Raw genomic sequence first — 230,686 nt, forward strand, 5'->3', positions numbered from 1 at the left:
GGGTTAATTGGAACGTCTGAAGCGTTAATAGTAAGCTCAAAGTCATTCATAATGACTTTAACCGGCAGCCAACCGTGGCTTGGCCGCTCAAAGTCGACGCGGATACGGTTAGGGGATTTCATAACAGGCGCTTTACCGCCACCCCCGCGCCGCCAGCTGCTGGGCTGCTACTGCAGGGTTGAGCCATTTTGATTCCAGGCCGGGGCCGCTGAGGTAGAGGCAACCGCCTTCCCCCACCGTGCGGATGATGGCTCGGTATTGATCCGGGGGCAGGGCGGGGCAGCCGCGGCTGTTGCCGGCCTGGCCGTGGCGCTGCAGGTGCTGCTGGCTCACGTAGTCGGCGGCGTGGAGCACCACGTAGCGGCGCAGGGCGTTGTCGTTCTGGCCCGCGTCGAGGCCGCGCAGGCGGCGGGAAAGGCCGTGCTTGCCCTGGTAAGTATCCTGAGTGCGGTAGAAGCCCAGCGCGGTACAGGCCGATTTCAGGACGTTGGAGAAGCGCCGGGCGCGCAGGTGGCCCGAGCCCCGGCCGTGGGCCACGTGGCTGTTCTGGAGCACCTCGGCCTTGCGTAAATCCAGCACCCACAGCCGCTTTTCGGAGGAGGGCAAGTCCATATCGGCCACGGCCAGAATACCGGGCTGGCTGATTTTGCCCGCTTTCCGCAGGGTGAGGTAGCCCACGCAGGCCCGTTCCAGCACTTCTGGCCGCAGTTGCGCCGCCTCTAGTCCCAGCTGCGCATGCAGCTGCTGCACGGCCCGGTGCAGGGAATCGGGTACAGCGGCCAGGGGGGCCAGCGGCGTGAGGCGCAAGGAGTCGGGTAAAGCCGGGGCAGCCACCGAATCGGGGGCCGTAACTCGGGCGGCGGCTATCGGCAGGCGGGTAGCTGCCACTTCACCGGCCGAGGATTGACACCCTGCCGCAGCAGTTCCTAGAAAAAACCCTAACACATACCGCCGCCCGGGCAGCCGGTTCAGAATAGAAGTCAACATCATGGCGGCTACGAAATCCTGGCCGAAAATCCGCATTTACCGGCCGCTATCCAAGCCTGGCTGCTCTTTATCCACCGTGGTCAGCTTGCACGTGACCAATAAAAAAGCCTTCCTCTGCCATTGAGGAAGGCCTTTCCTGACTGAGTTTACCAGCGTTTACCCGATTGGTACGGTTTGGTGCGGGCGCCGCTGCGGCAGCGGGCCGCCACGGGCAGCCCCGAACTGCGCTGCCAAACGGGTGGCGGTAAAGGCAGCCCAGGTTCAGCGGAAACACTGCGGGTTCGGATGGCAGCGGGCAGTTGTGAGGCAACGGTAGTACGCGAGGGTAGAACCAGAAAAGACATGATGAACAGCAGTAGAAAATGAGAAGATGGCCCATCTGGCCGGCGTTGCGCATTGGCCGCCAACGGCGCGGACCGACGTGGCTAAAACAGGACGCTGGCGTTGAGCTTGGCGTAGAAGGGCGTACCGGGCGTGAAGTGCAGTTCCTGCACCGGCACGGCCTCGTTGCGCAGGCGGGTGGTGGTATCAAACTGGGCCTGATTCCACGCTACGTTCAGCAGGTTCTCCACGGTAGCGCCCACCTGGAAGCGTCGGCGGGTATAGCTCACCACGGCATCGAGCAGAAAATAGCCCCGGGCCCGCACTGAGTTGTCCTCGTTGGCGGGGCGGGAATCGATGTGGCGGTAGCGCAGGCTGGCGCTGAAGCCGCCGGGCCGACGCAGCGTGAGGCCGCCCACGCTGGTAAAGGTGGGAGCCAGCGGAATGCGGTTGGCCGTGCGGGGCTCCCCCACCAGTCGGCCGTGGTTGAAATTCAGGTCCACATCGGCAAACAGGCTGCGGGTGAGCTGGTAGCGGGCCGCCACATCGAGGCCGAAGCGGCGGGTGCGGCCGGCGCTTTCCACCACGCCTTCGTCGCCCACGTACACCAGCTCATCCTGCAGGTGCAGGGCCCACAGCGCGGTATTGACTACCAGCGCAGGCACCGGCTTGAAGGTGCTTCCCACCTCGTAGCCAATGGCCCGGGGCAGCACGTTGGCCCCGGGGTTGGTAACCACGGCGCGGGCATCGTTGGAGTGAAACCCGAAGCCCGAGCGCACGAACAGCTGCACGGCCGGCGTCACATCATAGTACAGATTCAGCTTGGGGCTCACCCGGGTCTTACCCGCCCGGCCCGACAGCGAATCGACCCGGTCTTCCCGGAACCGGAAGCGGAAATAATCGGCGCGTAGGGCGGCGTTCAGGGTCAGGCGGTCGGTGAGGCTGAGCGTGGCATCGAGGTAGCCGTTCAGGTTCTGCTCGTACACGCGGCCCGTTACAATGGTATCGGTTACGGTGCGCCGCACGGAGTTGCGCAGGGCCACATCAATGTCGTCGAGGCGGGTGCCCAGGCCGGCGGTGGTACGTAGCGTGCGGCTGCCCAGTTGAAAGCTCCGCTCGTAGGTGCCGGTGTAGCCGTAGACATGGCGGCCATCGGTCTGCCGGATCTGGTCCCCATCAACCGGGTTGCGCAGGAAGAAGGTGAAGTTGGAGAACAGGTTGAAGTCGTAGCGGGAGTAGTACACCTGCTGGCGCAGCACGGCCGCGTGGGGCAGGTCGGTGGTAAGCACCGCCGTGGCGTTGGTGCGGCCCGTGGAGCCGCCCTCGGTGGGGTCAATGCTGCCGAAGCGCGAAATCAGCCCCTCCCGGATGGCCCGCTCCGGCACCTGCCCCGAGGCATCCCAGCGGGAATTAAACCGGGAAGCCAGCAGCATGAGGGAAGTGCGGTCGGATAGCTGGCCGGTGTATTTAGCCAGCCCGTTGAACCGCCGGAAATGCTGCTTGGCGTCGAAGTAGGCGTTGGTGAAGCTGTACTCGGCGGCTACGTAGGCGTTTTCGGGGCCGGTGCCCAGCAGGTGGCCATTCACGGGCAGTAAATTCACCAAAGCCACGGCCCGGCGGGTAGCAAACTGCCCCAGCTCCACTTTTACCTGGCTCTGCTCCAGGCGGGTTTTGGTAGTAAATTCACCCGCCCCAGCCGTAGCGAAATCCCCGAACCGGGCCGTGTAGGGGCCTTTATACACCCGCAGCTGGTCCACCGTCTCGGGGATTACGAAGTGGAAATCGGCGTAGCCCTGGCCGTGGGCGTGGCTGACCATGTTCACCGGCAGCCCGTCGATGCTCACGTTAAAATCGGTGCCGTGGTCCACATCGAAGCCCCGGATGAAAATCTGTTCGGCCTTGCCCCCACCCGCGTGCTGAGCAATGACCAGACCCGGCACCAGCGGCAGCAGGTCCTGGGCCGAGTTGACGGGCCGCAGCAGCTTATCAATATGCGAAATGACGGCCAGCGTCTGGTTTGGGTCGCGGGGCTGGGCCACCGTTACCTCGGCCAGCGCGAGGGGAGCCGTGGGCAGGCGCAACGCCACAGTGGCGGGCTGGCCGGCCAGGAGCGTTACCGTTTGGTTGCGCGTGGCATAACCCAGCCCGCCGGCCCGCACCGTGTAGGTACCGGCCGGCAAAGTACCCAGCTGAAAGTAGCCCAGTTCATCGGCGGTGGTGCCGCCGGCGTGATTCAGCACCCGCACGTGCACCCCACTCAGGGGCCGGCCGGTGGCCGAATCGGCCACGGTGCCGCGCAGCGTGGTTTGCTGGGCCTGAGCCGTAGTGGCGCCCCCCCAAGCCGCCAGCCCCAGGCCGGCGGCAAAAATCCAGTGAACAGTAGAACGCATACAGCCACGATGCGACGCCTCCGGCCGCAGCGGCAGGAAGAACGAAGGCGTCGGGTAGAAAGAATAAGGAGAAGATGTCGGCTGGCTCAGGGCACGCCGACTGCGTGAGCCTGCGGGCAGGCTCACCGTTCTGCTTATGCTTGCCGGGGGGGCTGGTAGATGGCCGCAGCCAGCCCGGCCAGGGGCTGCCGCGGCGGCAGGGGTTGATACCGGGCCAGCAGCCACCGCACCCGCATGGGTTGCACGCCCGGCAATTCGGGCAGGCAATGCAGGTCAATGCTCTGGAAGGAGGCCAGCAGCTGCGCGGCAGTATCGGTTTTGCACTGGGCCTGCACGGCGCACTGGTCGCCGTTGCAGGTATCAAAGCAGTCGAGGCGCAGGTAGTTCTGCCGCTGGCACTCGGCGCTGTGTACGTACGGGTGGGCGGCAGTGGGGCCCACCGGCTCCGGCCGGCCCACCAAGCCCGCGCTCAGCCCCAGCAGGTAGGGCAGCAACAGCAGCAGAGTAAGGCAGTGGCGGAGCATTGGATTGGTTGGTGACGTGGTTGGTGACAGTTCTTCGATACTCCGTTTCTGATACCTATCGGGTAGCTCTACAACGGATTCGGGCACGGCCGGACCAGCTTGTAGAGACGCGACACTTCGCGTTTCCTCGTTGCTGACGTTGCATAAAGCGGTTCGGACGAGCCGTTCAATTGGCCGGCCATTGGCAAAACCGCTCTACCAACTGCCCACTAACTTAGTCGCTCAATTGTCCAGTAGGCGGCCAGCAGGCCGATGGCCACGGAGGTGGGCACCAATACGCGGCGCTTGTACCAGGGCTTATCGGCGGCCCAGCGGCCCACTAGCACCCAGGCCAGCAGAATCACGGCTACCTGGCCCAGCTCTACGCCCACGTTGAACGCCACCAACGACTCCACAAACATGGCCCGCGGTAGTCCCAGGCTAGTCAGTGCCCCGGCAAAGCCCAGCCCGTGAAGCAGCCCAAACCCGAATACCACTACCACCCGCCACGGATTCAGCCGCTCCACCACAATGTTTTCAATGGCCACGAATAGGATAGATAGCGCAATCAGCGGCTCCACCAGCGTGGGCGGCGGCGACACCACTCCGTACATGGCCAGGCCCAGCGTGATGGAGTGCGCCACTGTGAAGGCCGTGGCCTGCCACAGCACCGGTTTCAGGCGAGGCTCCAGCAAGTACAGACTCAGCACAAACAGCACGTGGTCGAAGCCCAGGGGCAGAATGTGGGTGAAGCCGAGTTTAAGGTAGGTCAGGAAAACGTCGGTGCGGGAGAGTTTGCTCAGGTCGGCATCCAGCACGTGCGCGGAAGCCAGGCCCGGCAACAGCAGCAGGGCAGCAGGCAGCACATATTGTAAATAGCGAACAGCGGGCATCAGACAAAGCAACTGAAATCTGGCGGCTTCACCGCTCCTATCCGCTCTTGCAGTTTGTAGGAACCGGTTAACTCAGCCGGGAAAACTACCGCACGGCCAGCAGTTTGCGGCCCTCCTCAGCCAGATCCAACGAGAGGTAGGGATTAATGGCCAGGGCTTGCTTGATAAGCGCCTGCCCTTCGGCAGGCCGGCCGTTTTTGGTGGCAATCAGCCCGGCCCGGCACAGCAGCATGGGATTTTGCGAGTTAGTGCGGCGGGCCGTTTTCATAAATTTTTCCGCCGTGGCGTATTCGCCCCGCTTATAGTACACCCAAGCCATGGTTTCGCAGGCGTCAATGTTGTCGGGGCGGCGTTCATACTCAATTTGTGCGTGTTCGAGAGCTTTGTCCAGCTCACCGGTCTTCAGGTAGGCGTAGGCCAGCTCCCGGTCGGCGTAGTGCCCCATAGCTTCGTTTTCGTCGGCCTCATTGGCGGCGGCAGCCAGCATGGTAATGGCCTCCCGGGCCATTTGGCGGGCTTCGGCGGGCTGTTGGTTTTGCTGGTACAGGTCGGCCAGTTCATCGGCGAAGGCGTAATCCTTCACCGTCAGACGGGCTTCCTGCAGGTACTTGATAGCCGCCGCGTAGTTCTGACGGGCCTGCGCCACCCGGCCCAGTCCGGCCAGGGCGTAGGCGTAGTGCGGGCGGGCAGTCAGGGCCAGTTGATACTGCTGCTCGGCCTGCCCTAAGTTGCCGCTGGTTTCGTAGAGGTGGCCCAGCATCACGCGGGCCCACTCCGTTTGCTCCAGACCCGCGTAGCCGGCCTGCACGGCCATCTGCATAGCCTCAATGGCCCCCGGCAGGTCGCCGTGAATTTCGCGCAGGTACGATACGCGGGTGTAGGAGCGCAAATCGGGGCGCACCTGGTTCATCTTGTCGGCCATGCGCACGGCCTCGGGGTAGCGGCCCAGCTCCACGTTGGCATCGCACAGCAGCCCATACACAAAGGCATTGCGGGAATTCACGGCCACGGCTTTTTCGGCCACGGCCAGCCCCTCCGAAAAATGGTGCTGGGTGAGGCACAGTGACGCTTTACAGCACAGGGCCTCGAAGTTTTCCGGCTCCTGACGCAGGGCCTGATCCAGCAGCTGCATGGCGGCCGTATCGTAGTACGGATGGTCGCCCGTAACGCGGGCCTCCTGCATATAGGCCTCGGCCAGCAGCACCCGGGCCTGGTTATCGTTGGGCTTAGCCCGCAAGCGGGCCAGCAGACCGTTGATGGCGGCTTTGGTGTTCAGCCACTCCCCGCCCGCCGCCAGGTCGCCGTGGCGTTCCTTGAGCGTGGGTACAGGGTCGGGTTTCTGGGTCAGGAAAATGACGGCCACAAACCCCAGAAACAGCACCAGTAGAATTGGGTAGAAGTATTTCCGCACGCGCCTGTTTGGTTCTGATTGGTTGGAATAGAAGAAGCAGATGTCAGCCCAGAAGGGACCCAACCGACTGGCTGGGTCCCTTGTAAGCAGTGAAAAAGATAGCCGAACTCACCCAGGGCCCGGCTATCCACCCGTACCAAACCGGCCGGCCCACCATGGGTAAACAGGCCGGTCAGTTAAGCACAGGTTTAGCGGGTGTGCACCAGCTTCACCGATTGCAGCACGGTATTGCCGGCCGCAATGGTCAGCACGTAGGTACCAGCCGCCAGATCGGGGGTAGCTTTCCACGTCATATCGTAGGCACCGGGCTTATGCAGTTTGCCGTTCATGAGCGTAGCCACGCGGCGGCCGGTCAGGTCACTCACAAACATGGTCAGCGGCGTTTTCTCGGCCACTTCGTAGTGCAGGCTCGTGGACTCCGCAAAGGGGTTCGGATAGTTCTGCGCCATAGCCACAATGGTGGGCTGCAGGCCCAGGCCCGAAGCACCGCGCTGCGCCGTGATGGTGCGCTGGGCTTTAGTACCGCTCCAGGGTGTTTGGGCGTAAGGGAACGAGCTACGGAACGTGGTATCATTCGCCTCGATGCCGGTGCGGAAAGCCAGCACGTTGCTCAGGCCGGTGGTAGTTTCGTAGGGCAGGCCAATGGCGGCCAGCACTACGCCACCTACGGCTTGCAACTCAATGCGGGTCACGTCATCTTCCAACCGCCGACCGTTCGGGAAACCATCCATGTTCGGAATAGCTTCCAGATTGGTAGTGGTATTGAAGCGGGCGTCGGTGAGGCCCAGTACGGCCGCCGCCAGCAGACCTTCCGAGCTGAAATCGGCCGAGTTGCGCGGGGTAGTGGGCACGGCCATGTTCAGGCGCAGCATGTCGCCGCCTACCCCACCAGCCGCGGCCGGGTTGTCGATGAGGGGCAGGAAGTTGTTGATGAATGGCTTCCCGGCGGCCAGAGGCTGGCCGGTGGGCTTACCAGTAGCCAGCTGGTAAGGCCGCACGTTGGGTACGCCGGTGTGGAAAATCGGCAGAATATCTACCGAGCGGGGCTTGCCGGGGCGCAGCAGGTATTCGGCGTAGCCACCGTTGGCAATTTTAGCAAAAGCCGTATTGGCCACATCAGCGGCCGGCGCGTTCAGCAGGCCCGACACCCCGTTTTTTCCGTTGGCAAAGTCAAACGTACCCAGTGAGCTGCGCTGAATGCGCAACTGGCTCAAACCGGGTACCGCCGCGCCAAAGTAGTCCGTTCCCTCGGCCACGTACAGTCCCAGCTCCGGGTTCGACATATAGTCTTCCGTGGCGGCGGCTTCGGTGTAAGGCGTCGCGGCATTCCAGGCATCCTTGGCCCCGATGGGCTGAATTACCTCGTTGGTGAGCGGCATGCCAATGCGCGACACCTGCACCCAGTTGCCGCTATGGGTTTGCGTGCCGTCGGTGTTGAGGGTGCGCAGAGCCGGGCGACTCGCCGACGCCCACACCCCAATCACGTAGTCCGAATCCAGGATGTTGGCCGCCTGAGCGCCGGTTTTACCATCCTTCTGCAATTGCGAAATAGGAATCTGCAGGGCAATGGTGTGGGTATTTTTGCGGGCCAGCCCGTCGCGGGCTGCCGCCGTCCGGATACCCCCCAGATCAAAAATACCGCCCAGATCGGTGAAGAACGGGTCATCCACCGGTCCGCAGAATACGCGCACGTTGGTGCCCACCGTCTGAATGGCGCCAGTCATCAGGCTTTCGTAGCTGGAGGCATTCAGGCCGGCAGCGCCCTGAATAGAGCGGGGCCCAATGTTGGGTGGCGGCACCACGCCGGTGCTGGTGAGCGTGGTAAAGGCCCCCCCGTTGCGGCTTACTTCCAGCGTATAAGTGGCTTTCAGGTTTTGCTTGCCCAGGCGCACGTTAAAGAACGTGGTCGGATCTTCATTCGTCCGCTTGAAAGTGAAGCGGTACGTAATATCGTCCTGGTTGGGGTTGGCACCCGAGTTCTTGATGTGAATCTCGTAGCGCACGTTTTCGCCGAACGTATTGAAGTTGGGCCCGCCCTGCGGCAGCTCCAGCGGAATGTAGTTGGCGATGATGTTGATCATCTCCGCGTTGTTCGGGTCGCGGAAAGCGTACAGGTCGGTGTTGTCAGCCAACGGGTCGTCGGCAATCAACGGAGCCTCGCGGTGACTGGAAGCTTCCAGGGGAGCATGTTGTCCGCTCCAGGCTAGGAGGCCCACTGCCGCGGCGGCGGCCAGTGACAGGTGCAGAATAGGACGTGTAAGCACTTTTGCCATAACGTGAATAGGGTTGGGAAAATGGATGAAAAACGCCCGCCTGAAATCAGACGGGGCAATACCTCACGGCTGGCGCGGTGAGCGGAAAAGACATGAGAAAACGGTGTGTGCAACTCCGCCAGCCTGCCGACGGATTGAATAGGAGGACTGCCCGGCCAGTTTGCCGGCCAGCCGCTTATAGAGCGAATAACTGATTTACACTACGGCCTTCAAGCGCCCCCCGGATTTAAATAGCCTGAATCTTATACAACTATTTTTGAATGCACTGGAACTAATCTTGTTCCGGCTCCCTGCGCGCACTTTTCTTCTGCTGCAGGTAGATTTGCCCACCCCGATGGCAGGGAGTTGACGGGGTACCGGCCGGCGCACTTTTGTTACGTATTTTTGTGCCTTTTCGCGCCCAAAGCAGTTCTAGCAACCAGGGCGCAATTCCTCTGCCTCTCTCCGGCGCTTCACAACAGCGCATCCTAACTATATGGCCAAAGTCGCAATCAACCTCTCCACCGGGAGCCTGCAGCAAGAAGAAATTATTGTAGGCATTGACCTGGGCACTACCAACTCCCTGGTGGCCTACATTCACCCCGACGGCCGCCAGCCCCAGGCCATCAACGACCAGGGCCGGGGCACCATCGTGCCCTCCGTGGTGCATTTTCCGGTCACCGGTGATGCTCCCATTGTAGGCACCGAGGCCAAGGAATATCTGCTGACCGACCCGCAGAACACTATTTACTCGGTGAAGCGCCTGCTGGGCAAGAGCTACAAAGACCTGGGCCAGCACGCGCAGGAACTGGGCTATAAGGTGATTGACGACAACTCCGAGGGGCTGGTGAAAATCCGGGTGGGCGAGAAGTTCTACTCCCCCATCGAGCTGTCGGCCGAAATCCTGAAGGAGCTGCGCACCCGGGCCGAGCACGCCCTCAAAACGCCCGTGAACAAGGCCGTTATTACGGTGCCCGCCTACTTCAACGACTCGCAGCGCCAGGCCACCCGCGACGCCGGCCGCCTGGCCGGGCTGGAGGTGCTGCGCATTGTGAACGAGCCCACCGCCGCGGCCCTGGCCTACGGCATCGGCCTCTCGCCCGACGAGGAGAAGACCGTGGCCGTGTACGATTTGGGCGGCGGTACCTTCGATATCAGCATCCTGCACCTGCACCAGGGTATTTTTGAGGTGCTGAGCACCAACGGCGACACCTACCTGGGCGGCGACGACCTGGACCGGGCCATTTCCGACCATTGGACCGCCCAGCACAGCCTCGCCGGGCGCCTGCAGGGCAACGGCCCGCTGCAGCAGGAGCTGCGCCTGCTGGCCGAGTCGGCCAAGCGCTACCTCAGCCAGCACGACGACTTTGCCGGCAACCTGGGCGACGACGTGGTGGTGCGCCTCACCAAAACCGAGTTCAACCAGCTGGTGCAGCCCCTGGTAGACCGCACCCTGGCCGCCTGCCGCCAGGCCCTGGCCGACGCCAAGCTCACGCCCCAGCAGCTCGACGCCGTGCTGCTGGTGGGCGGCTCCACCCGCGTGCCGCTGGTGTACGACAGCGTAAGCCAGTTCTTCGGGCAACCCGCCAACAACTCGCTCAACCCCGACGAGGTAGTGGCCCTGGGCGCCGCCATTCAGGCCGACATCCTGGCCGGCAACCGCCGCGACGTGCTGCTGCTGGACGTGACGCCCCTCACGCTGGGCATCGAAACCATGGGCGGGCTGATGGACCCGATTATTCCGCGTAACTCCAAAATCCCCACCAAAGCCGGCCGCCAGTACACCACCTCGGTAGACGGGCAGGTGAACCTGAAAATATCGGTGTACCAGGGCGAGCGGGATTTGGTGAAGGAAAACCGCAAGCTGGCCGAGTTTGACCTGCGCGGCATTCCGGCCATGCCCGCCGGTTTGCCCAAGGTCGATGTGAACTTCCTGCTCAACGCCGACGGCATTCTGAAAGTGGAGGCCATTGAGCTGCGCTCCAACACCCGCCAGAGCGTGGAAATCAAGCCCCAGTACGGCCTCACCGATGAGCAGGTGGAGCAGATGCTGATGGACTCGCTCACCCACGCCCGCGAAGACGTGGCCGCCCGCATGGTGATTGAAGCCCGCACCGTGGCCGAGCAGATGCTGTACCAGGTGGAGCGCTTCGTAGCCAAAAACGGCCAGCACCTCACCCCCGAGGAAATCACCCAAACCCAGACCGGCGTGGAGAAGCTGAAGGCGGCCCTCAGCACCCAGGAAAAAGATACCATCCTGAAAGCCGTGGATGAGCTGGAAGAACTCACCCGCCCCTTCGCCGAGCGCGTGATGAATATCAGCATCAGCCAGGCCATGGCCGGTAAAAAAATCGGCTAAGCTGCCACCCGGCAGCCCGGCAGCCTGCACCAAGCCCCGCGGTCAACAGCTGGCCGCGGGGCTTTTTGTATATGCTGTGGAGAAAGTTACCGGCCTGTTCTGAACCTCCTGCAGCGGCGTAGCCGAAGCTTGACGTTCTACTATTTCCTGAGTGGTTCCGTTTTCTATCTGCAGCTTTACGCCCCCGGCCGACCTCCTGAGCGGCACTAAAGAGTACAAATGCCGTTTCTGCTCCAGCTCGGGTTCCACCGGCGGCAGTAGTCAGCACAAAAAGTTCTTATGAATCCGCACCTCACCCGCCTTTACCAGCTTGCCCAACAACCCAGCCGCCGCATCATCGGGCTGATGTCGGGTACTTCCCTCGATGGGCTGGATGTGGCGTTGTGCCGCCTGCACGGCCACGGCCCCGCTACGCGGCTGGAGCTGGAGCACTTTGCCACGGTGCCGTACGCGGAAGCGGTGCGCCAGCGCATCCGGGAGGTGTTTGCCCGCGAGCAGGTGAGCCTGGAATACCTGACGCTGCTCAACGCCTGGCTGGGCCGCCTGCACGCCGCGCTGGTAAACCAGTGCCTGCAGCAGTGGCAGGTTTCGCCTGCTGAAGTTGACCTGCTGGCCAGCCACGGTCAGACGGTGTACCACGCCCCCGCCCATCAGCACCAGCAACCCGGGTTTGCGGGCCTGAACGCCACCCTGCAGCTCGGCGACGGGGACCACGTGGCAGTGGGTACCGGCATCATCACCCTCAGCGACTTCCGGCAGAAGCACATTGCCGGCGGCGGCGAAGGAGCCCCCCTGGCCGCGTACGGCGACTTTCTGCTGCTCAGCAGCCCCCACGAGGAGCGGCTGCTGCTGAACCTGGGCGGCATTGCCAACTTCACCTACCTGCCCCGCGCCGGCCAGGCCGCCGGCACCGCCTTCAGCACCGATACCGGCCCCGGCAACACCCTGCTCGATGCCACCGTGCGCCAGCACCGCCCCGGGCTTTCCTACGATGCGGACGGCCGCCTGGCCCTGGCCGGCCACATGCACGAGGGGTTACTGCAGGAGCTGCTGGCGCACCCGTTCTTCGCCGCCCCCCTGCCCAAAACCACCGGCCCCGAGTTGTTCAGCCCCGCCTATCTGCAGCAGGCGCAGGCCCACAGCGGCACATTGGAGCTCAGGCTGGAAGACGTGCTGGCTACCCTCACCGAGTTTAGCGCACTGGGCGTGGCCCGGGCCGCCCGGCAGGCCTTTGGTGCCCGGCCCGCCCTGCGCGTGTACGCCAGCGGCGGCGGGGCGCATAACCCGGCGCTACGGGCCGCATTGCGGCGGCACCTGCCCGCGTGCCCGCTGGCCACCACCGAGGCGCTGGGCGTACTGCCCGATGCCAAGGAGGCTATTCTGTTTGCGCTGCTGGCCAACGAGGCCGTGGCCGGGCAGCCCATTACCATGGGTGCGGGCCGGCAGCGGGTACCCGCCATAACCATGGGCAAGATTTCGTTGCCGGGGTAGCCTACCGCAGCGGCACCACCCGAAACGCCTGAATCTGCCGCGCCGCCGAGTCCGGGAACGTCACGTCGAGCTGCACGTGGGGGCCGGGGCGCAGGCTGTCGGCGCGGTACTGGAAGGCCACAAAGGGCTGCACTGTGTCGTCCTCGCGCAGGCGGTAGCCCAGCTTATACAGGTCGATAACCGGGCCGTAGGTGCGGGCCTGGTCGATGATGGGCTGAGTGGCCGCCCGGAACGCCGGCAGTGGCAGCTGTTGCCGGGTGGCGGGGCTCAGCTGCTGGTACGCGGCCTCCCAGTTGCCCGCCAGCACCGCCAGCAGAAACTGCCGCGCTACCTGCACCTGCGAATTAGCCACCTGCTGAGGCGGGCCCGCCGCCGTCAGCAGGTAGCCGGCTACCATCAATGAAAGGATGCGGGAAGTGGCGGACCTGAACATAACCGGTGGGCGGGCAACTACCACGCCAGCTTACTCCTTCTCCTGCGGCACCAGCACAAATACGTCCTCACCGGGGCGCTTCATAATGTATTTCTCTCGGGCAAATTTTTCCAGCAGATCCGGGCTGCTCAGCAGTTCGGCTCGCTCCTTCTTCACCTTATCAATCTCACGGAGGTAATATTCCTTGTCCGTGTTCAGCTCCTGGTACTTGGCGTACATGTCGTACTGCTTCACAAAGTCATTGGCGTCGAACAGGAACATCCACGTCAGGAATGCCAGCCCGGCCAGAAAGTAAAAGCTGCGCAGAAAACGAGGTACTCGCTCGAAGATGTCCGAAGCTTGCATAAACGGGTTGGCTTTCTGGTGGGGCGGCTACTGCAACCGGCCTCAGCAAATATCCGCTATTCCCGGCATACCTGCATATTGCCTGGCACGCCCGCTCACAAAAAAACGGCACCGCCACCCCAGGGGGCGACGGTGCCGTTCAGCACGAATCCGCACAATCAGCGCAATATCACTGCGCCAATCGGTGATTTACATTTTGCGGCCGGGGAAGTAGGCTACCTCGCCCAGTTCCTCCTCAATGCGGAGCAGCTGGTTGTACTTGGCCATCCGGTCGGAGCGCGAAGCCGAGCCGGTTTTGATCTGGCCGGTGTTCAGGGCCACGGCCAGGTCGGCAATGGTGTTGTCCTCCGTCTCGCCCGAGCGGTGGCTCATGATGCTCTTGTAGCCGTTGCGGCGGCCCAGATTGATGGCATCAATGGTTTCCGACAGCGTGCCAATCTGGTTTACTTTGATGAGGATGGCGTTGGCAATCTGCTCATCAATGCCGCGCTGCAGGCGGTTTACGTTGGTCACAAACAGGTCGTCGCCCACCAGTTGGGTGGTTGAGCCGATGCTGTCGGTCAGGTTTTTCCAGCCGGTCCAGTCGTCCTCATCCATACCATCTTCAATGCTGATGATGGGGTACTTCTTGGTCCAGTCGGTCCAGTAGCTTACCATTTCCGAAGAAGTCAGCTTGTCGCCGGTGCTCTTCTTGAAGTGGTAGTGCGAGCCGTCGTAGAACTCCGACGCGGCGGCGTCCATGGCAATCATCACGTCGTCGCCGGGCTTGTAGCCAGCCGACTCAATGGCCTGCAGCACCACTTTAATGGCGTCTTCGTTGCTTTTGATGTTGGGGGCAAAACCACCTTCATCGCCCACGTTGGTGCTCATGCCCTGCTTCTTGAGCACATTTTTCAGGTGGTGGAAGATTTCAGTACCCCAGCGCAGCGCCTCCGAGAACGAGGGAGCACCCACCGGCATGATCATGAACTCCTGGAAGTCGATGCTGTTATCGGCGTGCGAGCCGCCGTTCAGGATGTTCATCATGGGTACGGGCAGCGTGGTGGCGTTTACGCCGCCCACGTAGCGGTACAGCGGCATACCTGCCTCGGCGGCCGCGGCGCGGGCAATAGCCAGCGAAGCCCCCAGAATGGCGTTGGCGCCCAGGTTGGCCTTATTAGGCGTACCATCCAGCTCCAGCATAATTTTGTCGAGCAGGCCCTGCTCAAACACCGAGAAGCCCACCAGCTCTTCGGCAATCTTGCTGTTCACGTTTTCCACCGCCTTCAGCACACCTTTGCCCATGTACTTGGACTTGTCGTCGTCGCGCAGTTCTACGGCTTCGTGCTTGCCCGTGCTGGCTCCGGAAGGAACGGCGGCGCGGCCCACGGTGCCACTTTCAGTCGTTACATCTACCTCAACCGTCGGGTTGCCGCGCGAATCGAAGATCTGACGAGCGTGGATTTCGGTGATAATGCTCATGGGGAAATGGGTTTATGAAACAGAATGCGGTTTTGCGTAATGGCTCCCACGCCATTAGGCCGCAAGGTAAATACTATCCCCGACCTTTCATTCCCAGAATTTGGTCCCATCCCGAAAGCCGGTTGTAAGCCGCCTGCAGCTCCGGGTAGTAGGCCAGCCACGGCTGCTGCCCCGGTTTTACCAGTGTCAGACGCTCCACCCGGTAGCGCTGCTCCAGCAAAAACAAGTGCAGGGCTACCTCCTCGTGCAGGCAGTATTCGCTCTCCAGCCGCATACGGGTAAACCCGCCGGCCGATTCGTGCACGCAGACGCGGGCATACAGGTGGGGTTGGGCAGCCTTGCTGGGGTGCGTGTATAGGTCGAGTTCAACAACCACTCTTTCCATAAAATGCGGGCAGTAAGAAGCCAGCCACCTGTTGGCAGGCAGATTGTGAGACATAAGAAACTAGGGCAAAAACTTCTATCCTTCCAGCCACCGCCGGAACTCCGGGGTCTGGGCCGTGCTAGTCATCAGCGTGGAATCAGTATGGCGCAGCTTTACTACCAGCCGGTTATTGAAGTAGGGTTCTACCCGCTCGATAAACGCAATATTGACCAGCTCCGAGCGGTTCATGCGACCAAACCGGCCGGGGTCCAGTTGCCGCTCTAGCTCTGTGAGGCTACCATTGAGTGGAAACCGGGTGCCGGTGGCATCCACGGCAAACGTCACGCCCTCATCAGCCTGCACGTACATCACATCCTCTACCTGCAGCACGTACAGCCCGTTGCGCATCCGCACCGAAAACCGCTGCCTGTACTGGGGCTGCGCGTTGTGGCGCAGGGCCTGGCTCAGTTCCCGCACTACGTCGGGGCTCAGCATCGGCACCGGCTCCGCCAACTTTTCCGGCATAAAGTTGGCCCGCAGCAGGTGATATTTTTCCAGCGCCGTCCGGAACTGCTCGTAATCAAAGGGCTTGAGCAAGTAAGCAATGCCATTGCCCCGGAAAGCGGCCAGCAGAAACTGGTCGTAGGCGGTGGTGAAGATGATGGGGCAGGTAACCCGGAACCGCTCATACAGCGAAAAGACGTTGCCATCCAGCAACTCAATATCCGACAGGATCAAATCGGGCATGGGGTTTTGCTGCAGCCACAGCAAGGCCTTTTCCACGCTGCGAAGCACGGGTGTTTCCTCCCCTGCCAGCCCGGCGTGCGTCAGCAACTGCTGCACCTGTCGGGCGGCTAGCTCTTCATCTTCCAGAATCAGAATACGCATATAGTTTCCGCTGATGAAGTTCTGTGCATTACGCCGCCGACCACGCCCGCGCCTGGGGCAGCACCGGCACCGTTACCGCAAACTGCTCGGCGGCATTCACTACCACTATATCCCGCTCAAATAGCAGCCGGTACCGCTCCCGCAGGTTCGCCAGCCCCGTTCCCGTAGATTCCACCGGCGTTAGTTTCGGCCGACGGGGGTGACGCACGCTCAGGCTGTCGGGGGTTGCGTCGATGGTGATGCACAGCGGGGACTCTTCATTCCCGGCGTTGTGTTTGATGGCATTTTCGATCAGTAGCTGCAACGTGCCCGGCACCACCATCAGCGTATCCCAATCGGCCGCGGGTGCCAACATCTCCCGAAACGCATAGGCACTGCCGAAGCGGTGCCGCAGGAGATAGATATATTCCTGGGCAAACCGGAGTTCCTCGGCCACACTCACGATATCCTCATCCTTGTGTCGAATCAGAAACCGGTATAATCCGGCAAACCGATTCAGGTACTCATTGGCCTCCAGCGGGTCCTGCTGAATCAGGCCGCGCAGAACGTTCAGGTTATTAAATAAGAAGTGCGGATCAATCTGGGCCTTCAAGTTACGCAGCTCACTTTCCGCCTGTGCCTTCTGCACCAGCAGCAGCCGCTTTTGCATTTCAAAGTACCGCTTCATGGTAATGAAGATGGCCAGCAAGGCATAGCTCATCGCATGCCGAATGGTTACACCAATCAGCCAGCCGCTCACCGTCGTCGGTAGCCGCTGTCCCAGGGTGAAATAGTAGCCGTAGCCATAGAGCAGAATGCTACCAATGACAAACGCCACCAGTAGTAGCAACGCCTGGCGCTTCTGGTAGCCTGATAGGGCGCGTGGCATAATCAGGAATACCAGCACATACACCGCCGCCGAGTCCAGCATAATAGTATAGGCCATCCCCCCCACTCCCCGCATCCACCCAAACTCATGCACGTAGCTGCTCAGCACAAACGGCGTTGCCAATACCCAGTAGGTGGCAATAGCAAACCAATCGGAGCGGGAAGGACGGGGGAGGCGTAGCATGCGCGGATTACTTTCCTGACTGTGAATACTACGGAAATTCCAGAAGTGGAGAACTATGGTACAGCCGCTGGCTTGCCTGGCAGGTATATTCAAAGCAAGCATCCTTGCCGCCATTTGCCAACTCTCCGCTGGTCAGTTCCCCCAAAAAAAGCATGAACCAGCATAAATTCGTGATGGACGAACGGCTGCTTTCATCCTATTCCGGGTGCTATACCTGGTAACATGCAAAAAGGCGCCCCTTGCCAGGAGCGCCTTTTTATATAATCAGCCTGAAAGCTGGGTGCTACTACTCAGCGGCTTTTTCCTCGCGGGTCTCGCCGTCTTTCAGCGTTTCAGTAGCCGTGTCCTCGGGGGCCGCAACCTCCGTGGTGGCAGCCTTGGCCTTTTTAGCAGGCTTGGCTTCCGCTACAACTTCAGCCGAAGTTTCAGCGTCAGCAGCTTTCTTGCTGCCGCCACGACGCGAACGACGGGTAGTGGTAGCTTTGGCTTCGCCAGCGTTTTTGGCTTCCAGCAGGGTCTCGTTGAAGTCCACCAGCTCAATAATGCACAGCTCAGCGTTGTCACCCAGACGGTTCTGGCTCAGCTTGATGATGCGGGTGTAACCACCGGGACGGCCAGCTACTTTAGCGGCTACCGTACCGAACAGCTCTTTCAATACTTCCTTGTTACCAATTTCCGAGAACACCAGACGACGCGAGTGCGTGGTGTCATTTTTCGACTTGGTGAGCAGGGGCTCTACAAACTTGCGCAGGGCCTTGGCCTTGGCCACCGTGGTGGTGATGCGCTTGTGCAGGATCAGCGACGAAGCCATGTTCGAGAGCATGGCGTTGCGGTGCGAGGTCGTCCGACCCAGGTGGTTGATTTTTTTACCGTGACGCATAAAAATGAAAAAGTGTGAGCTTGCGAGCAACGACCACGGCGGAAAACAGGCAGCCACTGGCTGGCTATTCTCACATTAGAACCGCTGCCCCTTGGGGCCCACTGGGTTGAAAGTGTGAATGGGGTGCAAAGGTAGGAAAACCTGAGGCAAAAAAAAGGTGCTAAAGGGAAAATGTGCGAGCTGCACATTGTTCACCTTCAGCACCTTTTCGCGAAGCCGGGCTTCTATTCTTCGTCGAGCTTGTAGCGGCTCAGATCCATCCCGAAGGTCAGACCTTTTTCCTCCACCAGGTTTTCCAGTTCCGTCAGCGACTTCTTACCGAAGTTGCGGAACTTCATCATGTCAGCCATATCCAGCTGCACCAGGTCGCCGAGGGTTTTGATGTCGGCGGCTTTCAGGCAGTTGTAGGCGCGCACGCTCAGGTCCATATCCGCCAGCGGCGTTTTCAGCACCTTGCGCATGTGCAGCGTCTCTTCGTCCACCGTCTCTTCTTCTTCGGCTTTCACCGTTTCGAAGGTCATGGTGCTGTCCGAGAACAGCATGAAGTGTTGAATCAGGATGTTGGCAGCACCTTTCAGCGCGTCCTCCGGATGAATAGAGCCGTCGGTGTGAATCTCGATAACGAGCTTCTCATAGTCGGTCTTCTGCTCCACGCGGGTGTTTTCGATGCTGTACTTCACGTTTTTGATGGGCGTGAAGATGGCATCAATGGCAATCTGACCAAATACTTGGTCAGCAGGCTTGTTCTCTTCGGCGGGAACATAGCCACGGCCTTTCTGAATCGTGAATTCAAATTCCAGCTCAGTGCTGGGATCCACGTTGCAGATGACCAGTTCCGGGTTCAACACCTGGAAGCCGGTCGTGAATTTGTTGATATCGCCAGCCGAGAAGGTGTCCTGGCCCTTCACGCGCACCGTGATTTTATCCTCGATGGCGTCGCTCACTTTCTTGAAGCGAACCTGTTTCAGGTTCAGGATGATTTCGGACATGTCCTCAATCACACCTTCAATAGTCATGAACTCGTGCAGGACGCTGTTGGTGCGAACCGACGTGATGGCGTAGCCCTCCAGCGACGACAGCAGGATGCGGCGCAGAGCGTTGCCGATCGTGACGCCGTAGCCTTTCTCCAGCGGCTTGAATTCAAACGTTCCGTAGAAGTCGTCGGATTTCTCCATTACCACCTTCTCCGGCATTTGAAAAGCTAAGATTGACATAAGTGGGGCGTTTGAAGTAGTGAGTAGCAGACCGTAAGAACGCGGCTAATGTAGCCTGATTTCTTACCGCCTGCTACCCATTTCCAGATATAACAAGGAAAAAAGTCGAAGCAGAGAAACGGCCCGGACTGCCGGGCCGTTCCAAAAAATTACTTCGAGTACAGCTCGACGATGAGCTGCTCCGTGATTTTCTCCGGAATCAGCTCACGCGAGGGGGCACTGATAAACTTGCCCACCATTTCTTTGCCGTCCCACTCCAGCCACGAGAAAGCACGCGCGTTGCGGGCGCTCAGGCTCGTGGTGATGGCTTCCAGCGACTTCGACTTTTCACGTACGGCAACAACGTCACCAGCGCGCAGTTTGTACGAAGCAATGTTTACAATCTCACCGTTTACGGTGATGTGCTTGTGCAGAACGAGCTGACGGGCGGCGCGACGCGTCGGAGCAATGCCCAAACGGTACACCGTGTTGTCGAGGCGCGACTCGAGCAGGCCCAGCAGGTTGTCGCCGGTGATGCCGGGCATCGTGGCAGCCTTGTGGAACAGGTTCTCGAACTGCTTTTCCAGTACGCCGTACATGTACTTCACTTTCTGCTTTTCCATCAGCTGGACAGCGTACTCGCTCTGCTTCTTACGACGGCCACGGCCGTGCTGGCCGGGAGGGTATGCTTTTTTGGTGAGTGCCTTGCTTGGGCCGAAGATCGGCTCATTAAAGCGACGGGCAATCTTGGTTTTAGGACCAGTATAACGTGCCATTTCGGAGTTGTTGAGTGTTGAGGGGGTTGAACCGTTCGAACCGGACGGAAACAGGCTTCGCAAGGGTGAGAAGCAGCTGCAGCAACCGGCTCAGGAAGTCCGCCAGGCGAACAGGTTCAATAAATCAAACGCGACGACGTTTGGGAGGACGGCAGCCGTTGTGGGGCAGCGGCGTCACGTCCTTAATGGTCGTTACCTCAATACCCACGTTACCCAGCGTACGGATGGCCGATTCACGACCAGCACCCGGACCCTTCACGAATACTTCGGCTTTGCGCATACCCAGGTCGTGAGCAACTTTGCCGCAATCCGTCATAGCCATTTGAGCGGCGTAAGGCGTGTTCTTCTTCGAACCGCGGAAGCCCATTTTACCAGCCGAAGCCCAGGAAATTACCTGGCCGTTGTTGTTGGTAATGGAGATGATGATGTTGTTGAACGAGGCCTTGATGTGTACCTGACCTACGGGTTCTACAACGACAACGCGCTTCTTGGCTTTGTCTTTTCTTTTTTGTGCCATTTGGTTATCGCAAAAAACTGCGGAAGGTGTTAGAAAGAATTATGAGAGATGAGAGATAAATGATGTGTTGGGGTTCTTACCGTTCAACTCACCACTCATCACTCATCATTCATATCTTATTCTGATTCCCGCTACAGATTATTTAGTAGCCTTTTTCTTGCCAGCAACGGTCTTCCGCTTGCCCTTACGGGTGCGGGAGTTGTTCTTGGTACGCTGACCACGAACCGGCAGACCTTTGCGGTGACGCAGACCCCGGTAGCAACCGATGTCCATCAGGCGCTTGATGTTCAGCTGCACTTCTGAGCGCAGCACACCTTCGGTCTTATACTCGGCGGCAATCACGCCGCGGATTTCACCGGCTTCGGCTTCAGTCCAGTCTTTCACCTTCTTGTTCAGGTCAACGCCTGCTTTGGTGAGGATCTGCTGGGCAGAAGGACGGCCAATGCCGAAAATGTAGGTCAGCGCGATTTCGCCGCGCTTGTTGTCTGGGATATCTACCCCTGCAATACGAGCCATGTGCTTTTGTAAAAAGGTCTGGTGCTACTAGCCCTGGCGCTGCTTATAGCGCGGGTTCTTTTTGTTGATCACGTAGAGCTTGCCTTTGCGGCGGATGATTTTGCAATCAACGCTACGCTTCTTTACGGAGGTTTTGACTTTCATGTCGTCGGGTTATTTGTAACGGTACACAATGCGTCCCTTCGACAAATCGTAGGGCGACATTTCGAGTTTTACCTTATCTCCCGGCAGGATCTTGATGTAGTGCATCCGCATCTTGCCCGAAATGTGGGCAATCAACTGGTGACCGTTTTCCAGCTCCACGCGGAACATGGCGTTGGATAAGGCTTCCAGGATGACACCGTCCTGCTCAATGGAAGTTTGTTTGGCCATAAGGCTACTGTAAGGCTTTTTCTATGTATTCGAAGGAGGTAAGTATTTCCGCCTTGTCTTTACGAACAACTACGGTGTGCTCAAAGTGCGCGGAGGGCTTCAGGTCTTTCGTACGAATTGTCCATCCATCCTTCTCCTGAACGACGCTTTTCGTCCCGAGATTTACCATGGGTTCAATGGCCAGCACCAGCCCTGTCTGCAGCTTTAGACCCGCGCCACGTTTACCGTAGTTCGGAACATCCGGCCGCTCGTGCAGCTTTTTGCCAATGCCGTGGCCGACCAGTTCGCGTACTACGCCATACCCCTGTTTCTCAACGTGGTTCTGAATGGCATAGCTGACGTCGCCCATCCGATTACCCGCTACCGCCTGTTCGATGCCCAGGTACAGCGACTTCTTGGTTTCTTCCAGCAACTTCGTTACCTCCGGTGCCACTTCCCCTACTGGGTACGTGTATGCACTGTCGGCGTGATATCCATTGAGTTTAACTCCACAGTCGATTGAGACGACGTCTCCGCTTTTCAGTGTGTAGTCGCCGGGAAATCCATGCACCACAACTGAATTGGGCGAAATACAAAGGCTATACTCAAATCCATTGTACCCTTTGAAGGAAGGCTCACCTTTATTATCCCGGATAAACTCTTCGGCGCGGGCATCAAGCTCACGCGTGGTAATTCCTTCCCGGATTAATTTGGCTACTTCTCCGTGGGCCTGAGCCAGCACTTTCGCGCTGGCCCGCATGAATTCTATTTCTTCCTCTGTCTTGTAAAAAATCATCTTACGAAGCCAGAGCAATGTTTTGGGAACGTCCCCGCACCTTGCCGGTCTTCATCATACCGTCGTAATGACGCATGAGCAGATAGCTCTTCACTTGGTTCATAGTATCGAGCACAACCCCTACCATGATGATAAGAGAAGTACCACCATAAAACTGAGCGAAGGGGCGAGTGATACCGGCTACTGTAGCCAAGGAAGGCAGAATGGCAATTACGGCCAACGCAACTGCACCAGGCAGCGTAATGCGGGTCAGTACCTCGTCAATGAATTCCGAAGTATCTCGACCTGGCTTGACGCCGGGGATAAAACCACCACTACGCTTCAGATCATCCGCAATCTGGTTGGGGTTAACGCTGATAGCGGTGTAGAAGTACGTGAAAATGATGATCAGCAACCCGAACACCACGTTATAGACCCAATGATTCGGCTGAAACCACGTACCAATGAGCGTGGCCGTGTCGCTATTCTTATTCCAGGCAGATGCCGCAATGGCAGGCACAAACATCAACGACTGGGCGAAAATGATGGGCATTACACCAGCAGCATTCACCTTCATCGGAATGTATTGACGCTGTGAGCTAAGGCTGGCAGCACCCCCAATTTGCTTGGCATACTGTACGGGAATCTGCCGAACAGCCTGCGTGAGAATGATGACAGCCATTACAACCACGAACAGCAGTACCAGCTCAATCAGGAAGATGAGTGCCCCGTTCATGCCACGGGCCTGACCTTCGCCAATAATTGCACCGGGCAGGCGCGACACTATCCCAATCATGATGATCATGGAAATGCCGTTGCCGATACCTTTATCCGTAATCTTCTCGCCAAGCCACATGCAAAACAGCGTACCCGCTGTTACAATTATGGCTGTAGAAACAGTGAAGAATACGCCGGGATTAACAATTGCTTCTGCGTTGATAGTGGCAATGAAGCCAACCGATTGCAGGGCAACAATTGGAATAGTAAGAATACGCGTGTACTGGTTTATCTTCTTACGTCCCGACTCCCCTTCCTTTTGAAGTTTCTGGAAGTAGGGCACGGCAATTGTGAGCAATTGCAGCACAATAGATGCCGAAATGTAAGGCATGATGCCCAGCGCAAATATCGACGCGTGGCTGAACGCACCACCGAGCAAGGTATCTAGGATACCCAAAACACCAGTAGCCCCGCCCTGCTTTAGCCGAGTCGGATCGACGCCGGGGAGCACCACGTAAGAACCCAGCCGGTAGATGGCAATGAAAAAAAGCGTATTGAAGATCCGCATACGCAGATCTTCAATCGCAAAAATGTTCTTAATCGTGGTGATGAACTTGTTCATTGCCAGTCAGGCTTACAGCGTAACAGCTTTGCCACCGGCTTTCTCAATGGCTTCAATAGCCGACTTCGAGAAAGCGTGAGCATGTATTTCCAGAGCTTTGGTGATTTCACCACGGCCCAGAACTTTGATTTTGGCGTTTTTCGAAGCCAGACCAGCCGTTACGAAAAAGGCGGCGTCCAGCGTAGCAGTACCATCCTCCGTCAGAGCGGCCAGCACATCCAGATTGATGGCTTTGTACTCAACACGGTTGATGTTCTTGAAGCCAAACTTAGGCACGCGGCGCTGCAGGGGCATCTGGCCACCTTCGAAGCCCGACTTCTTGGAGTAACCCGAGCGGGACTTGGCACCTTTATGACCGCGGGTTGATGTACCGCCACGGCCGGAACCCGTACCACGGCCAATGCGCTTTTCATTGCGCGTAGCACCAGTGGCGGGTTGGAGATTGCTGAGATTCATTTTCGGGAGATTCCTAGAGTTCGGTTACTTCCAACAAGTGCTTCACGGCGTTGATCATGCCAGCAACCTGAGGCGTGTTCTCTACGCTCTTGGTGCTGCCCATTTTGCCGAGGCCCAGGGCCTGCACAGTACGTTTTTGACGCTCCGGGCGGTCAATAACGCTTTTTACGAGTTTAATTTGGATCTGCGCCATCTGCTCTTAGCCGTTAAACACTTGAGAGAGAGTAATGCCGCGAGCCTGTGCAATCTGCATGGGGTCACGCATTTTCAGCAGGGCATCGAAGGTAGCCTTTACCACGTTGTGGGGGTTCGATGAACCCTTCGACTTGGCCAGTACGTCTTTGATACCAGCGCTTTCGAATACGGCACGCATAGCACCACCGGCAATTACACCGGTACCGGCAGCGGCCGGCTGCACCAGTACGTAGCCACCCGAGAACTTGCCTTCCATGATGTGGGGCACGGTGTGCTTATACAGCGGCACCTTCACGAGGTTTTTCTTAGCGTCGTCAATGCCTTTGGCAATGGCGTCGGTTACTTCGTTGGCTTTGCCGAGACCGTAGCCTACGGTGCCGTTGCCGTCACCTACTACCACGATGGCCGAGAAGCTGAAGCGACGACCGCCTTTTACTACTTTGGCTACGCGGTTGATAGCAACCACTTTTTCTTTCAGATCAGAGTCACCAGTACGCGACTCTTCTTTGCGGTCATTGCCACCGCGACGGTCGTTGCCACCACCGCGACGGTCGTTGCCGCCCCGGTCATTGCCACCACCACGGTTGCCGTTGTTAAATTCTGCCATGAGGAGTTAGAAATTGAGGCCGCCTTCGCGGGCTCCTTCTGCCAATGATTTTACGCGGCCGTGGTAGAGGTAACCGGAACGGTCAAATACCACTTTCGAAATTCCTTTTGCCTGAGCACGGGCGGCAAGCTCTTTGCCGACTGCGGCGGCGAGGGCGACTCCGTTGCCCCCTTCCACCGAAACGTGCTTCGAGGAAGCAGACGCCAGCGTGTGACCTTTCGTATCGTCGATGATCTGGGCATAGATGCCCGTGTTGCTACGAAAAACCGACAGACGCGGACGCTCGGACGTGCCAGCGACCTTGGTGCGGATGATGCGCTGGATCCGTTTTCTTCTAGTTGCTTTATCGAAAGCCATGGTGTGATATTATTTCGAAGCCGTTTTACCAGCCTTACGACGAATCTGCTCACCCACGAAGCGCACGCCTTTGCCTTTGTAAGGCTCAACTTTGCGCAGCGAGCGAATTTTAGCGGCTACTTGGCCCAGCAGTTGCTTATCAATGCTGGTCAGCGTAACGATGGGGTTTTTACCTTTCTCCGTTACAGCGGTGGCCGTTACTTCTTTGGGCAGAGCCAGGAAGATGTTATGCGAGTAACCCAGCGACAGTTCCAGCGTAGTACCAGCCATTGAGGCTTTGTAACCTACACCTACCAGCTCCAGCTTCACTTCCTGACCGTTGCTCACGCCGTTCACGGCGTTGTTGAGCAGCGAGCGGTACAGGCCGTGCATGGCTTTGTGGCGCTTCTGTTCGGTGGGGCGGGTCACTACCAGCTGACCGTCTTCGGTTGCTACGGTAATGTCGCGGTCAACCGGAACCGTCAGCGTGCCTTTCGGACCCTTCACGGTAACCGTGTTTTCGTTGCTCACTTCAACCTGCACGTTGCTGGGCAGGCTGATGGGCAGTTTACCAATGCGTGACATAGTCTCGTTTTCCTTTCAGATTAGTAGACGTAGCACAGCACTTCGCCGCCCACGTTCTCGGCTTTCGCCTCTTTCTCCGTCATTACGCCCTTGGACGTCGATAGGATTGCAATACCCAGACCGCTGAGTACGCGCGGCAGGTTCTCCACGTGAGCGTACGTGCGCAGACCAGGCGAGCTGATGCGCTCCAGCTTCGTGATGGCGGGCTTTTTGGTAGCCGGGTTGTACTTCAGCGCGATTTTAATCGTGCCCTGTACCGCGGCATCATCAAACCGGTAGCTCTGAATGTAGCCCTTTTTATAGAGCACCTTCGTAATCTCCTTTTTGATGTTGCTGGCCGGGATTTCTACCACCCGGTGGTTAGCCTTGATGGCATTGCGTACCCGGGTCAGGTAGTCGGCAATTGGATCTGTGTTCATTCGATTATGAAAATGAAGCGCCCATTTTTAGGGAGCCGCAAAGATATGAAAATTTCGCCGCCACGGAAAGAGGCGACGAAATTTTCGGTTAAGACTACTCAACTCGGCTTTTGAGGGCTCGGCTGATGGTTTCTTGTGGCAACCTGCCAAGTAACAATGCCTTACAGAAAGCTCTGTGTTGGCAGGAAGAACAGTGGGATTACCAGCTGGACTTGGTTACGCCGGGGATTTTGCCGGCGAGAGCCATTTCGCGGAAACGTACGCGGCTGATGCCAAACTTACGCATGTAACCACGGGGACGGCCGTCGATTTTGTCGCGGTTGTGCAGACGCACGGGCGACGCATTGCGCGGCAGTTTGTCCAGGCCTTCGAAGTCGCCAGCCTCTTTCAGAGCCTTGCGCTTCTCAGCGTAACGGGCTACGGTAGCAATACGCTTCCGCTCCCGTGCTTTCATTGATTCCTTAGCCATTGTTCTGTTTCTTGGCGTTAGCGAAAGGCATTCCGAAAGCGCGGAGCAGCTCGTAGCTCTGCTCGTCGTTCTCAGCCGTCGTTACGAAGGTAATATCCATACCGGCAATCGACTTGATTTTGTCAATCGAAATTTCCGGGAAGATGATTTGCTCTTTGATGCCCAGGGTATAGTTACCGCGGCCATCGAAGCCTTTGTCGTTGATGCCTTTGAAGTCACGAACACGGGGCAGAGCCACCGTCAGCAGACGGTCCAGGAATTCGTACATCTGCTCACCGCGCAGGGTAACGCGGGCGCCGATGGGCATACCTTCACGCAGCTTAAAGTTCGAAACCGAGCGCTTGGCAATGGTTGGAACAGCTTTCTGACCGGTGATGATGGTCAACTCATCAACACCGTTGTCAACCAGCTTCTTGTCAGCTACTGCAGCACCAATACCGCGGTTAATGCAGATTTTGGTGATGCGCGGTACCTGCATGATGCTCTTGAACTGGAATTTCTCCTGGAGCGCCGGTACTACTTCTTTCTGATATTTTTCTTTCAGTCGAGCCATGGTCGTAGAGCGGATTAGGCGTTAGCCGAGTCTACGCGCTTCACGTTGCTCACGTGAATCGGTGCCTCGATCTTGGTGATGCCGCCCTGGGGGTTCTTCGCACTGGGTTTGTTGTGCTTGGTTGCCAGGTTCAGGCCTTCCACGATAACACGCTGCGTCGAACGGTTCACCGATTTGATAACACCGGTTTTGCCTTTCTCGTCGCCGGCAATCACCAGAACGGTGTCACCAGTTTTCACGTGCAGTTTCGCGGGCGTTGCTTTGGTTTTCGTTGCCATTGCTTAGAGAACTTCAGGAGCCAGCGAAACAATCTTCATGAACTGCTTTTCACGCAGTTCGCGGGCCACTGGGCCGAAGATGCGGGTACCGCGGGGCTCGTCGTTATTGTTGAGCAGTACGGCAGCGTTGTCGTCGAAGCGGATGTACGAACCGTCTTTGCGACGTACTTCCTTCTTCGTGCGAACAACTACTGCTTTCGAAACTGCGCCTTTTTTAGCGTTGCCGGAAGGAATAGCCGATTTGATGGCTACTACAATCTTGTCGCCTACGCTGGCGTATTTCTTGCCCGTGCCACCGAGGACACGGATGCAGAGAACTTCTTTGGCGCCGCTGTTATCAGCGACGGTCAGACGGGATTCTTGCTGTATCATCTTACTTGGCGCGTTCTACAATTTCTACCAGTCTCCACCGCTTGTTCTTGCTCAGCGGACGGGTCGACATGATGCGAACCGTATCCCCTTCGCCACATTCGTTGTTCTCGTCGTGGGCCATAAATTTGGTCGACTTGGTAACGAACTTGCCGTAGATCGGGTGTTTCATTTTGCTTTCTACCATCACCGTAATGGACTTGTCCATTTTCGATGAGGTAACGCGCCCGATGATTTCTTTGCGCAGGTTCCGCTCAACGGCGGTAGTGCCTTGCTGTTCTTCGTTGCTTGCCATCGTTAGTTAGCAGTGTTAGTAGCCTGCTCGTTCTCGCGACGCTTCAACTCGGTCAGCAGACGGGCGACATTTTTGCGGGCTTGCTTCAGACGGAGGGGGTTCTCCAGGGGCGAGATGGCGTGCGCAAAGCGCATGGTCTGGCCGTTGGTCTGCTCCGACTTAATCTGGTTTTTGAGGTCCTCCAGGGAGAGGGCGCGGATTTCTGCGTTCTTCATCTTTTACTTGCTTTCTACGTAGTCGCGACGAACAACAAAAGAGGTCCGAACTGGCAGTTTCTGCGCAGCCAGACGCAGCGACTCCTGCGCTACTTCCAGGGAAACCCCATCCGATTCGAACATGATGGTGCCGGGTTTCACACAGGCCACCCAATACTCGGGCGAACCTTTACCCTTACCCATCCGCACTTCAGCGGGCTTCTTGGTGATCGGCTTATCTGGGAAGATGCGGATCCAAACTTGACCTTCGCGTTTCATGGCGCGGGTCATGGCAATACGAGCTGCCTCAATCTGGCGAGCCGTAATCCACGCTTGTTCCAGCGACTTGATGGCGAACGAACCGAAGTCAATGGAGCTGCCGCGGTGGGCTAAGCCATGCACGCGACCCTTTTGCATCTTGCGATACTTGGTCCTTTTCGGTTGTAACATGAGTTATCTTGAATTAAAATTCGAGAGAAAAGAAAAGGACTAGCGACGGGGGGCGCCACCGCCCTGACCGCCACGGTTCTGGCCACCCTGGCCACCGCGGCGCTGTCCGCCACCTTGGCCACCACGGTTGTCACCGCCACGGCCTTCGCCACCCCGGTCATTCCGGTCGCGACGCGGGCCACGGTCACCGCCACGGTCACCACGCTCACCGCGTGGGCCACGGTCGTTGCGGCTGTCGCCACCCTGACCACCGGCCGGCTGCTGGTTGGGGGAGAGGTCGGGCTTGCCGAATACCTCACCACGCATAACCCACACCTTGATGCCGATTTTGCCATATACCGTCTGAGCTTCCGACAGAGCGTAGTCGATGTCAGCGCGCAGGGTATGCAGCGGAGTGCGTCCTTCTTTGTATTGCTCGGAACGAGCAATTTCAGCACCGCCCAAACGGCCACCGCACTGGATCTTGATGCCTTCGGCACCAACGCGCAGAGCAGCCTGGATAGCCATTTTCATGGCCCGGCGGAACGAGATACGCGCCTGCAGCTGCTGAGCAATGCTCTCACCTACTAGTTTCGCGTCGAGTTCCGGGCGCTTAATTTCGAAGATGTTGATCTGAACGTCTTTGCCGGTAATCTGCTTCAGCTCGTCTTTGATCTTATCAACTTCCTGACCGCCTTTACCGATTACCACACCCGGACGAGCCGTGTTGATGGTGATGGTTACACGCTTCAGGGTACGCTCGATTACGATGCGGCTGATGCCACCTTTCGGGATACGAGCGTTGATGTATTTGCGGATTTTCTCGTCCTCAACCAGTTTGTCGGCAAAGTCCTTGCCGCCGTACCAGTTCGAGTCCCATCCTTTGATGACGCCCAGACGGAAGCCAACCGGATTTACTTTCTGTCCCATAGTGCTTATGCGGTGGCTTCTGCCGTGGTTTCAGTGGATTTTTTAGCCGAGCTGCGACGGGTCGATTTTTTCGGAGCCTCGTCAACACCCGTGGCAGCTGATTTAGTTTCGGCAGCTTGCTTGGCGGCAGCTTTGCTACCGAGGGGCTCCACTTTCGAATCAATGATCAGCGTCACGTGGTTGCTGCGCTTGCGGATGCGGTGGCCACGACCCTGGGGGGCAGGGCGCAGGCGCTTCAGCATACGGCCTTCGTCCACGAAAATCTCTTTGATATAGAGGTTAGCATCTTCGATGCGCTCATCCTCGTTTTTCTGCTGCCAGTTGGCCAGAGCCGACAGGAGCAGTTTTTCGATTTTAGGAGCACCCGAGTTAGCCTCGAATTTCAGCAGGCCCAGAGCACGAGTCACTTTCTGACCGCGTACTAGGTTGGCTACCAAGCGCATTTTGCGCGGCGAGGTAGGCACGTTCCGGAGTTTAGCTACTGCTTCCATGATTAGCGCTTGCCTTTATCTTTCTTGGCGATATGGCCGCGGAAGTTACGGGTGGGAGCAAACTCACCGAGTTTGTGTCCTACCATGTTCTCCGTTACATACACCGGGATGAACTTATTGCCGTTGTGCACAGCGAAGGTGTGGCCAACGAAATCAGGCGAAATCATCGAGCGGCGCGACCAGGTCTTCACCACCGACTTTTTGCCGGACTCGTCCATTGCCGATACTTTCTTCTCGAGCCGGAAGTCAATGTACGGCCCTTTTTTTAGTGAACGTGCCATTGCTTATTTCTTGCCTTTCCGGCTTACGATCAGGTTCTCGGAATACTTATTCTTGTTACGGGTCTTCTGGCCTTTCGAGAAGATACCGTTACGGCTGCGTGGGTGACCACCCGACGACTTGCCTTCACCACCACCCATGGGGTGATCCACGGGGTTCATGGCTACACCACGAACACGGGGGCGACGGCCCAACCAACGGTTACGACCGGCTTTGCCGAGACGCACGTTCATGTGGTCGCCATTGGAAACGGTACCAACCGTGGCCATGCAGGTAACCAGTACCATGCGCATTTCGCCGGAGGGCAGTTTCAGGGTGGCGTACTTGTCTTCGCGGGCTACCAACTGCGCGTAGGTACCAGCCGAGCGGGCCATGGCAGCACCATTACCGGGCATCAGCTCGATGTTGTGCACAATGGTACCCAGCGGAATCTCGCGCAGGGGCAGGGAGTTGCCTACTTCCGGAGCTACGCCCGAACCCGACACTACTGAAGCACCTACGGCCAAACCGGCAGGAGCAATAATGTAGCGCTTCTCACCATCGGCGTACTGCAGCAAAGCAATACGGGCGGTGCGGTTAGGATCGTACTCAATCGTCTTCACCGTGGCCGGAACGCCGGCTTTGTCACGCTTGAAGTCGATGATACGGTACTTGGCTTTGTGACCACCGCCAATGTAGCGGTTGGACATTTTGCCCGAGTTGTTACGGCCACCGGAGTTTTTCAGGGGTGCCAACAGCGACTTCTCCGGCGTCGACGCGGTAATCTCGTCGAAGGCCGGGGCGATGCGGAAGCGCTGACCCGGTGATGTTGGTCTTAGTTTTTTGAGTGCCATTACTCTTGCTTAGGAAAAAATTCTTGGCGGGAAGGCAGGCTTACAGCGTGCTGTAGAAGTCGATTACGTCGCCTTCTTTCACGGTCACGATGGCTTTTTTGCCATGCGGACGACGGCCGGAAACGGCGCCGCCTTTCGTGAACTTCGATTTCACTTTGCCGATGGTGCGGATGGTGCTGATGCCCAAAACCGTTACCCCGTACAGTTGCTCAATCTCTTTCTTGATCTGAACCTTGTTGGCGTCGATAGCCACTTCGAAAGCGTACTGGCTTTTCTCGTTCAGACCCGTAGCCTTTTCAGTTACGATGGGTTTCTTCAGGATGCTCATTACTCAGCAGTGGTATAGAGTTGTTCCAGTGCGCTCAACCCATCTTCCGACAGCAGCAGGGTGTCGGTGTTCAGCAGATCGTGGGTGTTCAGAGCTACCGGGGTAGCTACGCTCACGCGCTGAATGTTGCGGGCCGACAGAACCACGTTCTTGTCAACCGAACCAGTTACCAGCAGGGTCTTGCGGCCGTTGTTCAGCTTCAGACCAGCCAGGATGGCGGCAAACTCCTTGGTTTTGGGGGTCGACAGGGAAATGTTTTCCACTACCGATACCTTGCCGTCTTTGGCCAGCGCCGACAGAGCCGACAGACGAGCCAGACGCTTGGTTTTCTTGTTCAGCTTGAAGCCATAGTCGCGGGGCTGCGGACCGAAAATACGGCCACCACCTACGAATACACCCGACTTCATGGAGCCGGCGCGAGCTCCACCCGTACCTTTTTGCTTCTTCAGCTTCTTGGTGGTGCCGTGTACTTCGTTACGCTGCTTCGACTTGTGCGTACCCTGGCGCTGGTTGGCCAGGTACTGCTTCACGTCGAGGTACATCACGTGCTCGTTCGGCTCCAGGCCGAAGATGGCGTCGGACAGGGTAACCTTACGGCCGGTGTCCTCGCCTTTGATGTTGATTACTGACAGTTCCATCTTGCTAGCTTATTTTTCCAGGACCACGAAAGAGTTCTTGGCACCGGGAACCGAGCCGCTCACCACGATGAGGTTTTTGTCGGCTACAATGCGCATCACCTTCAGGTTCTGCACTTTCACACGGTCGTTGCCCATGCGGCCACCCATGCGCATTCCTTTGAATACGCGCGAAGGCCAGGAGCAGGCACCGATAGAACCGGGGTGACGGCCGCGGTTGTGCTGACCGTGGGTCTGGCCACCAACACCGGCGAAGTTGTAACGCTTCACAACGCCTTGAAAGCCTTTACCTTTGGAGGTACCTACTACGTCAACAAATTCGCCTTCTTCAAACAGGCTAGCGTCGATGGTAGCACCGGCAGTGAAGCCGCTAATCTCGTCGGTGCGGAACTCAACGAGTTTTTTCTTGGGGGTGGTTCCGGCTTTAGCGAAGTGACCAGCCAGTGCTTTGGTGGTGTTCTTCGCCTTCTTCTCGCCGTAACCGAGCTGGATGGCCGTGTAGCCGTCCGTTTCGATGGTCTTAACCTGCGTCACTACGCACGGACCCGCTTCGATGAGCGTAACAGGGATGTTCTTCCCGTCCGGAGTGAAGAGGCTTGTCATACCGATTTTTTTACCGATGATGCCAGGCATTCGATTGGGGTTTTAGAAAAAGACACACTTGAAAACGCCCAAGTGGCGTTTTCGGAAATGGAGTGCAAAGCTAGGAAATTGTTGGGGGATAATCTAACTGCCTCCCGAAATATTTTAAGAGTTAAGTAGTTAGCCCCAGGCAAGCGGCTTTTTACCCGAAAGAGTGTAGCTAGCTTATTGGCTGTAAATAAGGTAACCGGTTTCTGTAAGCAGTAGCCGGCGTTTATTCCTGGGTGTCTACTATCGACTCACGCCGGCCGCCACTCCCCCTCAAACCCTTGAACGGGCTTCTGCCCTTCCAAAGCCAACAGCACAAAAAACAGGGCAAAACCCAAACCAATTTGGGTTTCCAAGGTGTATTCGACCAAGAAAGACAGCGTGAGGATACTGTACTGGGCCCAGAGCAACGGCGCATACCGGGGCCACACGCTGATACCTGCGTAGTAGAACCCAATAATAAACAGCACTAAACCAACCAACCCAAACGCTACGGCCGAAAACAGGAATTGATTATGGGGCTGAATGTAGGCTTCCGGGCGGATATTGGGATAGTCACGCTGGTAGCGCACGGCCATTTCCGGTTCAATATCGGCCCGGCCCACACCAATCCACGGATTATCTTTTACTACTTCCAGCGCCACCTTATAGGAATAGACCCGGCCAACCAATGAGTAGTTATTGGCCGATGCTATGTTATCAACCTTGCCCATATCCTCGCGGGTATTTGCTGATTTGTTCTGCAGCGTAGGGAATACAGAATAACTCAGGGCGGGAATCAGTACCAATGCAGCTGCCAGTACCAGGGCCTGTTGGTATTGTCGGGTACGGAACACCAGCCAAAGCAGCGCTACCCCTGCCAGTACATATAGTGTAACCAATCCGCTACGTACAGCGAGCAGGTGCTGGTAAAAAGCCAGAAATACTACGGCTCCCCAGACAGCCACAGCTGTCTTTCCGAGTACGCTCCGGTGAGCCAGCAGGCAAAATCCGGCGGCAATAGCCAACGTAATCAGCAAACTGAACCGGATATGATCCGGCTCTGTGGGCATTACCTTGGAGCGCAGATACATTTCGTTAATCTGGTCGAAATGCATGAGGTAATTCCCCGTGCTCAACAAAGCTGCCAGCACCGTAGTAGCAAGCAGCGTTAGCCACAGTACTCGCAAATAGCGGGCTGGCAACGGGGGCAGCAGCCAGAAACCCAGTGGTAGAATCAGGTAGGGTAACTGCAGTACAATATCCCGGGTGTACTCCCCCATTCTGGCGGCAGAGGTAACCGCGCCGGCACCAACGTGCAGCAGCAGAATCAGCAGGAACGGCAGATAATGACTGCGACTGGCCCGGATGTAGTGCCGACCGTGCAGCACGAAGCTGCTGAGCCCCGTGAGCAGAATGCCAGCCATACCAATGCTGGGCAGCACCCGAAAGAAGCTGCTGCTGAATAAGCCGACGATGGTGCAGGCACTGAAAAAAGTAGCTGCAACCAACAGCCGGGAAATAGTCAGGACGGACCTTAACGAAAATGCCATGAAACGGAATAAGGAGCCTGCTGAACGGTCATGGTATGTACCATTGACCGGAAGCTCCACTGTACATCGAGCCTTTACTTAAGGGACAAGTTGCATCAATAAAAACAGAAAACGCTCCACCGGTTCCGAAGAACCAGTGGAGCGTTTGTCTTACTTATCGACTAAAATCAGTCCTCAGACTTTGATTTCAACGTCAACGCCGCTGGGCAGTTCCAGCTTCATCAGAGCATCTACGGTCTTCGACGAAGTCGAGTAGATGTCCACGAGGCGCTTGTAAGTGCAGAGCTGGAATTGCTCACGCGACTTCTTGTTCACGTGGGGCGAACGAAGAACGGTGAATTTTTCCTTGTCGGTCGGCAATGGAATGGGGCCGCTTACGATAGCGCCCGTGGCCTTTACCGCCTTCACAATCTTCTCCGACGATTTGTCCACCAGGTTGTGGTCGTAGGATTTGAGTTTGATGCGAATTTTCTGGTTCATGTCTTTGAATGAAAGCGGTATTAGCGAATGGCGTTACCCTTTTGCTTAGCAATGATGCCTTCGGCCAAGTTAGCAGGCACCTGGTCGTAGTGCGAGAACGTCAGCGAGGCGGAAGCACGGCCCGAAGAGATAGTGCGCAGCGACGTTACGTAGCCGAACAGCTCCGACAGCGGAACGTCAGCCTTGATAACGTTGGCACCACCTTTCGTGTCCATGCCTTTCATGATGCCCCGACGACGGTTCAGGTCACCCGTTACCGAGCCGGTGTACTCGTCCGGCGAAACTACTTCTACCGCCATGATGGGCTCTAGCAGTTTCGGACCAGCTTGCTTACCAGCTTCCCGGAAACCACCACGGGCAGCGAGTTCGAACGACAGAGCGTCCGAGTCAACGTCGTGGTACGAACCGAAGAACAGACGCACGCGCATGCCTTCGATGGGGAAGCCCGCCAGCGGACCGTTCTTCATGGCTTCTTCGAAACCTTTCTGAACCGGCGCAATGAATTCGCGGGGGATAACACCACCCGTGATGTCGTTTACGAACTCCAGACCGGGTTTCTCCGGATCGGTCAGTTTCGGACCGAGTTCGAATACGATGTCACCGAATTTACCACGACCACCCGTCTGCTTCTTGTAGGTCTCACGGTGTTCAACCGTTTTGGTGAGAACCTCTTTGTACGCTACCTGGGGAGCACCCTGGTTGATTTCAACCTTGAACTCACGACGCATCCGGTCGATGATGATTTCAAGGTGAAGCTCACCCATGCCTTTCAGTACCGTCTGGCCCGTCTCGGGGTCCGTCTGCACTACCAGGGTGGGGTCTTCTTCTACCAGTTTAGCAATAGCCATACCCATTTTATCAACGTCGGCCTGAGTTTTGGGCTCAATGGCGTAGCCGATTACGGGCTCGGGGAAGCTCATCGACTCCAGTACCACGCGCGACTTCTCGTCGGTCAGCGTATCACCGGTTTTGATGTCTTTGAAACCCACGCCGGCAGCAATGTCACCAGCCTGGATTTTGTCGATGGGGTTCTGCTTGTTGGAGTGCATCTGCATCAGGCGCGAGATACGCTCCTTCTTGTTCGTGCGGTTGTTGTGCACGTACGAACCAGCGTCGAGCTGACCGCTGTAGCAGCGGAAGAAGCACAGACGACCTACGAAGGGGTCGGTAGCAATTTTGAACGCCAGAGCGGTGAAGGGCTCCGAGTTGTCGGGGTGACGCTCTACTTCCTCGCCGGTGTCGGGGTTGGTACCGATGATGGCGGGCATGTCCAGCGGCGAAGGCAGGTAAGCCATTACCGCGTCCAGCATAGCCTGAACACCTTTGTTTTTGAAGGCCGAGCCGCACATTACGGGCGAGAACTTCATGTCGATAACCGCTTTGCGGATTACCGTCATCATTTCCTCACGGGTAATGGAGTCCGGATCGTCGAAGAATTTCTCCATCAACGTGTCATCGTACTCGGCTACGCTTTCCACGAGCTTCTCACGCCACTCGGCTACCGTGTCCACGAGGTCTTCGGGAACCGGAACTTCCTTGTAGGTTTTGCCCTGGGTGGCGTCGTCCCACACGATGGCTTTGCCAGTCAGCAGGTCAACTACCCCTTTGAAGGTATCTTCAGCGCCAATCGGAATCTGCAGCGGCACGGGGTTAGCGCCCAGCTTGTCTTTGATTTCGTTTACGGCTTTGAAGAAGTCAGCGCCGGCACGGTCCATCTTGTTGACGAAGCAGATGCGGGGCACTTTGTATTTGTCAGCCTGACGCCATACGGTTTCCGACTGCGGCTCTACGCCCGAAACGGCGCAGAACAGAGCTACGGCACCGTCCAGTACACGCAGGGAACGTTCCACCTCTACGGTGAAGTCCACGTGACCAGGGGTATCGATCAGGTTGATTTTGTATTGCTTGGTCTCCGGAGTCGGGTCACCCTGTACGGTCGGGTAGTTCCAGAAGGTAGTAGTAGCAGCCGACGTGATGGTGATACCACGCTCCTGCTCCTGCTCCATCCAGTCCATCGTGGCAGCACCTTCGTGCACCTCCCCGATTTTGTGGGTTTTACCGGTGTAGTAGAGAATGCGCTCCGACGTGGTGGTCTTACCGGCGTCGATGTGCGCCATAATCCCGATGTTCCGGAGGTATTGCAGATCTTGATTAACAGCCATTGCTTTTGTTGTGACGTAGGAAGGTTCGTAGTTGAGCTGGCAGAACGCGGAAAATGCATTTCGCATTCCAGCCCCGCCAAACTTCTGGCCTTCCTGCTGGTCTGATTAGAAGCGGAAGTGCGAGAAAGCCTTGTTGGCTTCTGCCATCCGGTGCGTGTCGTCTTTTTTCTTCACGGCAGCACCTTCACCTTTGGCGGCGGCAATGATTTCGCCAGCCAGCTTGTCTTTCATGGTTTTCTCACCACGACGACGAGCATATTGAATCAGCCACTTCGAGCCAACAGCAATACGACGGTCCGGACGAACCTCGGTGGGCACCTGGAAGGTAGCACCACCTACGCGGCGGCTTTTCACCTCCACGGTCGGCATTACGTTGTTCAGGGCCTTACGCCACATTTCCAGGCCGCTTTCCTTGGTGCGCTGCTCAACCAGTTCGCAGGCATCGTAGAAAATGGTGTAGGCCAGGTTTTTCTTCCCGTCGTACATCATGTAGTTGACGAAACGGGTTACCAGCGTCTCCTTGAACTTAGGGTCGGGCAGGAGGATACGCTTTTTTGGTTTTGACTTTCTCATGGGTGTAGAAATGAGCGACGGACAGCAGGCAACGGGCTAAGAACCATTTGCTAGCCGGCGCCGGGCGCTGCCGCCCTCGGTTTCACTTATTTTTTCTTGCCGGGAGCTGGTTTGCCGCCTTTGCCAGCTGCTGCAGCTTGGCCGGGCTTCGGACGCTTAGCGCCGTATTTCGAGCGACGCTGCAGACGGCCGTTTACGCCGGCGGTGTCAAGAGCGCCACGGATGATGTGGTAACGTACGCCGGGAAGGTCTTTCACCCGGCCACCACGGATCAGCACGATGCTGTGCTCCTGCAGGTTGTGGCCTTCACCGGGGATGTAGGCGTTAACTTCTTTGCCGTTGGTGAGGCGCACACGGGCCACTTTACGCATAGCCGAGTTCGGCTTCTTAGGCGTGGTGGTGTACACACGGGTGCAAACGCCACGGCGCTGCGGGCACGAATCCAGAGCCGGCGACTTCGACTTGGTCGTCAGCTTCTCGCGGCCTTTTCGTACTAACTGGTTGATGGTAGGCATCTACGGTAGGTTTTGTCAAGGAGGGTTCTCTCCCAAAAATTAGGCTTGCAAAGGTAGGCAAGTTGCTGGCAAATAGCAAACAGGTTGAATTAGTTAATTTTAGAGTGCTTATCTGCCTGTCTGGTCTTCTCCTACTGCTGACTTACCACTCTAATTTAGCTGCTCTCAAAGCCACTAACCTTCCGCAGTGCAGACGCCGGGTTATTTCGCTGCGTTTTGCACTCAACGCAGAAGCGGCTTCTATCTTCCCGATAAAAGCCGCTCCACGTGCTGTATTATTCCGAGGTTTTAGGCCTCCCCCATCTTTCCGCCGAAGCCCATCGGGTACAGCGGGCCGTCGGTGGGCTGCTCCTTAATGGTGCCGTTGGCCTGCTCGAACCGCTCGATATTCTCATTCAGGGCGGCTACCAGCCGCTTGGCGTGCTCCGGCGTGAGGATAATGCGGGATTTCACCTTGGCTTTGGGCAAGCCGGGCATCAGCCGGATAAAGTCAATGACGAACTCGCTGTTGCTGTGCGCAATCATGGCAAGGTTGGCGTACTCACCCTCGGCAATTTCCTCCGACAGCTCAATGCTGATGGCGTTGGGGTCTTGGGGCTGGATGGTTTCGGGCGTGTTTTCGGGTTGGTTCTGTTGGGCCATTGTAAAAAAGGTGTTACTGAAGTTAAGATGTCATCTCATACTTACAATCCGCTTCTATATATAGTACGCATCTCACGTATTGCTACAAACAAAGACCATATTAGGAACACTAAGAATGCAGCCATTGGCATACATAATATCATGCTAAGCCAGCCATCATTATCATCCGATATTAATGTCGATTCGATGGACACCTGAATAAGTGCGAAAAGACCATAAGTCAGCACAGCAATCAAAGCTACTGATAAACCAAGCCCTAATGCTGCAATACATTTAGTCTGCTTCATTAAGGCAAGCTACATCAAACAAAAGAAAAAGCCGGCCGGGTTTCCCCAGCCGGCTTCTCTTATGTACTCCGATTCAGATTACTCCGATACCGACTCGCGACGCGAGGCGCGGGCGCCACGCTTGGCGGGAGCAGGCGTATCGTCGGTTTTGGCAGCCTGGGCGGCTTCCAACTCTTCCTTCGAGCCCACAATCTGACGCGTGTATTCGCGCAGACCGGTACCAGCCGGGATAAGGTGACCTACGATTACGTTCTCCTTCAGGCCCAGCAGTTCGTCGGCCTTGCCACGGATGGCAGCTTCCGACAGCACCTTGGTCGTTTCCTGGAAGGATGCGGCCGAGATGAACGACTGAGTACCCAGCGAAGCCTGGGTGATACCCTGCAGCGTGGGGCGAGATACGGCCGGCTGAGCGTCGCGTACTTCTACCAGTTGCAGGTCGCGGCGGCGCAGGCTGCTGTTCTCGTCGCGCAGGCGACGAGCCGTTACAATCTGGCCGGGCTTCAGGTTCGTGGAGTCGCCCGCGTTGGTTACCACCTTCATGTCGATGATGGTATCGTTTTCCTCCATGAAGATAATCTTGTCGATTACCTGGTGCTCCAGGAAGGTCGTGTCGCCGGCGTCGAGGATAACCACTTTCTGCATCATCTGGCGAACGACCACCTCGATGTGCTTATCGTTGATTTTCACACCCTGCAAGCGGTATACTTCCTGAATCTCGTTCACGAGGTATTCCTGCACCGCGCCGGGACCCTGAATGTTCAGGATATCGGACGGGGTGATGGCACCATCGGACAGCGGCGAACCAGCGCGGATGAAGTCGTTGTCCTGCACGAGGATGTGCTTGGACAGCGGCACCATGTATTTCTTCTTCACGCCGTCTTTCGACTCCACGAAGATTTCACGGTTACCACGCTTCACCGTACCGTAGGTTACTACACCGTCGATTTCGGCCACAACGGCCGGGTTCGAGGGGTTACGGGCTTCGAAGAGCTCGGTAACGCGGGGCAGACCACCGGTAATGTCGCGGGTTTTGCCCACGGCACGCGGAATCTTGGCCAGAATCTGACCAGCCTTGATTTTCTCGCCGTTCTCCACGTTCAAGTGAGAGCCCACCGGGATGGAGTAACCTTTCGAACCTTCCATGTCGCCCTTTTTGCCGGGGCGCACGATGATGGCCGGGTTTTGGTCCTTGGCCTTCGATTCGATAATCACTTTCTCGCGGTGACCGGTCTGTTCGTCCGACTCCTCACGGTAGGTGATGCCTTCGGTGATGGCGTCGTACTGAACGGTACCATCAAACTCGGCCAGAATAACGGCGTTGTAGGGGTCCCAGTTGTTCAGCTCCTGGCCTTTCTCTACTTCCTGACCTTCGTTTACGAGCAGGAACGAGCCGTAGGGCACGTGGTTCGAGATGAACACCTTGCCGGTGCCTTTTTCCACGATGCGAATCTCGCCCGAACGACCCATCACTACTTTCACCGGCTCGCCATCGGCGTTGGCGGTTTCCACAGTACGGATGTCTTCGAACTCAATTACACCGGCGAACTTGGCGCGCAGGCTGGCTTCCACGGCAATGTTAGAAGCCGTACCACCTACGTGGAAGGTACGCAGGGTCAGCTGGGTGCCGGGTTCCCCGATGGACTGGGCAGCAATTACGCCGACAGCCTCACCCTTCTGTACCATGCGGCCCGACGACAGGTTACGGCCGTAGCACTTACCGCAGATACCACGCTTGCTTTCGCAGGTCAGTACCGAACGGATTTCCACCGACTCGATGCTGGTAGCATCGATACGACGGGTTACCTCTTCGGTGATTTCCTCACCGGCGGGCAGAATCACTTCGTCCGTCAGCGGGTCCACGATGTCGTGCACGGCTACGCGGCCCAGGATACGCTCGGCCAGGGGCTCTACTACGTCCTCGTTGTCTTTCAGCGCGAAGGTTTCGATACCGCGGAGGGTACCGCAGTCTACTTCATTCACGATTACGTCCTGCGAAACGTCTACCAGACGACGGGTCAGGTAGCCGGCGTCAGCCGTCTTCAGAGCCGTATCAGCCAGACCTTTCCGGGCACCGTGGGTCGAAATGAAGTACTCGATTACGTCGAGGCCTTCTTTGAAGTTCGACAGAATCGGGTTTTCGATAATCTCGCCTACCGAACCCTGGAGCGACTTCTGCGGCTTGGCCATCAGACCCCGCATACCGCCGAGCTGACGGATCTGCTCGCGCGAACCACGGGCCCCGGAGTGCATCATCATGTAAATCGAGTTGAAGCCCTGGTTCTCCTTTTCGAGGCGACCCATGAGGGTTTCAGTGATTTGGTTGTTGATGCGGGTCCAGATGTCGATAACCTGGTTGTACCGCTCGTTGTCCGTAATCAGACCCATCTGGTAGTTCTGGGTTACAGCTTTCACGTCGGCCTGGGCCTGCGCTACCAGAACATCCTTTTCGGCGGGGATGTTGATGTCGCCCAGACCCATCGACAGACCACCTTTGTAAGCCGACTGGAAACCCAGCGTCTTGATGTCGTCGAGGAACTGTGCGGTGCGGGCCATACCGGTCCGCTTGAACACCATCGAAATGATTTGCTGCAGCTTTTTCTTGGTCAGCAGCTCATCCACGAAACCTACTTCGGTGGGCACGAGCTGGTTGAACAGTACGCGGCCGGCTACGGTTTCGATGATTTTCGTTACGAGGTTATCGTCCTCGTCGCGAACCTGCGTGCGCACCTTGATGTAGGCGTGCTTCGACAGTTGACCTTCGTTGAGAGCAATTACAACTTCTTCGTCCGAGTAGAACATGCGGCCTTCGCCCTGGATCTGCTCGTCTTCGGTGCTGCGCTTGCCTTTGGTCACGTAGTACAGCCCGAGTACCATGTCCTGCGACGGAACCGCAATGGGCGCGCCGTTGGCAGGGTTCAGGATGTTGTGCGAGGCCAGCATGAGCATGGAGGCTTCCAGAATAGCGGCCGGCCCGAGGGGAACGTGCACAGCCATCTGGTCACCGTCAAAGTCAGCGTTGAAGGCGGTACACACCAGCGGGTGCAGCTGGATAGCCTTGCCCTCGATGAGGCGGGGCTGGAACGCCTGGATACCCAGACGGTGCAGTGTAGGAGCCCGGTTAAGCAATACTGGGTGGCCTTTCAGCACGTTCTCCAGAATGTCCCATACCACGGCGTCCTTGCGGTCCACGATTTTCTTGGCCGACTTCACCGTTTTCACGATGCCGCGCTCAATGAGCTTGCGGATGATGAACGGCTTGAACAGCTCGGCGGCCATGTTCTTGGGCAGGCCGCACTCGTGCAGCTTCAGCTCGGGGCCTACCACGATAACCGAACGACCGGAGTAGTCGACACGCTTACCGAGCAGGTTCTGGCGGAAGCGGCCCTGCTTGCCTTTCAGCATATCGGACAGCGACTTCAGGGCGCGGTTGCCTTCGGCGCGCACGGCGTTTACTTTCCGCGAGTTGTCGAACAGCGAATCCACAGCTTCCTGCAGCATGCGCTTCTCGTTCCGCAGAATCACTTCAGGAGCCTTGATTTCGATCAGGCGCTTAAGGCGGTTGTTACGGATGATTACGCGACGGTACAGGTCGTTCAGGTCAGAAGTAGCGAAACGGCCACCATCCAGCGGCACGAGGGGACGCAACTCCGGCGGAATAACGGGCACCATACGGATTACCATCCACTCGGGCTTGTTTTCCACGCGGGTAGCGGCGTCACGGAAAGCTTCTACTACGCGCAGACGCTTCAAGGCCTCAGCTTTCCGCTGTTGCGACGTTTCGTGAGCGGCAGAGTCACGCAGCGAGTACGACAACTCGTCCAGGTTGATGCGCTCCAGCAGGAGTTGCAGGGCATCGGCACCCATGCGGGCGATGAACTTGTTGGGGTCCTCGTTCGGCAGCATCTGGTTCTCGCGGGGGAGCTTGTCGATGATGTCGAGGTATTCATCTTCGGTGAGGAAGTCGAGCTGCTGCACGCCTTCTTCGCCCAGTACGCCCGGCTGTACTACTACATACCGCTCGTAATAGATAATCTGATCGAGCTTCTTGGTGGGCAGGCCCAGCAGATAGCCGATTTTATTGGGCAGGGACTTGAAGTACCAGATGTGCGCAACGGGCACCACCAGTTCGATGTGGCCCATCCGCTCCCGGCGTACTTTCTTCTCGGTCACCTCCACGCCGCACCGGTCGCAGATGATGCCTTTGTAGCGAATCCGCTTGTATTTGCCGCAGTGGCATTCCCAGTCCTTCACCGGACCGAAAATCCGCTCGCAAAACAGGCCGCCCATCTCGGGCTTGTACGTCCGGTAGTTGATCGTCTCGGGCTTTACTACTTCACCGTTCGACCGCTCCAGGATGGATTCGGGCGAGGCCAGCGAAATGGTCACTTTCGAGAAGTCCTGTACCAGTTTCTTGTTTTTTGCAAACGCCATGTAGGGTAGCTGTTGTTAGCTGGTGGCTTTTATCTGTTCGTTGGTTCCGCCCCTCTTAAGAGAGGTCGGAAAGAACATAACAGTTCGACTCTGCGAAAAGTGCTCTGCGGGTCGGATAGGTACGCCGCGCAGTAGGTTTCCGCCAGGTCTGGGTATTCATCTTCAAAAAGAAACTCCTCTCACCTATTACTACTCTGACCTATCTCGGAGTCGTTGTTTCGTGGTGTGGCATTTCTTGAATGAAGTAGTGCAAGCGACTCAGGAAACTCAATTAGTTCTTGACAAACCGAGTAATCTTGGTATCACTACCAAGCATATGATTCATTGTCTGTCCATCGAAATAGCGTTTGGCAATCAGTTCCGGAACGCCCCACCAAGCTTCAAACTCGATGTATTGCTGTACCTCATCTTCTGACATATCCTCCCGTAACTCGGCAATTTCTTCTTGCGGTAGAATTTTACCCTTCTGAATTCGCCTTTTTACCTCTATTTCTTCCGGCAACAATGCGCCAAAGTCATTAAATATATCTCCATCTGCTCCATCTTTCATCCTAACCTTAACTCCATCCCGAACGAGTGCATATCCGAAAGCATTAACCTGTTCGTTGGATATCAGAACAGCCATTTCAGCCTTTGGAAACAGGCGAATGAACTTGCTTTCAGTTTCAGACTGCTTTGGCCCAAAGAAATCGAAAGGCCAACTAGGATGAACAATGATTAGTACATTCTTATAACGTCCAATAAATAATGTCTTAGGCTTATTAGCCTCGTAGAGCATTACTTCTTTCTCGGCACTGTACTCCTTGATATTCAATTCCTGTAACAGATGACTAATACTGGCATCTGCTTCGCCTTGAATTAGGATGTACTGACTGACAATGGACATAAAGAATAAGATGATCAGAAGTTAAATACTGACTAACTGAAAGCGGGAGCTGTCAACGAATCGACAGCTCCCTTTCTCAGTTAATTAGTCAAGCGTGATTTCCAGGGCCAGACCGCGCAACTCGTGGATGAGTACGTTGAACGACTCGGGGATATTCGGCTTGGGCAGTACGTCGCCTTTTACAATGGCTTCGTACGCTTTGGCACGGCCTACCACGTCATCCGACTTCACCGTCAGGATTTCCTGCAGCACGTTGGAAGCACCGAAGGCCTCCAGCGCCCACACTTCCATCTCACCGAAGCGCTGACCACCGAACTGCGCCTTACCACCCAGCGGCTGCTGCGTGATGAGCGAGTACGGCCCGATAGAACGAGCGTGCATCTTATCGTCAACCAAGTGACCGAGTTTGAGCATGTAAATCACGCCCACGGTTACCGGCTGGTCGAAGCGTTGACCCGTCAGACCGTCGTGCAGGTAAGCACGGCCGAAGTGCGGCAGCCCGGCCTCCGCCAGTTCCTTCGATACTTCCTCTTCGGTAGCACCGTCGAAAATGGGGGTAGCGTAGGTGCGGCCTAGCTTCAGGCCAGCCCAGCCCAGTACGGTCTCGTAAATCTGACCGATGTTCATCCGGCTTGGTACACCCAGCGGGTTGAGCACGATGTCCATCGGGGTGCCGTCGGGCAGGAAAGGCATGTCCTCGTCGCGCACGATGCGGGCTACTACCCCTTTGTTACCGTGACGACCAGCCATCTTGTCACCCACCTTCAGCTTGCGCTTCTTGGCGATGTACACTTTGGCCAGCTGTACGATACCGGCGGGCAGCTCGTCGCCAACCTCCAGCGTAAACCGGTCACGCTTAAAGCGGGCCGTGATGGTATTGCGCTTCTTGGTGTAGTTTTTCACCAGTTCGAGCACCATCCCATTCACGCGGGCGTCGGCGGTCCAGTTCTCCAGAATGAGGTCTTTGAACATGTTCACCTCTTCCGGCACGGCGTAGTTGCTCTCGTCCTTATAAGGATTCTTCTCGGGGAACAACGCTTCCGTGATGTTCTTCTTCCCGAATTTGGCCCCTTTAGTCAGGATTTCGTCACCAAACTTGTGCTTCACGCCCTGGGAGGTTTTGCCTTCCAGCAAATCCACCAGCTTTTCGATCATCACGGCTTTGATGCCGCGCAATTCGCGGGCGTACGACTCCTTTAGCTCTTCTACTTCCTTTTTCGACTTGGCCCGCAGGTTTTTGTCTTTCTTCGGACGTGAGAATAGCTTGGTGCCAATAACCACCCCGTTCAGGGACGGTGGCGCCTTAAGGGAGGCATCCTTCACGTCGCCGGCTTTGTCGCCGAAGATGGCGCGGAGCAGCTTCTCCTCCGGGGTCGGATCGGTTTCGCCCTTGGGCGTAATCTTACCGATGAGGATGTCGCCTTCGCGTACCTCAGCCCCCAGGCGGATGATGCCGTTGTCGTCGAGGTTACGCACGGCTTCTTCGCTCACGTTCGGAATTTCCGAGGTCAGCTCTTCTTCGCCACGCTTGGTCTCGCGCACTTCCAGCTCAAACTCCTCAATGTGAATCGAGGTGAAAATGTCGTCGCGCACTACCTTCTCCGAAATAACAATAGCGTCCTCGAAGTTGTAGCCCTGCCACGGCATGAAAGCCACCTGCATATTGCGGCCCAGAGCCAGCTCACCTTTGTTCGTGCCGTAGCCTTCGCACAGGGGCTGTCCTTTGGTCACCCGCTCACCCTTCTTCACGATGGGCGTCAGGTTGATGCAGGTATCCTGGTTGGTACGGCGGAACTTGATCAGGTCGTACGAAATCTTCTCCGCGTCGAAGCTTACGAGGATATCGTCGGCCGTCAGGTCGTACTTCACCACAATCTTGTTGGCATCTACGTAGTCAATCACGCCCTCACCTTCGGCTACTACCAGGGTGCGGGAGTCAATGGCCACGCGGCCTTCCAGACCAGTACCCACGATGGGCGCCTCAGCGCGCAGCAGCGGTACGGCCTGGCGTTGCATGTTCGAACCCATCAGGGCACGGTTGGCGTCATCGTGCTCCAGGAACGGAATCAGCGAAGCAGCCACCGATACAATCTGGTTCGGCGCAACGTCCATGTAGCTATATTCGTCGGGACCAACCACGGGGAAGTCACCTTCGAAACGGCCTTTTACCAAGTCGTTGATGAAGTTACCTTCCTCATCGATGCGGGCGTTGGCCTGCGCAATGTGGTGGGTATCTTCTTCTTCGGCAGTCAGGTATTTCACGTTTTCCGTGGTATCTACCTTGCCGTTTTCTACCGTGCGGTAGGGCGTCTCGATGAAGCCCATCGAGTTAACCCGGGCGTGCACGCACAGCGACGAAATCAGACCAATGTTCGGGCCTTCCGGCGTTTCAATGGTACAGAGGCGGCCGTAGTGCGTGTAGTGAACGTCACGTACCTCAAAACCAGCCCGCTCCCGCGACAGACCTCCCGGCCCCAGTGCCGATACGCGACGCTTGTGCGTCACCTCGGCCAGCGGGTTGGTCTGGTCCATGAACTGCGACAACTGGTTGGTGCCGAAGAACGAGTTGATTACCGACGACAGCGTCCGGGCATTGATCAGGTCAACCGGCTTGAAGTCCTCGTTGTCACGCACGTTCATGCGCTCCTTGATGGTACGCGCCATCCGGGCCAGGCCCACGCCGAACTGGGCGTAGAGCTGCTCCCCTACCGTGCGTACCCGACGGTTGCTCAAGTGGTCAATGTCATCGACAATGGCCTTCGAGTTGATCAGACCAATCAGGTATTTCACAATGAGGACGATGTCCTCATTGGTCAGTACGCGGGCGTCCCAACCGGTGTCAATACCCAGCTTCTTATTGATACGGTAGCGGCCTACGTCCCCGAGGTCGTAGCGCTTATCCGAGAAGAACAGCTTCTGGATGATGTCGCGGGCGGTTTCTTCGTCGGGAGCCTCCGTGTTCCGGAGCTGACGATAGATTTGCTCCACGGCTTCTTTCTCCGAGTTGGAGTTGTCCTTCTGCAGCGTGTTGTAAATAATTGCGTAGTCAGCAATGTTTACGTTCTCGCGGTGCAGAATCACCGACTTGGCCCCGGCGTTCAGGATCGTGTCGATATCTTCCTCCTCGATGGTCGAGTCGCGCTCCAGCAGTACCTCGTTCCGGTCGATGGAAACCACTTCTCCGGTGTCCTCGTCCACGAAGTCTTCCGTCCAGGTGCGCAGCACCCGGGCAGCCAGCTTGCGGCCAACGGCTTTCTTGAGGTTCTTCTTATCGGCCTTCACTTCCTCCGACAGCCCGAACAGGTCGAGAATGTCTTTGTCGGTGCCGTAGCCGATGGCGCGCAGCAGCGTCGTAACCGGAAATTTCTTCTTCCGGTCGATGTAGGCGTACATTACGTTGTTCACGTCCGTGGCAAACTCAATCCACGAGCCTTTGAACGGAATGATACGGGCCGAGTACAGCTTAGTGCCGTTGGTGTGCTTGCTCTGGGCGAAGAATACGCCCGGGGAGCGGTGCAACTGCGACACAATCACGCGCTCCGCCCCATTGATAACGAACGAGCCCTTTTCGGTCATGTAGGGAATGTTCCCTAAGAAAACCTCCTGCTCAATCGTCTCGAAATCCTCGTTGTCCGTATCATTGCAGACCAGGCGCAACTTGGCTTTCAGCGGTACCGAGTACGTGAGGCCCCGGTCAATGCACTCGTCAACGGAGTACTTGGGCGGGTCAACGTGGTAATCGAGGAAGGTCAGCACGAAGTTTTCGCGCGAGTCCGAAATCGGAAAGTTCTCGGCGAATACCTTGAAAAGCCCCTCATCGGTCCGGCTCTCGGCAGCCGTTTCCAGCTGGAAGAAATCCATGAACGAGCGAACCTGCACGTCGAGGAAATCCGGGTACTCAATAACCTTTTTAATCTTGGCGAAGTTGATCCGCTCGTCAGCCGCCTGCAGCTTTTGCAGGCCTGTTGCTTTCGGTGTAGCCAATGTATGTGGGGTTAGGAAATGGATACTGAGAGAATCCAGAACAGGATAGCGGCAGCGCCCCTACCTTGAAAATTCCGGAAGTATTGAGCGCGCGAAAGCGCAAAGCAAAACTTTGCGCCTCTGGCGTCCGTAGGCACAAAAAGCCGCAAAGCGGCGCGCAAACGAACTTCCGATTAGTTTGTTGCCTACAAACAGGAAAAGACCTGGCTTAGTTGCCAGGCCTCTCCCTTATTTGCTGGTTTTAAGAGCAGGCAGCAGAAACTACTTGATTTCTACTTCAGCGCCGGCTTCTTCCAGTTGCTTCTTCAGGCCTTCAGCCTCGTCTTTGGCAACACCTTCTTTCAGGGCCTTGGGAGCACCGTCAACCAGTTCTTTGGCTTCTTTCAGGCCCAGACCGGTCAGGTCTTTCACCAGTTTCACCACAGCCAGTTTGCCAGCACCAGCCGACTTCAGGATTACGTCGAACGAGGTCTTCTCCTCGGGAGCGTCAGCAGCGGCAGCGCCACCACCGGCCATCATTACGGGAGCAGCAGCAGCGGGCTCAATGCCGTACTCGTCTTTCAGGATGGTAGCCAGTTCGTTTACTTCTTTTACCGTCAGGCTAACGAGCTGCTCGGCGAATGCTTTCAAATCTGCCATTTCTGTAGATTGTTAAAAAGGGGGGTTGTTGAAGGAAATTGAAAGTATTGAGTAATGAGTAGTGCGTATTGAGATGAGAACTGTGTCTTATTACTCAATACCTAATACTCAATACTCTTTTGAAAAAGATGAGCAGCGGTTAGCCTGCAACCTCTTCTTTTTCGGAAAGCGTTTTGAGGATACCAGCCAGTTTGCTGCCGCCGCTCGACAGAGCAGAGATAACATTTTTGGCGGGCGACTGGAGCAGACCGATAACGTCACCGATAAGCTCGTTTTTGCCTTTCAGCGTGCTCAGGCCAGCCAGCTGGTTGGCGCCGATGTAGATGCCAGCATCTACGTAAGCACCTTTCAGAGCAGGCTTGGGCTCTACGTTCTTGCCGTAATTCTGCGACTTGTAGAAGTCCTGCAGCAGTTTGGCAGGTGCGTTACCCGACTCTTTCGAGAACAGGATACCCGATTGGCCTTTCAGCGCAGCGTTCATCTCAGCCGTGTCAGCACCTAGGGTGTCGAGCGCCTTGCGGATGAAGGTGTTTTTGTACACTTTGAACTCCATGCCGCGGGTAAAGCACAGGCGGCGGAATTCGTTGATTTTCGCCACCGACATTCCCGAAGCATCGGCAATGTAGAACGCGTTGTGCGATTGAAACTTCTCGCTCAACTCGTCGACGAGGGCTTGTTTGTCTTCCCGGATCATATCGTCGTGTTGATTAAAACTTAGGCGGAAGTTACTTGCGTGTCAACCGGAACGGCGGGCGACATCGTGCTCGAAAGCGTGATGCTCTTGATGTAGGTGCCTTTAGCCGACGAAGGCTTCAGACGCTGAAGCGTCTGGATTACTTCGATGGCGTTTTCGGCGAGCTTTTGCTCGTCGAACGACACTTTACCAACCGAGCAATGGATGATACCCGTTTTGTCAACTTTGAAGTCGATTTTACCGGCCTTCACCTCCTGCACAGCCTTGGCCACGTCCGTGGTTACGGTACCCGACTTGGGGTTCGGCATCAGGCCACGAGGACCCAGTACGCGACCCAGACGGCCTACCTTCGCCATTACCGACGGCATCGTGATGATCACGTCGATATCGGTCCAGCCCTTCTCGATTTTCGAGATGTAGTCGTCCAGACCAACGTAGTCAGCACCAGCTGCAGTAGCTTCGGCTTCTTTGTCGGCCGTTACGAGGGCCAGAACGCGAACCGTTTTGCCGGTACCGTGGGGCAGCGTGGCTACGCCACGTACCATCTGGTCAGCTTTGCGGGGGTCCACACCCAGACGAACGTCGATATCAACAGAAGCGTCAAACTTGGTATAGGTGATGTCCTTTACCACTTTGGCAGCTTCCACCAAGTTCCGAACTTCGGTCAGGTCGTGCTTGGCAAGGGCTTCCTTGCGCTTTTTGCTAATCTTTGCCATGTGTCTTCTCCGTTGTTAATTATTCAGCAAAGGGAGAAGTGCCCGACACGGTGATACCCATGCTACGAGCCGTACCAGCCACCTGCTTCATGGCCGACTCTACCTTAAAGGCATTCAGGTCGGGCATTTTCGTTTCAGCGATGGTGCGCACTTGGTCCCATGATACCGACCCTACCTTGTTACGGTTCGGCTCTTTCGAGCCGCTCTGGAGCTTGGCTGCTTCCATGAGCAGAACCGGCACCGGAGGAGTCTTCACCACGAAGTCGAACGACTTGTCGGTGTACATGGTGATGAGTACAGGACAAACTTGGCCGGCCTTATCCTGGGTCCGCGCATTGAACTGCTTGCAGAATTCCATGATGTTAAGGCCTTTGCTACCAAGTGCAGGTCCAACCGGCGGCGCAGGGTTTGCGGCGCCTCCCTTTATCTGAAGCTTCAGATAACCTCTAATTTCCTTGGCCATTTGGTTTGAAAGGCTTCGGGCTTGTGCGGTAACTCGCACGTACCCTCAGATGAAAATTGCTCCAAAAGTGGAAGCACCACCGGTCCGGAGCGGATAACCGGTGACGTTGTTGTATCAGTTATGCTTCCTTCTCAACCTGGGTATAGCTGAGCTCCATGGGAGTGCTACGGCCGAAAATTTTCACGATAACGTTCAGTTTCTTCCGTTCCTCGAATACCTCGGACACCGTGCCCGACATACCCGCGAAGCCACCATCCACAATCTTTACCAACTCCCCCACCACGAAGGGGGTCTCCAACGTAGCGGCCTGTTCCTCCACTTCGTCCACAATCCCGAGGATGCGGTTAACTTCCGAAATGTGCAGGGGAACAGGTTTCGTGTTCTGGTTGGCTGCTTTGCCTTCCTTGTCGCTCAGAAAACCAATCACACCAGGCGTACTGGTGATGATGTGATCTACCTCACCATGGGTCAGGTCAGCGTGAATGATGATGTAGCCGGGATACAGGTTACGCTCGCGTACGCGCTTCTTGCCGTTGCGCATCTCGAATACCTTTTCCACCGGAATCAATACCTGGGGTACCAAGTCAGAAAGGCCATGACGGCCGATTTCCGTTTCCAGATAGGTTTTGGCTTTTTTCTCTTGTCCGCTAACCGAGCGAACTACGTACCATTTCAACTCACCCATTGTCGTCGAATAGTTTCCGATTAACGGACTGAGTTATAAAATGCTTCTAAGCTTTCTTTAAAAGCTACGTCCAATACACCTACCACGGCAGCAAACAATAGAGAGCCAATCAGCACTAGGCCCGCGCTTTTCTGCAGTTCCTCCAGAGAAGGCCACGTTACCTTGTAACGCATCTCTTCGGATGTCTCCTGAAAGTACTTGGTTAGCTTGCTCATGATAGAAAGCACCGGTTTGGGGTGTAAAACTACGGCTGCCGAAGCAGCCGTAGTTCTTTTGGTGGCACGGGCGGAGAGATTCGAACTCCCATCAAAGGTTTTGGAGACCTCTATTCTACCCTTGAACTACGCCCGTGTGTACATCCCTACCAGTCAAGGTGCTGGATTGGGACTGCAAATGTATGGAACTCTTTACATAAAACAAATCCGCCCCCGAAATTTTCGGAGGCGGATTTATTATTTCACTAATTCTCTACTGAAAACTAGTCAACAATTTCGGTTACCTGACCGGCACCTACGGTACGGCCACCCTCACGGATAGCGAAACGCAGGCCTTTCTCCATAGCTACCGAGTTGATCAGCTCAACCGAGATAGTTACGTTGTCACCGGGCATTACCATTTCTACACCTTCACCCAGCGAGATGATGCCGGTAACGTCGGTGGTGCGGAAATAGAACTGAGGACGATAGTTGTTGAAGAACGGCGTGTGACGGCCACCTTCTTCTTTCGACAGTACGTACACCTCAGCTTTGAACTTCTGGTGAGGCTTAACCGAGCCGGGTTTGCAGATAACCATACCACGACGGATGGCTTCTTTTTCAATACCGCGGAGCAGCAGACCTACGTTGTCACCAGCTTCACCACGGTCCAGGATTTTGCGGAACATCTCAACGCCCGTTACGGTCGACTTGAGGTTTTCAGCACCCATACCGAGGATTTCAACCGGCTCACCCGAGTTGATGATACCACGCTCAATACGGCCGGTAGCTACCGTACCACGACCCGTGATAGAGAACACGTCCTCTACGGGCATCAGGAAGGGCAGGTCGGTCAGACGAGCAGGAATTGGAATGTAGCTGTCAACAGCCGCCATCAACTCCTCAATTTTGGGAACCCAGTTGGCATCACCGTTCAGGCCGCCCAGAGCCGAGCCCTGAATAACCGGAATGTTGTCGCCGTCGAAGTCGTAGAACGACAGCAGCTCGCGGATTTCCATTTCTACCAGCTCGAGCAGCTCGGGGTCGTCCACCATGTCCACTTTGTTCATGAACACAACCAGCTGAGGAACACCTACCTGGCGAGCGAGCAGGATGTGCTCACGCGTCTGGGGCATCGGGCCGTCGGTAGCAGCTACCACGAGGATTGCACCGTCCATCTGAGCAGCACCAGTTACCATGTTCTTCACATAGTCAGCGTGACCGGGGCAGTCAACGTGAGCATAGTGACGGTTTTCGGTAGCGTATTCTACGTGAGCGGTGTTGATGGTGATACCACGCTCTTTTTCTTCGGGAGCATTGTCGATCGAAGAGAAGTCGCGCTTGGCAGCCAGACCCTTGTTAGCCAGAACCGTGGTGATGGCAGCGGTGAGGGTGGTTTTGCCGTGGTCCACGTGACCAATCGTGCCGATGTTTACGTGCGGCTTGGACCGGTCAAAATTTTCTTTAGCCATTGTAAAGAGATTAAGAGGAATTTTGAGGTGATGAGGGGGAAACGCGACTAGACTATACAGTAAGAAAGCGAAACACAGCTCCGTTTAGTCGGGACTGCACGTCGCTTTACTTTGCTGACAGTTTCCAAACGGTGCAGTCGCGCTGCCCCGTTGGTACTCGTAATTCTGAGCCATTTATGGGATTTGAACCCATGACCTCTTCCTTACCAAGGAAGTGCTCTACCACTGAGCTAAAACGGCTTGTTTTGGTTTGTTTGGCAAAGATACAACAGATGAGAAACATTTACCAGCTAAGCTATCTATGTACTTTCTCACTGTCATTCCTGACACCGAGCGGGAGACGAGGTTCGAACCCGCGACCTGCAGCTTGGAAGGCTGCCGCTCTACCAACTGAGCTACTCCCGCATTTCATAGGGCTTGAGGCTATGAGGACAAGTGTGTAAGAGGAAAACCCTCATGCATCCCTACCCTCATAAACTCATACCTTACTTTGTAGTGGGGGCGAAAGGACTCGAACCTTTGAACCCGAAGGAGGTGAGTTACAGTCACCCGCAATTGCCGCTATGCGACGCCCCCAGCTATATTTCCTGTGCCGTTCGCCAGGATTTCCCTTTCTCAATGGTAGCAGCCGAAACCGTTACTGTGTCGATTGGAGTTGCAAAATTAGCGGCTTTCTGATGCAAGTCAAGCCTTCACCAAAAAAGGTTTTAACTTTTTCCTCCTCCTTGGCTCTGCCTAGCCTTCGCAATGGCAGGTAATTATCTGACTACCTAGCACAAGCACATCCGCAAAAAAGATGGAGAGCCAGCAAAAAAAAATGTGCGACTACTGAATCAGGCTGTACATCGCCTTCAGGTTGCTGTCCTTTTCCTTGTTGCGGATATCCTGCAGCGTGGTCTTGAGGGCCGGCATACTGGCTACCAGCTCGTGCAAGCCTTTATATGCCCCCAGTCGTACGTATAGCTGTGAATGGGTACGGGCTAGTGTCTCAAGCCGCTGAATTCCTTTCTCCCGCTCAATGGGAGGAATCCGCTGCATCAGCAACCCAAAGTTTTCGAGCATCACGTAGAGTACTTCCGCCGGCGCATCCTTGCTACGCTGCAGAAACCATGAATAATCATCAAGAGTGCCATTGAGGCCGTAGTAGGTGGATAGGGCCGTGAGCAGAGCTGGATTAGTGGTATTCTGCAGGGCTGCCACCTGGCCCCGGGTGGAGGGCGCTGGCGCATGCGCCAGCGCCTCAACAGCAGCACTGGCTACTACATAGGAGCTGTCTTTGAGGGCAGCGTTGTACAGCTCGCTGTAATCTTCGTTGGGGAAGGAGGATAGTACACGGATGGCGGTGGCGCGCACTATCCCATGTTTCTCGGAAGTGGCCACCCGTTGCAGGTCCTTTCGCACGGCGCTTCCCTCAGCTCCGCGGTAGCGGCGCAACCCTTCGAGGGCTGCCACGCGGGTACCCCAGAAGGGGTCGTTGAGCATACTCCGGAAGGCGGCGCTGACCAGCAAGTCGCCGGATTTGCTGCGCAGGGCCTGAATGGCTTTGTATTTCTGAAGGTAACCGCGGGCATGACTGAGCTGGTACAGCAACTCTTCCTGACTTTGAGTTTCGTCGATATCGGCCAGCAGCATGCCTTCATCGTCAAACTTAACCAAGCTGGGTCGCTGATTAACCGGCAGACGGAAGGTCTGATCGGCTTTGGTGATAAGAATGCGGTGCTCGGTGGGTTGGCTACCGCTCCAAGTGGCTACCGTAACGGGCAGCCGGTACACGGGCTGATATAGGGTATCCTGCACTTGCTGCACCCGCAATACTACCTGGCTGTTCTCGTAGCTGTGCGTGACGCGAAGCTCCGGGTGGCCGCGCTGCAAAAACCACTGGTCGAAAAACCACATGAGGTCTTCGCCCGTGGTTTCTTCGAAAGCAATGCGCAGCTTGGCAAGTTCAACACTGCTCAGCTTGTTATGAACTAAGTACCGATTGAGGGAGGCAAAGAAGGCTTCGTCGCCTACGTGTTTGCGCAGCATATGCAGTACACGTCCGCCTTTATCGTAAGAGTGACGGTCGAACATATCCTCCTGCGTGGCGTAGCGGTAGCGAATAAGCGGCTCACGCTTCATCTGAGCCTCCTCCAGGTAATTGCGCAGTTTGGTTTGCTGTACCAGCGCCGCCGCATCGGCTCCGTACTTGTATTCCGCCCACAGCAGCTCCGAGTAGTCAGCGAAGGACTCGTTGAGGGGCAGATTGCTCCAGGATTCGGTGGTCACGTAGTCTCCAAACCACTGGTGAAACAGCTCATGGGCAATGACCGATTCGGAGGCATCGTAGGTAACGTCGGGCAGTTCCCGGGGGGTGAACTGCACCATCTGCTGCTGGAAGGTGGAAGCCGTGGTATTTTCCATGGCCCCCGACACGAAATCGTGCACGGCCACCTGGGCATACTTATCCCAGGGAAAATCAACTCCCAGCTTCTTGGAGAAAAACTCCAGCATTTCGGGCGTGTTGCCAAATACCCGCTTGGCGGTGTATTGGTAGGCGGGGTCCACGTAGTACTCCACTGGCTTACCGCGCCAGGAATCAGCCACCACGGCGAAATTGCCCACGGCCAGCATAGCTAGGTAAGGTGCGTGGGGCTGATTCAGCTTCCAGGTATCGGTACGAGAGCCATCGGTGTTACGCCGCGACGATACCAGCAGTCCGTTGGATAGGGTTTTCTGGCCGCTTTCCACTGTGAGACTGATTTCCTGCGTCATGCGCTGGTTGGGCTCATCAATGGTGGGAAACCAGCAGGAACTGCCCTTTGTCTCGCCCTGGGTCCAGACTTGGCGCGGCTTACTTTTGTCGGTTCCCAGCGGGTTGATGAAGTATAGCCCCTTGTCTTCAGTTATCGCCTCGCTGCCGCCTTTCGGTAGCTCGTTGGGCTTAGCCACGTACTGTACCCGCACCTGATACTGTTCGGTGCGCTGGTACAAACGGTCGAGGGTGATGGTCAGCTTTTTTTTATCGTAGCTGAACTTAAGATCTTTGCCCTTACGGGCTCCGTTCATCAGTTCCACGCTTTTCACGTCAAAGCCTTTAGCATCCAGCACCAACTGACTCTGCGGGTAGAAGTGCGGCCGCAGCGTGAGCACCGCCGTACCCAGCAGCCACTGCTTGTTCCAGTCGAAGCGTACATCCAGCCGGGTGTCAAACAGATCGTGCAATATGGTAGCCGCTGGTTGCGCCGGATTGATGGCGGGCAGCCAGTTAGGCACCACCGCGCTGGCCGAAACCGGGGTTGCAACAGTAGTTGGTTCTACCGCTTTTTTACGCGTAGGATGGCTCACAGCAGAGGCTGGACGACTGGACTTAACTACCTGAGCAAAAGCAGATAGCTGAGACATCAGCACCAGGAAGAAGGTACCGAAGACCGGATATTTCATGCAAAAAGGCACTAGGACATTGAATGGTCAAGTTCCGAATTTATTTCAGAATTGGCCTATCTTTAAGCCCTTTTCCGCCCTACTCCTGCTCCACCCCCAATGCTCCAGATTCGTACCGCCCCTACCCTGCCTGCCTGGGAAGTTGACTATCAGCCCAACGGCACCACGACCGTGAATGGACAACCATTCCAGTGGGATATTACTCCGCTGGGTAACGGCCGTTACCATGTACTGTACGAAGGCCGTTCCTATTCGGCGGAACTGGTATCAGCTGATTATGCCAGCAAACAACTGGTCCTGAAGCTGAACGGGCAGCGCGTGGAGCTGGAAGCCAAGGACCGGTTCGATCTGCTGCTGGACAAGCTGGGCATGAGCAACGCGGCCAGCCAGAAAATAAACGAACTGAAGGCCCCCATGCCTGGCTTGATTGTGGACGTACGGGTGGCGTTGGGGCAAACCGTACAGAAGGGCGACCCGCTGCTGGTGCTGGAAGCCATGAAGATGGAAAACATTCTAAAAGCGCCCGGTGATGGTACCGTGGCGGCGATAAAAGTCAATTTGCGCGACAACGTAACCAAAGGCCAGGTGCTCGTACACTTCAGCTAGCCAGCACTTTCTTTGCCCGGGGCCGTAAGCGGATACCGTGCGGCTTCAACCGCCGGTACTGGCTTACGGCCTTGTTACGTCAGTCGCGTTTCACGCTTAACCCCCTCTCACCTTGAAGTACAACCGAATTCTGCTCAAGCTAAGCGGCGAAGCTCTGATGGGCCAGCAACAGTATGGCATTGATGCCACCCGCCTCATGCAGTACGCCGAAGAAATCAAGGCCGTAGCCGAAACGGGCACTCAGGTAGCCGTAGTCATTGGCGGGGGCAATATTTTTCGGGGCGTGCAGGCCGAGGCCTTTGGGCTGGACCGCGTGCAGGGCGACTACATGGGCATGCTGGCAACCGTCATCAACTCCATGGCCCTGCAGAGTGCTCTGGAAAAGCTGGGCGTGAATACTCGCCTGCTCTCGGGCGTTACCATTCAGCGCGTATGTGAGCCCTACATCCGCCGCCGCGCCATGCGTCATTTGGAAAAAGGCCGCGTGGTAATTTTCGGAGCGGGTATCGGCTCCCCCTACTTCACCACGGACTCGGCCGCCTCGTTGCGCGCCATTGAAATTGAAGCTGATGTGGTACTGAAAGGTACCCGCGTGGACGGTATTTATACAGCTGACCCCGAGAAAGACCCGTCGGCCGTGCGGTTTCCGGAAATTACTTTTGATGAAGTAATGGAGAAGAACCTTAATGTGATGGATATGACGGCCTTTACGCTCTGCAAGGAGAATAATCTGCCCATCATTGTTTTTGACATGAATAAGGAAGGCAACCTGCAGCGACTGCTGGACGGGGAAAGTGTAGGCACGCTGGTAAGTATGCACGGCAGCAAAACAACCGACCCCAATCACAGCAGCCTCCAGCCAGCCACCCACAACAGCACGCCGGGACAGGCGTAACACCAGCGCGGTTTTCACGCAAACGCAACACCTACATTCAACACTCAACCTTTTTAAGAAGTGGACGAAGAAATTAAGTTTTATCTGGACGAGGCCGAGGAGTCGATGAGCAAGGCCCTGCAACACACGCAGGTAGAATTCGCCCGTATCCGGGCCGGTAAGGCCACTCCCGCTATGCTTGACTCGCTGCGGGTTGACTATTATGGCACGCCCACGCCCGTTGCGCAGGTGGCTAACGTAGCGGCCCCCGACGCCCGCACGCTGTTCATCAAGCCCTGGGAAAAAAACATGATCAGCGAGATTGCCAAGGCCATCAAAAACAGCGACCTGGGCCTGAACCCCCAGTCGGATGCCGAAGGTGTGCGCCTGAACATTCCGCCCATGACGGAGGAGCGCCGCCGCGACCTGGTAAAGCAGGCCAAAAACGAATCGGAAAGCGGCAAAGTGCGCATCCGCGGCATCCGCAAAGACGTGAACGAGTCGTTGCGCAAGTTGCAGAAGGAAGGCGCTTCAGAGGATGCCGTGAAAGATGCGGAAGCCAAAGTGCAGAAGTTCACCGACAGCTACATCAGCAAAGTAGATGAGCTGCTGAGCAAGAAGGAATCGGAAATCATGACCATCTGATTTCTGCCTTTGCCATCCGGCCAACAGAAAGCCCCTGACTTCACGCTGAAGTCAGGGGCTTTCTGTTGCTTACGCGCTATACCTTATTGCTGCCAGTATCCAGCAGCCAGAATCTGCTGTTCCACCGTTTCGGGCACGAGGTAGCGGATGGATTTACCTTCGCGCACGCACTCCCGGATAAACGTAGCCGAAATATCCAGCAGCGGGGCTTTCACTACCCGCACACTGGGGTTGGCATTCATCTCAGGAGCATCTACGCCTGGGCGTGGATAGACGTAGATTTCATTTTCTGTAAGAATGCGCGCTGCTTCCTTCCACTGGGGTAAACCAGAAAGATTATCCTCTCCCATTAGCAGCACAAACTGGTAATCAGGGTACTGCCGCCGTAGCTCGTCCAGCGTATCAATGGTGTAGCTGGGCTTGGGCATGGCAAACTCCACGTCCAGTGCGCGTAGCCGGTTATTACCGGCAATGGCCCGCTCTACCAAATCCAGTCGTTCCTGTTCACCCAGTAGTTCCTGCCCCACCTTAAACGGGCTCTGCGGCGACACAATCAGCCACACAGCATCCAAATCAGTGTGCGTGGCCATGAAATTGGCCAGGATAAGATGCCCGGTGTGGATAGGATTGAACGAACCAAAAAGCAGCCCTACTCTCCGTCCCACGGAGGCAACGGTAGCAGAGCTGCTCACAGAATGGCTGACTCGGCGGTGATAAAGGCTCGCACCAGCTTTTCAGCTTCGTCAATGGCGCGCTCCAAGTCGTCGTTGACGATAACCACGTCGAAACGATCTTCGAACGTCAGCTCAAAGTTGGCCTTGTAAATCCGGGCGGAGATGCTGGCTTCCGAATCGGTAGCACGGTTGCGCAGACGCTGCTCCAGTACCTGCAGCGACGGTGGTTTTACAAAGATGGCTAAGGCCCGCTCTTTGTAAAACTCCTTAATGCTGAGGCCACCTTTCACGTCCACATCCAGGATGGCGTGCTGCCCATTGTCCCAGATGCGCTCCACTTCCGATTTCAGCGTGCCATAAAACGCGCCTTCGTACACTTCCTCCCATTCCACAAAGTCATCGTGGCGGATTTTCTCCTGAAACTCCTGCACGGAGATAAAGTAGTAATCCTTGCCGTTGGCCTCGGTGCGGCCCCGCTTGTCGCGGGTACACGCTGAAATGGAGAAGCTTAGCTCCGGCATGCGTTCCAGCAGCCGGTGTACGATGGTGGTCTTGCCAGCACCCGAAGGGGCCGAAAAGGCGATGATTTTACCCTGCATCGGGCAAAATTAGGCCATTTCTCGCTGAAGTTTTGCAAGAATCGAATCGGACAAAGCAGCGGGGGCTTTTTTGCGGCCCACATGCTCACCCAAAAAGTCGATGAAAATGTGCTGCTTCTCAATGCTATCGAAGCACGGTGAGCAGTCTTCGGCGTGGTTCACGAAGTAATCCGTATCCTCAGCCGTGGGCTCCTGCCCAACAATAATCTGGTCGAGTATGGTATTCACACGTTCACAGTCGGGGCCGCTGGAGGCAGGGGCACCGCTCTGGTTGGTTTGCTTTGTAGACGTAGTTTCCATAGCGAAAGCGTTGGCTGAGGGGAAATTATTCGGATTCTTCTGAGAGGAAGGTGTCATCGGTGCCATTATCATCGGAGCCATAGCCCATTGACTTGGCATATTTTTCAAGTTTTTCTTTGAGGAAGTTGCGTGCCCGGTGCAAGCGGGAGCGCACCGTACCGATGGGGATGTCCAGCACTTTTGCCATTTCCTCATACGTGAACCCTTCCAGGTCGCAGAGGATAATGACCGTGCGAAAATCCACGGGCAGCGAATTCAAGGCGCGGGCCACCTCATCACCGATCAGGTCGCGCACGGCTTGTTGCCGCATGTCGGAGGAAGAGGGGCCAGCGTCGTTATCCGCCTCTACATCTTCCGAGTTGTAGTACCCTTCGATTTCGCTGTAATCAACCTTGGCGGGCTGCTTACTTTTTTTGCGAAAATCGTTGATGAACGAATTTTTCAGGATGCGAAACAGCCACGCTTTGGCGTTTGTTCCCGGTTCGAAGTACTCAAAGAAGCGATATGCTTTCAGATAAGTTTCCTGCACCAGGTCATTTGCATCATCTTCATCGAGGGTGAGGCGGAAGGCGAAATTATACAGGGGGTCGAGCACGGGCATCAGTTCGGCCTGAAAACGCCGGTCCTTTTCCTCTTTGCTCAGTTTTGGAATCCGCTCGGGAGAGTCGCTCATGAACGCTAATTATTGCGGCTGAATATTAGTGAAATACCGCCGTTTGACAAATGCTTTGGATTATACCGGCTCCGGCGCAGAAGGTTTTCGCAGCAGCCATGTGCCTACATACGTGGCGGACCGCGCAGGTCTGACCCATATCCGACGGAAAGGTTACGCTAACCTGATCGGGAGTCTTTATATGGCTGAGTGAATATACCTACGGGTTGGGCGGCCTTTCAGGTTGCATACCGGAGTTTTCGGCCCATTTCTGCCAGCCCTCCTGCAGCTGACCAATTCCACCGACCTGGCTTTAACCGGGCAGTGAACTGCTACCAAACAGCAAGGGTGGCCACTGCTGTACCCGAGCCAGCACCTGCACGGGCTCCAGCGCCTTGATGCAGGTGCAGGCGGCCGGCTGGGTGCGGCACTCCTGGCAGTCCGGTTTATCAAATATCAGGTACTCGGCGTGCAAGCCCAGCGGAGCCCAGCGGCCGGGATGCATGGGCCGAATGGGCGGGTACAGCCCCAACGCGTGCCGACCTAACGCGGCGGCCAGGTGCAGCGGACCGGTGCTGCCGGCCACCAGCCCATCGGCGGTGGCAATGAAAGCCAGAAACTCCGGTAGCTCCAGCTGCCCGGTCAGCTCGGCGGCGAGGAACGGCTGATGCTCTGTAAGCCACTCGCGTAGCTCTTCCCCTTCGGCGGCCGTGCCGGTGATGAATACCCGGTGCCCGGCCTGGTGCAGCAGCCGGGCCAGGGTGCCGAAATGCGCCAGGCCCCACTCCCGGGCACTGCCCCGGCTGCGCGGGTGCAGAATGACGTTGAGCTGGCCGGGTTGGCGGGCGTTGAGCAGCTGCCGTAGTTCCAGCCGCAGTGGTACTACGGGTTGCAGCTTCACTAGCGACGCTACTTCAGTTAAAGGTAAAACCGTCATTTCGCCCACGCTGCGGAGTAGCTGCAGGTTCAGCTGGGCTTCGTGCAGGGGCGAGTGGCGGCGGCTCAGGGCTACCAAGTGGTTACAGGTGAGCCAGTGGAACCAGCGGCTGCGGGTACCCACGCGCTGCCGGATACCGGCCTTACGGGCCAGCGCGGCCAGCAGCTTGTTGGGAAAAACGTGCAGAATGGTATCGGCGGCGGTGGCCTGCAGGGCGGCTAGCTGGGCGGCTGCCGGCAGCTGCCGCAGCTCATCGAAGTTTATGAAGCCATCCAGCCAGGGGCAGGCTTTGGCTACGGCCTGCGTGTAGGTGCGGCCGAGCAGTAGCACCCGGCACCCTGGAAACAGTTGCTTCAGGCGGCCGGCCACGGGCAGCGTCAGCACCACGTCTCCGATGGCGTCGGTGCGGCTGAGGAGGAAGGTACGGCTCATGGGCGCGGCTTGGTTTTGAGCTTGGCAAATTTCAGGAACACGCCCCAGGCCGAAATAACGGCAATACTCAGCCCCGCGAAACCATCCAGAAAACCCAGCCGCAGTACGTAGCCATGCACGAATTTCCACCACGGCTTCAGCAGCAGATGAAACAGGGACACGTTGCGCCGGCCGCGCAGCCACAGCTCCTCGGCGGCAATGCTGGTGAAGCGGTTGAGCTGGCTGACGTGCTGCTCTACGGAATCGTAGGAATAGTGCAGGGCATCACCGGCCAGGGGCAACGGCGCGGGCTGGCCGGGCTGCAGCTCGTACCGCTCGTGCAGCAGCAGACCCATCCACTGGCCCAGACGCCGGTCGTAGAGGCGCAGCTTGCGGTCGGGGTACCAGCCGCCGTGCCGCACCCAGCTGCCGCAGTAGTTGGTAAGGCGGGCCAAGGTGTAGCCGGCGCCCTGCCAGTTGGTTTTGGCGGCCTGAATGCTCTGGCGTAGCTCCTCGGTCAGCACTTCGTCGGCATCCAGTTGGAGCACGTAGTTGTGGCGGGCCTGGGCGGTGGCGTAGTTCTTCTGCTCCACGTAGCCTTCAAACGCGTGCTGCACCACGTGTACGTCCAGTTCACGGCAGATTTCCACGGTGCGGTCGGTGGAGAAGCTGTCAATTACCAGCAACTCATCGGCAATGGGCCGGGCGGCTTCGAGGCAGCGGGCAATATTGGCTTCTTCGTTGAAGGTGATGATGACGACGGATAGCGGAACCTGGGGCATAGCGCGGGCAAATATCGGGGTTTTGCGCGGCTGGGTTACCTTGCCTTCAGCGGAGCAATAAATGGGCATACCGTTATTTCCACACGATATGCGTGCCGCCCTGCCCTTCGTCCGTCCCGGATACCCTGGAATACTGCTGTGCGGAGCTTGGGCGCTGGCCGCTTGCGAAACTGGCCCCACCGTGCGCTTCGAGCCACTACCGCCCTTGGCTGCCCCGCGCAATCTGGTTGACGTACTGGGGCCGGCCGGGCGACTACTGGGCCCGGACACTACCCAATTTGTGCTGCGTTACGACCCGCGCACCCAGCTAAACCAGTTTTCGATGATACGGGCCGCTGATACGGTTCCGTGGTTTGCCGCGCGGGCTTTCCGGTATCGGGGGCTGTATTACCTCGTGACGTCGGGAAGCGACTCCGCCAGCAACTGGGTGCACGCGGCCCGCATTACCCGGCGCAGCGTGCAGGGCCTGGGCACCGGTTATCCGCAGATGCAGGACCTGTCGGCGGCCGTGGAGGGCGGGCAGTTTGCGAAGCTGGTCCGGTTCCGTAACTTTTCTGCCGATAGCGTGGTCATGCGGTTTGACAAAGTGGCCCTGCATCGGTTTTACCGGACGTTGCCCGATAGTTTTCCCACCTACCGCCTGGAAACGGCTGGCTCTGCCCCTGCTACTGCGCCGTTGCCGGAGTATCCGTCTGTCGGCACCTTCAGCCTGTACCCCAACCCGGCTGCGCAGGCGGTTACTGCGACTTTCGCTGCGCCCGAGGCGCGCACAATTCACGTGCTGGATGCGGCCGGCCGCACGGTGCGCACCATTGCCACCTCGGCAGCCACTACCCGAATTGCGCTGGATAACTTTGCGCTTGGTTTTTACCTGCTGCGGGTGACACCGGCCCGCGGGCCGGTGCTGCGCAGTCAGCGGCTGGAAGTTGTGCGGTAGCTTGCTCTCTTAACCGCAGGCTGTATAAAACCTTGCGTTGATTGGTTGCAGCAGCCCCGTTTCCGTATACAGGCCCTCTACTTCGCCTCTGTGTATGACTGCATCTTCCGAAAAAATTGCCCTGGTTACGGGTGCTACGGCCGGTATTGGCACCGTTACGGCCCGGGCGCTGGCCCAAGAGGGCTACCACGTGGTGCTGCTGGCCCGCAACGCCGAGAAGGCCGCCCGTACCCGCCATGAAATTCAGCCCCTAGCCTGGCCCGGTCGCCGCGTGGATGTGCTGCTCTGCGACCTGTCGGACCTGAGCCAGGTGCGACGGGCGGCCGAGGAGTTTCGCCAGCGCTACGGCCACCTGGATGTACTGGTAAACAACGCCGGGCTGGTGCTGGGCGACGAGCGGCAAACCTCAGCCGATGGCTACGAGTTGACGCTGGCCACCAACCACCTGGGGCCGTTTCTGCTCACCAATCTGTTACTGGACCGGCTGCAGCAAAGTCCGGCGGCCCGTATCGTCAACGTGGCGTCCATGGCTTACCAGTTTGCCAAACCCGATTTTAGCACGCTGGAAGTGGCTGGCGGTTACTCGCCCATGCGGGCTTACGCCAACTCCAAGCTCTATAACATTATGTTCACGCAGGAGCTGGCCCGGCGGCTGCGGCAGCACGGCATCGGCAACATCATCACCAACAGCCTGCACCCGGGCGTGGTGGCCAGCAGCTTCGGGCAAAGCTCTAACTGGTTTACCAAGGCTTTTTACAAGGTAGCCGCGCCGTTCATGACGTCCTCGGAGGAAGGGGCCCAAACCAGCATCTACCTCGCTACCGCCCCGGAAGTGGCCGATACCAGTGGGGGCTACTTCGTGAAGAAGCGGCCGGAAGCCGTGAAATCAGGTTACAACACGCCCGAAAACGCCCGGCAACTTTGGAAACTGAGTGAAGAGCTAACGGGAGGCAGCTTCCTGTAGCATCCTGCTATTTGCAACCTACATGCCGTAACGACCAACCACTCCGGTTGGTCGTTTTCATTTTGCGCTCTAGCTTTAAGGGTTAGATGCCTTTGACTATCCTTCCTTACCCTTTTACGAATGCCCCTTTCTACCACAACTGCTACCGAACACAGCTACGGCACCGCCAAAGGCTGGCGCATTTTTATCTACATATTTTCACCGCTGCTGATAGCCCTGTTTCTTTCCTGTCCTTTCTGGATGGCCGAAAATGGCTGGGATGGGGCCGCTGTTACCTTCCTAGTTTTTGGATGGAGTTTCGCGCTATTCTTCGGCTACTGCGTGTATGAAACCTACAAGGGCCGCCACATACTGAGCGAGCAAAGCATCCGCTACGAAGGTGCATTACGGCGCAAAGAGCTTCCCTTGGAGGCCGTCCGTGGTTACCGGGCCGATGATAAGTACACGCACATCGTGCCCATTTCCGAGGCCTATCCATCCATTCGGATAGGCTATACGAGCGAGGGGTACGAGGATATTCAGCATTGGCTGGCTGAGCGGTTTCCGGATCTGGATGTGCAGCAGCAGGAGCTGGAAGCCCAGGAAATTCTGCAGGATGAAACGCTGGGCCGCTCGGTGCCGGAACGGGAGGAGAAACTGGCCCAGGCCCGGCAGGTAGCCCGCGTACTGAACACGCTGGCCTGGGCCGTGGCTGCGTGGTTGTTCTTCTACCCCAAACCCTACGATGTGGCTGTGCAGGCCAGCCTTGCCCTGCCCCCGGTAGCTGCTCTGGCTTTGCTCTGGTACCAGGGCCTGCTGCGGGCCGATGAGCGAAAGGACAGTGCCTACCCGGCTCTGGGTTCTGCACTATTCATCCCGGCACTTGGCTTGCTCCTGCGCGTACTGCTGGATTTTGAGCTGCTGGGTTACTCAGCGGCCTGGCAGCTGGCGGCGGGTGTAGCCTTACTGTTTGGCGGGGTACTGGCTTATGGCAACCGCCGCTTTATCAGGCTGCCCGCCAGCCGGTGGGGGGCCGTAGCCACTGTATTTTTCTGTGCGCTGGTGTACGGTTACAGCGCGGTGGTGGCCATCAACTGCGTGTTTGATGAGGCCGCGCCGCGCGTGCACGCCGCCAACGTACTCAGCAAGCATAGTTCCTCCGGCAAAACCACCACCTACTACCTCGAAGTAGGTGCCTGGGGCCCCAGAACCGCGCCCGAAGATGTAACCGTAACGGAGGAAACCTACGACCAAACCATGCCCGGCGACTCCGTGCGGGTGTACCAGTTTCCGGGCCGGCTGGCAATTCCGTGGTTTACGGTGAGTGAGTAGCGTGAACAAACCGGCGGGCTACTGCGTTAGGCAACCAAATTCATGTACCTACCTGATTTAAGAAAGCAATGGAACTTGGTATCAGCTCATTTGGCGAAGTAGCTCCCGCTCACGTATCCGGCGGCGACACCGCCGCGGCCCAACGCACCCAGGAACTGGTAGCTCTGGGCCGCCGCGCCGACGAAGCCGGCCTCGACGTGGTGGCTATTGGCGAGCATCACCGCGCCGACTACGTGGTATCGTCGCCGGAAATGGTGCTGGCGGCGGTGGCGGCCGTTACCAGCCGGGTCCGGCTCAGCAGCGCCGTTACGGTGCTCAGCTCCACCGACCCGGTGCGCACCTTCCAGAATTTTGCCACGCTGGATTTGCTATCCAACGGCCGGGCCGAAATTATTGCCGGGCGCGGCTCATTCATTGAGTCGTTTCCACTGTTTGGGCAGGATTTGCAGGATTATGATGCGCTATACGCCGAGAAGCTGGGGCTGCTGCTGCAGCTCAACGAGCAGGAAATTATAACCTGGCAGGGCAAACACCGGGCAGCCATTGCGGGCAAAGGCGTCTATCCGCGTCCCGTGCAGTCCAAGCTACCCATCTGGGTAGGCGTGGGCGGTACGCCCGCTTCAGCAGCCCGGGCCGGCTCCTTGGGTCTGGGCCTGACCATTGCCATTCTGGGTGGAGCGCCGGCCCAGTACGTGTCGTTTGCCGAGCTGCACCGCCGGGCCGCTCAGCAGGCCGGCTACTCGGAGGCACTGCCGCTGTGCATCAACTGCCACTTCCACATAGCCGAAAACTCCAAGCAGGCCGCCGACGAGTTTTTCCCGGCTTACTCGCTGGTGATGAACCGCATTGGTCGGGAACGGGGCTGGCCGCCCATGTCGCGGCAGCAATTCGATTACCTGCGCGGGCCGCAGGGGCCGCTGTTCGTGGGCACGCCCCAGGAAATCACCGAGAAACTGGTGTACCTGCACGGGCTGTTCGGGAACACGCGCTTTATTGGCCAATTGATGCTGGAAGGCATGCCCCACGAAGCCGTGCTCCATTCCACTGAGTTGTTTGGGCAGGTGGTAGCCCCCGCCGTGCGGGAGCGGCTGGGCGTAGAGGCCGCTGCGCTGGGCTAACTATTCGGGCGTTATCCTTCTATATTGCCCTATCCCAGTGTCACCCTTTACCCTATTTCTATATGCTTACGCTTGTATGGACTATTCTTAACGTCATCCTGCTTTTGGGCATCGTATACGCCTGGTTTAAAGTTCTCATGGTGTTGCGACGCCAGCTCGGCTTAGGACTGTCTCTGTTGTTTCTGCTGAGCCTGTCGGTAAAAGGTAGCCAGGAGCCGGAAGGTAAAATTCCCAATCTGCTGGCTCCCACCAATAACGGGCAGCTTCCCGGAAACTGGAGTCAATCAACCACCATCACCCTAAACCCGAACAATAAGCTGCAGTTGTTATTTGAAGGGATGCGCACCGATTCAAGCTTTATCATCCGTGGCGTATATCCCACCATTTCAGGACTGATGCTGGGACATACCTGGAAGCCGCTGCTGGGTACCGCTCACGTGCAGCAGCAGCAGGTAGCGTATGACGTCATACTGTTGCACCAGTGGAAGCTGCTGGGTGTTCCGCTCTACGTTTCAAGCGAGGAATATCAGGACCGTCTTCCTGTTCAGACTCGATAAATAAAAACCCCGTCCGGCACAATGCCGGACGGGGTTTTTACAGAATAACCGCAGTCTGTTAGTAGCGGTACAGGTCCGATTTGAAGGGGCCTTCTACGGGCACTTTGATGTAGTCAGCCTGCTTGGGCGTCAACTCGTCCAGCTCCACGCCAATTTTGGCAAGGTGCAGGCGAGCCACCTTCTCGTCGAGGTGCTTGGGCAGGGTGTACACTTCGTTTTCGTACTTATCAGCGTGCTGCCACAGCTCCAGCTGGGCCAGCGTCTGGTTAGTGAATGAGTTCGACATCACAAACGAGGGGTGACCCGTGGCGCAACCCAGGTTTACAAGGCGGCCTTCAGCCAGGATAATCACCTCTTTCCCGTCGATGTTATACAAATCTACCTGGGGCTTTACGGTGTCTTTGGTGTGGCCGTAGTGCTTGTTTAGCCACGCCATGTCAATCTCATCATCGAAGTGGCCGATGTTGCAGACAATAGCTTTATCCTTGAGGGCACGGAAGTGCTCTTCACGCACAATATCACAGTTGCCGGTGGTAGTAATTACGATGTCGGCGTCTTTGATGGCATTTTCCATCTTCTTCACGGCGTACCCATCCATAGCAGCCTGCAAAGCGCAGATGGGGTCAATTTCGGTGACCACTACGCGGGCACCAGCTCCGCGCAGCGAAGCGGCAGTGCCTTTTCCTACGTCGCCGTAGCCAGCAACCACGGCTACTTTGCCGGCCATCATCACGTCGGTAGCGCGGCGGATGGCATCCACCGCCGACTCTTTGCAGCCGTATTTGTTGTCGAACTTCGACTTGGTTACGGAGTCGTTGATGTTGAAGGCGGGCATCGGCAGGGTGCCAGCTTTCACGCGCTCCATCAGGCGCAGTACGCCCGTAGTCGTTTCCTCCGAAATGCCTTTAATACCGGCGGCCAGCTCAGGATACTGATCCAGCACCATGTTGGTCAGGTCGCCACCATCATCCAGAATCATGTTCAGGGGCTGACGCTCCTCACCGAAGAACAAGGTCTGCTCAATGCACCAGTTGAACTCTTCCTCATTCATGCCTTTCCAGGCATATACCGGAATGCCAGCGGCAGCAATGGCCGCAGCGGCGTGGTCCTGGGTGGAGAAGATGTTGCAGGATGACCACGTAACATCAGCACCCAGCTCAATGAGCGTTTCGATGAGCACGGCCGTTTGGATGGTCATGTGCAGGCAGCCGGCAATGCGTGCCCCTTTCAGCGGCTTGCTGGCCCCGTACTCCGCCCGCAACGACATGAGACCGGGCATTTCGGCTTCGGCGAGGCGGATTTCCTTGCGGCCCCACTCGGCGAGGCTCATGTCTTTTACTTTATACGGAACGTAGGCCGTGGTCTTGGTTTCCATCAGTCAGATGCAGAAGTGAAGTAGTCGTTTTCTAACCGCAAAGATACTCGATTTGTTATCCATTTGCCCGAAGCCGGCACCCCTCCTTTTAAAGGCAGGAAAGGCTGCCTGAACGCATCCAGACAGCCTTTCGCTTAGTGCAGCAAGCGCAGCGTTAATTATGCTGGATAAGTACGGCTTTGGGTTTCAGGTTGTCATCGAGGCTGCCAAGGCTGCCACGCACTACTACAGTGTAAATCTTACCAGCTTCGTAGTTCTTGGTACCGGAGCCCGAGCCATTACCGTCGCCCACTGCTACTACGCGGGTAGAAGTTGCGCCGGTGGTTACCAGCAGGTTGTAGGAGCCGCTGGGAATGGAAGCAAACGACGAAGCGGCTCCGAAGGTGGCACTTACACCGGGCACGTCAGTAGATCCGGCCACCGTTTCCTGGGAAAGTTTCACGGGAGAAGGAGCGTTGAGCCCCAAGTGTACTACGCGTATTTTGGCTTGGTTTGAGGCCGGAGCCGTCAAATCATCTTCCACCCAAATGGTGCTGATGGAATTGGCCTGGGTTGTGGGGCTATAGGCAAAGAGCGAGTAGTTCTTGTCTTTAGCCACGGTTTGGGTAGCAGTGGCCACTGTATTGGTGGTGCCAGCCACATTGATTTTGAACGTACGACTGCCAGCATCTACCGTGGCGTAGCCGGAGTTTTCGCCGTAGCTCAGGTCTTTCACTGCCTTGTCATCGGCCAGCACCGATACTTTTACATTCGCATTGGGAGCCGCGTGCACTGCCAGCACCTTGCCTTGGTCAGGCACAGGAGTGGAATTGTTGTCATCATCATTGCCGCAAGCCGAAAAGGCCAGTGTGGCGGGCAAAGTCAGGGCAAAAAGGGCCGGACGGAAAAGTGAGGTCAGCGTTTTCATATGCGAAGAGTTGGGTGAACTGCTTGCGAGAACGAAGGCAAGTGTGCTTTTGTTGGATGGCCCTAAAACTTTTCCTCGATGAATTGCACTTTTTTGTCGTCTAAACACTTAGCTCCTTGACTATATAGACCGTAGCTTTGTCTTCATGACCCAGTATCAACTGTCCCGAATTGTTGGCGGTTTACGCCGCTCCGCATTGGTTGCCGCCTGCTCTCTCGGAGTGGCCGTAGCGGCTCAGGCTCAGCAGCCAGCCACCGTATTGCGTCTTGCTCCCGAAGACCAGAACCGGGGGCTAAACGGAGTGCAGAAGAACTTTTATTTCACTACGGAAGCCGGCACCAATGAGTCGGCTTATCAGAGTGCCGGCTTTTTTGGACAGCGTATCCGGCCCTACCTGGCCGGCAATCAGGAAGCGCTGGATAATCTGAACCGCTACCGGCGGCAGAAGTGGCTGTTTGTGGCGGAACGCCTGACGTTTGTGGGAGCCGTGGGTTTGTACGGCCAGCAGGTGTACGCGCATCCCGAAAAAGAGGAATATTTTAATAATACTCAGCAAGTAGCGGTGGGCTTGGCCGCCTTCAGCCTGCTGAGCAACATCCTCATCTCGCGCAATACCAACTCCCACTTTCAGCGGGCTGTGGAGGCGCATAATGCCGGGCTGCCCGCCGCCCGGCGTGGTGCGCTGCAGCAGTTGCGCCCCAGCACGGTAGGTTTGGCTGCTGGCCGCAGCGGGCAGCCGCTGCTGGCCCTGCGTTGGAACCTGCGCTAACCTAATTGTGGTTGTCCGGATGCTCCGGGCCGGTTTTCAGGGTTGCCAGCCGTTGCTGGCAGTGAGCTGAGAACCGGCCCGGAGTACCTTTTTCATCTTGTTTCAGAACCGGCCAGACGCAGCCCGGGACGGGTGGTTGCAGATTTCCTGCTTACGTTTGAGGCTGCCTTGCGCCCGGGCTGATTCGCCGGAGCGTCCGGCACCGCCCTGAATTCGTAGACCCGCTACATGGAATACCCGCTGCCCACGGCGGCTCGGCAATACGTTGCCCAGCACCTGCACGACGACCCCGCTCAACTAGCTCTGCAAGCCCGTCGCCACCCCGGCCTGCCCGTTCCCGACCTTATCCGGCAGATTCAGGCCCGGCAGAAAGCCCGCACCAAGCTGCCCGACTGGGCCGAAAACCCGGAGCTTATTTTCCCGCCTACTCTCTCAGTGGAGCAGGCTTCCTCGGCCCGTACGGCTGCCTTCAAAGCCTCTTTGGTGAACGGACAGCGCCTGGCTGATTTGACCGGGGGGTTTGGAGTTGATACAGCCCATTTCGCTACTACCGTAGCCGAGGTGCAGTACGTGGAGCGCAACGCGGCCCTGGCTGAGGTGGTGCGCTACAACCTGGCGCAGCTGGGTATCGGAAATGTGCAGTGCCACACCAGCGACGCCGTGCAGTTTCTGCGCAGCACCCCCGATACGTTCGACTGGCTGTACCTGGACCCCGCCCGCCGCGACACGGCTGCTAAGAAGATTTTCCGGTTGCAGGACTGCGAGCCGGATATTCTGCGCCTGCTGCCGCTGCTGCTGCACAAAAGCCGGTGCGTGCTACTCAAGACGTCTCCCATGCTCGATATTGAGCAGGCCATTCAGGAGTTGCGGCAGGTGCGGCGGCTGTGGGTGGTGGCCGTGGACAACGAGTGCAAGGAAGTGCTGTACGAGCTGGGCCCCGAGCCGGCCATCGACCCCGAACGGTTCACCGTAAACTTGCTGCGCAACGGGCAGCAGCAGGAGTTCCGACTAAACCGGGCCCGTGAAACCCGCGCCGTAGCCCGCTACGCCGAGCCGCAGCAGTATCTCTACGAGCCCAACGTGGCCGTGCTCAAGGCCGGCGCGTTCAAGAGCGTCGGCACGGCTTTCGAGCTACTGAAGCTGCACCAGCACAGCCACCTGTACACATCTGATTCGTTGCGGGCGGATTTTCCGGGCCGGATTTTCCGCATTCGGGCGGTGGAGAAGTACGATGGTGCGGCGTTGCGCACCCATCTCGGCCCCGACAACCGCGCCCACGTCACCACCCGCAATTTCCCCGATTCGGTGGCCGAGTTTCGACACCGCACCGCCATCAAGGAGGGTGGCGAGCTATACCTCTTCGCCACTACCAACCTGGAAGGCAAGCTGATGGTGCTGGTGTGCGAGAAGCTGTGAGTGAGTTGGTGAGCTTGACGTTCTGCTTGCGCTACCTGTGCGACCTGAACGCCAAACTCACCATTTCACTAACTCATCACTTCACCGTGCCGGGCTGGTCCATTTACTGCCCCGAAGGCGAAAGCGCCAGGGTAAGGCGGCGGCCGTTTCGCCGGCGTAGGCTAAACCCACGCGGGGGCTGGCCAGGATGTCGGCTTCATTGATGATTTCACCCGCATCTTCAAGCCAGAGCACCGGGCCCTGCAAGTTAGTGCCGCTAAGGGCGGGCGTGATGCCCAGGGCCTGGGCGAGCAGGCCCGGGCCGGTCGTTAGCTTAGGCGAATCCGGGGCCAGGTGGCCCCGGCGGGCCGCCATGATTTCCAGCCCCACCAGCGGCTCAATGGCCCGGATGAGCACTGTATCGGGTTTACTGGCCAGATTGGTGCTGATATTAAACAGGGTATGGCGGTTGTACACCTGATAGAGGTAGGCCCGCCCCCCGGGCTCGTGCAATGCCTGGCCGTGGGTGCCGCGCCGCTTCAGGTGCAGCTGCATGGAATCGTCGCCCTCGTGGGAGTACGCCTCAGTTTCCACAATGCGGCCGCCGGTTAGCTGCCCTTCCAGACAGGAGTACACGTGCTTGCCCAGCAGCTCGCGGGCAATCTGCACGGGGTTGGAACGGCGGTAGAATTCGGGGGGCAGCAGAGACATACAGCAGTACGACAGGAAGAATTACGGATGAGTAGGCATCTATACGGGGCAATGCCTACCTTTGCCGCTGTAAAGGTGGCCGGACCCCAAATGCGGGGCGAGGCTGAAAAGGGAATCCGGTTGAAATCCGGAGCTGTCCCCGCAACTGTACGCTTCAGGAGTCGGCGCGTCATCACCGGCCACTGTTTCTGCCTCGGCTTCTTAGCTGAGGCCCTGGAAATGGGAAGGCGACGCGCCCGGAGCAAGCCAGGAGACCTGCCTTTGCGCATCCCCATGTTCAGCGCCTTCGGAGGAAAGGCGGAGAATGAAACCAGCAGCCCGGCTCCGGCCGGGCAGAGTACCCTTCTGTTTTCGGCCTCGGCTTCGGGGGTTGGCGGCTCACGAGGCCAGCTAAGCCACGAGGTTTTGAACTGAATTTTTCGGTTGCGAAAATTTGGTTCTCAAGATGCGTTTTACCGCCCTGCCGTGGAGCCGCCTGCTTAGCTGGCTGGCGGGTGGCCTGTTGCTAACTACTTCGGCCTCGGCTCAAACCAGCGAGCTGCCCGCCGATACGGCCCGCGTGCAGCGGCTGCCTACGGTGCGCATTCCCGGCGTCCGCCTTGAGCGGTTTGCAGTGGGCAGCCGCCGTCTCACCCTCGATTCGGTGGCCCTTACCACTTACCGTACCGGTACGCTTACCGATGTACTGAGCGCACGCACGGCCCTGCACCTGCGCAATTACGGCCCGGGCCAGCTGGCTTCCATCACGTTGCGGGGCACCTCGGCGCGGCACACCGCCGTGCTCTGGAACGGCTTCAATATCAACCTGCCCAGCCTGGGTGAGGCCGATTTTTCCCTGCTGCCGGTGAGCGGATTTACCCAGGCCGATGTGCAGCCGGGGCCGGCCGCCGCCACCTACGGCAACGGGGCTATTGGGGGCACGGTGCTGCTGTCATCGGAGGCGAAGTGGAACACCGGCTGGCGCGGGGCGGCCCAGGGCGAGTACGGCAGCTTCGGGCTGGGAGCCGGCACGGTGGAGGCAGCCTTCAGCAACCAGAAAATAGCCGTGCGCACCAGCCTGCTGTACCGGGAAGCGGCCAACAACTTTGCCTATTACGCCCAGGAAGCCCGCGGCCGAACCCGCCAACGCCAGCAGAACGCCGCCTTGCGCCAGGCCAGCCTCAGCCAGGATGTGACGCTGCGCCTGGGCCAGCGCAGCGAGGTGGCTTTGGCCGCCTGGCTCACCGATGCTGACCGGCAAATTCAGCCAGGCGTCGGCACCAACAATACCCACGCCGAGGAACGGGACCAGAGCCGCCGCCTCACCGGCAGCTACCGTTCCGTGAGCCAGCATCACGAGTGGGCCGCCCGTGCCGCCTGGTTTGAGGACATCCTGAACTACCGCGACGACGTGAGCGGGCTGAGCGAATCCCGGGTGCGCACCAGCCAGGCTCAGGTCGAGCATACTTGGACAGTAGCGCCCAACGCCTCCGTCCGGCTTGGGGGTGAAGCTCAGCATTTTGCCGCCCAGGTAGATGGCTACGGCCGCCAGCCCCGCACCGAAAACCGCTACTCTGGCTTCGCCCTGCTCCGCTACGACCCGCAGCCCCGCCTGCGCCTTTCCCTGAACGTGCGCCAGGCCGTGCTGCCCGGCCGCCGCCCGCCCCTCACGCCCACGCTGGGTGCCGAGTGGCTGGCCCTTGAAGTCGGCTCACAGACGCTCACGGTAAAGGGCAGTGCCTCCCGCAGCTACCGGGCCCCCACCCTGAACGAGCGGTACTGGCGGCCCGGCGGCAACCCCGATTTACTGCCCGAGGAAAGCCTGGGGTACGAGGGCGGCCTGGTGCACACCTTCACGCAAACTCCGGCCCGCCTGCGCCTGCAAACTGAGCTGACGGCTTACCGGCAGCTGGTAGATAACTGGGTGCAGTGGACGCCCGGAGTTGCGTACTGGTCGCCGCGGAACCTGCGGCAGGTGCGCGCCCAGGGGCTGGAGGCCAGTACGCAGCTGAGCTGGCAGCACAGGGCTTACGGCCTGCTTGCCCGGGCCAGCTACGGCCTCACGCAGTCGGTAAAAACCCAGGGTGTAGCCACCGACTCCGACCCAGTGGGACGGCAGCTGCCCTTCGTGCCGCGGCATACGGCCGCCTTCAGCACCGACCATACCTGGCACGGCTGGCAGCTCAGCACCACGCTCACTTATACCGGCTACCGCTACACCGATGCCTCGGCCACGGAATTTCTGCCCAGCTACTGGCTGCTGAACGCGGCTCTGGGCCGCACGCTGGCGGTACGGCCGGGCTGGCGGCTGCAGGCGCTGGCGCAGGGCTTCAACCTTGCCAACGCCTCCTACCAGAGTTACCAGAACCGCGCCATGCCCCTGCGCAGCGGCAGCCTGAGCTTGCGGCTGCTTTGGCGCTAAGCTTTTCCCCGACGACTTTTTTCTATCCCTTTTTTTTTCTCCGCATGAAGTATTCTTTCCCTTTTCAGAGCCTGAGCAGCCGCTTACTGCTGGGCAGCGCCGCCGCTTTCAGCCTGCTGGCCTGCGACCCGGATGACACCACGCCCGAGGCCGTTACCATCAGCCCCAACAGCGTGCTGATTGTGAACGAGGGCAACTTCCAGAAGTCGAATGCCGACATCAGCGTATTCAGTAAAACCAGTTCTTCGGTGGTGTATAAGGGCGCGTTTGCCGCTGCCGCCAAACGGGAGCTGGGCGACGTAGCCCAAAGCCTGAGTCTGCAGGGCAACAACGCGTACATCGTGGTGAACAACAGCAATAAGCTGGAGGTCATTTCTCTGCCCAACTTCAAGCCGGTAGCTACGGTAACAGGGCTGCAGCTGCCGCGCTACTTCGCGGCGGCCTCCGCGGCCAAGGGCTACGTAACGGAAACGGTGAAGTACGATGGCAGCAATGGCCGCGTATCGGTACTCAACCTGACCACCAACACCGTCAGCAAAACTATTGCCGTGGGTGTGCAGCCCGAGCAGCTGCTGGTGGCGGGCTCCCGTTTGTACGTAACCAATAGCGGCAGCAATACTGTTACCGTTATCAATACCACCACCGATGCCGTGGAGGGCACCATTACCGTGGGCGACTCCCCGAACAGCTTGGTGCAGGACCGGGACGGCAACGTGTGGGTGCTGAGCGGGGGCAAAACCTACTATAACCCCGACTACACCACTGATTACACCCGCACCACCAAGGGCAGCCTGGCCAAAATTGTCCCGGGTCAGCTTACGGCTACCATTCGGGAAGTAGCCTCCAACCGTAGCTCCCCAAGCCGGCTGGCCATCAACGGAGCCAAAAGCCAGCTCTACTACACGTACCTGGGCGGCGTGTACACGCTGGGTGTGGCCGATGCAACGTTGCCAACCACCCCACTTATCCGGCGCAGCTTCTACGGCCTGGGTATCGACCCACAGGATGGCACCATCTACGGCGGATTGGGCTCATTCACGGCCGCCGATAAAGTAATCCGGTACCGCAGCACGGGGGCACCCCTCGATTCCTTTACTGTGGGCATTGGGCCCAATGGCTTCGCCTTCAACTAACCCAACCTGTTCTGAGCTCTGGAAACAGCCCGGCCCGGCTTCGGTCGGCCAACAACAAGGCCCGCAACTGTAGTTGCGGGCCTTGTTGTTGGCCGGGGTTCCGTTGGGGGTTAGTCGGCAATACCATCGTTGTTCCGGTCTTTGCGTTCCGTAGCCGACTCGTACTGCTGACGGCCGGTGGGCATAGCTGCCGTGTCGCGCTGCAGGCCGGAGGTAGCTGAGTCGGCGGCCAGAGTGGCGTTTTGCTGCGTGGCCGGGTCGTTGCTTTTTTCGGCACCGCGCTCCACGTTAGTGTCACCGGAGCTGCTGCCCGTGTTGCAGGCCGATACGGAAACGACAAGCAGGGCGGCTACGGCCAGGGAGCAGAGAGAAGAGAGCCTTTTCATAGGGTTTGGGAGATAGGTGAGGGAGCGGTGTGAAGTAAAGTATTTGGGCTGTACGGCTGACCGCCCCGGCGGTTTTTGCGTATGAAGATTTCCCGTTCCCAACCACAGCCATTCTGCCACTTTATCAGTTGTTTTTTCCTTATGCTTCATACTGACCCGTAGCTAAGACCATCCTTGGATTCCCGTTTCTGTATGCAGCCAACGGTTATCTTTGTTCGCCTGTAGCTGCAGCCATGACCCGAGCCTCTTCCCAAATTACCGCGTACAAGCCCCTGCTGCGGAAGCTAGCCTGGCTGGCTGGCAGCAGCTTTCTACTGGCGCTACTGCTTATAGTGTATCTGTACGGAACTCAGGATGAGTTCTTCGGACGGTTTTTTGGCGCATTTTTCGTATTTTTCTGGCTATTCACCGTGACCTTCCTGGGTGTGGTTCCCTTCATCCACTGGGCCACGGTGAACTGGTTTGGAAAGCAATGGACTGATGACGTCCCGCCCGCGACGCGGCGCCGGGGCAAATCCGCTGCTTCCCCGCCATCTTCTCGTACATCCACGCGTACCGCCCCGCGGTTGAACCCAACTCAACATCCGTGAAAACGACGCTTCTCCACATCAAAAACATGGTTTGCCCACGCTGCATTGATGCCGTGCGCAACCTGCTCGAACAGGCGGGCTACCGCCCCACCGACGTAACGCTGGGCCAGGCGCAACTGGACCAAAGCACACCCGCTGACCCGGCCTCCGTGGCTCCCATGCTGCGTGAAGCCGGCTTCGACGTGATTATGGGCCGGGCCGACCAGCTGACCGAGCAAATAAAATCGGCCTTGGTTGAATACCTGGAGCATCTGCGCACGGCGCGCATGCCCTTAACCACCTCGGCCTTCCTCACCGACCGGTTTGCCGCTACTTACTCGCACTTGAGCAAGGTATTCTCGCGCACGGCTAACCTCACTATTGAGAAATACCTGATTCGGCTGAAAATTGAACGGGTGAAAGAAATGCTGAGCTATAATGAAATGACGCTCAGCGAAATTGCCGAACACATGCGCTACAGCTCCGGTCAGCACCTGAGCAACCAGTTCCGACAGGTAACGGGCCGCTCCGTGAGCGAATTCCGCCGTGACCTGATGCCCCGCCGCCTGTCACTGGATCAGTTGGCATAGAACGTACGCTCACCAGAAAGGCCCACCAGCCAGTGCCCCACTCAGGATAACCGAACGGGGCGCTGGCTGGTGGGCCTTTCTGGTGGACTTCAACTTAGGCTTTACCTTTGTGGGCACCTTTACTGCCGGTTGGCGGTTGCTGTTCCCGTGTCGTCTTCTGCCCACCCCCGCATCCTGCTTGTTACGCCGCCCCTTACGCAGCTGAATACGCCCTACCCGGCTACTGCTTACCTCAAGGGTTTTCTGGGTGGGCGCGGCTATCAGGTAATGCAGGCTGATCTGGGGTTGGAATTGGTGCTGCAGCTGTTTTCCCGGGCGGGGCTGACGCGGGTGTTTGCCGAAATCGAGGCCGGTGGCTTCGAGCTGAGCGACAATGCCCGGCGCATGCTGCGGCTCAAGAACAGCTACCTGAGCACGGTGGAGCCAGTTATCCGGTTTCTACAGAACAAGGACAACACCCTGGCCCCGCGCATCTGCCACAGCCGGTTTCTGCCCGAGGCCAGCCGCTTCGACAACGTGGCCGACCTGGAAACGGCCTTCGGCACGATGGGCCTCACCGACCAGGCCCGCCACTTGGCCACGCTCTACCTCGAGGACCTGGGCGACCTGATCAAGGAAACCGTGGGGCCGCAGTTCGGCTTTTCCCGCTACGCTGAGAAGCTGGGCATGTCGGCCACCTCCTTTGACGACCTGCACGAAGCCCTGCAGGCCGCCCCCAACCTGCTTGACCGGATGCTGCTGGAGCTGCTGGACGAACTGCTGGAGCGCACCCAGCCCGACATTGTGGGCTTCACGGTGCCTTTCCCCGGCAACCTGTACGGCGCGCTGCGGCTAGCCCGGCACGTCAAGCAAACCCGCCCCGGCACCTACACCAGCATGGGCGGCGGCTACCCCAATACGGAACTGCGCACCATCCGGGAGCCCCGCTTCTTCGACTACATCGACTTTCTGACCCTCGACGACGGCGAAGGCCCCTGGCTGCGGCTGCTGGAATGGCTGGGAAACCGCCTGACGGAGACGGGGCAGTGGTCCGACGAATTGCCCAGAGAGCTTCGTCAGACCACTCTCGTTGCGGCGGCGGCTGCCAGTAACCAATCATCTGCTCATGCTGACTTGTTCAACGGGAGTGGTCCGACGAGGCTCTCCGGGCAACTTGTCGGGCTCCCCCCCCTGCAACGCACCTTCCTGCGCAACGCGGCGGGCGAGGTGGAATACCGCAACGACGCTACCACGGCCGATATTCCCCATCCCGAGGTGGGGACGCCGGATTATTCAGATCTGCCGCTGACGGAGTATTTGTCGGTGATTGAGGTGCTGAACCCCATGCACCGGCTCTGGAGCGACGGACGCTGGAACAAGCTCACCGTGGCCCACGGCTGCTACTGGAAGCGCTGCTCGTTCTGCGACGTGACGCTGGACTATATCGCGCGCTACGAAACGGCTCCGGCCACGCTGCTGGTGGACCGCATCGAGCAGATCATTGCCCAAACCGGCCAGACCGGGTTTCACTTCGTGGACGAGGCCGCCCCGCCTCTGGCCCTGCGCGACCTGGCCGTGGAGCTGCTCAAACGGCGCGTGAGCATTACGTGGTGGGGAAACATCCGCTTCGAGAAAACCTTTACCCCCGATTTGTGCCGGCTGCTGGCGGCCTCGGGCTGCATTGCCGTGAGCGGGGGCCTGGAGGTAGCCTCCGACCGCCTGCTGGCCCTCATGGAAAAAGGCGTGACCATTGCCCAGGTGGCCCGCGTGACGGATGGCTTCACCCAGGCGGGCATTATGGTGCATGCCTACCTGATGTACGGCTTTCCCACCCAAACGGCCCAGGAAACTATAGACTCGCTGGAAGTGGTGCGGCAGCTGTTTCAGGCCGGCATTGTGCAGAGCGGCTACTGGCACCGGTTTTCCATGACGGCCCATTCCCCGGTGGGCAAAAACCCGGCGAAATACCACGTAGCCGCCGTGGGCCCCGAGCCCGGCCCCTTTGCCTGGAACGACCTGTGGCACGACGACCCCACCGGCACCGACCACGAAGCCTTCGGGCCGGGGCTGGCCAAGGCCCTCTATAACTATTTGCACGGTGTGGCCCTGCAGGAGCCGCTCAGCTTCTGGTTTGATTTCCGGGTGCCTAAAACTACCGTGCCCCGCCACCTCATCAGCCAAGCCCTGCAGGAGCCCGGCAAGCCCGATGCGGCCCGGCCCAACAACCGCCTGTTCTGGCTTGGCAATGCGCCGGAGCTACGCCTGGAGCCCGGCCGCAAGGGCCAGCGTGCCGTGCTCACGTTCTACGAGCAGGCGGAGGATTTTGAGGTAACTGTACCGGCCGCTCTGGGCCCTTGGCTACACGCCCTGCTCACCAATCTTGCTACCGACTATAACACCAAAGTGTTGCTGAAGGAAGTAGCAGCTTCCTTCCCGGCCGGGAGCCAGACATGGGAGCAATTGCTGCTGAGTCCGGCCTGGCAGTTGCTGCGCGAGAAAGGTCTGCTGATTTTGTAGCACGCCTCAGCGCCGTTGCACCCACTCCAGCATACCGGACCAGTAGCCGGCGGCCGGCTGGGGCCACTCCCACTGCCCATCGGCGCGGGTACGGCCGGGCTGCACAAAATCGGGGGTTACCTGGGGCACAATGCGCACCTGAGTAGCCGGACGGTAGCCCAGGGCCGCGCGCAGCCGACGAGTACTTTCGCGTGTCAGCACAGTGGTATCAAGGCCAGCATACAAGGCCAGCACCGGAATGCGCAGGCGGTTGAATATTGCGTACGGCTCCGCTTCGGTGCGGGTATCGGCCGGAGCGCCTTCCAGCACGGCAAACGCCGGCCGGGGCCGCTGCGCCGCCGCTGCCGCAAGCAGGCGGGTAATACTCCCCCGCCCCCAATAACCCACTTTGCCGGAATCCAGGGACGGGTGCCGCCGCAGCCGAGCCAGCACCGCCGCCACTGCTGGTCCACCCACCGAGTCGGGGCCGAGGCTTGCGGTGGGCAGCACCAGCGCGGCCACGCCGTGCCGGGCCAGATAACGGGCACGTTGCGCGGCGGCGCTGGCAGTGGCTGGGGAAGCCAGCAGTACCAGGGCCCGGTGCCGGGGCAGGGTGTCATCGGGGAGCAGGAGCCGTAACTCGCTGCTACCACCCAGCGCCTGCTCCCGGAAACCCAACGGGGCTGCTTGCCCACGCCGGACCCACACAAAATCAGCCTGCAGACTATCCCAGCTCAGCACGCCCCGCAGAAAATCGCCTTCCCGCACGGCCTGCACGCTTACGCTCCCAGCGCTTTCGGGCGAGGAAACCAGCCGGAGCTGCGGGGCCTGGTACAAAGCCTGCGAGGGTACGAACGTCAGTTCCGGCAGTTGCGGAAAGCTGATTTCGGCCTGAAGCTGGCCCGGTTGCGGCTCTCGTAATTCCAGCGCTACCCGCAACTCCGTGCCTTGGTAAGTGATGGGTCCCTCGTAGTGCCCGGTTGGCAGCGGCACGGCGGCTTTTTCAGCATCCGGATTGCTTGAGCACGCCACCGCGCCCAGGCCCACGCCAACAACGGCAACGCGCCAAGCCGCAGAGTAACGAGTCCGGGAAAAAGGCATATGCAACAGAGGCAGAGAGCTAGACTGACAAAGGCGGGCAACGAATATACAAGCGGCGCTTAAAGCCCCTTGCGCAAAATCAGGTCGTTCTGTACGTCCGTACCGATGGTGAAATGGTGCTCCCCGATTTGTTTGAAGCCGAACCGCTGGTAAAACGTGCGGGCCCGCTCATTCTTCTCCCACACGCCCAGCACCACCGCCCGGCAACCCTGCTGCCGGGCTTCCTCAATGGCCCGGCGCATCAGGGCGGCCCCCAGTCCCGTACCAATCCAGTCTTCGGCCACATACAAACGCTCAATTTCCAGCCGGTCTTCGGGAGTTTTAGTCGGGTCGAGCCCCAGGGTGGAATGGAGCTTCAGCTTCGCGTAGCCTACTACCTCCTGCACCATGTAGGCGACCAGAAAAACCGTATTGGGATCCTGCAGCTCCGCCAACTGAATAGCGGCCCCGAAAGTGGCCGCCTCGTAAGCGGCCATATCCTCGGGCTTGTTCTGGGCGGCGTACGTATCGTGAAACATACGCTGACCGATTTCGGCCAGCTGGGCAGCGGCGGCGGCGGTGCGCTTGGCCACCTGAATACGGAGTGGAAAAGACATACGGACGGATTGGGCCGTAAACCAACGGCCCGACAAAGGTACGGTCTTTAGTCCACCGTATCATTGCCGCGCCGCTCCCGCCAGCCGTAGCGCAGCATCAGCACCCCGCCAATTACCATCATCAGGTACAGCACCAGTTTAGTAGAGGTTACGGCATCGGCTCCCAGCCGCTGGTAGGCATCGTAGACCACATACAGCCGCAGGGCCACGCCCACCAGCAGCATAAAACCTGCAATCAGAAACAACAGGCCCACCAGGCGGCGGGTATTTGGTGGGAGTGGCCAAGCCATAAGTCAGCAAATGAAGAGTTGGGCGAATATCCGAGCTGGAAATATACAGTGCCAAACGCTCCCGGCTAGCCTAACGGCGTTCCGACGCCCCCGCGCCCGTCTTTCGATACGCAGGTGGTTGGATTTTGATTTTCTGCCCGTACTTTTGTTTCACTTCAGAAGCGGGAGTAGCTCAGTTGGTAGAGCATCAGCTTCCCAAGCTGAGGGTCGCGAGTTCGAGCCTCGTTTCCCGCTCATTCAGCAAACGGCCTGACACATTCCTTGTGTCAGGCCGTTGTGTTTATGGCCGGTTTAATGTCCGCTGCAATGTTTCTACAAACAGCCCTACGTGGTAGCCGTCGGCCAGGCCGTGGTGCACGTTAACGGCTACAGGCATGAGTTGACGGCCGTTTTCGGGGCGAATACGGCCCACCGAAATCTTGGGAATACTATCAGGATGGGAGAATGGGCGGGCGTGGGTGAGGCCGGTGAAGGACAGCCAGGGCATGGCCGAAAAATGAATAACGTCCGGCCGGGCCGTTTCGGGTCCCAGGCACAAGCCGGTGCTGGCTTGCACGGCGGTAATTTCAGCCTGTAAGCTCTGTCCGAAAGTAGCCAAATCGACATGATAGGGCACAAAACCGAAACCAAAGGTATGATCGGGCCGGCCCAGGGTGGGCGAGGCGTGAATCTGGTCGTAACAGACTACTTGACCCTCTTCGATACGGTAGCGCAGGTTCTCTACCTGATTGACGGCTTGAAGAGTGCAGTGCAGGTATAGTTGAAAAAACGAACAGCCCAGGTCCCGGGCGCGTTGCAAAGCCTGTGTGGCATCCACGTCCGTCACAACGCCCCAGAAAGGCTCCTCAAAGCCTGAAAAGAAGGCAAAATGCTCCCGCCGGTTCCACGTACTTAGGTCAATCAGCTGCTTCATGGGCTGCAAGTTCGGTAACTTCGCGCTACCAATTTCCCTTGCCGCCATGCCTGCACCCCGACTCATTGCCTTCGACGCCGACGATACCCTCTGGCCCAATCAACCCCACTTTGACCGGGCCGAGGAGCGCCTGTACGAGCTGCTGAGCCACTATGGCACCGCCGACGAGCTCAGCGGGCAGTTCTTTGAGGTGCAGCGCGAAAACATGCCCTTATTTGGCTACGGGGCCAAGTCGTTTATGCTATCCATGATTGAAACCGTTATCCGGCTCACCAACGGGCAGGTAAGTGGCCAGGAAATTCAGCACATCCTCGACCACGGCAAACGTCTGCTGGACTATCCAATTGAATTGCTGCCCCACGTACCGGAAGTGCTGGCCGCCGTGCAGGCCCAAGGAATACCGCTGATGCTGCTCACTAAAGGCGACCTGTTTGATCAGGAGAGCAAGCTGGCCCGCTCCGGCCTCGGCGACCTGTTCGAGCACGTTGAAATTGTAAGCGAGAAAAATGAGGCTACGTACCGCCGTCTGCTGGCCCGCTACGGCGTAGCTGCCGAGGAATTTGTTATGATTGGAAACTCGCTGAAATCGGACGTGCTGCCGGTGGCGCGCCTGGGCGGGCGGGCCGTGTATGTGCCCTACTACACCACCTGGGTAATGGAGCGGGTTTCGGAGGCCGATGTAGCAGGCGTGTCGTTCCAGGAAGTGGCTTCCCTGGCCGAGGTACCAGCGTGGCTGGCACAATTGGGGTAACAGCCCGGCCACTGACACTCCCGGGCCGGGCCGAGAAGGTTCTCTGATTGTGCGCCCTCCGGAGTATAGTCGGAGCAAGGCGAGAAACTGGCAGAACAAGCGTTGTATCCAGTTCAAGTCGGCTGCACTACATCCCACCAATCCACCACCAGCAAAAAGCCAATACAGCATTAGTATTATCCCATAGAAGGAAATAATTAATTCTACCTTTGCTATATAGTGCCAAACTACAGCAAGTCATTTAGTTAGTCCGGAATGAGAAACCTTTTATACTACGTAAGCGGCCTGGCCGCTTTTTTTGGGCTCCTGCCGCAGCACCCGTTGCGGGCCCAAACCATCAGCGGCACTGTGTTCGAGGATGTGAACTATGGAGGGGGGGCCGGCCGGCCGCTGGGCGGCACTGCCGGGGCGGTGGCAGTGGGGCGCATCGCAGGCACTACCACCGTTACGGCCGGAGCGCGGGTGGAACTCTATGACGCGGCAGGCAATTTTGTGGCTACCACTACCAGCAGCACGGCGGCCAGCCCGGCACTGGGCACCTACTCATTCAGCACCGGCCTCACGGCGGGAGCCACCTACACGGTGCGGGTAACCAGCGGGTCGGTTCGCTCGACGCGCACGGGCACCACCAGTGGCCTGCTGCCGGTACTCACCTACGTGAATGGGCAAACCGACCGGGTGGGCGGTCAGGATCCGGCCCGGGGCGACGCCACCAACGGCACCAGCGGCACCACCCTCACCAGCCTCGACGTGGCTACCAGCGGCGGCACCATTGGCACGCTGGCCCAGAACGTAGCAACCGTGACGGCCACCAGCGGCACCGTGAGCGGAGTTGATTTCGGCTTTAGCTTCGATGTAATAGTGAATACCAACGACGCCGGCCTGGGCTCGTTGCGGCAGTTCATAGCCAACGCCAACGCCCTTACGGGTGAGGCCAGCCTGGCACAGAGCGGCTTTTTCCGGGATGCCGTAGCAGGCAACGCGACGCCGAACACTGCTTTGCCGTCGGGTAAGGAAGTCAGTATTTTCATGATACCGGACGGGCTGGCGCACCCGGGCCTGCGGGCCGCCACGGCCGGGGGGCCGGCTTCCCAGCTGAGCAGCGGCGTGGCCGTTATAGCTCCGCTCACCGCGTATACCGTCACGGGTGCCAGCACCAACCTCGACGGCCGTACGCAGTCCTACAACGTGGGCAACACCAACGCGGCCGTGCTGGGCACGGGCGGCACGGTGGGCACCAGCGCCATCACCCTACCCCAGCTCGACGGCCCCGAAGTACAGCTGAGCGGTCCGCGCCTGAGCGGCAACGGGGTCACCATCAACCTGGGCCTGAGCCTGGGCGGTACCGGCAGCGGGGTGTTTGGCCTGGCGCTAACGGGCTTCAATGGCGGCGACTCGGATACGCAGGGTGCATTACGCCTAGCTAGTGGCAATACCCTCACGGCCAGCCAGAACGTGCTGGGGGCCACGGCTACAGGCTTCACCAGCCCCGGCACGGCAGTCCGCACCAGCGGCAGCAACCTCATTGTGGGGTCTACGGCCGGCGGGGGGGCCACGGCAGGCAGCCTCATCAGCCAAAACCTGATAGGGTTTACGGGGGCAACCGGCATCCGGCTGGTGGCCAGTACGGTAACCGACCTTACCATCAGCGGCAACGAAGTAACCGGCCACGACTTGGATAATTTGCTGGTACGTGGCACTATTATTACCATCAGCGGCAACCGAATTACGGCGGCCGGCAGTGGCTTCGGTATTGATATGCTCAACTCGAGCGGCAGCACCAGCATCCTCGACAATACCATCAACGGTAACTCTACCGTAGGTGCCAGCACCGAAAAAGGCGGGGTGCGGGTGTTTGGCTCCGGCAATGAGCTGCGCCGCAACCTCATCAGCAACAACGCCGGCTCGGGCGTGCTGGCTACGTACGCGACGGGAGCCCTGACTCAGAACTCCATCTTTAGCCAAAACAGCTTCGTGGGCAATGGCTTTCTGGGCATCGATTTGGTGAGCGGCCCGGCCACGGCCAGCACGGCCACGGCCCAGACCCAGGGCGTGACACCCTTCGTTTCGGTGAATGCCGACGGCAAAACCACCAGCAGCGGGGCCAACAGTCTGCTGAACTTCCCAGTGTTGGAATCGGCGACGGTGGTGGGCACGAATGTGGTAGTGCGCGGCTTTGCCCCGGCCGGGGCCACGGTGGAGGTGTACCTGGCCAGCCCCGGCGCGGCCAACGCCAGCACCACAGCCGGTATTGATACCCGCAATTTCGGGCAGGGCCAGACCTTCCTGTTCGGGGCCACTGAGGGCAGCGGCTCCGATGACGACGGGGGCACCGGCAGCTACTCAGCTCCATTCAATGGCTTCAACCAGGGCACCGAAACGGGGGCCAGCCGCTTTTCCTTCACAGTACCGCTGGCATCCTTGCCGGGCGGCGGTGCAAGCCTCGCGGCTGGCTCTTCGCTGCTCACAGCTACGGCCACGGTGGCGGGCACCGGCACCTCGGAGTTTGGGGGCAACGTGGTGCTGAACGCGCCGCCGGTAGCCAATAACGCCACCAACGTGCAGCTCTCCACCATCAGCGGCACGGTGGCCCTGAGCCCGGGCCTGTCGGGCACGGCATCGGGGCCCGGCAACGCGGTGGCTTCCTACACCATTCTGAGCCTGCCCAGCGGCGGTACCCTGAGCTATTTCGACGGCACCACGACCACGCCGGTAGCGGCCAACCAGGTAATTCTGGCAGCCAACATCGGGGGGCTGCGCTACACCCCGGCCGCCGGTACTGCGGGCTCATTCACGTTCCAGTTCAGCGTGACGGACCAATTCGGCACGGCCAGCACTCAGAACAGCACCGGCGGCACGCTGGCGGCGGGTCCGGCCACCTACACCCTGCCGGTGCGGGCCGCCGCCGACGTGGCCACCAGCATAACGCCCACGCCCGCCGGCTCGGTAAATGCCGGGGCCAGCCTGAGCTTCGCGGTGACGTTTACGAATGCCGGACCCGATGCGGCTACCGGCTACGCCCGTACGCTCACGCTCACGCCCGGCCTGGGCACGGGCAGCAACGTTACTATTACGGGCAGCGGCTTCACCGCCAGTTATAACAATACCAGCGGCGCGGTAACTTTTACCCCGAGTGCCACCACGCTGGCCAGCGGAGCCAACCTGAACGTGACGGTCAGCATTGCGGCCGTACCGGCGGCCCTGAGCAGCGTAACGGCCAACACCACTACCAGCACCACCGCCGACCAGGGCACCGACACCGGCCCCAACTCGGCCACGGCCACGGTAACCGTAACGCCCATTGCCGACGTGACGACGACCCTGACGGCTGCCGCGGGCCAAACCCAGTTTCTACCGGGCGGTACGGGCGTGGTAACGGTAAACTTCCGCAACGCCGGCCCCAGCTCCGCCGCCGACCCTACCCGCACCGTGACGGTACCGGCGGGCTTCACGGTGGTTTCGGCCCCCGGCAGCACATCGGTAGTCGGCAGCACCATCACCTACCCGGCGGCCAACCCGGTGGGCGTGAGCACCGCAGGTATCAACTATGAGATTACCCTGCAAGCCCCTACGCCCACTGCGCAAACCGACTATACACTCAGCAGCCAGGTTACTACCAGCACCAGCCAGGGCACCAACGCACTGGCCGACCAGGCCACGCTGAACCTGAACGTTATCGGGCCGAACCTGGGCTGCACGGCTTCGTTTTACCGGGTGCGCCAGCCCAACGGCTCCAACGCCTCGGTGCTGGAGCGGGTGGACCGCACCGGCTCGGGCTCTACCATTACCTACTCGGCTACGCCCATCTACACCGTCAACCGCAACGGGGATGTGGCCCTGAACGCGCTGTCGTACAACGCCGCCGACGGCTACCTCTATGCGGTAGTAATCGGCACCAACCGCCTCTACCGCCTGGGCCTGAACAGCTACCAGGACCTGGGGCCGGTAGCGGGCCTCACGTCCGTTAACTCGGCCAGCGCCGATGCGGCGGGTGTGCTTTACCTGGCCAACGACAATACTACTACCCTCTTCCGGCTGGTAGTAGCCACCCGCACCCTTACAACCGTTACCCTGCCCGCCTCGGTGCGCGTGGGCGACCTGGCTCTGAATCCGCTCGACGGGCTGATTTATGCTACCCGCTACTATAACTCGGCCGGCAACAACGGGCTGATTCGCATCAACCCCAGCACCGGCGCTACTTCCACGCTGGCCCCCAGCGGCACGCTCACCACCACGGGGCAGGACGTAGGGGCACTGTTTTTTGATGCGGCCGGCACCCTCTACGCCGCCACCAACCAGGGCACCCTGGTACTCTACAGCACCGCCGATGGCTCGGTAACCGACATTGGCGTGGTAGATGGGGCGGCCCAGGCCGACGGAGCCTCCTGCGCCAACCCGCCCCAGCGCCTTGATGTAGTGCGCACGGCTTCCCAGCCCATAGTGGTAGCACGCGGCAGCGCCAGCAGTCAGGTTATCATTGATGTGCCCTTTACGGTGCAGCTCCAGAACACAGGTCCGGTAGATGCCCCGGTGGTTCAAATCAACGACTTCCTGGCCCGGGTGTTTACGCAGGGCAGCCCCACGCTCAGCATTGCGGTAGCACCCAGCGTAACGGGTGGGGTGCTGGTGGCCAACACCGGCTTCACGGGCCAGAATGGCAATTCCAACCTGCTCACGGGCCAGGTGGCCCTGCCCAGCGGCGCCAGTGCCACCATCACTTACACCCTACGCCTCACCTACGCTACTATCGATGCTGTACCCCGCACGGTTATCAACACGCAGTCGTTAGCCAGCACGGTGGGCAGCAGCAGCAGCAACGCGGGCTATACCATTGTAAACAATGCCCTGGTACCCCCGGCCGTGGTGCTGGCCGTAGACCAGTCGACCAATTCGGCCAGTCTGCCGGCATCGGCCAACGCCGACCAGGCTTCGCCCACGCCCGTATCGTTTGCCGATACGCCGCTGCCCGTGACGCTGGTGAGCTTCCGCGCCACGGCTGCCGCGGCGGATGCGCTGCTGACCTGGGCCACGGCTGCCGAGCTGCGCAACGACCGGTTTGAAGTGGAGCGCTCCAACGACGGCCGCCGCTTCGAGCGGGTAGGCACCGTGGCCGGCCGCGGCACCACCAGCCAGGGCCAGACGTACAGCTTCCGCGACGCAGGGGTAGCCCGCCTGGGTCAGCAGTTCTACTACCGCCTCCGCCAGGTAGATACCGACGGTACCAGCAGCCTGAGCGGCGTGCAGGTGGTGACCTTCTCTGGTGGGGTTGCCTCGTTCAGCCTGGCCCCCAACCCCGCCACCGACCAGGTAACGCTCACCCTGAACACCCCAGCCCGCCTGTACACCGTTGTACTGCTTGATGTGCACGGGCGTGAGCTGCGGCAGTGGCAGCTTGGCGGCGGGCAGCAACACCCGCTGCCACTCAGCAGCCTGCCCACCGGCGTGTACCTGCTGCGCGTAGCCGGCCTGCCCGGCGTGCAGCGGCTGGTGAAGCTGTAAGCTGCCTTTTGGCTGCGCAAACAAAGCGCCCGGTTACTTCGGTAGCCGGGCGCTTTGTTTGTATCCGGACCTTTGCACAATGCTATCAACGCTCATTTTTGCAGTGTCGCGCAGTGTTTTGTAAGCCTACTGTACAAGTCCCGCTAGAGAGTGTTTCCAGCCGCTCGTAGCTGCCGGGCGGCAACGGCGCGGCCCCCAGCCCCGCGGCTACGAGCAGCAGATGTTAGCGGTAATGTTGAATGATTCCAGCAGGGGCTCACTCTCCTATTCGTACAGCTCAATGGCTTTATCGGAGCGGCATAAGGCCTGCTCAATGGCTTCCGTCAGACCCACCTCCACCATCGACGCGCCACACTCCTGCAGCCAGCCGTGCTCCTCTGCGTACAGTACCTGCACGAAGTAGCCATCCGGGTCGTGCACGGTCAGCAGTTCGGCCGCACCGGCAGGCAGCGGAGCAGCCGTCATGGGGCAAAAAAGGTTTGTGCCAAAGCAAACAGGCAGGCAGCGCGGCGGAATACCGGTTCGGTGAGCAGTCCGCAAAAACAAAAAACTGCCCGGCTTCCGTAGCGGGCGGAAACCGGGCAGGTGGGTTGTATCAATCTGGTCATCAACCAAGCTTTCTAGCACTGGCTCATACCCCAAACTACTTACTCTCGCTTGGTTTTCAGCACTTGCTTCAAGGCAGCCAGCTCGTCGCGAAGCTTGGCGGCAGTGAGGAAGTCCAGGTCCTTGGCAGCGGCTTCCATCTGCTTTTCGGTTTGCTTGATGAGCTTCTCCAGCTCCGGTCGGGCCATAACGGACACCACCGGCTCGGCGGCAATGGCCAGGGTCACATCGGCATCGGGGCCGGCGTAGGCCGTGCCTTCCTGAATGCGGTAATCCGATAGGGAGGTTTGTTCCATGATGGCCTCCCGCGACTTGCGCACGGTGCGCGGCGTGATGCCGTGGGCCTCGTTGTAAGCCATCTGGGTAGCGCGGCGGCGGTTGGTTTCGTCGATGGCGCGCTGCATGGAGCCGGTGATGCGGTCGGCGTACATAATCACCTTGCCTCGGTCGTTACGAGCGGCGCGGCCCATCGTCTGGATCAGGCTGCGCTGGTCACGCAGGAAGCCTTCCTTATCGGCATCCAGAATGGCTACCAATGAAACTTCGGGCAGGTCAAGGCCTTCGCGCAGCAGGTTCACACCGATGAGCACGTCAATCTCGCCCAGGCGCAGTTGCCGCAGAATCTCCACCCGGTCCAGGGTTTTCACGTCGGAGTGTACATACTGGGATTTGATGCCCAGGCGCTCCATGTATTTCTGCAGCTCCTCGGCCATGCGCTTGGTGAGGGTGGTCACCAGCACCCGGTCGCCCATTTTCACGCGGTTGTCCACCTCGTCCAGCAGGTCGTCAATCTGGTTGCCGCTGGGGCGCAGGTCAATTTCGGGGTCGAGCAGGCCCGTGGGGCGGATAATCTGCTCCACGATGATGCCGTTGCTTTGCGTCAGCTCATAGTCAGCGGGTGTGGCCGAGACGTACACGGCCTGCCGCACCATGCCCTCAAACTCGTTGAAGGTGAGCGGGCGGTTATCGAAGGCCGAGGGCAGGCGGAAGCCGTACTCAATGAGGGCCGTTTTGCGGCTCCGGTCGCCGCCCCACATGGCCCGGATCTGGGGCATGGTGGCGTGGCTTTCGTCCACTACCAGCAGGTAATCATCGGGGAAGTAATCGAGTAAACAGAAGGGGCGGCTGCCGGGCTGGCGGCCATCGAAGTAGCGCGAGTAGTTCTCAATGCCGGAGCAGTACCCCAGCTCCCGAATCATCTCCAGGTCAAACTCCGTGCGCTCCATGATGCGCTTAGCTTCCTGGTCGCGACCCTCCTTCTCAAAGTAGGCGTGCTGCTGCACCAGATCAAACTGGATTTCCCGAATGGCCTGGTTGAGCGTATCCTTGCCCGTCACGAACAGCTGGGCCGGGTACAGCGTAATGGATTTTTCGTCGGCCAGCTTCTTCCCGCTTTGCGGGTCAATCTTGTGAATGGCTTCAATCTCGTCGCCGAAGAAGAAGATGCGGTAGGCGTGGTCGGCGTAGGCGGGGAATACGTCCACGGTGTCGCCCTTCACCCGGAACGTACCGCGGGTGAACTCCATTTCGGTGCGCGAGTACAGAATCTGCACGAACTGGTAGAGCAGGTTATTGCGCGAGTACCGCAGGCCGGGCGCCAGGTAAATCACGTTTTTGCCGAACTCTTCGGGGTTACCAATACCATAAATGCACGACACCGACGCCACCACAATCACGTCGCGCCGGCCACTCAGCAGCGTGGAGGTTGTGTGCAGCCGCAGCTTCTCAATTTCCTGGTTAATGGCCAGGTCCTTCTCGATGAAAACATCGGTGGAGGCAATGTAGGCCTCGGGCTGGTAGTAGTCGTAGTAGCTGATGTAGTACTCGACGGCGTTGTTGGGGAAGAACTGCTTGAACTCGCCGTAGAGCTGGGCCGCCAGGGTTTTGTTGTGGCAGAGCACTAGGGCCGGCTTGCCGGTTTCAGCAATAACGTTGGCCATGGTGAAGGTTTTGCCCGTGCCCGTGGCCCCCAGCAGCACCTGGGCCGGCTCGCCATTGTTCACGCCTTCCACCAGTTGCTTAATGGCCTGGGGCTGGTCGCCGGTGGGTTTGAATTCTGAGGTGAGTTGATACTTCATGCAGGGGAAAGATAGGGCCGAAACGGTAGCCTATCATAACTGCATTCGGGGGCCGTTGGTTCGGGCGGCGCTGGATTGGTGTTGGTCCCCGCAGAGGACGCAGAAGGATGCGTAGAAGGCGTAGAGCTGTCGAGGCAGCAAAACGGCCCGCCTCCGGGCAGAGGCGGGCCGTTGGAGCGGCAGACTCACTCACTCTCACCCCTACCGCGGGTCGCGCCAGAGGAGCTGGGGGTTGGTGGCGGTGGCGGCAAAATCGGGGCAGCGGCCGTCGCCTGCGTTGCCGGGACCCACGGCGGCCGAGCAAATCACCCGGCCGCAGCCGTCAAACACGTAGCTGGTGCTGCTGCCCCCGGTTACGAGGTACACCGTGCGGTTCTGGTAGATGTACTGAGTTACTTCGGCGGCGGGGGTTTGTTTGGGCTTCTGTCGAAGCTGCTCAATAAGCGTAACCGAAAAGTCGCCGGCGCAGGTAGGCTCGGCCGCATCGTTGGTAGAGGAGCACGAAGTGACTCCCCCCAGCAGGAGGAGCCACAGCAAACAGGAAACGAATAAGCGGTTCATACGGTGGGGCGACCTTACGTCGCAGCTACTATTGCACGCCGGGCATGGGCTTGGGTGCCCCAAATTCCACGCTGGCTTCCAGGCCCAGACTGTAGGGCCGGCTTTGGTTGATGGCGCGCTGATTGGGATTAGCGTTAAGCGTGGTGAAGTACGCTTCAGCCGTTGGTCCTACGTTCAGGCTCCAGTTAGCCGAAGCTGGCTGGTACCGAACCCCGGCTCCACTCCGCCCCGATACCAACACTTGCCGGTAGGGCGACTCGGCAGATTTATAGGTGTAGCTGCGGGTAGCTCCGGGGGAGCCTTCCAGCTCAGAGCGGCTACTGAGCAACACGCTCACGGCTGCTCCAACTTTGGCGTACAACGACAAGCCAGCCTTATTGGAGCCGTACCGCACCCCCACCGGCACGGCAGCCGTGCGGTACCGGTACGAGGTGGTGCGAGGCTGGGGCGGAGCGGGGCTATAGGCAGCCGGGCGGCTAAAAATATCAGCGGCCTGGGGGCCCACCTGCTTGCCATCAATAAAGCCGTAGGTGGTGGCCGAGGTGGCGCGCAGCTCGGCGGCTTCGGCTGCGGCCGTCAGTGTCCAGTGCCTGTTGAGGGCGAAAGAGGCAGTAAGAGCCACCCGTTGAGCCAGCCCGCTACGCAGGTTGCGGCGGTACTCATCCTCCGCTTCCTCCTGGTAGTAGGAGCGCAAAGCGTTGGATACCGGGTCGGCTTTCACGCGGCCATCGGTGCGGGAGAAGTTGATGTTGGGGTTAAAGGTACCCACGGCGTAGCCGCCACCCAGGCGCAGGCGCTTCCACAGCTTGGGGGTTTCTTTCTGCTCCTGCTCCGGGGCAGCGGCGGCCAGGGCTTCCGTAACGGCGGGCTGGGGCACGGCCTGCAGCGCGGGCTTCAGCGTATCAGGCCGGCCCAGACCTAACAGTCGGCGCAGATACGCCGCCCGCGGAGCCAGTAGCCCGGCTTCCGACAGAGCGTACGGATCCAGAGCGGAAGTGCCAGTGCCAGCAGCAGTCAGCCGGATGCCGGCCGAGCCGTTGGTATATTGGCTGCCAGCGTAGCTGGCTTCCGTGTAGCCATACCCAAAACGGCTTTCCTGAGTAGCTATGGCCTGTCCCGCATTATAGGCCCCATAGTAGCCTCCGGCAACTGCACGGGAACCGGGGTTGCCGACCTGCGGTGCACTGCTGCTGCTACCGGCCAAGGCTAGCAGCTCCTGCGTTACGGAGGTACCGGCCGCAGCGGACGCAGCATCAGTAGTACCTGGGGCGGTGGTAGTGGCAGCCGTAGCAGACAGTTGCCCGGCGGCGTCAGCAGCACCCAGCTGCGCCGCAAAATCCGGAGCAGAGCCTAAGGGTTGCGTGCTGAGGTAAGCCCAGCTGCCGAAACCCAGGGCCAGCAGTAGGCAAGCGGCGGCCACCCAGCGGTGCAGCACCAGCCGGCGGCGGTAGGCCGTATTCTCCTGCACCACCTGCTCGTGCTGCTGCACTACCAGTTCATGGTCGAGCTGGTCCCAGAAGCTGGCGCGCGGGGTTACCTCCGCCTCAGCAAACTTTTGCTGAAACAGGTATTCCAGGTCGCCGGTGGGGCGGGGGTCCGGCTGGTTGGGAGTAGTATCGTTAGGAGCGGAAGCTGCCATGGGAGCGGTGAGCGTCGAGGCGCTCGACTTTACTTTTTAAAATTGCCCGGGCCCGGGAGTACTGTGATTTGCTGGTGCCTTCGGAAATGCCCAGCATGTCGCCGATTTCCTTGTGCCCGTAGCCTTCGATGGCAAACAGGTTGAACACCATGCGGTAGCGGGGGGCCAGTTCCTGAATCAGGTTCAGCAGCTCCTCGAAGTTGTAGTTGGAGAGGGTGAACTCCTCCCCGGCCAGGTCTTCGGGGTATTCGCCCCCGTCGCTGACGGCTACCAGCGGGGCGTTGCGGCGGTGCTGGCGGAGGGCGGCGTTTACCATGATCCGGCGAATCCAGAACTCCAGCGGACATTCCCGGCGGAAGCTGCCCAGGTTTTTGAACACCGTCAGGAAGCCTTCCTGCAACACATCCTCGGCCTCAAAAGTGGTTTGAGCGTAACGCAGGCATACGGCCATCATGCGGCTGGCAAACCGTTCGTAGAGGTATTTCTGCATCAGACGACTGCCGGCCAGGCAACCATCAAGCAGCTCATTGTCGGAGAGCTGGGAAGGCGGGGTAAGGGTGCGCACGGGAGCGGATACGGACGACGATAAGGACTCCTGCGGACGCGCGGCCGCACCGGGGAGCAGGCTGCGCAGTCCGCCGCCGGCCAACGAAGCCGACAGGGCGCTCATCGACGGTTCCGGCCCGGGCGGGGGTCGGCATTTAGGGGCTCACCTGCGGCTACTTCTTTCAGAAGGCTACTACCGCTTAAGTACGAATGCTGCATACGCTGCAAAGCTCGGATAAACTAATTCGGTGGTGCGGGCGTGCCTGCTACCAGCCATACAGCCACAAGAGGACAGCACCGCCACCGAAGGTTGCATCGGATATATCGTTTTCCACCAGCTACAAGGTAAGTATTTCAACGGCAGATTTTTAGCCTTACACAATTTCGGCATTCGTAACCCCTGCCCCGTTTTACCGTGTAGTTACACCGGTTGCCCTGATCAGCGCCTGGGCTCACATGCATACTCCTACCCCAACTGCTTATCCCATGAAAACACTTGTGCTGTTTTACTCCACGTATGGTCACGTGTACAAGCTGGCCGAAGCCGTGGCCGAAGGTGCCCGCCAGGTAGCCGACAACGAAGTAGTCATCAAGAAAGTACCGGAAACCCTGCCCGCCGAGCTACTCGAAAAAATCGGGGCTACGCAGGCTCAGAAGGCATTTGAGCACATTCCGGTGGCCAAGCCTGAGGAGTTGGATCAGTACGATGCCATCATCATCGGTACGCCCACCCGCTACGGCAACGTGTGCAGCCAGATTCAGGCTTTCCTGGATGGTACGGGGGCGCTATGGGCGCAGGGCAAGCTGGTAGGCAAAGTGGGCGGGGGCTTTGTAAGCACCGCCACCCAGCACGGTGGCCAGGAAGTAACCCTGCGCAGCCTGCACACCGAAATGCTGCACCACGGCCTCGTAATTGTGGGCCTGCCCTACGCCTGGCAGGGCCAGATGGGCCACGCTGAAGTAACCGGCGGCACGCCCTACGGCGCCAGCACCGTGGCCGGCGGCCAGGGCGAGCGGCAGCCCAGCGACAATGAGTTGGAAGGTGCCCGTTTCCAGGGCCGCCACACCGCCGAAATTGCCAAGAAGCTGGCGGCGAAGTAATAGAGCTAAAGAGAAAAGGTAAAAGCGCTTATGAAACCTGACTTGAGGTTTCATAAGCGCTTTTACCTTTTTTATGCACAGCAGTTTTATAATAGGTCTATTCTACAGCTCGAACCTGTATTTTCTTTTACCACAAGTCATAGTAATTACTTGATGTTTATTATTCAATAGTAACCTAGTCTTATCAGGCATGAAGCCTATTATCATATCCGATTCATTATAAAAATTATTTCTATCTACAGCATATTTGTAATGCCCTTGAAGTAATCTAAAGGATGCTCTGTCAGCTTTAGTCATTTTTATACATAACATGCCCCCGCTTGTTGGTCGGTAGTAATATACAGCATGTTTATCCCTCGCATACCAGCCATTAAGTTGCTCGAAAGTTATTGGATCTATATCCTGTGGCAGATTGCCGTTAAAGTAGATTACTTCTACTATTCCATTGTTTCCATTCGACTCACGATCAGCTATAGTTTTTTCAAATAGATGGCCATCTTCACTCCTATAGAATTGATTATTTATATGCACTAACGAAGCACTATCCTCCAGCTCAAACTGTACCACATAGCCTTTTTTATGCTTTTTATATTTTAAGATATCCTCATGCCGTTGCTCATTACAAGCCAGCAAATACAACGCAACACCAATACACAAAAAATATACAATCCGCATACTACCTTAACTTCCAATTAACGTAGCTGATTCATATAGACATCTATCACAGCAGATTATACGCTTTGATGAGGGCGTTGAACGAGTCCCGGTAGGTGTCGCCGATGGGGAGGAGGCGGCCGGCTACCTGCACCTTGCCGCGCTCCACGTGCTCAATGCGGCTTAGGGCCACCAGAAACGACTTGTGGATGCGGGCAAACCGCTCGGGGGGCAGCACCTCCTCCACCCGCCGGAACGACTGGAGCGTAAGCACCTTGCCAGTGGTGGTGTAAATCATCAGGTACTCCTTCATCCCCTCGATGTAGAGAATATCATCAAAGGCGACGCGCTGGAGGCGGTGGTCGTTTTTCACAAACATGGCATCGGGCGCGGTGGGCGTGGCCTCGGAATGAGCAGGCGTTGCGGCCGGCGTAACCGGGGCAGCGGCGGCGGGCGGCAGCTGCTGGCGCACCTTCTGCACCGTCTGCACAAACCGCTCGAAGGCAATGGGCTTGAGCAGATAGTCAGCGGCGTTTAGCTCGTAGCTGCGCACGGCGTACTGGTCGTAGGCGGTGGTGAAGACGATGCGGGGGCCGGGCTGGGGCAGCAGCTGGGCCAGCTGTACGCCGGTGAGCCGGGGCATGTGAATATCCAGAAACACTACGTCCACGGGGTTATCCTGGAGGTAGGCCAGGCCCTGGAGCGCATCATCGAACTGGGCTTTCAGCTCCAGGCCGGGCACTTGGGCGCAGTAATCGGCCAGCAGGTCCAGGGCCAGGGGCTCATCATCGAGGATAACGCAGGTCATCTTTATCAGGGTATGAGGGTAGGAAGGTAGGAGTTTAGGATGATATAGTGGGAAAGATATATCGTCGCGTTGGATGCAGCATAGTAAGGCAGATTAGCGGAGGCCGGCTGACGGTCAACGGATAGCGTTCAAACAACTACCCCCGACCCCTACCCGCTTACCCCAAACCCTCCTACCCTACTGCAGCAGCACCAGCGTAACGAGGTGCTGGCCGGGGGGCGTTTGCACATCGAGGGCGTAGCGGCCGGGGTAGAGCAGCTCCAGGCGGCGGTGCAGGTTTACGAGGCCCACGCCGCCGGGCTGCCTGGGCAGTTCCCGCTCAGCATCGGCGGGGGCCACATGGTTGAGCACCGTAAAGCGCAGTAGCCCATCGGAAGCCAGCCGCAGCGAAACGTGTACGGCCACGGGCCGGGCCGTTAGGTCGCCGTGTTTGAAGGCGTTTTCCACCAGCGGCAGCAGCAGCAACGGCGCAATGGGGTGGGCACAATCGGGGGAGGTACCTTCTATATCAAACTGAATAGCATCCTGGGCCGAGGCCGACAGCCGCAGCCGCTGTAAATCCAGGAAGCTGCGCAAATGGTCAATTTCCCGGCTCAGCGGCACAGTATCGGTGCTGCTTTCATAGAGCAGGTAGCGCATAATTTCGGCCAGGCGCAGCACGGCTTCGGGGGCTTTGTCGGACTTGCGGCTGGTGAGCGAGTAGATGTTGTTGAGCGTGTTGAACAGGAAGTGCGGGTTGATCTGGGTTTTGAGCATGGCCAGCTCCGTGAGCAGCTGCTGGCGCTCCATCTCGCGGCGGTTGCGCTGGCCCCGCACGTAGTCTCCGGTGATGCGCAGGGCCGAGCTGCTGCCGATGATGAACACGCCCACAATGGCCGAGCTGAAGATGCGGGCCCACACCTCCGTGGTATCAGCCGTAGGCTTTCGGCCCTGTACAATGGTGGTTACCTGCCGGCCGTTGGTGCCCACCGGACGCGTAACGCGGTAGGCCGAAATCTGCACCCCTTTGCGGGAGGTCTGGGCCGTAAGCCAGCCAATGGCTAAGGCGTAAGGCAGCACCAGCAGGGCCGTAAGCAGGCCGTATTGCAGCACCCGGGCCCGGCCCAGGGTGCGGGGCACCAGCCAGCGCCAGGTGAGGTAGAACAAGGTAGCCGCGCAGATATCCTCTACCACCAGCCGCCCTACCATGGGCCACAGCGGCTGCCACTCGGCCAGGGTAGCCGGAAAGCGCGGCAGCACATTGATGACGCTACCCAGCTTGAGCCCATCCAGCAGCACCAGCACCACCCACAACACCACGTGAATCCAGCGGGGCACGCGCAGCTTTTCCTGAGCTGCCGACCAGGTATCGGGGCGGAGCCAGGCGCGCAGGCGCTTACGCCAGCTTGAGCGGAAACCCACAGCCTCCTTGCCCGAGGACGCTCTCAGGGGAGCGGACAAAACTTCCATCATCGAAAATAGTATGCTGCCGCCCCATTTTAGGCTTTTTTTCAATCAACCCGCCTATTCCTACCGCCAACGCCGGGGCCGGCCGCCTTAACCTGTACCGACACCAGACAGAGGGCTGACCATGGGGTTTGGTCGGGAAAAATCGTCGTTTCGGGGCCGGGGCGGTGGGTTGGTTGAATAGGAGGGAGAAGATATACAGGGGCGGCTAGGTTTGCTGCCGTTCTCTCTGTCTTTCTGCGCTATGAAATCAACCTCTCCCCTGCTGCTGGAAACCCGCAGCCTGCATTTCCGTTTCGGCCAGCGGCCTATTCTGCACGATGTGAACCTGCAGGTGGAGCCGGGCAGCCTCTACGGTTTTCTGGGGCCAAACGGGGCCGGCAAAAGCACCACCATGCGGCTGCTGCTGGGCCTGCTGCGGCCCGCCAGTGGTTCGGTACACCTGTTTGGCCACGATTTGGCCCAGCACCGGGTGGCGCTGCTGGACCGGGTGGGTGCCCTCATCGAAAACCCTTCGCTCTACGACCACCTCTCGGGCCGCGAAAACGTGGAAGCCACCCGCCGCCTCCGGGGCGTGGCCGCCAGCCGCACGGCCGAGGTGCTGGAGCTGGTGGGCCTCACCGATAACGCCCACCGCCCCGCCAAGGAGTACTCCCTGGGCATGCGGCAGCGCCTGGGCCTGGCCATTGCCCTACTCTCCGACCCCGACCTGCTGCTCCTGGATGAGCCCACCAACGGCCTCGACCCCAACGGCATTATTGAAATGCGGGAGCTGCTGCAGGGCCTATGCAAGCAGCACGGCAAAACCATTGTGGTCAGCAGCCACCTCATCAGCGAGATTGAGAAAATGGCCACCCACGTGGGCGTGATTCAGCAGGGCCGGCTGGTGTTCCAGGGCAGCCTGCCCGATTTGCGCCGCCTGCAAACCGGCCGCGCCCGCCTGGTAATTGAAACCCAGGACGCGGAAACATGCCGCAATCTGCTGCCCCGCCTGCTGGCCGGGGCTACGGTAGCGGGTCCCGGCACGCTGTGGCTGCCCTGGCTCAGCCAGGAGCACACGGCCGCCCTGGCCGTAGAGCTGGTAGCCGCCGAGCAGCCGTTGTACGGCCTGCGCCTGGAGCAGCCCACGCTGGAAGACACCTTCCTCCACCTCACCGAAACCCGCGTGGCGGCTGTGTAACCTGCTTTTTGTCATTCCGAACGAGGTAAGGAATCTGGTTTCATTCATCCAACTAGTCAACCCAGATTTCTCCTTCGTTGGAATGACAGTTACTCCTTATTCACTCTGTTCTATGGAAGCTACCCTACCCTCTCCCGATTTTACGCTGCCTGCGGCCCCGGCTCCGCTCACACAGCTAAGCCGCACCCTGGCCTCCGATACGCTCAAGCTGAAGCGCACAGCGGCGCTGCGGCTTACGCTGCTCAGCGGCGCATTTCCGGTGCTGATTACGTTCCTGATTTTCTTTTTCAAGGGTGAGGTCATTATGAAAGCCGGGGGCAGCCCCTGGCCCCGGTTTATCAATGCCAGCTGGCAAACGGCGGGTACGCTGCTGCTGCCGCTGTTCGTGGTACTGCTCACCAGCCTGGTCGTGCACATCGAAACCAAAGCCACCGCCTGGAAACACCTGTATGCGCAACCAGTAGGGCGCGGGGCCGTGTTTCTGTCGAAACTCCTGCTGATTCTGGCCTTGAATGCCGTGGCCTTGCTGCTGTTCGTGGCTTTGCTGCTGGGTGCCGGCATGCTCCTGAGTGTACTGCGGCCCAAGTTGGGGTTTGCGTGGTCTACCATTCCCTTGGAAACCATTGTGTGGATGTTCGTGCGGACCTACGTGGCTACGCTGGGGCTACTGGCGGTGCAGTACGTGGTGAGTTTGTTCTGGCGCTCCTTCGTGGTGCCAGTGGGCGTGGGCATGGGCGCGGTGGTAGCTACCATTGCCCTGCTCAGCTGGGAGCACGTGGATAAAATTCCCTACGCCGCGCCGCTGGGCACTGCCATGGCCATGAAGATGGAGAAAGGCACCCTCACCGTGGCCCACGAGCTGGCCAAGCACGAGTGGTATTCCCTGGGCTGGTTTGCCGGGGTGCTGGTAGTGGGCTACATCATCTTACTGCGCCGTAATGTGAGCTAGTAATTCCGCCCTGCATTTCCTTTCCCCGAAAGCCTCTGCCGGTTACCCGGCAGGGGCTTTTTTGCGCCGCCCCCGCAGCTATTTGCCTGAAAAATGTAGAGACGCGACACTTCGCGTCTCCCGTAAGGAGGTCCTGTACCGCCTTGCATTGTGCAACGAAGAGACGCGAAGTGTCGCGTCTCTACACTATCTGCTCACAGCACCAAACCCTGAATTTCGTTTGGTGTAACGGCCATTTTCGCCACTGAAGCACAAGCACCACCAGGGCCGGGAAAAATATTTTTCGGGAGGCGTGTAACGAATGGTTATTTGCCCGGTAATCGAAGCAAACACCACCATTCGCAGCACCGCGTGGCAACCACTTCTCCTCTCAGCGACGAGCACCTGATGCTTCAGGTTCAGGCCGACAACCTGGACCAGCTCACCCTGCTGTTTGAGCGGTACCACGGCCCGTTGTTCGGCTTCCTGACCCGCCTCAATGGTGGCAACCGGGAGGTGGGGCAGGACCTGACGCAAAACGTGTTTCTGCGGGTGCTCAAATACCGCCACACCTTTCAGCCCACCCTCAGCTTCCGCACCTGGGTGTACCAGTTGGCCCGGCACGTGCACGCCGACCACTGGCAGCGCCACCGTCCCACCACCGACCTCGACCACCTGGAACGAACCCCTACCCACGCCGCCGCCGCCCAGCACTACCACGCTACTGCTGACTGCGCTCAATCGGTGCAGGAGGCACTGAGTCTGCTGCCGGCGACCCAGCGCGAGGTACTGGTGCTGCACCGCTTCCAGGGGTTCAGCTACGCCGAAATCGGGGAAATGATGGGGTGCTCGGAGGGAGCGGCCCGGGTAAAGGCCCACCGGGCGCTGGAGGCCCTGCGGGCGGTGTATTTCAACTAACGCGTACGGGCTTCGGCCCCTGATTTCTATGGCTGCTTTTCCTGCTCACCCCGCCGAACTTCCCGAATGCTCTGCGCTACGGCCGTTGCTGCCCGCCTTTGTGGAGCAGGAGCTGCCCGCCACCGACAGCGCCGCCGTGACGGCCCACCTGCCCCGGTGTCCGGCCTGCCAGCAGCAGGTGCAACAGCTCTGCACCCTGCTCCATGCCCTCAACGACGAGCCCCTGCTGCTGCCTCCGCCGGCTATGCGCGACGCACTGCTGGCCGCCATTGCCCATGAAAAGCAGCACCTGCCCGCCCCCGCCCCTGTGCCCGTTGAAATGCCCACTGAAGCGCCGGCCGCCGCGCCCCGCCCGGGCCGGGTGCTGCCGCTGTGGGAAGCCAGCCCGGCCGGGGCGTGGCTGCGGGTGGCCGCGTCGGTAGCGCTGCTGGCGGTGGGCATGGTGCTGGGCCTGTTGCTACGGCCGGGCCAGCCGGAAGTAGCTCATCAGCCCGCGCCCGATTCGGGGGTGGCGGCCCGGCTCACGGCGGCCATGGTGCAGTCGGCCCCGGCCAGCCGGCGGCTGAGCTTGGTGAGTGCCGTGCCCGCGGAAGTGCAGCCCGGCGACCCGGCCGTGCAGGTGCTCATCACCCTGCTCAACGCCGACCCCAACCCCAACGTGCGCCTGGCCGCGGCCGACGCCCTGTTTCAGCTCCGCACCGACCCGCGTGTGGGCCCGGCCCTGGTGCAGGCCCTGCCCAACCAAACCGACCCCAACGTGCAGCTGACGTTGATCGAACTGCTCATCGCCCTGCGCGATAAGCGCGCCGTGGCCCCGCTGGAGCAGCTGGCCCGGCAGCCCGGCGTGCTGCCGCCCGTGCGCCAACAGGCCGAGCGGGGCCTGGGCCTGCTTATCTAATCTTCCTTTTCTCTCTGCTTTTCACCGTGCTGCGGGCGCGCCTTGGGGCGTTGCCGGGCAGCGCCTACGCCATCATTTTCTTCCATTCCCCTTCTTTTTCAACAGACATGAAACAGCTCCTTCTGCTGGCCCTGCTGACGGCCGGCGTGGCTCCCGCCCTGCGGGCCCAGGAATACAAAACCCGCTTCGCTAACCGCCAGGACCGCCGCCTGCTGCTGGAAATGCGCGGCAGCGACGTGGTGGTGGAAACCTACGACGGCGAGGAAGTGCTCATCAAAGGCGGCACCTACGAGGCCCCGCCCAAACGTGCTGAAGGCTTGCGCCCGGTGTACCAATCGGCGGAGGACAACACGCGTCAGGGTCTGGCCGTGAGCGTGGAGGGCAACACGGTGCGGGTGCAGCAGGTGTCGCGCAAGGATGCTACCTACACCGTACGGGTACCCCGCAACACCAGCCTCACGTTCCGGGAAGGCACCTGGACGGGCAGTAACCTCACCGTGAGCAACCTCAGCGGCGGCCTGGAGCTGGCCATGAAAAATGGTAACGCCACCCTTACGGGCATTAGCGGCCCGGTGGTAGCCAACGGTACCAGCGGCGACGTGACCCTGCAGCTGGCTCCGGGGGCCCAGGGCCCCACGGCCGTGTCGCTGATCAGTGGCAACCTCGACGTAACGATGCCCGCCGCCACCAAAACCACCCTCAGCCTGCGCTCCATGTCGGGGGAAGTGTACACCGACTTCGACCTGACTCCTAAGCCCGCCGCCAACGGCCTGAACCGGGTGGGCGGCCAAACCGTGACGGTGCCCCTGAACGGGGGTGGCTCTAAGATGACGCTGCACACCATCAGCGGCAACGTGTACCTGCGCAAAGCCAAGTAAGGCCATCCTCCCTTTTTCTCTCTTCTTTCCCCAACTCGCCATGTTCCGTTTCCTGCTACCGGGCCTGCTGGCCCTCTCCGCCGCCCCGGCCGCCCGGGCCCAGACCGTTACCGAGCAACACGCCCCCGTGGCCTCCACGCAGGCGGTGATGCTGAATCTGAAATTCGCCAACACCATTCGGGTGCGGCCCGCCACCGATGGCCAGCTGCGGGTGCGGGCCACGGTGAACATCAACCAGAACACGCTCAACGACGCCTTCCGGCTGAACCTGAGCCGCACCGACTCGCAGCTTACCGTCACGGCCGACCTGGACCAGCAGCGCCTGGCCCAGGCTACGCCCGGCACCTGTCCCGACAGCGCGTCGTGGTACTACGGCGGCAAAAACTCGTCCCGCGTGTGCGCTGATATTGTGTGCGAGGTGACGCTGCCCGCCAATACCAGCCTGCGCCTCAGCACCATCAACGGCAACGTGGAAGTACAGGGCCTCACGGGTCCGCTAAGCGCCAAATCCATCAGCGGGTTTGTGGATGTGAGCTGGCCGGCCAACCGCAGCGCCCAAGTGGCCCTGAAGTCCATAACGGGCGAGGTGTACACCAGCCCCTCGGTGGCGTTTCAGCAGCAACAACGCTACAGCTCACCGGTGGGCTACGAGGTGCGCGGCACCCTGCGCGGCGGCACCGGCCCGGCCCTGCGTCTGGAATCCATCAGTGGGAACGTGTTTTTCCGGGAGGCCCGGTAGTCCGCGCCAGGGGCTGCATTGGCGGGCGGGGCGGGGGCGTTGCCGGCTACCGGTATCGGATTTGTTGAATAAACCGGCGTGGTAAACGTAGCTGGCGGAGCTTTGCCTCACTGAACTATTCCTCTTGCCTGCCTGCTGCGGGCCTCTACCACAACCACTCCCGGCCCAACTCTGCTCCTGGTCATTGCGGCCACTGCACCTCGGAAGCCGCCAGCTACACTTCAGCCAATTTTTCTTGTCTTCCGCCTTGGTGGCGGCTCCCTTTGTCTACTCATTTCTGGCTACCCATTTCTATGAAGACTGTTACTCTCCCGCTGCTACTTACCAGCTTGCTGGCCACCCCGGTGCTGGCCCAGACTACGCCGCCCGCCGGTGCGCCCCCCGTGCAGCGCGGTGCAGCCGGTGGCCCCGGCCAGCCCGGCGCAGCAACACCGGCCAAGCCTATTCTGCCCACGGCCGCTAAAGGCACCGGCCGGCTGGAAGGTACTGTGCTGGATGCCGCTACCAAGAAGCCCGTAGAGTTTGCCACCATCACGCTGCTGCCCCTGAGCGGCACCACCCCGCTGGATGGGGGAGTGTGCGACGAGCGGGGCCGCTTTAAGCTGCAGGGCCTGGCCGCCGGTGAGTTTCGGTTGCAGATCAGCTTTATCGGCTACGCTACCCAGACGCGCAACGTCACGATTACCAGCGGCCTCACCACGGTACCTACTATCAGCCTGGAAGGCACGGCCCAGAAGCTGGGCGAGGTGACGGTAACCGGGGAGCGGGACGTAATTGAGACCAAGCCGGACCGCATTGTATACAACGCCGAGAAGGACCTGACCAACACCGGCGGCACCGCGGCCGACGTGCTGCGCAAAGTGCCGCTGGTGAACGTGGACCCCGACGGCAACGTGGAGCTGCGCGGCACCAGCAACGTGCGCGTGCTCATCAACAACAAGCCCTCGGGCATTGTGGCCTCCTCGGTAGCCGATGCCATGAAGCAGATTCCGGCCGACCAGATCAAGAGCGTGGAGGTGATTACCACGCCCTCGGCCAAGTACGACGCTGAAGGCACGGGCGGCATCATCAACATCACGCTCAAAAAGAACAACCTGGAGGGCGTGAACGGCTCGGTGGGGCTGGCGGCCGGTACGCGCAGCTCCAACGGCAACGCCTCGCTCAACTACCGCAAGGGCAAAGTGGGTCTTACCAGCTCGGTGAGCGGCTTTATGTTCTACAGCCCCAACCGCAACGACCTCACCCGCTACCTGAAGGACGGCAGCGGCCAGGAGCGCCTTTCGCTGGAGCAACAGGGCGACGGCAACACCATTGGGGGGGGCGGCTTCGGGCGGCTGGGCCTGGACTACGACCCGGCCCAGTACCACAACCTCACGCTGAACGTGCAGGGCAACCTGTTCCGCAACAGCGGCGAGTATGACCAGTACAACAACGTGCTGCTGCCCATACCCAGCGAGTTCACCCGCAACACCGACCGCCGCTTCCGCACCCAGAGTTACGACATGAGCGGCTCCTATACCCGCACCTTTGAGCAGAAGCGCCGGGAGTGGAGTGTACTGGCCCAGCACACCCGCAACCGCAACGTGCAGGCCTACCACCTCGACCAGTTTGCGGGCAACACCACCGAGAACCTGGCCAAGAACTACCGGGAGGAATCAGATAACCTCGCCCGCAACCTCGAAACCACCCTCCAGACCGACTACGCCCACCCCTTCTCGGAAACTGCCCTGCTGGAAACCGGAGCCAAGGCCATTCTGCGCCGCGTGAGCAGCGACTATGACGTGTTCAACAGCCCGTCGGCCAGCCAGCTTGACCCGGTATATAATCCAGACCGCTCCAACCTGTTCGACTACAACCAGGATGTGCTGTCGGGCTACGGCACCTACGGATTTTCGGCCAGCAAGAAGGTGAGCTTTAAGCTGGGGGCCCGGGTGGAGAATACCCGCATCAACGGCAACTTCCAGCAGCAGCAGAGCGAAAACTCGGCCGTGAAGCAGAACTACACCAACTGGCTGCCCAACCTGAGCCTAAGCTACCAGCCCCAGAACCCCAAGAAACCGGGCCAGACCCTGCGCATTGCCTATTCCAAGCGCATCCAGCGGCCCCAGATTTTCTACCTGAACCCCTTCATCAACTCCTCCGACACGCTCAACATCAGCTACGGTAACCCCCAGCTGGAACCCGAGCTGACGAACAGCTACGAAATCAACTACACCACCTTCATCAGAGGCTCGGTACTGAATATGTCGGCCTACGCCCGCCGCACCGGCAACGCCATTGAGAGCTACCGGTTTGTGGATGCCGATGGGGTGAACAACCAGACGTTCCGCAACATCGGCCGCAATGCCACCTACGGCATCAGCCTGTTTGGCTCAGTGAAGCCGGTGCCGAAGTGGGACGTGAGCGGCAACGTGAACGTGTACTACGTGTCGCTGAAAAGTGCGAGCCTGGGCCTGAACAACAGCGGAGTGATGTACAACCTGAACCTAAACTCCGGCTACAAATTTGAGAAGGGCCTGAGCGTGCAGTTCTTCGGGGGCCTCAACTCGCCGCGGGTGCAGCTGCAGGGCCGCCAGGCCGCCTGGACGTTCTACTCAATGGGTCTGCGCAAAAACCTGCTCAAGGATAAGGCTGATCTGACCCTGAACGCCGACAACTTCCTCTCGGCCACCCGCAACCTGCGCTCTATCCTCGACACCGACCAGTTCCGCCAGGAAAGCAACAACTACATCTACCTGCGCGGAGTGCGCCTAGCCTTCAACTACCGCTTCGGCAAAGTAACTCAGCAAGCCCCCAAACGCCGCCGCAGCATCCAGAACGACGACGTAAAACAAGGCGGCGACGGTAACGGCCAGGGCCAGCAATAACCCACGCCCGTCATTGCAAGCCGGAGGCGAAGCAATCCTTCCTTATTAATTCTCAAAGCTTTGAGAAGCGCAAAGCCCCTGACGTCCGTGCTGGCGTCAGGGGCTTTTGAATAGGTCGCAGGTCTGTGCTCAGAAAAGGACGGATTGCTTCGCCTCCGGCTCGCAATGACGGGTACAGGCTACAGCTTTCCGTGGTAGCGCAGCAGCTCCAGAAACGCCTCCCGATACGTTTCGCCGATGGGCAGCTGGGCACCGTGCACCTGCACGCGGTGGCGCTCCACAAACTCCAGGTGGCGCAGGTTGATGAGGTAGGACTTGTGGATGCGGGCGAAGCGGCCGGGGGGCAGCAGCTCCTCCAGCTTGCGGAAGGACTGCAGCGTGAGAATTTTGCCGGTGGCCGTGTAGTACATCAGGTATTCCTTCTGGCCTTCGGCGTAGTACAGCTCATCAATGGGCACCCGGCGCAGGCGGCTGTCCTGCTTCACAAACAGGGCCTCGGCGGTATCCTGCGGCTCGTGCGTTTCCGTGGGTGCTGATGGGATGGCGGGGGCGGCGGGCAGGGCCGTGTGGGCCCGGTGGGCGGCCTGCACAAACCGCTCGAAGGAAATGGGCTTGAGCAGGTAATCCAGCGCGGGCAGCTCGTAGCTCTGCACGGCGTAGTCGGGGTGGGCGGTGGTGAAGATGATGCGCGGCCGGGGCGCGGGCAGCAGCTGGGCCAGCTGCAGGCCGGTGAGGCGAGGCATCTGAATATCCAGAAACACCACGTCCACGGGGTTATCCTGCAGGAAAGCCACGGCCGCCAGGGCATCCTGAAACTGCCCCCGCAGCTCCAGAAACGGCACCTGCGCGCAATACTCCGCCAGCACTTTCAGGGCCAGCGGCTCATCATCCACCACCACGCAGTTTAAGGGTTGACGGGACATTGGGGAGTTATGAGTTATGAGAGTTGAGTTATGGGAGATGAATGATGAGTGGAGTGGCGGTTTGTTTTTCAGTCTCGGTGGAGGATCTGGTACCCGTTGAATGATTAGAGTAAGAGCTTGCGCAAATAGCTACAACCCAACTCATCTCTCATCATTCATAATTCAACTCTTCAACTGCACCGACAGCCGCACGGCGTATTCCTGGGCGTTGGCGGTGATAACCAAGGCGTGCCGCTCGGGGTAGAGCAGCTCCAGGCGGCGGCGCAGGTTCACGAGGCCCACCCCGCCCGGCTCGGCGGCCTCGGGGGCCACGCGGTTGCGTACCCAAAAGTGCAGCTGCCCATCGGGGGCCAGCTCCAGCTTAATGCGCACCACGTGGGGGCGGGCCGTCAGGTCGCCGTGCTTGAAGGCGTTTTCCACCAGCGGCAGCAGCAGCATGGGCGGCAGGCGGCAGGCGTGGTCGGCACCGGGCGGCAGCAGTATGGCGCACTGAATGGCCTCGTCGGCATCGTCGGGAGGCAGGCGCAGGTGCTGCAGCGTGAGGAAGCTCTGCAGGTGGTGAATTTCCCGGGCCAGCGGTACCAGGTCGTCCTGGCTGTCGTAGAGTTGGTAGCGCATCAGCTCCGAGAGGCGCAGTACCGCTTCCGGGGCCTGGGGCGAGGCGTGCAGCGTGAGCGAGTAGATGTTGTTGAGCGTGTTGAACAGGAAGTGCGGGTGCAGCTGGTTTTTGAGCAGAGCCAGCTCGGTACGCAGGTGCTGCTGCTCCAGCTCCCGGCGGTTGTCCCGCTCCCGCAGGTAGTCGCCGGCCAGCCGCAGGAAGAAGCTCAGGGCCAGAATCAGCCCGCCCAGCAGCAGGTAATAGCTCTGCAGCACCTGCACGTAGAAGCGCAGCGGCTGGTTCTGGCCCTGCACTTTTACCTCCTCGAAGTAGTAGCTCACCCCAATGCGGGTGGCGCAGAACACCACCAGTCCCAGCGCCAGCACCGCCAGGTAGCCCCCCACCCGCCCCTGCCGAAACAGCGTGGGCATGCTAAACCAGTTCAGGTAAAACAGGCCCGAGTCCAGCGCGTTGGTGGTGAGAGCCAGAGGCCAGAAATGGTCTTTAAGCGGCGGAATCAGCACGCCCTGGTTAAGCAGCCAACCCTGGGCATCGAAGTACAGCAGCAGGGCAAACCACCCCACGTGTACCCAGGGCAGCCGCCGCAGCCACGCGGGCAGCTGCCAGGCCGGGCGGCGCGGGGCGCGAGCAGAAGAAAAAGGCGAATTCAGGGTGGAATAAGGTAATGGCAGGCGAGGCCGCCCACCGAATGCTCCGGCAACATACAACCTCACGGGCACTTTCAGCGGGGTTTTCAACCAACCGCAGCGCCGGTTTCAATCAATCGGCTCTTGCCGCTCATCAGTTCGGCGCAGATGCCTGAGGGCTGGAATACTGCCTTTAGTTGAGGCCGGGCGCAACGTTGGTTGATTATTCCGTCTCTTGGGTGAAATACGCGCTACGTTTGAGCCGTTGTCTGACTGATCTTTTTCGGAACCCGTTAGGTCCTTTTCTATTCCGTTTTCTCTCCTATCCTCCGTATGAAGCAATTCTTACCGTTGCTTTTACTGGCTACGGCTCCCCTGGGAGTAGTTGCCCAGACTTCCCCCGCCACCACGGTTTCCTCTACCAAAGGCCCCGGCCGGCTTACGGGCCGGGTGCTGGATGCCGCCACTCAAAAACCCGTGGAGTATGCCACCGTGGCCCTGCTGCCCGCCACTGGTACTACCCCGCTGCTGGGCGGCACCGCCGATGCCGACGGCCGCTTCGAGCTGCAGAACCTGCCCACCGGCGAGTTTCGGCTCCAGATCAGCTTTGTAGGGTATGGTAATGTGGTGAAGACCGTTACTATCACCGCCGAGCCCCAGAACCTGGGCACGCTCCAGCTCACCGCCTCGGCCCAGAACCTGGCCGGTGTAACGGTAACCGGGCAGCGGCCCGTGGTGGAAACCAAGCCCGACCGCCTCGTGTACAACGCCGACCAGGACGCCAGCAACACCGGCGGCACGGCCGCCGATATTCTGCGCAAAACCCCGCTGGTGAACCTCGACGGCGACGGCAACGTGCAGCTGCGCGGCACCGGCAACGTGCGCATCCTCATCAACAACAAGCCCTCGGCCTTGCTGGCCGGCAACCTGGCCGAGGCCCTGAAGCAGATTCCGGCCGACCAGATCAAGGCCATTGAGGTGGTCACGGCGCCTTCGGCCAAATATGATGGGGAAGGCTCGGGCGGGGTTATCAACATTGTGCTCAAGAAAAGCAGCCTGCAGGGCATGAGCGGCAACGTGGGGGCCAGCGGGGGCAACCGGAACCAGGGTCTTAATGGCGCGCTGAATGCCAAACGCGGCAAGGTGGGCGTAAACACCAAGCTCAGCGGCTTTCGTAACCTCTACCCGTTCAAGAGCCTCACCGAGCGCACCAGCTTTCTGCCCGGTGGCGGCACCGGCCAGCTCACGGAGCGCACCACTTCGCGCAACCAGGGCCAGGGCGGCTACGGCCAGCTGGAACTCACCTATGACCCCTCGCCCCTGCACAGCTTCACGGTGAGCGGCAACGGCAACCTGTACCGCAACCAGACGCCGCAGCAGCTTTTCAATGAGTACCGGGGCCAGCCCCAGCTGGATACGCTCTACACCCGCGACATCAACCGGCAGGATGAAAGCCGCAACTTCGACCTGAACGCCGGCTATACCCGCACCTTTGGGGAGCAACAGCCCCGCCGCGAATGGAGCGTACTGGCCCAGCACACCAACAACCGCAGCCGGGGCCAGTACCGCCTCGACCAGTTTCCGACGGCCGAGCTATACGGCGGCCCGGTGGAGTACCGGGAAGCCAGCCGTAACCTGGCCCGCAACCTCGAAACCACCTTCCAGACCGACTACACCCACCCGTTCGGGGAGAAGAACACGCTGGAGCTGGGGGCCAAGCACATCGGCCGGCGGGTGACCAGTGACTACAATCTGGATACGCTGCTGGTGAGCCGGCAAACCGATTTCGCGCGCAGTGCCCTGCGTTCCAACCGCTTCGATTACACCCAGAACGTACTGGCCGCTTACAGCACCTACAACTTCTCGGCGGGCAAGAAGCACACGTTCAGCCTGGGGGCCCGCCTGGAGCGGACGGATATTGCGGGGGAGTTTCAGAACGAGGCCGGCCGTTTCCGCAACGATTACCTGAATGTGCTGCCCAACCTGAGCGCCACCCGCACGCTCAAAAAAGACGGCCAGACGCTGCGCCTGAGCTACTCCCGCCGCATTCAGCGCCCCAATATCTACTTCCTGAACCCCTACGTAAATCAGGTAACGCCCAGCTCCGTGAACTTCGGTAACCCCGCCCTGCGGCCCGAAATTGCCGACCTGGCGGAACTGACGTACAGTACGTTCGGGGAAAAATCTTCCCTGAATGCCTCAGGTTTTGTCCGGCGCACGGGCAACTCCATTGAGCGCTACAGCCGCTACAACCAGGAGCTGGCCCGCAACGAAACCACCTACGGCAACCTGGCAACGGTGTATAACTACGGCGTGAACCTGTACGGCTCCTGGAAACCTATGAAGGACTGGGACCTGAGCTCTAACCTCAGCGCCGACTACACCCGCCTGAACAGCCGCGTGCTCAGCCGCGTGAACAGCCGGGCCAGCCTCTTCATGAACGTCAACTCTTCGGTGAAGCTGAGCAAAACGTACTCGGCGCAGGGCTATGGTGGCTTCTGGACCGGCGGCGTGCAACTCCAGACGCGCTACTCCGGCGGTGTGTACTACGGCCTGAGCGCGAAGAAGCTGCTACTGGCTGAAAAGGCCGACCTGACGCTGGGCCTCAACAACTTCCTGGCTCCCGGCCGGGAGTTCCGCAGCACCACCACCACTCCCGATTTCGTGAACTACGGCAGCTTTTACTCCTACCAGCGCAACATCCGTCTCTCCTTCAACTACCGCTTCGGCAAGCTGGAAGGCGGGGGCCGTCAGCGCCGCTCCATCCGCAACGACGATGGTAAAGGCGGCGGGGGCGGACAGCAGGGCGGATAGAAAACGTCATTGCGAGGAGGCACGACGAAGCAATCCGTCCTTTTTAGGGCACAGAACTCTGACCTATTCAAAAGCCCCTGACGCCAGCACGGACGTTAGGGGCTTTGTGCTTATCTGAGGTTTGCGCTCTGAAAAGGACGAATTGCTGCGGCTCCGCCTCGCAATGACACGACCTTCACCTATTCCAGATTTCCCAGGCGGCTTCGGCCTGGAGGCAGAGCATTTCAAAGCCGTTTTTGGCGTGTGCCCCCCGGGCGTGGCCGCGGCGCATGAATTCGGTTTCGCGGGGGTTGTACACCAGGTCGTAGAGGTAGTGGTGGCTGGTGAGAGCCTCGTACGGAATGGGCGGACATTCCTCAGTAGCAGGAAACGTACCCAGCGGCGTTGTGTTGATGATGAGCTGATGCTCCTGCAGCAGCCGTGGCGTCAGCTCTTCGTAAGTCAGGCCGGCCCCCAAGGGGTTGCGCGACACCACCCAGTAGCCGATGCCCAGGTCCTTCAGCGCCACTTCCACCGCCTTGGAGGCCCCACCGCTGCCCAGCACCAGCGCCCGAAGCTCCGCCAGGTTGCCTTTGGGCAGAAACGTGCGCAGCGACTCCCGAAACCCGATGTAGTCGGTATTGTGCCCCACCAGCCGGCCATCGGGCTGAAACTCGATGACGTTGACGGCTCCTACCCGCGCGGCCGTGGGCGCTACCTCATCCAGAAAGGGCCAGACCTGCTCCTTATACGGAATAGTAACGTTGAGCCCCTGCAACCCCGGGTGGGCCGCCAGCAACGCCGGCAGCTCATGGATGGTAGCCAGCTCAAACAGCTCGTAGCGGTGGTCATCCAGCCCCAGGTTATGAAACTTCTGGGTGAAATACGTCTGCGAGAAAGAGTGCTTGAGGGAGCGGCCGAGGAGTCCGAATTCCGGCATAACGGAGGAGCTGGGGTTCAGCGGGTAAGCAACAAAAAAAACCGCCCCGGCCAAAGCAGCCCGGACGGTTTCTGGGGTAAATCCAACGGTTTCTGGTTACGCTACCGGGCGTTTGCCTTCCTGCCGGGCCTTGAAGAACTCCCATACCGCGGGCAATACCGAAATTAGAATAATCAGAATGGTGAGCAGCCCGAAGTTTTTCTGAATCCACTCGAAGCTACCCAGGAAGTAGCCTGCTCCCGTGAGCAGCACTACCCACAGCACCGCGCCAATCAGGTTGTAGGATAAGAACTTGGAGTAGCTCATGGTGCCGATACCCGCCACAAAAGGCGCAAACGTGCGGATGATGGGGATAAAGCGGGCAATGATGATGGTTTTGGCCCCGTGCTTATGATAGAAATCCTGCGTGCGGTTCAGATGCTCCCGCTTCAGCCAGCGGGAATTCTCCCGGAATACCCGCGGCCCCAGAAAGTCGCCGATGTGGTAGTTAAGCGTATCGCCCAGCACGGCGGCCAGAATCAGCAGCCCAATGACAATCCACACGCTGAGGCCATTAGCGGGGTTGGCGGCCAGGGCACCAGCGGCAAACAGCAGGGAGTCGCCGGGCAGGAAGGGCAGCACCACCACGCCGGTTTCCACGAAGATGATGAGGAACAGAATGGCGTACGTCCAGGTACCATAATTCTGGATAATTTCCGCCAGGTGCTTATCAAGGTGGAGAACAAAATCAAGCAAGTGCTTCAGGATTTCCATAAGGGCAGTAATGAGGCTGCAAAGAAAGGGGTTTATCCGTTGCCCGCGTCACGGGCGCTGGTCAGGTGCGGCCCCGGCCAGGCTTCAGCCCCGCGCAATAAGCACTAGGTTATACTCCACTTCCAACTCCTTCACCTGCAGCCCCAGCTTTTCCAGATACTCCGTGGCAAATTGCCCGTCAATGAAGAGCGGGGCCTGCTGCAGTGTGTTGAGCACCACCGTGCCACCGGGCCGCAGCACCCGCCGGATATGCTGCCAGAAGCCCGGCTCCGCGAGTTGCGGGGGCAGCAGCAAATCCAGAAACAGGTCTACTACAATCAACTCGTAGGCCACCAGGGGAGCCGTGGGCAGCCAGGTAAAGGCATCGGCGCACACAATCTGCAAAGTAGCATCGGGCCGGATGCTGAACTCCGAGGCGGCTACCTCCACAACGGCGGGGTCCAGCTCTACGGCGGTGATTGGGCCCGTGTGGCCCCGCTCCTGCCGTAGCAGCTTAACAACTCCCCCACCCCCCATGCCCAGCACCAGCACCGGCGCATCGGGCGGGCCGGCCGGTACGTGCAGAAGGGCGTAGCGCAGTACCTGGTGCAGCGGGCCGTAGCTGTAGTTGGCGTATTGGGTATCGAGCACCTTGCGGCCCTGGTGTTCCCGCACCACCAGCCCGGGGCTGTGGCGCGAGGGTACGCGCCGGGCCAGGGGCAGCGCGTAGCTGACCCAGGTACGCAGGGAAGCAAGCAGCTTGTTCATGGAGCGTAAACATACGGCCTCCCGACGGCGCAGCACACGCTACGCGGCCGGGAGGCCGTTGAAAGTTGAAAGACCAGACGCTTACTGTAGCACCGGCTTTACGCTGTAGCCCTGCTGGCGCAGCAGATTCAGCACGCCTTGGGTACCGCCCAGGTGGGCCGCCCCAACCGCGAAAAACGTGGGCTGCGCGGCGGCCTGCTTCTCAATGCGGGCAATCCACTGCTGGTTGCGGCCGTCCAGCAGCAGTTGCTCATACTCCTGAAACCCGAAGCTGCTCTTGCTGCTTACAGTGCGCAGCTCCTCAATATTCTGGGCTTTGTAGAGCGTGAGCAGCTGCTGAAACTCCTGCTTGGCTTCGGCTTCCTTGGTTACCATATCGGCCAGCATCTTGCTCTGCACCGCGTACGGAATCTTGTCGAAGAAGCCCATTTGCTCCTGCACGCTTTCCAGGCCGGTTACTTCCTTGTGCTGCTCCTGGGCCAGTTTCACAAAGGTGGTTTCGTAGCTGGCCGGGGTGCAGCCCAGCAAAGCCGGGTACATAATGGAGGTGACAATGAACGGTTTCAGCATGCCCAGCTGCGCAATCGGAATACCGGCTTTGGCTTTGAGGTAGTCGCCCACGCGGGTGTAGTCGGCGGCGGGCAGCAGCTTTTCCAGGGTCTGGCCGTCAGTCATCATCATGCCGGCCTGCATTTCCTGCATCATGGTGGGGCTGTCCATATCCAGTTCCATCACCACCTGCTTGCTGCTCCCGAACGCCCGCTTCATGGGTTCCGTTACCTGCAAATCCTGGGGGCAGATGAGGTGAATAGTGCCGTAGATGTAGGACGGCTGGGCCAGGCCTTTACCCGAAACTTCCCACAGCAGGGAGTTGGCCGCCGCAGCCGTAGCCGGCTTGTCAGCCGTTTTCGTCTTGATTTTGGTTTTCTGCGCCTGCGTGCTCAGGGAAGTGAAGGCGAGGGCACCGGCCAGCAGCAGCGTACGGAACATAGTCATTGGAGTAACGAAATAAGAAGTGGCTGGAGAATGAAGTACCCAAAGATGTAGGGCTACAATTCAGCCATTCGGATTATTGCACCAACGCTATGCTCCCGCGCCTAAACGCCGCAAACCGACCCACCAACCGCCGCAGCGGAGGCAGGCCGGCTTGCCTGATTTCGGTACTTGAAAACTTACTGCGCCGCCACGCGCCACAGGGTATCGGCGGCGTCATCGGCTACCAGCAACGAGCCATCGGGCAAGGCGGTAACGCCCACCGGGCGGCCGTACACCTCCTTGTCGTTTTCATTGGCAATAAAGCCGGTCAGGAAATCCTCCATGGGGCCGCTGGGCTTCCCGTTGCTGAACGGCACAAACACCACCTTATAGCCCGAGAACTTGGAGCGGTTCCAGGAGCCGTGCTGGCCAATAAACGCCCCGTTGCGGTATTTCTCCGGAAACTTATCGGCTTTGTAGAACGCCAGGCCCAACGAGGCCGTATGCGGGCCCAGTGCCACTTCGGGCACCACACTTTGCTTCACCAGATCGGGCCGCTCGCCTTTGCGGCGCGGGTCCTCCTTCTGGCCGAAGTAGGCGTAGGGCCAGCCGTAGAACTTACCGGGCTGCACGCTGGTCAGGTAATCGGGCACCAGTTCGTCGCCCAGCTCATCCCGCTCGTTCACCGCCGACCACAGCGTTTGAGTGCCCGGAGCCCAGTCCAGGCCCACGGGATTGCGCAGACCAGCGGCGTACACCCGTTCCCCGCTACCGTCGGGGTTTATTTCGAGCACGTTGGCCCGGCGTTCTTCTTCCTTCATGCCGTGCTCAGCCACGTTGGAAGCGGAGCCCACCGATACGTAGATTTTCTTGCCATCGGGACCGGCCAGCAGGTTGCGCGTCCAGTGGTTGTTGTAGCCCCCGGCCGGCAGCGTCATAATTTTCTGGCCAGCCGCGCTGATCTTGGTTTCGCCCGCTTTGTACGGGTAACGCCACACGCCATCGGTGTTGGCCACGTAGAAATTCCCGTCAATCAATACCATCCCAAACGGTTGGTTCAGCCCACTCAGGAAAGTGGTGCGGGTGTCCGGCTTCCCGTCTTTATTAGTGTCACGGAGCAGGGTAATGCGGTTGGCGCTGCTGGCCCGCAACGACTTGGACGGGTCCAGCTCCAGTTGTGCCGCTACCTTCTCCTTCACGTCGGTGGGTACGGTGTTGGCCTCGGCAACCAGCACGTCGCCGTTGGGCAGTACGTAGGCGTTGCGGGGGCTGATGAGGCCATCGGCGTACTTGGTTACCACGAAGCCAGCCGGCGCGGTGGGCATTTTGCCGGCCGGCCAGCCAATGACTTTGCTGCGCTTGGTGACGGATTTGGTGGCGTAGGGCTCGGGCAGGCTCACCGGGTTGGCGGCCGTGGCTACTGTATCGGCGGGTGTAGTGGCGGCGGCTTCGGCTTTTTCCTCTTTCGAGGGGCCGCCGCAGGCTGCCAGGAGCGCCAGCCCGGCCCAGGCAGAGGTGGAGGTAAAACAGTTCATGGTGCGGGTGATTGGGTACAAGAAAAGGCCGGACTGCTGAGCGGTCCGGCCTTTTCTTGTACTTGATTTCGCCTGTTCAGGTTAGTGCCTGCCTAGCCACGGGGCATGGAGGTGCCGGGCTTGCCCTGAGCTTTGGGCTCGGGCTTGAACATTTCATCCACGTTTTCCAGGTCCAGGAAGTCCAGGAACGTGTCGCCGCGCAGGCCCAGCCGGATGGTTTCCAGGCTGATGATTTCGTTGGGCGCAATGTTGCCCAGGTTCACGTTGGAGCCCAGCAGCTTGATAAACCACACCTGCTGTGCTTTCTGGGGAGCTTCCCAGATAATTTTCTCGAACGGAATCTGGGTCAGAATTTCCTCTACCAGTCCTGAGCGTACCTCGCCGGTGCTGCGGAACAGACCCACGTTGCCGGCTTCCCGAGCCTCGCCAATTACCTTCACGGCCCCGGCTTCCAGCTCGGTTTTCATCTGCGAAATCCACTTGTAGGGCGGAATAATCTTTTCCGCGTCCTTCGAGCCCACTTCGCTCAGCACCTTCACATCCTGCGACAAAGTGCGGATGAACTCCAGCTTTTTGTCGTGGTTCAGGTCCAGGGAGCCGTCCGATACCTCGGCGTATTCCATCCCAAACTCCTGTAGCAGCCGGCGGTAGTCGTCGAACTGGTTGCGGATGATAAAGGCCTCAAACAACGTTCCGCCGAAGTACACCGGAATACCGGCCTCTTTGTACACGGCCAGCTTGCGCTTCAGGTTGGGATTCACGTAAGATGTGGCCCAGCCCAGCTTCACAATGTCGGTGTATTCGGCCCCTACTTCCAGGAAATCCTCTACTTCCCGCACGCTCAGGCCTTTATCCATGACCATGGTGAAGCCTTGCTCACGGGGTTTCTGTGTCCGTTCGGGAAGTTGGTTAAGCGTGTAGTTCATAGTTGGGGTCTTGGGGACTTGGGCACGCAGGGACCTGGTCATTAGCCAGTCGCCGCGCCCGGAAAAACAACGGCGGTAAAAGTACGCCCGAATTCTGTAAGTCGGCCGCTCAGCAAGCAAAAGCCCCGCGGTGAGCCAGTTGGCTGGTTCACCGCGGGGCTTTTGCTATTCCCTGTAACTCTTACAGTACTCTATTTCCGGTACTGATCAATCAGGCGGGCCAGGGCTTTCTGCGACTCCAGCTCCGGGAAAAACTCGAACAGCAGCCGATGCTTGTCGAAATCCAGTACCAAGGCATTTTCCAGGCACTGGTAGGCTTCCCGGTAGCGCCCGGCTGCCAGCAGGTACGCGCACAGTCGGTAGTGCAGTTCGGCCTCCAGCGGCTGAATCTCCACCGCATTGCGCATCAGGTCAATGGCTCCGTCGAAGTTGCCCTGCTCATAGAGCAGAATGCTCCAGTTCAGCCAGGCGTCCTTGTTATCCGGGGCGGTTTCGGTGGCTTTCTCGTAGGCTTCCACCGCCGATACGATGTTGCCGATCTGATACTCCGCTGCCGCCAAGGCCAGCCAGTACTCCACGCTTTCCTGGTACAGGCTCACAGCCTTGCGAAAGAAATGAATAGCCTCGAAGTACTTCTCCTGCGCGTTCATCACAATGCCAATGCCAAACCAGGCCTCGTCCATCTCGGGGTCCAGGTCGATGGAGCGCTGGTAGAAGCGGCGGGCCAGGTCCCACTCGGCCATCTTCTCGTGGCATTCCCCAATGTTGCACAGGGCCTCGGCTGTTGGTTGGCCCTCGGGGTAGCTTAATTCAAACTCGGCAATGGCCGCCCGGTACCGCTCCATGTTCACGTAGGTGCTGGCCAGGTACCCGTGGGCTTCGTACAGCTTGGCATCAATCAGAATAGCATATTCGAAGGCTGTTACCGCATCATCGAGCTTATTGGCCCGAAAATAGGCCTGCCCCAGGTTGTACCAGGCAATGGCCGAGTACGGGTCCTCGTCGGTGAAGCGGCGGAAAAAGTCCAGGTTTTTTTCCAGCCGCTCACTCACTTCCAGGCAGTACAGCAACTCCTGCACGGCCACGTCATTGTCGGGGTTGAGGCGCAGGCTTTGCTTGTAGTACTTGGCCGCACTCTTGAACTTCTGCCAGCTCTGGTAGGCCAGCCCTAAGTTGAAGAAAATGTCGTCCCGGTCCTGGGCCCGCTCGGCGGCCTGCTGGAAAAACGCTACGGCCTCGGCAAACTCCCCCTTCTGGGTAGCAATGATGCCCCGGGTCACGGCCACATCGGGGTTATCGGGGTCCAGCTGGGCCACGTTTTCAATCTGGACGCTGGCGGCGGCGTACTCTCCCTTCATCGCCAGCACCTGCGAACGGTCGATGAGCAGTTCCGTGCTGAACGGATACTGGGCAATAGCCGCCTCGCAGGCCTGCAGGGCTTTATCGTACTGGGTGGTAGAGGTATAATGGTCGATGATATTTTCAAAATCGGCCAAATCAAAAAACACAGGCTCGTTGTGGGCTACCATCTGCTCAAAGCGGCGTACAGTGGCCAGCACTTCGTCCCGGTCATCAAAATTCTCGTTCATTCTCATGCAGCAACAATCGGCACGGGGCCGCCACAATGGCAGCACCCGTGAATAAGCCGGCCGTATTCCAGTGCAGAAAACAGCCCTGCCCTTAAGATACAACAACCGCACCGGACGCCGATGGGTTCTTTGGGTAGAGAAACTAAGTAATTGAGTAGCGGAGTAGTCGTTTGGCGCGTAACAAGCGACTCCAAGCGCCACTCGCACTAGTACTCAGTTACTTCGCTACTCCGTTGCGAAGCAGCTCCTGGCAGCACCAGCGGATTGTTTCCGACAAAGGTCGGAACTCGCGGCCCAATTCCTGTCTGATTTTATCGGCGCGGTATGCTACCGGATTGCGGCCGGCGCGGGCAGTGTCCTTGGTAATCAGGGGTCGCACGCCCGTCAGCACGGACCGAAGGTGCTCCAGCCGCCAGATGACTTCGGCCGCCCAGTCGGGTACGGCCACCGAGGGCGGGCGCTTCCCGAAGCAGGTCGCCGCCTGCGCCAGAAAATCGGGCAGCGGCAGACTGCCCGCGTTCAGCACGTACCGCTCGCCACTAATAGGGGTATCCAGCGTGAGGTGCAGCAGCGCGTCCACCACGTCGCGCACATCCACCAGACTGATGTTACCGGGCGTGTAGAAGCGGTGCTCCTGGTAAGCGTAGCGAAACAGGCGAGTACTGCTCTGCTGCCAGTTGGCAGGTCCCAGAATCACGGATGGATTCACGATGACGGCCCGCAGCCCTTCGCTGATACCCCGCCACACTTCCAGTTCACCCAGGTACTTGGACGTGGCGTAGGCATTGTGCTCAGCACCCAGGTCCCACTTAGCCTGCTCATCCAGCACCACGGGCCGGGCCACTTCGCGCGCCTGAGCCGTCGCACCTCCCCCCAACGCCGCCACCGACGAAACCAGACCGAGCCGGATACCAGGGTGTTCCAGACAAGCATCCACCACGTTGGCCGTTCCTTCTACGTTGACGCGCAGCAACTCATCCTCATCCTGAGGGGCATAGGAAACCAGCCCGGCGCAATGCAGCACGTGCGTTACCCCCGTCAGCATCTGCCGCAGCCCCAGCGCGTCCCGGATGTCTCCCTGTACCCATTCTACTGCCTCAGTGGCCGCAATCTGCGGAATCTGCTGCCGATACAAAGCCCGCACCGGCAGGCCGCGGGCTACCAGTTCTTCAAGTAAAAAACTGCCCACTAATCCACTCCCGCCGGTAACGAAGATCATAGCATCCTAAGTGACGAGCTGGTAAACGGCAAATCAGAGCGTGTTGTTGAGCAGCGGCAAAGCCAGTGCTTTAACCAGGTAAGGGCTGGTCAGCACTTTAGTCCGGATGTTTTCCAGGTGCTTGGTGTTGTGCGCGTCAGTGCCCAACAGGTCCACCAGCTCTGCATCCACCAGCTTTTCGGCTACGCGCTTGGCACCGGCCGAGTAATAGCCGATCAACGAATTCAGATTTACCTGTAGCAGTACGCCCATATCCCGAATCCTGAGCAGTTCCTCAAACCGGCCGTAGAGGTAGGTGTAGCGTTCCGGGTGGGCCAACACAGGCTGGTAGCCAGCGGCTTTCAGGTTGAAAATCGTTTCGGCCAGGTTGAATGGCTCGTTGATGTATGAGGTTTCCACCAGCACCATGCGCCGCTCCCCGCCGAAGCTCAGCAGCTCCTCCCGCTCCAGACGGGGCCCGAAGCTTTCATCCAGATAATACTCGGCGGCACAGGCCAGCTCCACACCGCCCAGCCCCGCCGCGCTGGCTGCTTGCCTGAACGCAGCCAACGCCCCCCGAATACCTTCTGGCGTATTACGGTAAAAGTCGCCCATGATGTGGGGCGTCATAATCAGCTTGCGGTAGCCCAGGACGTACAACTCCCGCAGCATTTCTACCGACTGCTCCATCGTTTCTGCCCCATCATCCAGGCCGGGCAGCAAGTGGGAGTGCATATCCACCCCTAGCACTGCTAGCGACGGTGCCGACGCTGGTGCGGCCTCCCGGCTCCCAAACAACTTGTGCAAAAAAGACATACGCGCGGCGGCCAGACCTTAAGAAAACCGTTTCCGCAGGCGGCCAGCTAGTCCCTTCTGAGCCGGCGTGTCTTCATAGTATCCTTGCCCGTAACCGTAGCCATAACCGTAGCCATAACCATAGCCATAGCTGCCGGTCGTTTTGGCGTCATTCAGGATGGTGGTGAGCTTAGTGAAGCCGTTCACCCGCATCAGCTTATTGATATTCTTCAGGAAAGACTTCTTAGAGTAGTTGGCGCGCACGATGTAAATGGGCACATCCGCCTTACGCATAATCAGAATTCCGTCCGTTACCAACCCAACGGGCGGCGTATCAATCATTACCACATCGTAGTGCTCATGTAACTGCGTAATCAGCTCATCAAACCGTGGACTCAGGATCAATTCCGATGGGTTGGGTGGGGTAGGTCCAGCCGAAATGAAGTCGAGCGTAGGCAAGCTGGTGTGCTGTATGCATTCCTGCCAGCTATGCTTCTCAATTAATATGGTACTGATGCCCTTCACGTTTTCTGCATCGAACGCCAAGTTTACCTTGGGTTTACGCATATCCAGGTCTAGCACAATTACGCGCTGATCAGAGGCGGCAATAATACCAGCCAAGTTTACCGTCACGAAAGTTTTACCCTCCCCACTGATGGTAGATGTAATCGAAATCAACCGTTTTTTCTTGGAACTGGCCATGAACTCCAGGTTGGTTCGGATGGAGCGGATAGCTTCCGAAATAGCAGATTTAGGGTTGCGGTCCACCACCAGCTTCGATACGGCCATCTTTTCCTTCTCGTAGGTGGGGATAACCCCCAGTACGGCGGCCCCAGTGTTGCGCTCCAGTTCCCGGATGTTGGTTACGGTGTTGTGCATCAGGTAACGCACCGCAATCAGCCCCAGCCCTAACACAATCCCTATGGCTAACCCAATGGCATAAATCATCGGCTTCACGGGCGAAATGCGTTCCGCGACGCTGGCCGGAGACAGAATCTGGAAATCAGCAGTAGCTCCGGCCATGGATATACCATACTGGATTTTGCTGTCCATCATGGTCAGGTTATACTTCTCATACAGCTCCAAGGGCCGCTGGAGCCGTGCCTGTTCAGTTTGTTTTTCTGGCAATTGCCGCAGACGGCCTTCCAGCTCAGCTCGTTTCGCATCGAACTTAGCCAGTTGTTTCTGGGCCAATTGCTGATTCTTACGAAGCAATTGCCGAACAATTTTTTTGAGGTCAGCAATGGTTTGCTCCTTGGTTTGCATAGCCGTGGTAGCTCCCGGCTGATATGAGAGCAGGGCCCGTTTCAGATCCAGCTGGGCATCACTGAGCTCCTGAATCCGGGATACTAACTGCCCATCTTTTACTTCGGCCAAGGCCGGCAGACTCTGTAGCACGTCCCCATCCGCCCGGTTGGTCAACCGGTCCTGCTCTACCAGCTTCGACAGGTCGTTGAGCATATCAATCTGCTCCTGAATCTTCTCCCGCTCTAGCTCCTGTTGCTGAAGAAGCGAAGTTATCATCCCAACGTCTCCCTTAACATCGTAAGTGCCGTTGCGCTTCACGAAGGCCTGCATATTTTCCTCGGCCTGGCTCAGCTTCTGGTTATTCTCGTTCAGTTGCTCATTGATGTAATCCATGGCCCGGGCAGCCTGCTCCTGCTTGCGCACCAGTTTTTCCACCAAATACACTGAGTCTATCTTATTGACAATTGCCCGCGCCTTAACCGGATTTTCATCCGTGAATGAAATACCAATGGTATTGGCATCCATATTCACAATATCAACCAGCAGATTTTTATTAAAATACGCATTCAGCGCCCCGTTGCTATTGATTGTAAACGAGTACTCGCCTTCCGGAAAACTTATTTCCTGCGGTTGGTTTAAAAATAGTTGCATCCGGAAGCCGGCCGCTGTGAAGGGCATCCCAACGGTATGCTCCATTGTTTCCCCACCTAATTGCTCCGGCAATGATAGTCGGAAGCGGGTGGAACTGCTGAACTGCACACTGATTTTCTGGTCATAGGCTGCATCGGCCAGAGGCTCAAACGCAATTCGGAAGGGCGAATTACCATACAGTTCTGTTTCCAGCACCGTACCCTGCACGTAATAATTAACGCCCAGATCCAGCGAATCTTTCAGCCGCCGATAGATGATATCGGACTTGATCAACTCAATTTCGCCGGACAGCTTATTCAGACTTTGCTTCTGCTCAACCGCATCACCTAATGCCCCCAGGCCTAATACGCCAGCTTCTGTCTTTTCATCAATTTTAATGGTAGAGGTAGACTTATATATGGAAGGAGTGTAGCGCAGAAAAAGCCATGCAGCCGTTACGCCCAGCGCAATCAGCAGTACCATCCACGGCAGGCTTTTACGGGCAACCGCCAGCAGCGTAGTAAGGTCTAATCCCCCGCCATCATCTTCGCCTTCGGTTTCAGCGCCGCCCGCACTGCGGATAAATTCTTCCAGTTCAGCGTCTTCGTTTGCCGCCATGTATACTGTGGTAATGCAAGAAATGAATGTACCCGGACCCCGGACTACTTTATGTTGCTCACAAAGTAGATGGTGCTGATTACGGCAGCAATACTGCCAATCAACGAAAACAAAGGGGCAGCATCCTGCAAACCTTCGTAGAAGGGCCGTCGAATCGGCTCAACATACACAATATCATTTGGTTCCACCTGCAGATTGGCCCGGCGCATCCCATCAATAGTAGTCAGGTCAATTATCTGCACCTGCGGATTTTTCAGGTCGCCGCGAATTAGCCGAATGTTATCGGCCCGGCCCGCGCGCCCCGACCCACTAGTTCCTACAAAGGCACCTTCTATGCCGCCCGCCTGCGCCAGTACTTCCAGCAAGGTCATGTTATCATTATACATGTAGATAACTTGACCGGAGCCGCCTGAAGTAGCCCCCAGCACAATAATCCGGTTGTTCGACACCCGAGTCGTCACGAATACATCCTTGTAAAACTCGGTGTATTTGCGCTGCAACAGGCTATCAGCCTGAAGCAGCGTGAGGCCGGCCAACCGTTGGTAGTTTACCATAGGCAGCTTCACCACGCCATCGTGCTGCACCAGAAACTCGTTGTAGCTGCCATTCTGGCCCTGCTGCTGCTGCCGATTACCCTGCTGCTGCCGGTTGCCGCCCTGCTGCTGCCGGTTTATAGCTCCTGCCCCAACACCATTCTGCCCGATAGGGCTACCAAACATTAGTTCCCCATTAGGATCCAGAATTCGCTCACCATTGTTGGTGTACACCCGCACGTCCAACGCATCGTTGGGTTGAATAATGTAGTTACGCTCAGCCCGGTTTACTACGTCGCGCAGCTTGGCCGTATCCATGCGGCCGGAGCCATCGGTGCGGAACAAAATGTTTTGCTGGTGTACGCGAGCTGTGGCGCAGGAACCCAGTATTCCGGCCAACGGCAGGCACAACAGCCACAAATGCAGAAAACGGCGAAGAAGTATGTTTTGCATGAAAACCGAGGTAGCTCGGGGTATGAAGCGGAAGTCACGGCAATAACCAACCGTGGGTTAGGCAGTTTTTGCCTAAAAACCATCAAAGAAACCGAATTAGCCGTCCCCATCAAAATTCAGACCGTGAAGGCCTTAATCCTGCACTGGCTTGGGCGGCTATAAAACCCTACTTTCGCGGACCCAATTTTTGGCTGACTGTGTTTTTTACACCCAATGCCTTCGGCCAGACCTTTCACCCTCCCACCCCCACCCCCTATGGAACTGGTAGCTACTGAAAACCAGACAATGATTGCCCAGATGGTCCGCGACTTCGCCGCCCAGCACATCAAACCCCACATGATGGAATGGGACGAAACGCAGGAATTTCCTAAAGAAGTGTTTCACAAGCTCGGCGAGCTGGGCCTGATGGGCGTACTGGTGCCCCAGGAATATGGCGGCGCAGGCTTCGGCTACGTGGAATACGTGACGGCCATTGCCGAGCTGGCCAAAGTGGATGGCAGCATTGGCTTGAGCATGGCGGCGCACAACTCACTCTGCACCGGCCACATTCTGCAGCATGCCTCTGAGGAGCAGAAGCAAAAATATCTGCCCAAGCTGGCCAGCGGCGAGTGGATCGGGGCCTGGGGCCTGACGGAGCCCAATACTGGCTCCGATGCTGGCAATATGCGCACCGTAGCCGTTCTCGACGGGGACCACTACGTGCTGAACGGGGCCAAGAACTTCATCACGCACGGCAAAACCGGCAACGTGGCCGTGGTTATTGCCCGCACCGGCGAGGTAGGCGACTCCCATGGCATGACGGCATTTATTGTGGAGCGCGGCACCCCGGGCTTCGAGGCTGGCCGCAAAGAGAATAAACTGGGCATGCGTGCCTCCGAAACTACCGAACTGATTTTTACTGACTGCCGCGTACCCAAGGAAAACGTCATCGGGAAAGTAGGCGACGGTTTTGTGCAGTCGTTGAAAGTGCTGGATGGCGGCCGCATCAGCATTGCGGCCCTGAGCCTGGGTATTGCCCAAGGGGCCTATGAGGCAGCCGTGCAGTACAGCAAGGAGCGTCACCAGTTCAACCAGCCCATCAGCAGCTTCCAGGGCATCAGCTTCAAGCTGGCCGATATGGCCACCGAAATTGAAGCTGCCTCGCTGCTCACTTACCGCGCCGCCGATATGAAGGACCGGGGCCTGAACGTAAATAAGGAGTCGGCCATGGCAAAGCTTTATGCTTCGGAAGTATCGGTGCGGGTGGCCAATGAGGGCGTGCAGATTTTTGGCGGCTACGGCTATACCAAAGATTACCCGGCGGAGAAATATTATCGCGACGCCAAACTGTGCACCATCGGCGAAGGCACCAGCGAGATTCAAAAGCTGGTTATTGCCCGTACCCTGCTCAAATAAGAATCATCGATTTTTCGACGGCAAACCCGTTTCAACTGGGTTTAGCAGCACTGATTGTCCAAGTTGCGGGGCAATGTATGGCGGCAAGTTTGCAGTCTGATAAATCTCTGATTATCTTTGCGGCCCCTCCAGATTGGGTTTCCTAGTTCACTGAAGATATGATCATCGTCCAAATCAAAGAAAACGAGTCGGTTGACCGTGCGCTGAAGCGCTTCAAGAAGAAATTTGAGCGCACCGGCGTTCTGAAAGAGCTGCGTCGCCGCACCTTCTTCCAGAAGCCCTCCATCACCAACCGCAAGCAGAAGCAGAAGGCCATCTACAAGCTGGCTACCTACGGCCCCGACGCTACGAACGCCTAGGTTTCTGATTACCTGTTCGTAAGGACGAAAAACCGGCTGATTTGCCCACTTTGCGCGAATCAGCCGGTTTTTTCGCGTCCGTACAGTTCGGTTTTTTTCTTGCGCTGAAATCCATACATTGGGTATCCGGCCCCGGCAGCCGGCACTTTTCAGTATGGATGTATTTTTTGATTACCTGCGGTTTGAGCGGCGCTACAGCCCGCACACCGTGGTTTCTTACCAAACGGACCTGCGGCAATTTGCCGCGTACCTGCAGACCACTTTCGAGCTGGCTGAGCCCGCGCAGGCCGACCATACCCTTATTCGCTCCTGGGTGGTAGAACTGATGCAGCAGCACCGCGACCCGCGCACGGTAAACCGCAAAATTGCCTGCCTGCGCTCCTACTACAAGTTTTTGCTGCGCACCGGGGTAGTGCAGAAAAACCCCATGCTCCGCATCACCTCGCCCAAGGTGGCGAAAAAGCTGCCCGACTTTGTGCCGGAGGATTCGCTGAACGGACTGCTGAATTCTTTTGAGTTCCCGGAAACGCTGGCCGGCACGCGCGACCAGCTGATTCTGGAACTGCTGTATGGTACTGGCATCCGGCTCTCGGAACTGCTTGGCATTAAGCACGCTGACCTGAATCTGACGGGAAAAGTGGTGCGGGTAACCGGCAAAGGCAACAAGCAGCGTATCGTGCCGCTGAACCCCACGCTGCTCCTGGTACTGGAGCGGTATATAGCCCAGCAGCAGCGCGAATTTGGCTCCGGCAGCAACGCCCATGGCGTACTCCTCGTTACGGATAAGGGAGAGCCGCTCTATGAAAAGTTCGTGTATCGTACGGTAAAGCACTATCTGAGTCAGATAACTACGGCGGCGGGCCAGCAACACCCGCACGTGCTGCGCCACTCCTTCGCCACGCATCTGCTGGGCAAAGGAGCCGATCTGAACGCCATTAAAGAGTTGCTTGGGCACGCCAACCTGGCGGCCACGCAGGTGTACACCCACCTGAGCATTGACAAGCTGAAATCAGTATTTGAAAAGGCCCATCCCAAGGCCTGATAGTGTTCCCTTTTCTTACCTTTTAACCCCACGACCGATGAAAGTACAGATGCAATCGGTGCATTTTGACGCCGACCAAAAACTGCTCGACTTCATCCAGAAGCGCCTCGACAAACTCGAAACCTTCTATGACCGCGTGACCGAAGGCGAAGTAATTATGCGCCTCAACAACAAGGATGGTATCGATAACAAGACGGTGGAAATCAAGCTGTACGTGCCCGGCAGCAGCTTATTTGCCCAGGAAGACGCCGCCTCCTTTGAAGCCGCCGCCGATGCTGCCGCCGAAAGCCTGAAACGCCAGATTACCAAACACAAGGAAAAGCTGGTTAACCATTGATTTTCTAAGCTGTCAGCTACTGGCTGTTAGCCGTTAGCTATTCACAAAGAAGCCCCGTCTGAAAATTCAGACGGGGCTTCTTTGTGAAGTCTGGGTTAATGCTTCTAGGGAGGAAGCGAACAGCCAGCCGCTAGTTCAGGCCGAACTCGGCTTTGATTTTCTCCACGTAGTCGAGCTTCTCCCAGGTGAAGGTTTCTACGGTGCGGGTGTTGCCCTGCGCGTCCTGCACCTGCTTGGTGCCGGGCTGCCGTCCCATGTGCCCGTAAGCGGCCGACTCGGCGAAGATGGGGTTTTGCAGGCCCAGGCGCTGCACAATGGCGTAGGGGCGCAGGTCGAACAGGCGCTGCACTTTCTCGGCAATCTGGCCGTCGGTGAGCTTCTGGCCCTGGCCGTTGGTGGCGTTGGTCGTGCCGTAGGTGGTCACGAATACCCCCACCGGCTCGGCCACGCCAATAGCGTAGGCTACCTGCACCAGCGCCTGATCGGCCACGCCGGCGGCTACCAGGTTCTTGGCAATGTGGCGGGCGGCATAAGCCGCCGAGCGGTCTACTTTAGAAGAGTCTTTGCCGGAGAAAGCACCACCGCCGTGGGCTCCTTTGCCACCATACGTATCCACAATGATTTTGCGGCCAGTGAGGCCGGAGTCGCCGTGGGGACCACCAATAACGAATTTGCCGGTGGGGTTGATGTGGTGCTTGATATCGGTGGTAAACAGCTGTTGCACCTCGGGACCGAGTTGGGCCTTCACGCGCGGAATGAGAATATTGATGATATCCTCCTTGATGCGGGCCAGCATGCGCTCCTCGCTTTCGTCAAAATCATCGTGCTGGGTACTGACCACAATGGTTTCAATGGCCTCGGGCGTGTTGTCGTCGGCGTAGCGGATGGTTACCTGACTTTTGGCATCGGGGCGCAGGTAGGTCATTTCCTGCCCGGCCTTGCGGATGGCCGACAGCTCGCGCAACAGGCGGTGCGAGAGGTCGAGGGCCAGGGGCATGTAGTTGTCGGTTTCCTTGGTGGCGTACCCGAACATCATGCCCTGGTCGCCGGCACCCTGTTCCTCGGCCGTAGCACGCTCCACACCTTGGTTAATGTCGGCCGACTGCTCGTGCAGGCGGTTCATTACTTCGCAGGTATCGGCGTTGAACAGGTATTCGGGCTTGTTGTAGCCAATCTGGCGAATTACTTCCCGGATGATGGGCTCCGCCTCTACGTGGGCCGTCGATTTAATTTCACCGGCTACCAGGGCGAAATCGGTGGTTACCAGGGTTTCGCAGGCCACTTTGGCAGTGGGGTCCTGACGCAGGTACTCGTCGAGGATGGCATCGGAAATCTGGTCGGCTACTTTATCGGGGTGGCCTTCCGAAACAGATTCGGAGGTGAACAGGTAAGGCATCAGCGTAACGGGTAGGAGTGCGCAAGGGGCCGGCAGCCCCTGCCCCACCCCGGCAACGCGCCGGGCAGGGCCGCAAAGCTACGATTTAGTTAGGAGTTGCCGACTATGGCAGTCCGGAGTTGGCGGGTTAACCTGTACCAGGGGTTTTCCGTTGTAGCGCTACTCTCCCTCTTCCACTTACTTCCGGTTATGCAGAAAATTTCCTCCTTGTTGCTGGCCACCGGCCTGCTGCTGGGCAGTGCGCCGCTGGCCCACGCCCAGAAAGCCCCTTCGCCTTACCAGACCCGCTTTAAGGTGGATGCCCCCATTTCGGTCGGCCTGGGAGCCCTTAGCATTACGGGGTTGCTGCTGGTGCAACAGAAAGAAGGCCTGACCGATGCCCAGCTGGCCGCCCTCAACAAAAACGATATTCCCAAATTTGACCGGTTCTCGGCGGGCTATTACAGTGACAAGGCGCAAACGGCCGGCGACCTGATTGTGTATCCCTCACTAGTGGTGGCCCCGGCCCTGCTGGCCCTGGATGCCGACGTGCGCGGGCGGTACGGGCAGGTGCTGGGCCTGTACCTGCAGACGATGCTGGCCGCCGATGCCACTTTCACCATGAGCGTGGGTAGCATCACCCGCTACCGGCCCTTCCTCTACGGCACGCAGGGCGGCGGCGACCGGAACAGTAAGATTGCCACTAACTCGTTTTTTGCCGGCCATACGGCACACACGGCGGCGGCCACGTTTTTCGCGGCCAAAGTGTACCACGATTTCCACCCGGATTCAAATCTGAGGCCGTTTGTGTGGACGGCGGCGGCGGCGGTTTCGGCAGCGGAGGGCTACACCCGCCTCAAGGCCGGCAAGCACTTCCTTTCCGACAATATTGTGGGCTACGCGGTGGGCGCTACGGCGGGCATTCTGATTCCGCAGCTGCACAAGAAAGCTAATGGGCTGAGCCTGCTGCCGGTGCAAGGCGTGAACGTGAACGGCTATTCCTACAGCGGATTGTCCCTGACGAAGCAACTGTAGCAATACGTATTTTCAGCTATCAACAACAAGCCGGCCCGAAAAGCCGGCTTGTTGCTTTTCGATACTTTATTCTCTCTTTACGATAAATTATTATTGTTTATCAATAAATAACCAACCTTATTTGCAGGTGTAAACTCATCCCTTTCCACTATGAAACGAGTGCTGCCGGAATCCATCTTTCTGCCGCTGCTACGAGTTACTCTAGCAATTTTTCTTTTCGCCTCCGGAATTAATCTACTAGTAACTGTGAGCAAGGGCCTGTTGGCCGAAAGCGGGGAACGCGACGTTCCGGCCGATCTGATTACGCTACGTCTTAACCTAGCCAGGCCTCATCAGTATCCGCTGCAGGATATTGTGCGTGGAGCGCAGGATGGATGGCGGGATGGCATTGCTTCGGGACAACCAAGAGTGGCACTGCGCCCTTCGCCTCAACTGCCGACAAGCACGTACGAAGTGCTCCCGGATACCACCCAACGCCTGCTGCGCTACCGCGAAGCCTCCTGGGGCCGGCGGGCCAGCCTGTATCTGCTGGGCGCGGTGCCGGGCACCATGTCGTTGGCCACGGCGCTGGTACTGATGGCAATGGGCTGGCTGGCATGGCTCATCGTGCGTAACCTGCAGCTGGCAGCCCCCTTCAGCCCCGGAAACACCCGTCGTATCCGCCTGTTAGGTGGACTGCTGTTTGGGTGGGTAGTATGGCAGCAGGTGGCTCACATGCTATTAAATCTGATAGTCGAGTTACCCGCCACGCTACTGTCAACTGCTCTGCCAGCCACTCGTTACATCCACTTGTACGACGACGAGCTGGTACCCAGCTTACTCCTGCTCAACGGCTTCGGATTATTGCTGATTCTTTATCGGCGCGGGGTAACCTTGCAACAGGAAGCCGAACTGACCGTCTGATGCCGATACTTGTAAACCTGGATGTAATGCTGGCCCGGCGCAAAATGACGCTTAGCACTCTGGCCGAAACTGTGGGCATTACGCTGGCCAACCTTTCTATACTGAAAAGCGGCAAGGCCAAGGCTGTGCGGTTCAGCACCCTGGCCGCCATCTGCCAGGCCCTGGACTGCCAGCCCGCCGACCTGCTGGAACACCGCCCCGACCCAACTGATTTACGGCCGGGCGCGGAAGCAGAGTAGCGCGGTTTTCAGGAGAATGGACCGTAGCTCAGCACTTGCCACCCGTGCCAGCTGAGCGCAAAGGCTATGGTCCAGGCTTCAACCCGGCGGCCGGGCACGCGCGCAAGCAACAGGGCAATGAGCAGGAGCAGCAGGGGCACCAGCATGAATGTAAGCCGTTCTTTGTAATATCCCAGCACTACCAAAAACCCGGTTTGCAGCAGCAGCAGCGCGAAAATGACTGTTTGAGGGAACTTTCGCACCACCGGTAGGCCGAGCTTCCACACCAGGCCCGCTCCCATACCCAGAAAAACGCCAATGGCGGGCAGCGTGACCAGAAACCGGAGGAGATTTCGGCCTGCCAGCCGCAGAAAATCGGGGAATGGCTGCTGCCAGAGGGCCTGCAGCCACACGAGTTGCCCGTAGGCTTCGGCCTCATGGTTGTAGTATGTAACGCCGCGCAATTTCAGCAGGCCAATCCACAGAAGCGTGGGTCCGGTGAACAACAGGATCAGCAGCGTTGCCCCAAGCAGTGTGCGTTCCACAGTGAGCTGCTGCCGTCGTAGCCACAGGCCGTAGAGCAATACCGGCAGCAGCAGCACGAAACTGCCGTACGCCAAGGTCAGCAATCCGCCCAGCATGGCCAGCCCCGGCAGCCACCCGCGCCACTGGTCTGATTCGTGTAGCTGCAGCGCTACGTGCAACAGCACCAGCGGCACCAGAAACGTGAACATCTGCTGATGCACCGTCCAGAAAAAGGCTTTGGTAATCTGATTGGAAATCAGAAAAACCTGCAGGGCAGTCAACACCCACGGGCTGCCTCGTCCGGCCGTGAGGCGATAGTACAGGTGTCTGAATAGCAGTAGCGCCGCCAGCAGCACCGCGTAATTTAGCAGCACATAGCCGATGTAAAACCCCAATAGCGGCCGGTATTTGGCAGGTAGCTTCTGCACTGCCCGGGCCGAGAGCAAGCCGCTGGTTTGCAGGCCCTGCACCGCCCAGGTAATCGGGTAGCCGACGGCCGTACCCAGCAGAATAAACAATGGCCTCGACTGCCGCACTTCCCGGGGCTCCAGCAAGCGGGCCGGGTGGCGGGCACCTTCCATGTACACAAACCCATCACAATTGGCCGTAAAGCCGGCCCAGCGCGTGAGCTGCAGATAGGTACCGCAATACTCCGTCTCGGTACGCGGCCCCGCCGACAACCAGAACGTGAGCGTGAGCCCCAGCACGAGAGCTGTGTAGGCAGCTACCACCTGAACCCACTCACCCCAGGTGTTCCGCCGGACCGAATGGCTAGTGGCCTCCACTACTGCCAGCGGCTCCACCGAAGCCCGGGGCATTCTGCCGCAGGTTGGTTTCAAACAGCTTCAGAATACGCTTGTACTCGTCCGTCCAGGAGGAAGCTTCCACGAAGCCGTGGTCCTCTACTGGGTATACAGCCAGCTCCCAGTTTTCCTTTTTCAGCTCGATGAGCCGCTGCGAGAGGCGCACAATGTCTTGGAAGTGCACGTTGGTATCCACCATCCCGTGACACATCAGCAGCGCGCCTTTCAGGCCGCTGGCGTAGTTGATGGGCGACGACCGGGCGTAGGCCAGGCTGTCGTTGTAGGGCTCGTTAAGGATGTTGTCGGTGTAGCCGTGGTTGTAGTGGGCCCAATCGGTTACGGAGCGCAGGGCGGCCCCGGCACGGAACACGTCGGGCTGGGTGAACATACCCATGAGCGTGATGAAACCGCCGTAGCTGCCCCCGTAAATACCAATGCGCTGCGGGTTGACGCCGTATTTCTCGGCCAGCAACTTAGCCCCGTCTACTTGGTCGGTGAGGTCTTTGCCACCCATGTAGCGGTAGATGCCGGTGCGCACGTCGCGGCCGTAACCGCTGGAGCCGCGGTAGTCAATGTCCAGCACCGTGTAGCCCCGGTCGGCCAGCAGGTTATGGAACATGTACTCGCGGAAGTAGGTGCTCCACCACTTGTGCGCGTTCTGCAGGTAGCCGGCCCCGTGCACGAAAATAACGGCCGGGCCCTGGGGCTGGGAAATGGCCGGGCGGTAGAGGCGGGCGTACACATCGGCCCCGTCGCGGGCTTTGTAGCTGATAACCTCGGGGGCGCGCCAGGGGTAGCTTTCAAACTCGGGGGTGGTGCTGTACGTGAGGCGGCGCATGGTGGCCCCGGGCTGGTTGGGCATCACATACAGCTCCCATGGCTGGTTGCTGGTGCTGAAGCGCAGGGCCAGGGTTTTCTCGTCGGGCGAGAGGCTCACCTCGTAGCCACCGCGCTGGGTGGTAATCTGAGTGAGGGGGCCGCCCTCCACAGGCATGCGGTAGAAATGCTGCTCGCCGGGGTGGGTTTTGTTGGCGGTGAGGTACCACGTTTTCCGGTCCCGGCTCAGCTGGGCCTTCTGCACCTCAAACTTGCCGCTGGTCAGGGCCTTTTTCTGACCCGTCGTCACATCCACGGTGTACAGGTGAGAATAGCCGGTTTCCTCGCTCTGGAACCAGATGCGGCGCGAATCGGGCAGCCAGCCCACGTTGCCTTCGTCGTAGCCGATGCCGGGGCCGTTAATCCAGGCGTCGTCGTGCTGGCGGTCGAGCAGCTTGATGCGCTGGGTGGCGGCATCCAGGCTCACAATCCACCGGTCCTTGTTATCGGCGCTGCGAATCACCAAGAAGGCCTGCTGGCCGTTATCCGACCAGAACGGCCCGAACGGGATGACGCGGCGCAACTCCGTGGCTGGTTTTTCCTTTTTGGCGGCTGCTTTGGTGGTATCGGCCGGCACGGGAGCCTTGGCTTTCAGCTGGTACTCTTTGCGGTAGGCGGGCTGTTCGTCCAGGCCCTGTAGGTCCTGGTAGCCCAGCACGAAGGTGGTATCGCGCCCCACGTCGTAGAGGCCCAGCTGGTAAGCCGTTTGGGCGGCTCCTACTTTGGTGCGGGTGTTGATATCCTCGGTGAAGCCGGAGGCCGTGACGAAGTTGAGCACCAGGGCCACTTTCTCGCCGGCGGGTTCCTGGGTGAGGGTGTAGGTTACGTAGCGGCCATCGGGCGAGAGGCGCAGGTTGCGCACGGTTTGGGTGCTCAGGTAAATGGCCTTGGGGCGCATGCGGGCCAGCAGCTTTTCGCGACGCTGCCGGGCTTTGGCGTCCTGCTCCTTGCCGCGCAGCACCTCAAACAGGGCCAACTGCTGGGCTTTTAGGTATTTCTCCGATTTATCAGTGGGCTCGCCGGAAGCAGGACGGGGCCCGCGCCGGAAGTCAGTGCGCTGGGTGGTTTCGCCGGTGGCGGGGTTCCAGGTAAACAGGTTACCGCCCCGGGTGTACCCGATGGCCTGGCCCTGGAGGGCAAACGTGGGGTCGGTTTCCCGCTCGGCGGTGTTCGTAACGCGGCGCACGCGCTGGGTTTTCAGGTCGAGCAGGTAAATATCACCGTCTTTTTCGTACACCTTGCGGGTGTAGCGCTGGTCGTACTCGCCACTAGAGGCCTGGGGCAAACTGAGCTGCTCCCGCAGGCTTACTTTGCGCGGCGTGCCGCCCTGGGGCGCGAGGCGGTAGAGCGAGTCGCGGCGGGCTTTTTCGGGGTTCCAGTTGAAATAGATGGTCTTGCCATCCTCGGCCCACTGTACGTTGCTGGGCGAGGTACCGAGCCACTGCGCCGGCTCGCGCATGATTTTTTCAACAGTGAGCGTGCCCAGCTTCTGGGCAACCGTGGGTAGTGCCAGCAATAGGCCGGCGGGTAACAGCAGGTGTACGGGTTTGAGCATATAGCGAGAAGCAGCGGAGCACTACCGCAACTTACAGCTTCGGGGGCAATCCATTGCACTCAGCCGATGTGGTACTGCCCAAAATCAATGCAGCACAAACAATCCATTTGCCTGAGCCAACCGGCGCAGAAAGGCCCTCACTCTATCATTTTCCTTACCAGGCAACGCATACGCCACGCTGGCTACATCAAACCCATCAACAAATACTGCGTGCAATGCCGGGCTGTACACTATATAATGGCGCAGCTCTCGGGTACCCAGTGTAATTAGCTGCACTAGCTTTGCGGCCTCTCCCACAACCACAAACTGCTCAGCAGTTTCGTCCATCACCAGCAGGCTGTTTGCCTGATGGAGTGCCAGGAAAAATCGCACAAGCTTAGCCTCCTGTACCAAGTAACGCGTGTAATACTCGGCATCCGTGATTTGCGGAAAAGAAATCATTTTTTGATCTGCTTCCGCCTCCGTTAGCCATTCTCCGTGCATGCCTATCAGATACCGTTTCCCCGGCCATCCGTCGGCAGGCTCTCCATCACGCAGTATTGTTTGGGCCAGCGCAAGGGCTTGTAGGAGTTGGTCTGTAGTGTCTCTCATTTATCGAATACGTTACAACCCACCCTTCTCCCACGCCTGCAACTCGGCCTGCAGGTTGCGGCGGGCCGGGGCGTCCAGCCGCTCCCGGAAAGCGGCGGTGTGGTAGAGCGTGGGCGTGTGCAGCAGCTTCTCCAGCACCTGGCGGCGGCCCCGGCGGTACAGAAAATCCGGAATGAGGCGGTACTCCTGCCGCACCTGGCGGGCGTACTGCCAGTAGTCGGCCTCGGGCGCACCCAGGATTTGCAGGTCGGCATCGAGGAAGAAGTGCAGGTCCGGGTCGGCAGGTTGGGGCTGGGTGTGGTCGGCGGTGCGCTCGATGAGGAAGGCCACGCGCTGCTGCCGGGACGGGGCCAGCGTGGTATGGCGCAGAAACTCCCGGGCCAGCGCGGCGCTGCGGGCCTCGTTGTCGGAGCGGTGCGTGTTGTACACGGCATCGTGAAACCAGATAGCCAGCTCCACCACTTCCCGGTCGTGCACCAGCTGCGGGTAGCGCGCTACCGCCTCCAGCAGCGCCCGAATGTGCGGCAGCGCGTGGTAATGTCGGTTGGAGCCACCGTAGGCCGCCGCCAACTGGTCATAGGTGGCGTTACGCAGCGCTTCATCAGTTACCAACGGCGTGGTGAGCTGCTGCCAGCGGGTGGCCAGAGTAGTATGCATAGTTTAATGGCTGGTAGCTGGTATGTGCCTTGTGGTATAGGATTACAGCCGAAGAAAAAAGCTGACAGCTAACAACCGTCATCTACCAGCCTGAAAAATACCTAATTAGCCGTGGGGACGCCATACGGGTTGGGGCGGCGGATTTCCAGGTACCGCTCGGGGGCAGCCAGCTCCTGAAAGCCAAACTGCCGGTACAGGCCGTGGGCATCCAGGGTGGCCAGCAGGTGGCGGCGCTGGTTCTGCACATCAGGGTGGGCCCACACGGCCTGCATCAGCTGCTTGCTCAGGCCCTGGCCCTGAAATTCGGGCAGCACAAATACGTCGCAGAGCCAGGCAAAGGTGGCTTTGTCGGTGACGATGCGCGCAAACCCGGCCTGTCGGCCTTCGGCCGTGTAGACGCCGAAGTTGAGGGAGTTGGCAATGGCCCGCTGCACCGTTTCGAGCGGAATACCTTTCGCCCAGTAGGATTCTTGGCTCAGGTAGCGGTGAATCAGGGCAATATCCAGGCGGGCGGGGTCGGTGCTGATGGTGAACATGGGACGCAGGAAAAGAGGCGGTGGAAAGAACGCAAAGCCCCTGCAAACGGGCACGGTTTCTCGGCCAAAAATCTTTCTCAACCGTTACTGGTTTTACCATCACCACAACAACTAGCTGACTATGAAATACCTCCACGCTTTTCTGGCCGGCGCTATCCTGAGCGGCGCCCCGCTGCTCACACGCGCGCAAACGGCCCCGGTGCTTACCACTTTCCCGGTTGGCAGCACTACGGTTACGGTTTCAGCCCTCACTACCGGACTTTCGGTGCCGTGGGAACTGGTATGGGGCCCCGATAATTTCATCTGGATGACGGAGCGGGGCGGGCGCATCAGCCGCGTGAACCCTACCACCGGGCAGGTAACGCCGCTGGTTACGCTGGCGGACGTGGTAACTTCCTCGGAAGGTGGCCTGCTGGGCATGGCCCTGCACCCTGAGCTGCTTACCACCTCGCCCTACGTGTATGTGGTGTACAACTATAATGACGCGGGCGGTCAATACAAAGAGAAGCTGGTGCGCCTGACCTACGCCAACGGTACGCTGGGCAGCCCCCTGGTGCTGCTGGACGGTATTAATGCCGTGAGCACGCACAGCGGCTCCCGCCTGCTTATTCTGCCCGACCGTACCCTGCTCATGACCACCGGCGACGCCCAGAACCGGCCGGCCGCTCAGGACCGGGCCTCGCTCAATGGCAAGGTGCTGCGCCTGAACCTGGATGGTACCGTTCCGGCCGATAACCCGGTGGCCGGCAACGCCACCTACAGCTACGGCCACCGCAACCCCCAAGGGCTGGTGCGCGCCGCTAATGGCAGAGTGTATAGCTCGGAACACGGGGAGAATGCCGAAGATGAGGTGAACATCATTGAGCCCAACCGCAACTACGGCTGGCCCACGGTGGAGGGTACCTGCAACCTGGCCAGCGAGCAGAGCTTCTGCTCGGCTAACAACGTGCGGGAGCCCATTTTCACCTGGGCGCCCACCGTAGGCGTGGCCGGCCTCACCTATTACGACCACCCGGCCATTCCGGGCTGGCGTAACAGCCTGCTGGCGGCCGTGCTGCGCGGCAACCGTGTCACTCAGATTCCGCTGGATGCGGCCGGTAGCACGGCTGGTACCAGCACTACTGTCCTGACTACTTCCGGGCGGCTGCGGGCCATCTGCGTCTCACCCCAGGGGAAAGTGTACGTGGGCACCAGCAACCGGGACGGCCGCGCCACTCCCGGCACCAACGACGACCAGATTCTGGTGCTGGAAAACCGCCTGTACACCTCGGCTAAAAAAGCCACCGCTAGTCAGTTCACCCTCTGGCCCAACCCCGCCCGCACCCAGCTCACGCTGCAGCTGACAGCGCCGGCCACTCGTAATGCTGCTGCCGAAATTCGGGATGCACTGGGCCGCGCGGTGCGCACAGTGCAATTGACGGCTGGTCAGAACACCGCGCAGGTGAGCCTGCAGGGGCTGCAGCCGGGCCTGTATTCCCTGCGCCACGACACTACCGTGCAGCGGTTTGTGGTGGAGTAAGTTGGGTGGGAGAGTATGGGAGTTTGAGGGTAGGAGTTAAAACAGACCTGTCATCCTGAGCATGTAGCGCTTCAACTCCTACCCTCAAACCCCCATACCCTCCTGCCCTACCAACTGGTGCCGCTCGTTCTTGGCCACGTTGGCCAGTGTCCAGGGAATTTCCTGGGCGAAGGCGTGCTGACGCACGGGGCAGTCGGGCATGTGGCAGTGGGAGCAAGCCGTGAAGGTGCAGGGGTCAGCATGCACGAACATTTCTACCTGCACTTCGAACTCCTGGTCCACCAGCCGTTCAATGCGGTGTACCTGCTCGTGGGTTTGCTCCAGGCTAAAGTAATAGGGCATGGTCACGTGGCAGTCGATGTGCATGTTGGCCCCGTAGCGCACCACGCGCAGGTTGTGCACGTCAATCCAAGCGGGCTCCCGGTGCTCCTGTAATTCCCGCACTACGTGCTCAACAGTGGCCGTATCGGCTTCATCCATCAGCCCCGAGACCGAGCGGCGCACCATCCGCCAGCCATTCACCACAATGAACACGCCCAGCAGCAGCGCCGCCGCCGAGTCGTACACCACGTTGCCGGTGAATACCACCAGCAGCAGCGCCGCGCAGGAAACCAGGGTACTCACCGCGTCCAGGTACAGGTGCTGCCCGTCGCCCACCAGCGTGGGCGAGTGGTGCTGCCGCCCCGCCCGAATCAGCAGAAACCCGGTGGCCAGGTTAGCCAAGGCCGTAATGAACAGCAGCAGCATCCCCCAGTCGGGCCGGGCCACGGCGTGCGGATGCAACAGGGAGTTAAGAGCCGAGTAGAAGATGTACACCCCGGCCATCAGAATCAGCCCGCCTTCAAACCCCACCGACAGATACTCAATTTTGCCGTGGCCGTAGGGGTGGTTCTCGTCCTTGGGCAGGCTGGCCAGGTAAATGCTGTACAGCGCAAACCCACTGGCTACTACGTTGATGATGGATTCCAGCGCGTCCGTCAGCACGGCCTGGGAGCGGGTGAGCAGCCAGGCGTAGAACTTCACGGCAATCAGCACCACGCTGACAACCAGTGAAAGAATAGCGTAACGGGTCTTGAGGGGCGGCGAGAACATAGGCGGCTAACGGCGAAACGGGGCGCAAAATTCCGGGGAAAAATCGGGCTTCGAAGGGTATACGCAACTTTTCTGAACAAAAGCAGTATGCAGACTGTCTTAAATTTAAATTTAGACAAGCCTAAATATTTCCTTTCTTTGTGAGTATCAACTCTTCCGACTTTAAGCCCGCCCGCCCGGCCGCCGATATGCCTGCAGTCCTACCTTCTCCTTCTACCGCTCCTTCAACGGCTGCCCCGCCACCAGAAAGCGGCTGGCGGCGGGCCCGCACGGCTCCATCGTTGCAGGAAGTGTACGCCTCGGTGAAGGTACCGGCCCAGAATGCCTCCTTCTGGCGCAAGCTGCTGGCCTTCTGGGGCCCGGGCCTGATGGTGGCCGTGGGCTACATGGACCCCGGCAACTGGGCCACCGATATTGAGGGCGGCTCCCGCTTCGGCTACACCCTGCTGTCGGTTATCCTGATTTCCAACCTGTTTGCCATGCTGCTGCAGCACCTAGCGGCCAAGCTGGGCATTGTGACGGGCCGGGATTTGGCCCAGGCCTGCCGCGACCATTACAGCAAACCCGTTTCCCGGGTGCTGTGGGTGCTCTGCGAAATTGCCATTGCCGCCTGTGATTTGGCCGAGGTCATCGGTTCGGCCATTGCTCTGAACCTGCTGTTCGGCCTGCCGCTTACCTGGGGCGTCGTGCTTACTATTCTGGATGTGCTGGTGGTACTGCTGTTCCAGAGCAAGGGCTTCCGGGTGCTGGAAAGTATTGTAGCGGGGCTGATTGTGGTGATTTTCGGGTGTTTTCTGTACGAAATCATCGTATCCCGGCCCGATTGGTTTGGCATTCTGGGCGGGCTGGTACCCCAGCCGGAAGTAGTCACCACTCCGCGTATGCTGTACATTGCCATTGGCATTCTGGGGGCCACGGTGATGCCCCACAACCTGTATCTGCACTCCAGCATTGTGCAAACCCGCGCCTTCGACCAGGATGAACCCGGCAAGCGCATGGCCATCAAGTTTGCTACCATCGACAGCACCGTGGCCCTGTTTCTGGCCTTCTTCGTGAATGCCGCTATCCTGATTACTTCAGCGGCCACCTTCCACTCCAATGGCCTGCACAACGTGGCCGATATCAGCGACGCGCACAAGCTGCTGGCTCCGGTGCTGGGCGCGGGGGCAGCCTCGGTGGTGTTTGCAGTGGCCCTGCTGGCCTCGGGCCAGAACTCCACCCTCACCGGCACCCTGGCCGGGCAGATTGTGATGGAAGGCTTCCTGGATTTGCGGCTGAAACCCTGGCTGCGGCGGCTGATTACGCGCGGTATTGCCGTAGTACCCGCTTTCATCGTAGCCTTGCTGTACGGAGAGAAAGGCACCGGCGAGCTGCTGGTACTGAGTCAGGTTATCCTCTCGCTGCAGCTCAGCTTTGCGGTGGTACCGCTGGTACTGTTTACGGGCAGCAAGGCCAAAATGGGCGTGTTCGTGAATAAGCCCTGGTTGCAGGCCATAGCTTGGGCCGTATCAGGTATTATCATCTCACTGAACGTGTATCTGCTGTACCAGACTTTCTTCGGTTAACTGAAATGCGTTTTCAGGCGGGAAAAATGACTTGGCTGTAACCCCCGGTTTCTTTCTGCTCAGAACGACAAAAAGCGCGGACATACTGCGCTTTTTTCAGCACTACAGATTTAGAGTAGCCTAAATAAATACCACTGGTCTTTCTAAAATGAAACAGCTTTTCTTCTTGTTCTTTTTCCTGAACTCAGTGCTGGGCTGGGCGCAGCAAACCGGCATGGTGCAGGGCGTAGTGCGCTCGGGCAGCCAGCCGGTGGCTTTTGCCAGCGTGGGGCTGAAGGGCAGCAAGCTAGGCACCACGGCCGATGAGAATGGGCGGTTTACGCTGGCCGCCGTACCCACCGGTAACCACCGGCTGGTGGCCAGCGCCGTGGGGTTTCAGCCAACTGAGCACAGCGTGGTGGTTACGGGTGGCACTACAACTACCGTAGAGGTGCGCGTGGCGGCCGCGCCGGCGGCTTTGCAGGAAGTGGTGGTTACGGGCGTGAGTCGGGCCACGGAAATCCGGAAAAGTCCGGTGCCGGTGGCCGTGCTCAGCAAGCGGGAAGTGCAGCTCAACAGCAACGGCAACATCATCGACGCGGCCGTGCAGGGCGTACCGGGCCTCAGCGCCGTTACTACCGGGCCCAACATCAGCAAGCCATTTATCCGGGGGCTAGGCTATAATCGGGTGCTTACGCTCTACAACGGTCTGCGCCAGGAAGGTCAGCAGTGGGGTGATGAGCACGGCATCGAAATCGACCAGTATGATATTGACCGGATTGAGGTAGTAAAGGGTCCGGCCAGCCTCATGTACGGCTCCGATGCCGTGGCCGGGGTAATTAACATGCTGCCCCGCCTGCCCACCGGCACGCCCGGCCGCCTGCACGGCGACGCCGTTACGGAGTACCAGACCAACAACAACCTGCTGGGCTCGTCCCTGGGGCTCACCTACCACCAGCGCGGCTGGCAGTATGCCACCCGGGGCTCCTACCGCCGGGCCCAGAACTACCGCAACGCCCTGGAAGGCCGGGTGTACGGCACCGCCTTCCGCGAGCTGAACCTGACCGCCATGGCCGGCGTGGAAAAAAGCTGGGGCAGCAGCCACTTCACGGCCACGCTCTACGACAACCTGCAGGAAATACCCGACGGCAGCCGCGACTCCCTGAGCCGGCGCTTTACCCGGCAGGTAGTTGAGGGCGAGCAGGACGACATCAAGAGCCGCCCGCTGGTACCGGCTGCTGACCTGAGCACCTACCGCCTCAACCCGCTGCACCAGCACATTCAGCACTACCGGCTGCTGAACCGTACGCGCCTGCGGCTGGGAACCGGAGAGCTGCACACGCTGCTGGGTGTGCAGCAAAACCAGCGGCGGGAGTACAACCACCCCACTGCTCCGCGCCAGCCGGGCCTCGCTGTGGACCTGACAACCACGACCTACGATGCGCGTTATGCCGCGCCCACCTGGCAGGGCCTGGAAGCCACCGTGGGCCTGAACGGTATGCACCAGCGTAACCAGAACCGCAACGCCACCGACTTCCCCATTCCGGACTACAGTCTGACGGATGTGGGCGGCTACCTGCACCTGAAAAAGGCCTGGGGGCCGCTGGAGCTTTCGGGCGGGTTGCGCTACGATTCCCGCTGGCTGCGCTGGGACGATTTTTACGTGGGCCTGGATACGCGCACGGGCTTTGCCCAGCAGGTGAGCCGCGCCGAAGCAGCCGGTACGGAACCCCAGTTCGGTGCCTTCCGCACGCGCTACCAGGGTGTATCAGCCAGTGCGGGGGCCACGTATTCCCTTTCCGAGAAGTTGCTGCTGCGGGCCAACGTGGCGCGGGGATACCGGGCCCCGAACATTACGGAAGTGGGCTCCAACGGCCTCGACCCCGGCGCGCACATCGTGTACCTGGGCAACCGCACGTTTGGGCCGGAGTTCAGCCTGCAGGAGGATATCGGGCTGAGCGCCTACCTGCCCGATGCCGAGCTGAGCGCCAGCGTATTCAACAACGACATCCAGCACTACATCTACCAGGCCCGCCTGACCGACGCCGACGGGCAGCCGGTGGTGCTGGTGCCGGGCAATGCTACCTACCAGTACCAGCAGGGCCGGGCCCGGCTGTATGGCACCGAAATTACGGCCAACCTACACCCGCGGGCTTGGCCCATGCTGGCTTTCAACAACAGCCTGGCCTACGTAACCGGCCTCAATAAGCAACCCAGCCTACTGGAAAACCACGGCCGCGCCGCCCGCTACCTGCCCCTGATTCCGCCCCTGCACACCCGCTCCGAGCTGCGCCTGAGCAGCCAGCAAAGCTGGCGGCACTTCACGGGCGGCTACCTGCGGGCCGTGCTGGACTACCACGCTACTCAGAACCGTTTCTACGCCGTGGATAACACCGAAACCCGCACGGCTGGTTACGCGCTGCTGGGCCTGGGTGCGGGCATCAGCCTGACTCACGGCCCCGAGAAGCGGGAGTGGCTGAGCTTAATTATGCAATTGGACAACGTGCTGAACATGGTGTATCAGTCGCACCTTAACCGCCTGAAGTACTTTGAGTACTATGCCGCCTCGCCCACCGGGCGCACGGGTATTTTTAACCAGGGGCGCAATTTCACGCTGAAGGTGAGCACCACTTTCTAGGAATTGTTAACAGTCGCGCAACCACAGGACGGTTGCGGCGAGGTGAATAAAGGCCAGGAAATGAGCATCGAGCTTGTCATAGCGCGTGGCCAGGCGGCGAAACTGCTTGAGGCGGCTGAACAGCCGTTCCACCGGGTGCCGTTGGGCGTAGCGCAGTGGGTCATAGGCCCGGGGATGCCGACGCTTGCGCCGGGGCGGAATGACGGCTTGCGTGCCGCGGCGGGCCAGTTCGGCCACCAGCGGGTCAGAATCGTAGCCCCGGTCGGCGATGAGCCAGGCCGGGGCCAACCCGGTGAGCAGTGCCAGGGCCTGCGGGGCATCGTGTCGCTGACCGGCCGTGAGCCGGCAGCGGCGCAGGCGGCCCCGAGCGTCGGCCGCCACGTGCAGCTTGGTGGTCAGCCCGCCGCGGCTGCGGCCGAGGGCTTGCGGCCCGTTTTTTTGCGCGCCCCGCTCGCGTGCTGGTGCGCCCGTACGGTGGTGGAATCGACCAGCAGCGTATGCAGCGCCGCCTCGTCCTGCACGGCTTCGAACACGCGTTGCCACACGCCCGAGGCCGCCCAGCGCTGGAAACGTGTGTACGTCGTGTGCCAGTTGCCCCGTTCGGCAGGCAGGGCCCGCCACCGCGCCCCGTTGCGCGCCAACCACAGCACGGCTTCCACGAACTGCCGGTTGTCCCGGCCCCGTCCACCGCTGGTGCCCGGCCGGCCCGGCAACAACGGCGCCAACCGCGCCCACTGCGCGTCCGTTAATAGCTGTTCCATGCCGCAAAATAACCACTGTTAACACTTCCTAAACCCTATCCTTCGATGGTTGCGTAGGGGCGGAAATACGTGCTACTCCCCTCCTTCCGCTCTATGTTGAACCGCTACTTACCCGTTGCGCTGCTCGGCCTGCTCCTGCCCGGGCAACTGCTGGCCCAGGACAAGCCACCCACCTCCCCCTACGACTCCGCCCACTTCGACCTGTTCCATCCGGTGCCGCGCAACCGCCTGCGTCCCCTGCGGCCCGACCGCCCCGGCATCACCGAAAGTCCGTTTACCATGGATGCCGGCCACTTTCAGCTGGAAGTGGATGCCCTGCGCCTCATCAACTCCCGCGGCGACGAGGACCAGGAGCGCACCTGGAAAGCGGCGTACTCGGTGTTTAAGCTGGGGCTGAGCCGCCGCACCGACGTGCAGCTGGAAGTGCCCCTCTATAAAATCCAGAAGCAGCGCCCGACTGAACAAGCCAGCTGGCAGAACCAGCGGGGCTTCGGCGACATGGCCCTGCGGGTGAAGCACAACTTTCTGGGCGACGACCAGGACGGCCCCATTGCCATGGCGGTGGTGGCGTACGGGCGGCTGCCCACCGGCCGCCACTCCGGCAACGGAGCCGTGGAAGGCGGGCTGATTTTGCCCGTCAACATTGAATTACCGCACAAATTCAACCTGGATGTGCAGGCGGAAGGTAACGTGAACTTCGACTACGAAGCCCGCCAGCACTACCTGGAATTTATGCCCTCCGTGGCCCTGGACCATGAGTTTTCGGAGGTATTCAGCTTTCTGGTGGAAGGCGTGGGCCAGTGGGATGCTATGCAGCGGCGCTGGGGAGCCTCCATCAACGTGGCCCCCATCTTTACCCTCACCAACAACCTGCAGCTGGACCTGGGCACCCACCTGGCCCTCAACCGCCGCACCGACCGGGAGTTTTTCGTGGGTCTCACGTTCCGTCGCTAGACAACACTGGCTTACTGCAAGCCCGCCTCCACAACGCCACGCTGAGCAAAGCTGAGGAATGACGGCTGGTAAATCACCCCAATAAACCCAAACAGGCGGCTTCCGCTCTGGAAGCCGCCTGTTTGGCACTAACAAACCTCTTGCTAATGAGGCAGTGCCGCGCCCGTATTATGGGTAGTGGCAGTGTGCGTTTGAGCGCGCCAATCGGTGAGAAAATACACAATCAGAAACACCACGCCGGCACCCATAAACAGGTTGCGGGCCGTCACGTTGTCATCGGCAAACCCAAACAGGAAGGGCGAAACCAATAACGCCAATCCGCTTACCAATTCCAGCTTACCGTGCACCGGGAAGGGAATGACGCGCATCAGTCCCAGCGGGAAGTTGGTGAGCAAAGTAATGAGCAGGTACCCCACTGCCAGCACGTAGCAAACGGTGGCGTAGGTGCCCTGCAAATTGAAGAGCGAAGGAGCCGCAGCAAAGAAGGCCACGGTCAGGTAATCGAGGATGCCGTGAGCGGCGGGCGAAAGAACTTTCATAGCGGGTACAGGTAAGGTGAAGAACAGTTTTCACCCAGCTATACTCGCCTGATTTTCAGAATGATATCGTCGAGCTGCGTTTTTTTTGCTAGCGTAGAGCTTGCTTTACCCGATTTCTACCTCACGCCAACAGCCCGTTCATGCGCGCAAACCGGCTGCCCAACACGGCCGTATCATCGGCTTCCAGCCAGTCGTGCAGCACGGTGGCGTAGAGGCTGCGGAAGTCGAGCTGGTGGCGCAGGTCGCCGTCCTGGAGGTTGGCCAGGTCAGGGGCGGCGTTGAGGATGCCTTTCTGTTTGAGTCCGCCACCGAGCAGCAGCACGTTGTTGGCGGTGCCGTGGTCGGTGCCGTTGCTGGCGTTCTGGCCCACGCGGCGGCCGAATTCCGAAAACACCAGCACCAGCGTATCGTCGAGGTTGCCGGCTTTCTGCAAGTCTTCTACGAATGAGGCCAGCCCGTCCGATAAGTCGCCCAGCAGCTTGCCCTGCTGCTCCCGCTGCCGCACGTGGGTATCAAACCCGCTCAGCGACACATAATAGACCCGCGAGGCCACGCCGGAATTAATCAGCTCGGCGGTGGTTTTCAGGTTGCGGCCGAACTCGGTATTCGGGTACGCCACCGCCGATTTGTACACCTTGGCGTTCTGGTACAGGTAATCGGCGGAAGACGAGGTTTCGGCCAGCGTCTTATACAGGTAATCCAGCTCCGACAGGTTGCCCTGGGGCTTTTCACCGCTGACCTGGGCGATGAAGCGGTTCTGGGTTATCTGATGGAACTTCTCCGGGTTTTTCAGGGCCAGCCCTTTGCGCTGCCGGCCCTTCATGGCTAGGCTCAGTGTATCATCTACCTCTAACCCGTTGTACGGCAGCTGACAGGCCGCGCAGTTGGAGTCGAGGTAGCGGCCGAGCCAGCCGGTGCTCAGGTACTGGTCGGAAGCCGAACCACTCTGCCAGATATCCATGGAGCGAAAGTGCGACCTATCGGGGTTGGGATACCCCACCGAGTTAAGCACGGCCACCTGGCCCTGGTCGTAGAGGCCCTTGAGGCGGGTCATACTAGGGTTCAGGCCCAGGCCCTGGTCGAGCGTCAGGATGCCGCTTTGCTGCCGGATGCCAAGCGTGGGTCTCGCCTTGTAGTACAGGTCGTTTTCGTAGGGAATGATGGTGTTCAGACCGTCGTTGCCGCCACCCAGCTGCACCACCACGAGGCGGCGGCCCCGGGCGTCGCGCAGGTCCCGCAGGCCCTGGCGGTCCAGCGCGTGCAGAAATTTAGGCACAAACAGCAGGCTGCTGGCCAGCACGGAAGATTTGAGAAAGTCGCGGCGGGAAGTCATACGCTATACAGTTTTGTCATTCCGAGCGAAGCGAGGAATCTGAGTTACTTGTGCAATGACAGACCCAGATTCCTCGCTTCGCTCGGAATGACACGTTTTTACATCAATTGGTACTCCGGCAAGCTCAACAGGGCTGTTACCGTGGTGCGCAGGCGGTCTTCGGCGGGAACTTTGCTGGCCATTTGCTGGATAAGGGCGAGGTTATCGGGCCGGAGTGGGGTCTGGAGCAGGAACTGACCGAGTTGGGCCGCTTGCTGGGCAGGTGGGGTTCTGGCGAGCAGCGCCTGCACCGGCGCCAACCGCAGGGTGGTTTTTACCGGTTGCTGAAACGTGCGGTCGGCCTGGCCGAGGTTGGGAGCAATGTCGTTTTCATCCTGCTTCAGCGATACGCTGAACTCCGCATTTTTGAGCAGCACCGCGGGCAGCTGCAGTCGGTACAATAGGCTTGAGGAGTCGATCCAGTTGCGGCCACCCGGCCAGCCAGCCACGTTTGGCGGCTGAAACAAGGTCTGCCCCAACGCTTTCTGAAACACAATCAAGGGCTTGTCATTCACGAGCTGCAGCCCCAGTGTGCGCTTGATACCCGCCAACAGTTCCACCGGCGACTTAATGCGCGTACCCACGTTGGCAGGGTCGTAAAACCAGTCGGCTGAAAACATCTGCTCCAGCAACGCCCGGATGTCGTAGCCGCTGCGGAAAAACGCCTGCGCCAGCGGCCCGATGTGCTGCGGGTTGGGCACGTCGTTCACGAAAAACCGGTACAGTTTGGTGGTGATGAACTCCGCGCAGGCCGGCTGCTCCAGAATGATGCTGAGCACCTCCTCGCCCCCGAAGTTGCCGGTGCGACCCAGGAAGGTTTTGGGCCCGTCATCGTGCTGCTTCTCCCGGAACACGAAAGCTCCCTGCCCATCGTAGCCCCAGCCAGTGAAGGCGCGGGCGGCCTCTTTCACATCGGCTTCGGCGTAGTGGCCCCGGCCCAGCGTGAACAGCTCCATTACCTCCCGGGCAAAGTTCTCATTAGGGTGCTGCTTGCGGTTTTGCTGGTTGTTGAGAAATTGCAGCATAGCCGGCTCCTTGCTCACGGCCAGCAGCAAGTCGCCAAACTTGCCCAGCGCCAGTTGCCGGATGGTGTTGTTCAGGTGCAGGGCCGCATCGGGGCGGCGTACCCGGCAGGCAAAGTGCCCGTGCCAGAATAAGGTCAACTTCTCACGCAACTGCGCCGGTGACGTGGCCATGCGCTGCAGCCAGCCGGTATTCATAGCATAAAAAGCCTCCCGAATACTCTGATTCTGCAGTTTACGCTGTTCAGACGTCATTTCCTGACGGCGTAGCAGCGGCGGCTGATTGCGGCCCTGTGCGCCAGCTAGTCCTGAACGAGCTGCCATCCCCCCTGCCGGCACACGCTGCGTCTGGCTGGCTGGCCTAGCCGTCTGATCGGGGGTGGTCACCTTGCTGTTCTGCGGGGTGCCGCTGCCCGGTGCTACCGGCCGGAACTGGGTCAGGGGCTCCGAATAGCGCATCTGGGGGCTATCCAGCAGCTCTACTTTCTCGGAATTCTGCAGAAGTTGGCGCAGGGCTTTACGGGGCGGGATGCCCGCCGTCACGTCCTCGGGCCGGGGCCCAAACCCCGCCCGCCAATACAGGTGCTGCAGTTGCTGTTGCGTCGTCATATCCGGTTGGACGCGGGAACAGCCCTTGGGTTTAACCAAGCCCCCTCGCCTACACGTCATTGCGAGCGGAGCGAAGCAATCCTTCCTTTTCTACGCGCCCACCGTTGTCCTATTCCAAAGCCCCCGCTTGCGCGATAAACGGGGGCTTGCTGCTTTTCAGGGATTAGAGCAGGGAAGGGAAGGATTGCTTCGACACTGGCTTGATTCGCCACATGCTCGCAATGACGACTTCTTATTGCCGTGCCCCTACCACTACCGTTCTGCGGTATTCCCGTTTCTGGCCGCTGCCGGGGCGGAACAGCTCCACGTGCAGAATGTAGTAGCCCACGCTGGCCTTCTGGCCCCGGTCGGTGAGGCCATCCCACTGCCAGGTGCCTTGGGTGGCCAGGGTTTCGTTGCGTACGAGGCGGCGGGCCAGGCGGCCCTGGGCGTCGTAAATAGTGACGGAACCGGCGTAGCCCGGCTGGTCGAGCTGGTAGGCCAGGGTGGTGAAATCCTGCTGGCCGTCATCATCGGGGGTGAAGAGTTCCGGCTCCAACGTCAGCACACCGGTACCAGTCACATCGGGTTGCTGCTGGGAGTTGGGGCGGCCGGGCGTGGCGTAGCCCACGCTGCCTGCTGCCGAGTGGAAGTTGCCGGCCTCGCTCGGGCCAGTGGCCCGAATCCGCTCCAGGGATACACCCTCCACGTTATCCAGCAGCTTCAGGTGCTGGGTGGCAGCGTAGGCGTATGTATCCAGCACCTGGCCCCGGCTATCAAACAGCACTACCCTACCGGCGTCATCCGGGAAGGTGGGCAGGGCTGGCAGTTGCAGCAGTCGAGCCGCATCGGTGCTGTTGGGGTACTGCTGCTGCACTATATCGGGACGGGTGGTGAAGGCCAGCAGGCCACTAGGCGGCAGCAGTACCGGCCCGCTACTGATGGGCTCCGCATCCACTGAGGTATCGGGGCGCTGGTTGCCCAGCTGCCAGCCCTGCAGGTCCAGAAACTTGCCGGAACGGTTCAGGATTTCCACGAAATCCACGCCGCCAGTGCGTGGGTTGAATAGGATTTCATTGATTACCACGTCACCCGCGGCCACCGCTGCCGGCAAGGCAAACGTAGCGGAGGTAGCGGGGCCACTGGCATTACCGGCGCAATCCACAGCCCGCTGAACAGTTACCGTCAGCGGCTGGTTGGCAGTGAGCGGGGCCGCCAGCGTCAAATCTACCACCCGAAAATCAGGCCCCACTGGCGCGGCGCGCAGAATACTGGTAGTTGGGGTGATAGAGTACAGGGCCACGCTAGCGGCGGCCACGCTATCCAGCTTTTCTCCGAAGTACAGCCGCACGGTGGTAGGGCTCAGCGCCAGGGCGCGCAGCAGGGCCGGCGCGATCCGATCGGGGTTGGCGGTGCGTACGGAGTTGGCGCGGCCGGGCGTACCGCCCCTGGCATCCTCACTGGCTTTCCAGTTGTCGGCCCCGGCGCAGGGGTTGGCCGTGTCCAGCATTTCCAGCGTCCAGCCGCCGTCTTTCTTACGCGCATCCCGGTACCACGCATCCGAGTAGCTCACCTCGAACAGCGTGCGGCCATCCTTGCCGCGCAGTACCAGCTGGTCGGCAGCGTTGCCGAAACTGGGAAAATTGGTTAGCCCGAATACTTTGCCGTAGCTGGCGAACAGCGCCGTGCGGGTACTGCCGCACACTACGGCATACTCGCCCGGCAGCAGCACCGCTCCGGCCGGAAATACGGCCGGGTTGCTGGTGCTGCCCGGTTTCAGCAAGCGCACTCCTGCCAAATCCATTACGGCCGTAGCCGAGGGGTTATGAATTTCAAGGAACTCCGCAGCCGGCAGCCCTACTACCGGCGTTTCATCGGCCATGATTTCCGTCATGAGCAGCTGGTTGAAGCCGGGCGCCACGGCAAAGCCATTGTTCTGGAAAGTCGCCGTGAGCGGCCCGGCGGCCACGTTCCCAAACGCATCGGCCACGTTGCGGGCCTCCACCGTAAGGCTCCCCAGCGGTAAATCGGCGGCCAGCGTGAGGTGTACCACGGTGGGGTCCTGGACGTCGCGCGCGGCGGCTGTTACGGCCGAGCTGCCCGTACTCAGCCGGTAGCTGCCCCCCGACTGCGCGGCGGCCACGGCCTCGTTAAACGTGAGGTCAAGCTGACGGGCAGACGCCGCCGCGGCCTGCAGCAGCAGCGGCGCGGCAGCGTCCGTCACCCGAAAATCATCGAAGTAGAATGACCGGTTGTTGGTGGAGGAATACGTGCAGTACACCCCGAAATACGCGCTGCGCTGGTGCGTAGCATCCGTTGCGCTGCCCTCACTCACGTAGGTAGTGTTACCGGTCACATCCCGCTCCAGCGTCCACACGTTGGCCAAACTGCGCGTTACGCGTACCCGGACCAGGTTATTGTTCGTGGAGCTAAGGGTAGCATCCTGCCCGTTGATGACGTACACCGGGCTGCCGGTGGCGTCCTTGCGGAACAGGGCCACCTCATCGGGGGTGCCGCCCAGGCGCACAAAGTAGCCCTTGGTGCCGCTGGCTTTCAGGTCGGGCTGGTCGGCTAGTAGCCACACGTCGGCGTAGTTACCGCTGCTGGTGGCCAGTTTCAGGTTGGCCCAGAACTCCCAGGTGGTACCGGTGGTAGCGGCGCAGGGCGTTATCAGCTGCAGCTCGGTGCCGGTGGTAGCGGGGCCGGTAGTTTGCAGCTGCTGGGCAGCATTTACCTGGAACGAGGCTACGTCGCCGGTCCAGGCGGGATTTTGAGTAAAGTTGCCGTCAGTGAAGGAATCGGCAAGCTGAGCAGTAGCGGCGCGCGCGAAAAGCAGCACCAGACAGGGTAGCAGTAGTTTTTTCACATTGAATACGGGTTGCCGGGGCAGCGGCTCCGTAGCCCGGCTGCGCCCCTGTTTATTGCCTGAAATATACCCAGAAATCAATGCCCGCGCCACCGTACCTTTGCACCTTCGATTAACCTCGCAACTCCATGAAAGTAGCCGTAGTAGGTGCCACCGGCCTGGTAGGCACCGAGATGCTGAAAGTGCTGGCCGAGCGCCAGTTTCCCGTAACCGAACTGCTGCCCGTGGCCTCCGCCAAATCGGTGGGCCAGGAAATCGAATTTCAGGGCAAGAAATACAAGGTGGTGAGCATGGACGACGCCATTGCCGCCCGGCCCGCCGTGGCCATTTTCTCGGCCGGTGGCTCCATCAGCAAGCAGGAGGCCCCGCGCTTTGCCGAAGTGGGTACTGTGGTCATCGACAACTCTTCGGCCTGGCGCATGGACCCCACCAAAAAGCTGGTGGTGCCTGAGGTAAATGCCGAAGCCCTGACTCCGGAAGATAAAATTATTGCCAACCCCAACTGCTCCACCATTCAGATGGTGGTGGCTCTCAACGAGCTGCACAAGCGCTACAAGGCCCAGCGCATTGTGGTGAGCACCTACCAGAGCGTAACCGGCACCGGCAAAAAAGCCGTGGACCAACTGCTGGAAGAGCGCGCCGGTCAGGAGCCCAGCAACCCCGCCTACCCCCACCGCATCGACCTGAACGTGCTGCCCCACATCGACGTGTTCGAGGACAACGGCTACACCAAGGAGGAAATGAAGATGGTGAACGAGACGAAGAAAATCTTCGGCGACGACCAGATTCGGGTAACGGCCACCACCGTGCGCATTCCCGTAATGGGCGGCCACTCCGAAGCCGTGAACGTGGAATTTGCCGAGGAGTTCGACCTCACCGAAGTGCGCGACATCCTGCGCCAGACCGAAGGCGTGGAGCTGGTAGACGACGTGAAGAACAACGTGTACCCGATGCCCAAGGACGCCCACGGCAAGGATGCCGTACTGGTGGGCCGCCTCCGCCGCGACGAAACCCAGCCCCGCACCCTGAATATGTGGGTGGTGGCCGACAACCTGCGCAAAGGTGCCGCCACCAACGCCGTGCAGATTGCCGAGGCCATGCTGAAAATGGGGCTGCTGGAGGGCTAAAAAGTCTCTCTTTCTCTGGTGCGTCATTGAGAGGTATTACTTCAGTAATTAACAGTTATTGCTAAAGCGGCTTGGTGAGCCAGTATTTTGACTCACCAAGCCGCTTCACCATACATCCTTATGAAAGGTATTCCTGTTGCGGCTTTGCTGCTGACTGCCACTGCTTTTTATGAATTTCGGTCTGGTGCTTCTGCTCCCAAAACCTGGCCCTTGGCGCTTGACTATTCCACCGACTTCCGCAGCTTTGCCCCGCTTGATACCGTGGTGCCCCGCTACGAGGTGTTTGTGTCGGGCGAGGCGCACAACGTTGCGGGCAATGAGCCGCGCCACTTCAAGCTGTTTGCCTACCTGTACCAGCGGGCCGGTGTGCGTACGTACGTGAAGGAAGGCAGCTGTACCTACGTGTACTTCGCGGACCGCTACGTGCAAACCGGCCAGCCACAGTGGCTGGATTCGGCCTTCACCTCGCTCCGGCAAACTGATACGCTGCACTTGGCAACCAGAAGCGAAAGAGCGTTGTGGAGAAACCTGCGTCAGCTGAACGCGCAGGCTCCCGCCGACCAGAAAATTCAGGTGGCAGCCATCGATACGGAGCCCTACTGGACCAACAGTCTGCTCCGCGACCTGGTAGCCCGCCACCCGCAGGTGCCCGCGGCGCTGCAGAGCACTGTGCAGGAACTCCTGACCCTGCGCAGCCAGCAACCATTCGACTTCATGCAATTGCACCGCCTCGACCGGAAGCGGATGGCTCCCGTCCTGGACCGGGCCTGGGCACTGGTGCAGGCCCACGAAGCCGAGGCCCGGGCCTGGCTCGGTTCCGACTACCGCCACCTGGCCATGCTGGTGCACAACCCCGCCGCCCTGCACCGCAGCGACGGTGAACTGGCCGACAATTTTGAGCGCCTGCGCCAGGAGCTACCCGCGGGCAAGTTCTTTCTGCAGTACGGCCGCCTGCACGCACAAGTACACAAAACCACCCTCACCGGGCCCTGGCTGGCAAACGCCCTCAACCAGCGGTACCGCGTGCTGAGCTTTCACCCATTCTACCAGAACTGCCAGTCGGCCTGGTCGTCCAAAGCATACCCCGACGAGCGGTTTTTCTCGTCGTCGGAGCAGCGCAGCCTGCAGGCCGCGGCCACCACGCCCCACACATTACTGCTTACCTCCACCCCCGCCTGGCAAGCCTTGCGCCCTTACGGGCAGGTGTTCATTGTGGAGAAAGATCTACGTTTTTAAGCCGGCTGTCAACCTGCTGCTTGCAGGTCTGGAATTGGGAAGAGTAGTATTGACACCACTCTCCTTCACTTAGCGGTACGCGCTGGTAGTGGTTGCCACATTTCCTCAACTACCTCAATTCACACAAAAAAGCTCCTCCGGATACCCGGAGGAGCTTTTTTGTGTGAATTGAGGTACCAGCAGCTTACTTAGCCAGCTTCTTCTTCAGGTTCTCGTCCAGCGCGGCCAAGAACTCCTCGGTGTAGAGGTAGTCTTTGCCGTGCTCTACTTTGTTGCCGTGGATGCAGACGGCCAGGTCTTTGGTCATTTTGCCGCTTTCCACGGTTTCAATGCACACCTGCTCCAGGGCGTGGCAGAAGTCAATCAGTTCCTGGTTGCCATCGAGCTTGCCCCGGAACTCCAGGCCGCGCGTCCAGGCGAAGATGCTGGCAATGGGGTTGGTGCTGGTGGGCTTGCCTTTCTGGTGGTCACGGTAGTGGCGCGTTACGGTGCCGTGGGCAGCTTCGGCCTCCATCGTGCCGCCGTCGGGCGTAACCAGCGTGGAGGTCATCAGGCCGAGCGAGCCGAAGCCCTGGGCAACGGTGTCGGACTGCACGTCGCCGTCGTAGTTTTTGCAGGCCCACACGAAGTTGCCGTTCCATTTCAGGGCCGAGGCCACCATATCGTCAATCAGCCGGTGCTCGTAGGTGATGCCGGCAGCCTGGAACTTGGCCAGGTAATCCTGCTCATAAATCTCCTGGAAGATGTCCTTGAAGCGGCCATCGTACTTTTTTAGGATGGTGTTTTTGGTGCTCAGGTACAGAGGCCAGCCCTTGCTCAGGGCCTGGTTGAAACAGGCGTGGGCAAAGCCGCGAATCGACTCATCGGTGTTGTACATGGCCAGGGCCACGCCGTCGCCTTTGAAGTTGTACACCTCAAACGACTGGGTTTCGCCGCCATCTTCGGGCTGGAAGGTGATGGTGAGCTTGCCCTTGCCTTTGGTCACGAAGTCGGTGGCGCGGTACTGGTCGCCGAAAGCATGGCGGCCGATGCAGATAGGAGCCGTCCAGTTGGGCACCAGGCGGGGTACGTTCTGCATTACAATCGGCTCCCGGAATACGGTGCCATCCAGGATGTTGCGGATGGTGCCGTTCGGCGACTTCCACATCTGCTTCAGGTTGAACTCCTTTACCCGCTCCTCGTCGGGGGTGATGGTGGCGCACTTGATGCCCACGCCGTACTGCTTGATGGCGTTGGCCGCGTCGATGGTTACCTGGTCGTTGGTCTGGTCGCGGTACTCAATGCCCAGGTCGTAGTATTTAATATCGAGCTCCAGGTAGGGCGTAATCAGCTTGTCCTTGATAAACTTCCAGATGATGCGCGTCATTTCGTCGCCATCCAGCTCTACTACCGGGTTTGCTACCTTAATTTTGGTCATGAGTAAGTGGGGATTAAGTGGTCTTTCTGGTTATGCCAAAGGTGTGGCGGGGAGTGCCTGAAGCCGTATCATCGGGCCAAGCTACGGCCCCGGCAGCTAACAACACCCACCAAGGCCAGTGGTTATTACGCGCCGGGCCCGGGCGTGGGGCACAGACCGGCAAAGTTGCCCAGATTTTTGATTAGCAACGCACTTCGCCCACAAAATCGACTGCGCATTTCTGTCAAGGGAAGAACGGATAATGTGCAGGAGCCTGCAGCATGGCTTTCCGGGGCACGTAACACGCCTAAAAAACGGCGTGCAGAGCCCAACCAGACAGTTTGCGCTTCTCAGAGCCTGGTAACCCGTGGCATAGTATGTACGCTCCGTTCTACTCGGTTTACGGCTGAGCTGCAACGTCGTGCGAAACCTGTTGTCAATGGCTGCAAATTGAAATAATAAAAAAATGCATTCTGGTGCGAAAGGTATTTTCTCACCGTGTCAGAATATGGATTAACCTATATAAGAGCCATGCCGACAGAATATAATTGCACTTTCAGCAGGATATCGGCAACTTGTTAACGTACCCGGCCAGCTCTACCAACACCGGATAATCCTACACGATACTGGCCCATTTCCGCCCTGCTGTCTTACCTGCCCCTTAGCACCTATGCTTGCTTCTGTTCTCCTGCTGGCTACCGGCACTCTGCTGGCGGCTCCGCCCCCCGATGGGGTTCCGGCGGCCACCCGTCGCCCATTGCGGAAGCTCCAGATACCTGCCCCGGCCCAGATAATCAGCGGAGTGGTACTCACTGAAGATGGACAACCACTTCCCGGGGCCACAATTTTTGTGAAAGGCACCTTTATCGGCACCAGTACCAATGCCAGTGGCGAGTTTGTACTGGCCCGGGATGCCCGGCCGCTGCCGTTTACGCTGGTGGTAGCCTTCGTGGGCCACGTCACGCAGGAGGTAGCCGTAACGGATGCCGCCGCCCCGCTTCGGGTGGTGTTGCCCTATAGCACCGAGCAGGTAAGCCAGGTGGTGATGTCGGCTTCGCGGATTGAGGAAAACATCCAGCTCAGCCCCGTAACCGTGGACAAGGTGAGCCGCACCGATCTGGAGCGGCAGGCCACCCCTGAGCTGCTGACCAGCCTGGCCCGGCTGAAAGGGCTGGATATCAGCTCGGCGTCCATGCTGTTTACCAGCCTGAGCACCCGAGGCTTCAACACGGCCAAATCGGAGCGGGTGGTGCAGCTCACTGACTACCAGGACACGCAACTGCCTTCCCTGGGACTAAGCCCCGGCAATCTGCTGGGCTTGCCCGAGCTGGACATTGAAAGCGTGGAGATTATTCACGGGCCGGCCTCAGCACTCTACGGAGCCAACGCCCTGAGCGGGGTTATCCTGTTCAACTCCCGCGACGCGTTTGTGTCGCCGGGGTTGGGCGTGCGGCTGCGCGGCGGGCAGCGTACCTTACTGGATGCACAGGTACGCTACGCCCACAAACTCAACGAGCGGCTGGCCGTGAAAGTAACCGGCAGCGCCCTGCGGGCCCGCGACTGGCTGGCCACTAATTACGCCGCTGCCGCCACTTCCGCGAATCCCGCCGGTTCGCCGCTAGGCTACGACCCCATCAACTCCTATGGTAACTACGGGGTGCAGTTTACGCCCGCGCCCAACCCCGTGCTGCCGGCCAATATCAACCCCGAGCTATACGGGCAAACGGTGTACACGCCCGGCTTTTCGGAGCGGGAGCTGGTAGCCGGCGACGACTACACCAGTTCCTACCGGCTGCAGGGCACCGCCGCGTACCTACTGCGGCCCACCCTGAAGCTCACGGCCGAAGCGCGCCTGGCCCAGGCCACGGCTACCTACCAGAATCTGAGCCGCTTCCGGGTGAAGGATCTGCAGGCCCAGCAGTACCGCGCCGAGCTGAAAAGCAGCCGGGGCTTCGTGCGCGTTTATACCACCCACGACGCGGCCAACCGCTCGTATGAACTTAATCAGCTGGGCAATCTGCTGCAGGAGGCCCCCGACCGGGAGGGCAGCAGCCGCTCGTTTGCCCAAACGTATTTCGCCACTTATAACACCGAGTACACCCGCCAGCGCCAGGCCGGCACCGAGGTAGAAGCGGCCCGGCGGGCCGCCCAGCAGGCCGCAGATGCCACCCGGCTAACCCCAACCAACCCGCGCTTCGCCAGCCTGCGCCGGCAGATAATCAACGATGACGAGCCCGGCCGGGGAGCCCGCCAACGCTTCGGGTCCTGGCTCACGGACCTCAGCGCCCAATACAGCTTGCCGGTATCTGATTTTGGGACGGTGCTGACGGCCGGGGCCGCGTACCGCCACTACCGGCTGGGCTCGGATGGTCAGTTGTTTGCCGATACCACCGGCCGGGCCCTCACCAATTACGAGTACGGAGCCTACGGGCAGATTATCCAGACGCTGCTGCACGACCAGCTGAAGTTGTCGGCGGCGGCGCGGGTAGATGAGTTCCGCAACTTCACTACGTCGCTTTCGCCGCGGGCGGCAGCGGTGTATTCAATGGGTCCTGACCAGCGTCATAACTTCCGGGCCAGCTACGGACAGGCCTACCGGGCCCCCTCGCAACTGGAGCAGTACGTGTACGAAGACCTGGGCTACGCCGTATTCGTGGGCAACGTGCGCAACGGCTACCAGGGCTACCGCGCCACCAACGACCAGGGCCAGGCCTTCGGCACCACCCCCGACCTCGGCAGCTTTCAAACTACCCTGGCCCCGCTGGACCTGGAGCGGGCCACTACCTGGGAAGTGGGGTACCGGGGGCTGGTGCTGCCCAACCTGTATCTGGATGCCAGCTACTTCCGCAGTGAGTACCACAATTTTATAGCTACCCAGATTATCCTGAGCAACGTGGACGGCAGCCGCCCTACCCTGCCGCAAATTGCGGCTGGCTGGCCTACCTACTCCGACCGGACCCAGCCTACGCGCATCCTGTTCACTTACTTTAACAGCCGGCAGCGGCTGCACACGCAGGGCGTCACGGCGGCCCTCACCTACACCGGCTGGCGGACGGTGGTACCCACGGTCAACTACTCGTTCAATGACCTGAACCGGAGCGAAGTGCCCGCCGGGGTGGCTACGTACTTCAATACGCCCCGCCACAAGTTTAATGCGGGAGTTTCGGGCACGATAAACCGGTTTGGCTACCTGCTCAATTACCGCTGGGCCCAGGGTCATTACCAGGAAATGCCCTTCGCGGCCGGTTACGTGGCCAGTTTCAGCAGCACCGATGCCTCCGTGCGCTACCAGTTGCCCAAGTTGCAGGCGGTACTGCAGGCGGGCGTCTCCAATGCCTTCGATGCCCGCAACGTACAGGTCATCGGCGGCCCCCAGATAGGCCGGCTGGCGTTTGCGGGGGTGGAATTGAACCTGCCGTAGAGCATGTTTGGCAGTTTAAAAGACCGTCATGCTCGGTGTACGCTTACTTCCCAAACACTCCGCCCGCAAAATCTACCACGGCGCGGCGCGTCAACTCGGGCTCCTCGAAGTAGCCGAGGTGGCCGACGTTGCTGAGCAGCAGGGCGTGACTCTGGGCCGGTAGGGCCAGTTGGGGCAGCAGGCTTTCGGTGGGCACGGCCACGTCATCCTTCCCCGCGATGAACAGCACCGGGAAGCGGGCTTCTTTCAGCACTTTGGTGCGGTCAGGGCGGTTTTTCATGGCTTCCAGCGCCCCCAGCACAGTAGCTTCGGGGGTGGTTTTGCCAATTTCCTCCAGAAACTCCCGCTGTTCCAACAGGCACTCCCGGTTGGCCGGCGCAAACAGCGGCCGGATAAACGACTCCATGAACTTCTCTACCCCGTGGCGGCGCACAAAGTCCATATTCTTCTCCCGGTTCGCCTTTTTCTCGGCCGTATCGGGCAGGGCGGTGCTGTGGAACAGCACGAGTCCGGCTACCATTTCGGGGTAGCGCTCGGCAAAGGCCAAAGCCACGTAGCCGCCCATGCTGTGGCACACCAGCAGAGCCCGCTCCACGTTTTTCTGGCGCAGTTGCTCGGCTACGTAGCGGGCCTGGGCCTCCATGGAGTAGTCCCGGATATCGTGCACGTTGGTGCCGTGGCCGGGCAGGTTGAGCGTGAGCAGGCGGTAGCCGTCGGGAAAGTCGCGGGTGAATTCCGTCCATACTTCCCGGGACTCAGCAAAGCCGTGGAGAAACAGGATGGTGGGCTGGGCAGTGGTCATGGGAGAAGGTCCGCCGTGCAAAGCGGGAAAAACTGGTTGAACGGCCACAATTACGCACTTTTGCCCGGTTCGTTTTTTCAACTGTGCTCCTATGTCCTTTCTTGAGCGTCGATATTATCACTATGCCATTGCCGTGGCGGCGGGCTTATTCGTGGCGCTACTGGGCCGTTTCGTGTTTGCCAGCACTGGTTTTGCCAATGGTGGCGGGTTATTGATGCTGTGTTTCCTACTGCTGATTCCAATGGCTTTGGGCGCGGTTACGGCCCATTTCACGCCCGGCTATATGTCGCGCACGTGGCGGGCCGTATGGGGACCACTCTGTACCGTCCTGCTATTTCTGTTCTGCGCGTTGCTGTTCCATTTGGAGGGGATGATTTGCGTGCTGATCATTTCGCCGCTTTTCCTTTTCACCTCCTGGCTGGGGGCCATCCTCTACCTGGCCATAACCAACGACAAACCCGACAAAAACCGGACGTACACGGTGGCGGCATTTGCGCTGCTACCGTTTCTGCTGGCCCCACTCGAAGCCCAACTCACCACTCCCACCGACAATCGTCGCGTCGAAAACACTATTCTGATTCAGGCTCCGGCCGCCGTAGTGTGGCAGCATATCATCCGGGTACCGCCTATTCAGGCGCAGGATTTAGGCCCCAGTTTGGTTGATAAAATCGGGTTTCCACGCCCAGTGGAAGCCACGCTCAGCCACGAAGGAGTTGGCGGGGTACGGCGGGCCACATTCGAGCGAGGCGTCGAGTTCATTGAGACGGTGGACTTGTGGGAGCCGCAACGGCGCTTATCGTTCAGCATTGTGCCCAACACGGCCACCATTCCGCCCACCACTTTCGACGAGCACGTAACCGTGGGCGGCCGGTTTTTCGACGTATTGCGCGGCACCTACGAGCTACAACCCGCCGGCCCCGGCCGTACTCGTCTCGTACTCTACAGCCAGCAACGCCTCAGCACCCGCCTCAATCCCTACGCCGGCCTCTGGACCGGTTATGTGATGAGCGAAATCCAGCGCCGCATTCTGGAAGTCATTAAGCGGCGGTGCGAAAACACGCAGCAGAGCACTGCCTGCCGCTAACACCAAAACGCCCGCTTCCTGACGCAGGAAACGGGCGTTTTGCAATGAAACCTCGTCGCAACGGGTGGTCCGATTGAACGGGCCTTCGGTGTGCGGCCCGGCGCGGGAGGTAAAGTGGCTGCTTAGGCTTGCTTGGCGAACTGCACGCTGGCAATCAGCTTCACGTCTTCGCCCACCACAATAGAACCGGCTTCGGTGATGCCTTCCCAGGTCAGGCCGAAGTCTTTGCGGTTGATTTTGCCGCTCACTTCAAAGCCGGCCTTGGTGTTGCCGTAGAAGTCGGTAGCGGTGCCGCCGTACTCCACATCCAGCGTAACGGGTTTGGTTACGTCCTTGATGGTGAGGTTGCCGGTGAGCTTATAGTCGGAGCCCGATTTGGTCAGGCTCGTCGATTCGAAAGTGATGTTAGGATAGGTACCTACGGCAAAGAAGTCGTCGGCTTTCAGGTGCTGGTCGCGCTGCTCCTGGTTCGTATCAATGCTGTCCACGTCGAGGCTCATGCGTACCTGGGCGTTGTCGAACGAGTCGCCCTCGGTTTCGGCCGAGCCATCAAATTTCTTGAACGCGCCGGTTACCGTCGAAATAACGAGGTGCTTGATCTTGAACTGTACTTCGGAGTGCATCGGGTCCAGAACCCATTTGGTAGTTGCCATAGTCGTATGGGATGATGAGAGGAAACAAGCCCGGCCACAAACCGTCGCCGCCGACTTCCTGACAAATGTACGTACTTATTTTACAAATGATGTATGTACATATATTTATTTTTAACTTATAGCTCCTGCCTAACCGTCAAAACGAAAAAGCCCCGCCGGATGAATCCAGCGGGGCTTTTTCTACCATCAATACCAGCTTACAGCAGTATCGTTTCCAGCGGCGCGGTAACGGTTACTTTCCCGCTCATTTCGCGCAGGGCGGCGGCAATGCCGGCGGCGTCGAAGCCGCATTCCTTGTACAGCTCATCCTGGGTGCCGTGCTCCACAATGCGGTCCGGAATGCCGAGGCGCTTTACGGGCAGCGAGTAGCCGTGGTCGGCCAGAAACTCCAGCACCGCCGCGCCGAAGCCGCCGGGCAGGCAACCGTCTTCTACCGTTACAATGGCCTTATACTGGCGGGCAATGTTGTGCAGCATTTCCTCATCCAGCGGCTTACAAAAGCGCATGTCGTAGTGGCCGGGGTTGAGGCCCTCGGCTATCAGTTGCTGGGTGGCTTTCACGGCGTAGTTGCCGATGTGGCCGATACTGAGCACCGCCACGCCTTCACCCTCGCGCACCACGCGGCCGGTGCCCACCGTAATTTTCTTCAGGGGCTTGCGCCATTCAGGCATCACGCCTTCGCCGCGGGGGTAGCGGATGCTGAACGGGCCGGCGTTTTCGGGCAAAGTGGCCGTGTACATCAGGTTGCGCAGCTCTTCCTCGTTCATGGGGGCCGATACTACCATGTTGGGAATGCAGCGCATGTAGGCCAAATCGTAGCAGCCGTGGTGGGTGGGGCCGTCGGCACCGGCAAAACCGGCGCGGTCGAGGCAGAACACCACGTGCAGCTTTTGCAGGGCCACGTCGTGCAGCACCTGGTCGTAGGCGCGCTGCATGAAGGAGCTGTAGATGTTGCAGAACGGCACCAGGCCCTGGGTGGCGAGGCCCGCGGAGAAGGTCACGGCGTGCTGCTCGGCAATGCCCACGTCGAAGGCGCGGTCGGGCATGGCCTTCATCATGATGTTCAGCGAGCAGCCCGAAGGCATGGCCGGCGTCACGCCCATGATTGTAGAGTTCTGCTCGGCCAACTCCACGATGGTGTGCCCAAACACATCCTGATACTTGGGCGGCTGGGGCTTCTCGTAGGTTTTAGTGTGAATTTCGCCGGTTACCTTATCAAACAGGCCGGGCGCGTGCCACAGCGTCTGGTCCTTCTCGGCCAGCGCGTAGCCTTTGCCCTTCACCGTGACGCAGTGCAGCAGCTTGGGGCCCGGAATGCTCTTAAGGTCTTGCAGAATGGTAGCCAGGTGCTGCACATCGTGCCCGTCCACGGGGCCGAAGTAGCGGAAGTTCAGGGCCTCAAACAGGTTACTCTGCTTGAGCAGCGTCGCCTTCATGGCCGACTCCACCTTGCGGGCAATCTGCTGGGGATTGGGGCCGAACTTGCTGAGCTTGCCCAGCACGTTCCACAGCTCGTCGCGCACCTTGTTGTAAGTGCGGGAGGTGGTAATATCGGTGAGGTATTCCTTGAGCGCGCCCACGTTGGGGTCGATGCTCATGCAGTTGTCGTTGAGGATAACCAGCAGGTTGGATTTCTCCACCCCGGCATGGTTAAGGGCTTCAAAGGCCATACCAGCCGTCATGGCCCCATCCCCGATGACGGCAATGTGCTGACGGTCAAATTCGCCTTTGTAATCAGATGCCACGGCCATACCCAGCGCTGCCCCGATACTGGTGCTGCTGTGGCCCACGCCGAAGGCATCGTACTCACTTTCGCTGCGCTTGGGAAAGCCCGACATGCCGTTGTAGCGGCGGTTGGTGGGGAACCGGTCGCGGCGGCCGGTGAGGATTTTGTGGCCGTACGCCTGGTGGCCCACGTCCCACACCAGCTGGTCGTAGGGCGTGTTAAACACGTAGTGCAAAGCCACCGACAGCTCCACTACGCCCAGCGAAGCGCCGAAGTGGCCGCCGTAAATGGAAACCGTATCGATAATAAACTGCCGCAGCTCCTGACTAACCTGCACCAACTGGTCGGGGCTGAGCTTTTTCAGGTCATCGGGCGAGTTGATTTCCGCCAGCAGGGCACCAGGTTCGACAATCATGTGCGGGGGGTAGGAAGAAGGAATACTTGCTAGGCAACCGGCAACCAACCCTAAAGGTTAGGCAGCTACCGGGTGGGTAAATGTACAACAGGCAAAGGTACGGGTTTTCCGCGCGGCCGGTTGAACCGTCGAGTTACGAAATTCGGCGGCATTTGGCTGAAGGGAAGGGCAACCACCCGTCCTCAACGGCGCTTCATTATCCTCGCCTACGCAAATCCGTACCTTTAGCCACACCCACTGCCCGCTTTGCAATGCCACAGCTAACCCAACCCCAGACCGAAGACCAGCAGCTCTTGGATAAGCTCCGCCCCTCGCGGATTGTGCTGCCGGTGCTGATTGGCCTGAGCGTGGTGGGCTTTATGTTCTGGCGCAGCTACCAGCCCGGCGACCTGGCCCCCCTGGCCAATGCCAAGCCGCTGTGGCTGCTGCTGATGCTGGTGGTGCTGGTAGCCCGCGACGCTGGCTACGTGTACCGCATCCGCTACCTCACCGAGAAAGTACTGAGCTGGCGGGCCGCCCTGGATGTGATTATGCTCTGGGAATTCTCCTCCTGCGTGCTGCCCTCGGCGGTGGGGGGCACGGCCGTGGCCCCGGTGCTGCTGCACAAGGAGGGCATTCCGCTGGGTAAATCGGTGGCCTACATTATGGCCACGGCCATGCTCGACAACCTGTATTACGTGCTGATGGTGCCGCTGGTGGTGCTCATCGGGGGCGATGCGCTGTACCCGCACGAGGCCCTGCAGGGCGGGTTAGTAGCCACGCTGCGGGTAGGATTTGTGCTGAGCTACGTATTTGTGACGGCTTACGCGCTCTTGATGCTGTACGCCATTTTCGTGAATCCGCAGGCGGTGCGGCGGCTGTTTATCCGGCTGTTTTCGATGCGAGGCTTGCGGCGCTGGCGCAATAAGGCCTACCAACACGGCAACGAGTTGGTGCTGGCCTCCCAGCAACTGCGGGGCAATGGCTGGGGCTACTGGCTGCGGGCGGCCCTGAGCACGGCCTTCGTCTGGACGGCCCGCTACCTGGTTATCGGCTGCCTGATTGCGGCGTTTATTGACGTAAGCTGGTCGGAGTTCTGGCTGATCTTCGGCCGCAACCTCACCTATAAGGTCATCCTGCTGATTGCTGTTACGCCCGGCGGCGCGGGCATTGCCGAGGGTGCTTTCCCCACGTTCTTTGGCAAGTTTATCGGCACACCCACCATGACCAACTTTATGGTGTTGCTCTACCGCATCGTCACGTATTACCTGTACTTGGTGTTGGGGGCCGTGTTTCTGCCCCGCTGGATCACCCGCATCTACGGCAAGCCGGCCGCCCAGCAGGTTATGCACCCTTAAACCGCCATTTGCAACATAAGCTCTCATTCCGAACGAAGCGCGGAATTTGGGAATACCGCATTAGTGGTTCAACTCAGATTCCGCGCTTCGCCCGGAATGACATGGGCTACTTGGTAGCTTCCAGCGTCGGGGCCGGCTCGGCAGGCACGGGGCGCTGGTAGGTTTGCCAGAACTCGGGGCGGTAGGGCGTGTGCTTTAGCTGCACCGACAGAAACTCGGCGGTGCGAGGATCAATTTTCGGATTGAGCGGTACAAGCGCGGTGCCGGCGGGCAGACTGGTGAAATACTCCCTTGTGGTCCCTTGGGAATAGAATGGCTTACCGCCCAATTTGCGGCCAATGGCCAAGCTTTGCGAAGAGCTTTCGGCCGGGTGGTAGCGGCCGGCAGCTCCCTTCTGATACAGCACAATATTGGCAGTGCGGTTATCGGAGAACACCTCCGTGTACAGCCTGGAAATCTGATTGTTGCGGCCGTAATACTTGTGTGAAACAGCATTATAGCGCGTCGTATCAAACTGCCACAACGCCTCGTAGCGAACTACCGCGTAGTTGTCCTGCCGCACGTACACTTTGCCGGAGTAGCCAGCTTCCAGGTAATTTCCGGTGCTACGGTGCGTGGCCCGTTTCACGGCAAAATTCAGCACGTATACCGTGGCTCCATCATACGGCCGGATGGTATCCAGCCGCAGCGCGAACTTGCTCAGCGTGGCCGATTTAAACAACGGAGAAGTGCGTACCGGATCGGAAGTTTCGGCACTGCTGCCAATGGGCAATCCGGTTCTGCGAGTAGAATCTTGGGGTTGCACCACGATATGCTTCTCCTGTACCCGGTGCTTCTGAAACGGGCCCATGAACAGAAAACCTCCGTCGCGGTGCTGATAGCCAGCCGGCTCAAATAGCTGACTGATGTATTCCACCTCCGTTTGCAGCGTATCGAAATTGCTGATGCGCCGGTGCGTGTACACCTGGGCCATGTAATCCTGCTGCTCGTAGTTGGTCTCAATGGCCTTGATGACCTTTTTCATAATCCGCTTCGGGTCCTGCGACTGGGCACTCACGCGCACATCGGCCAGGGCAAAAGCAGCCGGCACGAGGCGAACCGTCGCGGCAGTTCCGGCCGCTGCCGTCAGCGTACCGGGCTCGTAACCGATGCTGCTGATCTGTACCACCTCGCCCCGGCGCGCTTCGAGCCGGAAACGGCCCTGGGCATCCGTCACGGTACCGGCGCTGCGAGCAGGTATGGCCACCGTGGCGAAGGGCACCGGCTGGCCGGTTTTGCGGTCCAGCACCGCGCCACTGAGCGTAAAGGCCGCGCCCCCGGTTTTGGCGGCGGCCGTGCGCCGGATTGGGTCGGGGAAATTTACCGGCGAAGGAGGCCGTGACGTATTGGCCGGAGCACTGGAGCCGCTTGTCGGACTGGTGGCCACCGGCTGTGCGCCGTGGGGCGGATTTACCGCTTTCAGAAACAAAAATCCATCGACCACCTTGCTCCAGGGGCCGGTTATGGGGCGGTAATCAAAGGCGTAGGTGGTCAGGCTGCGGCCCGGCGCGTCGTGCTTCAGGCTCACAAAGCTGTACTCCTGGCCCTGCGCCAGCAACTCGGCCTCCAGCGTACCGGCAGCTGGCGCGGGCACCGGCAGGTACTTGCCCCAGGAGCCGAAACCGTGGGTGCCGCCGCCCGCCAGCGTACCCAGCACATACACGGCTTCCGCACCCAATCCTTCTTTTACGGCCTGTCCCATCGGCCGGAAGCCGTTGGTTTCCGCAGTATTCAACGCTTGCACCTGATTAGCCAGATGCGGCAGGGCACCCCAGCAGATAATTTTTTCCTGCGGATGCTGACGCGCGTACCACAGCAGGTTATCGGCCATCTGGGCGTCGCGGGGGTTGCTGGTGGTGGGCGTCCATTCTGTAGAGTCCTTCACGCCGGGGTCGTTGGTGGCGTAATCGTGGGCCAGGGCCTGGAGGCTGCGCAGGTTCTGGAGCCAGAAGACGGCCCGCTCCCGGCGCTGGGCATTGGGGCCGGCAGCTACTTTTTCCAGCAGCTTGCGGGCCTTGTTCATTTGCATGTTGAACAGCACCAGCTGGTGGGAGGGCGGAAACAGGAAATGCTCCCCCATCATGCTGATGCACTCATCCAGGTAATCATAGGCAATGCCATCGGCTCCTTTCTCGGGCTTGAGAAAGGCTTCCAGCTCTTCCAGCAATTCCTCCTGATATGCCCCGCTCAGCTGGTAGTCGAACCCGGCTACCTTCAGCTTGCCCGGACCCAGCAATGGCAGCAGCCCCCGAAACTCGCGGGTACTCGTCCACACCCCAAATACGCTGTTATCAATAGCCTCCGCCGCCGAAGCGCCCTTCTGCAACTCCCGCTGGGCGCGGTCCAACTCATAAATGCCACTTTCAAAGGCTACCGTGGTGAAGCCCATGCGCTCCTGCAAAAAGCGCATCAGCCGAATTTTGGCCTCGAACACATTGCCTTCCCCGTGGGTGGGCTCGCCCAGCATTATCACCCGGGCCCCGCCAATTTCCTGGCGCAGAAACTCCAGGTCAGCAAAATCGGTGTCGGTGGGGCTGATGCTGCGCACCGGGTGCGTGGGGATTGGGACGCTTGCTGCCGCTGCGGTTGGGGCATTTTGGGCCAGCATGGGGCCGGCCAACACACTCAGTAGGCCTGCCAGGGCCAGCACTCGAATAGAAAACATAGTAACAATGGTATGTAGCGGGCCGGTAAGCTACATACTTCCGCGAATACTCATCAAAAAAGCCCTTTTGCTTGGAGCAGAAGGGCTTTTTTGAGTTTTTGGACTGTTATACAAACCTAACAGCGGGGTTATTCTTTTTCAAGCTTCAGTTCAGCACCGGTGGGGGCTTTCAGCGTCAGCTTGTCATCGGTGAGGGTTACCACGGTGAAGGTGTTGCTCTGGGCAGCACCGTCGGGCGTCATGGTGATGGTTTTGGCTCCCTGATCGAAGGTGTACTTGCCGTTTACGGCGCCGGTGGGGGCCGTCATGTTGTACTGGCCGTTGGCGAAGAAGGTGATGCGCTCATCTTCCTGAGCATCAGTCTGCTTTACCTTGTCACCGGTGGAGCTCAGCTCCTTATCGGTTTTCCAGACTTTGCTCTGGGTACCGTACAGCATATTTACGCCTTCTACTTTGCCCTCCTTGCTGCCGCAGGAAGCAGCCGTGAAGAGGACCAGCACTGCCAGCAGGCTGGCCAGGAGGCGGAAGGGAGAGGTCAGGGTTTTCATGGGGAGAGTGAATAGGGTGAAGGATGTGGCAGAATCAGCGGCCGCAGGGCCGATAATGCCCCTCTTACGGCTTGATCCGCCAAGATGTTTGCCGTAGGGCTGAGGTTGCCGCGGAAGCACTGTCGGGTTATAACCTATTGCCCACCACGGCGTAAGAAGCCTGTGACTGCCAGCCACCCCGGCCGCAAGTCGGTGCTTCCCCTCCCACTCTTAACGATTCTACTCCTATGGGACTGTTTGATTTTCTCTCGAACGAAGGCGAAAAAAAACCCGTTGAGCCCGCCGCTAAACCAGCCGCTGGCGGTGCCACCGATTTTTTCGGTAACGCCAATGCTGCCGCCACTGAAGGCGAAACGTACACGGTAGTAAGCGGCGACTCGCTGTCGAAAATTGCCCGCAACCACTACGGCGACGGTACCAAGTGGCACCAGATTTACGAAGCTAACAAAGGTGTAATCGGCTCCGACCCCGACAAGATTGAAGTAGGCCAGGTCCTGACGCTGCCTAAAATCTAGGCCAACTTACTTCTTGAAAATATTCAAAAAGCCACTCCTCACAGGGTGGCTTTTTCCATACCCGGCCAGCACAGTTTTTCACCCTCTCTGCGGCCTGCAGCCCCATCTTATGCAGCCAGCGCAGCAGCTGTACTTTTGCTACCTAACTCGCTCCCCTCCTAACCACAAGAAACTCACCCTAAAGACAATTTAATGATTATCAACCACCTGCACCCATAACCAAAACAACAAACCGGCTACCGGGCCAGACAAAAATATTTTCGTTTATTTTCACTCATCTATTGCAGATATCAAATCTGCGCCTATACCTTTGCAACACCAACCCGGTACTCCCCCGTTTGCGGCGGGGAAGTTTTCATAGGATTTATACAGAAGTGGCGAGAGAACAGGCTCCGTGACCCACTGGCAACCTTCGACCGCGCGAAAGGTGCCAATTCCTGCCCGACCAGCCATTTGGCGGCGGGGCATATAACTCAGGAGTACCATGGAAAACACCCTCGCCTTCGCCTCTTCGAACCCCACCGCCTCAGCCGCCTTCGGGCCTGCTGCTTTGCCGTGGGGTGTTTGTGTTGCCCCGGCCGCTGTAGCCGCCGCTGGCCGAATGCGAATGCGCTGCTGTTGCGGCGCGTGTTGTTGCTGTTGCTAGCCGCCAGTTAGGCTACGCAGCCCCCCTCCCCTTTCAGTAGCTCCGGCCGTGCCGGGGTGTCCGGCAGCCGGCACCCGGCGGCCCCTCCGCACCCCCTATCGTTTTCACATTCAGCGCGTTGCTGCGTGACCTTGGTGCGGCTTCTTGCCCGGTTTACGGGCGCTTTGCGGCGGTTTTCGCCCTCCTGTTTACATCCCTACCTCTTCCTAAACCAGCAGTACCATGTCCACGCAGCACCTCCACTTCGAAACCCTGCAACTCCACGCCGGCCAGCAGCCTGACCCCGTAACCGGTTCCCGCGCCGTGCCTATTCACCAGACCACCAGCTACGTGTTCAAGAACGCCGAGCACGGGGCCAACCTGTTTGCGCTGAAGGAGTTCGGCAATATTTATACCCGCCTGATGAACCCCACCACCGACGTGTTTGAGCAGCGCGTGGCGGCCCTGGAAGGCGGCGTAGCGGCGCTGGCCGTATCCTCAGGGCAGGCGGCCCAGTTCATTGCCCTCAACAACATCCTGCAGGCCGGCGACAACTTTGTGTCCACCTCCTTCCTGTATGGCGGCACGTACAACCAGTTTAAGGTGGCGTTTAAGCGCCTGGGCATTGAGGTGCGCTTTGCCGATGGTGACAAGCCGGAGAGCTTCGAGGCCCTGATTGACGAGAACACCAAGGCGTTGTACCTGGAAACCATCGGTAACCCCGGTTTCAACGTGCCCGATTTTGAGCGCATTGCCGCCATTGCCGAGAAGCAAGATCTGCCGCTCATCGTGGACAACACCTTCGGGGCGGGCGGCTACCTGTTCCGGCCGCTGGAGCACGGCGCGCACATCGTGGTAGAATCGGCCACGAAATGGATTGGCGGCCACGGCACCAGCGTGGGCGGCGTGATTGTGGACGGCGGTAAGTACGACTTCGGCAACGGCAAATTTCCGCAGTTCACGCAGCCTTCCGACGGCTACCACGGACTGGTATTCAACGACGTATTCGGCAAAAACGGGCCGTTCGGCAATATTGCCTTCATCATTCGGGCCCGGGTGGAAGGCCTGCGCGACTTTGGCCCTTCGCAGAGCCCATTTAACTCCTTCCTGCTGCTGCAGGGCCTCGAAACCCTGAGCCTGCGCGTGGACCGCACCGTGGAAAACGCGCTGCGCATTGCCACCTGGCTGGAGCAGCACCCGCAGGTAGAAGCCGTGAATTACCCCGGTTTGGCCAGCAGCCCCTACCATGCCCTGGCCCAGAAATACCTGAAGCGCGGCTACGGCGGGGTGCTCACCTTCGCCATCAAAGGCAGCAAGGAAACCGCCATCCAGTTCATCGATAACCTGAAGCTGGTGAGCCACCTGGCCAACGTGGGCGACGCCAAAACGCTCATCATTCAGCCCTCGGCCACTACGCACCAGCAGCTTTCCGAGGAGGAGCAGCGCGCCGCCGGCGTAACGCCCACGCTGCTGCGCCTGTCCCTGGGCATTGAGCATTTTGAAGATATCCGGGCTGATTTGCAGCAGGCGTTTGACGCCGTGCGCAACGCCGCCACTCCTGAGCACGGCAGCACCCTGCTGCCCGAGCCGGAACCCGAACACGCTGCCCCGCTGGAAGTCTAGCAAAACTTGAGATGGGTTGAGGTAGTGGGCGGCAGGTGAGAGAGCCACCCATTACGCAGCTTCCAGCACGCAGCGCGGGCACCCGCACGGGTTTTTGTGAGAGAAAATCCTCGTGCAGCAGTGGTGCCCGCACCTTTTTCTGAGAGTTGAATGATGAGGTATGAATGATGAATTGGCGCGAATAAGTCAGCATTTATACCTCATCATTCAGCATTCATAACTCATCACTCCGAGACAATGTCTTCCGCAGAATCCCACGTGTTTCATCTGCCCCGGCCGTTGCGGCTGGAAAATGGCGGTGTACTACCGCACGTGGCGGTAACGTACCATACCTACGGCCAGCTGAGCCCCACCCGCGACAATGTGCTGTGGGTGTGTCACGCCCTCACGGCCAACTCTGATGTGCTGGAGTGGTGGCCCGGCCTGGTAGGCCCCGGCTGCCATTTTGACCCGAGCGAGTGGTATATCGTGTGCGCCAACGTGCTGGGCTCCTGCTACGGCACCACCGGCCCGCTCACCCCCGACCCGGTTACCGGCGAAGCCGCGTTTCAGCAGTTTCCGCTGGTGACCATTCGGGATATGGTGGCCGTGCACGAGGCCCTGCGAGAGCATCTGGCCCTGCCGCGCATCCATACCCTGATTGGGGGCTCACTGGGTGGGCAGCAGGCGGTGGAATGGGCCGTGCAGCGGCCGGATGTGTTTGAAAACCTGGTGCTACTGGCCACCAGCGCCCGGCACTCGGCCTGGGGCATTGCCTTCAATGAGGCGCAGCGCCTGGCTATTCTGGCCGACCCGACCTACCACCAGGCCACCCCGGCCGGCGGCGCGGCGGGCCTGCGGGCGGCGCGGGCCGTGGCCCTGCTCAGCTACCGCAGCCACGATGCCTACGGCCGCACCCAAACCGACGCGGACGAAACCAAAACCGCCGACTTCCTGGCCAGCTCCTACCAGCGCTACCAGGGCGACAAGCTGGTGGCCCGCTTCGATGCCTACAGCTACGTGACCCTCAGCCACGCCATGGACTCGCACCACGTGGGCCGCGGCCGGGGCGGGGTGCAGGCGGCCCTGGGCCGGATTCGGGCCCGCACATTGGTGCTGGGCATTACTTCCGATGTGCTGTTTCCGCCCCAGGAGCAGCAGCTATTGGCCCGCTACATCAAAGGGGCCATGTACGCCGAAATGGACTCCCAGTACGGTCACGACGGTTTCCTGATTGAAACCGCGCAAATCACCCACTTCCTCGAACGATTCTACGTCCAGACGTATGTCCACTAACCTTGCTCCCTCGCCTGTTTCTTCCGCACCTGCCCCGGCCCACCCTTGGCGCGTGGGCCTGATTGGGTTTGGCTGCGTAGGCCAGGGCCTGTACGATATTCTGCAGCAACGCCCCGAAGCGGGCTTCACCGTAAGTCGCATTGCCGTAAAAACGCCGGGCAAGGTTCGTCCGCTGCCGGCCGGGCGGTTTGAGTTTGATGCCGAGGCCCTGCTGAACGACGACTCACTGGATGTGCTGGTGGAGGTAATTGACGACGCCGATACGGCTTTCCGGCTGGTAAGCGAGGCGCTGCGCCGGGGCCGCCGGGTGGTGACGGCCAACAAAGCCATGCTGGCCCGCCACCTGCCGGAGCTGGTGCAGCTGCAGCGCGCTGGCCAGGGCACCTTACTATACGAAGCGGCCGTGTGCGGTAGCATCCCCATCATTCGGACGCTGGACGCCTATTTCGGGGCTGAGCCCTTGCGCCGCCTTACGGGTATTCTGAACGGCTCCTCCAACTACGTGCTTACCCGCATGGGGGAGGATGGCTCCGAGTACGCCCCGGCCTTGCTGGAAGCCCAGCACAAAGGCTTTGCCGAAACTGACCCCACCCTGGATATGGGCGCTTTCGACCCGCGCTCCAAAGCCGTGCTGCTGGCTGCCCACGCCTACGGCTCCTTCCTGAACCCGGATGAGGTGCTAAATCTGGGTATCGAAGGCATTAGCGCGGTGGATATTGCTTTTGCCGCCAGCAACGGGCAGAAGATTAAAGTAGTAGCCGGCCTGCAGCGCCTGGCCGATGGCCGCATCACGGCCCTGGTAACGCCCCAGCTGGTAGGTCCCGAGTCACCGCTGTATTCGGTGGACCGGGAGTTTAACGGGGTGGTGATTGAGGCAGATTTTGCGGGTGAGCAGTTTCTGCAGGGTCGCGGGGCGGGTGGGCATCCTACCGGCTCGGCCGTGCTGGCCGATTTGGCCGCCCTGCGGCAGGGATTCACCTACCAGTATTCCAAAGCTGCCAACCCCGCCGAGTATGCCTCCGACCTGGAAGTGGAAATCTATCTGCGCACCGACGAGGACCGCCTGATTGACCTGCTGGACTTCAGCGAAATCTCGGAGGAGGCCGACGAGGACGAGTACGTGGTGGGCTACGTGGCATTGGCCAACCTCATCCGCCACCGGGATACGCTGCGCAAATACGGCGCGTTCATCGTGCGCACCGGCCGCCTCCGCCCCGTCAGCACCGAGGCACTCACGGCCGAAGTGCTGGCCTGATTTCAGCCGTAGAGCAATGCATTGTTTACCGGCAGCCCCGCTACTTGGGTACAGTAGCGGGGCTGCTGATTTCTACCGGGGCGGAGCCGCGCCGACAGCTTCCGCCGCTGCCGGCACCGGCCGCTGCGGCACCGAATCAGGAGCCGTTTTCAGCAGATCGGGCTGCCATTCCGGCTGGGGGAGCGGCAGCGCGGGTACCAGCTGCACCCGGCGCGGCAGCAGCATAGCCGTTACCTGGGCTTCCCGGCGCGGGTTCAGGGCCGCGGCCAGCAGCGGGCCCGGTGCCCCGCTACCCAGCAACGGCCGCAAAAAGTCGCGCATGGCAAAGAACGCCGAGTCGATATAAGTGGGCTCAACGGAGTATGGCACGTGCCCCGCGCCACGCAGGCGGCGCAGCACGTTGGGCACGTCCACAGCATTGGCCCGCAGGCGCAGCGCCCCGCTGCCGTACACCAACTGGGCTGGCAGTTGCGCCCCAATGGTGCCTTTGGCGTAGGGCACTAACCCGTCGCGGGTGCCGTGCACACTGCACAGGGGCGGGTCGCCGGCTTCCAGCCAGCTGGCTCGGGCCAGGGCGCCGCATAAATTCACTACGCCGCGGGGGCGGCTGCTGTAGCCCGCGTGGCCGCCGGTGCCTTCCAGCCCGCCCAGCGCGGCCAAATCCAGGTAGGCGGGCACTTCAGCCACTTTGTTAAGGTAGCCGGTCTGCAAGGCCATGAAGCCCCCGGCCGAGGAACCGCCCACAAACACGTACTGCGGGTGCACCCGGTACTTGCGGGCGGTGGCCGCATCATGGCGAAAAAAGCGCACGGCTGCCCGCATATCCTGGGTGGCCCGAATGGCCGCCCGCCCAATACCAACGGTATCAAACGGGAAGAAATACAGGCGGTAATCAATGGTAGCGGCCACGTAGCCCAGCTTAGCTAGGCGGGTACACAGGGCTGTCATGACGGCATCGTCGCGGGTGCCGGTGAGGAAGCCGCCTTCGTGAGCCAGCACGACCAGGGGGCGGCGGCGCACGGTGTCGCCCTGAGGCTCGTACACATCCATGTACAGCGTCTGGGGCAGCCCAATCATGGTGGTTACGTGGGCAAACTCCACGTTGCGGCGCACCTGTACCTGCCGGAATACCGGCCGGTGGTAGCGGCCGTGGGTAGTATCGATGGGCGTCGTCGGCTGCGCCTGCGCGGCCCGCAGGCAGCAGCTGAGCAACAGCAGCAAAAGGTATTTCATAGCAAAAGGCAGCCGCCAGTAAAGCAGCTGCCTTTTCAAAGATACTACCGAAAGGCAGCACCTGCTTTACAGAAACACAATGCGCCGGACGGCCAGCCCCTCCGTGCGCACCAGATAGGTGCCAGCAGGCAGAGCCTCGCGTTGCAACACCAGCGTCGGCTGCTCCCACTGTAGTCGGCGCACTACCTGCCCGGTGGTGTTCAGCACTTCCACCGGCTGCCGCCGAAATGCCTGTGTAGCTGGCCACTGCAGCTGCACGGTGGCCGTGGCGGGCACCGGAAACGCCTGGGGCATAGTAGCGGCAGCCGGTTTCACGGCCGTAACCGTGGCGGCCTGCCGCAGCAGGGGCCGCAGAAAGTCGCGCACCACGCGCGTAGTGGTATCCATGTAGGCCACGGCGGCGGGGCTACTGCCGTTGTAGGGCACGTGGCCAGCCCGTTTGAAGGTGTATAGTCGGTTGGGTACGCCCACGGCCGTGGCACGGGCGTGCAGGATGGCACTGCCGTACACTTTCTGCGCGGGCAGCCCCCCGCCTACCGTGCCCGCCGCGTAGGGCACCACGGCATCGGCGGTACCGTGCACGCTTACTACCGGCACGTTACCAGCCTCAATCCACCAGGGGCGGCCCAGGGCGCCACATAGGTTGACGACGCCCTGCACCGAACTGCTGTAGCCAGGGTTGCCGCCGTTGCCTTCCAGTCCGCCCAGTGCCGCCAGCCCGATGTAAGCGGGTACCTCCGTATCCTTATCCAGATAGCCGGTTTGCAGAGCCATAAACGCTCCCGCCGAAGAGCCCCCGGCGTAGATAAACCCGGAGTGGATGCGGTAAGTCTTGCTGGTGGCGGCATCCTTACGGAAGAAACGTATAGCCGCCCGCATATCCTGGGTGGCGCGAATGGCCGCCCGCCCGATGTTTACAGTATCGAAGGGCAGAAAGAGCAACCGGTAATCAATGCTGGCCGTCACGTAGCCCATGCGGGCAAAACGGGTACACAGCTCTACCACGTCCGCGTCGTTCTTGTTGCCGGAAACAAAGCCACCACCGTGGGCAAATACCAGCAGCGGCCGGCGGCGCACGGTGTCGCCGGTGGGCTGGTACACATCCAGCCGCAGATTCTGGTTGTTACCCAGAAAGTCGGCGGCGGCCCCGTAAGTGACATCCTGCGTGCGGGTCACATTGGCAAAAACGGGTCGATAGTAACGCCCCCCAGTAGTATCAATGCGGCTTTGAGCCGCGCCTTCCAGCACACTGCCCAGCCACACGTAAAACAGCGCAAGAACAAGTTTTTTCATAGGATGGCGTGATATGACCTATGCAAGTTAAAATATAACTCTTTCAATCAAAATTTTTCTTATTCCAACAACATCTTGCTTCTGTACAGAAGCACATGCTTCCGTTGAGTACGTTTACTTTCTTAGCTAGTTTCTCTCGATGCCTACTACTGCCCCTCCCCCCCTCCGCCCCGGCGACCAGGTTGCTATTGTGTGCCCCGCCCGTAAAGCCTCGCACGAGGAACTGACCGCCGCCGTAGCGACCCTCGAAAGCTGGGGACTGTGCGTAGTGCTGGGCGCCAGCACCAACGTGGCGCAGCACCAGTTTGGGGGCGACGATGAAATCCGACGGCAGGACTTTCAGCAGCAGCTCGACAACCCCGAAATCCGGGCCATTCTGTGTGCCCGGGGCGGCTACGGCACTACCCGCATTATTGACGGCATCGACTTTTCGCGCTTCGACGAGGACCCGAAGTGGATTGCCGGCTTTTCGGATATCACCACCCTCAATTGCCATTTGCTACGGCACGGGCACCAGAGCATTCACGGGGTAATGCCGCTCCTGTTTCATCTGGAAGGCGGTGAGGATTCTTTGGAGAGCCTGCGCCGGGCGCTGTTTGGGGAGCAAATCAGCTACGCGGCACCGGCCCACGCGCTTAACCGGCCCGGCACGGCCACCGGCGAGCTGGTGGGCGGCAACCTGAGCATCCTGCAAACCCTCACCGGCACCCAGTCCGACGTATCCACGGCGGGCCGCATCCTGTTTCTGGAGGATATCGACGAGTACCTCTACGCCATCGACCGGATGCTGGTGCACCTGGACCGCACCGGCAAGCTGGCCCCCCTGGCCGGACTGGTAGTAGGCCATTTTACCAACCCCCAGGACAACGCCGTGCCCTACGGCCAAACGCCCCAGGAAATCATCGACCACTACGCCAGCCGCTATAATTTCCCGGTTGCCTACGACTTCCCCGTGGGCCACGAGCCCCAGAACCAAGCCCTGATTGTGGGCCGCCCCGCCCGCCTGACGGTGGCCGCCGCCGGCTCGCGGCTGGAGTACGTGTAGCGCCTTTGCATGCTGCCCCGGCTGTCGGGGTCGGCTATTTCCCTAACCCACCACTCTTCTATACTATGTCTGTTACGATTCGTCAGGTGGCGGCGCCGGAGGTTGCGCCCTTGGTTCCGGTACTCACGGAGCTGCTACGGGATGCCGTGGATGGCGGGGCTTCCATGGGGTATCTGCCGCCATTGGTTTCTGCCGAAGGGGAAGCGTATTGGCAGGAAGTAGGCGCGGCCGTAGCGGCCGGCACCACGCTGCTGCTGGTGGCCGAAGAGGACGGCCAGGTGCTGGGCACCGGTCAGCTGGTGCTGGCTACCAAGCCCAACGCCCGCCACCGGGCCGAAGTATCGAAGCTGCTGGTGCACTCCCGGGCGTACCGCCGGGGCATCGGCCGGCAGCTGATGCTGGCGTTGGAAGACGTGGCCCGGCAGCACAGCCGCTCCACCCTGGTGCTGGATACCCTGCAGGGCGCGGGCTCGGAGCTGCTGTACCAGGGCCTGGGTTACACCGCCGCGGGCGTCATTCCGCAATTTGCGCGCACGGCCGGCGGGGCACTGGAAGGCACGGTAGTGTATTACAAGCTGCTGAGCTAGACTTTGTCTGGTGAAACATCAGCCCCAAAAATGGGCTTCTCCACATGGCCGGAGAAGCCCTTTTTTTGGCTAGCTTTTAGATGAGGGCTTATTCGCCGTAAAGTACCGTCAGCAGCGTCTGACCGACGGCTTTGAGCGTGCGCCGGTCAATGATGCTCATGTTGTCCTGGGTAGTGTGGTGGTAGGGTTGGAACTCCCCGTTGGGCAGGAAGTCGATGATGTCGATGGTGCGGATGCCGGCGTTGTTGGTGAACACGTGGTCATCGGTGATACCAAAGCCATCGGCGAACAGGAAGTAGTCGGAGAAACCCAGCTGCGAGGCTGTATTCCACACTTTCTCTACCACATCGGGCGCTTTCTCGCGGGAAAGCTGCTCGCGGCTGAACTTACCGCCTTTGGCACCTACCATATCCAGCAGGATGCCATAGTTAGGCTTATAGCCCAAGGGCAGCAGGTTTTTGGCCCAGTACTGAGAGCCCAGGCACCAACTCTCCTGATTGCCCAGCAGGTTCTTCTTCTCGCTCTGGGTGCTGCCGTCGTAGCCGTAATCCTCCGAGTCGAACAGGATGAAATCGACACCTACGCCGGGGGCCAAGCTATCCTTCTGGGCTCCCAGCACGCGGGCCATTTCCAGGGCCACGGCCACGCCGCTGGCCCCGTCGGAAGCACCATCGAGGGGGGCGTTCTTCTGAGTCTTATCCTTGTCGGCGAAGGGGCGGGTATCCCAGTGGGCGAAGATGGCCACCCGGCGCGGGGCCTGGGGCATGTACTGGGCAATGATGTTGCGCGACTTGAGCATCTTCCCATCAAAGGCCATGGCCTCGAAGGGCTGCTCCTTCACCGTGAGGCCCGCTTCCTTGAACTTGCCGATAATCCAGTCGCCGGTTTTTACGTGGGCCGCCGTGTTGGGCACCCGCGGGCCGAAGCTCACCTGCTTGGCCGTGAAGGCATAGGCCGAATCGGCGTTGAAGGCCGGGGCTTTGGGCAGCGCGGGTTCCGCAGCAGCGGTATCGGTAGTTTCGGCGGTGTCGTTTTTGCTGGGGCAGGCCGTGAGCAGGAGCAGGCTGGCCACAGCGGCCGGGGCAAGGCGAAGAAGGGGAAGCTTCATACGAGGCGTAGTAGCGTAAGCTTTAGCTTGCGACGGCAGAAAACGGCGCAAAAAGGGAGTTAAGAAGGTAGCAAATGGAAAAGCTCTGCAAACTACGACTTGCGCGGAAAGCCGGGCAACAGCGGCCGGTACCTGCGCAAGCTAAAGCATGCGTTACTCCTCACTATACGCCCAGTCGATACCGGCCTTGGTGTCCTTCACCACGATGCCCTGTTCCTTCAGTGCCGCCCGAATCTGGTCTACCTTATCGTAGGCCTTGGTGGCTTTGGCTTCCTGGTAGAACTCCAGGGTGAGGCGGAGCAGGTCTTCGGCACTGGCCCGGGGTTCGTCGCGCAGGCCCAGCACATCCTGCACCAGTGCCTGGTAGGCCGTGGTAGCCTCGTCCAGCGCGGCGGCGCTGACGGTGGCCAGGGTGGCGGGGTTGGCGGCGAAGCCGTTGAGTTTGCGCAACAGGTTGAACAGGCTGGCAATGCAGCGGGCCGTGTTCAGGTCATCGTTCAGGCCCACGAAGCAGTCCTGCACCAGCTTGTGCAGCTCCGCATCGGCGGCGGTGGTATCGGGCGTTTTGCCTTCCGCAACCGGGGCCACGGTGCGGGCCTTGATAACGTCGGGTGAGAGGCTCAGCTCGCGCAGTTTATCCAGCAGGCGCAGGCCGTTCATCAGCTTGCGGTAGCCTTTGCGGGCGGCCTGCAAACCTTCATCGGTAATATCCACGGGGCTGCGGTAATGGGCCTGCAGCAGGAAGAACCGGGCCGTCATGGGCGAGTAGGCCTGGGCCAGGGTGGTATTCTCGCCCGAAAACAGCTGGCTGATGGTGATGAAGTTGCCCAGCGACTTGCTCATCTTCTGCCCGTTCACCGTAATCATGTTGTTATGCATCCACACCTGGGCCTCGTTGGTGGGGTGGTTGCAGGCCTGACTCTGGGCAATTTCGCACTCGTGGTGGGGGAACATGAGGTCCAGCCCACCGCCGTGGATGTCGAACTCGGCCCCGAGGTACTTGCGGCTCATGGCCGAGCACTCCAGGTGCCAGCCGGGAAACCCGTCGCTCCAGGGCGAGGGCCAGCGCATGAGGTGACGCTCATCGGCCTTTTTCCAGAGGGCAAAATCCAGGGGGCTGCGCTTTTCCTCCTGGCCCGCCAGGTTGTCGCGGGAGCCGGCCAGCAGTTCCTCCACCACGCGGTTGGAGAGCTTACCGTACTCGCGGCCGGCGGCGTTGTAGGCGGGCACATCAAAGTACACTGAGCCGTTCGACTCGTAGCCGAAGCCATTGTCGATGATTTGCTGCACCATCTCAATCTGCTCCACAATGTGGCCGCTGGCCCGGGGCGTAATATCGGGTGGCAGGCAGCCCAATGCCTCCATGTGCTGCTGGTAGAGATTGGTATAGCCCTCGGCTACCTGCATGGGCTCTACTTTTTGAGCCCGCGCAATCTTTCCGATTTTGTCTTCGCCCTCATCGGCGTCGCCTTCCAGGTGACCCACATCAGTGATGTTGCGCACGTAGCGCACAGTGTAGCCCAGGTAGCGGAGGTAGCGCGTCAGCACGTCAAACACCACCGGCCCGCGGGCGTTGCCCACGTGGGCTTCGTTGTACACCGTCGGGCCGCACAGGTACACTCCCACGAAGGGCGCATTGAGGGGCTGGAACGGGGCTTTGCGGCGGGTGAGGGTATTGTAGAGCGAGAGAGGGTGCTGCATGGGTGCAAAAGTAACCGCCGTAGCGGCATGTATCGGCGGCGGTGCCAGATTTTATCACCGGCTACGGTAGCTGTCGGCAAAGGGTACCTTAACAGGAAAGGGGCGCTAAAAGTCTGCTAGCAGCCCCGTATTTCCCGAAACTTAGTTTATAAACCAGCCCAAGCGGTACAAACCGCCACCCAGCTAGTTTATAAAGTTCGGCAGGTAGTACAAACTGTTCCGCGGCCGGTATATATTTCTACCGTTTAGCGCCGGGTGGGCGCAGCTGATAAGTAGCGGTGGTGGGGAAGTGGTCGGAGTAAGGAATTTCGTGGTGCACCTGGAAGTCCTCGATGGAGAAGCGGAAACCGGCAAACTGATTGTCGATGCGCACGAAGGGCAGGCGACCATTGTAAGTGCTGCCCACGCCGTTGCCCACGCTGGCCCAGGCGTTCTGGAAATTATCGGCCAGTTGGTCGTAGCTGTAGCTGTAGGGCAGGTCGTTGAGGTCGGCGCAGAGCAGGATGGGGTAGCGGCACCGGTTAAAGCGCTTCACCAGCGTATCTACCTGCCAGTGCCGGGCAATGGCCCCGCGCTTGAAGCGCCGCAGCAGCCCCACTCCTTTCTGTTTGAGGCCGGCTTTGCTGGAATAGCTGTCCACAATGTCCTTCTCCTCCATACTCATGCTCTGCAGGTGGAAGCTGTACACTCTGATAGTATCCTGGGACGGCAGGCGCACATCGGCCCACATGGCGTGGTTCTGGGTGAGTTTGCCAAAGCTGATGGTCCCGCGGTGCACAATGGGAAAGCGCGAGAAAATGGCCATACCAAACTCGGCCCCGGCGCTGTTGGTGAGGGTTTTGGATAGGAACGCCTCCCGGCCCGCCTCACGCCCGATCTTATCCACCGTGCGAAACACGGTGCCATCCTGCGTTTTGGTCCCGGCCGGTTCGTTGTAGAACTCCTGCAGACACAGAATATCGGCCGGGTTGTCCTGCAGCCATTTCACCATGGCTTTCGATGACTGCAGCCCCTCATTGCGCAGCTGCGGATACACATTAAATATCCGCACGTTGGCCGACAGCACCCGCACCACCGGACCCTTTTCCGGGGCAGGCGCATTCACCAGACGAAATGGATGCAGCGCCAGCCCCCGCTGAAAGTGCGGCCACGTGAGCACAGCCAGCGCCAAGGGCAGCAGGGCCACCGGCCAGCGCCGCAGCAGCCAATACCCCACCAGCAGCAGGTTCAGGGCTAAAGCCACCGGTAGCGTGAGCGCCCCGAATATGGCTGGCCAGAAGGTGTAGGCTGGAATCTGGGCGCAGGCAATGGCCGCCAGCACCCACCCCATCACCAACACGGTAGTCTTGAAAGCAAACGAACGACGCACGGGCAACTTTTCAGCGGCAAATTTGGTCAGCCCAGCAAAGGTAGCCGTTCCGCACGAGCCGGCACCACCGCCAAAATGGCCTGCATTTTGCGCCGCGAAGTGCGTATCTTTCGCTTGGTTTATTTTCAGTTGTTTATGGCCCGATTTTACTTCTTTATCTGTTTGTTGCTGAGTACGCTACCGGCTGCCGCGAGCCCGCGCCCAATGGCAGGTAATCTGCCGGAGCAGAGCCTGGAGTTTGTGGAAAACAAAGGCCAGTGGGCCCGCCCCGCTCTGTTTCGGGCTGAAATACCCGGCGGCCAGCTCTACCTCACGCCCACTGGCTTTACCTATTCCCTGCTGCACCCGGCCGATATGCAGGCCATTTCTCACCACAGCAGCCCCAATGCCGACGCGCCCCGCCAAGCGCATCCGGCTGCGGTCCGAGGCCACGCCTATACCATGATGTTTGTGGGCGGCAACCAAAAGGGTACTCCCACAACGCAGGAGCCCACCGCCGGCACCCGCAATTACTTCCGGGGCAACAATCCGCAGCAGTGGGCTTCCGGAGTGCGGGGCTACCGGCAGGTGCGCTACCCGGCCGTGTACGCGGGTATTGCCGTGCGCCTCTACGAAAATCAGCAGCAACAATTGGAATACGACTTCGAGCTGGCCCCGGGGGCCCGCCCCGGTCTCATCCGGCTGCGCTATGATGGCCTTACCAGCCTGCACCTCACGCCCGAGGGCCAGCTGCGGCTGGAAACTTCGGTGGGCTCTGTTACGGAGCAAACGCCCCAGGCCTGGCAAACCCTGCCCTCCGGCCAACGCCGCCCGGTAAGCTGCCGTTTCGTGCTCAGCGGCCAGACAGTGAGCTTCCAGCTGGGGGCTTACGACACCAAGCTCCCTTTGACCATCGACCCTACCGTGCTGTTTTCCTCCTTTACCGGCTCCACGGCCGATAACTGGGGTTTCACGGCTACTTACGATGCCCAGGGCAATATGTACTCCGGCGGTGTGGCCTTCGACGAAGGCTACCCTGTCTCGACGGGAGCATTCCAGGCAAAGTTTGGCGGAGCCGGCGACGTGGCCATCATCAAGTACCGCGTGACTACCTCCGGCCCGGCGGCCCGGCTGTACGCCACCTATTTAGGTGGTAATGGCACCGATGCGCCGCATAGCCTGGTAGTAAATGGGTTGGGCGAGCTGATTATTCTGGGCACCAGCGGCTCCAGCAACTTTCCGGTTTCGGCCGGTGCCGCGCAGAGCAAGTTTCAGGGTGGTTCCGGCATCAACCCGTTGGCCCCACTCAGTACTAATTTTGATGGGCAGATGGGCTATAAGAACGGGTCCGACCTGTTCGTGGCCACGCTCAGCCCCGATGGCTCCCGGCTGGTGGCTGCCACCTACCTGGGCGGCACCGCCAACGACGGCCTCAACCTCAGCCTGACCAACAATTACGGCGACCCTTTCCGGGGCGACGTGCTGACCGACGGGGACAACAACGTGTACCTGGCGTCCGTCACGCAGAGCCCCGATTTTCCCACGGCCCAGGCTCTGCAGCCTGGCCGCCAGGGCACCTCCGATGCAGTGGTGGTCAAATTGCCCCGCCTGCTTAACCGCCTGCTCTGGAGTACTTACCTGGGTGGCAATGGGGCCGATGCGGCCTTTTCTGTGCAGCTCACCCCCGACCGCCACCTTTACGTGGGCGGCGCTACCGACAGTCCTGATTTCCCAACTGTAGCCGGAGCCATGCAGCCCGCGAAGGTCGGGGGACGCGACGGTTTCGTGGCCTGCCTGACCCCGGCGGGCACCGCATTGCGTTACGCCACGTACTTGGGCACCCCGGCCGATGACCTGGCATTTTTCCTGCAACTGGACGCCAGCAACGACGTGTATATTCTGGGCCAGACCACTTCCAATGACTACCCCATCACGCCCGGCCTCTACGGAGTGCGGGGTGCGCATCAGTTCATTCACAAGCTCGATGCCACCCTCCGCCTCACCCGCTACAGCACCGCCTTTGGCACCACGCAGCCCGTGCGCGACATTTCCCCCACCGCCTTTCTGGTGGATGATTGTGAGCGGGTGTACGTATGCGGCTGGGGCGGCGTAACCAATAGCACCGGCTCCACCCGCAACCTACCCGTTACCCCCGACGCCGCCCAGCGCACCACCGATGGCAGTGACTTTTACCTGGCCCAGTTCCGGGCGGGCATGACGGGACTGGAATACGCCACATTCTTCGGCGAAAACGGTGGCCGCGGGGAGCACGTGGATGGGGGTACTTCCCGCTTTGATAAGAAGGGCGTCGTTTATCAGGCTGTGTGCGGCGGCTGTGGCGCTACCCAGGGTTTCCCGGTTCCCCAGGGAGCTAACTACTACACCACCCGCAACGGCAGTGGCAACTGCAACAATGCCGCCTTTGCCATCAGCTTCGGGCTTACCGTGGCTGACCCCGGCCCTACCCGCTACGTGTGCGTGAAGGATGGCCCCGTAACCCTGGGCGGGCAGCCGGCCGGCGGCATCTGGAGTGGCCCCGGCGTAACGCGGCAACCCAACGGCACCTACCAGTTTCAAGCCACGCCGGCCCTGGTAGGCCGCAATGTGCTGCAGTACTCCGTAGCTACTACCGGCATCTGCCGCAGCACCCGTCCCCTGGCCCTGATTGTTACTCCCGAGCGCGTAATGAGCATCAGTGCCGTGCCCAATCTGTGCGCCAACGGGGCGCCCGTCACCCTCCAGGCTACCCCGGCCGGCGGCACCTGGAGTACTACCAAAGGTCTTTCTGGCAACATATTCAATCCTCAAACAGCTGGCCCCGGCACCTATACGCTCACCTATTCCATTTCCGATACGGTAGGCTGCGGCTCCACAACCCGCACCATCGTGGTAAACCCATTGCCTCAGGTAGCAGCCGGTCCCAACCTCACCTTTTGCGCCTACGAAACCCAGCCAGTGCAGCTGACGGGCTTTTCCCCGGCTGGTGGCACCTGGAGCGGCCCGGGTGTATCGGCGGGTGGGCTGTTTACACCACCCAACACCAACCTGCGCGGGGGCATCTTTACGCTTACCTACACCGTCACGGAAAACGGCTGCGCCAACTCAGCCACCCGGCAGGTGCTGTTGGCCCCTTCGCCCACCATCAACTTCCCGCTGAGCGTGCCCGAGTGCAGCAACTTCCCGCAGTATACCGGACTAGCCCCGTTCAGCTGCTCCTTTGTGCCGGTGCTCATGGGTGGTACCTACTCCTGGGATTTCGGGGATGGCAGCCCCCTCTCCACTGAGGAAGCTCCCACCCACGTATTCCAGCAGCCCGGCACCTACCAGGTGAAGCTCACGGCCAAGTACAGCAACTGCACTGTCGAAACCAGCTTCGTACCCGTGGTGGTGGGGGAAGTGTTCGTACCCAACATCATTACGCCTAACCAAGACGACAAAAACGAGACCTTTATTCCCCGCTTCAGCTGCCGACCGGCCCGGCTGCAGGTGTTCACGCGCTGGGGCAATAAGGTGTTCGAAACCGATACCTACCGCAACGACTGGCGCGCCGATAATCTGCCCGACGGCCTGTACTACTACCACCTGAAAGATGCCGATGGCCGCGCTGTAAAAGGCTGGGTCACCGTGCAGCGCTGATGGCTTGCTTTCCGTTATTTAGCGTTGTATCTTTGCTCCCGCAAACTAGAACACGAACAGAGGGGACGGACAGTCCCCTCTTTCTTTTATCACCGGTTTCCATTCCATGAACCTCGACCAAGCCCGCCTTTCCGAGTTCCTCCAGGACAGCCTGCCCACCGACGACAGCCTGTTTGTGGTGAGCCTCACGGTGTCGGATGCTATTCGGCCCAAAGTAACCGTTACCCTCGACGGCGACCAGGGCGTGGGAATCGATGAGTGTGCCCAGGTAAGCCGCCGCTTGGCCCGTCGCATTGATGAGGCTTATGGCGAGGATGCCAGCTACACCCTGGAAGTAACCTCACCCGGAGCCGACCAGCCCCTGCGCGACCCGCGCCAGTACAGCCGCCACGTGGGCCGCAGCCTCAGCCTGAAAATGACTGATGGCACCGAGAAGACTGGTGTACTGGAAGCCGCCGATGCCACGGGCATTCAACTGGCGGAGGTTGTGAAGGAAAAAAGCAAGAAGAAAACCCTTCCCGCCGTACTTATCCCGTTCGGGGACATTAGCGAGGCGAAAGTGGTTATTTCATTTAAATAGTACATACAGGTTGCCGACAGCTCCGGCTGTTGGCTTGATTCTGAATTACTCACCTTTTAGCTGTTGTCGTCTGTTGGCACCCCGCCGATGGCTAACAGATGGCTAACAGCTAGTAGCTAAAAGCTTACAACAATGAACAGCAACGTCCTCATTGAATCGTTTGCCGAATTCGCCCGGTCGAAGAACATCGACCGCCCTACGATGATGAGCATCCTGGAGGAAGTGTTCCGTACCATGATTCGCAAGAAGTACGATGACGACTCGAACTTCGACGTGATTCTGAACGTGGACAAGGGCGACCTGGAGATTTGGCGCAACCGCGAAATCGTGGACGACAACTCGGAGGATATCTGGGACTTCGACAAAATTCCGCTGGCGGAGGCCCAGAAAATTGAGCCCGACTTCGAAATCGGCGAGCAGGTAGCCGAGGAAGTGAAGCTGGAAGATTTCGGCCGCCGCGCCGTGCTGATGGCTCGCCAGACCCTGATTCAGCGGGTAAAAGACCTGGAGCGCGACAACCTCTACCAAGCCTACAAAGACCAGGTAGGCGAAATTGTGGTGGGTGAAGTGTACCAGGTGTGGGGCCGTGAAGCCCTCATCCTGGACAAGGACGAGAACGAACTGGTGCTGCCCAAAGGCGAGCAGATTCCCAAGGACCGCTACCGGAAGGGTGACACCATCCGGGCCGTGGTCCACCGCGTGGATGTGCTCAATGGTACCCCTAAAATCATTCTTTCCCGCGCCGCGCCGGCTTTCCTGGAGCGTCTGATGGAGCAGGAAGTTCCCGAAATCTTCGATGGCCTTATCACCATCAAAAATATCGTCCGGGAACCCGGCGAGCGGGCCAAAGTAGCCGTAGAAAGCTTCGACGACCGTATTGACCCGGTAGGAGCCTGCGTGGGCATGAAAGGCTCGCGCATCCATGCCGTGGTGCGGGAGCTGGAAAACGAAAATATTGACATCATCAACTACACCGACAACCTGGAGCTGTACATCGCCCGGGCCCTGTCGCCGGCCAAGCTCACGTCGATGAAAATCAACGAACAAACCGGCCGGGTTTCGGTGTTCTTGAAGCCCGACCAGGTGTCGCTGGCCATTGGCCGCGGTGGCGCCAACATTAAGCTGGCTTCGCGTCTGGTGGGTATGGAAATCGACGTGTTCCGGGATGCCGGCGACTTCGAGGAAGACATCGCTCTGGACGAGTTCCAGGATGAGATTGAAGGCTGGATTATCGATGAGCTGAAGAAAATCGGCCTTGATACCGGCCGCGCCGTACTGGCCGTCAGCAAAGACGACATTGTGCGCCGGACCGAGCTGGAGGAGGAAACCGTGGAGGAGTTGTTCCGCGTGATCCGTCAGGAGTTCGAGGACAGCGACGAACAGGACGACGAAACCCCAAATTCCGGCGACGCGCAATGAGTGCGCGGCGGCCGGTACGGCAAGGACGCTAGCATCAGCCGGGTGGCTTGATTTTAGCGTCGCCCGGCAAGATTTAAGTTAGTACCTTTGCACCAAGATAAGAGTATCGTTCGCGAGCATAGAATGGCGGAAGCAGCAACCAAACGGCTGAATCAGGCGGCCAAAGACCTGAACGTTGGACTGTCCACAATTGTGGATTTTCTGGCGGGAAAAGGGCATTCCATCGAAAACAAACCCACGACCAAGCTATCAACGGAGCAAGTGGCTCTGCTTGAGAAGGCCTTCGCGTCGTCGGCGCAGGATAAAATGGATGCTGCCAAAGTAAGCCAGGCCAAGCGCCAGAGCGAGCTGGAAGCTGCCGCCGCGCAGGCCGCAGCCGCCAAAGCAGCCGAGTCGGCTAAGCCGGCTCCGGCTCCCAAACCGGCTGCTCCCGCTCCGCAACCCGCCCCCGTTCCGGCACCGGCTCCTGTAGCCGAAGCCCCCAAGCCCGCCCCGGCCGAAGAGCCGGCCCGCGTGCCCGGGCTAAAAGTGCTGGGCAAAATTGAGTTGGATTCGAAAGGCCGTCCGGTTCCGCCCAAACCGGCCGCGGCTCCGGCTCCGCAGCCGGCGGCAGTAGCTCCGGCCCCGGAAACTCCCAAAGCTCCGGAAGCTCCTAAAACTCCGGTTGCTCCCAAGGCTCCGGTTGCTGAAGCTCCGCACCCCAAGCCGGAGCCTGAAGCGCCCAAAGCAACTCCGGCACCAGCACCAGCACCGGCTATAGCCCTTGAGGCCGCTACTCCTGCCCCGCCTCAGGCTCCGGCGGTTGTTACCCCGGCACCCACTGCCCCGGCTGCTGCTCCGGCTGCGGCTGCGGAAGCACCTGCCGTTGCGGATGGTGGCGCCGAAGAGGGCACCATCGTAGCCAAAGCCGACCAGTTGAAGGGTCTCACGGTACTCGGCAAGATTGAGTTGCCCGTTGATTCGTCGCGGCGTGGTGGAGGACGAGGGGCCCGCCCCGTGGCGTCCTCGGATGTTCGCAAGAGTGGCCTCAATCCCAACGACAAGAAAAAGCGCCAGCGCATTCCCATGAATGGGCCCGGCCAACAAGGCGGTCAGGCCGGTCCTGGTCAGCAGGGTGGTGGCAACCGCCCTGGTGGTCCAGGCCAGCAGGGAGGCAATCGTCCCGGCGGTCAGCAGGGCGGAAACCGTCCCGGCCAGCCCGGTGGCAACCGGGACAACCGGGGTGGCAACAACCGTCAGCCCGCTGTGCCGCTCACGCCCGAGCAAAACGATAAGCAGATTCAGGAGCAGATCAAGGCTACGCTGGCCAAGCTCAGCGGCGGCCGGGGTGGTCAGCAGCAGAACCGCGCCAAGTACCGCCGCGACAAGCGGAACATGGCTGCCGAAGACCGGGAGGCGCTACGTGCGCAGAACGAGCTGGACGCCAAAACCCTGAAAGTAACTGAGTTCATTTCCGCTAACGACCTGGCTTCGCTCATGGACGTATCGGTAAATGAGGTTATCAAGGTGTGCCTGAATATGGGCATGTTCGTTTCCATCAACCAGCGCCTCGACGCCGAAGCCATTACGGTTATTGCCGATGAGTTTGGCTACGACGTGGAATTCCTGAGCGCCGAGGAAGAGGAAACCAACATCGAGTTTGAAGACAACGAAGAGGATCTGCAGCCGCGGGCTCCCATTGTGACCATCATGGGTCACGTGGACCACGGTAAGACCTCGCTGCTTGACTATATCCGGAACGCCAGCGTAGCCAAAGGCGAAGCCGGCGGTATTACCCAGCACATCGGGGCCTACGACGTAATGACCAAATCGGGCAAGCGCGTCACCTTCCTTGATACGCCGGGTCACGAAGCGTTTACGGCCATGCGTGCCCGTGGTGCCAAGGTGACGGACATTGCCATCATCGTGGTAGCCGCCGACGACTCGGTGATGCCGCAGACGAAGGAAGCCATCAACCACGCCCAGGCTGCCGGGGTACCCATTGTTATTGCCCTCAACAAGATTGACAAGCCCGGTGCCAACCCCGACAAAGTGCGGGAAGAGCTGTCGGTTATCAACATCCTGGTAGAGGAATGGGGTGGTAAGTACCAGAGCCAGGAAGTATCGGCTAAAACCGGCCTGGGTATCGACGACCTGCTGGAAAAGGTGCTGCTGGAAGCCGAGATTCTTGAGCTGAAAGCCAACCCCGACCGCAACGCCGTGGGTACGGTTATCGAAGCCTCGCTGGACAAAGGCCGGGGTTACGTAACCACTATTCTGGTGCAAACCGGTACCATGCAGGTGGGCGACATCGTGCTGGCTGGTCCGCACTTTGGCCGCGTGAAGGCCATGACTGACCACCGCGGTAAGAAAATGAAGCAGGCCGGCCCGGCCACACCGGTGCAGGTACTCGGCCTGACCGGAGCCCCGCAGGCGGGCGACAAAATCCAGGTGATGGAAACGGAGCGTGAGGCCCGTGAACTGGCTACGCAGCGTCAGCAGCTGGCCCGTGAGCAGAGCATGCGCACCAAGAAGCACATCACCCTCGATGAAATTGGTCGTCGTCTGGCAATTGGTTCGTTCAAAGAGCTTAACGTCATCGTGAAAGGCGACGTGGACGGCTCGGTGGAAGCACTGGCCGACTCTTTGCTGAAATTGAGCACGCCGGAAGTGGCCGTGAACATCCTCAGCAAAGGCGTGGGTGCCATTTCGGAAACCGACGTACTGCTGGCTTCGGCCTCCGACGCCATCATTATCGGCTTCCAGGTGCGGCCCTCGCAGAGTGCCCGCAAGCTGGCCGAGCAGGAGCAGATTGATATCCGCCTCTACTCGATCATCTACAACGCCATCAACGAGGTGAAGGATGCCATGGAAGGCATGCTGGCCCCAACGGTGAAGGAAGTAGTGGTAGCCAATGCCGAAGTTCGTCAGGTATTCAACATTACCAAGGTGGGCACCATTGCCGGCTGTATGGTAACCGACGGTACTTTCACCCGCAAAACCAAAGTACGCCTCGTGCGCAACGGCATTGTGGTATACTCAGGCGAAATTCAAGACCTCAAGCGTTACAAAGACGATGTGTCGGAAGTACGCCAGGGTTACGAGTGCGGTATCTCGCTGAAAGGCTTCAACGACCTGCAGGAAGGCGATAACATCGAAGGCTTCGAAGAACAGGAAGTAAAACGGACGCTGTAATAGCTGCCGTAGCTTTTAGCCATCACTCAACTGGGCCCCGACTTATGCAAGTCGGGGCCCAGTTGTTTATATGTCATGAGGTAGCAGTAGCAATGCATACTCAACCGGCTTAACTGACTCGCTTTGTTAACGTGCTTTTCTGAAGTTTATAACGAAGTGTGGTGATGGGTGTCAACCTAGCTTCAATCTTTTTTTGCATCAGTCCTATAAATTATTGAACTTATACAACGAAGGCCAGCAGTTACTGCTCACATCATGAAAAACCGCTCACCTACCCTCCGCCCATCGTGCTGGTACCACCTCATTCATTCCTGCACGCTTTCCCCGCAGCCGGATTTACTACCTGCTAAGGATGCTGAACGGACAATAACTCTATTCACACAATAGGGATAAGAGCCCAAAGTCAAGCATTTGCCGACCACTGGTAACGTCCCGACTTCGCACCGGAGGGAGAAGGATAGAATAGCTTATGTACCGGTAGCGAAGGGCCATACACACCGGACATGTGGGGCCGGAGTCAAGCCAGACGTTTCAGAATACGGCTGCGTGCAGCAGTACATTCGTGGAGGGTAGCCGCTGTCTGGATAAACGCAGGGCTAAGTGCATGAGTGGTTGTGAATAAGCCGCGGCAGCGGCAATGAATCGGGGTAAAGAATGAGTTTACGAGGAGCTTCTGGCTTGACCAGAAGCTACGGGGCCAGCACGTAACACCCGGAATTTACTACCCGCATTCGGTGCACCGAAAGGCCTTTTGTGCAGCTGCAGGTACAGCCGCACTCACATCAGCGCCGAAGGTATTCAGGCTACATCACCCGACGGTCCATCTCCGCCACTATAGTTTTTGTCAGCACTGCCTGCTGCTTCCTCTTCTTCGGCTGCATCGGGGGCGAACGGTGGCCCCGATACTGCTGAAGATCAAAAAGCCCCGGAGCGTTGCGCCGGGGCTTTTTTTACGGGTCGTACCGGCAACCAACTGATCAGGTTGCTACTGGACAAGAAAGTGAGAGCTTAGAAAAACAGGAAGTGCTTTTTCTTTTTGTGGCTCAGCGGCTTGCCTTTGGGATCAACAAAGCCGGCCGGCCGGGTCTGGCCGCGCTTCTGCCGGGCCGTGCCAATGCGGTTGTCCTTGAACTTACGCACGGTGAAGCCCCCGGCTCCTTTCTCGAACTGCCTTGCCGGCCCGGCGGCCCGCCCAAAGCTGGTGTTGGCGGTGCCCATACCCGAGCGAGCTTCCAACACTTCCATTTGCTGGTCGCGCTTGGCCTCATCGGGGTTCATGCTCATGCGGCGCTGCATCCGGGCCACATCATTGCTGCGGCTCTTCTGCTTTTTGCGCGGCGCCTCCTCGGTGCGGCGGGGCTGGCCGATGGATTCGCCAGACAGGGTACTTTGCGCCTGGGCGGCCGGGGCCAGCAGGACCCCGGCGGCGGCAACTACCACAACGGAGAGAAACTTCTTCATAGAGCAGAAAAGGAGCAAAAGACAGGGCCATAAAGGCACATATAATGCCAGAATGTATGCGGCCAACGGGTGGTTGGCAAAGTTAGTTCGATTTCAATTAAAACTTGTAAGTCAGCCCGATACCAAGTGTTTCCTTGAACTGTACCCGCCGCCCCCGATCATCGGGCACCCCGTCTTCGTTGCGGTCCAGGGGCACCCGGATGTCGTCGTCGTAGATGAGCAGGGTCGTAACGCTGGCGCTTACGTACTTATTTACTTTGAAGTCGAGGAGGTTTTCCCAACTGACGTCGATGTTCTGCGGATTGTGAAAGTAGTTACTGAACAGCTCCAGGCGGGTGTTGTAGGTGATGTTGGTGAATAGTACGTGCCGGTAGCGGGCGTTGAGGTAAGCTCCCAGCTCCTCGCGCAGCCGCTGCCCGGTGCCCGGCAGCAACTGCCCGGCCGTGTCGCGGCGGGCACCCCGCACTCCAAAGGAGCCGGCATCGGCCAGTTGCTGATCGGCTACCACGGTAAACTTACCAGTGGCCGGGGACAGTAATATAGAGAAATCGGTATTCGGTTTGTACTCCACGCCCAATGAGGCCAGAATATAGGCCGGGGCGAAAAAGCGGGACAGCAGCGAGTCTGGTTTTTCGGGGGCTTTGGTGGGGGTTAGCTGCGTTTTCAGGTTTATCTGGGCGGCGTACGAGAGCGTGGTGGTGAACTGCCGGGCGTAGCGGCCGTTCAGTTCCAGCCGATCATCATTTTTGCGCAGGCGGGATTTACCCGCCTTCAGCAGGCCGTACACCAGGTTACCGGACAGGTCGAAGGTGTGTTCGGCGCCCCGGTAGTGCAGGTACATGTTGCCCGTGGACAATAACGACAGGGAGCTTTGCCCACCGGGGGCCCAGTTACGCAAACTCACCTGGCTGAAATTGAGTGTACCGGCGCCCCCGCGCCGCCAGCCCCGGACCGTATCCACCTCCGCAGATATTTTATACGCCGGCAGCGGGGCCGGGGGGCGGCGCGGGTCGTCAGCCTGAGCAAAGGCAGCCGCATTGAGGCCAGTGAAAAAGATAACCAGAGCAGTAATCCGTGCGGACATACCAGAGTGTAGCAACAGTAAACAAAAAGGCCGGCTCCTGCCCTGCCAGGGACAAAAGCCGGCCAAACATACAGCCTGTTGCGGTTAGCCGCGCGTGCGCAGCGCATCCCGGATTTCCATCAGCAGCTGCTGGTCTTTAGTGGGGCCGAGGTCGGCCACGGGTATCACCTCCTGGGGCCGCTTAAAGCGGTTGGCGAGCTTTACAACCCAGAAAATCACGAAAGCAATAATCAGGAAATATATAACCGCATTCAGAAAATTGCCATAACTCACAACAGCCGCTTTGGCATCCTGCGCTGCTTTTAAGCTCTCGTAGTGCTGCCCGTTTAGCGCAAAGAACTTCTCTTTGAAATCAATATTGTTGGTGAATAGGCTCAGGATAGGCATAATGATGTCATCCGTCAGGGATGAAACAATTTTGCCAAAAGCCCCACCGATGATGACGCCGACGGCCAAGTCGAGCACATTGCCTTTGGAGATAAACTCTTTGAATTCGGAAACGAAACCCATGTTTTGGAAGTGTTTGAAGGTGAGAGCTGTAGATACTTGCGGTTAAATATAGATTTTTCCGCTTCCGCTGCCAACGTTTGGTTACTGCCGGCAAATATGCAGCGACTGGCATGGGGCCGGGGACGGGTTTCGACAACTACTGGTCCTGACGCGTTCAATCCGGACTTTACCCGATGAGCCGGGGCGCGGCGCAATTCCCAGTATCTTTACCGGCACAGTATTCCACCTCTCCAACGCTTCCCGCATGACCACCTTCACCAATGTACTGTACCAGGTTGAGTCCGAAACCGGTATTCTGACCCTCACCGTAAACCGCCCCGATAAGCTGAACGCCCTCAACGCGGCCACTATTCAGGAAATCCGGGCGGCCGTGGAGCAGGCCCAGCAGGACCCCGCCGTGCGCGGCATTATCCTGACGGGCAGCGGGGAAAAATCATTTGTGGCCGGGGCCGATATTGCCGAGCTGACGCAGCTGGATGAGGCAGCCGCCCGCCGGGCAGCCGAGCAGGGCCAGCAGGCCTTCCGGCTGATTGAGGAAAGCCGCAAGCCGGTTATTGCCGCCGTCAACGGCTTCGCGTTGGGCGGAGGCTGCGAGCTGGCCATGGCCTGCCACCTGCGTATTGCCGCCGACAACGCCCGCTTTGGTCAGCCCGAAGTGAACCTGGGCCTGCTGCCGGGCTACGGAGGTACCCAGCGCCTTACCCAGCTGATCGGTAAAGGCAAAGCCATTGAGTTGCTGCTGACTGCCGACATGATTAAAGCCGAAGAAGCCCTACGCCTGGGTTTGGTAAACCACGTAGTTCCCCAGGCCGAGCTGCTGTCCTTCACGCGGCAGCTGTTGCAGCGCATCCTCACCAAAGCCCCCATTGCCGTGGGCCTGTGCCTTGATGCCGTGAATGCCTACTTTGATAAAGACCGGGACGGGTACCAGGCCGAGGCGGAGTCGTTCGGGCGGTGCTTCACCTCGGCCGACTTCCGCGAGGGCACCTCCGCTTTCCTGGAGAAGCGCACAGCGGCGTTTACCGGAAAATAACCCGCGAGTAAGAACCCGTAGAATTCGGTGGATAAGCCAGCCTGCGCTGCTCGTCCGCCGAATTTCGTGTGCTTACCCGGCCAATTCTGACTTTTAGTTCTTCATTTCTACGCATTCCAGATGAGTATTGCCAAGCGGCTGGCGTCGCAAACGGCCATTTATGGCTTGAGCAGCATTGTGGGCCGCGTACTGAACACCTTCTTGGTGCCGGTGTACACGGCCCGTTTTGCGGCGGCGGAATATGGTATCGTAACGGGCTTGTACGCCTACGTGGCGTTTCTGAACGTGGCGTTTACCTACGGCATGGAAACCACGTATTTCCGCTTCGCCAACCGCCCCGGCACCGACCGGCACGAGTTGTATGACCGGGTGATGACCCTGCTGCTGCTCTCCAGCGTGGTGCTGACGGCCGTGCTGGCCGCCCTGGCCCGCCTCCTGATGAGCCTGCTGGACCTGCCCCCCGGCCACGAGCGGTACGCCGTCTGGATTGCCCTGATTCTGGGGCTGGATGCCGTGGCGGCTATTCCGTTTGCCCGGCTGCGGCTGGAAAACAAGGCTCGTAAGTTTGCTGCCATCCGCTTGGCCAACATTGCCGTCAACGTAGGCCTGAACCTGTTTTTCATCGTGCTCTGCCCCGAAGTGCTGGCGGGCAAGTACCTGGTGGGGCTGCAGCCGCTGGTAGCCAGCATCTACAATCCCACCATGGGCATCGGGTACATATTCCTCTCCAACTTGGCGGCTTCGGCCTGTACCTTACTATTGCTGGGCCGGGAGCTGCTGGATTTCCGCTTCCGCCTGAACCTGGAGCCCCTGCGGCCCATGCTGCAATACGCGTACCCGATTTTGCTGATGGGCCTGGCTGGCACCGTAAACGAGATGCTGGACCGGACAATCCTACCCAAGTGGCTGCCGGATGGCTTTTACCCCGGCCAAAGCAAGCAGGCGGCCCTGGGCATCTACGGAGCCTGCTACAAAATCAGTGTGCTGATGAACCTGGTGATTCAGGCCTTTAAATACGCCGCCGAGCCGTTCTTTTTCGCTCAGAGTACGGAGAAAAACTCGCCCCGCACCTTTGCCCTCGTACTGAAGTGGTTTACGCTGTGCTGCGCTATGCTATTTGTGGGCGTGAGCGTGAATCTGGATATCGTAGCCAGCGTTTTTCTGCAGCGGCCGGAATACCTGCAGGGCCTGGCCGTGGTGCCCGTGCTGCTGCTGGCTTACCTGTTTCTGGGCGTGTACTGGAACCTCTCGGTGTGGTTTAAGCTCACCGACAAAACTTACTACGGCACCTACCTGGGCTTTGCCGGCGCGGTGCTCACGGTGGTCCTCAATTTCCTGCTGATTCCGCTGCTGGGCTACATGGGCTCGGCTATTGCTACGCTGGCCTGCTACTTTATGATGGCGGCTTTGTGCTGGTGGCTGGGCGAGCGGCACTACCCGGTGCCCTACCCGGTGGGCCGCCTGCTCACGTGGCTGGCCGTGGCCGTGGGCGTGGTGGCCGTTAGCTGGTGGGCGCCGGTGGCCGCTGGCTGGGCCCGCTACGGCTTCCACGCGCTGCTTACGCTGGGCTTTATTGGGCTGGTAGCGGCGGTGGAAGGCCGCCGCCTGCGCACCATTTAGCGGGCGCCCCCATGCTGCGGATACCGTAAAAAACCGCTAGATTGGGCCCGCTTCAGCAGGTTTTATCTGCTGGAATTCTCCTGTTTTCTCCCTGAATACGGCAAGCCTGCGCGCCGCTTCCGGTTGGGGTGCGGCACCTTATTCCGCTGCAACTCCCTGACTTCCTTTTCTTCATGCAAATTCCCGTTATCAACCGCAGCAAGCACCCCTTGCCGGAATACCAGACGGCCCACGCCGCCGGCCTCGATGTGCGGGCCAACCTCCCGGAGCCGGTTACGTTGAAGCCCCTGCAACGCGCCCTCATCCCAACGGGCCTGTTTCTGGAAATTCCGGTGGGCTATGAAGCGCAGGTGCGCCCGCGCAGTGGCCTGGCCTACAAGCACGGCATCGGCATCGTTAACAGCCCCGGCACCATTGATGCCGACTACCGTGGCGAGCTACAAGTGCTGCTCGTGAATTTGTCGGACCAGGAGTTTGTGGTCCAGGATGGGGAGCGGGTAGCGCAGTTGGTAGTAGCCCGCCACGAAACTATTGTGTGGCAGCCGGCCGAGGTACTTAGCGAAACTCAACGGGGTACCGGCGGCTACGGCAGCACAGGCACCATCTGAATTATGAATTAAGAAGTATGAATTGAGAAGTAGCTTTTAGCTTTCTTACACCGGAAAACAGTTGCGCTAGGCTGTTTTCTCTACGGGCTGTTTCTCAGTTTATTAGTTCTCAATCCCTAATTCATCATTCTTAATTCATAACTCATCATTTCTTTCCTCCCATGAAGATTATCGTTCCAATGGCCGGTATGGGCAAGCGGATGCGCCCTCACACGCTCACCGTTCCGAAGCCGCTGATTCCGATTGCCGGTAAGCCCATTGTACACCGCTTGGTTGAAGACATTGCCAAAGTGTGTGGGGAGCCAGTTGAGGAAGTAGCCTTCATCATCGGCCGCTTTGGCAGTGAGGTGGAGAAAAGCCTGATTAAGATTGCCGAATCCGTGGGGGCCAAGGGCACCATTCACTACCAGGACGAGCCCCTGGGTACGGCCCACGCTATCCTGTGCGCGCAGTCGGCCCTGGATGGTCCGGTGGTTGTGGCGTTTGCCGATACGCTATTCAAAGCTGATTTTATCTTGGACGCCTCGGCCGAGGGCACCATCTGGGTGCAGCGCGTGGACGACCCCAAGCCTTTTGGCGTGGTGAAGCTGGATGAGCAGGGTCAGATTACCGATTTCGTGGAGAAGCCTCAGGAATTTGTATCCGACTTGGCCATCATCGGTATCTACTACTTCAAGGATGGTGAGTACCTGCGCCAGGAGCTGCAGTACCTGCTCGATAACGACATCAAGGATAAGGGCGAGTACCAGCTCACCAATGCCCTGGAGAATATGAAAAACAAGGGCACCAAGTTTGTGCCCGGCCGCGTAACCGAGTGGCTTGACTGTGGCAACAAAGACGCCACCGTATTTACCAACCAGCGCTACCTGGAGTACCTGCAGGAGCGCGGCGAAACACTGGTAGCGGAATCCGCCAGGGTGACCAACTCCGTACTGATTCCACCGGTGTACGTGGGCGAAGGCGTGGTCATCACCGACTCGGTAGTAGGTCCGCACGTAAGTCTGGGCGACCATACCAACGTACGCCATTCCGTCGTTTCCAATTCCATTGTGCAGCAGTCGGCCTCCGTGCTGCACGCCAACATCATCAACTCCATGGTAGGCAGCCACGCCACGGTAGCCAGCCAACCCAACGATTTGAGCGTGGGCGACTACAACACGCTGCGCGTGTGATATTTTTGCGTCGCCTGACGTTTTACGTAGCGCGGACCTTTGGGGGCCATCAGCGTGTTGGGGTTAGGTAACCTGTTTCCAATTCGCGGGCCTTTCGTAGGGTCCGCGCTACCGTTTTCAATGAGCCGACTTCGTGCCTTTGCTATTCTGCTACTGAGCCTGCTGCTGGCCGGGCCTGCCTATGCCCAGCAGCCAGCGCCTCCCGCTACCTCAGAGGAGGGCAAGCCGCGCAAACTCAACCGCAAAGAACGGAAGGAGCTGGCCCGCCGGGCCGCGCTGGATGCCGCAGCCCGGCAGCGGGTAAATCTCACGGAGAAAGACCGGGAGATGAGCGAGGCATTTTTCGTGGATGGCGTCCGGTTTCTGCTGCTGGAAGATTACAACAAAGCGCTGGAGCGGTTTTTGAAGGCCTACGCCATCAACCCTACCAACGCGGCCATCAATTACAAGATTGCCGAAACCAACCTGCTAAGCGGCAACTTTAAGGACGCCACCAACTTCGCGCTGGTAGCCGTGAAGCTGGACCCGCAGAACGCGTACTACTACCTGCTGCTGGCCCAGATTTATGCTTCCCAGAAGCAGTTTGCCGAGGCTACGCAGACCTACACAACCCTTATCAAGGCTGTGCCTAACTCCGGTCCTTATTTGTTCAATCTGGCCGATTTGTATCTGGCGCAGGGCAAGCTGAACGAGGCGCTGGCGACGTTTGAAGAGGCTGAAAAGAAGTTCGGTCCTCTGGATGAGGTGTCGTTCAAGAAGCAGCAGATCTATCTGAAGCAGAACAACCTCGATAAAGCATTGCAGGAAGGTGAGGCCCTGATTGCCGCCAACCCTGATGAGGTGCGCTATGTGCTGGCCCAGGCCCAGCTGTACGCCACCAACAACCGCCTGTCTGATGCCATTCGGGTAACCGAGCAGGCCCTGAAACAGGACCCCGACAACCCCCGGGCCCGCATGATTCTGGCCGACGTGTACCGGCAGCAGAAAAACACGCCGGAATCGGAGCGGCAGCTCAAGCTGGCTTTTGAGAGTCCTTCCCTGGATATCGACAACAAGGTGCGGATTCTGGTGGACTACATCAAGCAGTTGCCTAACCCCGATCTGAACCAGACGGCCCAGGAACTGGCGGCCATTACTACCCGCGTGCACCCCAAGGAAGCCAAAGCCTTTTCCATTGCCGGCGACATCCAGACGGTGACGGGCAACCGCCCGGCCGCCCGCGCCAACTACCTGCAGGCCATTCGGCTGGATAACTCCCGTTATCAGATCTGGCAGCAGGTAGTGCTCATTGATGCCGAGCTAAACCAGATTGACTCCCTGCTGACCCATACCGGCCAGGCGCTGGAACTGTTCCCGAATCAGGCCCCACTCTGGTTTTACAACGGCGTGGGCTACCAGCTCAAAAAGCAACCCGCCAAAGCCATCAAGTCCCTGGAGTACGGCCGTAAGCTAGCCACCGATAACCCGGAGCTGCTGGCGCAGTTTGATACCCAGCTTGGCGACGTTTACCACGAACTGAAGGATTACCCCAAATCGGATGCGGCCTACGAGGCGGCCCTCACCTTTGACGCCAACAATGCCCAGGCGCTCAATAATTACAGCTACTACCTTTCTTTGCGGGGCGAAAAGCTAGAGAAGGCCCGGGAAATGGCTGGCAAGCTGGTAAAGCAGAATCCCGACAACGATACGTATTTGGATACGTACGGCTGGGTGCTGTACCGGCTGAAGGACTATGCCGGGGCCCGGCAACAGCTGGAAAAGGCCCTGAAAACAACCACCGATGCCACCGTGGTGGAGCATTACGGCGACATACTGTTCCAACTCGGGGAGGCCGATAAGGCGCTGCAGGAATGGCAGCGCGCCAAAAAACTGGGTGGGGCTTCCCTGCTTATCGACCGTAAGATCAAAGACAAGAGACTCTATGAGTAACCGCCTCGCGCTGCTGCTGCTAAGCTCCTTTCTGCTGCTGGGCAGCTGTACCCGCAAACTGCTGCCCGGCAAGAAACCGGCCGCCACGGTACCCATGCCTGAGGCCGTGCGCGCCGCCAATGTAGACTTCCGGTTTCTGGCAGCCAAAGGCAAGGCCCAGTTCGGCGACCAGAGCGGCAACATCAACGTGCGTATCCGCAAGGACAGCGTTATCTGGATTTCGGCCTCTTTGATTGGAATCGAAGGTGGCCGCATCTACATCACCCGCGACTCGGTGCAGGTGCTGGACAAGCTGCACAAAGAGTATTACGCCGGCGACTTTGCCTACCTGAGCCAGCGGCTGAACGTGCCCGTTAATTTTGATATGGTGCAGGCCCTGCTGTTAGGCAACTACCTGGCTCCGCTCAGCGCCACTGTGCAGCCCACCGTAACGACCGAGGGACCCATGCAACGCGTGAACTACGAGCAAGCCGGCCTGCTGGTACAGCAGCTCGTGCACCTCGACCGGGCCCGCATTCAGCAACTGCAGGTGCAGGCTCCGGCCAGTCAGAATAAGCTCACAGTAGATTACTCTGACTTTCGGCCACTGGAGCGCAACCCGCAGCAGTTTGCCTACAGTACCCTGGTGCAGGTGCAACAGGGCCAGACACCGCCAACCACTGTTACGCTTACCTACCGCTCAGTGGATGTGGATAAGGAGCGGCTGCAGTTTCCGTTTTCGGTTCCGAAAGGCTATGCGCGGAAAAAGTAACGGGTGGCTTCTGCTGGTGCTGGCCGGCCTGTTGGCGGTTTCCCCGGCGCAGGCCCAACGCAAATCCAAGGCCCAGCTGGAGCGGGAGCGGCGCGCTACGCTCAAGCGCATTCAGGAAACCAGCCGCATTCTGGCCCAGACCCAACAGCAGAAGCAGGCTTCGGTAGGCCAGCTCAACGCCCTCAAGGAAAAGCTGACGGTGCAGCAGGGCGTCATCAAAAACATTAGCAGCGAGTTGCGCTACATTGAAACTGATGTGCGCCAGACGGAAACCCAGGTGCAGCAGACGCGCCAGAGCCTGGAGCAGCTCAAGGCCGAATATGCCCGCCTGATTTATGCCGGCTCCAAAACGGCCAACGGCTACAATCGGCTCATGTTTCTATTCGCTTCTGAGTCGTTCAACCAGTTTATGCTGCGGCTGCGCTACATCCGGCAGTATACAGAGGTGCGCCAGGCCCAGGCCGCCCAGATTACCCACACGCAGCAGCGGCTCAGTTCACAGCTGGCGGGGCTGAAGGAAAAGCAAGAGGAGAAAGGCAGCCTGCTCAGCAACCAGATTTCAGAGAAAAAAAACCTGCTCACGCTAAAAACCCAGCAGGACCAGGTAGTAACCAAGCTCACCCAGCAGGAGGAAAACCTGCGTAAGGAGCTGGCCGCCCGCCAGCAGGCCGTTAGCCGCCTCGATAACCTGATTGCCCAGCGGGTACGGGAGGAAATTGCCCGCGCCGCACGGGCTGCCGCCCGGCGCGCCGCCGCCAATGCCGCGCGGGCCTCAGCAGCTTCCGCCCCGTCGCGCAGTCCGGCCGCTACCACACGCACCAGCCCCACGGCCGAGGCGGAAGCCGCGGCCGTATCGGCGGCGGAGCGCGTGGATAAGGTTACGCTCACGCCCGAAACGGCCGAGCTGGCTTCTTCCTTCCACGATAACCGGGGCCGGCTGCCCTGGCCCGTGGGGCGGGGCTTTATCAGTCAGCGCTTCGGCCGCCATAACCACCCCGTACTGAAAAATGTGGTGGTGGAAAACCGGGGCGTGGATATTCAAACCAGTGCCGGCGAGCCGGTACGAGCCGTATTCAATGGCAAGGTGCTCACGGTGGCCAGTGTACCCGGCATGGGCACCATTGTAATGGTGCAGCACGGCGACTATTTCACGGTATATGCCAAATTACGCAGCGTAGGCGTGAGCGAAGGGCAGCAGGTGCAGGCCCGGCAGGCTATCGGCACGGTATCCACCGATGCCGAGGGTACTTCCGAAGTACAGTTTCAGGTGTGGCACAATAGCTCCAACCTGAATCCGGAAAACTGGTTGGGCCGCAAATAAGGCGGTTTTGGCGCACGAAGGCATAAAAAAACACCGTGCAAGGCGCGGTGTCTTTCTGAGCTATGAAAACAAACTTAGCTACCAGAATCCCTCCCCCGGAAGCCATTCAGCCACGTAGGGCAGCCGCTACTTCCGGAGTTAATCCCCGATAACCGTTTCAAAGATACGCGGCACAACAGCAGTTGATTGTCCAAATTCGCCGAATCAGTTTTTTCCCTCGGTGAATTGTCTAAATCCGGATACCGCTTATCTCAGCCGAGCGCCTAGATGAGGTTCAGCCGTCCCAGAAGCGCAGCTTTATATGAGTTGCCGATGGGCACGGGCAGCAGGCTGCTAGCCTGCTCAAAGCCACGACCAGCCTCCACAATCAGCGCATCACTCTCAATGGAGATAATCCGGTCGAGGCGCACAATGTATTTGCGGTGCACCCGGGCAAATTCCCGGGCGGGTAGCTTGGCCTCCAGTTCCTTCATGGTGCTGTACACGGTGTACCGTTCCCGTCCGGAGTAGATGTTCACGTAGTCGCCAAGGGCCTCCACGTAGCGGATATCAGTGGTTTTTACCCGCAGTAGCTTGTGGTCCTGCTTGATAAAAATTTCGTTCTGTCCGCCGTTCAGGTACAACGACTCAGCAGTATCATTGGCCATACGCAGCAGCCCTTCTAGTTTTGTTTTTTCTTCTTGCAGTTGAATTTTGGCCCGCCGCAGTTCTAGGTGTGCCACCACTTCACGGGCCAGAATTCGTAGGGCTTCCCGTTGCTCCGCAGTGAGCCGGCGCGGCACCTGATCAATGGCGCAGATGGCCCCCAGCGCGTGCCCCTCGGGCGTGATGAGCGGATACCCGGCGTAAAACCGGATGTGCGGGTCGCCGGTAACCATGGCGTGGTTTTGAAACAGCGGGTCTTGGAGCGCATCTTCCACTTCCAGCAGCTCAGTACCCTGAATGGTGTACTGACAGAATGCTTCGCTGCGGGGCGTACTACCCACTTCCGTCAGCCCCGACTGTGCCTTAAGCCACTGCCTCTCCCCATTCAGCAATGAAATCAGCGAGATAGGCGTGCCGCAGATGAAGCCGGCCAGCCGCACCAGATCATCAAACACCGACTCTGGCGGGGTATCCATAATCTGGTATTGCTCAAGGGCTTTTACCCGCGCAGCCTCATCGGCACGCCGGGCAGCCGGTTTGGAGCGAGCAGGAGCGGCAAAGGATTTAGGCGACATTGAGATGCAGAAAGAATAAAAGGAGAAGTAAGCTTAATGGGCTCCTGACTATCAAAATTGTGGAGAAGTAAGCGTACTGCGGTACCGCCGCCGCTGAATCTGTACATTTACCCGCCTAATGTTCGGGTTTGCTGGTTCGAATACTGCCCTTGCCTGCGCTCTTGCCGCCAGCCGCGCACCCAGGCGGGAACTGATTTTCAAATTATGCGGTACCTTTATCAATCCTAATGGGTTGCCAGACCCGTATAAGGAGCTTTACCATCCCAAACCTGGCCTCACGGCCTGCATTCTATGAACCTTGCCACTCTTTTGCTTGGTATCGGTAATTTCGGCGGCACCGAAGTGCTGCTGATTGTACTGGCTGTCATTCTACTTTTCGGCGCCAAGCGCATTCCGGAGCTGTTCCGGGGCATGGGTCAGGGCATCCGTGAATTTAAGGATGCTTCCCGCGACGAAAAACCGGAGTTCCGGGACCGTCCCGTTAACCCCAACGACCCCAACGCTCCCCGCGTTTAACCTGTACCATTATGCACACGCCACTTTTTTTGTTTCTGGAAGGTATCGGCGGCGGTGAGCTAATGGTCATCGTGCTGTTCATCCTGATTTTCTTCGGTGCGAATAAGATTCCGGAGCTGGCCCGCGGCCTGGGCAAAGGCATCCGCGAGTTCAAAGACGCTTCCCGCGAAATCCGCAGCGAGATTGAAAATGCCGGTGCGCCGCCCCAGCAGCCTTATCAGCAACAGTTTCAGCAGCAGCCCTACCAGCAGCAGCCGGCCTACCAGGCCCCGCCGGTAGCCGAAGCACCCGCCGCTCCTATTGCCCCGCCGATGGATGGTGGCATTACCCCCCCGGTAACGCCCGCCCCCGAAGCGCGCCCCCGCCCCGATCAGTTGAACTAAATTCTATTTCGTCTTGAGACGCTTTAACTCCCTCACGGAAGTTCGCCACGAGCTGACGGCAGGCACCACGACCTGCCGTCAGCTCGTGGAGTATTACCTGGATAACATCCGGTGCAAAGAACACCTCAACGCCTTTCTGGAAGTATGGGCCGATGAGGCCCTGGCCCAGGCCGATGCCGTGGATGCCAAGCTGGCGGCCGGTACGGCTGGTAAGCTGGCGGGTATGGTGGTAGGCCTGAAGGATGTGCTGGCTTACGAAGGCCACACCCTGCAGAGCAGCAGCCACATCCTGGACGGCTTTAAGTCCCTGTTTACGGGTACGGCCGTGCAGCGCTTGCTGGAGGAGGATGCCATTATGATTGGCCGCCAGAACTGCGACGAGTTTGCCATGGGGGCGTCCAACGAAACATCGTACTTCGGCCCGGCCCGCAATGAAATTGACCCCGAGCGGGTGCCCGGTGGGTCATCGGGTGGCTCGGCCGTGGCCGTGCAGGCCGATATGTGTCTAGCGTCAATCGGCTCCGATACGGGTGGTTCGGTGCGGCAGCCGGCGGCGTTTTGCGGGATTGTGGGTTTCAAGCCCACGTACTCGCGCATCTCGCGCTACGGGCTGATTGCCTACGCTTCTTCCTTCGACCAGATTGGTACGCTGACCCGTTCGGTGGAGGATGCGGCTTTACTGCTGGAAGTAATGGCCGGGGCCGACCAGTTCGACAGCACCGTAAGCCAGCGCGACGTACCGGCGTACAGCCAGCAGTTCACGCCGGCCCCGCGTTACCGCGTAGGCTACATCAAGGACTGTCTGGAGCGCCCGGGCCTCAATCCTGAGATTAAGGCCGCTACGGAGCAGGCTCTAGAGCAGCTGCGCGGCCAGGGGCACGTGGTGGAAGCAGTGGAGTTTCCCTACCTCGATTACATTGTACCCACGTACTACATCCTGACCACGGCCGAAGCCAGCTCCAACCTGAGCCGCTACGACGGCGTGAAGTTTGGCTACCGCGCGCCGGATGCCACGGACCTGGAGTCGTTGTACAAGAAAACCCGCGCCCAGGGCTTCGGCCCCGAGGTGCAGCGCCGCATTATGCTGGGCACCTTTGTACTGAGTGCCAGCTACTACGACGCGTACTATACCAAAGCCCAAAAAGTGCGTCGCCTCATCAAGGAAACCACCGACGAGCTGCTGCGTGAGTATGACTTCCTGGTGCTGCCCACCACGCCCACCACGGCCTTCCGCATTGGCGACGTGAATAAGGACACACTGGCTATGTACTTGGCCGATATCTTCACGGTGCAGGCCTCCCTGGCGGGCGTACCGGCTATTTCGGTACCGAATGGTACGGATGCCCAGGGGTTGCCCATCGGTCTGCAGATTCTGAGCGGGGCCTTCCGCGAGGAGCACCTGCTGGCCTTCGCCAACGCCCTCACCGAAACCCTTGCGCCCGCCGAAGCCTAGGCTTCATTTGCGTGCCTAACAGCCTGCCTGGCGGGCCCTGCCGAACGATTCTGCTGAGTTGTGCGTAGGGGCTGCCAGGCAGTTTGCTGAACGCCGGACTGGTTTTTTTGCGAATCTGCGTTATTTTTGAAAATGCGCTGGACTCAGGTTCAGCGTTTTGTGTCTCCGGCTACGTTGCCCCGGGTTATCTATTGCTGATGAAGAAGTCGTTGCTGCGCGCTGCTGTTCCCGTTCTGTTGGCCTCGGCCCTGGCCCGCCCGGTAGCGGCCCAGGTACGGCCCCAGCTGCCGCCCGCTCCTCAGCCCGCCCTCAACGACACGCTGCAGGTACACCTGGAGCTGCTGCCCGACTCGCTGGTGGCAACTCCGGTACCCGTCGATTCGGCCCGCCTGCGGTGGCTTCGTACTTCGCCCGAGCTGCGCGACCTAGTGGGCGACCGAATTGCCTGTATTGAAACGGAGATGCCCCACGCCTTCAATAACCACGTAATGGCCTTTGTGCGGCTGTTTACGGAGCGGCAACGGGGCTACACGCAGCGGGTACTGGAGCGCGAAAACCTGTATTTTCCGCTGTTCGAGAAATACCTGGCCAAGTACAACCTGCCCACTGATCTGAAATACCTGGCCGTGGTGGAGTCGGCATTGATTCCGACGGCTAAATCCCGAGTGGGCGCCACCGGTTTGTGGCAGTTTATGGGCCCTACCGCCAACGACCTGCGCCTGCGCCGCGACGAGTGGGTGGATGAGCGGATGGACCCCGAGAAAGCCACGGAAGCCGCCTGCAAGCATCTGCGCTACCTGTACGGGGTATTTCACGACTGGGAAATGGTGCTGGCGGCCTACAACTGGGGGGCGGGCAACATGCAGAAGGTAGTGCGCCGTACCGGCAAGAAAACCTACTGGGAAGTGCACCCCAACCTGCCGGCCGAAACCCGCAACTACGTGCCCACCTTCACGGCCATCATGTACGCCATGAAGTACGCCAACGAGCACCAGCTGCACTCTCCCGCCCTGCGCTACCAACATGCCGAGGCTATGGACACGCTGCAGCTCGGCGGCCGCCCCTTCGACCTGACCCGCCTGGCCCGCGCCTGCGGCTACCCCGATTCGATGGCACTGCTGCGCCTGAACCCGGAGCTGCGCAAGCCTTACCTACCGGCCGGCTACCGACCCTATACCGTACAGTTCCCGGCGGCTACCCGCGCTACGCTGGCCGCCGTTGACCGGGAAACCCTGTTTGACTACTGCCGCCCGCTGGCCGAGCTACCTACTCCACTAGCAACCAAATCCGTATTGCTGGCTGGAGTAGAACCCTTTCCTACCCGGGACAAGGCCGTAGCTGCTGCCAAGCCAGTTTCTGCCCAGCCCAAGTACCGGCGCGTGCGCCACACCGTAAAGCGCGGCGAAACGGTGGCCTCGGTGGCCGAGCAATACGCGGTACGTACAGCCCAATTGCGGCGCTGGAACGAGCTGGGCCGTGGCAACTCGCTAACTTCACGTAAGCAGTTAGTGGTATTCGTGCCCCAGGCCACGCCTGCGGCACCAGCCGTTTCCGCTGCTGGCACGGTGGCTTCCGCCAAGCCAGCCGTGGCTGTCCGCTCCCAGAAAGCAACGCCGACCCTTGAGCTAAAGGAGGCCGAGGATACCGTAGAAGCACCTGTTGCGGCCCGCGCGGCCCGGTCCGTGGCAGTCCGGCCTGCTACCCGCCGGCCAGTGGAGGCAGTTCCCGCCGCCGCCGAAGCAGATGATACCGTTCCGACTTCCTACGTGGTGCGCTCCGGTGATTTTCTGGAAAAAGTAGCCCGCACGCACAACCTGACCATTGCCCAACTTAAGGCATGGAATAACCTGAAAGGCGAAACCGTGCAGCCGGGGCAAAAGCTCACACTGGTGGCCCCTGCCCCAACTGCCGAGTTGGTAGCCGCCACCCGTGAAGTGGCTACGCAACGCCCAGCCACCCGCCCGGCACCCGCAACTCCGAAAACCAGCCCGCCGCTACCCGAGGTGCACCTGGTGCAGCCCGGCGACACGCTCTACAATATCTCCCGCCGCTACCAAGGCCTCACGGTGGAGAAGCTGCGCGAGCTGAACCACCTGCAGTCCGATGACGTGAAACCGGGCCAGAAGCTGATTGTGCGCAGCTAGTTTCCTTGCTGAATATAGTACCCGGCTCAGGCTGGGTATTTTTTATTCCTGGCTTATAATGCATTAGCATATCATACAAACGCTCCGTCTTGATAGTGGAACTTTTATAAGCTGAGCTGGCATACCGTTTGTTTTGGCTGCACTGTTCAGTTCTCTTTTCATCCTTATCGCTATGATGCGCAAACCACTACTTATCCTCTCCAGCCTCAGCCTGCTAGCTCTGGCCAGCTGTCAGAAAGACGACGAAAAGCAACCTAACCCGATGCCCGCCGAACCCACACCGGTGCAGGAGGCCAATGTGAACTTCGTGTATACCTACCCGAACGAAAGCAAGGGCCAGACGTTTCTGGCCAAAGACCCCAAAGGCAAGCTGGAATCCAGCCGACTAAGCCTGACTTTCGAGAAGGAACTCCGGCAGTACGCCGTAACCACAGATGAACGAATAGAATTTCTGCTACCCCAGAGTCGCCAGAAGTCCGGTTTGGTGGGCACTTACACGTTGTCGTCGCAGCCTGACCCCGGCCAAGGCGAAGTGCAGGCGACCTACGAGCGGCCTTTCTCCGGCACCGGTTCTTTCGCCAATAAGTACTCCGGCAATACGTCCGTAATGCAAGGTAGCTTTACCATCTCGGACTACAACGCCAGCCGCAAGCTGCTGAGTGGCTCGTACACGTTCACTATCCGGCAGATACGGGACCCGTTTCAGTTCCTGGCTACCGGCTCTTACTCCGACCCACGCCGTCTCTGCGACGTGAAATGCTACGGCACCTTCCGGGAAATTCCGCTGCAGTAGCGGTATTTCAAACCTCCACAATAGTAGCTGCTACCATATCAGCCCCGTACCGGCTTCCGGCGCGGGGCTTTTTCTATCCGGGCGGGGGGGTGTACCTTTGCCGCGGGCAGATTTTGCCCCATCTTGCTTCCTTGCTCTTTACTTCGGGAAGCCCACCCACCTCTGCGTATGCTGAAAATCAATAAACAGGACGCCCTCAACTACCACTCGCAAAGCCCTGCCGGCAAAATTGAAGTGGTACCCACCAAGCCCGTCAGCACCCAGCTGGACCTGGCCCTGGCCTACTCGCCGGGCGTGGCCGAGCCCTGCAAAGCCATTGCCGCCAACCAGGAAGACGTGTACAAATACACCGCCAAGGGCAACCTGGTGGGCGTTATCAGCAACGGTACGGCCGTGCTGGGCCTGGGCAACATCGGCCCCGACGCCTCCAAGCCCGTGATGGAAGGCAAGGGCGTACTGTTCAAGAAATTCGCCGGTATCGACTGCTTCGATATTGAAATTGACGCCACCGACCCCGACGAGTTCATCCGCATCGTGAAAAGCCTGGAGCCCACGTTCGGCGGCATCAACCTGGAGGACATCAAAGCCCCCGAGTGCTTCCGCATCGAAACGGCCCTGCGCGAGCAGATGAACATTCCGCTGATGCACGATGACCAGCACGGCACGGCCATCATTTCGTCGGCGGCGCTGCTCAACGGCCTGGAGCTGGTGGGCAAGAAGATTGAAGAAATCAAGATGGTGGTAAGCGGCGCGGGTGCCGCGGCCATCAGCTGCCTGCGGTTGTACCTGGCCCTGGGCCTGAAGGTGGAAAACGTGGTGGTGTTTGATAAGGACGGACTCATCACGCCCCAGCGCACCGACCTGGCCGAACTGCAGATGCACTTCGCCACTACCCGCGCCCTCAGCACGATGGCCGAGGCGCTGGAAGGTGCTGACGTATTCCTGGGCCTCTCGGCGGCCAATGTGCTGCCGGCCGAGCTGCTGCTGAAGATGGCCCCCGACCCCATTGTGTTTGCCCTGGCCAACCCCGACCCGGAAATTGCTTACGAGGTGGCTATGGCTACCCGGCCCGACATTATTATGGCTACCGGCCGCTCCGACCACCCCAACCAGGTGAATAACGTGCTGGGCTTCCCCTACATTTTCCGGGGGGCGCTGGACGTGCGGGCTACGGAAATTAACGAAGCCATGAAGCTGGCGGCCGTGCGGGCCCTCTCGGAACTGGCCAAGGAAGCCGTGCCGGATATGGTGAACAAAGCCTACGGCGACAACACCCTGAGCTTCGGCCGCACTTACCTGATTCCGAAGCCCCTGGACCCACGCCTGATTACGGCTGTGAGCCCCGCCGTGGCCAAAGCCGCCATGGAAAGCGGCGTGGCCCGCATCCACATCGACGACTGGTTTGCTTATGAGGATGAGCTGCGCGCCCGTCTGGGCGTGAACCAGAAGCTGATGAACCGCATTACGCAGGCCGCCCGCAGCAACCCCAAGCGCGTAGTATTTGCCGAGGGCGACACCTACAAAATCCTCAAAGCCGCCCAGATTCTGCACGACGAGGGCATTGCCCAGCCCATCCTACTCGGTAACCGCGCCAAAATTGCCCGCATTGCCCAGGAAAACTCCATGGACCTGGAAGGCTGCCAGATTATTGACATTCTGCACGAGGAGGCCAAGCGCGAGGAGTACGCTCAGAAGCTGTACGAGAAGCGGCAGCGCCGGGGCATTACGCTCTACGAAGGCCGCCGCTTGCTCCGGGAACGGAACTATTTCGGCTCGATGATGCTGGAAACCGGGGAGGCGGATGCTTTCATTACCGGTCTGAGCAAAGACTACGGCAAAAGCATTGTGCCCTCCTTGCAGGCCATTGGCGTGGCCGAGGGCGTGAAGCGCGTGGCCTCTATGTACATCATCCAGCACAAGAAGGGCCCGTTCTTCTTCGCCGATACCACCGTGAACATCGACCCCTCGGCCGAGGAAATGGTGGACATTATCGGCCTCACGGCCCGGGCGGTAAAGTTCTTTGACGCTGAGCCCAAGGTGGCCGTTATCAGCTACTCCAACTTCGGCTCCAACCCCGGCGAGCTGCCCGACAAGGCCCGCCGCGCCACCGAGCTGGCCAAAGCCCGCTTCCCCGAGCTGATTCTGGACGGGGAAATGCAGGCCAACACCGCCCTCAACCCCGATTTGCTGCGTGAGCAGTACCCCTTCTCGGAGCTGGCCGCCCACGGCGGGGCCAACACCCTCATCTTCCCGAACGTGATTAGCGGCAACATTGCCTACAAAGTGATTCAGGAAATTGGCGGGGCCGAGGTAATCGGGCCCATTCTGATGGGTATGCGCAAGCCAGTGCACATTCTGCAGCTGGGGGCCTCGGTGCGCGAAATTGTGAACATGGCCGCCATTGCCGTGGTGGACGCCCAGCAGCCCGACGGTAAAGGGCTGTAAACCAACCACTAGGTCAGAAATTCTCAACGCCAGAGTTACTTACAAGTGGCTCTGGCGTTGCTATAACCGACCAACAATCGGCAATACTTTGATTCCGGCCGAATTCGGCGCAACTTGCCTGGCGCACCCACCCACGCACTACACTAATTTTATTAGAACCACTAACCCAGTTGGCACAAAACGGGCCCGGCTGCTGTTTTGCTGGTTCTGACAACTCCTCACTTCACCACCCGTGCATGATTGCCTACGTCGACGGTAAACTCGCTTATAAAGACCCTACCCAAGCCATTCTGGACGTAAACGGCCTCGGTTACGAAATCCGGATTTCGCTGGCCACCTACTCCAAGCTGCCCGCCGAGGGCGAAAAGGCCAAGCTCTACACGTATCAGCACGTGAAGGAAGACGGGCAGACGCTTTATGGCTTCCTGGACCCCAACGAGAAAGCCCTGTTTCTGCAGCTGATTTCGGTGTCGGGCATTGGGCCGGGCACGGGCATCGTAATGGTGTCGTCGATGTCGGTGGGCGAGATTCGCCAGGCCATTGTGAACGAGGACGTACGCTCCATTCAGGCCATCAAGGGCGTGGGGCCGAAAACCGCCCAGCGGGTGGTGCTGGAGCTGAAAGACAAGCTCCGCAAGGATGAGCTGCTGGCCAAAGCCGGCATTGATACTGTGCCACTGGCCCGGGCGCACAATACCAGCCGCACCGAAGCGTTAGCAGCCTTGGTAACGCTGGGCTTCGCGCGGGCATCGGCCGAGAAGACCCTCGACCAGATTCAGCACAAGCACGGTAACGACCTGAGCGTGGAGGAATTGATTAAATTCGCTCTTAAGTCGCATTAGGCCAGATTCGTTTTTGGTTTTTTGTTGCTTGTTTTTGGCCGCTTTTTACCGAAAGCTGCCTGGCTTGCCATGCAAAATGTGGCGTAGCGAAAACAACCAACGAGCAACGAAAAACGAAAAACGCACTCTTCTCCTTTCGCCCTTCGCTTATTGACGCTTGAATACCGGTAAGAAGTCCCTAGCCGCCTCAGTGGTGGCTGTTGTGTCGTTGGTAGCGTGGTGGTCCCAGGCCCGGCCGTTGGGCGGGGCGGCGGCACCGTTTGCCATGCGGCAGCTCTGGTCCGATTGGCTCCCCGGTTCTACGCGGGCGGCCCGCCTTTCGTTGGGTTTTCTGCCCGATACACCCCGCACCGATACCACCCGCTACCGGCCCAGCACCCGTCCCCGGGTAGCCCCCGCCGACCGGGTGGGCACCCCGTTTTCGCCGCAGCGCCGCCGCTCCCCGCTGGTGCTGCCGCTGCCCTCCAACGTGCAGCTGGACGTGCAGCCCGACGATAGTCTGCAGAACTTTGATGTGCGTGAGCGGCTGGGCTCCGAGCTGGACTTCCGGGACCCCAGCCGCATGACGTTTGAGGAGTACTCGCGCTGGCAGCAGCAGCAGGCCGTGCGCAACTACTTCCGCCAGCGCTCCAACGGGGGCGTGGCCGGCAGCCCCGATCAGCCCGAGAACCGCCGCCTCATCCCCAAAATATACCTGGGGCCCATGGCCGACCGGATTTTTGGGGGCAGCTACGTAGACATCCGGCCCCAGGGTACCGTGACGCTGCGCATGGGCTACCGGGGCAACCGCAACGAAAACCCGACGCTCACGCTCCGCCAGCAACGGGTGGGCGACTTCCAGTACGACCAGAACCTAAACCTGAACCTGGCCGGGCAGATTGGCGAAAAGCTCAAGCTGACCTTCAACTACGACACCCGGGCGGCCTTTGATTTCGAGAACAACATGAAGCTCGATTACACGGGCTTCGATACCGATATCATCCGCAAGATAGAGCTGGGTAACGTGTCGTTGCCGCTGAACAATTCCCTGATTCAGGGCGGGCAGAACCTGTTTGGCGTGAAAACCCAGCTGCAGTTTGGGCGGCTGGGCGTAACGGCCATTGCCAGCACCCTGCGCGGCCAGGCCGATGCTGTGCGCATTCAGAACGGGGGCCAGGCCCGGCAGTTTGAAATCAAGGCCAGCCAGTACGAGCGGGACCGGCACTTCTTCCTGAACCAGACCTTCCGGGACCGGTATGATGCCGCGTTGCGCAACTTGCCCACCATTCAGAGCGGGGTGGAAATCACCCACCTGGAAGTATGGGTCACCAACGACAACCGCCAGAGCGACAACCTGCGTAACGTGATTACGCTGATGGACATAGCCGAGCCCCGCCGCCTGTACCGGCGCCGGTTCCAGCGTCCCAACGGCCCTAATGCCCTGGCCGATAACCCGGCCAACTCCTTGCTGAGTGATATTCGGAACGTGCCCCGGTTCCGGAGTAATCAGGATGTTGATGGTGCGCTGAACAGTCTGGGCCTGCAGAAAAACGTGGACTTTGAGCACGTGCGGGCCCGCAAGCTCGACCCGCGCGAGTACACCTACAATGCCCAGCTGGGCTACCTCTCCCTGAACACCCAGCTGCTGCCCGAGCAGGTGCTGGGCGTTTCGTACCAGTACATCTACAACAACAAGACGTACTCCGTCGGAGAAATTCAGAACGATTACACCGACGTGGGCCCGGACGAGGTCATCTTCCTGAAGATGCTGAAGGCCACCAACCCCGGCGTGGGCCTGGCTGACCCCACGCAGAATCCGCAGAATAACAACCTGCTCACGCGCAACCTGCCGACCTGGGATTTGATGATGAAAAACATCTATTCCCTGAACGCCAACCAGCTCAACCGGGACAATTTCCAGCTCCAGCTCATCTATAAAGATGACGTAACGGGCGTGGATTTGATTTCGCTGAAGGAAGGACAGCGCATTGCCAACCGGCCGCTGGTGGAGGTGCTCAACCTCGACAATGTAAACCCCAACAACGACCGGAACCCCGACGGCAACTTCGACTTTTTCCCCGGCGTGACGGTGGATACCGAGTTTGGCCGCATTATTTTCCCGGAAGTGCAGCCCTTCGGCTCCTACCTGGCGGCGCAGTTTGATACGCTGGCCTCTCCCCAGGAGCAGGAGCTGGCGCGTAAGTACGTGTACCGGGAGCTGTACAACCAGGTACAGAGCGACGCCCAGCAGCGCCAGGAAAAGGACAAGTTCTTCCTGCGCGGGCGGTACCAGGCCACCTCCACCGACGAAATTAACCTGCCCGGCATTGGCGTGGCCGAGGGCTCGGTGCGGGTATTTGCGGGTAGCACCCTGCTGCAGGAAGGCACCGATTACCAGGTATTTTACGACCAGGCTAAGGTAAAAATCCTGAACCCGGCTTACCTGAACTCGGCCAACGAGCTCCGGGTGGAGTTTGAGAAAAACGCGTTGGTGCAGGTGCAGCCCCGCAAGCTGCTGGGCGCCCGCTTCGACTACCGCCTCTCGCCGGACATCAACTTTGGCGCGACGGTGCTGCACCTGCGCGAAAACCAGGCTCCCGGCATCAACCGCGTGAACATCGGCGACGAGCCGGGCAACAACACCATTTACGGCTTCGACGTGAACATGCGCCGGGAGTCCCGGGCCCTGACCAAGTACCTGGACGCGCTGCCCTTCGTGAGCACCAAGGAAATTTCGACGGTGGCCTTCAGCGGGGAGTTTGCCCAATTGCTGCCGGGCCAGAGCCGCCTGGGCAGCGGCGACAGTGGGGGCGAAAACGGCGTGTCTTACCTCGACGACTTCGAAAACGCCCGCACACCTTACACCCTGGGCGGCATCAACTCGGCTACCGTCTGGCGGCTGGGGGCCACGCCGGCCCCGCTGCTGAACTCGGCTCAAGGGCTGGAAGTGGCGTACAACCGCGCCAAGCTGGCCTGGTACACCATCGACCAGACCTACTACACCAATGGCCAGAGCAAGCCCCGCAACATTGGCGTGGGCGACCTGAAAAACCACTACATCCGGGGCATCAAGCGTACGGAGGTATTCCCGAACCGGGACGTGGGCACCACTGGCAACTCCTTCGAGACGACCCTGGACCTGGCCTACTTCCCCGACCAGCGCGGGCAGTACAACTACACGCGCCAGTTCGACCCCACCAACCCCACCTTCTTCGCCAACAACTCCGTGGCCGATAAGCTGGCCCGCCACGGCGGTATTGCCCGCGAAATCACCTTCGATACGGACTTCGACAACGCCAACGTGGAGTTTCTGGAGTTCTGGATGATGGACCCCTTCCTGACTGGCGACAACGGCCGGGTGGTGGACTCCGACGGCCACAACAGCAACAACACCACCGGCGGCGACCTGTACATCAACCTGGGCTCGGTGTCGGAGGATGTGCTGAAGGATGATAACCGCTACGAGTTCGAGAACGGCCTGCCCGCCGACGCGGCTAACCTGCCCACCGAAACCGTGGAAACACTGTGGGGCCGCGCCACCCGCCAGCAGTTCCTCACGGATGCCTTCAGCGCCGCCCCCGGGGCCCGGGCCCGGCAGGATGTGGGCCTCGATGGTTTCAACGACGGCGAGGAGCAGCAGCTGAATGGCATCAGCCCGGCTTACCAGACCGTGCCCGACCCGGCGGCCGACAACTTTCGCCACCACCTCGACCCCAGTTACGACCAGCAGGACGCCAAAGTGCTGGCCCGCTACAAGAACTACAACGGCATGGAGGGCAACTCGCCCGAAGGCAGCCAGCTCAGCTCCACCGCCTTCCCCGACAAGGAGGACCTGAACCGGGACAACGTGCTCAACGACACGGAGCGGTACTATGAGTACCGCCTGCAGCTGCGCCCCGGCCAGCTGGATGTGGGGCAGAACTACATTGTGGATAAGATTGTCACCACCAACAACGATACCAACAACGAGCCCGTAACGTGGTACCAGTTCCGGGTGCCGGTGCGCCAGTACACGGGCATTCAGGGCAATGGCAACCAGGAGTTCGGCTTCAAGTCCATCCGGTTCCTGCGCATGTACCTCACGCGCTGGCAGCAGCCGGTGGTGCTGCGCATGGTGCAGCCTCAGTTTGTGGCCAACCAGTGGCGCCGCTACCTCAACAAGATTGCCGAGCCCAGCCAGATTATCTCCAACCCCGATACCGACGCCGACGGCTTCAGTATTTCCACCGTAAGCATTGAGGAAAACGGCGTTTCCAACAAAGGCTCGGATGTAATTCCGTACGTACTGCCCCCCAACATCCGCCGCGACCGGGAGTACGGCTCCAGCACCGTAAACCGCCAGCAGAACGAGCAGAGCCTGCGCCTGGTGGTGGAAGGCCTGCGCGACGGGTTTGCCAAGGCCGCCTACAAGAACGTGAGCCTGAACATGCTGCGCTACAAGAAGCTGCGCATGTTCCTGCACGCCGAATCCGAAGACCGGACCGTGCGTGAGGGCCGTACCGGCCAGGTGCGCGGCTTTGTGCGCCTGGGCACCGATTACATTCAGAACTACTACGAGTACAGCAAGCCCCTGGTAATTACCCAGCCCGGCCAGCGGCTGGTGGATGAGGTATGGCCCGTGGAAAACCGCATCGATTTGCCTTTCCAGGCCTTTATTGATGCCAAAGCCGCCCGCAACCGGCAGGCCGCTTCCAGCATCGACTACACCAAGCCCTTCGTGGTAATGCTGCCCGACGGCTCGACCATTACGGTGGTGGGCAACCCCGACCTTTCGGCCGTGCAGGGCGCCATGATTGGCGTGCTCAACCCCCGCGACGACGGCCAGAACAAGTCGGTTACCATCTGGGCCGATGAGCTGCGGGTGCTCGACTTTGATACCGAAAGCGGCTGGGCCGCTACCGCCCGCTTCAACGCCAAGCTGGCTGATGTAGCCAACATTACGGCCACGGGCAGCTTCATCAGCACCGGTTTTGGCGGCCTCCAGGACCGGGCCCAGCAACGCTCCACCGACAACATCAGCCGGGGCGACGTGAATGCTACCGTGGCCGCCGAGAAGTTTCTGCCCGAAAAGCTGGGCCTGCGCATCCCAGTGCTGCTCCAGGCCGGCATCGAAACCCGCGCCCCCAAGTACGACCCGCTGGACCCCGACACCAAGCTTGACCAGTCGCTGGACAAGTTTAAGTCGGGGCAGGAGCGGGCTGCTTACCGCAAAGAAGTGGTGGACCAGACTAGCCAGCGCAGCATTTCCCTGCTGAACGTGCGCAAGGAGCGCACCAACCCCGAGAAGAAAGTGCGCCCCTACGATATCGAGAACTTCGCCCTGAGCTACTCGCTTACGGAGCGCCTGCACACCGATATCCGCACCGACCGGGACTACACCCGCACCTACACCGGGGCCCTAGCCTACGTGTACCAGGCTACGCCCAAAAACTACACCCCGCTGGCCCAGGTGAAAGCCTTCGACTCGCCGTACCTGGCCATGTTCAAGGAAGTTAACTTCACGCCCCTGCCCTCGCGCTTCTCCTTCCGCGCTGACCTGGACCGCCGCTACAACGAGCGGTTCCTGCAGCGCACCCTGGAGCCCGGCCAGGTACCCGTGACGGCCGGCATTCCAGGTGTGTTCCAGAAATCGTTCTTCTTCAACCGTATCTATGACCTGCGCTGGGACCTGACCAAGGCCCTGGCCCTGGACTACACGGCCAACAACCGCGCCGTGGTGGATGAGGGCGTGGGCCGAGCTATTGGCAGCTCCGATGAGGCCCAGCGCAACCGGGACCAGATTAAGCGCAACCTGTTCCGCAACGGGGGCCGCACCACCAACTTCAACCAGACGGTGGCCCTTACCTACCGCCTGCCCCTGGATAAGTTCCCGCTGACGGACTGGGTGTCCTCGGATGTGCGCTACGCGGCCAACTATACCTGGCAGGCGGCCTCCACCGCCCTCACCGCCCCGGTATACCCTGGAGCACCAGACAGCACCCAGACCCGGGAGCTAAACCTGGGCAACACCATCCAGAACAATGGGGAGCTGAGTGCCAATGGCAAGATTGACCTGGTGAAGCTCTACAATAAGGTGCGCTTCCTCAACATCATCAACAACGCGCCCCCACCTCAGCCCCGGGTGCGGGAGAAGGACGGCGCCAAGCCGGGCCAGGCACCGGCCACGGCCGCCGCCGACTCCAGCCAGGGGCCCCAGCTGCGCCTGCTGAAGGGGATTCTGCGCTCCTTGATGACGGCCCGCTCCCTGAACTTCACTTACGCCCGCTCCAACGGCACGCTGCTGCCCGGCTACCTGCCCCGCACCCGCTTCTTCGGGCTGGATAATGGCTTCGATGCCCCCGGGGTACCCTTCCTGCTGGGCAAGCAGTATGACCTGGATGGACTGTTTGACCGGGCTTACCGCAACGGCTGGTACACGCAGGAAAGCCAGTACCTGAATACCCCGCTCAGCTCCCTGCTCACCGAGGCCCTCACGCTGCGCACCACCCTGGAGCCCTTCCGCGACTTTATCGTGCAGCTGGATGCCCGCCGCAACCTGGTGCGCAACCGGGAGGTGTTCTACCGGAATGTGGTGGATGAGAATACGTTGCTCCCGGTGGCCCCCAACACCCGACCCGACCCCAGCAATGCGCTGGGTTCCGGTACGTTCAGCACTTCGTTCATTTCCGTCCGGACGTTGTTCGGGGATGTCAGCGCCGGGGGAGAGGTTTCCAAAGCTTTTGGCCGGTTTATTGACAACCGGGTGTTTGTGCAGCAGCGCCTGCAGGAAGCCCGGGGCGGAGACAACGCCACCGGCCGCTACGGCTACAACTCCCAAGATGTGCTGATTCCGGCTTTCCTGGATGCGTACCGGGGCAAATCCTCCAGCGGCTATAAGGCCAAGGGGTTCCAACCGTTCTCTCAATTGCCCGTGCCTAACTGGAACGTGCAGTACAACGGCCTCTCGGAGCTGCCGTTTATCCAGCAGTATTTCCGCTCGTTTACCCTCAGCCACGTGTACACCTCGCAGTACAATATTGCCGGCTACACTACCTCGGCCAACTATGCCCAGGAGCCGAAAGCGGGTGCATTTTCCTCTCTGACCAACCAGAGCAATCAGTACATTCCCTATTTCATTCTGGGGCAGGTGAGCATTGCCGAGCGGCTGGCTCCGCTGCTGGGCCTGAACTTCCAGACCACCGGCAAGCTCTCGGGTGGGGTGGAGTACCGCATTGACCGCACCGTTGGCCTGAATACGACCAACGCCCAGGTAACCGAGCTGCGCCGCTCCGACATTGTGATTCGGATGGGCTTCTCCACAAACCGCTTTAAGCTGCCGTTCCGCGTGGGCGGGGAGCAGCGCATCCTGCGCAACGACCTCACCGCCCGCCTCGACCTGAGCATCAGCGACAACTACGCCGTGCAGCGGTCCATTCAGGACGCGGTGGACCCCACTGCCGGCACTACCGGCGACAAGGGCCGCGCGTTCAGCCAGGTTACCAGCGGCACCCGCCAGATTCAGCTGCGCCCCACCATCGACTACGTGCTCAACCAGCGCCTGAACCTGCAGTTCTTCTTCACCCAGAACATTACCGAGCCCCGAGCCCAGAATGCTTTCAAGAACACCGCCACCGAGGGCGGTATTCAGCTGCGCTATAGTCTCTCGCAATAAGCGGCAACTACCGTCTGCAACTAAACGCCCACTCTCCTACCGAGGGTGGGCGTTTGCGTGGTGGGCAGCGTGGCCCCGGCCGGTTCCGGCCCGGTAACGATGCCCCAAATCTTCCCCGGCCGCTTTCCTCGGAAACTGCGCCGCAACTCGTACTTTTGGCTTCGGAGCCCGGGGCTCCCGCTTCCTCACTTACACCCATCAAGTACCGCACCCCATGAATCTGCCCGCCAGCCTGAAGTACACGAAAGAGCACGAATGGATCCGCGTGGAAGGCGACGTTGCCTTCATCGGCATCACCGACCACGCCCAGAAGGAACTCGGCGACATCGTGTACGTGGACATTGATACGCTTGATAAAGAAGTAACTCAGAACGAAGTTTTCGGCACCGTAGAAGCTGTTAAAACCGTTTCTGACCTGTTCAGCCCCATCTCCGGCACCGTACTGGAAATCAACGACAAGCTCGACGGCAGCCCTGAGCTGGTAAACTCTGACCCCTACGGCGACGGCTGGATGATCAAAATGTCCATCGGCAACCCCGCCGAGCTGGAGGCTTTGCTGTCGGCTGAAACCTATGGTGAGCTGGTAGGCGCGTAGTCTGCCCCACACTGCTTCGGCCTTGCCTGCTACTGCGCCGCCCCCGCCCCGCCGCCGGGCCCTTGTGGTCCTGCCGCTGGCGTGGGCGGCGTTTGTATTGCTCAGCACCCTCACGCCGGCCCAATCCATGCCCGACACTCCGCACTGGGAGCTGCTGTCCTTCGACACGGCCGCCCACGCGTTTGTGTTCTGGGTGCAGGCGGTTTTGGCCATTTTCTCGGCCCGGCGGCAGCGCTGGTTTCCGGGGCTGCGGCGGCACGCCTTCATGGTGGTGCTGCTCGGCACCGTATTCATGGGCGCGTTCATCGAAGTACTGCAGATGCGTATGGATCTGGGCCGCCACGGCGAGTGGTCCGATTTGCTCAGCGACTCCCTGGGCGCGGTACTGGGCCTGCTGCTGATGTGGTTTACCCGTCGGTTCTGGCAATGAAGCAGTCCCGCCCCCTGTTCTCCCGGCTCCGATGCCTGCTACTGCCTGCGGCCAGCGCAATCCTGGCGCCGGCTCAGGCTCAGGATATGCCCCGGGTCCGCCACACCATTGCCACGTTGGCCTCGCCCGCCTACCAGGGCCGCGGCTACGTGCGCGGCGGCGACCAGCAAGCAGCGGCGTACCTGCGGCAGCGGTTCCAGGAGTTGGGGCTGCAGCCACTGGCCCCAAACTACACCCAGTCGTTTCCGCTGGACATAAATACCTTTCCCGGCCAGCTTAAACTGGCGCTAAGCTCCGGAATCCTGCGCTTCCCAGTGTTAGGTAGTTCGCAACAGTTGCGCCCCGGCCTCGATTTCATTGCCGCGCCGGAGTCCGGCGGCGGGAAGGTGGGCGGGCTGTTTTCGGCCGTACCCATCTGGCAATTTGATACCCTGGCCTTTACCGATGCCGCCGCGCAGCAGCAGTTGCTGCACCACCCCTGGCACAATGGCGGCTATGTGCTGCGCGCCGCCGATGCGCGCCGGCTGCCAGCCCTACCCCTACCCATTCGCCAGCACCTGGATTCGGCCACGCTGCGCCTGATGCTGGTTCCCAAGCTCACGGCCTCCCTGGCAGCGGAGCAGGTTTTACAGATGCGGCTGATGGTGCGGGATTCTGTGTGGCGCAGTATTTCCGCAACGGCCAGCGGCCCCACGGTGGCGCTGGTGGCGGCCCGCGTGGAGGCAGTGCTGCAACCCCGGTACCAGACCCAGAATATTGTGGGGTATTTGCCCGGCCGCATTCAGCCTGATTCCTTTCTGGTAGTAACGGCTCATTACGACCACTTGGGCACGATGGGTCGCCGCACGTACTTTCCCGGGGCCAACGACAACGCCAGCGGCACCGCTATGCTATTGGAGCTGGCGGCTCATTATGCCCGCCCCGAAAACCGCCCGGCCTGTTCTTTGGTATTTATCGGCTTTGGAGCGGAAGAAGCCGGGTTGGTCGGTTCCAAGTATTTCACGGAGCACCCATTGGTACCGCTGCCACGCATCCGCTTCCTGCTCAACCTAGATCTGCTGGGCACCGGCTCCGACGGAGCTACCGTAGTTAACGGGCGCGTGTTTGAAAAGCAGTTTCAGCAGCTACAGCAACTGAACACCGCCCAGCAATACCTGCCCTCCCTTACCGCCCGGGGCCGCGCCGCCAACTCCGACCATTACTACTTCTCGGAGTACGGCGTGCCCGCGTTTTTCCTCTATACCCGCGGCGGCACCACAGCCTACCACGATGTGCAGGACCTTCCCAGGCAGCTACCCCTCACCGCATTTCCCAACCTGTTTCACCTCCTCCGAGACTTCCTGAATCTACAGGGTGCCGCTATCCGCTGATACCAATTCCTAACTATTCACTGTAAATTTCGACGGATATGGCATTGAACAAGAAAAAGGCCGGCTCTCAGATGGAGAGCCGGCCTTTTTTAAAATTTGCTACGCTGGAATTAGCTGTTGGCTTTGAATGAGCCCATGATTTGCTTGGCTACGTTTTCCCACTCCGGCTTCTGACGGTCGGCGCAGGTGAAGGTGCACATCAGCAATTTGCCTTCCACATCGGTGAAGAAAATCAGCTGGTATACTTCGTGGCCCAGTTCAGGCTTCATCAGTTCCATGTAACCTACTTTGCGGCCGTTCACGTCTTTCACGCCGTGGTTAAACCACTTGGCTTCCTTGAACTGCTTGGCGTAGATCTTGTAGAAGTTGTCCGAATACATGTCGATCATGTCCTGATCGGCCGTGTTATCGGTGTAGGAGAAAGCAATGCTGGCTTCCTTGTTGTTGGTGTAGATAACGCTGGGGCGGCTCTGGGCTTTCGCATAGTTGAAGTCCATCTGCTGCTCGCTCATTACCTCGAAGCCTTTCGGAATCAGAATTTCCACACGCTCGCTCAGTACGCGCTTTTTCACCATCTCAACTTCAGCGAAGGGACGGGCAGCCATCAGCAACAGCATCAGGCAGATGAGGGGGGCGGAGAGTAAGACTTTTTTCATAATCCTAGACTGAAAAAAGAGGTGATTCAAAAGGCTGGTTTCTACCCAAAGAACAGAAGGCTGCTCTGTTTGGATAACACAATTTACGCACAAAAACGTAAGCTGCAAGTATTTTACAAAAAAATAATCTGATGGCTGGTATATAGCCGATTCAAACTACTCCTGACAGTGGCCTAATTCGCTTGAAAACAGGGCTTTTATAATTAAGTCCTGTTAATCCTCAAAAAAGGCCAAACTTTTAAAAGTGCAATATCATGTTAGGAATAATCTATCATGCTACGTACTCTCAAAGTTCAATTTACGCGGAAAAGTCCGTCGGGTTGTGCAAGCTGGCACTTACAGTATGTTATTGATTTGTTCCTTGATTTTCTCGAGTTCTTCCTTCATTCCTACTACCAGGTGCTGGATGGTAGAGTCGTTGGCTTTGGACCCGATGGTGTTGATTTCCCGACCTATTTCCTGCGAAATAAACGCTAATTTCTTCCCGGTGGGTTCGGGCAAGCCGGCCGTTTCGGTGAAGTAGTGCAGATGGTTGACCAACCGTACCTTTTCCTCGGCAATATCCAGCTTCTCAATGTAGTGCAGCACCTCCTGCTCGAAGCGGATGGGGTTGAAATTCTCGTTGCCGGAAATATCGGCGAGATGACTTTCCAGCCGCTGCCGGACCTGCTCAATCCGAGTGGGGTCGTGTTTCTCTACCTCCGCCAATAAAATCCGGATGCGGTCCACGTAACCCAGAATTTCAGCGGTCAGGGCCTGGCCCTCGTCGCGGCGGAACTGGTTGACGCGGTCCAGAGCCTGCTGGAGCAGCGGCAGCAACTCTTCCCAGGGGGTTTCTTCTTCTTCCTCAGTGGCGGCGGTGGCATCGGTAGGGATGCGTAACGCTCCGGGCAGGGCGTGGGCCACAGCCGTTACCTGCTCTAGGCTCAGGCCGGTGGCCAAGCTCACTTGCAGTAGTTCCTGGCAGGCGGCCGTAACGGCGGCCTGGTTGACAATAGAACCCTGCGCACCCGTTGCGCGCGGGCGCGTGAAGTCCAGGTTCAGGTTCACCTTGCCCCGCTGCAGGCTCCTAGTGACGAGGTTCCGGATTTCCAGTTCCCGGTCTTGCAGAAAGCGCGGCAGGCGCAAACTCAGGTCCAACGTTTTGGAATTGAGCGACTTTATTTCGACGGTGGCGGCATAGTGGTCGGTTTCGCGGGAGGCAATACCGTAGCCGGTCATGGACTGGAGCATGGGCAGATATGGGCAAAGTGGGCGCAAAAGTACTGGTTTCCCGCAGACAGTGAACGGCTTAGCCGGGCGGTAACACAAGCATAACGTGCCCGCAATATTAGCATAACAGGGCCGGTCTAGCTTTGTGAAACCTTTTTACGACCCCCGTATGCGGCGTTCTTTTCTCTTACTGTTTTTTCTGACAATCAGCCACTTATTGTGGGCCCAGCAGGGTACTCTGGTTGGGAAAGTAACGGATAAAAAAACCGGCGAAGGTGCCATTGGTGCTACCGTATTGGTAACCGGCACCACCCAGGCTGCCCCTGTGGAACTAGACGGCACCTATGCCCTCAAACTGGCCGCCGGCACCTACAATATTACCATTCAGTCCATCGGCTACAAGCCGCTCACGTTCTCCGGCATCAGCATTCAGGCTGACCAGAAGACGACTCTGAATGGGGCCTTGGAAGAAAATGCCCAGGCGTTGAAGGAAGTGGTGGTAACCGGTCAGAAGCAGACCGGTACCGAGGTAGCCATGATTCAGGACCTCAAAAAAAGCGAGGTTGTGGTCAGCGGGATGAGTAACGACCAGATTGTAAAATCGCTGGACCGGGACGCGGCTGAAGTAGTGAAGCGCATTCCGGGCGTAACCGTGCAGAGCAACAATTACATCGTTATCCGGGGCTTGGCGGAACGCTACAACACAGTGCTGCTGAACGATGCCCTGACGCCCTCAGCCGAGGTGGATACCCGCTCTTTTTCCTTTGATATTCTGCCCAGCTCGGTGATTGACCGGGTGCTGATTTTTAAATCCGGCTCGCCGGAACTGCCCGGGGAGATGGGCGGGGGCGCCGTAAAGGTGTTCACCAAAAACTCGGTGCTGGAAAATACCACCAATTTCACCGTGTCGGGGTGGTACCGCAGCGGCACCACGTTCCGCAACGACTACATGACCACCAGCCGCAGCAGCACCGACTGGCTGGGCTTCGACGACAGCAAGCGGCAGGCCCCCAGCACTCTGCCTGAGGGATTGGTGAAGCGTAGCGGCCAGAACGCCACTCCGCCCGACCAGCTCACGGCCATCAGCCGTTCCTTCCGTAGTACGGCCTGGCTGCCGAAAATTTCGCAGGCCCTGCCCGACCTGCGGGCTTCCCTGGGTCTGACGCGCAAGTTTGAAATCGGCTCTTTGTACCTGAGCAACGTTACGTCGCTGTCGTACTCCAGCGCCCGGGAGCAGTACAACGTGGAGCGCAACCGCTACCTGGTGGAGCGCGACGAGACGACTCAACTCCCCCGGGCTCAGTACACCTACGACGATGAGCGCGCCCTGACCAGCACGCGTATTGGCCTGATTCATAACTGGCAGGCCCGCATCAATGACCGGAACCGGATTGAGTTCCGCAACTTCCTTAACCAGTACGCCACCGACGAGGTGGTACACCGCCGGGGCAGCAATGCCGATGGGGTAGAGCGTGACGATTACGCCCTGCACTACCAGAGCCGCACCATTTACTCCGGGCAGCTGCAGGGTTCGCACAACCTGGGCGCGGGCGAACACACTACCGTTACCTGGGCCGGGGGCTATAACTACGTGTTCCGGGATGAGCCCGATTACAGCCGCTATCAGAACTTGCGCAACACGGAGTTCAACCAGCCCTTCTCGGTAAATATTCCTACTGAGGGCAACATTACCGAAACCAGCCGCTTCTTCTCCACGCTCAAAGAGAATACCTACATGGGCAGCGGGCAGTGGGAGCGCCGCTTCACGGGCCGCGACACCACCCGGGCCAACCAGTTTAAGCTGCGGGCCGGCTTCTACGCTGAGCAGCGGGAGCGAAACCTGGAAAACCGTTACTTCTCCTTTATCCGGGGCCTGCGCTTTAACCGCCCCGATTTGATTGGCCTGCCCATCGACCAGATTTTTGCCCCTGAAAACCTGGACGCGGTAAATGGCTTCACCGTGGATGAAGGTACCAAGCCCGCTGACCGCTACGACGCCACCAATACACTGGTGGCCGGCTACGTGGGTCTGGTGGCGCCTATTTCGGATAAGTTCAACGTATCGGGTGGGGTGCGCGTGGAGTACAACCGCCGCCGCCTGACCAACGCGGTGGAGAATTACCGGGAGGCCAAAACCATTCCGATGCCTTCCTTCAACGCGGCTTACAACTTCAACGAGCGGTCCTTGCTGCGCCTGGCGGGCAGCGTAACGGTGAACCGGCCCGAATTCCGGGAAATTGCTTCCTACGAATACTACGACTTCACCACCAACTCCATTATTGTGGGTAACCCGGCCCTGAAAACGGCCACGATTTACAACGGTGACCTGCGTTACGAGTTTTACCCTTCCCGCTCGGAGCTGATTTCCATCGGGGGCTTCTATAAGTACTTCAACAATGCCATTGAGCAGATTACGCTCAACACCACCGGCACCCAGCTGTACCGCACGTTCCAGAATGCCAAGCGGGCCTACGACCTGGGGGCCGAGCTGGAGGTGCGCAAGGGCCTAGTGGAGTTGTCAGAAAACCCGGTGTTGCAGCGCCTCTCGCTGGTGGCCAACGCCTCGGTTATCTACAGCCGCGTAACCCTGGCCGACACGGACGAGAACCGGGGCTTTGCTCTCTCCAACCGCCCGCTGCAGGGCCAGTCGCCGTACGTGGTGAACGTGGGTGCTTTTTACCAGGATGACGAGGCCAAGCTGCAGATTTCGGCCCAGTACAACGTCATCGGCCAGCGCTTCAACTTCATCGGCGACAAGACGCTGAACTACTCCGTGATTGAGATGCCGCGCAACGTGATTGACTTGTCGGTAACCAAGGGCATTGGGCAGCATCTGCAGTTGAAGGCCGGTATTCAGGATTTGCTCAACCAGCCGGTGCAGCAGTTCTACGACTTCAACCGCAACAGCAAGATTGAGGCGAATGAGAAAGGCTCGTTCGGGCGCTACCGCCGGGGCAGCTACTCTACGCTGGGTCTTACCTATAACTTCTAAATACTACGGTAACATAGAGCTAATGAAAGCATAACGCCCCTCATGCCCTGAGGGGCGTCTTGCTTTCGGACCTTCGTGCCGTCAACGATTCGCCTTCCTTACCACCTCATTTTCGCCCGTTATGAAAAAGCTTCTACTTCCTGTTGCGCTGGCTTTTGCCACGGTAGCCGCTCTGGCCCCGGTTGCCCAGGCCCAAACGGTATGCCCGGCCGAGCCTACGCCCATCAGCGTGCCCACCACCATCAGCACCAATACCACCTGGACGCGCAATAATGTGTACCTGCTCACCGACCGGACGTACGTAACGGCCGGGGCCACGCTCACTATTGAGGCCGGCACCATCATTAAAGGCACCGGTCTGGGGACGCTGGTAATTGAGCAGGGCGCGCGGCTGGTAGCCGACGGCACGCCCACGCAGCCTATCGTATTCACCTCGAACCAGCCCGCCAACAGCCGCAACACCGGCGACTGGGGCGGTATCGTACTGCTGGGCCGGGCCCCCATCAACCAGCCCGGTACGCCGGTTATTGAAGGTATTCCGGGCCGCACGTTCGGCGGCACCAACGCGGCCGACGACTCGGGTATTCTGCGCTACGTGCGCATTGAATACTGCGGTATTGCCATTACCCCGAACAACGAAATCAACGGCCTGACCATGGGCGGGGTGGGCTCGGGCACCATCATCGACTACGTGCAGGTGTATGCCTGCGGCGACGACTCCTTTGAGTGGTTTGGGGGCACGGTAAACGCCAAGCACCTGATTTCCATTGGAGCCGTGGATGATGACTTCGATACGGACTTCGGCTACACCGGCAAAGTACAGTATGCCCTGGCCGTCCGTAACCCCAACGTGGATGACCAGTCGGGCTCCACGGCTTTCGAGTCGGACAATGATGCTGGCGGTTCCTCGCTTGTCCCTATCACTGCTCCGGTATTCTCCAACGTAACGGCTTTGCTGCAGAACGTACCCGCCACTACCCGCTTCACCCGGGCTATGCACCTGCGCCGCAACACCAACATTTCCATCTTCAACTCGGTGGTAACGGGTTGGCCCCAGGGCCTCACGCTCGACGGCCCGGGTGCCCAGACCAACGCCACCAACGGCACGCTGGTGCTCAAAAACAACGTAATGGCGGGCATTGCCAACCCGTATACGCAGCAGTCGGGCGGCACCTACAACGTGCAGGGCTTCTGGGAGGCCGCGGCCAACAACAACCAAACGCTGGCTACTGCCGCCGCGCTGGGCCTCAACGCCGATAACTACAATACTACCAACGCCAACGGCACGGCCAACGGTACGCCCGACTATACCCTACCCGCGGCTTCCGTACTACGCACCGGCGCTGCCTACACCGATGCCAAGCTGGCTGACAGCTTCTTCGACAAAACCGGCACGTTCCGGGGCGCCTTCGGTACCACCAACTGGGCTGCTGGCTGGACTAACTTCAACCCGCAGATTACCTGCTACAACCGTCCCGGCACCACGCTGGCCACCAAGTCTGCCTCCGACCAGGTGCAGCAGCTGACGGTGTCGCCGAACCCCACAGCCGGTGAGGCCCTGCTGAACTTCACCCTGCAGCGCGGCGGTACAGCCTCAGTGCGCGTACTGGACGTAACCGGCCGCACCGTAGCCACTGTGCTGACGAATGGTAAGCTGGCCGCTGGCACCCAGCAGCTGGCCCTGCCCGCTACGCTGAAAGCCGGCGTATATATGGCTCAGGTAACCACCTCGGAAACCAGCCAGTCGGTGCGCTTTGTAGTAACGAAGTAGGCAGACAACAAGTCAACAAGAAAAACAAGGAGCCCGGACTAATGTCCGGGCTCCTTGTTTTTAGTGGAACGATAACCCGATGTACGCCGGCTCCGCTTTTACGGAGTTGTGCCGCTTTGTGCATGCCCCTCTCAGCGGGTGCGCCGGGCCTGCCAGAGCTGTACGGCCAGCAACAACCCTACGCCGCCGACTCCGGCGTACAGCACGCCGGCCTCCGGGAGGCACTGCACCAGCAGCCAGTGCAGGCCCCCGATACCCAACCCGAAGCCTACCAGCTGCCCGGCCCAGGTGCGCAGCGGCAGCAGCCGGAACCATTGCACCTGCAGCAGCCGCGCCGTGTGCCGCAGGTAGTAACCAGCCTGCCACCAGGTGCTGAGAACAAATGCCAGGGCCACCCCGCCCAGCCCCAGCCAGCGGTACAATGGATATAGCAGCAGCAGGGCCAGCAGCAGATCCAGCACGGCCCCGGTGGTGATGATGCGCCCCTGCCCCTTATGCTGCAGCAGAGCCGTAAAGTTGTAGGCCCGCAGCGGAATGACGAGTGAGGACAGCAGAAACAGCGGCACGGCGGCATCGTAACGGTGAGCAAACACCACCCCGAACAGCTCCCGCCGGAACAGCACCAACAGGAAAAACAGCGGAAACACCAGCCTCCCCAGCAGCCGGGCCGTGGCTTTCAGCAGCGCCACCCGCTCGGCGTCCGATACCTCAGGCTCGTGGAAGTGCAGCAGTAAGGCACTGCCCGCTGCTCCCAGCAGCACCGGCAGAAAGGGCACATCCATGGTACCGTTGAAGTACAGGGCAAACAGCGTGGCTGGTAGCAGAAAGCCCACCGCCAGCTTATCCACCCACCGGAACAGAATCTGCACCACGTCGTTCAGGGCCGTGTGCACCCACAGGTTTGGCAAGCCGGCCGGCAGTTCGGCCGGTGCCCGGTTATGCCGAAACTGCCGTTGTGCCAGCCGCCCCAGCGCCAGCAGCCGCAGTCCGTTGCCCAATAGCAGCAGGTTCATCAGTTGCTCACTGCCAAGCAAACCGGCTACCAGCAACACATGGCTCAGGGCAAACAAGCCGGCGTAACCAATGCCAACCAGCGCCGCAGAGCGAAACTGCCGACTCAGCAGCCCGTAGGCTTCCAGCACTGCCACGGGCACATTCAGCGCCAGAAACGCCCCACTTTGCCAGCCCGCAAATACGGAGCCCGTGTAGTGCTGCG

At 59.4% G+C, this 230,686-nt stretch carries 195 protein-coding genes, 5 tRNA genes, 2 pseudogenes and 2 riboswitches (2 of these 204 running past the window's edge); of the genes and pseudogenes, 74 read left to right on the top strand and 128 right to left on the bottom strand.

The features are described from left to right. From ACN19L_RS08970 to ACN19L_RS09000, 7 genes are all read right to left on the bottom strand, one after another. Nucleotides 1-122: the start of a hypothetical protein gene (locus ACN19L_RS08970; protein ID WP_426493172.1), read on the bottom strand. 331 nt of this gene lie to the left of the window's left edge; 122 of the gene's 453 nt are visible here — the first part of the coding sequence; its start codon is at nt 120-122; its stop codon lies beyond the left edge, outside the window. Nucleotides 123-132: 10 nt separating this feature from the next. Next, nucleotides 133-990, bottom strand: a complete 858-nt coding sequence (locus ACN19L_RS08975; protein WP_426493173.1) for a murein L,D-transpeptidase catalytic domain family protein — start codon at nt 988-990, stop codon at nt 133-135. 422 nt (nt 991-1,412) lie between these two features. Next, a complete protein-coding gene (locus tag ACN19L_RS08980) occupies nt 1,413-3,698 on the bottom strand; it encodes a TonB-dependent receptor (protein ID WP_426493174.1) in 2,286 nt (761 codons plus the stop codon). Nucleotides 3,699-3,832: 134 nt separating this feature from the next. Continuing rightward, a complete protein-coding gene (locus ACN19L_RS08985; protein ID WP_426493175.1) occupies nt 3,833-4,222 on the bottom strand; it encodes a hypothetical protein in 390 nt (129 codons plus the stop codon). Nucleotides 4,223-4,431: 209 nt separating this feature from the next. Then, nucleotides 4,432-5,094, bottom strand: coding sequence for a HupE/UreJ family protein (locus ACN19L_RS08990; RefSeq protein ID WP_426493176.1), 663 nt, complete (start codon nt 5,092-5,094; stop codon nt 4,432-4,434). An 85-nt stretch (nt 5,095-5,179) separates the two neighbouring features. Next, nucleotides 5,180-6,505, bottom strand: coding sequence for a tetratricopeptide repeat protein (locus tag ACN19L_RS08995; protein WP_426493177.1), 1,326 nt, complete (start codon nt 6,503-6,505; stop codon nt 5,180-5,182). Nucleotides 6,506-6,693: 188 nt separating this feature from the next. Continuing rightward, complete coding sequence (locus ACN19L_RS09000; protein ID WP_426493178.1) at nt 6,694-8,778, bottom strand: DUF4331 family protein; 2,085 nt, start codon at nt 8,776-8,778, stop codon at nt 6,694-6,696. Between the two features lie 475 nt (nt 8,779-9,253). Between ACN19L_RS09000 and hscA the strand changes: the two genes are divergently transcribed. Together hscA and ACN19L_RS09010 are read left to right on the top strand one after the other, a co-directional pair. Next, nucleotides 9,254-11,116 carry a Fe-S protein assembly chaperone HscA gene (hscA, locus tag ACN19L_RS09005; RefSeq protein ID WP_426493179.1) on the top strand — a complete coding sequence of 621 codons (1,863 nt, stop codon included), beginning with the start codon at nt 9,254-9,256 and terminating at the stop codon, nt 11,114-11,116. A gap of 279 nt (nt 11,117-11,395) precedes the next feature. Beyond that, nucleotides 11,396-12,607, top strand: coding sequence for an anhydro-N-acetylmuramic acid kinase (locus ACN19L_RS09010; RefSeq protein WP_426493180.1), 1,212 nt, complete (start codon nt 11,396-11,398; stop codon nt 12,605-12,607). A gap of 1 nt (nt 12,608) precedes the next feature. Here the strand turns inward: ACN19L_RS09010 and ACN19L_RS09015 are convergent, their stop codons facing one another. The 56 genes and pseudogenes from ACN19L_RS09015 to ACN19L_RS09290 form a co-directional block, all read right to left on the bottom strand. Next, nucleotides 12,609-13,040 (bottom strand): hypothetical protein, encoded by a 432-nt coding sequence (locus ACN19L_RS09015; RefSeq protein ID WP_426493181.1) that lies wholly within the window; start codon nt 13,038-13,040, stop codon nt 12,609-12,611. Nucleotides 13,041-13,070: 30 nt separating this feature from the next. Continuing rightward, on the bottom strand, nt 13,071-13,385 hold the full coding sequence (locus ACN19L_RS09020) for an FtsB family cell division protein (RefSeq protein ID WP_426493182.1): 315 nt from the start codon (nt 13,383-13,385) through the stop codon (nt 13,071-13,073). Between the two features lie 189 nt (nt 13,386-13,574). Continuing rightward, the gene (eno, locus tag ACN19L_RS09025) at nt 13,575-14,846 is read right to left on the bottom strand and encodes a phosphopyruvate hydratase (RefSeq protein WP_426493183.1); all 1,272 of its coding nucleotides are present in this window, start codon (nt 14,844-14,846) and stop codon (nt 13,575-13,577) included. A 73-nt stretch (nt 14,847-14,919) separates the two neighbouring features. After that, nucleotides 14,920-15,231, bottom strand: a complete 312-nt coding sequence (locus ACN19L_RS09030) for a hypothetical protein (protein ID WP_426493184.1) — start codon at nt 15,229-15,231, stop codon at nt 14,920-14,922. A 75-nt stretch (nt 15,232-15,306) separates the two neighbouring features. Continuing rightward, on the bottom strand, nt 15,307-16,098 hold the full coding sequence (locus ACN19L_RS09035) for a LytR/AlgR family response regulator transcription factor (protein WP_426493185.1): 792 nt from the start codon (nt 16,096-16,098) through the stop codon (nt 15,307-15,309). Between the two features lie 28 nt (nt 16,099-16,126). Next, nucleotides 16,127-17,149 (bottom strand): sensor histidine kinase, encoded by a 1,023-nt coding sequence (locus ACN19L_RS09040; RefSeq protein WP_426493186.1) that lies wholly within the window; start codon nt 17,147-17,149, stop codon nt 16,127-16,129. Between the two features lie 286 nt (nt 17,150-17,435). Continuing rightward, on the bottom strand, nt 17,436-18,029 hold the full coding sequence (rplQ, locus tag ACN19L_RS09045; protein WP_426493187.1) for a 50S ribosomal protein L17: 594 nt from the start codon (nt 18,027-18,029) through the stop codon (nt 17,436-17,438). A gap of 224 nt (nt 18,030-18,253) precedes the next feature. Next, on the bottom strand, nt 18,254-19,243 hold the full coding sequence (locus ACN19L_RS09050; protein WP_125427659.1) for a DNA-directed RNA polymerase subunit alpha: 990 nt from the start codon (nt 19,241-19,243) through the stop codon (nt 18,254-18,256). Between the two features lie 149 nt (nt 19,244-19,392). Then, a complete protein-coding gene (gene rpsD, locus ACN19L_RS09055) occupies nt 19,393-19,998 on the bottom strand; it encodes a 30S ribosomal protein S4 (protein ID WP_125417677.1) in 606 nt (201 codons plus the stop codon). Between the two features lie 124 nt (nt 19,999-20,122). Then, nucleotides 20,123-20,515 carry a 30S ribosomal protein S11 gene (gene rpsK, locus ACN19L_RS09060; protein ID WP_044003231.1) on the bottom strand — a complete coding sequence of 131 codons (393 nt, stop codon included), beginning with the start codon at nt 20,513-20,515 and terminating at the stop codon, nt 20,123-20,125. 138 nt (nt 20,516-20,653) lie between these two features. Continuing rightward, nucleotides 20,654-21,031 (bottom strand): 30S ribosomal protein S13, encoded by a 378-nt coding sequence (gene rpsM, locus ACN19L_RS09065; protein WP_045688471.1) that lies wholly within the window; start codon nt 21,029-21,031, stop codon nt 20,654-20,656. A gap of 27 nt (nt 21,032-21,058) precedes the next feature. Continuing rightward, on the bottom strand, nt 21,059-21,175 hold the full coding sequence (gene rpmJ, locus ACN19L_RS09070) for a 50S ribosomal protein L36 (protein WP_044003233.1): 117 nt from the start codon (nt 21,173-21,175) through the stop codon (nt 21,059-21,061). 9 nt (nt 21,176-21,184) lie between these two features. Beyond that, nucleotides 21,185-21,403, bottom strand: coding sequence for a translation initiation factor IF-1 (gene infA / locus ACN19L_RS09075; protein ID WP_022822146.1), 219 nt, complete (start codon nt 21,401-21,403; stop codon nt 21,185-21,187). Nucleotides 21,404-21,407: 4 nt separating this feature from the next. Further along, nucleotides 21,408-22,178, bottom strand: coding sequence for a type I methionyl aminopeptidase (map, locus tag ACN19L_RS09080; protein WP_426493188.1), 771 nt, complete (start codon nt 22,176-22,178; stop codon nt 21,408-21,410). A gap of 1 nt (nt 22,179) precedes the next feature. Beyond that, nucleotides 22,180-23,496: a preprotein translocase subunit SecY gene (gene secY / locus ACN19L_RS09085; RefSeq protein WP_426493189.1), complete on the bottom strand. Its 1,317-nt coding sequence runs from the start codon at nt 23,494-23,496 to the stop codon at nt 22,180-22,182. Between the two features lie 12 nt (nt 23,497-23,508). Beyond that, a complete protein-coding gene (gene rplO / locus ACN19L_RS09090; protein WP_426493190.1) occupies nt 23,509-23,952 on the bottom strand; it encodes a 50S ribosomal protein L15 in 444 nt (147 codons plus the stop codon). A 13-nt stretch (nt 23,953-23,965) separates the two neighbouring features. Next, a complete protein-coding gene (gene rpmD, locus ACN19L_RS09095; RefSeq protein WP_044003237.1) occupies nt 23,966-24,145 on the bottom strand; it encodes a 50S ribosomal protein L30 in 180 nt (59 codons plus the stop codon). A gap of 6 nt (nt 24,146-24,151) precedes the next feature. Then, on the bottom strand, nt 24,152-24,754 hold the full coding sequence (gene rpsE / locus ACN19L_RS09100) for a 30S ribosomal protein S5 (protein WP_426493191.1): 603 nt from the start codon (nt 24,752-24,754) through the stop codon (nt 24,152-24,154). 6 nt (nt 24,755-24,760) lie between these two features. Further along, nucleotides 24,761-25,111, bottom strand: a complete 351-nt coding sequence (gene rplR / locus ACN19L_RS09105; RefSeq protein ID WP_426493192.1) for a 50S ribosomal protein L18 — start codon at nt 25,109-25,111, stop codon at nt 24,761-24,763. A 9-nt stretch (nt 25,112-25,120) separates the two neighbouring features. Beyond that, nucleotides 25,121-25,675, bottom strand: a complete 555-nt coding sequence (gene rplF, locus ACN19L_RS09110; RefSeq protein ID WP_125427651.1) for a 50S ribosomal protein L6 — start codon at nt 25,673-25,675, stop codon at nt 25,121-25,123. A gap of 20 nt (nt 25,676-25,695) precedes the next feature. Then, the gene (rpsH, locus tag ACN19L_RS09115) at nt 25,696-26,094 is read right to left on the bottom strand and encodes a 30S ribosomal protein S8 (protein WP_044003241.1); all 399 of its coding nucleotides are present in this window, start codon (nt 26,092-26,094) and stop codon (nt 25,696-25,698) included. A gap of 199 nt (nt 26,095-26,293) precedes the next feature. Beyond that, entirely contained in the window at nt 26,294-26,563 is a 270-nt protein-coding gene (gene rpsN / locus ACN19L_RS09120) for a 30S ribosomal protein S14 (protein WP_044003242.1), read from the bottom strand. Continuing rightward, nucleotides 26,556-27,116 carry a 50S ribosomal protein L5 gene (rplE, locus tag ACN19L_RS09125; RefSeq protein WP_125417672.1) on the bottom strand — a complete coding sequence of 187 codons (561 nt, stop codon included), beginning with the start codon at nt 27,114-27,116 and terminating at the stop codon, nt 26,556-26,558. Before rplE ends, rpsN begins: the two co-directional genes overlap by 8 nt. A gap of 29 nt (nt 27,117-27,145) precedes the next feature. Continuing rightward, nucleotides 27,146-27,394, bottom strand: a pseudogene (gene rplX, locus ACN19L_RS09130) (50S ribosomal protein L24); the annotation flags it as partial. Nucleotides 27,395-27,397: 3 nt separating this feature from the next. Further along, nucleotides 27,398-27,766, bottom strand: coding sequence for a 50S ribosomal protein L14 (gene rplN, locus ACN19L_RS09135; protein ID WP_110976717.1), 369 nt, complete (start codon nt 27,764-27,766; stop codon nt 27,398-27,400). A 1-nt stretch (nt 27,767) separates the two neighbouring features. Then, nucleotides 27,768-28,058 (bottom strand): 30S ribosomal protein S17, encoded by a 291-nt coding sequence (rpsQ, locus tag ACN19L_RS09140; protein ID WP_125417670.1) that lies wholly within the window; start codon nt 28,056-28,058, stop codon nt 27,768-27,770. A 2-nt stretch (nt 28,059-28,060) separates the two neighbouring features. Continuing rightward, on the bottom strand, nt 28,061-28,273 hold the full coding sequence (gene rpmC / locus ACN19L_RS09145) for a 50S ribosomal protein L29 (protein ID WP_125417669.1): 213 nt from the start codon (nt 28,271-28,273) through the stop codon (nt 28,061-28,063). Nucleotides 28,274-28,276: 3 nt separating this feature from the next. Beyond that, nucleotides 28,277-28,702: a 50S ribosomal protein L16 gene (gene rplP, locus ACN19L_RS09150; protein WP_125417668.1), complete on the bottom strand. Its 426-nt coding sequence runs from the start codon at nt 28,700-28,702 to the stop codon at nt 28,277-28,279. A 39-nt stretch (nt 28,703-28,741) separates the two neighbouring features. After that, on the bottom strand, nt 28,742-29,611 hold the full coding sequence (gene rpsC / locus ACN19L_RS09155; RefSeq protein WP_125427649.1) for a 30S ribosomal protein S3: 870 nt from the start codon (nt 29,609-29,611) through the stop codon (nt 28,742-28,744). A gap of 5 nt (nt 29,612-29,616) precedes the next feature. Further along, on the bottom strand, nt 29,617-30,102 hold the full coding sequence (rplV, locus tag ACN19L_RS09160; protein ID WP_125417666.1) for a 50S ribosomal protein L22: 486 nt from the start codon (nt 30,100-30,102) through the stop codon (nt 29,617-29,619). Nucleotides 30,103-30,104: 2 nt separating this feature from the next. Then, entirely contained in the window at nt 30,105-30,383 is a 279-nt protein-coding gene (gene rpsS, locus ACN19L_RS09165) for a 30S ribosomal protein S19 (protein ID WP_110976712.1), read from the bottom strand. A 75-nt stretch (nt 30,384-30,458) separates the two neighbouring features. Continuing rightward, nucleotides 30,459-31,214, bottom strand: a pseudogene (rplB, locus tag ACN19L_RS09170) (50S ribosomal protein L2); the annotation flags it as partial. 40 nt (nt 31,215-31,254) lie between these two features. After that, nucleotides 31,255-31,542, bottom strand: coding sequence for a 50S ribosomal protein L23 (rplW, locus tag ACN19L_RS09175; protein WP_426493193.1), 288 nt, complete (start codon nt 31,540-31,542; stop codon nt 31,255-31,257). Beyond that, the gene (gene rplD / locus ACN19L_RS09180; RefSeq protein ID WP_044003254.1) at nt 31,542-32,180 is read right to left on the bottom strand and encodes a 50S ribosomal protein L4; all 639 of its coding nucleotides are present in this window, start codon (nt 32,178-32,180) and stop codon (nt 31,542-31,544) included. The genes rplW and rplD overlap by 1 nt, the downstream gene beginning before the upstream one ends. Nucleotides 32,181-32,189: 9 nt before the next feature. After that, nucleotides 32,190-32,810: a 50S ribosomal protein L3 gene (gene rplC, locus ACN19L_RS09185; protein WP_426493194.1), complete on the bottom strand. Its 621-nt coding sequence runs from the start codon at nt 32,808-32,810 to the stop codon at nt 32,190-32,192. Between the two features lie 248 nt (nt 32,811-33,058). Further along, a complete protein-coding gene (locus tag ACN19L_RS09190) occupies nt 33,059-34,339 on the bottom strand; it encodes an O-antigen ligase family protein (RefSeq protein WP_426493195.1) in 1,281 nt (426 codons plus the stop codon). Nucleotides 34,340-34,513: 174 nt separating this feature from the next. Next, complete coding sequence (rpsJ, locus tag ACN19L_RS09195; RefSeq protein WP_022822123.1) at nt 34,514-34,819, bottom strand: 30S ribosomal protein S10; 306 nt, start codon at nt 34,817-34,819, stop codon at nt 34,514-34,516. A 20-nt stretch (nt 34,820-34,839) separates the two neighbouring features. Further along, a complete protein-coding gene (gene fusA, locus ACN19L_RS09200) occupies nt 34,840-36,981 on the bottom strand; it encodes an elongation factor G (protein ID WP_125417660.1) in 2,142 nt (713 codons plus the stop codon). 105 nt (nt 36,982-37,086) lie between these two features. Continuing rightward, nucleotides 37,087-37,554 (bottom strand): 30S ribosomal protein S7, encoded by a 468-nt coding sequence (gene rpsG, locus ACN19L_RS09205; RefSeq protein ID WP_110976705.1) that lies wholly within the window; start codon nt 37,552-37,554, stop codon nt 37,087-37,089. A gap of 86 nt (nt 37,555-37,640) precedes the next feature. Further along, nucleotides 37,641-38,069 carry a 30S ribosomal protein S12 gene (rpsL, locus tag ACN19L_RS09210; protein WP_045688446.1) on the bottom strand — a complete coding sequence of 143 codons (429 nt, stop codon included), beginning with the start codon at nt 38,067-38,069 and terminating at the stop codon, nt 37,641-37,643. Nucleotides 38,070-38,357: 288 nt separating this feature from the next. Then, entirely contained in the window at nt 38,358-38,711 is a 354-nt protein-coding gene (locus tag ACN19L_RS09215) for a DUF3467 domain-containing protein (protein ID WP_426493196.1), read from the bottom strand. A 365-nt stretch (nt 38,712-39,076) separates the two neighbouring features. Next, entirely contained in the window at nt 39,077-43,429 is a 4,353-nt protein-coding gene (rpoC, locus tag ACN19L_RS09220; protein WP_426493197.1) for a DNA-directed RNA polymerase subunit beta', read from the bottom strand. 271 nt (nt 43,430-43,700) lie between these two features. Next, the gene (locus ACN19L_RS09225) at nt 43,701-44,315 is read right to left on the bottom strand and encodes a hypothetical protein (RefSeq protein ID WP_426493198.1); all 615 of its coding nucleotides are present in this window, start codon (nt 44,313-44,315) and stop codon (nt 43,701-43,703) included. Between the two features lie 84 nt (nt 44,316-44,399). Continuing rightward, on the bottom strand, nt 44,400-48,275 hold the full coding sequence (gene rpoB, locus ACN19L_RS09230) for a DNA-directed RNA polymerase subunit beta (protein ID WP_426493573.1): 3,876 nt from the start codon (nt 48,273-48,275) through the stop codon (nt 44,400-44,402). Between the two features lie 285 nt (nt 48,276-48,560). Continuing rightward, a complete protein-coding gene (rplL, locus tag ACN19L_RS09235) occupies nt 48,561-48,938 on the bottom strand; it encodes a 50S ribosomal protein L7/L12 (RefSeq protein WP_354577809.1) in 378 nt (125 codons plus the stop codon). A gap of 139 nt (nt 48,939-49,077) precedes the next feature. After that, nucleotides 49,078-49,632 (bottom strand): 50S ribosomal protein L10, encoded by a 555-nt coding sequence (gene rplJ, locus ACN19L_RS09240; RefSeq protein WP_426493199.1) that lies wholly within the window; start codon nt 49,630-49,632, stop codon nt 49,078-49,080. Between the two features lie 20 nt (nt 49,633-49,652). Further along, the gene (gene rplA / locus ACN19L_RS09245) at nt 49,653-50,348 is read right to left on the bottom strand and encodes a 50S ribosomal protein L1 (protein ID WP_139925660.1); all 696 of its coding nucleotides are present in this window, start codon (nt 50,346-50,348) and stop codon (nt 49,653-49,655) included. A gap of 19 nt (nt 50,349-50,367) precedes the next feature. Continuing rightward, nucleotides 50,368-50,811, bottom strand: a complete 444-nt coding sequence (gene rplK, locus ACN19L_RS09250; RefSeq protein WP_044003266.1) for a 50S ribosomal protein L11 — start codon at nt 50,809-50,811, stop codon at nt 50,368-50,370. 118 nt (nt 50,812-50,929) lie between these two features. Beyond that, complete coding sequence (nusG, locus tag ACN19L_RS09255) at nt 50,930-51,496, bottom strand: transcription termination/antitermination protein NusG (protein WP_125427631.1); 567 nt, start codon at nt 51,494-51,496, stop codon at nt 50,930-50,932. Between the two features lie 20 nt (nt 51,497-51,516). Beyond that, nucleotides 51,517-51,711, bottom strand: coding sequence for a preprotein translocase subunit SecE (gene secE / locus ACN19L_RS09260; RefSeq protein ID WP_426493200.1), 195 nt, complete (start codon nt 51,709-51,711; stop codon nt 51,517-51,519). A gap of 62 nt (nt 51,712-51,773) precedes the next feature. After that, nucleotides 51,774-51,847 (bottom strand) — tRNA-Trp (locus ACN19L_RS09265). A 127-nt stretch (nt 51,848-51,974) separates the two neighbouring features. Next, the gene (tuf, locus tag ACN19L_RS09270; protein WP_110976694.1) at nt 51,975-53,162 is read right to left on the bottom strand and encodes an elongation factor Tu; all 1,188 of its coding nucleotides are present in this window, start codon (nt 53,160-53,162) and stop codon (nt 51,975-51,977) included. Nucleotides 53,163-53,330: 168 nt separating this feature from the next. Continuing rightward, nucleotides 53,331-53,402: transfer RNA gene (locus tag ACN19L_RS09275), tRNA-Thr, on the bottom strand. Between the two features lie 92 nt (nt 53,403-53,494). Next, a tRNA-Gly gene (locus tag ACN19L_RS09280) sits at nt 53,495-53,567 on the bottom strand. Nucleotides 53,568-53,658: 91 nt separating this feature from the next. Continuing rightward, nucleotides 53,659-53,738: transfer RNA gene (locus tag ACN19L_RS09285), tRNA-Tyr, on the bottom strand. Nucleotides 53,739-53,987: 249 nt separating this feature from the next. Next, nucleotides 53,988-56,489 (bottom strand): M1 family aminopeptidase, encoded by a 2,502-nt coding sequence (locus ACN19L_RS09290; protein WP_426493201.1) that lies wholly within the window; start codon nt 56,487-56,489, stop codon nt 53,988-53,990. A 195-nt stretch (nt 56,490-56,684) separates the two neighbouring features. Between ACN19L_RS09290 and ACN19L_RS09295 the strand changes: the two genes are divergently transcribed. The 3 genes from ACN19L_RS09295 (at nt 56,685) to frr (ending at nt 58,710) form a co-directional block, all read left to right on the top strand. Then, entirely contained in the window at nt 56,685-57,191 is a 507-nt protein-coding gene (locus tag ACN19L_RS09295) for a biotin/lipoyl-containing protein (protein WP_426493202.1), read from the top strand. A 112-nt stretch (nt 57,192-57,303) separates the two neighbouring features. After that, nucleotides 57,304-58,086: a UMP kinase gene (gene pyrH, locus ACN19L_RS09300; RefSeq protein WP_426493203.1), complete on the top strand. Its 783-nt coding sequence runs from the start codon at nt 57,304-57,306 to the stop codon at nt 58,084-58,086. A 60-nt stretch (nt 58,087-58,146) separates the two neighbouring features. Further along, nucleotides 58,147-58,710, top strand: coding sequence for a ribosome recycling factor (gene frr, locus ACN19L_RS09305; RefSeq protein WP_426493204.1), 564 nt, complete (start codon nt 58,147-58,149; stop codon nt 58,708-58,710). A gap of 83 nt (nt 58,711-58,793) precedes the next feature. On the opposite strand, the gene nadD is transcribed toward frr, so the two are convergent. The 6 genes from nadD to ACN19L_RS09335 form a co-directional block, all read right to left on the bottom strand. Beyond that, nucleotides 58,794-59,375, bottom strand: coding sequence for a nicotinate (nicotinamide) nucleotide adenylyltransferase (nadD, locus tag ACN19L_RS09310; protein WP_426493205.1), 582 nt, complete (start codon nt 59,373-59,375; stop codon nt 58,794-58,796). Nucleotides 59,376-59,398: 23 nt separating this feature from the next. Next, nucleotides 59,399-59,983 (bottom strand): guanylate kinase, encoded by a 585-nt coding sequence (gene gmk, locus ACN19L_RS09315; protein WP_426493206.1) that lies wholly within the window; start codon nt 59,981-59,983, stop codon nt 59,399-59,401. A gap of 9 nt (nt 59,984-59,992) precedes the next feature. Next, nucleotides 59,993-60,283, bottom strand: a complete 291-nt coding sequence (locus tag ACN19L_RS09320; RefSeq protein WP_426493207.1) for a hypothetical protein — start codon at nt 60,281-60,283, stop codon at nt 59,993-59,995. A 25-nt stretch (nt 60,284-60,308) separates the two neighbouring features. Then, nucleotides 60,309-60,956: a sigma-70 family RNA polymerase sigma factor gene (locus tag ACN19L_RS09325; protein WP_426493208.1), complete on the bottom strand. Its 648-nt coding sequence runs from the start codon at nt 60,954-60,956 to the stop codon at nt 60,309-60,311. A gap of 292 nt (nt 60,957-61,248) precedes the next feature. Continuing rightward, nucleotides 61,249-62,304, bottom strand: coding sequence for a glycosyltransferase family 9 protein (locus ACN19L_RS09330; protein ID WP_426493209.1), 1,056 nt, complete (start codon nt 62,302-62,304; stop codon nt 61,249-61,251). Further along, nucleotides 62,301-63,065 carry a glycosyltransferase family 2 protein gene (locus ACN19L_RS09335; RefSeq protein ID WP_426493210.1) on the bottom strand — a complete coding sequence of 255 codons (765 nt, stop codon included), beginning with the start codon at nt 63,063-63,065 and terminating at the stop codon, nt 62,301-62,303. The genes ACN19L_RS09330 and ACN19L_RS09335 overlap by 4 nt, the downstream gene beginning before the upstream one ends. 88 nt (nt 63,066-63,153) lie before the next feature. Here ACN19L_RS09335 and ACN19L_RS09340 point away from each other — a divergent pair, with 88 nt between their 5' ends. The 5 genes from ACN19L_RS09340 to ACN19L_RS09360 all read left to right on the top strand — a co-directional run bounded on the left by ACN19L_RS09340 (nt 63,154) and on the right by ACN19L_RS09360 (nt 67,952). Then, nucleotides 63,154-64,002, top strand: a complete 849-nt coding sequence (locus ACN19L_RS09340; RefSeq protein WP_426493211.1) for a T9SS type A sorting domain-containing protein — start codon at nt 63,154-63,156, stop codon at nt 64,000-64,002. 94 nt (nt 64,003-64,096) lie between these two features. Then, nucleotides 64,097-64,966: an SDR family oxidoreductase gene (locus tag ACN19L_RS09345; protein ID WP_426493212.1), complete on the top strand. Its 870-nt coding sequence runs from the start codon at nt 64,097-64,099 to the stop codon at nt 64,964-64,966. A 120-nt stretch (nt 64,967-65,086) separates the two neighbouring features. Beyond that, on the top strand, nt 65,087-66,277 hold the full coding sequence (locus ACN19L_RS09350) for a hypothetical protein (RefSeq protein ID WP_426493213.1): 1,191 nt from the start codon (nt 65,087-65,089) through the stop codon (nt 66,275-66,277). Between the two features lie 68 nt (nt 66,278-66,345). Next, nucleotides 66,346-67,395 carry an LLM class flavin-dependent oxidoreductase gene (locus tag ACN19L_RS09355; protein WP_426493214.1) on the top strand — a complete coding sequence of 350 codons (1,050 nt, stop codon included), beginning with the start codon at nt 66,346-66,348 and terminating at the stop codon, nt 67,393-67,395. 62 nt (nt 67,396-67,457) lie between these two features. After that, the gene (locus ACN19L_RS09360) at nt 67,458-67,952 is read left to right on the top strand and encodes a hypothetical protein (protein ID WP_426493215.1); all 495 of its coding nucleotides are present in this window, start codon (nt 67,458-67,460) and stop codon (nt 67,950-67,952) included. 58 nt (nt 67,953-68,010) lie between these two features. On the opposite strand, the gene ahcY is transcribed toward ACN19L_RS09360, so the two are convergent. Together ahcY and ACN19L_RS09370 are read right to left on the bottom strand one after the other, a co-directional pair. Beyond that, nucleotides 68,011-69,327, bottom strand: a complete 1,317-nt coding sequence (ahcY, locus tag ACN19L_RS09365; protein WP_426493216.1) for an adenosylhomocysteinase — start codon at nt 69,325-69,327, stop codon at nt 68,011-68,013. A 154-nt stretch (nt 69,328-69,481) separates the two neighbouring features. Then, complete coding sequence (locus tag ACN19L_RS09370) at nt 69,482-70,234, bottom strand: DUF4397 domain-containing protein (RefSeq protein ID WP_426493217.1); 753 nt, start codon at nt 70,232-70,234, stop codon at nt 69,482-69,484. Between the two features lie 145 nt (nt 70,235-70,379). On the opposite strand from ACN19L_RS09370, the gene ACN19L_RS09375 reads away from it, so the two are divergent. Together ACN19L_RS09375 and ACN19L_RS09380 are read left to right on the top strand one after the other, a co-directional pair. After that, the gene (locus ACN19L_RS09375) at nt 70,380-71,003 is read left to right on the top strand and encodes a hypothetical protein (RefSeq protein WP_426493218.1); all 624 of its coding nucleotides are present in this window, start codon (nt 70,380-70,382) and stop codon (nt 71,001-71,003) included. A gap of 228 nt (nt 71,004-71,231) precedes the next feature. Next, a complete protein-coding gene (locus ACN19L_RS09380) occupies nt 71,232-72,419 on the top strand; it encodes a THUMP-like domain-containing protein (RefSeq protein WP_426493219.1) in 1,188 nt (395 codons plus the stop codon). A gap of 81 nt (nt 72,420-72,500) precedes the next feature. On the opposite strand, the gene ACN19L_RS09385 is transcribed toward ACN19L_RS09380, so the two are convergent. Further along, nucleotides 72,501-73,109: a DNA-3-methyladenine glycosylase gene (locus tag ACN19L_RS09385; protein ID WP_426493220.1), complete on the bottom strand. Its 609-nt coding sequence runs from the start codon at nt 73,107-73,109 to the stop codon at nt 72,501-72,503. 56 nt (nt 73,110-73,165) lie between these two features. Further along, a riboswitch (cobalamin riboswitch) is annotated at nt 73,166-73,386 on the top strand. Nucleotides 73,387-73,554: 168 nt separating this feature from the next. Between ACN19L_RS09385 and ACN19L_RS09390 the strand changes: the two genes are divergently transcribed. After that, nucleotides 73,555-75,510 (top strand): TonB-dependent receptor plug domain-containing protein, encoded by a 1,956-nt coding sequence (locus tag ACN19L_RS09390; RefSeq protein WP_426493221.1) that lies wholly within the window; start codon nt 73,555-73,557, stop codon nt 75,508-75,510. A 44-nt stretch (nt 75,511-75,554) separates the two neighbouring features. Further along, entirely contained in the window at nt 75,555-76,643 is a 1,089-nt protein-coding gene (locus tag ACN19L_RS09395) for a YncE family protein (protein WP_426493222.1), read from the top strand. Between the two features lie 110 nt (nt 76,644-76,753). Here ACN19L_RS09395 and ACN19L_RS09400 read toward each other — a convergent pair whose 3' ends face one another. Further along, the gene (locus ACN19L_RS09400; RefSeq protein ID WP_426493223.1) at nt 76,754-77,029 is read right to left on the bottom strand and encodes a hypothetical protein; all 276 of its coding nucleotides are present in this window, start codon (nt 77,027-77,029) and stop codon (nt 76,754-76,756) included. 586 nt (nt 77,030-77,615) lie between these two features. Here ACN19L_RS09400 and ACN19L_RS09405 point away from each other — a divergent pair. Together ACN19L_RS09405 and ACN19L_RS09410 are read left to right on the top strand one after the other, a co-directional pair. Beyond that, nucleotides 77,616-78,188 (top strand): AraC family transcriptional regulator, encoded by a 573-nt coding sequence (locus ACN19L_RS09405; RefSeq protein ID WP_426493224.1) that lies wholly within the window; start codon nt 77,616-77,618, stop codon nt 78,186-78,188. Nucleotides 78,189-78,335: 147 nt separating this feature from the next. Then, nucleotides 78,336-80,684, top strand: coding sequence for a B12-binding domain-containing radical SAM protein (locus tag ACN19L_RS09410; protein WP_426493225.1), 2,349 nt, complete (start codon nt 78,336-78,338; stop codon nt 80,682-80,684). A gap of 6 nt (nt 80,685-80,690) precedes the next feature. On the opposite strand, the gene ACN19L_RS09415 is transcribed toward ACN19L_RS09410, so the two are convergent. Genes ACN19L_RS09415 through ACN19L_RS09425 form a run of 3 tightly spaced genes read right to left on the bottom strand, consistent with a single transcriptional unit; the run spans nt 80,691 to nt 82,650 of the window. Then, entirely contained in the window at nt 80,691-81,764 is a 1,074-nt protein-coding gene (locus tag ACN19L_RS09415; protein ID WP_426493226.1) for a hypothetical protein, read from the bottom strand. Nucleotides 81,765-81,823: 59 nt separating this feature from the next. Beyond that, nucleotides 81,824-82,360, bottom strand: a complete 537-nt coding sequence (locus ACN19L_RS09420) for a GNAT family N-acetyltransferase (RefSeq protein ID WP_426493227.1) — start codon at nt 82,358-82,360, stop codon at nt 81,824-81,826. A 47-nt stretch (nt 82,361-82,407) separates the two neighbouring features. Then, a complete protein-coding gene (locus ACN19L_RS09425) occupies nt 82,408-82,650 on the bottom strand; it encodes a hypothetical protein (RefSeq protein WP_426493228.1) in 243 nt (80 codons plus the stop codon). Nucleotides 82,651-82,811: 161 nt separating this feature from the next. Here ACN19L_RS09425 and ACN19L_RS09430 point away from each other — a divergent pair. Next, nucleotides 82,812-82,884, top strand: a tRNA-Gly gene (locus tag ACN19L_RS09430). A gap of 46 nt (nt 82,885-82,930) precedes the next feature. Here ACN19L_RS09430 and ACN19L_RS09435 read toward each other — a convergent pair. Further along, nucleotides 82,931-83,563 carry a CatA-like O-acetyltransferase gene (locus tag ACN19L_RS09435; RefSeq protein WP_426493229.1) on the bottom strand — a complete coding sequence of 211 codons (633 nt, stop codon included), beginning with the start codon at nt 83,561-83,563 and terminating at the stop codon, nt 82,931-82,933. A gap of 46 nt (nt 83,564-83,609) precedes the next feature. Here ACN19L_RS09435 and ACN19L_RS09440 point away from each other — a divergent pair, with 46 nt between their 5' ends. Then, nucleotides 83,610-84,314, top strand: coding sequence for an HAD family hydrolase (locus ACN19L_RS09440; RefSeq protein WP_426493230.1), 705 nt, complete (start codon nt 83,610-83,612; stop codon nt 84,312-84,314). A 255-nt stretch (nt 84,315-84,569) separates the two neighbouring features. Continuing rightward, a complete protein-coding gene (locus ACN19L_RS09445; protein ID WP_426493231.1) occupies nt 84,570-89,813 on the top strand; it encodes a right-handed parallel beta-helix repeat-containing protein in 5,244 nt (1,747 codons plus the stop codon). Between the two features lie 264 nt (nt 89,814-90,077). On the opposite strand, the gene ACN19L_RS09450 is transcribed toward ACN19L_RS09445, so the two are convergent. The 5 genes from ACN19L_RS09450 to ACN19L_RS09470 form a co-directional block, all read right to left on the bottom strand. Then, nucleotides 90,078-90,278, bottom strand: a complete 201-nt coding sequence (locus ACN19L_RS09450) for a hypothetical protein (RefSeq protein WP_426493232.1) — start codon at nt 90,276-90,278, stop codon at nt 90,078-90,080. A 182-nt stretch (nt 90,279-90,460) separates the two neighbouring features. Next, the gene (gene uvrB / locus ACN19L_RS09455) at nt 90,461-92,497 is read right to left on the bottom strand and encodes an excinuclease ABC subunit UvrB (RefSeq protein ID WP_426493233.1); all 2,037 of its coding nucleotides are present in this window, start codon (nt 92,495-92,497) and stop codon (nt 90,461-90,463) included. A gap of 201 nt (nt 92,498-92,698) precedes the next feature. After that, nucleotides 92,699-93,034, bottom strand: coding sequence for a DUF6970 domain-containing protein (locus ACN19L_RS09460; RefSeq protein WP_426493234.1), 336 nt, complete (start codon nt 93,032-93,034; stop codon nt 92,699-92,701). Between the two features lie 52 nt (nt 93,035-93,086). Next, a complete protein-coding gene (locus ACN19L_RS09465; protein WP_426493235.1) occupies nt 93,087-94,697 on the bottom strand; it encodes a hypothetical protein in 1,611 nt (536 codons plus the stop codon). Then, nucleotides 94,678-95,367: an RNA polymerase sigma factor gene (locus tag ACN19L_RS09470; RefSeq protein WP_426493236.1), complete on the bottom strand. Its 690-nt coding sequence runs from the start codon at nt 95,365-95,367 to the stop codon at nt 94,678-94,680. The genes ACN19L_RS09465 and ACN19L_RS09470 overlap by 20 nt, the downstream gene beginning before the upstream one ends. Before the next feature lie 362 nt (nt 95,368-95,729). Between ACN19L_RS09470 and wrbA the strand changes: the two genes are divergently transcribed. Further along, the gene (gene wrbA / locus ACN19L_RS09475) at nt 95,730-96,344 is read left to right on the top strand and encodes an NAD(P)H:quinone oxidoreductase (protein ID WP_426493237.1); all 615 of its coding nucleotides are present in this window, start codon (nt 95,730-95,732) and stop codon (nt 96,342-96,344) included. 102 nt (nt 96,345-96,446) lie between these two features. On the opposite strand, the gene ACN19L_RS09480 is transcribed toward wrbA, so the two are convergent. From ACN19L_RS09480 to ACN19L_RS09490, 3 genes are all read right to left on the bottom strand, one after another. Next, a complete protein-coding gene (locus tag ACN19L_RS09480) occupies nt 96,447-97,019 on the bottom strand; it encodes a hypothetical protein (RefSeq protein ID WP_426493238.1) in 573 nt (190 codons plus the stop codon). 46 nt (nt 97,020-97,065) lie between these two features. Beyond that, entirely contained in the window at nt 97,066-97,806 is a 741-nt protein-coding gene (locus ACN19L_RS09485) for a LytR/AlgR family response regulator transcription factor (protein WP_426493239.1), read from the bottom strand. Between the two features lie 177 nt (nt 97,807-97,983). Then, on the bottom strand, nt 97,984-99,246 hold the full coding sequence (locus ACN19L_RS09490) for a sensor histidine kinase (RefSeq protein WP_426493240.1): 1,263 nt from the start codon (nt 99,244-99,246) through the stop codon (nt 97,984-97,986). Nucleotides 99,247-99,496: 250 nt separating this feature from the next. Between ACN19L_RS09490 and ACN19L_RS09495 the strand changes: the two genes are divergently transcribed. From ACN19L_RS09495 to ACN19L_RS09525, 7 genes are all read left to right on the top strand, one after another. Continuing rightward, the gene (locus tag ACN19L_RS09495) at nt 99,497-100,432 is read left to right on the top strand and encodes an ABC transporter ATP-binding protein (RefSeq protein ID WP_426493241.1); all 936 of its coding nucleotides are present in this window, start codon (nt 99,497-99,499) and stop codon (nt 100,430-100,432) included. Between the two features lie 112 nt (nt 100,433-100,544). After that, the gene (locus tag ACN19L_RS09500; protein ID WP_426493242.1) at nt 100,545-101,381 is read left to right on the top strand and encodes an ABC transporter permease; all 837 of its coding nucleotides are present in this window, start codon (nt 100,545-100,547) and stop codon (nt 101,379-101,381) included. Between the two features lie 351 nt (nt 101,382-101,732). Then, a complete protein-coding gene (locus tag ACN19L_RS09505; protein ID WP_426493243.1) occupies nt 101,733-102,278 on the top strand; it encodes an RNA polymerase sigma factor in 546 nt (181 codons plus the stop codon). 28 nt (nt 102,279-102,306) lie between these two features. Beyond that, complete coding sequence (locus ACN19L_RS09510) at nt 102,307-103,176, top strand: HEAT repeat domain-containing protein (RefSeq protein ID WP_426493244.1); 870 nt, start codon at nt 102,307-102,309, stop codon at nt 103,174-103,176. A 107-nt stretch (nt 103,177-103,283) separates the two neighbouring features. After that, a complete protein-coding gene (locus tag ACN19L_RS09515) occupies nt 103,284-104,054 on the top strand; it encodes a DUF4097 family beta strand repeat-containing protein (protein WP_426493245.1) in 771 nt (256 codons plus the stop codon). Nucleotides 104,055-104,094: 40 nt separating this feature from the next. After that, entirely contained in the window at nt 104,095-104,793 is a 699-nt protein-coding gene (locus tag ACN19L_RS09520; RefSeq protein ID WP_426493246.1) for a hypothetical protein, read from the top strand. A 293-nt stretch (nt 104,794-105,086) separates the two neighbouring features. Beyond that, nucleotides 105,087-107,660 (top strand): TonB-dependent receptor domain-containing protein, encoded by a 2,574-nt coding sequence (locus tag ACN19L_RS09525; protein WP_426493247.1) that lies wholly within the window; start codon nt 105,087-105,089, stop codon nt 107,658-107,660. Nucleotides 107,661-107,839: 179 nt separating this feature from the next. On the opposite strand, the gene ACN19L_RS09530 is transcribed toward ACN19L_RS09525, so the two are convergent. After that, nucleotides 107,840-108,583, bottom strand: a complete 744-nt coding sequence (locus ACN19L_RS09530) for a LytR/AlgR family response regulator transcription factor (protein WP_426493248.1) — start codon at nt 108,581-108,583, stop codon at nt 107,840-107,842. Nucleotides 108,584-108,745: 162 nt separating this feature from the next. Next, a complete protein-coding gene (locus ACN19L_RS09535; protein WP_426493249.1) occupies nt 108,746-109,915 on the bottom strand; it encodes a sensor histidine kinase in 1,170 nt (389 codons plus the stop codon). A 246-nt stretch (nt 109,916-110,161) separates the two neighbouring features. Between ACN19L_RS09535 and ACN19L_RS09540 the strand changes: the two genes are divergently transcribed. Next, complete coding sequence (locus ACN19L_RS09540) at nt 110,162-112,642, top strand: TonB-dependent receptor domain-containing protein (RefSeq protein WP_426493250.1); 2,481 nt, start codon at nt 110,162-110,164, stop codon at nt 112,640-112,642. A 175-nt stretch (nt 112,643-112,817) separates the two neighbouring features. Here the strand turns inward: ACN19L_RS09540 and ACN19L_RS09545 are convergent, their stop codons facing one another. The 11 genes from ACN19L_RS09545 to ACN19L_RS09595 form a co-directional block, all read right to left on the bottom strand. Further along, complete coding sequence (locus ACN19L_RS09545; protein WP_426493251.1) at nt 112,818-113,561, bottom strand: shikimate dehydrogenase family protein; 744 nt, start codon at nt 113,559-113,561, stop codon at nt 112,818-112,820. Between the two features lie 96 nt (nt 113,562-113,657). Further along, nucleotides 113,658-114,314, bottom strand: coding sequence for a DedA family protein (locus ACN19L_RS09550; RefSeq protein WP_426493252.1), 657 nt, complete (start codon nt 114,312-114,314; stop codon nt 113,658-113,660). An 84-nt stretch (nt 114,315-114,398) separates the two neighbouring features. Beyond that, complete coding sequence (locus ACN19L_RS09555) at nt 114,399-115,061, bottom strand: fused MFS/spermidine synthase (protein WP_426493253.1); 663 nt, start codon at nt 115,059-115,061, stop codon at nt 114,399-114,401. Between the two features lie 81 nt (nt 115,062-115,142). Next, nucleotides 115,143-116,057 carry a TraB/GumN family protein gene (locus tag ACN19L_RS09560; protein ID WP_426493254.1) on the bottom strand — a complete coding sequence of 305 codons (915 nt, stop codon included), beginning with the start codon at nt 116,055-116,057 and terminating at the stop codon, nt 115,143-115,145. 176 nt (nt 116,058-116,233) lie between these two features. Next, on the bottom strand, nt 116,234-117,571 hold the full coding sequence (locus ACN19L_RS09565) for a PQQ-dependent sugar dehydrogenase (protein WP_426493255.1): 1,338 nt from the start codon (nt 117,569-117,571) through the stop codon (nt 116,234-116,236). Nucleotides 117,572-117,663: 92 nt separating this feature from the next. Next, the gene (locus tag ACN19L_RS09570) at nt 117,664-118,497 is read right to left on the bottom strand and encodes a phosphosulfolactate synthase (protein ID WP_426493256.1); all 834 of its coding nucleotides are present in this window, start codon (nt 118,495-118,497) and stop codon (nt 117,664-117,666) included. Between the two features lie 191 nt (nt 118,498-118,688). After that, nucleotides 118,689-120,086, bottom strand: a complete 1,398-nt coding sequence (locus ACN19L_RS09575) for a tetratricopeptide repeat protein (RefSeq protein WP_426493257.1) — start codon at nt 120,084-120,086, stop codon at nt 118,689-118,691. 217 nt (nt 120,087-120,303) lie between these two features. Further along, nucleotides 120,304-121,305, bottom strand: a complete 1,002-nt coding sequence (locus ACN19L_RS09580) for an NAD-dependent epimerase/dehydratase family protein (protein ID WP_426493258.1) — start codon at nt 121,303-121,305, stop codon at nt 120,304-120,306. 33 nt (nt 121,306-121,338) lie between these two features. Then, on the bottom strand, nt 121,339-122,019 hold the full coding sequence (locus ACN19L_RS09585) for a tyrosine-protein phosphatase (protein ID WP_426493259.1): 681 nt from the start codon (nt 122,017-122,019) through the stop codon (nt 121,339-121,341). A 99-nt stretch (nt 122,020-122,118) separates the two neighbouring features. Then, on the bottom strand, nt 122,119-124,575 hold the full coding sequence (locus ACN19L_RS09590; RefSeq protein ID WP_426493260.1) for a GumC family protein: 2,457 nt from the start codon (nt 124,573-124,575) through the stop codon (nt 122,119-122,121). Nucleotides 124,576-124,619: 44 nt separating this feature from the next. Next, nucleotides 124,620-125,561, bottom strand: coding sequence for a polysaccharide biosynthesis/export family protein (locus ACN19L_RS09595; protein WP_426493261.1), 942 nt, complete (start codon nt 125,559-125,561; stop codon nt 124,620-124,622). Between the two features lie 255 nt (nt 125,562-125,816). Between ACN19L_RS09595 and ACN19L_RS09600 the strand changes: the two genes are divergently transcribed. The 4 genes from ACN19L_RS09600 (at nt 125,817) to hpf (ending at nt 128,694) form a co-directional block, all read left to right on the top strand. Beyond that, nucleotides 125,817-126,956 (top strand): acyl-CoA dehydrogenase, encoded by a 1,140-nt coding sequence (locus ACN19L_RS09600; protein WP_426493262.1) that lies wholly within the window; start codon nt 125,817-125,819, stop codon nt 126,954-126,956. A 158-nt stretch (nt 126,957-127,114) separates the two neighbouring features. Further along, on the top strand, nt 127,115-127,315 hold the full coding sequence (rpsU, locus tag ACN19L_RS09605; RefSeq protein ID WP_125425461.1) for a 30S ribosomal protein S21: 201 nt from the start codon (nt 127,115-127,117) through the stop codon (nt 127,313-127,315). Nucleotides 127,316-127,469: 154 nt separating this feature from the next. After that, nucleotides 127,470-128,357: a tyrosine-type recombinase/integrase gene (locus tag ACN19L_RS09610; RefSeq protein WP_426493263.1), complete on the top strand. Its 888-nt coding sequence runs from the start codon at nt 127,470-127,472 to the stop codon at nt 128,355-128,357. 37 nt (nt 128,358-128,394) lie between these two features. After that, nucleotides 128,395-128,694 (top strand): ribosome hibernation-promoting factor, HPF/YfiA family, encoded by a 300-nt coding sequence (gene hpf, locus ACN19L_RS09615; protein ID WP_426493264.1) that lies wholly within the window; start codon nt 128,395-128,397, stop codon nt 128,692-128,694. A gap of 130 nt (nt 128,695-128,824) precedes the next feature. Here hpf and metK read toward each other — a convergent pair whose 3' ends face one another. After that, a complete protein-coding gene (gene metK / locus ACN19L_RS09620; RefSeq protein ID WP_426493265.1) occupies nt 128,825-130,090 on the bottom strand; it encodes a methionine adenosyltransferase in 1,266 nt (421 codons plus the stop codon). A gap of 189 nt (nt 130,091-130,279) precedes the next feature. On the opposite strand from metK, the gene ACN19L_RS09625 reads away from it, so the two are divergent. The 3 genes from ACN19L_RS09625 (at nt 130,280) to ACN19L_RS09635 (ending at nt 132,246) form a co-directional block, all read left to right on the top strand. Then, nucleotides 130,280-131,104, top strand: a complete 825-nt coding sequence (locus tag ACN19L_RS09625) for a phosphatase PAP2 family protein (RefSeq protein WP_426493266.1) — start codon at nt 130,280-130,282, stop codon at nt 131,102-131,104. Between the two features lie 246 nt (nt 131,105-131,350). After that, nucleotides 131,351-132,007 carry a hypothetical protein gene (locus tag ACN19L_RS09630; RefSeq protein ID WP_426493267.1) on the top strand — a complete coding sequence of 219 codons (657 nt, stop codon included), beginning with the start codon at nt 131,351-131,353 and terminating at the stop codon, nt 132,005-132,007. Next, on the top strand, nt 132,007-132,246 hold the full coding sequence (locus ACN19L_RS09635; RefSeq protein ID WP_426493268.1) for a helix-turn-helix domain-containing protein: 240 nt from the start codon (nt 132,007-132,009) through the stop codon (nt 132,244-132,246). The genes ACN19L_RS09630 and ACN19L_RS09635 overlap by 1 nt, the downstream gene beginning before the upstream one ends. Before the next feature lie 8 nt (nt 132,247-132,254). On the opposite strand, the gene ACN19L_RS09640 is transcribed toward ACN19L_RS09635, so the two are convergent. The 5 genes from ACN19L_RS09640 to ACN19L_RS09660 all read right to left on the bottom strand — a co-directional run bounded on the left by ACN19L_RS09640 (nt 132,255) and on the right by ACN19L_RS09660 (nt 137,768). Continuing rightward, a complete protein-coding gene (locus tag ACN19L_RS09640; RefSeq protein ID WP_426493269.1) occupies nt 132,255-133,568 on the bottom strand; it encodes a hypothetical protein in 1,314 nt (437 codons plus the stop codon). Then, nucleotides 133,522-135,984 (bottom strand): prolyl oligopeptidase family serine peptidase, encoded by a 2,463-nt coding sequence (locus ACN19L_RS09645; RefSeq protein WP_426493270.1) that lies wholly within the window; start codon nt 135,982-135,984, stop codon nt 133,522-133,524. Before ACN19L_RS09645 ends, ACN19L_RS09640 begins: the two co-directional genes overlap by 47 nt. Nucleotides 135,985-136,068: 84 nt before the next feature. Further along, nucleotides 136,069-136,467 carry a hypothetical protein gene (locus ACN19L_RS09650; protein WP_426493271.1) on the bottom strand — a complete coding sequence of 133 codons (399 nt, stop codon included), beginning with the start codon at nt 136,465-136,467 and terminating at the stop codon, nt 136,069-136,071. A gap of 120 nt (nt 136,468-136,587) precedes the next feature. Continuing rightward, nucleotides 136,588-137,232, bottom strand: a complete 645-nt coding sequence (locus tag ACN19L_RS09655) for an HD domain-containing protein (RefSeq protein WP_426493272.1) — start codon at nt 137,230-137,232, stop codon at nt 136,588-136,590. A gap of 101 nt (nt 137,233-137,333) precedes the next feature. Then, nucleotides 137,334-137,768 carry a GNAT family N-acetyltransferase gene (locus ACN19L_RS09660; protein ID WP_426493273.1) on the bottom strand — a complete coding sequence of 145 codons (435 nt, stop codon included), beginning with the start codon at nt 137,766-137,768 and terminating at the stop codon, nt 137,334-137,336. Nucleotides 137,769-137,889: 121 nt separating this feature from the next. Between ACN19L_RS09660 and ACN19L_RS09665 the strand changes: the two genes are divergently transcribed. Next, a complete protein-coding gene (locus tag ACN19L_RS09665; protein WP_426493274.1) occupies nt 137,890-139,287 on the top strand; it encodes a PQQ-dependent sugar dehydrogenase in 1,398 nt (465 codons plus the stop codon). An 84-nt stretch (nt 139,288-139,371) separates the two neighbouring features. Here the strand turns inward: ACN19L_RS09665 and ACN19L_RS09670 are convergent, their stop codons facing one another. Beyond that, nucleotides 139,372-140,379 (bottom strand): cation diffusion facilitator family transporter, encoded by a 1,008-nt coding sequence (locus ACN19L_RS09670; RefSeq protein ID WP_426493275.1) that lies wholly within the window; start codon nt 140,377-140,379, stop codon nt 139,372-139,374. 188 nt (nt 140,380-140,567) lie between these two features. On the opposite strand from ACN19L_RS09670, the gene ACN19L_RS09675 reads away from it, so the two are divergent. After that, the gene (locus tag ACN19L_RS09675) at nt 140,568-141,944 is read left to right on the top strand and encodes an Nramp family divalent metal transporter (protein WP_426493574.1); all 1,377 of its coding nucleotides are present in this window, start codon (nt 140,568-140,570) and stop codon (nt 141,942-141,944) included. A 148-nt stretch (nt 141,945-142,092) separates the two neighbouring features. Continuing rightward, nucleotides 142,093-144,561, top strand: coding sequence for a TonB-dependent receptor (locus ACN19L_RS09680; protein WP_426493276.1), 2,469 nt, complete (start codon nt 142,093-142,095; stop codon nt 144,559-144,561). 6 nt (nt 144,562-144,567) lie between these two features. Here the strand turns inward: ACN19L_RS09680 and ACN19L_RS09685 are convergent. Beyond that, a protein-coding gene (locus tag ACN19L_RS09685) for an IS5 family transposase (RefSeq protein ID WP_426493277.1) occupies nt 144,568-145,322 on the bottom strand; the annotation gives its coding sequence in 2 pieces (ribosomal slippage) (nt 144,568-144,992 and nt 144,992-145,322; 756 coding nt in all). Nucleotides 145,323-145,415: 93 nt separating this feature from the next. Between ACN19L_RS09685 and ACN19L_RS09690 the strand changes: the two genes are divergently transcribed. After that, complete coding sequence (locus ACN19L_RS09690) at nt 145,416-146,276, top strand: transporter (RefSeq protein WP_426493278.1); 861 nt, start codon at nt 145,416-145,418, stop codon at nt 146,274-146,276. A gap of 143 nt (nt 146,277-146,419) precedes the next feature. Here the strand turns inward: ACN19L_RS09690 and ACN19L_RS09695 are convergent, their stop codons facing one another. The 4 genes from ACN19L_RS09695 to ACN19L_RS09710 all read right to left on the bottom strand — a co-directional run bounded on the left by ACN19L_RS09695 (nt 146,420) and on the right by ACN19L_RS09710 (nt 152,663). Continuing rightward, nucleotides 146,420-146,815 (bottom strand): SPW repeat domain-containing protein, encoded by a 396-nt coding sequence (locus ACN19L_RS09695; RefSeq protein ID WP_426493279.1) that lies wholly within the window; start codon nt 146,813-146,815, stop codon nt 146,420-146,422. 121 nt (nt 146,816-146,936) lie between these two features. Further along, nucleotides 146,937-148,148: a DUF1501 domain-containing protein gene (locus ACN19L_RS09700; protein ID WP_426493280.1), complete on the bottom strand. Its 1,212-nt coding sequence runs from the start codon at nt 148,146-148,148 to the stop codon at nt 146,937-146,939. A gap of 98 nt (nt 148,149-148,246) precedes the next feature. Beyond that, on the bottom strand, nt 148,247-149,818 hold the full coding sequence (locus ACN19L_RS09705) for a DUF1800 domain-containing protein (RefSeq protein ID WP_426493281.1): 1,572 nt from the start codon (nt 149,816-149,818) through the stop codon (nt 148,247-148,249). A 232-nt stretch (nt 149,819-150,050) separates the two neighbouring features. Next, complete coding sequence (locus tag ACN19L_RS09710; RefSeq protein ID WP_426493282.1) at nt 150,051-152,663, bottom strand: lamin tail domain-containing protein; 2,613 nt, start codon at nt 152,661-152,663, stop codon at nt 150,051-150,053. A 128-nt stretch (nt 152,664-152,791) separates the two neighbouring features. Here ACN19L_RS09710 and ACN19L_RS09715 point away from each other — a divergent pair, with 128 nt between their 5' ends. Together ACN19L_RS09715 and ACN19L_RS09720 are read left to right on the top strand one after the other, a co-directional pair. Further along, nucleotides 152,792-153,790: an aspartate-semialdehyde dehydrogenase gene (locus ACN19L_RS09715; protein ID WP_426493283.1), complete on the top strand. Its 999-nt coding sequence runs from the start codon at nt 152,792-152,794 to the stop codon at nt 153,788-153,790. Nucleotides 153,791-153,910: 120 nt separating this feature from the next. Further along, nucleotides 153,911-155,026: a hypothetical protein gene (locus tag ACN19L_RS09720; protein WP_426493284.1), complete on the top strand. Its 1,116-nt coding sequence runs from the start codon at nt 153,911-153,913 to the stop codon at nt 155,024-155,026. Between the two features lie 184 nt (nt 155,027-155,210). On the opposite strand, the gene ACN19L_RS09725 is transcribed toward ACN19L_RS09720, so the two are convergent. Continuing rightward, entirely contained in the window at nt 155,211-156,443 is a 1,233-nt protein-coding gene (locus ACN19L_RS09725) for an isocitrate dehydrogenase (NADP(+)) (RefSeq protein WP_426493285.1), read from the bottom strand. Nucleotides 156,444-157,092: 649 nt separating this feature from the next. Between ACN19L_RS09725 and ACN19L_RS09730 the strand changes: the two genes are divergently transcribed. Further along, on the top strand, nt 157,093-159,843 hold the full coding sequence (locus tag ACN19L_RS09730; RefSeq protein ID WP_426493286.1) for a TonB-dependent receptor: 2,751 nt from the start codon (nt 157,093-157,095) through the stop codon (nt 159,841-159,843). 43 nt (nt 159,844-159,886) lie between these two features. Here ACN19L_RS09730 and ACN19L_RS09735 read toward each other — a convergent pair whose 3' ends face one another. Further along, the gene (locus ACN19L_RS09735) at nt 159,887-160,645 is read right to left on the bottom strand and encodes an alpha/beta fold hydrolase (RefSeq protein WP_426493287.1); all 759 of its coding nucleotides are present in this window, start codon (nt 160,643-160,645) and stop codon (nt 159,887-159,889) included. A 91-nt stretch (nt 160,646-160,736) separates the two neighbouring features. On the opposite strand from ACN19L_RS09735, the gene ACN19L_RS09740 reads away from it, so the two are divergent. Then, nucleotides 160,737-161,729 (top strand): hypothetical protein, encoded by a 993-nt coding sequence (locus ACN19L_RS09740; protein WP_426493288.1) that lies wholly within the window; start codon nt 160,737-160,739, stop codon nt 161,727-161,729. Between the two features lie 122 nt (nt 161,730-161,851). On the opposite strand, the gene ACN19L_RS09745 is transcribed toward ACN19L_RS09740, so the two are convergent. Both ACN19L_RS09745 and dxs read right to left on the bottom strand, forming a co-directional pair. Next, nucleotides 161,852-162,382, bottom strand: coding sequence for a YceI family protein (locus ACN19L_RS09745; protein WP_426493289.1), 531 nt, complete (start codon nt 162,380-162,382; stop codon nt 161,852-161,854). A gap of 197 nt (nt 162,383-162,579) precedes the next feature. Further along, on the bottom strand, nt 162,580-164,523 hold the full coding sequence (dxs, locus tag ACN19L_RS09750) for a 1-deoxy-D-xylulose-5-phosphate synthase (protein WP_426493290.1): 1,944 nt from the start codon (nt 164,521-164,523) through the stop codon (nt 162,580-162,582). Nucleotides 164,524-164,774: 251 nt separating this feature from the next. Between dxs and ACN19L_RS09755 the strand changes: the two genes are divergently transcribed. Then, nucleotides 164,775-165,860: a lysylphosphatidylglycerol synthase transmembrane domain-containing protein gene (locus ACN19L_RS09755; RefSeq protein ID WP_426493291.1), complete on the top strand. Its 1,086-nt coding sequence runs from the start codon at nt 164,775-164,777 to the stop codon at nt 165,858-165,860. A gap of 106 nt (nt 165,861-165,966) precedes the next feature. Here ACN19L_RS09755 and ACN19L_RS09760 read toward each other — a convergent pair whose 3' ends face one another. Further along, nucleotides 165,967-168,564, bottom strand: coding sequence for an erythromycin esterase family protein (locus tag ACN19L_RS09760; protein ID WP_426493292.1), 2,598 nt, complete (start codon nt 168,562-168,564; stop codon nt 165,967-165,969). Nucleotides 168,565-168,692: 128 nt separating this feature from the next. Continuing rightward, nucleotides 168,693-169,112: a lipocalin family protein gene (locus ACN19L_RS09765; protein WP_426493293.1), complete on the bottom strand. Its 420-nt coding sequence runs from the start codon at nt 169,110-169,112 to the stop codon at nt 168,693-168,695. A 227-nt stretch (nt 169,113-169,339) separates the two neighbouring features. Here ACN19L_RS09765 and ACN19L_RS09770 point away from each other — a divergent pair, with 227 nt between their 5' ends. The 4 genes from ACN19L_RS09770 (at nt 169,340) to ACN19L_RS09785 (ending at nt 174,405) form a co-directional block, all read left to right on the top strand. Beyond that, nucleotides 169,340-169,627 carry a LysM peptidoglycan-binding domain-containing protein gene (locus tag ACN19L_RS09770; protein ID WP_426493294.1) on the top strand — a complete coding sequence of 96 codons (288 nt, stop codon included), beginning with the start codon at nt 169,340-169,342 and terminating at the stop codon, nt 169,625-169,627. Nucleotides 169,628-169,988: 361 nt separating this feature from the next. Then, nucleotides 169,989-170,102, top strand: a riboswitch (SAM riboswitch). A 393-nt stretch (nt 170,103-170,495) separates the two neighbouring features. Next, complete coding sequence (locus ACN19L_RS09775) at nt 170,496-171,875, top strand: O-acetylhomoserine aminocarboxypropyltransferase/cysteine synthase family protein (protein ID WP_426493295.1); 1,380 nt, start codon at nt 170,496-170,498, stop codon at nt 171,873-171,875. Nucleotides 171,876-172,112: 237 nt separating this feature from the next. Further along, nucleotides 172,113-173,150: a homoserine O-acetyltransferase MetX gene (gene metX, locus ACN19L_RS09780; protein WP_426493296.1), complete on the top strand. Its 1,038-nt coding sequence runs from the start codon at nt 172,113-172,115 to the stop codon at nt 173,148-173,150. After that, on the top strand, nt 173,140-174,405 hold the full coding sequence (locus ACN19L_RS09785) for a homoserine dehydrogenase (RefSeq protein ID WP_426493297.1): 1,266 nt from the start codon (nt 173,140-173,142) through the stop codon (nt 174,403-174,405). The genes metX and ACN19L_RS09785 overlap by 11 nt, the downstream gene beginning before the upstream one ends. A gap of 72 nt (nt 174,406-174,477) precedes the next feature. Here the strand turns inward: ACN19L_RS09785 and ACN19L_RS09790 are convergent, their stop codons facing one another. Both ACN19L_RS09790 and ACN19L_RS09795 read right to left on the bottom strand, forming a co-directional pair. Beyond that, nucleotides 174,478-175,638 (bottom strand): alpha/beta hydrolase, encoded by a 1,161-nt coding sequence (locus tag ACN19L_RS09790; RefSeq protein WP_426493298.1) that lies wholly within the window; start codon nt 175,636-175,638, stop codon nt 174,478-174,480. 66 nt (nt 175,639-175,704) lie between these two features. Beyond that, nucleotides 175,705-176,931 carry an alpha/beta hydrolase gene (locus tag ACN19L_RS09795; protein WP_426493299.1) on the bottom strand — a complete coding sequence of 409 codons (1,227 nt, stop codon included), beginning with the start codon at nt 176,929-176,931 and terminating at the stop codon, nt 175,705-175,707. 139 nt (nt 176,932-177,070) lie between these two features. Here ACN19L_RS09795 and ACN19L_RS09800 point away from each other — a divergent pair, with 139 nt between their 5' ends. Then, nucleotides 177,071-177,976, top strand: a complete 906-nt coding sequence (locus tag ACN19L_RS09800) for a S66 peptidase family protein (protein ID WP_426493300.1) — start codon at nt 177,071-177,073, stop codon at nt 177,974-177,976. Nucleotides 177,977-178,041: 65 nt separating this feature from the next. Next, entirely contained in the window at nt 178,042-178,563 is a 522-nt protein-coding gene (locus ACN19L_RS09805) for an N-acetyltransferase family protein (RefSeq protein ID WP_426493301.1), read from the top strand. An 88-nt stretch (nt 178,564-178,651) separates the two neighbouring features. On the opposite strand, the gene ACN19L_RS09810 is transcribed toward ACN19L_RS09805, so the two are convergent. From ACN19L_RS09810 to ACN19L_RS09820, 3 genes are all read right to left on the bottom strand, one after another. Continuing rightward, nucleotides 178,652-179,671 carry a M28 family peptidase gene (locus ACN19L_RS09810; RefSeq protein WP_426493302.1) on the bottom strand — a complete coding sequence of 340 codons (1,020 nt, stop codon included), beginning with the start codon at nt 179,669-179,671 and terminating at the stop codon, nt 178,652-178,654. Between the two features lie 153 nt (nt 179,672-179,824). Continuing rightward, entirely contained in the window at nt 179,825-181,372 is a 1,548-nt protein-coding gene (gene cysS, locus ACN19L_RS09815) for a cysteine--tRNA ligase (RefSeq protein WP_426493303.1), read from the bottom strand. A gap of 238 nt (nt 181,373-181,610) precedes the next feature. After that, nucleotides 181,611-182,741, bottom strand: coding sequence for an endonuclease/exonuclease/phosphatase family protein (locus tag ACN19L_RS09820; RefSeq protein ID WP_426493304.1), 1,131 nt, complete (start codon nt 182,739-182,741; stop codon nt 181,611-181,613). A 204-nt stretch (nt 182,742-182,945) separates the two neighbouring features. Here ACN19L_RS09820 and ACN19L_RS09825 point away from each other — a divergent pair, with 204 nt between their 5' ends. The 4 genes from ACN19L_RS09825 to infB all read left to right on the top strand — a co-directional run bounded on the left by ACN19L_RS09825 (nt 182,946) and on the right by infB (nt 191,529). Beyond that, complete coding sequence (locus tag ACN19L_RS09825) at nt 182,946-186,356, top strand: gliding motility-associated C-terminal domain-containing protein (RefSeq protein WP_426493305.1); 3,411 nt, start codon at nt 182,946-182,948, stop codon at nt 186,354-186,356. A gap of 106 nt (nt 186,357-186,462) precedes the next feature. Further along, nucleotides 186,463-186,936: a ribosome maturation factor RimP gene (gene rimP / locus ACN19L_RS09830; protein ID WP_426493306.1), complete on the top strand. Its 474-nt coding sequence runs from the start codon at nt 186,463-186,465 to the stop codon at nt 186,934-186,936. A gap of 132 nt (nt 186,937-187,068) precedes the next feature. Continuing rightward, complete coding sequence (nusA, locus tag ACN19L_RS09835; protein WP_426493307.1) at nt 187,069-188,355, top strand: transcription termination factor NusA; 1,287 nt, start codon at nt 187,069-187,071, stop codon at nt 188,353-188,355. A gap of 123 nt (nt 188,356-188,478) precedes the next feature. Next, the gene (infB, locus tag ACN19L_RS09840; protein ID WP_426493308.1) at nt 188,479-191,529 is read left to right on the top strand and encodes a translation initiation factor IF-2; all 3,051 of its coding nucleotides are present in this window, start codon (nt 188,479-188,481) and stop codon (nt 191,527-191,529) included. A 1,008-nt stretch (nt 191,530-192,537) separates the two neighbouring features. Here infB and ACN19L_RS09845 read toward each other — a convergent pair. The 3 genes from ACN19L_RS09845 to mscL all read right to left on the bottom strand — a co-directional run bounded on the left by ACN19L_RS09845 (nt 192,538) and on the right by mscL (nt 194,584). Then, entirely contained in the window at nt 192,538-192,990 is a 453-nt protein-coding gene (locus ACN19L_RS09845; RefSeq protein ID WP_426493309.1) for a hypothetical protein, read from the bottom strand. A gap of 97 nt (nt 192,991-193,087) precedes the next feature. Beyond that, entirely contained in the window at nt 193,088-194,074 is a 987-nt protein-coding gene (locus ACN19L_RS09850) for a DUF3078 domain-containing protein (RefSeq protein ID WP_426493310.1), read from the bottom strand. 84 nt (nt 194,075-194,158) lie between these two features. Further along, nucleotides 194,159-194,584 carry a large conductance mechanosensitive channel protein MscL gene (gene mscL, locus ACN19L_RS09855; RefSeq protein WP_426493311.1) on the bottom strand — a complete coding sequence of 142 codons (426 nt, stop codon included), beginning with the start codon at nt 194,582-194,584 and terminating at the stop codon, nt 194,159-194,161. A gap of 244 nt (nt 194,585-194,828) precedes the next feature. Between mscL and ACN19L_RS09860 the strand changes: the two genes are divergently transcribed. From ACN19L_RS09860 to ACN19L_RS09890, 7 genes are all read left to right on the top strand, one after another. Beyond that, on the top strand, nt 194,829-195,617 hold the full coding sequence (locus tag ACN19L_RS09860) for an enoyl-CoA hydratase/isomerase family protein (RefSeq protein WP_426493312.1): 789 nt from the start codon (nt 194,829-194,831) through the stop codon (nt 195,615-195,617). A gap of 120 nt (nt 195,618-195,737) precedes the next feature. Further along, nucleotides 195,738-197,237, top strand: a complete 1,500-nt coding sequence (locus ACN19L_RS09865) for a lipopolysaccharide biosynthesis protein (RefSeq protein WP_426493313.1) — start codon at nt 195,738-195,740, stop codon at nt 197,235-197,237. A 173-nt stretch (nt 197,238-197,410) separates the two neighbouring features. Then, complete coding sequence (gene dut / locus ACN19L_RS09870; protein ID WP_426493314.1) at nt 197,411-197,845, top strand: dUTP diphosphatase; 435 nt, start codon at nt 197,411-197,413, stop codon at nt 197,843-197,845. 161 nt (nt 197,846-198,006) lie between these two features. Continuing rightward, nucleotides 198,007-199,017, top strand: a complete 1,011-nt coding sequence (locus ACN19L_RS09875; RefSeq protein WP_426493315.1) for a sugar nucleotidyltransferase — start codon at nt 198,007-198,009, stop codon at nt 199,015-199,017. A 120-nt stretch (nt 199,018-199,137) separates the two neighbouring features. Beyond that, the gene (locus tag ACN19L_RS09880) at nt 199,138-200,946 is read left to right on the top strand and encodes a tetratricopeptide repeat protein (RefSeq protein ID WP_426493316.1); all 1,809 of its coding nucleotides are present in this window, start codon (nt 199,138-199,140) and stop codon (nt 200,944-200,946) included. Continuing rightward, nucleotides 200,939-201,697, top strand: a complete 759-nt coding sequence (locus ACN19L_RS09885) for a DUF4292 domain-containing protein (protein WP_426493317.1) — start codon at nt 200,939-200,941, stop codon at nt 201,695-201,697. The genes ACN19L_RS09880 and ACN19L_RS09885 overlap by 8 nt, the downstream gene beginning before the upstream one ends. Continuing rightward, on the top strand, nt 201,681-203,018 hold the full coding sequence (locus ACN19L_RS09890) for a murein hydrolase activator EnvC family protein (protein WP_426493318.1): 1,338 nt from the start codon (nt 201,681-201,683) through the stop codon (nt 203,016-203,018). Before ACN19L_RS09885 ends, ACN19L_RS09890 begins: the two co-directional genes overlap by 17 nt. Before the next feature lie 263 nt (nt 203,019-203,281). On the opposite strand, the gene ACN19L_RS09895 is transcribed toward ACN19L_RS09890, so the two are convergent. Further along, nucleotides 203,282-204,238 carry a LytTR family transcriptional regulator DNA-binding domain-containing protein gene (locus ACN19L_RS09895; protein WP_426493319.1) on the bottom strand — a complete coding sequence of 319 codons (957 nt, stop codon included), beginning with the start codon at nt 204,236-204,238 and terminating at the stop codon, nt 203,282-203,284. 291 nt (nt 204,239-204,529) lie between these two features. Here ACN19L_RS09895 and ACN19L_RS09900 point away from each other — a divergent pair, with 291 nt between their 5' ends. The 11 genes from ACN19L_RS09900 to ACN19L_RS09950 all read left to right on the top strand — a co-directional run bounded on the left by ACN19L_RS09900 (nt 204,530) and on the right by ACN19L_RS09950 (nt 222,839). Further along, nucleotides 204,530-204,754 carry a Sec-independent protein translocase subunit TatA/TatB gene (locus tag ACN19L_RS09900; protein ID WP_426493320.1) on the top strand — a complete coding sequence of 75 codons (225 nt, stop codon included), beginning with the start codon at nt 204,530-204,532 and terminating at the stop codon, nt 204,752-204,754. 11 nt (nt 204,755-204,765) lie between these two features. After that, a complete protein-coding gene (locus tag ACN19L_RS09905; RefSeq protein ID WP_426493321.1) occupies nt 204,766-205,137 on the top strand; it encodes a Sec-independent protein translocase subunit TatA/TatB in 372 nt (123 codons plus the stop codon). 13 nt (nt 205,138-205,150) lie between these two features. Then, nucleotides 205,151-206,590 carry an Asp-tRNA(Asn)/Glu-tRNA(Gln) amidotransferase subunit GatA gene (gene gatA, locus ACN19L_RS09910; protein ID WP_426493322.1) on the top strand — a complete coding sequence of 480 codons (1,440 nt, stop codon included), beginning with the start codon at nt 205,151-205,153 and terminating at the stop codon, nt 206,588-206,590. Nucleotides 206,591-206,787: 197 nt separating this feature from the next. Beyond that, nucleotides 206,788-208,734, top strand: a complete 1,947-nt coding sequence (locus tag ACN19L_RS09915; RefSeq protein ID WP_426493323.1) for a LysM peptidoglycan-binding domain-containing protein — start codon at nt 206,788-206,790, stop codon at nt 208,732-208,734. Between the two features lie 172 nt (nt 208,735-208,906). Beyond that, the gene (locus tag ACN19L_RS09920; protein WP_426493324.1) at nt 208,907-209,527 is read left to right on the top strand and encodes a hypothetical protein; all 621 of its coding nucleotides are present in this window, start codon (nt 208,907-208,909) and stop codon (nt 209,525-209,527) included. Nucleotides 209,528-209,695: 168 nt separating this feature from the next. Continuing rightward, nucleotides 209,696-211,972, top strand: a complete 2,277-nt coding sequence (locus tag ACN19L_RS09925; RefSeq protein WP_426493325.1) for an NADP-dependent malic enzyme — start codon at nt 209,696-209,698, stop codon at nt 211,970-211,972. Nucleotides 211,973-212,208: 236 nt separating this feature from the next. Further along, on the top strand, nt 212,209-212,814 hold the full coding sequence (gene ruvA, locus ACN19L_RS09930) for a Holliday junction branch migration protein RuvA (protein ID WP_426493326.1): 606 nt from the start codon (nt 212,209-212,211) through the stop codon (nt 212,812-212,814). Between the two features lie 157 nt (nt 212,815-212,971). After that, nucleotides 212,972-220,444, top strand: coding sequence for a cell surface protein SprA (sprA, locus tag ACN19L_RS09935; protein ID WP_426493327.1), 7,473 nt, complete (start codon nt 212,972-212,974; stop codon nt 220,442-220,444). 214 nt (nt 220,445-220,658) lie between these two features. Then, nucleotides 220,659-221,039, top strand: coding sequence for a glycine cleavage system protein GcvH (gene gcvH / locus ACN19L_RS09940; protein WP_426493328.1), 381 nt, complete (start codon nt 220,659-220,661; stop codon nt 221,037-221,039). A gap of 22 nt (nt 221,040-221,061) precedes the next feature. Next, nucleotides 221,062-221,469 carry a VanZ family protein gene (locus tag ACN19L_RS09945; RefSeq protein WP_426493329.1) on the top strand — a complete coding sequence of 136 codons (408 nt, stop codon included), beginning with the start codon at nt 221,062-221,064 and terminating at the stop codon, nt 221,467-221,469. After that, complete coding sequence (locus ACN19L_RS09950) at nt 221,466-222,839, top strand: M28 family peptidase (RefSeq protein WP_426493330.1); 1,374 nt, start codon at nt 221,466-221,468, stop codon at nt 222,837-222,839. The genes ACN19L_RS09945 and ACN19L_RS09950 overlap by 4 nt, the downstream gene beginning before the upstream one ends. Before the next feature lie 110 nt (nt 222,840-222,949). Here ACN19L_RS09950 and ACN19L_RS09955 read toward each other — a convergent pair whose 3' ends face one another. Continuing rightward, nucleotides 222,950-223,495 (bottom strand): hypothetical protein, encoded by a 546-nt coding sequence (locus ACN19L_RS09955; RefSeq protein WP_426493331.1) that lies wholly within the window; start codon nt 223,493-223,495, stop codon nt 222,950-222,952. Between the two features lie 336 nt (nt 223,496-223,831). After that, entirely contained in the window at nt 223,832-224,728 is an 897-nt protein-coding gene (locus tag ACN19L_RS09960) for a YicC/YloC family endoribonuclease (RefSeq protein WP_426493332.1), read from the bottom strand. Nucleotides 224,729-224,876: 148 nt separating this feature from the next. On the opposite strand from ACN19L_RS09960, the gene ACN19L_RS09965 reads away from it, so the two are divergent. Both ACN19L_RS09965 and ACN19L_RS09970 read left to right on the top strand, forming a co-directional pair. Continuing rightward, nucleotides 224,877-227,699 carry a TonB-dependent receptor domain-containing protein gene (locus tag ACN19L_RS09965; protein WP_426493333.1) on the top strand — a complete coding sequence of 941 codons (2,823 nt, stop codon included), beginning with the start codon at nt 224,877-224,879 and terminating at the stop codon, nt 227,697-227,699. A gap of 121 nt (nt 227,700-227,820) precedes the next feature. After that, the gene (locus ACN19L_RS09970) at nt 227,821-229,470 is read left to right on the top strand and encodes a T9SS type A sorting domain-containing protein (protein WP_426493334.1); all 1,650 of its coding nucleotides are present in this window, start codon (nt 227,821-227,823) and stop codon (nt 229,468-229,470) included. 131 nt (nt 229,471-229,601) lie between these two features. Here ACN19L_RS09970 and ACN19L_RS09975 read toward each other — a convergent pair whose 3' ends face one another. Next, a protein-coding gene (locus tag ACN19L_RS09975; protein ID WP_426493335.1) for a hypothetical protein crosses the window boundary here: on the bottom strand, nt 229,602-230,686 show its 3' portion. It continues 325 nt past the right edge of the window; 1,085 of the gene's 1,410 nt are visible here — the last part of the coding sequence; its start codon lies off the right edge, out of view; it ends in the stop codon at nt 229,602-229,604.

Source organism: Hymenobacter sp. 102 (assembly GCF_049949205.1).
In the GTDB taxonomy this organism is placed as follows: domain Bacteria; phylum Bacteroidota; class Bacteroidia; order Cytophagales; family Hymenobacteraceae; genus Hymenobacter.

Coding starts and splice junctions, on each gene's coding strand:
- ACN19L_RS08975 (WP_426493173.1), bottom strand. CDS start 990: ATGATGTTGACTTCTATTCTGAACCGGCTGCCCGGGCGGCGGTATGTG.
- ACN19L_RS08980 (WP_426493174.1), bottom strand. CDS start 3,698: ATGCGTTCTACTGTTCACTGGATTTTTGCCGCCGGCCTGGGGCTGGCG.
- ACN19L_RS08985 (WP_426493175.1), bottom strand. CDS start 4,222: ATGCTCCGCCACTGCCTTACTCTGCTGCTGTTGCTGCCCTACCTGCTG.
- ACN19L_RS08990 (WP_426493176.1), bottom strand. CDS start 5,094: ATGCCCGCTGTTCGCTATTTACAATATGTGCTGCCTGCTGCCCTGCTG.
- ACN19L_RS09000 (WP_426493178.1), bottom strand. CDS start 8,778: ATGGCAAAAGTGCTTACACGTCCTATTCTGCACCTGTCACTGGCCGCC.
- hscA (WP_426493179.1), top strand. CDS start 9,254: ATGGCCAAAGTCGCAATCAACCTCTCCACCGGGAGCCTGCAGCAAGAA.
- ACN19L_RS09010 (WP_426493180.1), top strand. CDS start 11,396: ATGAATCCGCACCTCACCCGCCTTTACCAGCTTGCCCAACAACCCAGC.
- ACN19L_RS09015 (WP_426493181.1), bottom strand. CDS start 13,040: ATGTTCAGGTCCGCCACTTCCCGCATCCTTTCATTGATGGTAGCCGGC.
- ACN19L_RS09020 (WP_426493182.1), bottom strand. CDS start 13,385: ATGCAAGCTTCGGACATCTTCGAGCGAGTACCTCGTTTTCTGCGCAGC.
- eno (WP_426493183.1), bottom strand. CDS start 14,846: ATGAGCATTATCACCGAAATCCACGCTCGTCAGATCTTCGATTCGCGC.
- ACN19L_RS09030 (WP_426493184.1), bottom strand. CDS start 15,231: ATGGAAAGAGTGGTTGTTGAACTCGACCTATACACGCACCCCAGCAAG.
- ACN19L_RS09035 (WP_426493185.1), bottom strand. CDS start 16,098: ATGCGTATTCTGATTCTGGAAGATGAAGAGCTAGCCGCCCGACAGGTG.
- ACN19L_RS09040 (WP_426493186.1), bottom strand. CDS start 17,149: ATGCTACGCCTCCCCCGTCCTTCCCGCTCCGATTGGTTTGCTATTGCC.
- rplQ (WP_426493187.1), bottom strand. CDS start 18,029: ATGCGTCACGGTAAAAAAATCAACCACCTGGGTCGGACGACCTCGCAC.
- ACN19L_RS09050 (WP_125427659.1), bottom strand. CDS start 19,243: ATGTCAATCTTAGCTTTTCAAATGCCGGAGAAGGTGGTAATGGAGAAA.
- rpsD (WP_125417677.1), bottom strand. CDS start 19,998: ATGGCACGTTATACTGGTCCTAAAACCAAGATTGCCCGTCGCTTTAAT.
- rpsK (WP_044003231.1), bottom strand. CDS start 20,515: ATGGCACAAAAAAGAAAAGACAAAGCCAAGAAGCGCGTTGTCGTTGTA.
- rpsM (WP_045688471.1), bottom strand. CDS start 21,031: ATGGCTCGTATTGCAGGGGTAGATATCCCAGACAACAAGCGCGGCGAA.
- rpmJ (WP_044003233.1), bottom strand. CDS start 21,175: ATGAAAGTCAAAACCTCCGTAAAGAAGCGTAGCGTTGATTGCAAAATC.
- infA (WP_022822146.1), bottom strand. CDS start 21,403: ATGGCCAAACAAACTTCCATTGAGCAGGACGGTGTCATCCTGGAAGCC.
- map (WP_426493188.1), bottom strand. CDS start 22,178: ATGATTTTTTACAAGACAGAGGAAGAAATAGAATTCATGCGGGCCAGC.
- secY (WP_426493189.1), bottom strand. CDS start 23,496: ATGAACAAGTTCATCACCACGATTAAGAACATTTTTGCGATTGAAGAT.
- rplO (WP_426493190.1), bottom strand. CDS start 23,952: ATGAATCTCAGCAATCTCCAACCCGCCACTGGTGCTACGCGCAATGAA.
- rpmD (WP_044003237.1), bottom strand. CDS start 24,145: ATGGCGCAGATCCAAATTAAACTCGTAAAAAGCGTTATTGACCGCCCG.
- rpsE (WP_426493191.1), bottom strand. CDS start 24,754: ATGGCAGAATTTAACAACGGCAACCGTGGTGGTGGCAATGACCGGGGC.
- rplR (WP_426493192.1), bottom strand. CDS start 25,111: ATGGCTTTCGATAAAGCAACTAGAAGAAAACGGATCCAGCGCATCATC.
- rplF (WP_125427651.1), bottom strand. CDS start 25,675: ATGTCACGCATTGGTAAACTGCCCATCAGCCTGCCCAGCAACGTGCAG.
- rpsH (WP_044003241.1), bottom strand. CDS start 26,094: ATGAACACAGATCCAATTGCCGACTACCTGACCCGGGTACGCAATGCC.
- rpsN (WP_044003242.1), bottom strand. CDS start 26,563: ATGGCTAAGGAATCAATGAAAGCACGGGAGCGGAAGCGTATTGCTACC.
- rplE (WP_125417672.1), bottom strand. CDS start 27,116: ATGGCTCGACTGAAAGAAAAATATCAGAAAGAAGTAGTACCGGCGCTC.
- rplN (WP_110976717.1), bottom strand. CDS start 27,766: ATGATACAGCAAGAATCCCGTCTGACCGTCGCTGATAACAGCGGCGCC.
- rpsQ (WP_125417670.1), bottom strand. CDS start 28,058: ATGGCAAGCAACGAAGAACAGCAAGGCACTACCGCCGTTGAGCGGAAC.
- rpmC (WP_125417669.1), bottom strand. CDS start 28,273: ATGAAGAACGCAGAAATCCGCGCCCTCTCCCTGGAGGACCTCAAAAAC.
- rplP (WP_125417668.1), bottom strand. CDS start 28,702: ATGTTACAACCGAAAAGGACCAAGTATCGCAAGATGCAAAAGGGTCGC.
- rpsC (WP_125427649.1), bottom strand. CDS start 29,611: ATGGGACAGAAAGTAAATCCGGTTGGCTTCCGTCTGGGCGTCATCAAA.
- rplV (WP_125417666.1), bottom strand. CDS start 30,102: ATGGAAGCAGTAGCTAAACTCCGGAACGTGCCTACCTCGCCGCGCAAA.
- rpsS (WP_110976712.1), bottom strand. CDS start 30,383: ATGGCACGTTCACTAAAAAAAGGGCCGTACATTGACTTCCGGCTCGAG.
- rplW (WP_426493193.1), bottom strand. CDS start 31,542: ATGAGCATCCTGAAGAAACCCATCGTAACTGAAAAGGCTACGGGTCTG.
- rplD (WP_044003254.1), bottom strand. CDS start 32,180: ATGGAACTGTCAGTAATCAACATCAAAGGCGAGGACACCGGCCGTAAG.
- rplC (WP_426493194.1), bottom strand. CDS start 32,810: ATGCCTGGCATCATCGGTAAAAAAATCGGTATGACAAGCCTCTTCACT.
- ACN19L_RS09190 (WP_426493195.1), bottom strand. CDS start 34,339: ATGGCATTTTCGTTAAGGTCCGTCCTGACTATTTCCCGGCTGTTGGTT.
- rpsJ (WP_022822123.1), bottom strand. CDS start 34,819: ATGAACCAGAAAATTCGCATCAAACTCAAATCCTACGACCACAACCTG.
- fusA (WP_125417660.1), bottom strand. CDS start 36,981: ATGGCTGTTAATCAAGATCTGCAATACCTCCGGAACATCGGGATTATG.
- rpsG (WP_110976705.1), bottom strand. CDS start 37,554: ATGAGAAAGTCAAAACCAAAAAAGCGTATCCTCCTGCCCGACCCTAAG.
- rpsL (WP_045688446.1), bottom strand. CDS start 38,069: ATGCCTACCATCAACCAGTTAGTACGAAAAGGCCGCGAGAAGCTGACG.
- ACN19L_RS09215 (WP_426493196.1), bottom strand. CDS start 38,711: ATGGCCCAACAGAACCAACCCGAAAACACGCCCGAAACCATCCAGCCC.
- rpoC (WP_426493197.1), bottom strand. CDS start 43,429: ATGGCGTTTGCAAAAAACAAGAAACTGGTACAGGACTTCTCGAAAGTG.
- ACN19L_RS09225 (WP_426493198.1), bottom strand. CDS start 44,315: ATGTCCATTGTCAGTCAGTACATCCTAATTCAAGGCGAAGCAGATGCC.
- rplL (WP_354577809.1), bottom strand. CDS start 48,938: ATGGCAGATTTGAAAGCATTCGCCGAGCAGCTCGTTAGCCTGACGGTA.
- rplJ (WP_426493199.1), bottom strand. CDS start 49,632: ATGATCCGGGAAGACAAACAAGCCCTCGTCGACGAGTTGAGCGAGAAG.
- rplA (WP_139925660.1), bottom strand. CDS start 50,348: ATGGCAAAGATTAGCAAAAAGCGCAAGGAAGCCCTTGCCAAGCACGAC.
- rplK (WP_044003266.1), bottom strand. CDS start 50,811: ATGGCCAAGGAAATTAGAGGTTATCTGAAGCTTCAGATAAAGGGAGGC.
- nusG (WP_125427631.1), bottom strand. CDS start 51,496: ATGGGTGAGTTGAAATGGTACGTAGTTCGCTCGGTTAGCGGACAAGAG.
- secE (WP_426493200.1), bottom strand. CDS start 51,711: ATGAGCAAGCTAACCAAGTACTTTCAGGAGACATCCGAAGAGATGCGT.
- tuf (WP_110976694.1), bottom strand. CDS start 53,162: ATGGCTAAAGAAAATTTTGACCGGTCCAAGCCGCACGTAAACATCGGC.
- ACN19L_RS09295 (WP_426493202.1), top strand. CDS start 56,685: ATGCTCCAGATTCGTACCGCCCCTACCCTGCCTGCCTGGGAAGTTGAC.
- gmk (WP_426493206.1), bottom strand. CDS start 59,983: ATGCAGGGTAAAATCATCGCCTTTTCGGCCCCTTCGGGTGCTGGCAAG.
- ACN19L_RS09320 (WP_426493207.1), bottom strand. CDS start 60,283: ATGGAAACTACGTCTACAAAGCAAACCAACCAGAGCGGTGCCCCTGCC.
- ACN19L_RS09325 (WP_426493208.1), bottom strand. CDS start 60,956: ATGAGCGACTCTCCCGAGCGGATTCCAAAACTGAGCAAAGAGGAAAAG.
- ACN19L_RS09330 (WP_426493209.1), bottom strand. CDS start 62,304: ATGAGCCGTACCTTCCTCCTCAGCCGCACCGACGCCATCGGAGACGTG.
- ACN19L_RS09335 (WP_426493210.1), bottom strand. CDS start 63,065: ATGCCCCAGGTTCCGCTATCCGTCGTCATCATCACCTTCAACGAAGAA.
- ACN19L_RS09340 (WP_426493211.1), top strand. CDS start 63,154: ATGCGTGCCGCCCTGCCCTTCGTCCGTCCCGGATACCCTGGAATACTG.
- ACN19L_RS09345 (WP_426493212.1), top strand. CDS start 64,097: ATGACTGCATCTTCCGAAAAAATTGCCCTGGTTACGGGTGCTACGGCC.
- ACN19L_RS09350 (WP_426493213.1), top strand. CDS start 65,087: ATGCCCCTTTCTACCACAACTGCTACCGAACACAGCTACGGCACCGCC.
- ACN19L_RS09355 (WP_426493214.1), top strand. CDS start 66,346: ATGGAACTTGGTATCAGCTCATTTGGCGAAGTAGCTCCCGCTCACGTA.
- ACN19L_RS09360 (WP_426493215.1), top strand. CDS start 67,458: ATGCTTACGCTTGTATGGACTATTCTTAACGTCATCCTGCTTTTGGGC.
- ahcY (WP_426493216.1), bottom strand. CDS start 69,327: ATGGAAACCAAGACCACGGCCTACGTTCCGTATAAAGTAAAAGACATG.
- ACN19L_RS09370 (WP_426493217.1), bottom strand. CDS start 70,234: ATGAAAACGCTGACCTCACTTTTCCGTCCGGCCCTTTTTGCCCTGACT.
- ACN19L_RS09375 (WP_426493218.1), top strand. CDS start 70,380: ATGACCCAGTATCAACTGTCCCGAATTGTTGGCGGTTTACGCCGCTCC.
- ACN19L_RS09380 (WP_426493219.1), top strand. CDS start 71,232: ATGGAATACCCGCTGCCCACGGCGGCTCGGCAATACGTTGCCCAGCAC.
- ACN19L_RS09385 (WP_426493220.1), bottom strand. CDS start 73,109: ATGTCTCTGCTGCCCCCCGAATTCTACCGCCGTTCCAACCCCGTGCAG.
- ACN19L_RS09390 (WP_426493221.1), top strand. CDS start 73,555: ATGCGTTTTACCGCCCTGCCGTGGAGCCGCCTGCTTAGCTGGCTGGCG.
- ACN19L_RS09395 (WP_426493222.1), top strand. CDS start 75,555: ATGAAGTATTCTTTCCCTTTTCAGAGCCTGAGCAGCCGCTTACTGCTG.
- ACN19L_RS09400 (WP_426493223.1), bottom strand. CDS start 77,029: ATGAAAAGGCTCTCTTCTCTCTGCTCCCTGGCCGTAGCCGCCCTGCTT.
- ACN19L_RS09415 (WP_426493226.1), bottom strand. CDS start 81,764: ATGCCTTTTTCCCGGACTCGTTACTCTGCGGCTTGGCGCGTTGCCGTT.
- ACN19L_RS09420 (WP_426493227.1), bottom strand. CDS start 82,360: ATGTCTTTTCCACTCCGTATTCAGGTGGCCAAGCGCACCGCCGCCGCC.
- ACN19L_RS09425 (WP_426493228.1), bottom strand. CDS start 82,650: ATGGCTTGGCCACTCCCACCAAATACCCGCCGCCTGGTGGGCCTGTTG.
- ACN19L_RS09435 (WP_426493229.1), bottom strand. CDS start 83,563: ATGAAGCAGCTGATTGACCTAAGTACGTGGAACCGGCGGGAGCATTTT.
- ACN19L_RS09440 (WP_426493230.1), top strand. CDS start 83,610: ATGCCTGCACCCCGACTCATTGCCTTCGACGCCGACGATACCCTCTGG.
- ACN19L_RS09445 (WP_426493231.1), top strand. CDS start 84,570: ATGAGAAACCTTTTATACTACGTAAGCGGCCTGGCCGCTTTTTTTGGG.
- ACN19L_RS09450 (WP_426493232.1), bottom strand. CDS start 90,278: ATGACGGCTGCTCCGCTGCCTGCCGGTGCGGCCGAACTGCTGACCGTG.
- uvrB (WP_426493233.1), bottom strand. CDS start 92,497: ATGAAGTATCAACTCACCTCAGAATTCAAACCCACCGGCGACCAGCCC.
- ACN19L_RS09465 (WP_426493235.1), bottom strand. CDS start 94,697: ATGGCAGCTTCCGCTCCTAACGATACTACTCCCAACCAGCCGGACCCC.
- ACN19L_RS09470 (WP_426493236.1), bottom strand. CDS start 95,367: ATGAGCGCCCTGTCGGCTTCGTTGGCCGGCGGCGGACTGCGCAGCCTG.
- wrbA (WP_426493237.1), top strand. CDS start 95,730: ATGAAAACACTTGTGCTGTTTTACTCCACGTATGGTCACGTGTACAAG.
- ACN19L_RS09480 (WP_426493238.1), bottom strand. CDS start 97,019: ATGCGGATTGTATATTTTTTGTGTATTGGTGTTGCGTTGTATTTGCTG.
- ACN19L_RS09485 (WP_426493239.1), bottom strand. CDS start 97,806: ATGACCTGCGTTATCCTCGATGATGAGCCCCTGGCCCTGGACCTGCTG.
- ACN19L_RS09495 (WP_426493241.1), top strand. CDS start 99,497: ATGAAATCAACCTCTCCCCTGCTGCTGGAAACCCGCAGCCTGCATTTC.
- ACN19L_RS09500 (WP_426493242.1), top strand. CDS start 100,545: ATGGAAGCTACCCTACCCTCTCCCGATTTTACGCTGCCTGCGGCCCCG.
- ACN19L_RS09510 (WP_426493244.1), top strand. CDS start 102,307: ATGGCTGCTTTTCCTGCTCACCCCGCCGAACTTCCCGAATGCTCTGCG.
- ACN19L_RS09515 (WP_426493245.1), top strand. CDS start 103,284: ATGAAACAGCTCCTTCTGCTGGCCCTGCTGACGGCCGGCGTGGCTCCC.
- ACN19L_RS09520 (WP_426493246.1), top strand. CDS start 104,095: ATGTTCCGTTTCCTGCTACCGGGCCTGCTGGCCCTCTCCGCCGCCCCG.
- ACN19L_RS09525 (WP_426493247.1), top strand. CDS start 105,087: ATGAAGACTGTTACTCTCCCGCTGCTACTTACCAGCTTGCTGGCCACC.
- ACN19L_RS09530 (WP_426493248.1), bottom strand. CDS start 108,583: ATGTCCCGTCAACCCTTAAACTGCGTGGTGGTGGATGATGAGCCGCTG.
- ACN19L_RS09540 (WP_426493250.1), top strand. CDS start 110,162: ATGAAGCAATTCTTACCGTTGCTTTTACTGGCTACGGCTCCCCTGGGA.
- ACN19L_RS09545 (WP_426493251.1), bottom strand. CDS start 113,561: ATGCCGGAATTCGGACTCCTCGGCCGCTCCCTCAAGCACTCTTTCTCG.
- ACN19L_RS09550 (WP_426493252.1), bottom strand. CDS start 114,314: ATGGAAATCCTGAAGCACTTGCTTGATTTTGTTCTCCACCTTGATAAG.
- ACN19L_RS09555 (WP_426493253.1), bottom strand. CDS start 115,061: ATGAACAAGCTGCTTGCTTCCCTGCGTACCTGGGTCAGCTACGCGCTG.
- ACN19L_RS09560 (WP_426493254.1), bottom strand. CDS start 116,057: ATGACTATGTTCCGTACGCTGCTGCTGGCCGGTGCCCTCGCCTTCACT.
- ACN19L_RS09565 (WP_426493255.1), bottom strand. CDS start 117,571: ATGAACTGTTTTACCTCCACCTCTGCCTGGGCCGGGCTGGCGCTCCTG.
- ACN19L_RS09570 (WP_426493256.1), bottom strand. CDS start 118,497: ATGAACTACACGCTTAACCAACTTCCCGAACGGACACAGAAACCCCGT.
- ACN19L_RS09575 (WP_426493257.1), bottom strand. CDS start 120,086: ATGAACGAGAATTTTGATGACCGGGACGAAGTGCTGGCCACTGTACGC.
- ACN19L_RS09580 (WP_426493258.1), bottom strand. CDS start 121,305: ATGATCTTCGTTACCGGCGGGAGTGGATTAGTGGGCAGTTTTTTACTT.
- ACN19L_RS09585 (WP_426493259.1), bottom strand. CDS start 122,019: ATGCACTCCCACTTGCTGCCCGGCCTGGATGATGGGGCAGAAACGATG.
- ACN19L_RS09590 (WP_426493260.1), bottom strand. CDS start 124,575: ATGGCGGCAAACGAAGACGCTGAACTGGAAGAATTTATCCGCAGTGCG.
- ACN19L_RS09595 (WP_426493261.1), bottom strand. CDS start 125,561: ATGCAAAACATACTTCTTCGCCGTTTTCTGCATTTGTGGCTGTTGTGC.
- ACN19L_RS09600 (WP_426493262.1), top strand. CDS start 125,817: ATGGAACTGGTAGCTACTGAAAACCAGACAATGATTGCCCAGATGGTC.
- rpsU (WP_125425461.1), top strand. CDS start 127,115: ATGATCATCGTCCAAATCAAAGAAAACGAGTCGGTTGACCGTGCGCTG.
- ACN19L_RS09610 (WP_426493263.1), top strand. CDS start 127,470: ATGGATGTATTTTTTGATTACCTGCGGTTTGAGCGGCGCTACAGCCCG.
- hpf (WP_426493264.1), top strand. CDS start 128,395: ATGAAAGTACAGATGCAATCGGTGCATTTTGACGCCGACCAAAAACTG.
- metK (WP_426493265.1), bottom strand. CDS start 130,090: ATGCCTTACCTGTTCACCTCCGAATCTGTTTCGGAAGGCCACCCCGAT.
- ACN19L_RS09625 (WP_426493266.1), top strand. CDS start 130,280: ATGCAGAAAATTTCCTCCTTGTTGCTGGCCACCGGCCTGCTGCTGGGC.
- ACN19L_RS09635 (WP_426493268.1), top strand. CDS start 132,007: ATGCCGATACTTGTAAACCTGGATGTAATGCTGGCCCGGCGCAAAATG.
- ACN19L_RS09640 (WP_426493269.1), bottom strand. CDS start 133,568: ATGCCCCGGGCTTCGGTGGAGCCGCTGGCAGTAGTGGAGGCCACTAGC.
- ACN19L_RS09645 (WP_426493270.1), bottom strand. CDS start 135,984: ATGCTCAAACCCGTACACCTGCTGTTACCCGCCGGCCTATTGCTGGCA.
- ACN19L_RS09650 (WP_426493271.1), bottom strand. CDS start 136,467: ATGCACGGAGAATGGCTAACGGAGGCGGAAGCAGATCAAAAAATGATT.
- ACN19L_RS09655 (WP_426493272.1), bottom strand. CDS start 137,232: ATGCATACTACTCTGGCCACCCGCTGGCAGCAGCTCACCACGCCGTTG.
- ACN19L_RS09660 (WP_426493273.1), bottom strand. CDS start 137,768: ATGTTCACCATCAGCACCGACCCCGCCCGCCTGGATATTGCCCTGATT.
- ACN19L_RS09665 (WP_426493274.1), top strand. CDS start 137,890: ATGAAATACCTCCACGCTTTTCTGGCCGGCGCTATCCTGAGCGGCGCC.
- ACN19L_RS09670 (WP_426493275.1), bottom strand. CDS start 140,379: ATGTTCTCGCCGCCCCTCAAGACCCGTTACGCTATTCTTTCACTGGTT.
- ACN19L_RS09675 (WP_426493574.1), top strand. CDS start 140,568: ATGCCTGCAGTCCTACCTTCTCCTTCTACCGCTCCTTCAACGGCTGCC.
- ACN19L_RS09680 (WP_426493276.1), top strand. CDS start 142,093: ATGAAACAGCTTTTCTTCTTGTTCTTTTTCCTGAACTCAGTGCTGGGC.
- ACN19L_RS09690 (WP_426493278.1), top strand. CDS start 145,416: ATGTTGAACCGCTACTTACCCGTTGCGCTGCTCGGCCTGCTCCTGCCC.
- ACN19L_RS09695 (WP_426493279.1), bottom strand. CDS start 146,815: ATGAAAGTTCTTTCGCCCGCCGCTCACGGCATCCTCGATTACCTGACC.
- ACN19L_RS09700 (WP_426493280.1), bottom strand. CDS start 148,148: ATGACTTCCCGCCGCGACTTTCTCAAATCTTCCGTGCTGGCCAGCAGC.
- ACN19L_RS09705 (WP_426493281.1), bottom strand. CDS start 149,818: ATGACGACGCAACAGCAACTGCAGCACCTGTATTGGCGGGCGGGGTTT.
- ACN19L_RS09715 (WP_426493283.1), top strand. CDS start 152,792: ATGAAAGTAGCCGTAGTAGGTGCCACCGGCCTGGTAGGCACCGAGATG.
- ACN19L_RS09720 (WP_426493284.1), top strand. CDS start 153,911: ATGAAAGGTATTCCTGTTGCGGCTTTGCTGCTGACTGCCACTGCTTTT.
- ACN19L_RS09725 (WP_426493285.1), bottom strand. CDS start 156,443: ATGACCAAAATTAAGGTAGCAAACCCGGTAGTAGAGCTGGATGGCGAC.
- ACN19L_RS09730 (WP_426493286.1), top strand. CDS start 157,093: ATGCTTGCTTCTGTTCTCCTGCTGGCTACCGGCACTCTGCTGGCGGCT.
- ACN19L_RS09735 (WP_426493287.1), bottom strand. CDS start 160,645: ATGACCACTGCCCAGCCCACCATCCTGTTTCTCCACGGCTTTGCTGAG.
- ACN19L_RS09740 (WP_426493288.1), top strand. CDS start 160,737: ATGTCCTTTCTTGAGCGTCGATATTATCACTATGCCATTGCCGTGGCG.
- ACN19L_RS09745 (WP_426493289.1), bottom strand. CDS start 162,382: ATGGCAACTACCAAATGGGTTCTGGACCCGATGCACTCCGAAGTACAG.
- dxs (WP_426493290.1), bottom strand. CDS start 164,523: ATGATTGTCGAACCTGGTGCCCTGCTGGCGGAAATCAACTCGCCCGAT.
- ACN19L_RS09755 (WP_426493291.1), top strand. CDS start 164,775: ATGCCACAGCTAACCCAACCCCAGACCGAAGACCAGCAGCTCTTGGAT.
- ACN19L_RS09760 (WP_426493292.1), bottom strand. CDS start 168,564: ATGTTTTCTATTCGAGTGCTGGCCCTGGCAGGCCTACTGAGTGTGTTG.
- ACN19L_RS09765 (WP_426493293.1), bottom strand. CDS start 169,112: ATGAAAACCCTGACCTCTCCCTTCCGCCTCCTGGCCAGCCTGCTGGCA.
- ACN19L_RS09770 (WP_426493294.1), top strand. CDS start 169,340: ATGGGACTGTTTGATTTTCTCTCGAACGAAGGCGAAAAAAAACCCGTT.
- ACN19L_RS09775 (WP_426493295.1), top strand. CDS start 170,496: ATGTCCACGCAGCACCTCCACTTCGAAACCCTGCAACTCCACGCCGGC.
- metX (WP_426493296.1), top strand. CDS start 172,113: ATGTCTTCCGCAGAATCCCACGTGTTTCATCTGCCCCGGCCGTTGCGG.
- ACN19L_RS09785 (WP_426493297.1), top strand. CDS start 173,140: ATGTCCACTAACCTTGCTCCCTCGCCTGTTTCTTCCGCACCTGCCCCG.
- ACN19L_RS09790 (WP_426493298.1), bottom strand. CDS start 175,638: ATGAAATACCTTTTGCTGCTGTTGCTCAGCTGCTGCCTGCGGGCCGCG.
- ACN19L_RS09795 (WP_426493299.1), bottom strand. CDS start 176,931: ATGAAAAAACTTGTTCTTGCGCTGTTTTACGTGTGGCTGGGCAGTGTG.
- ACN19L_RS09800 (WP_426493300.1), top strand. CDS start 177,071: ATGCCTACTACTGCCCCTCCCCCCCTCCGCCCCGGCGACCAGGTTGCT.
- ACN19L_RS09805 (WP_426493301.1), top strand. CDS start 178,042: ATGTCTGTTACGATTCGTCAGGTGGCGGCGCCGGAGGTTGCGCCCTTG.
- ACN19L_RS09810 (WP_426493302.1), bottom strand. CDS start 179,671: ATGAAGCTTCCCCTTCTTCGCCTTGCCCCGGCCGCTGTGGCCAGCCTG.
- cysS (WP_426493303.1), bottom strand. CDS start 181,372: ATGCAGCACCCTCTCTCGCTCTACAATACCCTCACCCGCCGCAAAGCC.
- ACN19L_RS09825 (WP_426493305.1), top strand. CDS start 182,946: ATGGCAGGTAATCTGCCGGAGCAGAGCCTGGAGTTTGTGGAAAACAAA.
- rimP (WP_426493306.1), top strand. CDS start 186,463: ATGAACCTCGACCAAGCCCGCCTTTCCGAGTTCCTCCAGGACAGCCTG.
- nusA (WP_426493307.1), top strand. CDS start 187,069: ATGAACAGCAACGTCCTCATTGAATCGTTTGCCGAATTCGCCCGGTCG.
- infB (WP_426493308.1), top strand. CDS start 188,479: ATGGCGGAAGCAGCAACCAAACGGCTGAATCAGGCGGCCAAAGACCTG.
- ACN19L_RS09845 (WP_426493309.1), bottom strand. CDS start 192,990: ATGAAGAAGTTTCTCTCCGTTGTGGTAGTTGCCGCCGCCGGGGTCCTG.
- ACN19L_RS09850 (WP_426493310.1), bottom strand. CDS start 194,074: ATGTCCGCACGGATTACTGCTCTGGTTATCTTTTTCACTGGCCTCAAT.
- mscL (WP_426493311.1), bottom strand. CDS start 194,584: ATGGGTTTCGTTTCCGAATTCAAAGAGTTTATCTCCAAAGGCAATGTG.
- ACN19L_RS09860 (WP_426493312.1), top strand. CDS start 194,829: ATGACCACCTTCACCAATGTACTGTACCAGGTTGAGTCCGAAACCGGT.
- ACN19L_RS09865 (WP_426493313.1), top strand. CDS start 195,738: ATGAGTATTGCCAAGCGGCTGGCGTCGCAAACGGCCATTTATGGCTTG.
- dut (WP_426493314.1), top strand. CDS start 197,411: ATGCAAATTCCCGTTATCAACCGCAGCAAGCACCCCTTGCCGGAATAC.
- ACN19L_RS09875 (WP_426493315.1), top strand. CDS start 198,007: ATGAAGATTATCGTTCCAATGGCCGGTATGGGCAAGCGGATGCGCCCT.
- ACN19L_RS09880 (WP_426493316.1), top strand. CDS start 199,138: ATGAGCCGACTTCGTGCCTTTGCTATTCTGCTACTGAGCCTGCTGCTG.
- ACN19L_RS09885 (WP_426493317.1), top strand. CDS start 200,939: ATGAGTAACCGCCTCGCGCTGCTGCTGCTAAGCTCCTTTCTGCTGCTG.
- ACN19L_RS09890 (WP_426493318.1), top strand. CDS start 201,681: ATGCGCGGAAAAAGTAACGGGTGGCTTCTGCTGGTGCTGGCCGGCCTG.
- ACN19L_RS09895 (WP_426493319.1), bottom strand. CDS start 204,238: ATGTCGCCTAAATCCTTTGCCGCTCCTGCTCGCTCCAAACCGGCTGCC.
- ACN19L_RS09900 (WP_426493320.1), top strand. CDS start 204,530: ATGAACCTTGCCACTCTTTTGCTTGGTATCGGTAATTTCGGCGGCACC.
- ACN19L_RS09905 (WP_426493321.1), top strand. CDS start 204,766: ATGCACACGCCACTTTTTTTGTTTCTGGAAGGTATCGGCGGCGGTGAG.
- ACN19L_RS09915 (WP_426493323.1), top strand. CDS start 206,788: ATGAAGAAGTCGTTGCTGCGCGCTGCTGTTCCCGTTCTGTTGGCCTCG.
- ACN19L_RS09920 (WP_426493324.1), top strand. CDS start 208,907: ATGATGCGCAAACCACTACTTATCCTCTCCAGCCTCAGCCTGCTAGCT.
- ACN19L_RS09925 (WP_426493325.1), top strand. CDS start 209,696: ATGCTGAAAATCAATAAACAGGACGCCCTCAACTACCACTCGCAAAGC.
- ruvA (WP_426493326.1), top strand. CDS start 212,209: ATGATTGCCTACGTCGACGGTAAACTCGCTTATAAAGACCCTACCCAA.
- gcvH (WP_426493328.1), top strand. CDS start 220,659: ATGAATCTGCCCGCCAGCCTGAAGTACACGAAAGAGCACGAATGGATC.
- ACN19L_RS09950 (WP_426493330.1), top strand. CDS start 221,466: ATGAAGCAGTCCCGCCCCCTGTTCTCCCGGCTCCGATGCCTGCTACTG.
- ACN19L_RS09955 (WP_426493331.1), bottom strand. CDS start 223,495: ATGAAAAAAGTCTTACTCTCCGCCCCCCTCATCTGCCTGATGCTGTTG.
- ACN19L_RS09960 (WP_426493332.1), bottom strand. CDS start 224,728: ATGCTCCAGTCCATGACCGGCTACGGTATTGCCTCCCGCGAAACCGAC.
- ACN19L_RS09965 (WP_426493333.1), top strand. CDS start 224,877: ATGCGGCGTTCTTTTCTCTTACTGTTTTTTCTGACAATCAGCCACTTA.
- ACN19L_RS09970 (WP_426493334.1), top strand. CDS start 227,821: ATGAAAAAGCTTCTACTTCCTGTTGCGCTGGCTTTTGCCACGGTAGCC.